201 protein-coding genes, 1 other RNA gene and 14 pseudogenes (2 of these 216 only partly in view) are annotated in these 227182 nt (G+C 70.2%); 118 read left to right on the top strand and 98 right to left on the bottom strand.

What is annotated here, in order from left to right; translation table 11 throughout:
- Positions 1-1137 carry the 3' portion of a quinolinate synthase NadA gene (gene nadA / locus QFZ67_RS28835; RefSeq protein ID WP_307663967.1) on the top strand. Its footprint begins 54 nt before the window's first position, so the window shows 1137 of its 1191 coding nt (coding positions 55-1191); its start codon lies beyond the left edge, outside the window; the stop codon is at positions 1135-1137.
- Between the two features lie 95 nt (positions 1138-1232).
- Here nadA and QFZ67_RS28830 read toward each other — a convergent pair whose 3' ends face one another.
- On the bottom strand, positions 1233-1931 hold the full coding sequence (locus QFZ67_RS28830; RefSeq protein ID WP_307663966.1) for an alpha/beta fold hydrolase: 699 nt from the start codon (positions 1929-1931) through the stop codon (positions 1233-1235).
- 65 nt (positions 1932-1996) lie between these two features.
- Between QFZ67_RS28830 and QFZ67_RS28825 the strand changes: the two genes are divergently transcribed.
- Positions 1997-2497: an N-acetyltransferase gene (locus QFZ67_RS28825; RefSeq protein ID WP_307663965.1), complete on the top strand. Its 501-nt coding sequence runs from the start codon at positions 1997-1999 to the stop codon at positions 2495-2497.
- A 100-nt stretch (positions 2498-2597) separates the two neighbouring features.
- On the opposite strand, the gene QFZ67_RS28820 is transcribed toward QFZ67_RS28825, so the two are convergent.
- From QFZ67_RS28820 to QFZ67_RS28800, 5 genes are all read right to left on the bottom strand, one after another.
- Positions 2598-5738, bottom strand: coding sequence for an efflux RND transporter permease subunit (locus tag QFZ67_RS28820; protein WP_307663964.1), 3141 nt, complete (start codon positions 5736-5738; stop codon positions 2598-2600).
- A gap of 150 nt (positions 5739-5888) precedes the next feature.
- Positions 5889-6575, bottom strand: coding sequence for a response regulator transcription factor (locus QFZ67_RS28815; RefSeq protein ID WP_307663963.1), 687 nt, complete (start codon positions 6573-6575; stop codon positions 5889-5891).
- Positions 6572-7801: a sensor histidine kinase gene (locus tag QFZ67_RS28810; RefSeq protein ID WP_373430139.1), complete on the bottom strand. Its 1230-nt coding sequence runs from the start codon at positions 7799-7801 to the stop codon at positions 6572-6574. Before QFZ67_RS28810 ends, QFZ67_RS28815 begins: the two co-directional genes overlap by 4 nt.
- A 112-nt stretch (positions 7802-7913) precedes the next feature.
- Positions 7914-8192, bottom strand: a complete 279-nt coding sequence (locus tag QFZ67_RS28805) for a hypothetical protein (protein ID WP_307663961.1) — start codon at positions 8190-8192, stop codon at positions 7914-7916.
- A gap of 9 nt (positions 8193-8201) precedes the next feature.
- Positions 8202-8987 (bottom strand): PspA/IM30 family protein, encoded by a 786-nt coding sequence (locus QFZ67_RS28800; RefSeq protein ID WP_307663960.1) that lies wholly within the window; start codon positions 8985-8987, stop codon positions 8202-8204.
- A 304-nt stretch (positions 8988-9291) separates the two neighbouring features.
- Between QFZ67_RS28800 and QFZ67_RS28795 the strand changes: the two genes are divergently transcribed.
- The 3 genes from QFZ67_RS28795 (at position 9292) to QFZ67_RS28785 (ending at position 12584) form a co-directional block, all read left to right on the top strand.
- Entirely contained in the window at positions 9292-9888 is a 597-nt protein-coding gene (locus QFZ67_RS28795) for a DUF3043 domain-containing protein (protein WP_307663959.1), read from the top strand.
- A 53-nt stretch (positions 9889-9941) separates the two neighbouring features.
- The gene (locus QFZ67_RS28790) at positions 9942-10676 is read left to right on the top strand and encodes a bifunctional 2-polyprenyl-6-hydroxyphenol methylase/3-demethylubiquinol 3-O-methyltransferase UbiG (protein ID WP_307666004.1); all 735 of its coding nucleotides are present in this window, start codon (positions 9942-9944) and stop codon (positions 10674-10676) included.
- Between the two features lie 177 nt (positions 10677-10853).
- Positions 10854-12584: an ABC transporter ATP-binding protein gene (locus QFZ67_RS28785; RefSeq protein ID WP_307666003.1), complete on the top strand. Its 1731-nt coding sequence runs from the start codon at positions 10854-10856 to the stop codon at positions 12582-12584.
- A gap of 116 nt (positions 12585-12700) precedes the next feature.
- On the opposite strand, the gene QFZ67_RS28780 is transcribed toward QFZ67_RS28785, so the two are convergent.
- On the bottom strand, positions 12701-12910 hold the full coding sequence (locus tag QFZ67_RS28780) for a hypothetical protein (protein ID WP_307663958.1): 210 nt from the start codon (positions 12908-12910) through the stop codon (positions 12701-12703).
- 91 nt (positions 12911-13001) lie between these two features.
- On the opposite strand from QFZ67_RS28780, the gene QFZ67_RS28775 reads away from it, so the two are divergent.
- The 4 genes from QFZ67_RS28775 (at position 13002) to QFZ67_RS28760 (ending at position 17937) form a co-directional block, all read left to right on the top strand.
- Positions 13002-14204 carry a bifunctional adenosylcobinamide kinase/adenosylcobinamide-phosphate guanylyltransferase gene (locus QFZ67_RS28775; RefSeq protein ID WP_307663957.1) on the top strand — a complete coding sequence of 401 codons (1203 nt, stop codon included), beginning with the start codon at positions 13002-13004 and terminating at the stop codon, positions 14202-14204.
- A gap of 45 nt (positions 14205-14249) precedes the next feature.
- Positions 14250-15320 (top strand): nicotinate-nucleotide--dimethylbenzimidazole phosphoribosyltransferase, encoded by a 1071-nt coding sequence (gene cobT, locus QFZ67_RS28770; RefSeq protein ID WP_307663956.1) that lies wholly within the window; start codon positions 14250-14252, stop codon positions 15318-15320.
- An 80-nt stretch (positions 15321-15400) separates the two neighbouring features.
- On the top strand, positions 15401-17233 hold the full coding sequence (locus QFZ67_RS28765) for a phosphatidylglycerol lysyltransferase domain-containing protein (RefSeq protein WP_307663955.1): 1833 nt from the start codon (positions 15401-15403) through the stop codon (positions 17231-17233).
- Positions 17230-17937 carry a hypothetical protein gene (locus QFZ67_RS28760; RefSeq protein ID WP_307663954.1) on the top strand — a complete coding sequence of 236 codons (708 nt, stop codon included), beginning with the start codon at positions 17230-17232 and terminating at the stop codon, positions 17935-17937. The genes QFZ67_RS28765 and QFZ67_RS28760 overlap by 4 nt, the downstream gene beginning before the upstream one ends.
- Here the strand turns inward: QFZ67_RS28760 and QFZ67_RS28755 are convergent.
- Positions 17886-18641: a hypothetical protein gene (locus QFZ67_RS28755; protein ID WP_307663953.1), complete on the bottom strand. Its 756-nt coding sequence runs from the start codon at positions 18639-18641 to the stop codon at positions 17886-17888. The genes QFZ67_RS28760 and QFZ67_RS28755 overlap by 52 nt on opposite strands.
- Before the next feature lie 73 nt (positions 18642-18714).
- Here QFZ67_RS28755 and QFZ67_RS28750 point away from each other — a divergent pair, with 73 nt between their 5' ends.
- Complete coding sequence (locus QFZ67_RS28750; RefSeq protein ID WP_307663952.1) at positions 18715-19503, top strand: adenosylcobinamide-GDP ribazoletransferase; 789 nt, start codon at positions 18715-18717, stop codon at positions 19501-19503.
- Here QFZ67_RS28750 and QFZ67_RS28745 read toward each other — a convergent pair.
- Complete coding sequence (locus QFZ67_RS28745; protein WP_307666002.1) at positions 19500-20240, bottom strand: endo alpha-1,4 polygalactosaminidase; 741 nt, start codon at positions 20238-20240, stop codon at positions 19500-19502. The two genes, QFZ67_RS28750 and QFZ67_RS28745, sit on opposite strands and share 4 nt — an antisense overlap.
- 264 nt (positions 20241-20504) lie before the next feature.
- Between QFZ67_RS28745 and QFZ67_RS28740 the strand changes: the two genes are divergently transcribed.
- The 6 genes and pseudogenes from QFZ67_RS28740 (at position 20505) to QFZ67_RS28715 (ending at position 33043) form a co-directional block, all read left to right on the top strand.
- A complete protein-coding gene (locus QFZ67_RS28740; protein ID WP_307663951.1) occupies positions 20505-22061 on the top strand; it encodes a leucyl aminopeptidase in 1557 nt (518 codons plus the stop codon).
- A 349-nt stretch (positions 22062-22410) separates the two neighbouring features.
- A complete protein-coding gene (gene lpdA / locus QFZ67_RS28735) occupies positions 22411-23799 on the top strand; it encodes a dihydrolipoyl dehydrogenase (protein WP_307663950.1) in 1389 nt (462 codons plus the stop codon).
- A gap of 92 nt (positions 23800-23891) precedes the next feature.
- Positions 23892-25707 (top strand): annotated as a pseudogene (gene sucB, locus QFZ67_RS28730) (2-oxoglutarate dehydrogenase, E2 component, dihydrolipoamide succinyltransferase).
- Between the two features lie 172 nt (positions 25708-25879).
- A complete protein-coding gene (locus QFZ67_RS28725) occupies positions 25880-27316 on the top strand; it encodes a hypothetical protein (RefSeq protein ID WP_307663949.1) in 1437 nt (478 codons plus the stop codon).
- A complete protein-coding gene (locus QFZ67_RS28720; RefSeq protein WP_307663948.1) occupies positions 27309-32318 on the top strand; it encodes a tetratricopeptide repeat protein in 5010 nt (1669 codons plus the stop codon). Before QFZ67_RS28725 ends, QFZ67_RS28720 begins: the two co-directional genes overlap by 8 nt.
- Positions 32315-33043, top strand: a complete 729-nt coding sequence (locus QFZ67_RS28715; RefSeq protein WP_307663947.1) for a hypothetical protein — start codon at positions 32315-32317, stop codon at positions 33041-33043. The genes QFZ67_RS28720 and QFZ67_RS28715 overlap by 4 nt, the downstream gene beginning before the upstream one ends.
- A gap of 6 nt (positions 33044-33049) precedes the next feature.
- Here the strand turns inward: QFZ67_RS28715 and QFZ67_RS28710 are convergent, their stop codons facing one another.
- The gene (locus QFZ67_RS28710) at positions 33050-33262 is read right to left on the bottom strand and encodes a DUF397 domain-containing protein (RefSeq protein WP_307663946.1); all 213 of its coding nucleotides are present in this window, start codon (positions 33260-33262) and stop codon (positions 33050-33052) included.
- Between the two features lie 35 nt (positions 33263-33297).
- A pseudogene (locus QFZ67_RS28705) lies at positions 33298-33492 on the bottom strand (multiprotein-bridging factor 1 family protein); the annotation flags it as partial.
- Between the two features lie 167 nt (positions 33493-33659).
- Between QFZ67_RS28705 and QFZ67_RS28700 the strand changes: the two are divergent.
- The 4 genes and pseudogenes from QFZ67_RS28700 (at position 33660) to QFZ67_RS28685 (ending at position 39338) form a co-directional block, all read left to right on the top strand.
- Positions 33660-34283 (top strand): GntR family transcriptional regulator, encoded by a 624-nt coding sequence (locus QFZ67_RS28700; protein ID WP_307663945.1) that lies wholly within the window; start codon positions 33660-33662, stop codon positions 34281-34283.
- Between the two features lie 448 nt (positions 34284-34731).
- Positions 34732-37401, top strand: coding sequence for a pyruvate dehydrogenase (acetyl-transferring), homodimeric type (gene aceE / locus QFZ67_RS28695; protein ID WP_307663944.1), 2670 nt, complete (start codon positions 34732-34734; stop codon positions 37399-37401).
- A 136-nt stretch (positions 37402-37537) separates the two neighbouring features.
- Positions 37538-38353 (top strand): annotated as a pseudogene (locus QFZ67_RS28690) (MerR family transcriptional regulator).
- A gap of 19 nt (positions 38354-38372) precedes the next feature.
- Entirely contained in the window at positions 38373-39338 is a 966-nt protein-coding gene (locus QFZ67_RS28685) for a YafY family protein (protein WP_307663943.1), read from the top strand.
- 64 nt (positions 39339-39402) lie between these two features.
- Here the strand turns inward: QFZ67_RS28685 and QFZ67_RS28680 are convergent, their stop codons facing one another.
- Positions 39403-40332, bottom strand: coding sequence for an SDR family oxidoreductase (locus QFZ67_RS28680; protein ID WP_307663942.1), 930 nt, complete (start codon positions 40330-40332; stop codon positions 39403-39405).
- 111 nt (positions 40333-40443) lie between these two features.
- Here QFZ67_RS28680 and QFZ67_RS28675 point away from each other — a divergent pair, with 111 nt between their 5' ends.
- The gene (locus QFZ67_RS28675; protein WP_307666001.1) at positions 40444-40965 is read left to right on the top strand and encodes a DUF4240 domain-containing protein; all 522 of its coding nucleotides are present in this window, start codon (positions 40444-40446) and stop codon (positions 40963-40965) included.
- Between the two features lie 64 nt (positions 40966-41029).
- On the opposite strand, the gene QFZ67_RS28670 is transcribed toward QFZ67_RS28675, so the two are convergent.
- Positions 41030-41527, bottom strand: coding sequence for a GNAT family N-acetyltransferase (locus QFZ67_RS28670; RefSeq protein ID WP_307663941.1), 498 nt, complete (start codon positions 41525-41527; stop codon positions 41030-41032).
- 44 nt (positions 41528-41571) lie between these two features.
- Between QFZ67_RS28670 and QFZ67_RS28665 the strand changes: the two genes are divergently transcribed.
- Together QFZ67_RS28665 and QFZ67_RS28660 are read left to right on the top strand one after the other, a co-directional pair.
- The gene (locus tag QFZ67_RS28665) at positions 41572-42462 is read left to right on the top strand and encodes a TIGR01777 family oxidoreductase (protein ID WP_373430138.1); all 891 of its coding nucleotides are present in this window, start codon (positions 41572-41574) and stop codon (positions 42460-42462) included.
- 259 nt (positions 42463-42721) lie between these two features.
- Positions 42722-44071: an NAD(P)/FAD-dependent oxidoreductase gene (locus QFZ67_RS28660; protein ID WP_307663939.1), complete on the top strand. Its 1350-nt coding sequence runs from the start codon at positions 42722-42724 to the stop codon at positions 44069-44071.
- A 362-nt stretch (positions 44072-44433) separates the two neighbouring features.
- Here the strand turns inward: QFZ67_RS28660 and QFZ67_RS28655 are convergent, their stop codons facing one another.
- Complete coding sequence (locus QFZ67_RS28655; RefSeq protein WP_307663938.1) at positions 44434-45879, bottom strand: regulator; 1446 nt, start codon at positions 45877-45879, stop codon at positions 44434-44436.
- 241 nt (positions 45880-46120) lie between these two features.
- Here QFZ67_RS28655 and lipB point away from each other — a divergent pair, with 241 nt between their 5' ends.
- The 4 genes from lipB (at position 46121) to QFZ67_RS28635 (ending at position 49212) form a co-directional block, all read left to right on the top strand.
- Positions 46121-46915: a lipoyl(octanoyl) transferase LipB gene (lipB, locus tag QFZ67_RS28650; RefSeq protein ID WP_307663937.1), complete on the top strand. Its 795-nt coding sequence runs from the start codon at positions 46121-46123 to the stop codon at positions 46913-46915.
- A 102-nt stretch (positions 46916-47017) separates the two neighbouring features.
- Positions 47018-47983: a lipoyl synthase gene (gene lipA, locus QFZ67_RS28645; protein WP_307663936.1), complete on the top strand. Its 966-nt coding sequence runs from the start codon at positions 47018-47020 to the stop codon at positions 47981-47983.
- A gap of 292 nt (positions 47984-48275) precedes the next feature.
- The gene (locus QFZ67_RS28640; protein ID WP_307666000.1) at positions 48276-48485 is read left to right on the top strand and encodes a hypothetical protein; all 210 of its coding nucleotides are present in this window, start codon (positions 48276-48278) and stop codon (positions 48483-48485) included.
- Positions 48486-48504: 19 nt separating this feature from the next.
- Positions 48505-49212, top strand: a complete 708-nt coding sequence (locus QFZ67_RS28635; protein ID WP_307663935.1) for a DUF4191 domain-containing protein — start codon at positions 48505-48507, stop codon at positions 49210-49212.
- An 81-nt stretch (positions 49213-49293) separates the two neighbouring features.
- Here the strand turns inward: QFZ67_RS28635 and QFZ67_RS28630 are convergent, their stop codons facing one another.
- A complete protein-coding gene (locus tag QFZ67_RS28630) occupies positions 49294-49761 on the bottom strand; it encodes an RDD family protein (RefSeq protein WP_307663934.1) in 468 nt (155 codons plus the stop codon).
- 209 nt (positions 49762-49970) lie between these two features.
- On the opposite strand from QFZ67_RS28630, the gene glnA (QFZ67_RS28625) reads away from it, so the two are divergent.
- Positions 49971-51380 (top strand): type I glutamate--ammonia ligase, encoded by a 1410-nt coding sequence (gene glnA / locus QFZ67_RS28625; protein WP_307663933.1) that lies wholly within the window; start codon positions 49971-49973, stop codon positions 51378-51380.
- Between the two features lie 98 nt (positions 51381-51478).
- On the opposite strand, the gene QFZ67_RS28620 is transcribed toward glnA (QFZ67_RS28625), so the two are convergent.
- Positions 51479-51697 (bottom strand): hypothetical protein, encoded by a 219-nt coding sequence (locus QFZ67_RS28620; RefSeq protein WP_307663932.1) that lies wholly within the window; start codon positions 51695-51697, stop codon positions 51479-51481.
- A 139-nt stretch (positions 51698-51836) separates the two neighbouring features.
- Here QFZ67_RS28620 and QFZ67_RS28615 point away from each other — a divergent pair, with 139 nt between their 5' ends.
- From QFZ67_RS28615 to QFZ67_RS28605, 3 genes are read left to right on the top strand one after another with little or no spacing between them, the layout of a single operon-like run.
- Complete coding sequence (locus tag QFZ67_RS28615; RefSeq protein ID WP_307663931.1) at positions 51837-53111, top strand: CmpA/NrtA family ABC transporter substrate-binding protein; 1275 nt, start codon at positions 51837-51839, stop codon at positions 53109-53111.
- On the top strand, positions 53108-53989 hold the full coding sequence (gene ntrB, locus QFZ67_RS28610; protein ID WP_307663930.1) for a nitrate ABC transporter permease: 882 nt from the start codon (positions 53108-53110) through the stop codon (positions 53987-53989). Before QFZ67_RS28615 ends, ntrB begins: the two co-directional genes overlap by 4 nt.
- Positions 53986-54774: an ABC transporter ATP-binding protein gene (locus tag QFZ67_RS28605; protein ID WP_307663929.1), complete on the top strand. Its 789-nt coding sequence runs from the start codon at positions 53986-53988 to the stop codon at positions 54772-54774. Before ntrB ends, QFZ67_RS28605 begins: the two co-directional genes overlap by 4 nt.
- Positions 54775-55134: 360 nt before the next feature.
- Here QFZ67_RS28605 and QFZ67_RS28600 read toward each other — a convergent pair whose 3' ends face one another.
- Positions 55135-56346, bottom strand: coding sequence for a serine hydrolase (locus tag QFZ67_RS28600; protein WP_307663928.1), 1212 nt, complete (start codon positions 56344-56346; stop codon positions 55135-55137).
- 394 nt (positions 56347-56740) lie between these two features.
- On the opposite strand from QFZ67_RS28600, the gene QFZ67_RS28595 reads away from it, so the two are divergent.
- Positions 56741-57091 carry a hypothetical protein gene (locus QFZ67_RS28595; RefSeq protein WP_307663927.1) on the top strand — a complete coding sequence of 117 codons (351 nt, stop codon included), beginning with the start codon at positions 56741-56743 and terminating at the stop codon, positions 57089-57091.
- Here the strand turns inward: QFZ67_RS28595 and QFZ67_RS28590 are convergent.
- From QFZ67_RS28590 to QFZ67_RS28570, 5 genes are all read right to left on the bottom strand, one after another.
- Positions 57088-57624, bottom strand: coding sequence for an NUDIX hydrolase (locus QFZ67_RS28590; protein WP_307663926.1), 537 nt, complete (start codon positions 57622-57624; stop codon positions 57088-57090). The two genes, QFZ67_RS28595 and QFZ67_RS28590, sit on opposite strands and share 4 nt — an antisense overlap.
- Before the next feature lie 138 nt (positions 57625-57762).
- Positions 57763-59565, bottom strand: a complete 1803-nt coding sequence (locus QFZ67_RS28585) for a choline/carnitine O-acyltransferase (RefSeq protein ID WP_307665999.1) — start codon at positions 59563-59565, stop codon at positions 57763-57765.
- Positions 59566-59655: 90 nt separating this feature from the next.
- Positions 59656-60477: a class I SAM-dependent methyltransferase gene (locus tag QFZ67_RS28580; RefSeq protein ID WP_307663925.1), complete on the bottom strand. Its 822-nt coding sequence runs from the start codon at positions 60475-60477 to the stop codon at positions 59656-59658.
- Positions 60478-60572: 95 nt separating this feature from the next.
- Positions 60573-61442: an arpA protein gene (locus QFZ67_RS28575; RefSeq protein ID WP_307663924.1), complete on the bottom strand. Its 870-nt coding sequence runs from the start codon at positions 61440-61442 to the stop codon at positions 60573-60575.
- Positions 61443-61635: 193 nt separating this feature from the next.
- Positions 61636-62142 (bottom strand): NUDIX domain-containing protein, encoded by a 507-nt coding sequence (locus QFZ67_RS28570; RefSeq protein WP_307663923.1) that lies wholly within the window; start codon positions 62140-62142, stop codon positions 61636-61638.
- A gap of 159 nt (positions 62143-62301) precedes the next feature.
- Here QFZ67_RS28570 and QFZ67_RS28565 point away from each other — a divergent pair, with 159 nt between their 5' ends.
- From QFZ67_RS28565 to QFZ67_RS28555, 3 genes are all read left to right on the top strand, one after another.
- The gene (locus QFZ67_RS28565) at positions 62302-62859 is read left to right on the top strand and encodes a helix-turn-helix domain-containing protein (protein ID WP_307665998.1); all 558 of its coding nucleotides are present in this window, start codon (positions 62302-62304) and stop codon (positions 62857-62859) included.
- On the top strand, positions 62745-63383 hold the full coding sequence (locus tag QFZ67_RS28560; protein WP_307663922.1) for an IS630 family transposase: 639 nt from the start codon (positions 62745-62747) through the stop codon (positions 63381-63383). The genes QFZ67_RS28565 and QFZ67_RS28560 overlap by 115 nt, the downstream gene beginning before the upstream one ends.
- 105 nt (positions 63384-63488) lie before the next feature.
- A complete protein-coding gene (locus QFZ67_RS28555) occupies positions 63489-64082 on the top strand; it encodes a GNAT family N-acetyltransferase (protein ID WP_307663921.1) in 594 nt (197 codons plus the stop codon).
- 102 nt (positions 64083-64184) lie between these two features.
- Here the strand turns inward: QFZ67_RS28555 and QFZ67_RS28550 are convergent, their stop codons facing one another.
- Entirely contained in the window at positions 64185-65528 is a 1344-nt protein-coding gene (locus QFZ67_RS28550) for a glycoside hydrolase domain-containing protein (RefSeq protein ID WP_307663920.1), read from the bottom strand.
- A gap of 244 nt (positions 65529-65772) precedes the next feature.
- Positions 65773-66042, bottom strand: coding sequence for a hypothetical protein (locus tag QFZ67_RS28545; RefSeq protein WP_215097884.1), 270 nt, complete (start codon positions 66040-66042; stop codon positions 65773-65775).
- A gap of 121 nt (positions 66043-66163) precedes the next feature.
- On the opposite strand from QFZ67_RS28545, the gene QFZ67_RS28540 reads away from it, so the two are divergent.
- Positions 66164-66526, top strand: coding sequence for an arsenate reductase family protein (locus QFZ67_RS28540; protein ID WP_307663919.1), 363 nt, complete (start codon positions 66164-66166; stop codon positions 66524-66526).
- A gap of 16 nt (positions 66527-66542) precedes the next feature.
- Here the strand turns inward: QFZ67_RS28540 and QFZ67_RS28535 are convergent, their stop codons facing one another.
- Both QFZ67_RS28535 and QFZ67_RS28530 read right to left on the bottom strand, forming a co-directional pair.
- The gene (locus QFZ67_RS28535) at positions 66543-67031 is read right to left on the bottom strand and encodes a carboxymuconolactone decarboxylase family protein (protein ID WP_307663918.1); all 489 of its coding nucleotides are present in this window, start codon (positions 67029-67031) and stop codon (positions 66543-66545) included.
- Between the two features lie 186 nt (positions 67032-67217).
- Positions 67218-68186 (bottom strand): recombinase family protein, encoded by a 969-nt coding sequence (locus QFZ67_RS28530; RefSeq protein WP_307663917.1) that lies wholly within the window; start codon positions 68184-68186, stop codon positions 67218-67220.
- A gap of 231 nt (positions 68187-68417) precedes the next feature.
- Between QFZ67_RS28530 and QFZ67_RS28525 the strand changes: the two genes are divergently transcribed.
- The 5 genes from QFZ67_RS28525 (at position 68418) to QFZ67_RS28505 (ending at position 72366) form a co-directional block, all read left to right on the top strand.
- The gene (locus QFZ67_RS28525) at positions 68418-68825 is read left to right on the top strand and encodes a DUF6153 family protein (RefSeq protein WP_307663916.1); all 408 of its coding nucleotides are present in this window, start codon (positions 68418-68420) and stop codon (positions 68823-68825) included.
- A 123-nt stretch (positions 68826-68948) separates the two neighbouring features.
- Entirely contained in the window at positions 68949-69575 is a 627-nt protein-coding gene (locus tag QFZ67_RS28520; protein WP_307663915.1) for a DUF305 domain-containing protein, read from the top strand.
- A 159-nt stretch (positions 69576-69734) separates the two neighbouring features.
- Positions 69735-70256, top strand: coding sequence for a DUF4396 domain-containing protein (locus tag QFZ67_RS28515; protein WP_307663914.1), 522 nt, complete (start codon positions 69735-69737; stop codon positions 70254-70256).
- A gap of 146 nt (positions 70257-70402) precedes the next feature.
- Positions 70403-70813, top strand: a complete 411-nt coding sequence (locus QFZ67_RS28510; protein WP_307663912.1) for a four-helix bundle copper-binding protein — start codon at positions 70403-70405, stop codon at positions 70811-70813.
- 827 nt (positions 70814-71640) lie between these two features.
- Entirely contained in the window at positions 71641-72366 is a 726-nt protein-coding gene (locus QFZ67_RS28505; protein ID WP_307663911.1) for a hypothetical protein, read from the top strand.
- A 196-nt stretch (positions 72367-72562) separates the two neighbouring features.
- Here QFZ67_RS28505 and QFZ67_RS28500 read toward each other — a convergent pair whose 3' ends face one another.
- Together QFZ67_RS28500 and QFZ67_RS28495 are read right to left on the bottom strand one after the other, a co-directional pair.
- Positions 72563-73090 carry a hypothetical protein gene (locus QFZ67_RS28500; RefSeq protein WP_307663910.1) on the bottom strand — a complete coding sequence of 176 codons (528 nt, stop codon included), beginning with the start codon at positions 73088-73090 and terminating at the stop codon, positions 72563-72565.
- Positions 73087-73233: a hypothetical protein gene (locus QFZ67_RS28495; protein ID WP_307663909.1), complete on the bottom strand. Its 147-nt coding sequence runs from the start codon at positions 73231-73233 to the stop codon at positions 73087-73089. The genes QFZ67_RS28500 and QFZ67_RS28495 overlap by 4 nt, the downstream gene beginning before the upstream one ends.
- A gap of 85 nt (positions 73234-73318) precedes the next feature.
- Between QFZ67_RS28495 and QFZ67_RS28490 the strand changes: the two genes are divergently transcribed.
- The 3 genes from QFZ67_RS28490 (at position 73319) to QFZ67_RS28480 (ending at position 75444) form a co-directional block, all read left to right on the top strand.
- Positions 73319-73888 (top strand): TetR/AcrR family transcriptional regulator, encoded by a 570-nt coding sequence (locus tag QFZ67_RS28490; RefSeq protein ID WP_307663908.1) that lies wholly within the window; start codon positions 73319-73321, stop codon positions 73886-73888.
- Positions 73889-74038: 150 nt separating this feature from the next.
- Positions 74039-74644 carry an aminotransferase class I/II-fold pyridoxal phosphate-dependent enzyme gene (locus QFZ67_RS28485; RefSeq protein WP_373430137.1) on the top strand — a complete coding sequence of 202 codons (606 nt, stop codon included), beginning with the start codon at positions 74039-74041 and terminating at the stop codon, positions 74642-74644.
- An 86-nt stretch (positions 74645-74730) separates the two neighbouring features.
- Entirely contained in the window at positions 74731-75444 is a 714-nt protein-coding gene (locus QFZ67_RS28480) for a hypothetical protein (protein ID WP_307663907.1), read from the top strand.
- Between the two features lie 71 nt (positions 75445-75515).
- Here QFZ67_RS28480 and QFZ67_RS28475 read toward each other — a convergent pair whose 3' ends face one another.
- Entirely contained in the window at positions 75516-76430 is a 915-nt protein-coding gene (locus tag QFZ67_RS28475; RefSeq protein WP_307663906.1) for a Gfo/Idh/MocA family protein, read from the bottom strand.
- 221 nt (positions 76431-76651) lie between these two features.
- Between QFZ67_RS28475 and QFZ67_RS28470 the strand changes: the two genes are divergently transcribed.
- From QFZ67_RS28470 to QFZ67_RS28455, 4 genes are all read left to right on the top strand, one after another.
- Positions 76652-77716 (top strand): hypothetical protein, encoded by a 1065-nt coding sequence (locus QFZ67_RS28470; protein WP_307663905.1) that lies wholly within the window; start codon positions 76652-76654, stop codon positions 77714-77716.
- A complete protein-coding gene (locus QFZ67_RS28465; RefSeq protein WP_307663904.1) occupies positions 77650-78600 on the top strand; it encodes a hypothetical protein in 951 nt (316 codons plus the stop codon). The genes QFZ67_RS28470 and QFZ67_RS28465 overlap by 67 nt, the downstream gene beginning before the upstream one ends.
- A gap of 426 nt (positions 78601-79026) precedes the next feature.
- Positions 79027-80046 carry a glutamine synthetase gene (gene glnII, locus QFZ67_RS28460; RefSeq protein ID WP_307663903.1) on the top strand — a complete coding sequence of 340 codons (1020 nt, stop codon included), beginning with the start codon at positions 79027-79029 and terminating at the stop codon, positions 80044-80046.
- Between the two features lie 434 nt (positions 80047-80480).
- Complete coding sequence (locus QFZ67_RS28455; RefSeq protein ID WP_307663902.1) at positions 80481-81062, top strand: winged helix-turn-helix domain-containing protein; 582 nt, start codon at positions 80481-80483, stop codon at positions 81060-81062.
- Positions 81063-81093: 31 nt separating this feature from the next.
- Here the strand turns inward: QFZ67_RS28455 and QFZ67_RS28450 are convergent, their stop codons facing one another.
- Both QFZ67_RS28450 and QFZ67_RS28445 read right to left on the bottom strand, forming a co-directional pair.
- Positions 81094-82500, bottom strand: a complete 1407-nt coding sequence (locus tag QFZ67_RS28450) for a PepSY domain-containing protein (protein ID WP_307663901.1) — start codon at positions 82498-82500, stop codon at positions 81094-81096.
- Positions 82501-82545: 45 nt separating this feature from the next.
- Positions 82546-83157, bottom strand: a complete 612-nt coding sequence (locus tag QFZ67_RS28445; protein WP_307665997.1) for a hypothetical protein — start codon at positions 83155-83157, stop codon at positions 82546-82548.
- Between the two features lie 105 nt (positions 83158-83262).
- Between QFZ67_RS28445 and QFZ67_RS28440 the strand changes: the two genes are divergently transcribed.
- Positions 83263-84258 (top strand): SDR family oxidoreductase, encoded by a 996-nt coding sequence (locus tag QFZ67_RS28440; RefSeq protein ID WP_307663900.1) that lies wholly within the window; start codon positions 83263-83265, stop codon positions 84256-84258.
- 20 nt (positions 84259-84278) lie between these two features.
- Positions 84279-84827 (top strand): response regulator transcription factor, encoded by a 549-nt coding sequence (locus tag QFZ67_RS28435; protein WP_307663899.1) that lies wholly within the window; start codon positions 84279-84281, stop codon positions 84825-84827.
- A 26-nt stretch (positions 84828-84853) separates the two neighbouring features.
- Here QFZ67_RS28435 and QFZ67_RS28430 read toward each other — a convergent pair whose 3' ends face one another.
- Positions 84854-85387, bottom strand: coding sequence for a GNAT family N-acetyltransferase (locus QFZ67_RS28430; protein WP_307663898.1), 534 nt, complete (start codon positions 85385-85387; stop codon positions 84854-84856).
- A gap of 186 nt (positions 85388-85573) precedes the next feature.
- Here QFZ67_RS28430 and QFZ67_RS28425 point away from each other — a divergent pair, with 186 nt between their 5' ends.
- Positions 85574-87124 carry a DUF1996 domain-containing protein gene (locus QFZ67_RS28425; RefSeq protein ID WP_307663897.1) on the top strand — a complete coding sequence of 517 codons (1551 nt, stop codon included), beginning with the start codon at positions 85574-85576 and terminating at the stop codon, positions 87122-87124.
- Between the two features lie 95 nt (positions 87125-87219).
- Here QFZ67_RS28425 and QFZ67_RS28420 read toward each other — a convergent pair whose 3' ends face one another.
- Entirely contained in the window at positions 87220-87711 is a 492-nt protein-coding gene (locus tag QFZ67_RS28420) for a hypothetical protein (RefSeq protein ID WP_307663896.1), read from the bottom strand.
- A gap of 102 nt (positions 87712-87813) precedes the next feature.
- On the opposite strand from QFZ67_RS28420, the gene QFZ67_RS28415 reads away from it, so the two are divergent.
- The 4 genes from QFZ67_RS28415 to QFZ67_RS28400 all read left to right on the top strand — a co-directional run bounded on the left by QFZ67_RS28415 (position 87814) and on the right by QFZ67_RS28400 (position 94789).
- Entirely contained in the window at positions 87814-91005 is a 3192-nt protein-coding gene (locus tag QFZ67_RS28415; protein WP_307663894.1) for an alpha-N-acetylglucosaminidase, read from the top strand.
- 62 nt (positions 91006-91067) lie between these two features.
- A complete protein-coding gene (locus tag QFZ67_RS28410; protein WP_307663893.1) occupies positions 91068-91862 on the top strand; it encodes a tyrosine-protein phosphatase in 795 nt (264 codons plus the stop codon).
- A 145-nt stretch (positions 91863-92007) separates the two neighbouring features.
- Positions 92008-93969, top strand: a complete 1962-nt coding sequence (locus QFZ67_RS28405; RefSeq protein WP_307663892.1) for a hypothetical protein — start codon at positions 92008-92010, stop codon at positions 93967-93969.
- 97 nt (positions 93970-94066) lie between these two features.
- Positions 94067-94789: a TetR/AcrR family transcriptional regulator gene (locus QFZ67_RS28400; RefSeq protein WP_307663891.1), complete on the top strand. Its 723-nt coding sequence runs from the start codon at positions 94067-94069 to the stop codon at positions 94787-94789.
- Here the strand turns inward: QFZ67_RS28400 and QFZ67_RS28395 are convergent.
- The 8 genes and pseudogenes from QFZ67_RS28395 to QFZ67_RS28360 form a co-directional block, all read right to left on the bottom strand.
- Entirely contained in the window at positions 94774-96390 is a 1617-nt protein-coding gene (locus tag QFZ67_RS28395) for a fused response regulator/phosphatase (RefSeq protein ID WP_307663890.1), read from the bottom strand. The genes QFZ67_RS28400 and QFZ67_RS28395 overlap by 16 nt on opposite strands.
- 67 nt (positions 96391-96457) lie before the next feature.
- Entirely contained in the window at positions 96458-101806 is a 5349-nt protein-coding gene (gene pulA / locus QFZ67_RS28390) for a pullulanase-type alpha-1,6-glucosidase (protein ID WP_307663889.1), read from the bottom strand.
- Between the two features lie 384 nt (positions 101807-102190).
- Positions 102191-103579 (bottom strand): annotated as a pseudogene (locus QFZ67_RS28385) (alpha-amylase family protein); the annotation flags it as partial.
- Positions 103580-103927: 348 nt separating this feature from the next.
- The gene (locus tag QFZ67_RS28380; RefSeq protein ID WP_307663888.1) at positions 103928-104998 is read right to left on the bottom strand and encodes a LacI family DNA-binding transcriptional regulator; all 1071 of its coding nucleotides are present in this window, start codon (positions 104996-104998) and stop codon (positions 103928-103930) included.
- Entirely contained in the window at positions 104983-106656 is a 1674-nt protein-coding gene (locus QFZ67_RS28375; RefSeq protein ID WP_307663887.1) for a glycoside hydrolase family 13 protein, read from the bottom strand. The genes QFZ67_RS28380 and QFZ67_RS28375 overlap by 16 nt, the downstream gene beginning before the upstream one ends.
- Positions 106657-106754: 98 nt before the next feature.
- A complete protein-coding gene (locus QFZ67_RS28370) occupies positions 106755-107681 on the bottom strand; it encodes a sugar ABC transporter permease (RefSeq protein ID WP_307663886.1) in 927 nt (308 codons plus the stop codon).
- 61 nt (positions 107682-107742) lie between these two features.
- A complete protein-coding gene (locus QFZ67_RS28365; protein ID WP_307663885.1) occupies positions 107743-108741 on the bottom strand; it encodes a carbohydrate ABC transporter permease in 999 nt (332 codons plus the stop codon).
- A gap of 144 nt (positions 108742-108885) precedes the next feature.
- A complete protein-coding gene (locus tag QFZ67_RS28360; protein WP_307663884.1) occupies positions 108886-110157 on the bottom strand; it encodes an extracellular solute-binding protein in 1272 nt (423 codons plus the stop codon).
- Positions 110158-110523: 366 nt separating this feature from the next.
- On the opposite strand from QFZ67_RS28360, the gene QFZ67_RS28355 reads away from it, so the two are divergent.
- The 3 genes from QFZ67_RS28355 (at position 110524) to QFZ67_RS28345 (ending at position 114207) form a co-directional block, all read left to right on the top strand.
- Positions 110524-112161 (top strand): glycoside hydrolase family 13 protein, encoded by a 1638-nt coding sequence (locus QFZ67_RS28355; RefSeq protein WP_307663883.1) that lies wholly within the window; start codon positions 110524-110526, stop codon positions 112159-112161.
- A 25-nt stretch (positions 112162-112186) separates the two neighbouring features.
- The gene (locus QFZ67_RS28350) at positions 112187-113242 is read left to right on the top strand and encodes a LacI family DNA-binding transcriptional regulator (protein ID WP_307663882.1); all 1056 of its coding nucleotides are present in this window, start codon (positions 112187-112189) and stop codon (positions 113240-113242) included.
- Positions 113243-113316: 74 nt separating this feature from the next.
- Positions 113317-114207, top strand: coding sequence for a phosphatase PAP2 family protein (locus QFZ67_RS28345; protein WP_307663881.1), 891 nt, complete (start codon positions 113317-113319; stop codon positions 114205-114207).
- Between the two features lie 67 nt (positions 114208-114274).
- Here the strand turns inward: QFZ67_RS28345 and QFZ67_RS28340 are convergent, their stop codons facing one another.
- Positions 114275-117262 (bottom strand): bifunctional [glutamine synthetase] adenylyltransferase/[glutamine synthetase]-adenylyl-L-tyrosine phosphorylase, encoded by a 2988-nt coding sequence (locus QFZ67_RS28340; RefSeq protein ID WP_307663880.1) that lies wholly within the window; start codon positions 117260-117262, stop codon positions 114275-114277.
- Positions 117263-117476: 214 nt separating this feature from the next.
- Between QFZ67_RS28340 and QFZ67_RS28335 the strand changes: the two genes are divergently transcribed.
- Together QFZ67_RS28335 and QFZ67_RS28330 are read left to right on the top strand one after the other, a co-directional pair.
- A complete protein-coding gene (locus QFZ67_RS28335; RefSeq protein ID WP_307663879.1) occupies positions 117477-118019 on the top strand; it encodes a pyridoxamine 5'-phosphate oxidase family protein in 543 nt (180 codons plus the stop codon).
- Between the two features lie 39 nt (positions 118020-118058).
- Positions 118059-118490, top strand: coding sequence for a VOC family protein (locus tag QFZ67_RS28330; protein ID WP_307663878.1), 432 nt, complete (start codon positions 118059-118061; stop codon positions 118488-118490).
- Between the two features lie 16 nt (positions 118491-118506).
- Here QFZ67_RS28330 and QFZ67_RS28325 read toward each other — a convergent pair whose 3' ends face one another.
- The 5 genes and pseudogenes from QFZ67_RS28325 to QFZ67_RS28305 form a co-directional block, all read right to left on the bottom strand.
- Positions 118507-119826 (bottom strand): aldehyde dehydrogenase family protein, encoded by a 1320-nt coding sequence (locus QFZ67_RS28325; RefSeq protein ID WP_307663877.1) that lies wholly within the window; start codon positions 119824-119826, stop codon positions 118507-118509.
- A gap of 366 nt (positions 119827-120192) precedes the next feature.
- Positions 120193-120630, bottom strand: coding sequence for a type II toxin-antitoxin system VapC family toxin (locus QFZ67_RS28320; RefSeq protein WP_307663876.1), 438 nt, complete (start codon positions 120628-120630; stop codon positions 120193-120195).
- Positions 120627-120896 (bottom strand): hypothetical protein, encoded by a 270-nt coding sequence (locus QFZ67_RS28315; RefSeq protein ID WP_307663875.1) that lies wholly within the window; start codon positions 120894-120896, stop codon positions 120627-120629. The genes QFZ67_RS28320 and QFZ67_RS28315 overlap by 4 nt, the downstream gene beginning before the upstream one ends.
- Positions 120897-120923: 27 nt before the next feature.
- A pseudogene (locus tag QFZ67_RS28310) lies at positions 120924-121650 on the bottom strand (helix-turn-helix domain-containing protein).
- A gap of 52 nt (positions 121651-121702) precedes the next feature.
- Positions 121703-121783: pseudogene (locus QFZ67_RS28305) on the bottom strand (ATP-binding protein); the annotation flags it as partial.
- Positions 121784-121901: 118 nt separating this feature from the next.
- On the opposite strand from QFZ67_RS28305, the gene QFZ67_RS28300 reads away from it, so the two are divergent.
- The 3 genes from QFZ67_RS28300 to QFZ67_RS28290 are packed head-to-tail and all read left to right on the top strand — an operon-like array spanning position 121902 to position 123380.
- A complete protein-coding gene (locus QFZ67_RS28300; RefSeq protein ID WP_307663874.1) occupies positions 121902-122738 on the top strand; it encodes a helix-turn-helix transcriptional regulator in 837 nt (278 codons plus the stop codon).
- The gene (locus QFZ67_RS28295; RefSeq protein ID WP_307663873.1) at positions 122735-122926 is read left to right on the top strand and encodes a DUF397 domain-containing protein; all 192 of its coding nucleotides are present in this window, start codon (positions 122735-122737) and stop codon (positions 122924-122926) included. Before QFZ67_RS28300 ends, QFZ67_RS28295 begins: the two co-directional genes overlap by 4 nt.
- A gap of 19 nt (positions 122927-122945) precedes the next feature.
- Positions 122946-123380, top strand: coding sequence for a VOC family protein (locus QFZ67_RS28290; protein ID WP_307663872.1), 435 nt, complete (start codon positions 122946-122948; stop codon positions 123378-123380).
- Between the two features lie 129 nt (positions 123381-123509).
- Here QFZ67_RS28290 and QFZ67_RS28285 read toward each other — a convergent pair whose 3' ends face one another.
- Positions 123510-123701 (bottom strand): antitoxin, encoded by a 192-nt coding sequence (locus tag QFZ67_RS28285; protein WP_307665996.1) that lies wholly within the window; start codon positions 123699-123701, stop codon positions 123510-123512.
- Between the two features lie 120 nt (positions 123702-123821).
- Positions 123822-125183: a type I glutamate--ammonia ligase gene (glnA, locus tag QFZ67_RS28280; RefSeq protein ID WP_307663871.1), complete on the bottom strand. Its 1362-nt coding sequence runs from the start codon at positions 125181-125183 to the stop codon at positions 123822-123824.
- 234 nt (positions 125184-125417) lie between these two features.
- Between glnA (QFZ67_RS28280) and QFZ67_RS28275 the strand changes: the two genes are divergently transcribed.
- Genes QFZ67_RS28275 through QFZ67_RS28265 form a run of 3 tightly spaced genes read left to right on the top strand, consistent with a single transcriptional unit; the run spans position 125418 to position 127192 of the window.
- Positions 125418-125819 (top strand): hypothetical protein, encoded by a 402-nt coding sequence (locus QFZ67_RS28275; protein ID WP_307663870.1) that lies wholly within the window; start codon positions 125418-125420, stop codon positions 125817-125819.
- A 60-nt stretch (positions 125820-125879) separates the two neighbouring features.
- Positions 125880-126521 (top strand): DUF3105 domain-containing protein, encoded by a 642-nt coding sequence (locus QFZ67_RS28270; protein ID WP_307665995.1) that lies wholly within the window; start codon positions 125880-125882, stop codon positions 126519-126521.
- On the top strand, positions 126518-127192 hold the full coding sequence (locus QFZ67_RS28265; RefSeq protein WP_307663869.1) for a DUF305 domain-containing protein: 675 nt from the start codon (positions 126518-126520) through the stop codon (positions 127190-127192). The genes QFZ67_RS28270 and QFZ67_RS28265 overlap by 4 nt, the downstream gene beginning before the upstream one ends.
- Positions 127193-127228: 36 nt before the next feature.
- Here QFZ67_RS28265 and QFZ67_RS28260 read toward each other — a convergent pair whose 3' ends face one another.
- A complete protein-coding gene (locus tag QFZ67_RS28260) occupies positions 127229-127666 on the bottom strand; it encodes a DUF5990 family protein (RefSeq protein WP_307663868.1) in 438 nt (145 codons plus the stop codon).
- 161 nt (positions 127667-127827) lie between these two features.
- Between QFZ67_RS28260 and QFZ67_RS28255 the strand changes: the two genes are divergently transcribed.
- Entirely contained in the window at positions 127828-128247 is a 420-nt protein-coding gene (locus QFZ67_RS28255) for a CBS domain-containing protein (protein WP_307663867.1), read from the top strand.
- Here the strand turns inward: QFZ67_RS28255 and QFZ67_RS28250 are convergent.
- Complete coding sequence (locus tag QFZ67_RS28250; RefSeq protein ID WP_307663866.1) at positions 128232-129122, bottom strand: alpha/beta fold hydrolase; 891 nt, start codon at positions 129120-129122, stop codon at positions 128232-128234. The genes QFZ67_RS28255 and QFZ67_RS28250 overlap by 16 nt on opposite strands.
- A gap of 199 nt (positions 129123-129321) precedes the next feature.
- On the opposite strand from QFZ67_RS28250, the gene QFZ67_RS28245 reads away from it, so the two are divergent.
- The 3 genes from QFZ67_RS28245 to QFZ67_RS28235 all read left to right on the top strand — a co-directional run bounded on the left by QFZ67_RS28245 (position 129322) and on the right by QFZ67_RS28235 (position 133372).
- Positions 129322-129780, top strand: a complete 459-nt coding sequence (locus tag QFZ67_RS28245; RefSeq protein WP_307663865.1) for a hypothetical protein — start codon at positions 129322-129324, stop codon at positions 129778-129780.
- A gap of 108 nt (positions 129781-129888) precedes the next feature.
- A complete protein-coding gene (locus tag QFZ67_RS28240; RefSeq protein WP_307663864.1) occupies positions 129889-131538 on the top strand; it encodes a multicopper oxidase family protein in 1650 nt (549 codons plus the stop codon).
- 73 nt (positions 131539-131611) lie between these two features.
- Complete coding sequence (locus QFZ67_RS28235; RefSeq protein WP_307663863.1) at positions 131612-133372, top strand: NAD+ synthase; 1761 nt, start codon at positions 131612-131614, stop codon at positions 133370-133372.
- Here QFZ67_RS28235 and QFZ67_RS28230 read toward each other — a convergent pair.
- The 4 genes and pseudogenes from QFZ67_RS28230 to QFZ67_RS28215 all read right to left on the bottom strand — a co-directional run bounded on the left by QFZ67_RS28230 (position 133338) and on the right by QFZ67_RS28215 (position 138357).
- A pseudogene (locus QFZ67_RS28230) lies at positions 133338-134571 on the bottom strand (MFS transporter). The gene QFZ67_RS28235 and the pseudogene QFZ67_RS28230 sit on opposite strands and share 35 nt — an antisense overlap.
- A 186-nt stretch (positions 134572-134757) precedes the next feature.
- Complete coding sequence (locus tag QFZ67_RS28225; protein ID WP_307663862.1) at positions 134758-135801, bottom strand: endonuclease/exonuclease/phosphatase family protein; 1044 nt, start codon at positions 135799-135801, stop codon at positions 134758-134760.
- Between the two features lie 211 nt (positions 135802-136012).
- Positions 136013-136708, bottom strand: coding sequence for a TetR/AcrR family transcriptional regulator (locus QFZ67_RS28220; protein WP_307663861.1), 696 nt, complete (start codon positions 136706-136708; stop codon positions 136013-136015).
- Positions 136705-138357: an MFS transporter gene (locus QFZ67_RS28215; protein ID WP_307663860.1), complete on the bottom strand. Its 1653-nt coding sequence runs from the start codon at positions 138355-138357 to the stop codon at positions 136705-136707. Before QFZ67_RS28215 ends, QFZ67_RS28220 begins: the two co-directional genes overlap by 4 nt.
- A gap of 159 nt (positions 138358-138516) precedes the next feature.
- Between QFZ67_RS28215 and panB the strand changes: the two genes are divergently transcribed.
- The 4 genes from panB (at position 138517) to QFZ67_RS28195 (ending at position 141844) form a co-directional block, all read left to right on the top strand.
- Positions 138517-139377, top strand: coding sequence for a 3-methyl-2-oxobutanoate hydroxymethyltransferase (gene panB / locus QFZ67_RS28210; RefSeq protein WP_307663859.1), 861 nt, complete (start codon positions 138517-138519; stop codon positions 139375-139377).
- 153 nt (positions 139378-139530) lie between these two features.
- The gene (locus QFZ67_RS28205; protein ID WP_307663858.1) at positions 139531-139896 is read left to right on the top strand and encodes a cupin domain-containing protein; all 366 of its coding nucleotides are present in this window, start codon (positions 139531-139533) and stop codon (positions 139894-139896) included.
- 122 nt (positions 139897-140018) lie between these two features.
- On the top strand, positions 140019-141020 hold the full coding sequence (locus tag QFZ67_RS28200) for an ATP-binding cassette domain-containing protein (protein ID WP_307663857.1): 1002 nt from the start codon (positions 140019-140021) through the stop codon (positions 141018-141020).
- The gene (locus QFZ67_RS28195; RefSeq protein WP_307663856.1) at positions 141017-141844 is read left to right on the top strand and encodes an ABC transporter permease; all 828 of its coding nucleotides are present in this window, start codon (positions 141017-141019) and stop codon (positions 141842-141844) included. The genes QFZ67_RS28200 and QFZ67_RS28195 overlap by 4 nt, the downstream gene beginning before the upstream one ends.
- 36 nt (positions 141845-141880) lie before the next feature.
- On the opposite strand, the gene QFZ67_RS28190 is transcribed toward QFZ67_RS28195, so the two are convergent.
- Entirely contained in the window at positions 141881-145285 is a 3405-nt protein-coding gene (locus QFZ67_RS28190; RefSeq protein ID WP_307663855.1) for a BTAD domain-containing putative transcriptional regulator, read from the bottom strand.
- Between the two features lie 184 nt (positions 145286-145469).
- Between QFZ67_RS28190 and QFZ67_RS28185 the strand changes: the two genes are divergently transcribed.
- Positions 145470-146276 carry a site-2 protease family protein gene (locus tag QFZ67_RS28185; protein WP_307663854.1) on the top strand — a complete coding sequence of 269 codons (807 nt, stop codon included), beginning with the start codon at positions 145470-145472 and terminating at the stop codon, positions 146274-146276.
- Here QFZ67_RS28185 and QFZ67_RS28180 read toward each other — a convergent pair.
- Both QFZ67_RS28180 and npdG read right to left on the bottom strand, forming a co-directional pair.
- Complete coding sequence (locus tag QFZ67_RS28180; RefSeq protein WP_307663853.1) at positions 146266-146436, bottom strand: hypothetical protein; 171 nt, start codon at positions 146434-146436, stop codon at positions 146266-146268. The two genes, QFZ67_RS28185 and QFZ67_RS28180, sit on opposite strands and share 11 nt — an antisense overlap.
- 89 nt (positions 146437-146525) lie before the next feature.
- The gene (gene npdG, locus QFZ67_RS28175) at positions 146526-147239 is read right to left on the bottom strand and encodes an NADPH-dependent F420 reductase (protein WP_307663852.1); all 714 of its coding nucleotides are present in this window, start codon (positions 147237-147239) and stop codon (positions 146526-146528) included.
- Positions 147240-147333: 94 nt separating this feature from the next.
- On the opposite strand from npdG, the gene QFZ67_RS28170 reads away from it, so the two are divergent.
- Together QFZ67_RS28170 and QFZ67_RS28165 are read left to right on the top strand one after the other, a co-directional pair.
- A complete protein-coding gene (locus QFZ67_RS28170; protein ID WP_307663851.1) occupies positions 147334-147939 on the top strand; it encodes a hypothetical protein in 606 nt (201 codons plus the stop codon).
- Positions 147940-148003: 64 nt separating this feature from the next.
- Positions 148004-149287, top strand: coding sequence for an MFS transporter (locus QFZ67_RS28165; protein WP_307663850.1), 1284 nt, complete (start codon positions 148004-148006; stop codon positions 149285-149287).
- A 263-nt stretch (positions 149288-149550) separates the two neighbouring features.
- Here QFZ67_RS28165 and QFZ67_RS28160 read toward each other — a convergent pair whose 3' ends face one another.
- A complete protein-coding gene (locus QFZ67_RS28160; protein WP_307663849.1) occupies positions 149551-149784 on the bottom strand; it encodes a hypothetical protein in 234 nt (77 codons plus the stop codon).
- 58 nt (positions 149785-149842) lie between these two features.
- On the opposite strand from QFZ67_RS28160, the gene map reads away from it, so the two are divergent.
- Positions 149843-150700, top strand: coding sequence for a type I methionyl aminopeptidase (map, locus tag QFZ67_RS28155; RefSeq protein ID WP_307663848.1), 858 nt, complete (start codon positions 149843-149845; stop codon positions 150698-150700).
- 142 nt (positions 150701-150842) lie between these two features.
- Entirely contained in the window at positions 150843-151493 is a 651-nt protein-coding gene (locus tag QFZ67_RS28150; protein ID WP_307663847.1) for a heme oxygenase (biliverdin-producing), read from the top strand.
- Here QFZ67_RS28150 and QFZ67_RS28145 read toward each other — a convergent pair.
- A complete protein-coding gene (locus tag QFZ67_RS28145) occupies positions 151483-152187 on the bottom strand; it encodes a PhzF family phenazine biosynthesis protein (RefSeq protein WP_307663846.1) in 705 nt (234 codons plus the stop codon). The genes QFZ67_RS28150 and QFZ67_RS28145 overlap by 11 nt on opposite strands.
- Before the next feature lie 222 nt (positions 152188-152409).
- Here QFZ67_RS28145 and efeO point away from each other — a divergent pair, with 222 nt between their 5' ends.
- Genes efeO through QFZ67_RS28125 form a run of 4 tightly spaced genes read left to right on the top strand, consistent with a single transcriptional unit; the run spans position 152410 to position 156778 of the window.
- Positions 152410-153552: an iron uptake system protein EfeO gene (efeO, locus tag QFZ67_RS28140; RefSeq protein ID WP_307663845.1), complete on the top strand. Its 1143-nt coding sequence runs from the start codon at positions 152410-152412 to the stop codon at positions 153550-153552.
- A 14-nt stretch (positions 153553-153566) separates the two neighbouring features.
- Positions 153567-154916, top strand: coding sequence for an iron uptake transporter deferrochelatase/peroxidase subunit (efeB, locus tag QFZ67_RS28135; protein ID WP_307663844.1), 1350 nt, complete (start codon positions 153567-153569; stop codon positions 154914-154916).
- 25 nt (positions 154917-154941) lie between these two features.
- Positions 154942-155910 (top strand): iron uptake transporter permease EfeU, encoded by a 969-nt coding sequence (gene efeU, locus QFZ67_RS28130; RefSeq protein ID WP_307663843.1) that lies wholly within the window; start codon positions 154942-154944, stop codon positions 155908-155910.
- On the top strand, positions 155828-156778 hold the full coding sequence (locus QFZ67_RS28125; RefSeq protein WP_307663842.1) for a hypothetical protein: 951 nt from the start codon (positions 155828-155830) through the stop codon (positions 156776-156778). Before efeU ends, QFZ67_RS28125 begins: the two co-directional genes overlap by 83 nt.
- Positions 156779-157050: 272 nt before the next feature.
- On the opposite strand, the gene QFZ67_RS28120 is transcribed toward QFZ67_RS28125, so the two are convergent.
- The 3 genes from QFZ67_RS28120 to QFZ67_RS28110 all read right to left on the bottom strand — a co-directional run bounded on the left by QFZ67_RS28120 (position 157051) and on the right by QFZ67_RS28110 (position 159571).
- Positions 157051-157803: a bifunctional DNA primase/polymerase gene (locus tag QFZ67_RS28120; RefSeq protein WP_307663841.1), complete on the bottom strand. Its 753-nt coding sequence runs from the start codon at positions 157801-157803 to the stop codon at positions 157051-157053.
- Between the two features lie 92 nt (positions 157804-157895).
- Positions 157896-158501: a TetR/AcrR family transcriptional regulator gene (locus QFZ67_RS28115; RefSeq protein WP_307663840.1), complete on the bottom strand. Its 606-nt coding sequence runs from the start codon at positions 158499-158501 to the stop codon at positions 157896-157898.
- Between the two features lie 62 nt (positions 158502-158563).
- Positions 158564-159571, bottom strand: a complete 1008-nt coding sequence (locus QFZ67_RS28110; protein ID WP_307663839.1) for a small ribosomal subunit Rsm22 family protein — start codon at positions 159569-159571, stop codon at positions 158564-158566.
- A 128-nt stretch (positions 159572-159699) separates the two neighbouring features.
- Here QFZ67_RS28110 and QFZ67_RS28105 point away from each other — a divergent pair, with 128 nt between their 5' ends.
- On the top strand, positions 159700-160104 hold the full coding sequence (locus QFZ67_RS28105) for a hypothetical protein (protein WP_307663838.1): 405 nt from the start codon (positions 159700-159702) through the stop codon (positions 160102-160104).
- A gap of 71 nt (positions 160105-160175) precedes the next feature.
- On the opposite strand, the gene QFZ67_RS28100 is transcribed toward QFZ67_RS28105, so the two are convergent.
- Positions 160176-161531 carry a multidrug effflux MFS transporter gene (locus QFZ67_RS28100; RefSeq protein WP_307663837.1) on the bottom strand — a complete coding sequence of 452 codons (1356 nt, stop codon included), beginning with the start codon at positions 161529-161531 and terminating at the stop codon, positions 160176-160178.
- 81 nt (positions 161532-161612) lie between these two features.
- Between QFZ67_RS28100 and QFZ67_RS28095 the strand changes: the two genes are divergently transcribed.
- Positions 161613-162617: a Gfo/Idh/MocA family protein gene (locus QFZ67_RS28095; protein ID WP_307663836.1), complete on the top strand. Its 1005-nt coding sequence runs from the start codon at positions 161613-161615 to the stop codon at positions 162615-162617.
- On the opposite strand, the pseudogene QFZ67_RS28090 reads toward QFZ67_RS28095, so the two are convergent.
- A pseudogene (locus QFZ67_RS28090) lies at positions 162604-164227 on the bottom strand (alkaline phosphatase). The gene QFZ67_RS28095 and the pseudogene QFZ67_RS28090 overlap by 14 nt on opposite strands.
- Positions 164228-164360: 133 nt before the next feature.
- Here QFZ67_RS28090 and QFZ67_RS28085 point away from each other — a divergent pair.
- Positions 164361-165110 carry an SDR family oxidoreductase gene (locus QFZ67_RS28085; protein ID WP_307663835.1) on the top strand — a complete coding sequence of 250 codons (750 nt, stop codon included), beginning with the start codon at positions 164361-164363 and terminating at the stop codon, positions 165108-165110.
- A 79-nt stretch (positions 165111-165189) separates the two neighbouring features.
- Here QFZ67_RS28085 and QFZ67_RS28080 read toward each other — a convergent pair.
- Positions 165190-165447: pseudogene (locus QFZ67_RS28080) on the bottom strand (aldo/keto reductase); the annotation flags it as partial.
- A gap of 56 nt (positions 165448-165503) precedes the next feature.
- Between QFZ67_RS28080 and QFZ67_RS28075 the strand changes: the two are divergent.
- Entirely contained in the window at positions 165504-166439 is a 936-nt protein-coding gene (locus QFZ67_RS28075) for a GlxA family transcriptional regulator (RefSeq protein ID WP_307663834.1), read from the top strand.
- Between the two features lie 36 nt (positions 166440-166475).
- Here QFZ67_RS28075 and QFZ67_RS28070 read toward each other — a convergent pair whose 3' ends face one another.
- Together QFZ67_RS28070 and QFZ67_RS28065 are read right to left on the bottom strand one after the other, a co-directional pair.
- Positions 166476-166940: a hypothetical protein gene (locus QFZ67_RS28070; protein WP_307663833.1), complete on the bottom strand. Its 465-nt coding sequence runs from the start codon at positions 166938-166940 to the stop codon at positions 166476-166478.
- Between the two features lie 300 nt (positions 166941-167240).
- Positions 167241-167342 (bottom strand): annotated as a pseudogene (locus QFZ67_RS28065) (nuclear transport factor 2 family protein); the annotation flags it as partial.
- A 119-nt stretch (positions 167343-167461) separates the two neighbouring features.
- Here QFZ67_RS28065 and QFZ67_RS28060 point away from each other — a divergent pair.
- The 3 genes from QFZ67_RS28060 (at position 167462) to QFZ67_RS28050 (ending at position 169735) form a co-directional block, all read left to right on the top strand.
- Positions 167462-167809 carry a MazG-like family protein gene (locus QFZ67_RS28060; RefSeq protein ID WP_307663832.1) on the top strand — a complete coding sequence of 116 codons (348 nt, stop codon included), beginning with the start codon at positions 167462-167464 and terminating at the stop codon, positions 167807-167809.
- A gap of 178 nt (positions 167810-167987) precedes the next feature.
- Entirely contained in the window at positions 167988-168998 is a 1011-nt protein-coding gene (locus tag QFZ67_RS28055; RefSeq protein ID WP_307663831.1) for a permease, read from the top strand.
- A complete protein-coding gene (locus QFZ67_RS28050) occupies positions 168995-169735 on the top strand; it encodes a TIGR03943 family protein (RefSeq protein WP_307663830.1) in 741 nt (246 codons plus the stop codon). The genes QFZ67_RS28055 and QFZ67_RS28050 overlap by 4 nt, the downstream gene beginning before the upstream one ends.
- Here QFZ67_RS28050 and QFZ67_RS28045 read toward each other — a convergent pair.
- From QFZ67_RS28045 to QFZ67_RS28000, 10 genes are read right to left on the bottom strand one after another with little or no spacing between them, the layout of a single operon-like run.
- Positions 169677-171221: an ABC transporter ATP-binding protein gene (locus QFZ67_RS28045; protein WP_307663829.1), complete on the bottom strand. Its 1545-nt coding sequence runs from the start codon at positions 171219-171221 to the stop codon at positions 169677-169679. The genes QFZ67_RS28050 and QFZ67_RS28045 overlap by 59 nt on opposite strands.
- The gene (locus tag QFZ67_RS28040; protein WP_307663828.1) at positions 171205-172017 is read right to left on the bottom strand and encodes an ABC transporter permease; all 813 of its coding nucleotides are present in this window, start codon (positions 172015-172017) and stop codon (positions 171205-171207) included. Before QFZ67_RS28040 ends, QFZ67_RS28045 begins: the two co-directional genes overlap by 17 nt.
- Entirely contained in the window at positions 172014-172967 is a 954-nt protein-coding gene (locus tag QFZ67_RS28035) for an ABC transporter permease (protein WP_307663827.1), read from the bottom strand. The genes QFZ67_RS28040 and QFZ67_RS28035 overlap by 4 nt, the downstream gene beginning before the upstream one ends.
- Positions 172964-174556, bottom strand: a complete 1593-nt coding sequence (locus tag QFZ67_RS28030; RefSeq protein WP_307663826.1) for an ABC transporter substrate-binding protein — start codon at positions 174554-174556, stop codon at positions 172964-172966. The genes QFZ67_RS28035 and QFZ67_RS28030 overlap by 4 nt, the downstream gene beginning before the upstream one ends.
- A 42-nt stretch (positions 174557-174598) precedes the next feature.
- Entirely contained in the window at positions 174599-175390 is a 792-nt protein-coding gene (locus QFZ67_RS28025; RefSeq protein ID WP_307663825.1) for a class I SAM-dependent methyltransferase, read from the bottom strand.
- 10 nt (positions 175391-175400) lie between these two features.
- A complete protein-coding gene (locus QFZ67_RS28020) occupies positions 175401-176660 on the bottom strand; it encodes an MFS transporter (RefSeq protein ID WP_307663824.1) in 1260 nt (419 codons plus the stop codon).
- Positions 176657-177712 (bottom strand): dipeptide epimerase, encoded by a 1056-nt coding sequence (locus tag QFZ67_RS28015; protein WP_307663823.1) that lies wholly within the window; start codon positions 177710-177712, stop codon positions 176657-176659. The genes QFZ67_RS28020 and QFZ67_RS28015 overlap by 4 nt, the downstream gene beginning before the upstream one ends.
- Entirely contained in the window at positions 177709-178800 is a 1092-nt protein-coding gene (locus QFZ67_RS28010) for a PLP-dependent cysteine synthase family protein (RefSeq protein WP_307663822.1), read from the bottom strand. The genes QFZ67_RS28015 and QFZ67_RS28010 overlap by 4 nt, the downstream gene beginning before the upstream one ends.
- Positions 178797-179648 carry a hypothetical protein gene (locus QFZ67_RS28005; RefSeq protein ID WP_307663821.1) on the bottom strand — a complete coding sequence of 284 codons (852 nt, stop codon included), beginning with the start codon at positions 179646-179648 and terminating at the stop codon, positions 178797-178799. Before QFZ67_RS28005 ends, QFZ67_RS28010 begins: the two co-directional genes overlap by 4 nt.
- Positions 179645-180901, bottom strand: coding sequence for an ATP-grasp domain-containing protein (locus tag QFZ67_RS28000; RefSeq protein ID WP_307663820.1), 1257 nt, complete (start codon positions 180899-180901; stop codon positions 179645-179647). The genes QFZ67_RS28005 and QFZ67_RS28000 overlap by 4 nt, the downstream gene beginning before the upstream one ends.
- A gap of 145 nt (positions 180902-181046) precedes the next feature.
- Here QFZ67_RS28000 and QFZ67_RS27995 point away from each other — a divergent pair, with 145 nt between their 5' ends.
- From QFZ67_RS27995 to QFZ67_RS27980, 4 genes are all read left to right on the top strand, one after another.
- Complete coding sequence (locus QFZ67_RS27995; protein ID WP_307663819.1) at positions 181047-182552, top strand: alpha/beta hydrolase; 1506 nt, start codon at positions 181047-181049, stop codon at positions 182550-182552.
- 25 nt (positions 182553-182577) lie between these two features.
- Positions 182578-183141 (top strand): GNAT family N-acetyltransferase, encoded by a 564-nt coding sequence (locus tag QFZ67_RS27990; RefSeq protein ID WP_307663818.1) that lies wholly within the window; start codon positions 182578-182580, stop codon positions 183139-183141.
- Positions 183142-183215: 74 nt separating this feature from the next.
- Positions 183216-183386, top strand: coding sequence for a 50S ribosomal protein L32 (rpmF, locus tag QFZ67_RS27985; RefSeq protein ID WP_307663817.1), 171 nt, complete (start codon positions 183216-183218; stop codon positions 183384-183386).
- Between the two features lie 5 nt (positions 183387-183391).
- On the top strand, positions 183392-184561 hold the full coding sequence (locus tag QFZ67_RS27980; protein ID WP_307663816.1) for a GTP-binding protein: 1170 nt from the start codon (positions 183392-183394) through the stop codon (positions 184559-184561).
- Positions 184562-185563: 1002 nt separating this feature from the next.
- Here QFZ67_RS27980 and QFZ67_RS27975 read toward each other — a convergent pair.
- Positions 185564-186094: a hypothetical protein gene (locus tag QFZ67_RS27975; protein ID WP_307666134.1), complete on the bottom strand. Its 531-nt coding sequence runs from the start codon at positions 186092-186094 to the stop codon at positions 185564-185566.
- Here QFZ67_RS27975 and QFZ67_RS27970 point away from each other — a divergent pair.
- The 13 genes and pseudogenes from QFZ67_RS27970 to QFZ67_RS27905 all read left to right on the top strand — a co-directional run.
- Positions 185984-186379 (top strand): annotated as a pseudogene (locus QFZ67_RS27970) (class I SAM-dependent methyltransferase); the annotation flags it as partial. The gene QFZ67_RS27975 and the pseudogene QFZ67_RS27970 overlap by 111 nt on opposite strands.
- A 4-nt stretch (positions 186380-186383) precedes the next feature.
- Positions 186384-186896 (top strand): annotated as a pseudogene (locus QFZ67_RS27965) (VWA-like domain-containing protein); the annotation flags it as partial.
- A 1443-nt stretch (positions 186897-188339) separates the two neighbouring features.
- Positions 188340-189584 (top strand): ATP-grasp domain-containing protein, encoded by a 1245-nt coding sequence (locus QFZ67_RS27955; RefSeq protein WP_373430136.1) that lies wholly within the window; start codon positions 188340-188342, stop codon positions 189582-189584.
- Between the two features lie 78 nt (positions 189585-189662).
- Positions 189663-190721: an LLM class flavin-dependent oxidoreductase gene (locus tag QFZ67_RS27950; protein WP_307663814.1), complete on the top strand. Its 1059-nt coding sequence runs from the start codon at positions 189663-189665 to the stop codon at positions 190719-190721.
- Positions 190718-191941, top strand: a complete 1224-nt coding sequence (locus tag QFZ67_RS27945) for an ATP-grasp domain-containing protein (RefSeq protein WP_307663813.1) — start codon at positions 190718-190720, stop codon at positions 191939-191941. The genes QFZ67_RS27950 and QFZ67_RS27945 overlap by 4 nt, the downstream gene beginning before the upstream one ends.
- 3 nt (positions 191942-191944) lie before the next feature.
- Entirely contained in the window at positions 191945-193189 is a 1245-nt protein-coding gene (locus QFZ67_RS27940; RefSeq protein ID WP_307663812.1) for an acetyl-CoA carboxylase biotin carboxylase subunit family protein, read from the top strand.
- A 52-nt stretch (positions 193190-193241) separates the two neighbouring features.
- On the top strand, positions 193242-194486 hold the full coding sequence (locus tag QFZ67_RS27935; protein WP_307663811.1) for an MFS transporter: 1245 nt from the start codon (positions 193242-193244) through the stop codon (positions 194484-194486).
- A gap of 106 nt (positions 194487-194592) precedes the next feature.
- Positions 194593-195099, top strand: a complete 507-nt coding sequence (locus QFZ67_RS27930; protein WP_307663810.1) for a flavin reductase family protein — start codon at positions 194593-194595, stop codon at positions 195097-195099.
- Positions 195100-195204: 105 nt separating this feature from the next.
- Positions 195205-196269, top strand: coding sequence for a 4-hydroxyphenylpyruvate dioxygenase (gene hppD / locus QFZ67_RS27925; RefSeq protein WP_307663809.1), 1065 nt, complete (start codon positions 195205-195207; stop codon positions 196267-196269).
- A 52-nt stretch (positions 196270-196321) separates the two neighbouring features.
- Complete coding sequence (locus QFZ67_RS27920) at positions 196322-197239, top strand: phytanoyl-CoA dioxygenase family protein (protein WP_307663808.1); 918 nt, start codon at positions 196322-196324, stop codon at positions 197237-197239.
- The gene (locus QFZ67_RS27915) at positions 197239-198147 is read left to right on the top strand and encodes a prephenate dehydrogenase (protein ID WP_307663807.1); all 909 of its coding nucleotides are present in this window, start codon (positions 197239-197241) and stop codon (positions 198145-198147) included. The genes QFZ67_RS27920 and QFZ67_RS27915 overlap by 1 nt, the downstream gene beginning before the upstream one ends.
- A 33-nt stretch (positions 198148-198180) precedes the next feature.
- The gene (locus tag QFZ67_RS27910) at positions 198181-199485 is read left to right on the top strand and encodes a PLP-dependent aminotransferase family protein (protein WP_307663806.1); all 1305 of its coding nucleotides are present in this window, start codon (positions 198181-198183) and stop codon (positions 199483-199485) included.
- Positions 199486-199535: 50 nt separating this feature from the next.
- The gene (locus QFZ67_RS27905; protein WP_307663805.1) at positions 199536-200630 is read left to right on the top strand and encodes an alpha-hydroxy acid oxidase; all 1095 of its coding nucleotides are present in this window, start codon (positions 199536-199538) and stop codon (positions 200628-200630) included.
- A 101-nt stretch (positions 200631-200731) separates the two neighbouring features.
- Here QFZ67_RS27905 and QFZ67_RS27900 read toward each other — a convergent pair whose 3' ends face one another.
- Together QFZ67_RS27900 and QFZ67_RS27895 are read right to left on the bottom strand one after the other, a co-directional pair.
- On the bottom strand, positions 200732-201430 hold the full coding sequence (locus tag QFZ67_RS27900) for an SDR family oxidoreductase (RefSeq protein ID WP_307663804.1): 699 nt from the start codon (positions 201428-201430) through the stop codon (positions 200732-200734).
- A gap of 138 nt (positions 201431-201568) precedes the next feature.
- Positions 201569-202426: pseudogene (locus QFZ67_RS27895) on the bottom strand (transposase); the annotation flags it as partial.
- Between the two features lie 358 nt (positions 202427-202784).
- On the opposite strand from QFZ67_RS27895, the gene QFZ67_RS27890 reads away from it, so the two are divergent.
- A complete protein-coding gene (locus tag QFZ67_RS27890) occupies positions 202785-203324 on the top strand; it encodes a transposase (RefSeq protein ID WP_307665994.1) in 540 nt (179 codons plus the stop codon).
- A gap of 134 nt (positions 203325-203458) precedes the next feature.
- On the opposite strand, the gene QFZ67_RS27885 is transcribed toward QFZ67_RS27890, so the two are convergent.
- The 4 genes from QFZ67_RS27885 to QFZ67_RS27870 all read right to left on the bottom strand — a co-directional run bounded on the left by QFZ67_RS27885 (position 203459) and on the right by QFZ67_RS27870 (position 206460).
- Complete coding sequence (locus QFZ67_RS27885) at positions 203459-203695, bottom strand: hypothetical protein (protein ID WP_307663803.1); 237 nt, start codon at positions 203693-203695, stop codon at positions 203459-203461.
- A 38-nt stretch (positions 203696-203733) separates the two neighbouring features.
- Positions 203734-204243, bottom strand: coding sequence for a hypothetical protein (locus QFZ67_RS27880; RefSeq protein ID WP_307663802.1), 510 nt, complete (start codon positions 204241-204243; stop codon positions 203734-203736).
- A gap of 272 nt (positions 204244-204515) precedes the next feature.
- Positions 204516-204919: RNase P RNA component class A (gene rnpB / locus QFZ67_RS27875), an RNA gene on the bottom strand.
- Between the two features lie 101 nt (positions 204920-205020).
- On the bottom strand, positions 205021-206460 hold the full coding sequence (locus QFZ67_RS27870; protein ID WP_307663801.1) for an RNB domain-containing ribonuclease: 1440 nt from the start codon (positions 206458-206460) through the stop codon (positions 205021-205023).
- 96 nt (positions 206461-206556) lie between these two features.
- Here QFZ67_RS27870 and yaaA point away from each other — a divergent pair, with 96 nt between their 5' ends.
- Complete coding sequence (gene yaaA, locus QFZ67_RS27865; protein ID WP_307663800.1) at positions 206557-207357, top strand: peroxide stress protein YaaA; 801 nt, start codon at positions 206557-206559, stop codon at positions 207355-207357.
- 70 nt (positions 207358-207427) lie between these two features.
- The gene (gene eda, locus QFZ67_RS27860; RefSeq protein WP_307663799.1) at positions 207428-208069 is read left to right on the top strand and encodes a bifunctional 4-hydroxy-2-oxoglutarate aldolase/2-dehydro-3-deoxy-phosphogluconate aldolase; all 642 of its coding nucleotides are present in this window, start codon (positions 207428-207430) and stop codon (positions 208067-208069) included.
- Here the strand turns inward: eda and QFZ67_RS27855 are convergent.
- From QFZ67_RS27855 to QFZ67_RS27835, 5 genes are read right to left on the bottom strand one after another with little or no spacing between them, the layout of a single operon-like run.
- The gene (locus tag QFZ67_RS27855; RefSeq protein WP_307663798.1) at positions 208062-208910 is read right to left on the bottom strand and encodes a GNAT family N-acetyltransferase; all 849 of its coding nucleotides are present in this window, start codon (positions 208908-208910) and stop codon (positions 208062-208064) included. The genes eda and QFZ67_RS27855 overlap by 8 nt on opposite strands.
- A 4-nt stretch (positions 208911-208914) precedes the next feature.
- Positions 208915-210198, bottom strand: a complete 1284-nt coding sequence (locus QFZ67_RS27850) for a bifunctional RNase H/acid phosphatase (RefSeq protein WP_307663797.1) — start codon at positions 210196-210198, stop codon at positions 208915-208917.
- The gene (locus QFZ67_RS27845) at positions 210198-210941 is read right to left on the bottom strand and encodes a zinc ribbon domain-containing protein (protein ID WP_307665993.1); all 744 of its coding nucleotides are present in this window, start codon (positions 210939-210941) and stop codon (positions 210198-210200) included. Before QFZ67_RS27845 ends, QFZ67_RS27850 begins: the two co-directional genes overlap by 1 nt.
- Positions 210938-211774 (bottom strand): Nif3-like dinuclear metal center hexameric protein, encoded by an 837-nt coding sequence (locus tag QFZ67_RS27840; RefSeq protein ID WP_307663796.1) that lies wholly within the window; start codon positions 211772-211774, stop codon positions 210938-210940. Before QFZ67_RS27840 ends, QFZ67_RS27845 begins: the two co-directional genes overlap by 4 nt.
- A 45-nt stretch (positions 211775-211819) precedes the next feature.
- On the bottom strand, positions 211820-212866 hold the full coding sequence (locus QFZ67_RS27835) for an ABC transporter substrate-binding protein (RefSeq protein ID WP_307663795.1): 1047 nt from the start codon (positions 212864-212866) through the stop codon (positions 211820-211822).
- A gap of 184 nt (positions 212867-213050) precedes the next feature.
- Between QFZ67_RS27835 and QFZ67_RS27830 the strand changes: the two genes are divergently transcribed.
- Together QFZ67_RS27830 and QFZ67_RS27825 are read left to right on the top strand one after the other, a co-directional pair.
- A complete protein-coding gene (locus QFZ67_RS27830) occupies positions 213051-214214 on the top strand; it encodes a hypothetical protein (RefSeq protein ID WP_307663794.1) in 1164 nt (387 codons plus the stop codon).
- A 119-nt stretch (positions 214215-214333) separates the two neighbouring features.
- Complete coding sequence (locus QFZ67_RS27825) at positions 214334-214504, top strand: hypothetical protein (protein ID WP_307663793.1); 171 nt, start codon at positions 214334-214336, stop codon at positions 214502-214504.
- 135 nt (positions 214505-214639) lie between these two features.
- Here QFZ67_RS27825 and QFZ67_RS27820 read toward each other — a convergent pair whose 3' ends face one another.
- From QFZ67_RS27820 to QFZ67_RS27810, 3 genes are read right to left on the bottom strand one after another with little or no spacing between them, the layout of a single operon-like run.
- The gene (locus tag QFZ67_RS27820) at positions 214640-215581 is read right to left on the bottom strand and encodes a 3-oxoacyl-ACP reductase (protein ID WP_307663792.1); all 942 of its coding nucleotides are present in this window, start codon (positions 215579-215581) and stop codon (positions 214640-214642) included.
- 10 nt (positions 215582-215591) lie between these two features.
- Positions 215592-216677, bottom strand: a complete 1086-nt coding sequence (locus tag QFZ67_RS27815) for a Zn-dependent alcohol dehydrogenase (protein ID WP_307663791.1) — start codon at positions 216675-216677, stop codon at positions 215592-215594.
- A gap of 25 nt (positions 216678-216702) precedes the next feature.
- Complete coding sequence (locus QFZ67_RS27810) at positions 216703-217557, bottom strand: MaoC/PaaZ C-terminal domain-containing protein (protein ID WP_307663790.1); 855 nt, start codon at positions 217555-217557, stop codon at positions 216703-216705.
- Positions 217558-217821: 264 nt separating this feature from the next.
- Here QFZ67_RS27810 and QFZ67_RS27805 point away from each other — a divergent pair, with 264 nt between their 5' ends.
- Complete coding sequence (locus tag QFZ67_RS27805) at positions 217822-218193, top strand: hypothetical protein (protein WP_373430135.1); 372 nt, start codon at positions 217822-217824, stop codon at positions 218191-218193.
- Positions 218194-218372: 179 nt separating this feature from the next.
- On the top strand, positions 218373-219002 hold the full coding sequence (locus tag QFZ67_RS27800) for a response regulator transcription factor (protein WP_307665992.1): 630 nt from the start codon (positions 218373-218375) through the stop codon (positions 219000-219002).
- 218 nt (positions 219003-219220) lie between these two features.
- Here the strand turns inward: QFZ67_RS27800 and QFZ67_RS27795 are convergent, their stop codons facing one another.
- The 3 genes from QFZ67_RS27795 to QFZ67_RS27785 all read right to left on the bottom strand — a co-directional run bounded on the left by QFZ67_RS27795 (position 219221) and on the right by QFZ67_RS27785 (position 224146).
- Positions 219221-220708: an MFS transporter gene (locus QFZ67_RS27795; RefSeq protein WP_373430134.1), complete on the bottom strand. Its 1488-nt coding sequence runs from the start codon at positions 220706-220708 to the stop codon at positions 219221-219223.
- A 63-nt stretch (positions 220709-220771) separates the two neighbouring features.
- Entirely contained in the window at positions 220772-221962 is a 1191-nt protein-coding gene (locus QFZ67_RS27790; RefSeq protein ID WP_307663789.1) for a lipid-transfer protein, read from the bottom strand.
- A 30-nt stretch (positions 221963-221992) separates the two neighbouring features.
- Positions 221993-224146 (bottom strand): acyl-CoA dehydrogenase, encoded by a 2154-nt coding sequence (locus QFZ67_RS27785; RefSeq protein WP_307663788.1) that lies wholly within the window; start codon positions 224144-224146, stop codon positions 221993-221995.
- Positions 224147-224427: 281 nt separating this feature from the next.
- Between QFZ67_RS27785 and QFZ67_RS27780 the strand changes: the two genes are divergently transcribed.
- The gene (locus QFZ67_RS27780; protein ID WP_307663787.1) at positions 224428-224832 is read left to right on the top strand and encodes a hypothetical protein; all 405 of its coding nucleotides are present in this window, start codon (positions 224428-224430) and stop codon (positions 224830-224832) included.
- A gap of 63 nt (positions 224833-224895) precedes the next feature.
- Here QFZ67_RS27780 and QFZ67_RS27775 read toward each other — a convergent pair whose 3' ends face one another.
- Both QFZ67_RS27775 and QFZ67_RS27770 read right to left on the bottom strand, forming a co-directional pair.
- Complete coding sequence (locus tag QFZ67_RS27775; protein ID WP_307663786.1) at positions 224896-225171, bottom strand: DUF397 domain-containing protein; 276 nt, start codon at positions 225169-225171, stop codon at positions 224896-224898.
- Positions 225131-225667 (bottom strand): annotated as a pseudogene (locus tag QFZ67_RS27770) (DUF5753 domain-containing protein); the annotation flags it as partial. The gene QFZ67_RS27775 and the pseudogene QFZ67_RS27770, both read right to left, overlap by 41 nt.
- Before the next feature lie 14 nt (positions 225668-225681).
- On the opposite strand from QFZ67_RS27770, the gene QFZ67_RS39175 reads away from it, so the two are divergent.
- The 3 genes in view from QFZ67_RS39175 to QFZ67_RS27755 are tightly spaced (at most 42 nt apart) and all read left to right on the top strand, a layout consistent with a single transcriptional unit that may run on beyond the window.
- Entirely contained in the window at positions 225682-225948 is a 267-nt protein-coding gene (locus QFZ67_RS39175; protein WP_373430249.1) for an ATP-binding protein, read from the top strand.
- 42 nt (positions 225949-225990) lie between these two features.
- Complete coding sequence (locus tag QFZ67_RS27760) at positions 225991-226641, top strand: class I SAM-dependent methyltransferase (RefSeq protein ID WP_307663783.1); 651 nt, start codon at positions 225991-225993, stop codon at positions 226639-226641.
- 14 nt (positions 226642-226655) lie between these two features.
- Positions 226656-227182, top strand: the 5' portion of a protein-coding gene (locus QFZ67_RS27755) for an N-acetylmuramoyl-L-alanine amidase (protein WP_373430248.1). 439 nt of this gene lie beyond the right edge of the window; only the first 527 of its 966 coding nucleotides appear in the window; it begins with the start codon at positions 226656-226658; its stop codon lies beyond the right edge, outside the window.

Raw genomic sequence — 227182 nt, 5'->3', positions numbered from 1 at the left:
CCGCTCGCCCTGCTGCTGCTCGGCCGCGAAGCCGACCCCAGGAGCGAGCGCGGTGTCGAGTGCCCCGGCGACCTGCCGTCCCCGTCCGACCCGGACCTGGTGGAGCGCGCCCGCGCAGCCAAGGAGAAGCTCGGGGACAAGGTCTTCGTCCTCGGCCACCACTACCAGCGTGACGAGGTCATCCAGTTCGCCGACGTCACCGGGGACTCCTTCAAGCTTGCCAAGGACGCCGCGGCGCGGCCGGAGGCCGAGTACATCGTCTTCTGCGGTGTGCACTTCATGGCCGAGTCCGCGGACATCCTGACCTCCGACGACCAGAAGGTAGTGCTGCCCGACCTGGCCGCCGGCTGCTCGATGGCCGACATGGCGACGGCCGAGCAGGTCGCGGAGTGCTGGGACGTGCTGACCGAGGCCGGCATAGCCGAGCAGGTCGTGCCCGTTTCGTACATGAACTCCTCCGCGGACATCAAGGCCTTCACCGGCAAGCACGGCGGGACGATCTGCACCTCGTCGAACGCGAAGCGCGCACTGGACTGGGCCTTCGAGCAGGGCGAGAAGGTGCTGTTCCTGCCTGACCAGCACCTCGGACGGAACACCGCCGTACGGGACATGGGCATGTCGCTCGACGACTGCGTCCTCTACAACCCGCACAAGCCGAATGGCGGACTGACCGTCGAGCAGCTGCGGAACGCCAAGATGATCCTGTGGCGCGGGCACTGCTCGGTGCACGGTCGCTTCTCGCTGGACTCGGTCAACGATGTGCGGGAGCGGATTGAGGGCGTGAACGTCCTGGTGCACCCGGAGTGCAAGCACGAGGTCGTGAGCGCCGCGGACTACGTCGGGTCGACGGAGTACATCATCAAGACGCTTCAGGCGGCCCCGGCCGGCTCCAAGTGGGCGATCGGCACCGAGCTCAACCTGGTCCGCCGGGTCGCGAACGCGCACCCCGACAAGGAGATCGTTTTCCTCGACAAGACGGTCTGCTTCTGCTCGACGATGAACCGCATCGACCTGCCGCACCTGGTGTGGACGCTGGAGTCGCTGGCGGAGGGCAATCTGGTGAACCGGATCCAGGTCGACAAGGAGACGGAGAGCTTCGCGAAGCTGGCGCTGGAGCGGATGCTCGCGCTGCCGTAGGACGTACCACCGAGGGGGATGGGGGGCGCCGCGGTCGTGTCGACCGGGGCGCCCCTTTGTATCGCTTCGGCCCCTACGAGACGACGCCTCCCCGGCTAGGGCGAGGCCTCGGTGCGGCAGATCAGGTCGGCCAGCTCTACCGGATGGCTCAGCGCGACAAGGTGCCCGCCGGGCAGGTCCTCGACGGGGACGCCGTCCAGGCGCTCCGCGGCGACACGCCGCTGGAACGAGAGCGGGAAGAACCGGTCGTCGCGTGCCTGGAGCAAGCGGGTGGGGACGTCCGGCCAGGTCTGGAGGGGCCACGGCTCGGTGAACAGGGCTTCCGCGGGGCCGGACGCCTCGGCAGACATCGCCTCGTCGGTGACGTCCTGCGGTACGTCGTGGAAGAAGTCGACGACCAGGTCGAATCCGGCGTTGGGGTCGCGCCCCTCCTCGGCCGCGAAGGCCCTGGCGGCCTCGGCACGGCCGGTGTTGTCCCACCACTCCCCCGCGGTCTCGCCGGGGGCCGGGATCATGGGGTTGACGAGGATCAGCTGCTCGACGGGGGTGCGCTCGCAGACCAAGGGGGCGATGAAGCCGGCGAGGGACTGGGCGACGAGGACGAGGCCGGGTGCGGAGGCCTTGTCACCGATCGCGCCGATGACGGCGTCGACGTGCTCGGCGAGGCCGGCGGTGTTGTCGCTCGGCAGGTCGACGGCGATGACAGCGTGCCCCCGTTCGCGCAGCATCGGCACGACTCGGTGCCAGTACCAGGCGCGACCGTCGGCACCGGGGATGAGCACATACGTCGCCATGCGGGGCTCCTTACAGGTGCGGCAGGCCGACAAGCCCATCGTGGCGTCTGTATACCCTGACCCGCATGTCCACGTTCTTTCTTTCCCCCCTGCGGTTCTCCCCTCGGGAGATCGCCGAGGTGGTGGACCTGTACGCGAGCAATCCGGAGTACTGGCGGGCTGCGGGTGAGTACGACCCCGAGAACATCCGCGCCGACCGGGTGGAGGCGGACCTGCGCAAGGAGGCCGGCATGGAGGGCGCCGAGATCCTGCTCGCCCGGGATCCACAGGGCCGGCTCAACGGGATCCTGTCCCTGCTCGACCGCCATCCGGTGGACGGCCTGCCCTGGATCGGCATGCTGATGATCCACGGCGACCTGCACCGCAAGGGCATCGGCCACGCGCTGGCCGACATGACGGAACAACGCTTCCGCAACGAGGGCCGAGAGGGGCTGCGCCTCGCGGTTCTGGAGAACCACGAGCCGGCGCTGCGCTTCTGGAAGTCCCAGGGCTGGCGGGAGCTGGCCCGCCGCAAGGACGTCGAGCACGGCCGCCCGTGCATCGTGCTGCACAAGTCCCTGGGCTGAGCCTGGGCACCTGCCCCGGGGCCCCGCGCCTCCGCCTCACAAACCGGCCGCCCGGCCCGGGCCCCCGAAGGGGTCCGGGCCGGGCGGCCGGCGTAAAGCGTTATGCGTTGGCCGGGGCCGGCTCCTCCGCGTCCTTCGGGGTCGCGGTGGGCTCACCTCCCGACGTCTTCAGGCGCTTCGCCGCCTTCTTCTTCGCGCGGCGCTCCTTCCGCAGCTCCACCATCGCGTACAGCGTCGGCACCAGCAGCAGGGTCAGCAGCGTCGAGGTGATCAGACCGCCGATCACCACCACCGCCAGCGGCTTGGCGATGAAGCCGCCCTCGCCCGTGACGCCCAGTGCCATCGGGAGCAGCGCGAAGATCGTCGCGAGCGCCGTCATCAGGATCGGGCGCAGCCGGTGGCGGCCGCCCTCGATGACCGCTTCCACCACACCCAGGCCCCGCGAGCGGTACTGGTTGATCAGGTCGATCAGCACGATCGCGTTGGTGACCACGATGCCGATGAGCATCAGCATGCCGATCATCGCCGGGACACCCATCGGGGTGCCGGTGGCGATGAGCAGCCCCAGGGCGCCGGTCGCGGCGAACGGGATCGAGACCAGCAGGATCAGCGGCTGGATCAGCGAGCGGAACGTCGTCACAAGCAGCATGAACACGATCGCGATCGCCGCCAGCATCGCGAGCCCCAGCGAGGCGAACGCCTCGTCCTGGTCCTCCGAGACACCGCCGATGGAGGCCGTCGCGCCCTCCGGCAGGTCGACGGACTTCAGCTTGCTCTGCAGCGAGGCGCTGACCGCGCCCGTGTTGTCGCCCGTCGGCTTCGCCGAGATCGTCGCGGCCCGCGAGCCGTCGATCCGGGTCATCGAGACCGGTCCCGGCACCAGCTTCACGTCCGCGATGTCGCCGAGCTTCACCGGGCCCAGGGGCAGCGCCCGCAGCTGCGCCAGCGTCCGCGCCGGCTCCGCCGAGGTGATCACGACGTCGCGCTCGGTGTCGTCCAGGATCGCCTTGCCCGACGGGGTGCCGCGCACTGCCTGGCCGACGGCCAGACCCAGCGTCGTCTCGTTGAAGCCCGCGTCCGCCGCCTTCGCGTTCGCCTTGACCGAGATCCGCGGGATGCTCTGCGCCAGGTCGCTCTGTACGTCGGTGACGTCGTCGAGCTTCGCCACCTCGGCCCGTACCGCCTCCGACGCCTTCTTCAGCGTGTCCGCGTCGGACGCCTTCACCACGACGCTCAGGTCCTGGCTGCCGAAGCCGTCGCCCGCCGCGATCGTCGTGTCGCCGATGCCGTCGAGCTTGCCGAGCTCCTCGTCGATGCGGTCACGGGTCTTCTCGTACGAAGCCGCGTCCTTCAGGGTCAGCTGGTACGACGCCTGGTTCGCGCCCGTACCGCCGCCGAAGGCCGCCATGAAGCCGGAGGAGCCGACGGTGACCTGGTAGTCCTTGATCTCGTCGAGGCCGTCGAGGACCTTCTCGACCTTCTTCGCGGAGGCGTCGGCCGCCTCCAGGCTGGTACCGGGGGCCAGCTCCTGCTTGACCGACATGACCTCCTGCTCGCCCTGGTCGAAGAAGTTGGTCTTGAGCAGCGGGGCCATGCCGAAGGTGCCGACCAGGATGACGATCGCGAGCGCGACACTGGTCAGGCGACGCCGGGTCGCGAAGCGCAGCACCGGGACGTACAGCCGCTGAAGCGGGCTGCGCGCCTCCTTCTCCTCCGCCTTGCGCCGGGCCTCCTCCGGGTCGATGCCCCGAACGGCCTTCGGCGCGCGCAGGAACCAGAACGACAGCACCGGCACCACGGTCAGCGACACCAGCAGCGAGGCCAGCAGGGCCGCGGTGACGGTCAGCGAGAACGAGCCGAACAGCTCGCCGATCATGCCGCCGGTCAGGCCGATCGGCAGGAAGACGGCGACCGTGGTCAGGGTGGACGAGGTGACCGCGCCCGCGACCTCCTTCACCGCGGTGATGATCGCGCTCTGCCGCTCCTCGCCGTAGCCGAGGTGCCGCTTGATGTTCTCCAGGACCACGATCGAGTCGTCGACGACCCGGCCGATCGCGATGGTCAGCGCGCCCAGCGTGAGCATGTTGAGCGACAGGTCGCGGGTCCACAGCACGATCAGCGCGAGGACGACCGACAGCGGGATGGAGACCGCGGTGACGAGGGTGGAGCGGAGCGAGGCCAGGAAGACCAGGATCACGATCACCGCGAAGAGCAGGCCGAGCGCGCCCTCGGTGGTCAGACCGGAGATCGACTTGGAGACCGCCGGGCCCTGGTCGGAGACGACGGTCAGCTCGGCGCCGGAGCCCAGGTCCTTGCGCAGTCCGGGCAGCTTGTCCCGGACCGCGTCGGAGATGGCGACGGCGCTGCCGTCGTTGTCCATGGTGGCGAGGACGGCGAGGCTCGGCTTGCCGTTCGTACGCGTCAGAGAGACCGCGGTCGACGGCGCCTGCTTGACCGTGGCGACGTCACCGAGACGTACGGGCTTGCCGTCCGCGGGCGGCGTCGGCGCGATCCGCAGGTCCTCGATCTGCTTCAGCGTGGTGAAGCCGCCGCCGACCTGGACCGTGCGGCTCTTGCCGTCCTCGGCGAAGGAGCCGGCCGGCATGGTCGCGCCGCCCGCCTTCAGCGCCTCGGCGAGCGCCATGGTGTTCAGGCCGGCCGCCGCGAGCTTCTTGTCGTCGGGGGTGACGGAGACCTGCAAGTCCTGGACGCCGTCGATGGAGACCTGGCCGACGCCGTCGATCTCCTCGAGCGCCGGTACGACGGTGCGCTCCAGCTGGTCGGCGAGTGCCTGCTGGTCCTTGCCGGAGGTGACGGCGAGGACGACGGTCGGGATGTCGTCCGTCGAACCGGCGACGACCTGCGGGTCGACATCTCCTGGGAGCTGGGTGCGGGCCCGGTTCACGGCCTGCTGCACGTCGGCGACGAGCTGCTTGGTGCCGTCCCCGTACTCGAAGCCGGCCATGATCACGGCGTTGCCCTCGCTCGCCGTGGAGGTGATGCTCTTGATTCCGTCGACGGCCTTGAGCGTGCTCTCGAGCGGTTCGACGACCTGCTTCTCGACCACATCGGGAGACGCGCCCTGGTAGGGGGCGAGCACCGACACCATCGGGAGCTCGATGGAGGGCAGCAGCTGCTGCTTGAGCTGCGGGATGGCGATCGCTCCGAAGACGATCGCGACGATGGACATCAGACCGATCAAGGCCCGTTGCGACAGGCTGAATTTGGCCAGCCAGGACATAGGGTCTCTCTTCTGTGGCTTACGAGGCAGGAGGGCATGTTCGGCGGCCCCTGCTTATACGATCAGCCATCCGAAGGGGCTCACCCCTCGACCGCAGGTCCAGTTCCTTATCTCGCGCATACCGCAGCTGGAGTACGCCGAGCCGCCGGCTCACTCCACCCTTGGGCGTACCAGGCCCGATTCGTACGCAGTGACCACGAGTTGGGCGCGGTCACGGGCGCCCAGTTTCGCCATCGCCCGGTTCACATGGGTCTTGACGGTCAGCGGGCTGACTTCGAGCCGCTCGGCGATCTCGTCGTTGGAGTGGCCGCCGGCGACCAGGACGAGGACTTCCCGCTCGCGCCCGGTGAGCGCGTCGAGCCGCTCGGAGTACGCCTGGGACTCCGGCCCTTCGTCCGAAGTGCCGCCCTGCGCAAGGAACTTGGCGATCAACCCTTTGGTCGCGACCGGGGACAGCAGCGCCTCGCCCGCCGCGGCGATACGGATGGCGTTGAGGAGCTCGTCCGGTTCGGCGCCCTTGCCGAGGAAGCCCGAGGCCCCGGCCCGCAGCGACTGCACCACGTACTCGTCCACCTCGAAGGTGGTGAGCATGACGACGCGTACATGGGTGAGCTCCGGGTCCGCGCTGATCATGCGGGTCGCGGCGAGACCGTCCGTACCGGGCATCCGGATGTCCATCAGGACGACATCGGCCTTGGCGGAGCGGGCTAGGGTGACCGCTTCGGCACCGTCCGCGGCCTCCCCGACCACTTCCATGTCGGGCTCGGAGTCCACCAGGACCCGGAACGCGCTGCGCAACAGTGTCTGGTCGTCGGCGAGCAGCACCCTGATCGTCATCTGTCCTCCCCCGAACGTGCCTTGAGGGGAAGTATCGCCTGTACACGGAAGCCGCCGCCGTGGCGGGGCCCGGCCGTGAGGGCGCCGCCGAGTGCGGTGACGCGCTCGCGCATGCCGAGCAGACCGTGGCCGCCGCCGTCCTTCGGCCCGTCCGCCTCCGCGCCGTTGTCCAGCACGGTGACCTCCAGGGTCGGGCCGACCCGGATCACGCTCACCTCGGCCTTCGCGTCCGAGCCCGCGTGCTTCTGCACATTGGTCAGCGCCTCCTGGATGATCCGGTACGCGGCGAGGTCGACGGCAGCGGGCAGCCGGACGCCGTCGTCGGCGCGGGCCACTTCGACCGGCAGACCGGCCTGCCGGAAGGTGATGACCAGCTCGTCGAGCACATCGAGGCCGGGGGCAGGTTCGGTGGGGGCCTCCGGGTCGCCGGACTGGCGGAGCAGGCCGACCGTGGCACGCAGTTCGTTCAGCGCAGAGCGGCTGGCCTCCCGTACATGCGCGAGGGCTTCCTTGGCCTGGTCGGGACGTCTGTCCATGACATGGGCGGCGACGCCTGCCTGCACATTGACCAGGGCGATGTGGTGCGCGACGACATCGTGGAGGTCGCGGGCGATCCGCAGCCGCTCCTCGGCGACCCGGCGGCGGGCCTCCTCCTCGCGGGTGCGCTCGGCGCGCTCGGCCCGCTCCCGTATCGCGTCGACGAAGGCACGGCGGCTGCGTACGGCGTCTCCCGCTGCCCCCGCCATGCCGGTCCAGGCGAAGATGCCGAGGTTCTCCTGCGTGTACCAGGGGGTCGAGCCGAAGAACGTCGCGGCGCCGGTCAGCACGGCCATGGTCAGCAGGCCGACCCGCCAGGTGGTGGGCCGGTCTGTGCGGGAGGCGACGGTGTAGAGCGCGATCACGGCGCTCATCGCGACCGGGGCGGCCGGATCGCCCGCGACCAGCTCGACGACGGAGACCGTGGTGGTGAACACGAGGACGGCCATCGGGTTGCGCCGGCGGAAGACGAGGGCGCCGGAGACCAGGACCATCAGCACCACACTGCGCAGTTCGGGGGTACGGCTCCCGAACTGCGGACCGTGCGGTCCGTTCGGGTCGGCGAAGGAGCCGACGAGCATGCAGAGCAGTACCGCCACGGCTAGGGCGCCGTCGAACGCCAGCGGATGCGCACGGAGCCAGCGCTGGGTGCGGGCGAACCCGGTGGCAGTAAAGGTCACATCCAGCAACGGTACGGCGTGTCGCGACGGCCGTGTACTTCCCAGGGAGCGGCGGACACACAACGGCGCCCCGTTCCGGACCGGCCGGAGCGGGGCGCCGCTGTCTGTTGGAGTGCGAGTGTCAGCCAGGGATCAGGCCGTCGTCGCCGAGCAACTGCCGTACGTCCTCGAGAGTCGCGTCCGGAGCCGGGAGGATCAGCTCGGACGGCTCCAGGGAGTCGTCCGGCAGCGGCTCGCCGAGCTCGCGGACCTTCTCCAGGAGCGCGTGGAGCGTCTGGCGAAAGCCGGGGCCGTCGCCGCTCTCCATCTCGGCCAGCAGCTCGTCGTCCAGCTTGTTCAGCTCGCTGAAGTGGCTGTCCGCCAGCTTCAGCTGCCCCTCCCCCATGATCCGTACGATCATGACGAGTCCCTACTGCTTGTCGAACTTGTGCGGGGTGTTCTGCTGCGGAGCAGCGTCCTGCTGATCGGTCGTGCCGCCTTCGATGGCCTGCTTCGGGGTCGAGCCGCCCGCGAGCTCGGCCTTCATCCGCTGCAGTTCCAGCTCTACATCAGTACCACCGGAGATGCGGTCCAGCTCGGCGGCGATGTCGTCCTTGGCCATCCCGGACGGGTCGTCCAGGGCGCCGGAGGCGAGCAGCTCGTCGATCGCGCCGGCCCGGGCCTGCAGCTGGGCGGTCTTGTCCTCGGCCCGCTGGATCGCCAGGCCGACGTCGCCCATCTCCTCGGAGATGCCGGAGAAGGCCTCGCCGATCCGGGTCTGGGCCTGGGCCGCGGTGTAGGTGGCCTTGATGGTCTCCTTCTTCGTACGGAAGGCGTCGACCTTGGCCTGAAGCCGCTGGGCGGCGAGAGTGAGCTTCTCCTCCTCGCCCTGCAGCGTCTGGTGCTGCGTCTCCAGGTCGGTGACCTGCTGCTGGAGCGCGGCACGGCGGGACAGCGCCTCACGGGCCAGGTCCTCGCGGCCGAGCGCCAGTGCCTTGCGGCCCTGGTCCTCCAGCTTGGTCGACTGTCCCTGCAACTGGTTCAGCTGCAGCTCGAGCCGCTTACGGGAGGTCGCCACGTCGGCGACTCCGCGGCGCACCTTCTGCAGCAGTTCCAGCTGCTTCTGGTACGAGTAATCGAGGGTCTCGCGCGGATCCTCGGCCCTGTCAAGGGCCTTGTTTGCCTTCGCGCGGAAGATCATCCCCATACGCTTCATGACACCGCTCATGGGCTTCGCGCGCCCCCTTCTGACGGACTCAGCTTCAGCACTCCAACAGAACCCACAGTACGGGCCCTGCATCTATTACCGCACTGTTCGAGCGCGGATGCGCTCCTCCCCAAGGACGAGTGCTCAGGGCTCCGATCCGGCGCAAGGAGTAGGTGGCCGTCAGGGAAACCTTGGGCAACGTCCGCTCTGTCCGGCTTCCGCCGGGCTTCTGTCCCCTACAGACGCTCGGTGTTGCGGGATCGTTCCCCACCGGCGTTGGGTCGATGCGTTCCACCCCGTACCCTTGGGCTTTGTGTTTGGTAGCCGTTCCAAGGAAGAGAAGTCCCCCACCGACAAGGTGCCGCTGGACCTCTCCAAGCAGCCCCGCGACCCCGAGGCCCCGAAGGGCCGCCCCACGCCCAAGCGGAGTGAGGCCCAGACCCAGCGCCGCCGTGCCTCCAGCGCGCCGGCCGACCGCAAGGAGGCGATGAAGCGCCAGCGGGAGGCCCGCCGCACGGATCTGGCCAGGCAGCGGGAGGCACTCGCGAGTGGCGACGAGCGCTATCTGCCGGCCCGTGACAAGGGACCTGTCCGCCGGTTCGTTCGCGACTTCGTCGACTCGCGCTTCTGCATCGCGGAGTTCTTCCTGCCGCTCGCGGTGGTGATCCTGGTCCTGAGCATGGTCCGGGTGGGCTCCCTGCAGAACATCGCTCTGCTGCTCTGGCTCGGCGTGATCGTCCTGATCATCGTCGACTCGGTCGGTCTGGTGTTCCGTCTGAAGAAGCAGCTGAACGAGCGGTTCCCGAACGAGCCCAGGCGCGGCGCCGTCGCATACGGCCTGATGCGTACGCTCCAGATGCGCCGACTGCGTCTGCCGAAGCCGCAGGTCAAGCGCGGAGAGCGGCCCTGAGCACGGTCGGTTTCCAGGGCGCTGCGGCCAGCTGGCTCAGTGGGCTCGGGGCGCTGCGCAACACCGTCCGCCAAGAGCTCGTCGCCCGTCAGCTCGATGAGCAGATAGCCGCCCGCTACCCCGTCGGGCAGCGGCTGCGGATCCTCGACGTCGGCATGGGCCAGGGCACCCAGGCGCTGCGCCTGGCGCGGGCCGGACACACGGTGACCGGTCTGGAGTCCGATGCCGAGATGCTGAAGGCGGCCCGTGAGTCGCTCATCACCGAGCCGGCCGGGATCCGTGAACGGGTCCGGCTGATCGAGGGCGACGGCCGGGACACCGGCGTGCACTTCCTGCCCGGCAGCTTCGACGTGGTGCTCTGCCACGGGGTGCTGATGTATGTCCAGGAACCGGACGCGATGCTCGCGGGACTGGCCAGGATGCTGGCGCCCGGGGGCCTGCTCTCCCTGCTCGTACGGAACGGGGACGCGCTGGCCATGCGGCCGGGGCTGGCCGGAGACTGGCCCGGGGCACTGACCGCTTTCGACTCGGGCACGTACACCAACCGGCTCGGGCTTGCGGTGCGGGCGGACCGGCTCGACGCGCTGACGGCGACGCTGGCGGGGATCGCGGCGCCGCTGCACGCCTGGTATGGGGTGCGGGTCTTCACCGACAACGTGCCGAACGAGACCGAACTGCCCGCCGCCGACGAGTTGGAGCGGCTGCTGGCCGCGGAGGACCGGGCGGGGCGCACGGATCCGTACCGCCGGGTCGCGGCCCTGCTGCATCTGTGCGGCGTGCGCGGCTGATTCGGGCAACCGCTCAGGTGTTCCGGGGGTCTTCGCGTCTTCACTGAGGTGACCACCGCAGAGGCCGCCGGGAAAACCGCAGACACCGCAGACACCACAGACACCGCAGACGCCACACAGTCCGCAGAGACCGCAGAGACCGCAGACGCCACTGGCGTCGAGAAGCCGCCCGTCAGACTGCCCGCCCGGGAGACCTGGCGGGCGTTGTACGCGCATTTCCGCCCGCACCGCTGGGTCGTCGCGCTCGGCGCCTCCCTCACCCTGGTCGGCACAGTCACCGGTCTCGCCCAGCCGCTCGCCGCCAAGACCCTGGTCGACCGGCTCGGCGACGATCAGTCCATCACCGGGATCCTGGCGCTGCTCACCGCGCTGGTGGTGCTCGGCACGGCGATCGAGGCGGTCGGCGCGTACATCCTGGAGCGCACCGCCGAGTCCGTGGTGCTGGCCGCCCGCCGCACCCTGATCGGGCGGCTGCTGCGGCTGCGGCTGCCGGAGGTGGAGCGGACCCAGCCCGGCGATCTGATGTCCCGGGTCACCTCGGACACCACGCTGCTGCGTGCGGTGACCACCCAGTCGATCGTCTCGGCGGCGACCGGCGGGCTCGCCTTTGTCGCCACGATCGTGATGATGGGCCTGATGGACCCGGTGCTGCTCGGCGTCACGCTGGGCGTGATCGTGCTGATCGGCGGCTGTGTCGGGCTGCTGATGCCGAAGATCGCGCAGGCGACGCAGCGTTCGCAGGAGGCGGTCGGCGAGATCTCCACCGTGCTGGAGCGGGCCTTCGGAGCCTTCCGTACGGTCAAGGCGTCGGGGGCCGAGGAGCGCGAGACGGCGGTCGTGTCGAAGGCTGCGCGGGAGGCGTGGCGGCACGGCATACGGTCCGCGAAGTGGCAGTCGGCGGCCTGGTCGTCGGTGGGCCTGGCCGTACAGGTGTCGTTTCTGGCGGTGCTGGGGATCGGCGGGGCGCGGGTCGCCTCCGGCGCGATCTCCGTATCCACGCTGGTGGCCTTCCTGCTCTTCCTCTTCTATCTGATCGACCCGGTGTCGAGGCTCGTGGAGGCGGCCTCGCAGTACCAGGTGGGCTCGGCGGCGATCGCGCGGATCGTGGAGGCGGAGCGGCTGGAGACGGAGACCCTGACGACGCCGCGGGGGGACGCGGGCACGGGACCGGCGTCGGTGGTCTTCGAGGACGTCACCTTCCGCTACCGCGACGATCTTCCGTACGTCCATCACGGAGTCTCCTTCGAGGTTCCCGGCGCCGGGATGACGGCCTTCGTCGGCCCGTCCGGGGCGGGCAAGACGACCGTCTTCGGACTGATCGAGCGGTTCTACGAGGCAAGTGGCGGGCGGATCCTCGTCGACGGCAGGGACGTAAGGGACTGGCCGCTGGCCGATCTGCGCGCCGCGATCGGCTATGTCGAGCAGGACGCTCCGGTGCTGGCGGGGACGGTGCGGGAGAACCTGGTCTTCGCCGCGCCGGACGCGAGCGAAGAGCAGATCCGGGACGTGCTCGTACGGACCAGGCTCGACGCGGTCGTGGAGCGGCTGCCGGACGGCCTGGAGACGGTGGTCGGGCACCGCGGCTCAAAGCTCTCGGGCGGCGAGCGGCAGCGGGTCGCGATCGCCCGTGCGCTCCTGCGGCGGCCACGGCTGCTGCTCCTGGACGAGGCGACCTCGCAGCTGGACGCGGTCAATGAGATGGCGCTGCGCGATGTGGTCGCGGAGGTGGCCCGGGATGTGACGGTGCTGGTGGTGGCACACCGGCTGTCGACGGTGACGCTGGCGGACCGGATCGTGGTGATGGACGCGGGGAAGGTACGGGCGGTGGGCACGCACGGCGAGCTGGTGGCGGCGGATCCGCTGTACGGGGAGCTGGCGGCGACACAGTTCCTGGCGTCGGCGCGGTGAGGGTGACGTATCTGCGGGGCGGGGAGAGCGGGAGGGCGGCCCCGGACACCCGGGACCGCCCACGACCCGCACCCCGCGGCCCCCGCGACGCCCAAGCCGAGGCGCCCAGGTGCCCCCTACGACTCGTTCGCCCGCAGGCTCATCGGCCCGTACACCTTCGTGCCGTCCTCCGACAGCACCACCTGTTCCGCGCCGCCCTCCAGCAAGTCCTTCCAGACCTCACCGATCCACGACTCCGCGTCGCCCTGCGTCGTGAACTCCTCCGGCTGCACCGCCGGTTGGACCTCCGATCCGTCGGACTTCTCGAACCGCCACGTCCATGCCATGTCCGCCTCCCAAGGTCCACCAGTGATCTCTTTCCTGCCCGCAGCGTAGCCGGGCGCGCACGCCCCGCGGTGACGCGGGAGGATCGTGAGCGTGGAACTCACTTTGCTCGGCACCGGCGCCCCCGCCGGACTCCCCCGGCCCGACTGTCCGTGCGCCGCCTGCGCCACCGCGCGCGGGGCGTCCGCGCGGGCCGCCACCGCGTTGCTCGTGGACGGGGCCCTGCTGCTCGACCTCACCCCGGGCGCCGCCCTCGCCGCCGCGCGGGCCGGGCATTCGCTCGTCGGCGTACGGCAGGTGCTGCTCACGCATCCGCACAACGGGCCCGCCGTGGATCTGCCCGCCGGGCTGCCCGCGGCCGGGCGGGTGCCGGACGGGCAGGAGCTGACGCTGATCAGCGGGCACCGGGTGCGGGCCGTCCCGATGGATCAGCCGGGCACGGGGTACGAGGTGACGTCCCCGGAGGGCGAGCGGCTGCTCTACCTTCCGCCGGGCGGCTCGCCCGCGGGCCTCGCGGAGGGACGCGCGGCATACGAGATGGTCGTCGCCGATGTGATCGGACGGCCCGACGCGATCGCCCGGCTGCGCGCCACCGGCGCGATCGGCGCGACCACCGACATCATTGCCGTGCACATCGACCACGACGTCACCGGCGGCCGCCCCGAGCTGGGCCGGCGGCTCGCCGCCGCGGGCGCGCGGGCCGTACCGGACGGGACGACGCTGATCGTCGGCGAGTACCACGCCGTTCCCGACATCCCCCGCCGCACCCTCGTCACCGGCGGCGCCCGCTCGGGCAAGTCCCTGGAGGCCGAGCGCAGGCTGGAGACCTTCCCCGAGGTGCTGTACGTCGCGACGAGCGGCCAGCGCGAAGGGGACGCCGAGTGGGCCGACCGGGTCTCCCTGCACCGCGAGCGGCGCCCGGCCTCCTGGCGTACGAGCGAGACCTGCGATCTCGTACCCGTCCTCGCCGAGGAGGGGCCGCCGGTGCTGATCGACTGCCTCTCGCTGTGGCTGACCGACGCGATGGACCGGGTGGGCGCCTGGGACGACGCCACCTGGGCGGCGGACGGCGAGCGCGCGCTGCACGAGCGGGTCGCCGAACTCGTCGCCTCCGTACGCCAGACCACGCGCACCGTCGTCGCGGTGACCAACGAGGTCGGCAGCGGCGTCGTGCCGGCCACCGCCTCCGGGCGCCGCTTCCGCGACGAACTGGGCCGCCTCAACGCCGCCTTCGCCGCCGAGTGCGAGCACGTTCTGCTGGTCGTCGCAGGCCAGGCCCTCGTGCTGCGCAGCTGACAGGCGCTGCCGTGCCGCGCCACCGCTGCCGGTACTGTTCAGCGAATGAGCAGGCTGAATCTCGACGACTTCTCCGACCTGATCGAGCGCCCCGACAGCGGTATGCGACGTGACGCCGAGGAACGCCGGGAGCGGCTGACCGTCCCGCCCGGCGCCCTCGGCCGGCTCGACGAGCTGGGCGAGTGGCTCTCGGCCGCGCAGGCCTCCGTGCCGGTCAAGGCGATCGAGCGGCCGCGCGTGGTGCTGTTCGCCGGTGATCACGGGGTGGCCGAACTGGGCGTCTCCGGCCGGGAGTCCGGCTCCGCGCACGAGCTGGTGCGCGCCACGCTGGAGGGCGCGAGCCCGGTCGCCGTGCTGGCCCGCCGGATGGGCGTGCCGGTGCGGATCGTCGACGCGGGGCTCGACTGCGACCCGGGGCTGCTGCCGGACGAGGTGGTACGCCACCGGGTGCGGCGCGGCAGCGGACGTATCGACATCGAGGACGCGCTGACGATCGAGGAGACCGAGGCGGCCGTACGCCTGGGCATGGCGATCGCCGACGAGGAGGCCGACTCCGGCACCGACCTGGTCGTACTCGGCGATCTGAGCGTCGGCGGCACCACGCCCGCCTCGACGCTGATCGCCGCGCTGTGCGGCACGGACGCCTCGGTGGTGACCGGCCGCGGCGGCGCGGGCATCGACGATCTGGCCTGGATGCGCAAGTGCGCGGCGGTCCGTGACGCGCTGCGGCGCGCCCGGCCGGTGCTCGGCGATCAGCTGGAGCTGCTGGCGGCGGTGGGCGGCGCGGATCTGGCCGCGACGACGGGTTTCCTGCTCCAGAGCGCCGTACGCCGGATGCCGGTGCTCCTCGACGGAGTCGTATCGGCGGCGTGTGCGCTGGTCGGGCAGCGTGCGGCGTTCCGCGCGCCGGACTGGTGGCTGGCGGGCCAGCTGAGCGGCGAACCGGCGCAGACGAAGGCGCTCGACCGCATGGCGCTCAACCCGCTGCTCGATCATGGCGTCACTGTGGGGGAAGGAACCGGGGCATTGCTCGCGCTCCCCCTCGTCCAGGCATCGGCCGCGCTCGCGGCCGAACTGCCGGAGCGTACGGAGCCGGTGGAGAGCGACACGGACTGACGGGCCGGTGCGGCCGCCCCCGACGGGGCGGCCGCATCCTCGCCCACTATGACGCGTGATGCCCCATATCATCGCGTTTCATGGGAGAGGTCCGTTTGTCCACCGAAGAGGCGAGCCCGGGTACACGTACGAGTACTGGTAGCAGTCCAAGTACGACGGGTACGGGTACGAGCCGGAGCACGGGCCGAAGCACCGTCAGCTCACGGCGCAGCGCGGCATTCGCCGTCTGGTATCTGCGCGCCGTGACGTTCGTCAATCTCCTGAGCGCCGTCTGGGTCTCCTTCGGCCAGGATCTTCGGCGGCACAACATCGATGACTACTTCACGCCGTATCTGCTCACGGCGGGCTTCGCGTCCGGCGCGTTCACCCTCTTCCTGGCGATCACCATGCGCCGCCGCAAGCGGGCCGCCTGGATCCTCAACTCCGTACTGGCCGGGCTCTTTCTGCTGCTCTTCGTCCTCGCGATCGCCGTCGACCCGGACGTCCGTGAGCACGCGCAGAACTGGATCTCGCTCGTCCTGACGTCCGCCTTCGTGCTGGCCCTGGTGCTCGGGCGGCGGGAGTTCTACGCCAAGGGCGACCGCACCAACGCCAAGCTGGCCGCGGCCGTCGCGGTCGGCGGGCTGCTCGTCACCTCGCTGCTCGCCGCGATACTCGTCACCGTCACCAACACCTCGGCCGGCCACTCCGCCTTCCTGGAGCGCTGGCGTTACGGCGTGATGCGGCTGGTGTCGCTGGCCGCCGACGACTCCCCCTTCGCCGGGATCAGCACACCCGGCTGGGTCAACGTCACCATCAACGTCCTCTCCACCCTGCTGCTGCTCGCCGTGCTGTACGCGGCGTTCCGCTCCCGCCGGGCCGTCGACCCGCTCACCGACGGCGACGAGGAGAGGCTGCGCGCGCTTCTCGCACGCCACGGCGACCGGGACTCGCTCGGCTACTTCGCGCTGCGCCGCGAGAAGAGCGTCGTCTGGTCCCCGAGCGGGAAGGCCGCCGTCGCCTACCGCGTGGTGGGCGGGGTCTCGCTCGCGTCCGGCGACCCGATCGGCGACCCGGAGGCCTGGCCCGGCGCGATCGACCTCTGGCTGGCCGAGGCGCGTGAACACGGCTGGATCCCGGCCGTGATGGGGGCGAGCGAGGAGGCGGGCACCATCTATGCGCGGCACGGCCTGGACGCGCTGGAGCTGGGCGACGAGGCGATCGTCGAGACCGACGAGTTCACCCTGGACGGGCGCGCGATGCGGACCGTGCGCCAGGCCTACAACCGGGTCAATCGCGCCGGGTACGAGGTACGGATCCGCCGCCACGAGGAGATCCCGCCGGAGGAGATGGACGTACTGCTCGGGCGCGCGGACGACTGGCGCGACGGAGCCACCGAGCGCGGCTTCTCGATGGCGCTGGGGCGGCTCGGCGATCCCGCGGACGGCCGCTGCGTGATGCTCGAATGCACGGATGGCGAGGGCGAGTTGCGGGCGGTGCTGAGCTTTGTGCCGTGGGGGCCCGAGGGGCTCTCGCTCGATCTGATGCGGCGTGACCGGGACTCCGAGAACGGCCTGATGGAGTTCATGGTCATCGAACTCCTGCAGCGCGCCGAGGAGATCGGGATCACACAGGTGTCGTTGAACTTCGCGATGTTCAGGTCGGTCTTCGAACGCGGCTCGAAGCTCGGCGCGGGACCGGTGCTGAGGCTGTGGCGCTCGCTCCTCAGCTTCTTCTCCCGCTGGTGGCAGATCGAGTCCCTCTACCGCGCGAACGCCAAGTACCGACCCATCTGGGAGCCCCGTTTCATGCTCTTCGAGAAGAGCGCCGACCTGCTGCGCATCGGCCTCGCGGCGGGCCGCGCCGAGGGCTTCCTGGAGGCGCCCGGGCTGCCCAAGTGGATGCACCGCAGACATCTGGAGACCAAGCGTTGAACACGGTGCGCGCCTTCGCGCGCCGCGAGTGGGGGCCGCTCTACGCGACCCTGCGGAAGGCGCTCGTCACCGGGAAGTGGCGGGCCGTTCCGATGACGCTCGGGGCGGTCTGCCTCACGGCGCTCTTCCAGCTGGTGCAGAACCAGTCCTGGGGCTTCCGCCCGGTCCACGACATCGGCTTCGTCAAGGCCGAGGACCCGCTCTGGGTGGCCCTGCTGCGCACCCCGCTGTCGCTGTTCGTACCGGCGCTGGATCTGCCGGTGTGGGGTGCGCTGGCGCAGGTGCTGCTGGTGTTCGGGATCGCGGAGATCACTCTGGGGCGGTGGCGGACGCTGGTGATCGCGTACGTGTCGACGCTGGCCGGGACGACGTCCGCACGGATCGGCATCGCGCTCGGCCCCGACGGCTTCTTCGGGCTGCCCGCCGCCGACGCGCAGGTCGTCGACACCGGCCCGTCCGCGGCGGTCGTCGGCCTCGCGCTCTTCGTCTGCTGGCGTTTCAGGGCCTGGCTCACGGCGGCCCTGGTGATCGTGTCGATGGTCGTCGAGGTGCTGGTCAAGGACAACCTCGCGGGCAAGGAACATCTGGCGGCGATCGCGGCGGTGCTCGTGGTGTGCGTGCTCTCGGCGCTGCGCCGGCGGCGGCTCAGGCGTCAGCGTTTGCGCGCCGGCAGCCGGTCGGGGGCGCCGCCGATCAGGTCCTGAAACCTGCGCCGTGGCCGGTCCCAGCGGCGGTCGTGGCGGAAGGAGCGCAGCCGGGCCCTGGCGCGGGCCTTGGGCCGCTTGCGGTAGAAGCGGCGGGCCCAGGGAGAACCCGGCCGGGCCAGCCGTACCGCCCCGAAGAGCGCCACGAACGGCACCAGAACGCTGATGAGGGCCATCCGTGGCTTGCCCTTGACGAGCACGACGAGCACAAGGAGGAAGTTGATCACCAGTGTCGCGATCAGCGAGACGCGGTCCTGGCGTTCGTCGGGGGTCATCTGATTGACGCCGAGCGGTGCGAAGCCGCTGAGGACCAGCAGCGCCAGGGCCGCGGCGAGCACCACGACCTCCACGCTCTGACGGCCCTGCTCGGTCCAGTAGACGTCGTCGAGATGGAGGATGAGCGCGAACTCGTCGAGTACGAGGCCCGCGCCGATCCCGAAGATGATCGCGCAGGCCGCCGCGGAGGGGCCGTGCCGGGCGCTGCCGACCGCCCCGAAGCCGCCGATCACGGTCAGGATGACGCCGGGGACCACATGGTGGATGTGCATGCCGCCGGGCGTGACGTTCTTGAACGGCCCTCTGCCCGCCCTGATCAGCCGGGTGATCGTACGGGTCGCCAGGAAGGTGATGATGAAGGAGGCCAGCGCGAGCAGCATCGGGAGCTTCCCCGGCTCGACGATGTTGCGGTAAAACCAGTGACCCATCCCATGCCACCCGCTCCCGATTTGCGCGATATGCGCAATTTACCGTCAGTCCGGCCGGGCTACCCTTCGCGCGATGATTCCTCTGGACGGCAGACGTCACGGCATACGTTTCGCTTTCGGCACCCTGACCGCGCTCCCGGTCCGCGTCACGCGCTGGGACCGTGACACGGCGCGCGCCGGAATGCTGTGCGCGCCACTGGCCGGGCTGGTCGTCGGCCTGCTCGCCGCGGGCACCGGCGGGCTGCTGACGCTGCTGGGCTCCGGCCCGCTGCTCGCCGCGACGGCCACGGTCGCCGTCCCGGCCGCGCTCACCCGCGGCCTCCATCTGGACGGCCTCGCCGACACGGCCGACGGCCTGGGCAGCGGAAAGCCCGCCGAGGACGCGCTGCGCATCATGAAGCAGTCGGACATCGGGCCGTTCGGGGTCATCACGCTGCTGTTCGTGCTCATCGCCCAGGTCGCGGCGGTGGCCCAGCTGTACGGCGAGGCCTGGACGTACGGCGCGGTGGGCGCCGCGGTCTCGGGCATGACCGCGCGCCTGGCCCTCACCCTCGCCTCACGTACGGGCATCCCGGCGGCCCGCCCCGAAGGCCTCGGCGCGGCGGTCGCACAGGTCGTTCCCGTACGCACCGGACTCGCCGTCGCCGCCCTGGTCACCGCGGCCTGCGCGGCGGCGGGCGCGCTGTTCGGCGGGTACGGCGCGGTCCACCACGCGCTGGCGGTCCTGGCAGGCCTCGGCGCGGCCCAACTGCTGCTGCGCCACTGCGTACGCCGCTTCGGCGGGGTGACGGGCGACGTGTTCGGCGCGCTGGCGGAGACGGCGGCGACGGTCTGCCTCGTCGCGCTGGTGCTCGGCCGCTAGCAGGGCTGCCGCCAGACCCCCAGGTCGTACTTCTTCAGCATCGAGCTGAGATTCAGCCGCCGCGCCCCGGGACAGAACTCATCCGTCGTCAGCTCGTACTCGACATGGAAGACCGCCTTGCCCGCGCTGATGAACGGCGCCAGCCGCTCGCACTCCTCGTGCTCCGCGCACTGTTCATTGACCGCGAAGTCGAAGTCCCCCACCAGTTGCGGGATCTGGTCGAGGTCGTTCTTCAGGCCCACGGCCAGCCCGCGGTCGTGGGCCAGGCGGGCGATCAGGCGGTTGTAGCGGAGCTGGTCGGCCGCGGAGATGGGGAAGCCGGTGGGGTTGGCGTACGCGTCCATGTTGTCGGGCTCGACCGCGTCGAAGCCCTTGGCCCGGCACATCTCGATGCGCTCGGCCATCAGGGGTTCGAGGATGTCCGTACGCCGGATGTCGAGCCAGCGCTCGCCGTCCCAGCCGTTGCCGCGGCCCAGGACGGACTTCGGGAACTTCGCCGCGTCCGGGCGGAACTCCTCCCACGCGCCGGTGGAGAGATAGCAGATGACTTTGCGGCCGCGGCGGTGCAGATCGGCGACCGCGGACTTCGGGTGCTCGAAGCCGTCGATGTCGTACACCGGCACGTCTACGGTCGGATCGAGCCTGCCGCTGAGCTGCCACTGCCAGGCCGGGCCGGGCTCCGGCCGCCAGCGCTCGGCGGGCGGTTTGCCGTCCGGCGGGGACGTGCAGCCCGCCAGTACGAGGAGGAGAGCACGAGCGGCAGTGGTACGCGTCTCACAGGGCGGGCTCCAGTGCGTGCGGGAGGGCGGTGTGCGGTGTGCGGTCGCACGGCACAGCAGAGCACAGACGAGCCCGGCGAGCCGCGAGGCGGCGCCACGGACGAGTGAACTGCCGCCGCCGTGAGCGATACATGTGACCGCGCGTAGGCTCTTGTCAGGCGTGGGGTGTCGATCCACCCCCTCTACGGCCCCGGAACTCAACGGAAGCGAGATTTCACCACCGTGACTGCTCTCACTCTCAGCACTGCCGGCGCGGCGACGCTGCGCGCCGACGCCCTCGTGGTCGGCGTCGCGAAGGGCGCAAAGGGCCCGGTCGTCGCGCCCGGCGCCGAGGCCGTGGACAAGGCGTTCGACGGAAAGCTCGCCTCCGTTCTCGACACCCTCGGCGCCACCGGTGCCGAGGGCGAGGTGACCAAGCTCCCCGCCCCCTCCGGACTCAAGGCCCCGGTCGTCCTCGCGGTCGGTCTCGGCGCGGTGCCGGAGAAGGACGAGGCGTACGACGCCGAGTCGCTGCGGCGTGCCGCGGGCGCCGCGGCCCGTGCGCTGAACGGCTCGAAGAAGGCCGCGTTCGCTCTGCCGGTCGAGGCGGCCGAGGACGCGGAGGCGATCGCCGAGGGCGCCCTCCTCGGTGCGTACTCCTTCACCGCCTACCAGGGCAGCGACAAGGACGCGAAGGACTCCAAGAACGGTGACTCCCAGGCCGGAGGCACCGGCGCGAAGCAGCCGCTCGGCGAGGTCGCCCTGCTCGGCGCCAAGCCGCGCGACAAGGCGCACAAGGCCGCGGCCGAGCGCGCGATCGCGCTGACCGAGGAGATCAACCGCGCCCGCGACCTGATCAACACCCCGCCGAACGACCTCTTCCCCGAGTCCTTCGCCGCCGTCGCCACCGCCGTCGGCAAGGAGCACGGCGTGAAGGTGCAGGTGCTCGACGAGAAAGCCCTCGTCAAGGGCGGCTTCGGCGGCATCCTCGGCGTCGGCCAGGGCTCGGCCCACGGCCCGCGCCTGGTGAAGCTCACCTACACGCACCCCAAGGCGGAGAAGACGCTGGCCCTGGTCGGCAAGGGCATCACCTACGACTCGGGCGGCATCTCGCTCAAGCCGGCCGGTCACAACGAGACGATGAAGTGCGACATGAGCGGCGCCGCCGCGGTGTTCGCCGCCGTTGTCACCGCGGCCCGCCTCGGCCTCCGGGTGAACGTCACCGGCTGGCTGGCGCTCGCCGAGAACATGCCGTCCGGCACCGCCACCCGCCCCGGCGACGTCCTGCGCATGTACAGCGGCAAGACGGTCGAGGTGCTCAACACCGACGCCGAGGGCCGTCTGGTCCTGGCCGACGCGCTGTGGAAGGCCTCCGAGGAGAAGCCGGACGCCATCGTGGACGTCGCGACGCTGACCGGCGCGATGGTGCTCGCTCTCGGCAACCGCACCTTCGGCATCATGTCCAACGACGACGCATTCCGTACCTCCATCCACGAGATCGCCGAGGAGGTGGGCGAGCAGTCCTGGCCGATGCCGCTCCCCGCCGAGCTGCGCAAGGGCATGGACTCCCCGACCGCCGACATCGCCAACATGGGTGAGCGGATGGGCGGCGGCCTGGTGGCCGGTCTGTTCCTGAAGGAGTTCGTGGGCGAGGGCATCGCCTGGGCGCACCTGGACATCGCGGGCCCTGCCTTCCACGAGGGTGCGCCGTTCGGCTACACCCCCAAGGGCGGCACCGGCTCCGCGGTCCGCACCCTGGTCAAGCTCGCCGAGCGCACCGCCGCCGGCGACCTCGGCTGAGGCTGAGGGCTGAGAGCTGAGAGCTGAGAGCTGAGGGCTGAGTCTGAGGACCGAGTCTGAGGACTGAGGCTTTTCTCTCCGTACGGCCCCGGGCATACGTCCGGGGCCGTCCGTGTTGTTAGGTTCGCCTTCAACGGAATCCGTACGTTCGTACGGGCCAGTAACCCCACGGGACGGTCGATCGGCCGTCCCAGACCCCGGCCCCGCGTCCCGCCTCCCGTCAACAAGTGCGAAGATGGGTTCTCGGCAGGACAGGGCCCCCACCACAGGGCCGAAGAAACAGCGGCCGAACACCAGCCGCCGCCCGGTCGAGGACCGGCGACCGGCGCACATGCATGGAGGACGTGACGTGGCGAACGACGCCAGCACCGTTTTCGACCTAGTGATCCTCGGCGGTGGTAGCGGCGGTTACGCTGCGGCGCTGCGTGGAGCTCAGCTGGGCCTGGACGTCGCCCTGATCGAGAAGGGCAAGGTCGGCGGCACCTGCCTGCACAACGGATGCATCCCCACGAAGGCTCTGCTGCACGCCGGCGAGATCGCCGACCAGGCTCGTGAGGCCGACCAGTTCGGTGTCAAGGCCACCTTCGAGGGCATCGACATCGAGGCCGTCCACAAGTACAAGGACGAGGTGATCTCGGGCCTGTACAAGGGTCTCCAGGGTCTGATCGCCTCCCGCAAGGTCACCTACATCGAGGGTGAGGGCCGGCTGTCCTCCCCCACCTCCGTCGACGTCAACGGCCAGCGCGTTCAGGGCCGTCATGTCCTCCTCGCCACCGGCTCCGTACCGAAGTCGCTGCCGGGCCTGGAGATCGACGGAAACCGCATCATCTCCTCGGACCACGCGCTGAAGCTGGACCGCGTCCCGCAGTCCGCGATCGTGCTGGGCGGCGGCGTCATCGGCGTCGAGTTCGCCTCGGCGTGGAAGTCCTTCGGCTCCGACGTCACCGTCATCGAGGGCCTGAAGCACCTGGTGCCGGTCGAGGACGAGAGCAGCTCGAAGCTTCTTGAGCGCGCGTTCCGCAAGCGCGGCATCAAGTTCAACCTGGGCACCTTCTTCGAGAAGGCCGAGTACACCGCCGAGGGTGTGCGGGTCACCCTCGCGGACGGCAAGGCCTTCGAGGCCGAGGTGCTGCTGGTCGCCGTCGGCCGCGGCCCCGTCTCCGACGGTCTCGGCTACGACGAGCAGGGCGTCGCGATGGACCGCGGCTATGTCCTGGTCGACGAGTACATGCGGACGAACGTGCCCACCATCTCGGCGGTCGGCGACCTCGTCCCCACGCTCCAGCTCGCGCACGTCGGCTTCGCCGAGGGCATCCTGGTGGCAGAGCGGCTGGCCGGTCTGAAGACCGTTCCGATCGACTACGACGGCGTGCCCCGGGTGACGTACTGCCACCCCGAGGTCGCCTCCGTGGGCATCACCGAGGCCAAGGCCAAGGAGATCTACGGCGCGGACAAGGTCGTCGCCCTGAAGTACAACCTCGCGGGCAATGGCAAGAGCAAGATCCTGAAGACTGCGGGCGAGATCAAGCTCGTCCAGGTCAAGGACGGTGCCGTGGTCGGCGTCCACATGGTCGGTGACCGTATGGGCGAGCAGGTCGGCGAAGCTCAGCTGATTTACAACTGGGAGGCTCTGCCGGCCGAGGTCGCGCAGCTCATCCACGCGCACCCGACGCAGAGCGAGGCGCTCGGCGAGGCCCACCTGGCACTCGCGGGCAAGCCCCTGCACTCCCACGACTGAGCCCCTCGGGCGCGACGACACTTCCGCACGTCCCCTCGCTCGGCGCTCCGCGCGAGCTGGGGAGACCCCATCCGTTAGGAGCAACTGAAACCATGCCGGTTTCCGTAACCCTTCCGGCGCTCGGCGAGAGCGTCACCGAGGGCACTGTCACGCGCTGGCTGAAGGCCGAGGGCGAGCGAGTCGAGGCCGACGAGCCCCTGCTCGAGGTGTCGACCGACAAGGTCGACACCGAGATCCCGGCCCCGGCCCGCGGGCATCCTCGCGTCCATCAAGGTCGCCGAGGACGAGACCGTCGAGGTCGGCGCCGAGCTGGCGATCATCGACGACGGCAGCGGTGCGCCCGCCGCCGCCCCGGCTCCGGCCGCGGCCGAGGCCCCCGCCGCCCCGGCCGAGGCCCCGGCCGCGCCTGCCGCCCCGGCTCCGGTCGCCGAGGCCCCCGCGGCTCCGGCCGCACCGGCTCCGGCTACCGCTCCGGCAGGCGGCGCCACCGGCACGGACGTCGTCCTCCCCGCGCTCGGCGAGAGCGTCACCGAGGGCACCGTCACCCGCTGGCTCAAGCAGGTCGGCGAAAGCGTCGAGGCCGACGAGCCGCTGCTCGAGGTCTCCACGGACAAGGTCGACACCGAGATCCCGGCCCCGGCTTCCGGTGTGCTGCTGGAGATCGTGGTCGGCGAGGACGAGACCGCCGAGGTCGGCGCCAAGCTGGCCGTGATCGGCGCTCCGGGTGCCGCTCCGGCTGCCGCCCCCGCGCCTGCCGCCCCGGCTCCGGCGCCCGCCGCCGCTGCTCCGGCTCCGGCTGCCCCTGCGGCTCCCGCGGCCCCGGCCGCGCCTGCTGCTCCGGCCGCCCCCGCTCCGGTCGCGGCTCCGGCTCCTGCTCCTGCTCCGGTCGCGGCTCCCACTCCGGCCCCGGCCGCTCCGGCGCCCGTCACCCCCGCCCCGGCTGCTCCGGCCGCCCCCGCCGCAGGTGAAGCCAGTGACGCCTACGTGACCCCCCTGGTCCGTAAGCTCGCCGCCGAGAACGGCGTGGACCTGTCCGCGGTCAAGGGCACCGGCGTCGGTGGCCGTATCCGCAAGCAGGACGTCATCGCCGCCGCGGAGGCCGCCAAGGCTGCCGCCGCCGCTCCGGCACCGGCCGCCGCCGCCCCGGCCGCCGCTTCGAAGGCCCCTGCCCTCGAGGTGTCCCCGCTGCGCGGTCAGACCGTCAAGATGACCCGGATGCGCAAGGTCATCGGCGACAACATGATGAAGGCCCTGCACAGCCAGGCCCAGCTGACCTCGGTCGTCGAGGTCGACATCACCAAGCTGATGAAGCTGCGCGCCAAGGCCAAGGACGCCTTCGCCGCCCGTGAGGGCGTCAAGCTGTCCCCGATGCCGTTCTTCGTCAAGGCCGCGGCCCAGGCGCTGAAGGCCCACCCGGTCATCAACGCCCGGATCAACGACGACGAGGGCACCATCACGTACTTCGACTCGGAGAACATCGGCATCGCCGTGGACTCCGAGAAGGGTCTGATGACGCCGGTCATCAAGGGCGCGGGCGACCTGAACCTCGCCGGCATCGCCAAGAAGACCGCGGAGCTCGCGGGAGCCGTACGCTCCAGCAAGATCACCCCGGACGACCTGGCGGGCGCGACCTTCACCATCAGCAACACCGGTTCGCGTGGTGCGCTGTTCGACACGATCATCGTGCCGCCGAACCAGGCCGCCATCCTGGGCATCGGCGCCACCGTCAAGCGCCCGGTGGTCGTCAACCACCCGGATCTCGGCGAGACCATCGCCATCCGCGACATGACGTACGTCGCGCTCTCCTACGACCACCGTCTGGTGGACGGTGCCGACGCCGCCCGCTACCTGACGCACGTCAAGGCGATCCTGGAGGCCGGCGAGTTCGAGGTCGAGCTCGGCCTGTAAGGCTCAGTAACGCAAGTGCCCCCGTCCCGGAGCGATCCAGGACGGGGGCACTTCCGTGTCCGCCGCGTTCGGGCCGCCCGGGGGTACGGATCCCGGAATCCCGCTCCTCCGTACCCACGCGCGGTTACGGTTGTGCGACACCGAGCGACGGACAACAGGGGGAGTCGCAGCGATGCCACGTCAGCCGTTGAACGATCTGGTGGTGGTCCTGCCCGGCATCATGGGCAGTCGGCTCGCCGACGCCGACGAGAACGAGGTGTGGGGTCTGTCGGGTGCGGCGCTGTGGCGAGGGATCCGTACGCTGGGGCGCTCGATCGGCGGGCTCACGCTGCCGCACGATCTCGGCGACGACCACCCGGGCGACGGCGTCCGGGCCACCGGAGTGCTGTCCGATCTGCACGCGCTGCCTGGCAGGTGGGCCCTGGTCGACGGCTACACAGGGCTCCTCGACTGGCTGGAGCGCGGCTTCACGCTCTCCCGAAGATTCCCGGGCCAGCCCGCGGCCGTGCCGACGAACCTGCTGCCCTTCCCGTACGACTGGCGGCTCTCCTGCCGCTACAACGCCGGCCTCTTGAAGGCCACCGTCGAGGAGGAGCTGGACCGCTGGCGCGCCTCCGCCGCCGCACGCAAGGACGCGCGGGTGACGTTCGTCTGCCACTCCATGGGCGGCCTGATCGCCCGGTTCTACGTCGAATGCCTCGGCGGCCACGAGATCACCCGCCGGCTCATCACTCTGGGCACCCCGCACCGCGGCTCGTTGGACGCGCTGGAGGCGCTTGTCAACGGCCACAGTGTGGGCCCCCGCCGACTGCGGGCCGCACTGACCCGCTTCGCGCGGAGTCTCCCGTCGCTGCACCAGCTCACACCGGACTACGCCTGCCTCACCACGGGCAAGGCTCTGCTGTACGCGCGGGAACTGCCAACCGCCCTGCCCGGTGTGGACGAAAAGCTGCTGCACGACGCGGGCGCATTCCACGCGGCGATACGAGAGGCCGCCGAAGCCCGCACGAAGGGCGCCGCCGACCCTGCCTTCGTGCCGTTCGTCGGCGTCCTGCAACCGACGGCGACGACCGCCACCCGCTCCGATGACGGCGAGCGGCTGATCACGTCCACAGCTGTCGGATCACGTACGGAAGGGGGCGACGGCACGGTCCCCCGCCTCTCCGCCCACCCGCCGGGCGCCACGGCGGGCCACACCCCCTGCGAGCGACACGGCTCGCTCCAGGTCAATCGTGGCGTCCGGGACGCGCTGTGGAACTTGCTGGCACCGGAACCGGCCTACCACCGGGGCCCTGAGGACGAACCGGTCCGCCTGGGCGTGGATGCACCGGACTTCGTGGCGGCCGACGGCACGTACGAACTGACGGCGACCGTTCCGCCGGACGCCCCCGGCGGGGACGAACTTGCGCTGCGGGCCACCCTACGCCCCGCCGACGGGGGCCTTGAGAGCCGGCGGACGCTGCGCAACCACGGCGAGGGGCAGTACAGCGTCACCTTCCCGGGCCCGCTCAACCCTGGGCCCTACCGGGTGACCGTGGAGGCCGCGGGTCGGCCGGACTCCGCGGTCACGGCACTCCTGTTGGCGGGGGACCACGAGAGTGATGCCTGAGTACGGCACCGGCCGCATCGGTGGCACAGCACTGGGCTTCGTGGTCGAGAACTACGAGCACAGTGCCTTCAGAACCCTTCCCGGCGCGACGGCCCAGCTGAACGCGCTGGGCGAACTGCTGCGGGAGTACGGCTACACGGCAGACGTCGTCGCCGATCCCGGCCGGGACACCGTCCGCGACACTCTGCGGGCGTGGGAGAAGGAGTGGGCGTCGGCCGGCGGGCACCGGCACGCCCTGCTTCTGTGGTCGGGCCACGCGAAGGAGCACGACGGCCGACTGCACCTGATCACCCACGACACGGAGAACTCCGCGGACGAGGAACAGGCCTACCGGACCGAGCTGCTGGCCGACGCGGCTCTGCGCTCCGGCGCGGACCAGATGCTGCTCGTCATCGACACCTGCCACTCGGGCGCCGGGGTGCTCCAGCCGATCCGCCGGGCCCTTCAGGACTTCGCCAGGAAGACGCAGCCGGAGGGCAGGGCCAAGTGGATCGGGGTGCTGGCGAGCTGCCAGGCGGATGAGCTGTCCGACGGCCGGGGCCATCTGCTGGACATGCTGACGCGGGTGTTACGTGAGGGACCGAAAGAAAACCGGTCCTACCAGCACGAATGGAGTGTGCGAAACAAGGGCGTCACCGGAGCCGCGGTGATCCAGGCGGTGCTCGGGCGCTGGGAGGTCGACGGCCAGCGGCCGACGGATGTCTCCACCGGGCACGCACTGCCGATGTTCCGCAATCCGCGATGGCGCCGCAACGCGTCGGAAGAGCTGGTCGAGCACCTGGTGCTGGCAGCCAGGGGGGCCGGACGGACCGAGGAGGGCTGGTTCTTCACCGGCCGCCGCTCCGTCCTGACCGAGATCGTCGAGTGGCTCGTTGAAAGGAAGCCAGGGCTGTTCCTGGTCACCGGCAGTGCGGGCAGCGGGAAATCGGCCGTGCTGGGGCGCATCGCCACACTGTCGCACGCAGGGCAGCGTGAGGAGGCCCGGGCGCACGATGCCCTGAGCGAAGACGATCCCGATCCCGGAGCGGGAGCTGTGGACGCGTCGCTCCATCTGCGGGGGATGGATCCGCAATGGCTCGCCAGGGCGCTCGCCGACGAACTGGGTCTGGCCGAGCCGAGGACGCCCGCGGCCCTGATCGCCGACCTGGAGACGCTGGACCTCGGCCGGCCGCCGGTGCTGCTGCTGGACGGCCTGGACGAGGCGGCACCCGAGCAGTCGTCGGCCGTCGCCGAGCAGCTCCTCGTACCGCTCAGCCGTATCGCCACCGTGCTGCTCGGGTCGCGTGACCGCCCCTTCAGGCCCTACGCGGAGCCGCAGGAGCCTCTGGCCGAGACGCTGACCAGGTGGCTGGGCACATCGGCGCGGGTGGCGGACCTGGACGCGCTGCCGGAGACCGCGCGGGACATCACGGCGTACGCGGAACGCCGGCTGCGGGCGGGAGGGCTGCCGGAAGCCGTGCAGAACGAGGCCGCCGGTGCGCTCGCCGAACGGGCGATGAGCAGCGCCGGCGGCTTTCTGTTCGCGCGGCTGGTCACGACCTCGCTGATCCGCAGGTTTCGGGAGGGCGGTGACAGCGGGCACCAGGGCATTCCGGCGTCGATCGCGGACGCGTTCGCCAAGGATCTGGCACGCGGTCCCAAGTTGACGCGTGACGGGGCCGAACTGCCCATGGCCGCAGTCGATCTGCTGACGGCGCTGGCGTGGAGCATGGGGCGGGGAATGCCCGCACACGGCGTCTGGGAGCGCGCCGCGACGGCCCTCGGGTCGGCGAGAGCAAACTTCGAGCAGGCCGACGTGGACTGGGTGCTCAATGCCTACGGCCGCTACATCGTGGAGGACTCCGACGGTACGCAGGCCGTGTACCGGCTCTACCACCGGGAGTTCGTCGACCATCTGCGCCGGATGTCGCAGTACCGGGGTGAGGAGTCGGGCGTCAGTCCCGCCCGGGCCATTGCGCAGGCGCTGGTCGGGCTGCTGCGTGAGGAAGCGGGCGGGGCCGGCGGCTTGAAAGGCGCGAACCCCTATCTGCTGCACCAGCTGCCGGGACACGCACTGCAGGCGGGCGGTGTCGGCATCACGCTGGTCAGGGAGCTGGCACAGCTGTATGCAGAGCACTTCCTGCCGCAGCTGGCGGCGGTCCTGAACGAATTCGCCTGCCAGCTCGCGACGACCGGGGAGCGTCAGGCCGCACTCGCACCCGCTCAGGAGTCAGCGGACCTCTACCGGACACTGGTCCAGGCCGACCCCACGGCTTACCTGCCCAGCCTTGCGGGCTCCCTCAACAACCTCGCGAACTGCCTGGCCGAGACCGGGGAGCACCAGGCCGCACTCGCACCCGCCCAGGACGCAGCCGAGCTCTACCGCACCCTGGCGGACGCCAACCCCACCGCCTACCTCCCCGACCTCGCCTTGTCCCTCAGCACCCTTGCCACCAGACGCAGCGGCATCGGGGAGCGTCAGGCCGCACTCGAACCCGCCCAGGAAGCCGTCACCATCCGCCGCACCCTCGCTGAGGCCAACCCCGCCGCCCACCTCCCCGACCTCGCCGGCTCCCTCAACAACCTCGCGATCTGCCTGGCCGAGATCGGAGAACGCCAGGCCGCACTCGCACCCGCCCAGGACGCAGCCGAGCTCTACCGCACCCTCGCGGACGCCAACCCCACCGCCTACCTCCCCGACCTCGCCTTGTCCCTCAACACCCTCTCCAACCGCCTGGCCGAGACCGGGGAGCGTCAGGCCGCCCTCACGCCCATCGAAGAAGCGGTCACCCTTTACCGCACTCTCGCCGACGCCGGCCCCGCCGCCTACCTCCCCGGCCTCGCGAGGTCCCTCAACACGCTCTCCAACCGCCTGGCCGAGACCGGAGACCACCAGGCCGCCCTCGAACCTGCCCAGGAAGCCGTCACCATCCGCCGCACCCTCGCGGACGCCAGCCCCGCCGCCCACCTCCCCGACCTCGCCTCGTCCCTCACCAACCTTGCCAACCGCCTCGGCGGCATCGGGGAGGGGCAGGCCGCACTCGAACTTGCCCAGGAAGCCGTCACCATCCGCCGCACCCTCGCTGAGGCCAACCCCGCCGCCCACCTCCCCGACCTCGCGGGCTCCCTCAACACGCTCTCCAACCGCCTCGCCGAGACCGGACACCACCACGCCGCACTCGAATCCGTTCAAGAAGCGGTCACCATCCGCCGCACCCTCGTCGAGGCCAACCCCGCCGCCTATCTGCCCAATCTCGCAGGCTCCCTCACCAACCTTGCCAACCGCCTCGCCGGGATCGGGGAGCGTCAGGCCGCGCTGGCCCCCGCCCGAGAAGCCGTCGCCCTCTACCGCACCCTCGCGGACGCCAACCCCGCCGCCCACCTCCCCAACCTCGCCATGTCCCTCAACAACCTCGCCGCGCGTCTCAGCAGTATGGGGGAGCGTCAGGCCGCACTCGAACCCGCCCGAGAAGCCGTCACCATCCGCCGCACCCTCGCCGACACCCACCCCGCCGCCCACCTGCCCGACCTCGCCATGTCCCTCAACAACCTCGCCAACTGCCTCGCCGAGACCGGACACCACGAAGCCGCACTGGCCCCCGCCCGAGAGGCAGGCGCCCTCTACCGCACCCTCGCCGACACCCACCCCGCCGCTTACCTCCCCAACCTCGCCACGTCCCTCAACAACCTCGCCAACTGCCTGGCCGAGACCGGTGAGCATCAGGCCGCACTCGAACCCGCCCGAGAAGCCGTCACCATCCGCCGCACCCTCGCCGACACCCACCCCGCCGCTTACCTGCCCGACCTCGCCATGTCCCTCAACAACCTCGCCGACCGCCTGGCCGCGACCGGAGACCACCAAGCCGCCTTCGAACCGGCTCATGAGGCAGCCGCCCTCTACCTCACCCTCACCGACACCAATCCCACCGCCTACCTCCCCAATCTGGCGCGCTCCCTCAACAACCTCGCCAACCGGCTGGCCGACTTCGGAGACCACCAGGCCGCGCTCGCCGTGTACGCCGAAGTCGAGCAGGGTCTTGCGAGGCATCCCCACGCGGCTCGACGGATCGTCCTGGAGCGCGCCCTGTTCCAGCTGCACCGGGGTGACGTGGAGACCGGCGTCAGGGGTCTTGTCCGGCTCGCGACGCCCGTCGAGGCCGACCGTTCCGATGCGGTCGCCTTCGTGGCCCGCCAGTCACTACGCGATCACGCCGCGGCAACCACGGACAACGCACGGCGCGTCCGGGCCGCCCACACCTCGGAACCAGAACCACCGGCATGGCTCGCCCTGCCGGACGCCGCGCTGGAGATCGCCTTCGACTGGGTCAACACGCCTGACTGGTCGGCATCGCGCGGCTACTGGGACGAGTACGCCGAAGACCTCATGTCTCACCACACGGCCCTGGCCATCGAGGAACTGGCTCTCATCGACGCCGGCATCCGCGACCACCTCGCCCTGCGCAAAGAGATCATGGAACGCGGACCCGACGCCGCCTATCGCCCACTGCTCCTCGGGGAGCTCCTCGGCGCCTGGCTCGCCACGTCGTCACTGGACGAGTCCCGCCGGTTCGTCGAGGATCACGCGGCCGAGCTGCTCCAGGACGACGCCTCTGCGGCCCTGGAGACCATCGACGGCGACGCCACGGCCACACCGCTCGCGCTCCTTCATCTCGCTCGTCTCGACGGCATCCCGGCCGCCTATCGATGTGCTGAAGACCGCTCCGCCCTCCAGGACCGTATCCACGCCGCCTGGTCCGAATCCAAGCCGGACATCGCAACGCTCCGACACTGTTCCGTCCTCGAACAAACCCTCTTTCAGGACACGTTCAGCGCTCATGTGCACGGTGCTGTCGCCGACATTTTCAGCGGCTCCGCCCACATCACGACAGCACCGCCGAACACCGTCGATCCGGGCGACCGCAATCGGTCCGCCGCCGAGATCGCGACCCTCATGGGTCGCCATCCGCAGCACGTCCAGACGCTGAGCGCCCTGTTGCAGGTCGTCCTCGCCGGGACGCCATGAGCGCGCCCTCCGGCCGTCCCGCTCCGCGCCGCGTCCTGGTCATCCAGGCCTCGTCCGTGAGCGTGACGGGAGCGCCCGACACCGGTCAGGAGTTCCGCCAGTTGTCCCAGAGCATCTCCGGCGCTCCTTACGGCCATGCCTTCGACCTCGACAGCCTTCAGGCGGCTCAGGCCCGGGACCTCCCAGAGCGCCTGATCCAAGGGGTGCCTGCCGTGCTGCACTTCTCCGGTCGTGGCACGCCGGGCGGCGGCCTGCGCTTCCTGACTGATGACGGTGGCGACGCACCGGCCAGCCATGAGGGCCTGCGCAAGCTGCTGGCCGAGTTCGCTCCGGAAGGACTGCAACTCGTCGTCCTCAGCGCCTGCTGGACGGACGAGCTCGCGCTGCTCCTCACGGAGGTGGTCCCTTGCGTGATCGGAACGGCAGGACCGATCCACGACCTGAGCTGCCTCGACTACTCCCGCGAGCTGTACCGAAGCCTCGCCTACGGGCGCTCGGTCGGCTCCTCCCACCGAATAGCCGTCGCCGCAGTGGAGTTGTACGGCGGCGATCCGTCCTGCCTTCCCGAGTTACGGACCGCGGCAGGTGTGAACGGCGACGCGGTGTTCGTCGTGGGACCGGAGTTCCGGGTGCCTCCGCCGCGCGCACCTGTCAAGCCGCTGGGCACCGCGATCCGGCAGCAGTTGCGGAAGAGGACATTCTTCCGAGAGCCGCCGACGCCCTGACCGTTGTCAGAGCGACCCCTCCCTGACGGCGTCCACGAACGCCGCCCAGCCGTCGGCACCGAAGAGGAGGGTCGGTCCCTCGGGGCGCTTGCTGTCCCGGACCGGCGTGACGGACGGGAAGCCGTCGGCGACCTCGAGGCACGCTCCGCCCTCGCCGTTTCCAGCTCGGCCGCGTCCGCGAAGTAATCGGGGTGCTTGGACCCCTGTGCCAGCCTGCACAGCCGCTGGAAGTGCTCACCCGACCCCAGGACCCCGTCCAGCAGCTTCGACATCTCGGCCTGCGGCCGCCTCGTCGCCGCCTCGAAGAGACCGATGTACGCCCCCGAGCAGAAGACCCGCTCGCCCAACTGCTCCTGCGACAGCCCCACCTCCTCCCGCAGGCGCCGCAGTTCCGCCCCGTAGAACGACCTCGGTGACGTGTAAGGGTCCAGGTCCTTGGCACCCGGCATGGGCGACTCCCCTCCGGCTCGCGGCAGTTGCCGATGCGATCCGCGCGACGATCCTAGCTGCGGAACATCACCCCATGCGTACGGTCCGTGACATTGGGTCCGCGGCGGGAGCTCGGAGGTTCCTCTCCGGTAACCTCGGCCTCGGCCATTCCGTGAGGAGCGCATCCATGACCATCCCCGTCGTCCACTCGCTGCGCGAACACATCCGCGAGCACATCGTGGAGGGGATCGTGAGCGGGCGCTGGAAGCCGGGTGAGCGGATCGTCGAGCGACGGATCGCCACGGAGCTGGAGGTCTCCCAGACCCCGGTGCGCGAGGCGCTGCGCGAGCTGGAGTCGCTCCGGCTGATCGAGTCGGCGCCCAACAAGGGCGTACGGGTACGGAATCTGACCGCGGCCGACCTCGAGGAGAGTTACCCGGTGCGGGCGGGTCTAGAGCAGATCGCCGCGGAGCTGGCCGCGGACCGGCTGGCCGAGGACTGCTCGGCGCTGGAGCCGCATGTGGCGGCCCTGTACGAGGCGGACCGGGCGGGCGACTCGGCGGCGCAGGTGCGGCACACGGTGGGCTTCCACCGCGAGCTGGTGAAGGCGGCCGGCAACGGCGTGCTGCTGCACACCTGGGAAGGGCTCGGCATCGAGGTGTTCACGGCGCTGTCGATCCGCTGGCTGGGCACGGTGCAGAAGTCGTACGCGGAGGAGCACCAGGACCTGGTGGAGGCCTTCCGCCGCCGCGACCCGGAGATCGGGCCGCTGGTGAAGGCGCACGTGCTGGGGTGCGCGCCGCGGGCGTAACGCGGCGGCGTGTTCGTACGGGCTGGCATTGTCGCCCCGAGCCGCCGGTCACCGGTTCCGTCCTCAAACGCCGGACAGGCTCGAGATGCCCCCCGAGCCGCCCGTCACCCGGCCCGTCGCCGGGCGAACTTGGCTGGCGGCCCGAGACTCCGGGCGCGTTTGGAGCCGTTGAGGGTCCCCCCGGACGGAGTCTGGGGGAGATTGAGGACGGACACACCGGGTCACCCGGCAGCCTCGGGTGACCAGCGCACCGCCCCGCCCGAAAAGCACCCCATTTCCGCGGCACCGAGTGCCCCATTTCGCGGCACCGCATGCCAATTTCCCCCAAGGCTTTGATCGATCATCGATCAGAGACTTACAGTCGACCTGGGGTTCACCAACCCCTCGCCCTGTCCTGCCAGACAAGGCCCCCTTTCTCCACCCCCCTCCTGTCCGGAAGGCGGCGACCATGACCGACCCCGTAGGCAAGCTTCCGAGCGAGCTCGACCAGCTCCCGGACCGCGACGCCGAGGAAACCGCCGAGTGGGCGGCGTCCCTCGACGCCGTCACCCGGCACGCCGGCCCGCACCGCGCCGCGTACCTGATGCGCCGCACCCTCCAGCACGCCGAGACCGCCGGGGTCCCCGTGCCCCGGCTGCTGGAGACGGACTACGTCAACACCATCCCCACCGCCGCCGAGCCCGCCTTCGACGGCGACGAGGCGATGGAGGCCCGCATCACCGCGTGGAACCGCTGGAACGCGGCCGCGATGGTCACCCGCGGCTCCCGCTTCGGCGTCGGCGGCCATATCGCCACCTTCGCCTCCGCCGCCTGGCTCTACGAGACCGGCTTCAACCACTTCTTCCGCGGCAAGGAGGGCGACGGCAGCGGCGACCAGCTCTACATCCAGGGCCACGCGTCCCCCGGCATCTACGCCCGCGCCTTCCTCGACGGCCGCCTCACCGAGGCGCACCTCGACAACTTCCGGCAGGAGGCGGGCGGCAACGGCCTCCCGTCCTACCCGCACCCGCGGCGCCTGCCCTGGCTGTGGGAGTTCCCCACCGTCTCCATGGGCCTCGGCCCGCTCTCCGCGATCTATCAGGCGCGCTTCAACCGCTATCTGCACAACCGAGGCATCAAGGACACCGCGAACTCGCACGTCTGGGCCTTCCTCGGCGACGGCGAGATGGACGAGCCCGAGTCGACCGCCGCCCTCGCCCTCGCGGCCCGTGAGCGGCTCGACAACCTGACCTTCGTCATCAACTGCAATCTGCAGCGCCTCGACGGCCCGGTCCGTGCCAACTTCAAGATCGTGCAGGAGCTGGAGGCCCAGTTCCGCGGCGCCGGCTGGAATGTCGTCAAATCGCTCTGGGGCTCCGCCTGGGACGAGCTGTTCCAGCTGGACGTCACCGGCGCGCTCGTCCGCCGCCTGCGTGAGGTCCCGGACGCGCAGTTCCAGACGTACGCCACCCGCGACGTCGCGTACATCCGCGAGCACTTCTTCGGCGCCGAGCCCGCGCTCGTCGAGCTGTCGAAGCTGATCAGCGACGCGAAGATCGCCGAGTGCTTCTTCACCTCCCGCGGCGGCCACGAGGCCCGCAAGGTGTACGCGGCGTACAGGGCGGCCGTCGAGCACAAGGGCGCGCCGACCGTGATCCTCGCGCAGACGGTGAAGGGCTACACCCTCGGCAAGGGCTTCGAGTCGAAGAACGCCAACCACCAGATGAAGAAGCTGACGATCGACGAGTTCAAGGGCATGCGCGACCTGCTCGCACTCCCGATCGCGGACAGCGCCTTCGCGGACGGCCTGGTGCCCTACGGCCACCCCGGCGCCGACTCCCCCGAGGTGCGCTACCTCAACGAGCGCCGCGCCGCCCTCGGCGGTCCCGCCCCGGCCCGCCGGGTGCACGCGGTCGCGCTGCCCGAGCCGGACGCGCGTGGCTTCAAGGCGCTCGAAAAGGGCTCCGGCAAGCAGGAGATGGCCACCACCATGGCCTTCGTACGCCTGGTGAAGGACCTGATGCGGGACAAGGAGACCGGCAGACGCTGGGTCCCGATCGTCCCGGACGAGGCCCGCACCTTCGGCATGGAGTCGCTCTTCCCGTCTGCCGGCATCTACTCCCCGCTGGGCCAGACGTACGAGCCGGTCGACCGCGACCAGTTGATGTACTACAAGGAGGCCAAGGACGGCCAGATCCTCAACGAGGGGATCACCGAGGCTGGGGCCATGGCGGACTTCATCGCCGCGTCGACGTCGTACGCGACGCACGGCGAGCCGATGATCCCGTTCTACATCTTCTACTCGATGTTCGGCTGGCAGCGCACGGCCGACCAGATGTGGCAGCTCGCCGACCAGCTCGGCAAGGGCTTCATCGTCGGCGCGACGGCCGGCCGTACGACGCTGACGGGCGAGGGCCTGCAGCACGCGGACGGCCACTCGCACCTGATCGCGTCCACGAATCCGGCGTCGCTCAACTACGACCCGGCCTTCGCATACGAGATCGCCGTCATCGTCAAGGACGGTCTGCGCCGGATGTACGGCCCGGATGCGGAGAACGTCTTCTACTACCTGACGGTCTACAACGAGCCGAAGCCGCAGCCCGCGATGCCGGAGGGCGTCGAGGAAGGCATCGTGCGTGGCCTGTACCGCTTCAAGGAGGGCGTGGCCGCCTCCGCGGACGCGCCGCGGCTCCAGCTCCTCGCCTCCGGCACGGCGATCCACTGGGCCCTTGAGGCGCAGGAACTGCTGAGCGCGGACTGGGGAGTTGCGGCCGACGTCTGGTCCGCGACGTCCTGGAGCGAGCTGCGCCGCGACGCGCTGGAGTGCGACGAGGCTCTGCTCCGCGGCGAGCAGCGCACGCCGTACGTCACCCAGGCGCTGGAAGGCGCGCCTGGCCCGGTCCTGGCGGTGTCCGACTGGATGCGCCAGGTCCCGGACCAGATCAGCCAGTGGGTCGAGCAGGACTACTCCTCGCTCGGCACGGACGGCTTCGGTCTCTCCGACACGCGTGAGGCGGCCCGTCGCCACTTCGGCGTCGACGCCCAGTCGGTCACGGTCGCGGCGCTGGCCCAGCTGGCCCGGCGCGGCGAGGTCCCGGCCTCGGCCGTGAAGGAGGCGCGCGAGCGCTACGGCCTGTAGAGGGGCCTAAGTAACCACCGGCCCTGTGGAAGGGCTTGAGTAACCCCCGGCGGCCCGACGGCCGCCGGGGGTTCGTCATCGCCGATCGGCGATGCTTGACCCTGACACCGTGTGAAGCCGTGCACTGGGAGACGTCATGTTCACCATCGGAGACTTCGCCAGGCACGGCCGTGTGTCGGCCCGCATGCTGCGTCACTACGACGCGATCGGGCTGCTGCGCCCCGCCCACACCGACCCCTACAGCGGGTACCGCTACTACACCGCGGCCCAGCTCGCCCAGCTCAACCGTGTCGTCGCCCTCAAGGATCTCGGCTTCACGCTCCAGCAGGTCCAGGAGATCCTCGAGGAGCGGGTGAGTACGGAGGAGCTGCGCGGGATGCTCAAGCTGCGGCAGGCGGAACTGGAAGAGGCGATGGCCTCGGCGGCCGCCAGACTGTCGCAGGTCGAGGCGAGGCTCCGGTCGATCGAGAGCGAGGGTCACATGCCCACCCAGGACGTCATGATCAAGAGCACACCGGCGGTACGGGTCGCCGAACTGACCGCCGTGGCCGCCAGTTACGCGCCCGAGCACATCGGCCCGGTCATCAGCCCGCTGTACGACGAGCTGTTCCGGCGGCTGAAGGCGGCCGGGGTGACCCCGACAGGGCCAGGTATCGCGTACTAGGACGCACCGGAGGGCGACGGCGCGATCATGGTGCACGCGGGGTGCACGGTCGCTGCCGGCCAGGAGCCCGGCCCGGACTTCGAGATCGCCGATCTGCCCGCCGTCGAGCGGGCGGCGACGATCGTGCACCGCGGGCCGATGGACGCGATCGTGCCCACGGCCCAGAACCTGGCTCAGTGGATCGACGCGGGCGGCCACAGCTCGGCGGGCTACGCCCGGGAGATCTACCTCGAGTGCCCGCCGGACAAGGAGAAGTGGGTGACCGAACTCCAGGAGCCACTCGCCTGAGCTGCGCAATGATGGAGGCATGCGTGCCGCCCGGCTGATCAAGATGGTGCTGCTCCTCCAGGCAAGGCCCTCCATGACCGGGGCCGAGCTGGCACGCGAGCTCGACGTGTCGGAGCGGACCATAACCCGGGACGCCCTCGCGCTGTCCGAGGCGGGCGTCCCGGTCTACGCCGACCGGGGGCGGGCCGGCGGCTACCGGCTCGTGGGCGGCTACCGGACCCGGCTGACCGGGCTCGGGCGCAGTGAGGCCGAGGCCCTCTTCCTGTCCGGGCTCCCGGGCGCGCTGCGGGAGATGGGCCTCGAGGACGCGGCGTCCGCGGCACGTCTGAAGGTGTCCGCGGCGCTGCTGCCCTCGCTCAGGGACGCCTCCCACAGCGCGGCCCAGCGCTTCCATCTCGACGCCCCCGGCTGGTACCAGGAGCCGGGGACGCCCGAGCTGCTCCCGGCCGTCGCGGAGGCGGTATGGGACGACCGCCGCATCAGGGCCCGTTACCGGCGCCAGGACGCCGAGGTCGAGCGGGAGTTGGAGCCGTACGGACTCGTACTGAAGGCGGGCGTCTGGTATTTGTGCGCCCGCGCGGATGCGGCCTTCCGGGTGTACCGGATCGACCGGTTCACGGCGGTGGACGCGGACGGGGAACTCTTTGTACGGGACGAGGAGTTCGACCTGCCCGGCTTCTGGGAGGAGCGCGCGGCCCAGTTCGCGCGCTCCATACTCCGCGCCGAAGTGGTGGTCCGGGTCACCGAGGAGGGCGCGCGTCGGCTGCCGTACGTCACGGACCGGGCGGCGGCCCGCGAGGCGCTGGCTGCGGCCGAACCCCCGGACGGGCAGGGCCGGGTGACGCTCACCCTGCCTGTCGAATCCCACAAGGTCGCGTTCGGCCAGCTCTTCGGCCTGGGTCCCCATGTGGAGCTGCTTGCGCCGCCGGATCTGCGCGCCCGTTTCGCCGAGGCCGCGGACCGGGCGGCGCGGCTGTATCAGTAACAGCCCTACCGCGCTGGACGCGGCCTTACCGCTAGTCCCTACCGGTAGTCCCCACCGCTAGTCCCTACCGGTAGTCGTCCTTGGACGGGTCCGCGCCCGCCGCCTCCTCCGCGATGTACGTCCAGACGTCCGGCCTGCTGCCGTCCGCGTCCGTGACGCCGTACACCTTCGCCAGCTGCCCGCTGGAGAGCGACTGCCCGTTCCAGCGGGCCCGCTCCGGGTCCGCTGCGAGCGCCGCGACCCCCCGGCCGACATAGACCGGCGACTCGGACAGCGCCCAGTGCGCCTGCTTGTCGATCGCCTCGCGCCAGGTCTCCTCGGTGACGCCGAAGATGTCGAGCATCTCCTCGGAGCGCAGAAAGCCCGGGGTGACGGACACCGCCGCGCCGCCGACGCTCTTCAGCTCCTCGCCCAGGATGAAGGCCATCCGGATCGGGCCGTTCTTGGCGAGGTCGTAGTAGAAGTTCTCGCGGAAGCCCTTGTTGGTCTCGGCCGTGCCATCGGTGACCTCGACGACCAGGCCGCCCGGCCGCCGTACGAGCAGGGGCAGCGCGATGCTGCTGGTGATGATGTGGCTCTTCACCCCGAGCTCGATCATCCGCAGCCCGCGGCTCAGCTCGACGTCCCACATCCGCGTGTCGAAGTCGAGCAGGTGGTTGCCGCCCCAGATGTCGTTGACCAGGATGTCGAGTCGGCCGTGGTCGCGGTCGATCCGCTCGACGACCGCCCGTACATGCTCGGGCTCCAGATGGTCGGCCGGTACGGCGATGCCTTCGCCCCCCGCCTCCGTGACCAGCTCCGCCGTCTCTTCGATGGTCTCTGTCGCCCGGCCGACCTCGCTGACGTGCTCGCGAGTGGTCCGTCCCGTCACATACACCGTCGCTCCGGCCGCGCCCAGCTGTACGGCGATGGCGCGGCCCGCGCCCCGGGTGGCCCCCGCGACCAGTGCGACTTTCCCTGTCAGTGGTGTGTCCGTCGGTGTGTCCGTCGTCATACGCCGACGGTCGCACGGATACCCGACATCTCCTGTCCGCCATTCGAAAGAGTCAGCATTTCGGTGGCTCCGCGTGCGCCGCCCCCCGCCAACCACGATGCTTGTCCCGTGATGGACGAGACGGAGTTCTGGGAGATCATCGACAGCACCCGCGAGGCCGCCGAGGGCGACCCCGAGGACCATGCCGAACTGCTGGTCGAGCGGCTGCTGCAGCTCGACCCCGACTCCGTGCTGGACTTCGCCCGGCACTTCGAGGCCCGCTACAACCGCGCGTACACCTGGGATCTGTGGGGCGCGGCCGCCGTGCTGCTCGGCGGCGCGAGCGACGACGCCTTCGACTACTTCCGCTGCTGGCTGATCGGGCAGGGCCGGGAGATCTTCGAGGGCGCGCTGCACGGCCCGGACACGCTGGCCGAGCTGCTCGATGAGTTCGACGAGGACATCGACGGGGACGGCGAGGAGCTGGGGTACGCGGCGGACGAGGCGTACGAGCAGCTCACCGGGGTCGTCGCGCCGGATCTCGGGATCGCGCCACAGACGGCCGAGCCGGCCGGGACGCCGTTCGACTTCGACGACGACGAGGCGCTGGCGCAACGTTTCCCCCGGCTCTGGGAGCGCTTCGGGAACCCGTGAGAACTCCCGCCCGGATCAAGGCCGTTGGTCACGACGCTGGCCACAACGTTGGCCACGACGTTGCTCACACGGTGAGGCTGCGGCCCATCATCACGTCGTCGACGTACTGCCCGTCCAGGTAGAACTCCCCCGGCAGCACGCCCTCGACCGCGAAGCCCTCCGACTCGTACAGCGCACGGGCCGGTTTGTTGTGGCCGAGCACCCGCAGCGTCATCCGCACCGCGCCCTGGCGTCGCGCCTCGGCGAACGCGGCTCGCAGCAGCGCCCGCCCGGTCCCCCGCCCGCGCGCGCGGTCGGCCACGGCGAGGCCCTGGATCTGCCGCACATGCTGGTTGCAGGCGAGCGGGGTGGGCGGGATCAGCCGGATGTAGCCGATGACCGTGCCGTCGGCGTCCTCGGCGACGAGGAAGTCCTCGGGCCGGTGGTTCGAGTCGAAGAAACTGTCGTACGGCGGCCTCGGCCTCGGCTGCACCGCGTGCAGCGGAGACCAGGTGTCCCGGTCGAGCTCACCGAGGACTGCCTCGTCGGTACGCAGTGCGGGGCGTATGTGCGACTCGGACATGAAGGTCACTGTGCCATGCGGCCGTACGGGGGCAGGATGTGCCCATGCGGATCGCGGTCACCGGCTCCACCGGACTCATCGGTACGGCACTTGTGCGCTCGCTGCGCTCGGACGGGCACGAGGTGGTGCGCCTGGTGCGCCGCCCCGCGCGGGCCGGGGACGAGGTGGAGTGGGACCCGCACCGGCAGTACGTCGACGTGGGCGGCCTGGTCGGCTGCGAGGGCGTCGTGCATCTCGCCGGTGCGGGGATCGGCGCGCGCCGCTGGAACGACGCGTACCGCAAGGAGATCCGGGACAGCCGGGTGCTGGGCACGGCCGCGATCGCGGAGGCGGTCGCCTCCCTGGATGCACCGCCCCGGGTGCTGATCAGCGGGAGCGCGGTCGGCTTCTACGGCGACACCGGGGACCGTGCGGTGGACGAGAGCGCACCTCCCGGCGACGGGTTTCTGCCAAAGCTGGTCGTGGAGTGGGAGGAGGCGGCGGCCCCGGCCGAGGAGGCGGGCATCCGGACCGCCTTCGCCCGCACGGGGCTTGTGGTGGCGCGCAAGGGCGGGGCGTGGGGCCGGATGTTCCCGATCTTCAAGGCGGGCGTGGGCGGGCAGCTCGGCAACGGCCGGCAGTACTGGAGCTACATCTCGCTGCACGACGAAGTGGCGGCGCTGCGGCACATCCTGGACACGGAGTCGCTGTCCGGTCCGGTGAACCTCACGGCCCCCCACCCGGTCACCAACCGCGAGGTCACCGAGGCGATGGGCCGGGCACTGCGGCGTCCCGCGTTCTTCGCGGTCCCCGCGCCGGTGCTGCGCGTCGTCCTCGGCGAGCTGGCCGAGGACGTCCTGAGCAGCCAGCGGGTACTGCCGAACCGGCTGCTGGAGTCGGACTTCTCCTTCGCGTTCCCGGGCATCGACGAGGCGATCCGCGCGGCCCTGCGGTAGCCCGGCGCCCGGGCCGCGGGGAGGGGCGCAGCCCCGGGAAAGAGCTGCGGGGTCTGGTGCGGCGCCCCCGGAAAAGAGCCGCCGGGTCTGGTGCGGCGCCCCGGGAAATGACGTGTGCGCCCCCGCGCCCCGGTGCTCCACCGCATGCGCGACTCGCGGTTCGGCCACCGCTGCCTACTCTCTGTCCGACTCGGGCATTCCGGGGGCCTGTTGGGGGCATGAGGCTCCCACCAGCCGCGCCGACCTCGGGGAGGGGCACGTGCTCAGCAGCACCGCTCATCATGCGGACGTCGTCATCGTCGGGGCCGGGATCGCCGGTCTCTCGGCGGCTCATCAACTCATCAGCGCAGGCATCAAGGTCACTGTTCTGGAGGCTGCCCCTGAGGTGGGCGGCCGGATGGCCACGGAGGAGATCGACGGATTCCGGCTCGACCGCATCGGCCAGTTGCTCAACACCTCGTATCCCGAACTGCGCCGCACGAAGGGGCTCGCGGACGTCGTCCTGCGGCCCTTCTCGCCCGGTGTGCTCGTGCACAGCGGGGGGCGGCTCCAGCGGACCGGAGAGGTGGTCAGGCGGTCCGGTGAACCAGGGGGCGCACGGTGGGGCTCCCCCCACGCCCTCCGGGGCGTAGGGGGAGCATTCACGGTCGCACGCGCCCTCGCAAGCGCCCCCAGGCCGCTCGACCAGGCCCGGCTCGGCGCGTCCCTCGCCCGTCTCGCGGCCACCCCGGTGGAGCGCCTGCTGGCCCGCCCCGAGCGGCCCACGGCGGGCTCGCTCTGCACCCGCGGCGTGCCGGTCCGTACGCTCCACGGCTTCCTGCGCCCGCTGCTGTCCGCACTGCTCTGCGACCCGGCGCTGACCACCTCGAGCCGGTGCGCCGATCTCGCCCTGCGCGGCTTCGCACGCGGCCGGTTGTGCGTACCGGAAGGGGGCGCGGCGGCTCTGCCCCGGCAGCTGGCGGCCGCGCTGCCGCCCGGCACCGTACACACGGGGATACGTGTCACCGACGCCTCCATCAACCGCGTCATGACCGACGAGTACGGCGAACTCGGCTGCCGTGCCCTGGTTCTGGCCACCGGCGCCCGCGCGGCCGCCGAGCTGCTGCCGGGCCTGCGCGTGCCGACCTTCCATCCGGTCACGGTGCTGCACCACACCGCGCCCGAGGCCCCGCTCGCCGACCCGGCCCTGGTGCTGGACGGGGATCGCGGCGGGCCCGTCTCGCACACCGCCGTGATGAGCGAGGTCGACCCGTCGCGCGCGCCGGCCGCCCGTGTGCTGATCTCGTCGACGGTGCTCGGGACTCCCCCGCCGCAGCTGGACCGGGCCGTCCGCGCCCATCTCGCCACGCTGTACGGCACGCCCACGGCCGACTGGGAGCTGCTCGCGGTTCACCACGACCCGGAGGCGGTCCCGGCGATGCCCCCGCCGCACGATCCGCGCCGCCCGGTGCGGCTGCTGTCCGGGCTGTACGTCTGCGGGGACCACCGCGATACGAGTACGGTCCAGGGCGCGCTGTTCTCGGGCCGCAGGGCGGCGGACGCGATCCTGCGGGACTTCGGCGTCCAGCAGGGCTACGAGGAGGCGGCCGCGCTGTCGGCGGTGGCGTAACCGCTCTTCTCGGGCCTCCGCCCCGAACCCCGCGCCTCAATCGACGGCGAGGCTTGAAATGCCCGGGCCCGCGTCGGGGCTCCGCCCCGAACCCCTCCCCCTACGCCCTGGCGGGCGCGGGGGGACCCCCAGAAGGGCGTACGGGGTCTGGGGCGAAGCCCCAGTTTCGGGAAGGGGCGGGGTAGGGGAACAAGCCCCGTCGGCGATTGAGGCGCCGAGATCCGGGGCTCCGGCCCAGACGGTCCGAGATCCCGGGGCTCGGCCCAGGCGTCCGGGGTCCCGGGGTCCGAGATCCCGGGCGTCCGGGGCTCCGGCCCAGGGGTCCGGGGTCCCGGGGTCCGGGGGGCGGCGGCCCCCCGGGTTCAGCCCAGCGCTGCCACCCGGTCGCGATAGTTCCGCGCCGCCGCCGCGTCCCGGTACGGCTCCAGCCGCCGCTCGAATTCCCGTACGTACTCCGTAGCCCGCGCCGATCGCATCTCCGACGCCTGCAACGCCGCCTCCGCCCCCAGCGCGCACGCCTGGTCCAGCTCCCCCAGGCCGAGCCGGGCGGAGGCCAGCACCACCCGGCAGAAGACCCGGCTGCGCGCGAACGCCGGAGCGCGCAGCTGGAGCGAGCGCTCCGCATGCTGCGCCGCCGCCCGGTACTGCTGCAGATCCCGGTGGCAGTGCCCGAACTCGTCCGCGAGCTGCGCCTCGTCGAAGAACCGCGCCCAGTGCGGCACATCGTCCCCCGGCCGCGCCGTCTCCAGCGCCCGCTCGGCCCGCACCAGCGCGGCGGTGCACGCCCGCACGTCGCTGAGCACGCCGTGCCCGCGTGCCTCGACGGCATGCAGCAGCGCCTGCACCACCGGCGGCGCCGACGAGCCCACGCCCTGCTGGGCGACGCGCGTCAGCTGCACCGCCTCCCGGCCGTGCCCGAGGTAGACCGCCTGGCGGCTCATGGTCACCAGCACATAGGAGCCGTACGCGCGGTCTCCGGCGGCCTGGGAGAGCCGTAACGCCTGGACGAAGTAGCGCTGGGCGAGGCCGTGGGCGGCGATGTCGTACGACGTCCAGCCGGCCAGCCGGGTCAGATCGGCGGCCGCGGCGAACAGCCGCCGCCCCGTGACCTCCCCATAGGTGCCGCGGAGCATCGGCTCGGCCTCGTGCTCGAGATAGCGGACCAGCGCCTGCCGGGCGTGACCGCCGCCGTAGGCGTGGTCGAGGGTGCGGAACAGCTCGCCGACCGAGCGCAGGGCCGCGATGTCGCCGCTGGAGACCTTCTGGCCGGGTCCCCGGTCGGTGGAGCGCTGCCGGGGGACGGCGACCCGGCCCTGAACGGGGACGCGGCTGGTCCCGCTGTGCCCGGCCTCGCCCCGGCCGACCCGCTCGTCGGCCCGCCCGATCAGCCAGTCCCTGCTCGGCACGACAAGCCCGGCCGGGGTGAACGCGATCTTCCGCAGCTCCGCGTGGCTGCCGGAGTCCTTGCGCCACAGCCCGCTGACGATGTCCACGGCCTCCTCGGGCGTGGCCGCGAACTCCAGACCGGCGTATACGGGCGCACAGGCGTCGAGCCCCAGGTCCTGCGCCGACAGCCGGCGGCCGAGCCGCCGGGTGAACACCTCGGCGATCAGGGCGGGAGTGGTGCCGCGGGGCTGCTGGCCGCGCAGCCAGCGGGTCACGGAGGTTTTGTCGTACCGCAGATCCAGCCCATGCTCGAGTCCGAGCTGGTCCACTCGGCGGGCAAGACCTGCGTTGGAGAATCCGGCTTCTGCGATCAGCGCGGCGAGCTGTCGGTTGGGGATGCGCTGTGGGGATCGTTCCGTCATCAGCTGTGCGGTCTCCTGCCTTCCGGGCCGCGAGCAGCCCTATGGAACGGCGTGAATTTAGCGACCCTTCGCGCCCGGACCGCCAGCTTCGCCCCACATTCATCCGATCGTGTGAGGATTGGGGAAGTCGCTGACGGGACGCACCTGCCCAGTCGGCCTCCCGCGAGCCGCCGTACAGTGGCCTGGCGTGGTGAGTGCAGGTTGAAGGTTGTGCAGGGTGAGGGTCCAGGGAGGCTCAGCCGTGAGTGAGCTGCGGTTCGTCCAACTAGGGTTCGGCGACGAAGCCGTCGAGTACCAAGAGGCGTGGCAGAAACAGCGCGAGGTCCACGCCGCCCGGTTCGCCGACGAGATCGAGGACACCTGCCTGTTCCTGGAGCACCCGCCCGTGTATACGGCGGGCCGGCGCACACAGGACAGCGAGCGCCCCCTGGACGGCACCCCCGTCGTCGACGTCGACCGCGGCGGCAAGATCACCTGGCACGGCCCGGGCCAGCTGGTGGGCTACCCGATCCTGAAGCTCCCGCGCCCGGTGGACGTCGTCGCGCATGTGCGCCGGCTCGAGGACGCGCTGATCCGCACCTGCGCGGAGTTCGGCCTGGAGACCACCCGTATCGAGGGCCGCAGCGGTGTGTGGGTGCTGGGCGACCCGGTCGAGGACCGCCCGGCGATCGGCGGTCTCTCGCTGGACTTCGACCCGCGCCTGCAGGACGAGGAGTTCGACCCGCGGCTGAACGGCCCGGAGTACGCACCCTCCAACGCCGGCCAGCGCCGCGAGGACCGCAAGCTCGCGGCGATCGGCATCCGTATCGCCAAGGGCGTCTCGATGCACGGCTTCGCGCTGAATGTGAACCCGGACAACACGTGGTTCGACCGGATCGTGCCGTGCGGGATCCGGGACGCGGGCGTGACGTCGCTGGCGTACGAGCTGGGCCGCGAGATCACGATCGCCGATGTGCTTCCGGTCACCGAGAAGCACCTGCGCGCCGTCCTGGAGAACGCGGACCTGCGACCGAGGCCCATCGAGGCCGCCGTCTAGGGAATGCACCCCTGCGGCCTGGGGTTGGCCAGACGTAGGGCCACACAAATAACGGGCGTACCCTGGTGTCCGCCGAAGAATCGAAGTCGTAGGGAGCCGGACGTGTCCGCAGTCGCACCCGACGGACGCAAGATGCTGCGCCTGGAGGTCCGGAACAGCCAGACGCCCATCGAGCGCAAGCCCGAGTGGATCAAGACCCGGGCGAAGATGGGTCCCGAGTACACGCAGATGCAGAAGCTCGTGAAGAGCGAGGGTCTGCACACCGTGTGCCAGGAGGCCGGCTGTCCGAACATCTACGAATGCTGGGAGGACCGCGAGGCGACCTTCCTCATCGGTGGCGACCAGTGCACCCGGCGATGCGACTTCTGCCAGATCGACACCGGCAAGCCCGCCGCCCTCGACCTCGACGAGCCGCGCCGCGTCGGCGAGTCCGTGGTCACCATGGACCTGAACTACGCCACCATCACCGGCGTCGCGCGCGACGACCTGGAGGACGGCGGCGCCTGGCTGTACGCCGAGACGGTGCGCCAGATCCACTCGATGACGTCGGAGCGCGAGGCGGGCCGCACCAAGGTCGAGCTCCTCATCCCCGACTTCAACGCGGTGCCGGAGCAGCTGGCCGAGGTCTTCTCGTCCCGCCCGGAGGTGCTCGCGCACAACGTCGAGACCGTGCCGCGGATCTTCAAGCGGATCCGCCCCGGCTTCCGTTACGAGCGCTCCCTCGAGGTCATCACGCGTGCCCGCGAGGCGGGCCTGGTCACCAAGTCGAACCTCATCCTGGGCATGGGCGAGGAGCGCGAGGAGGTCAGCGAGGCGCTGCGGCACCTGCACGAAGCGGGCTGTGAGGTGATCACGATCACCCAGTATCTGCGTCCTTCCGTACGCCACCACCCGGTCGAGCGCTGGGTGAAGCCGCACGAGTTCGTGGAGCTGAAGGAGGAGGCCGAGGAGATCGGCTTTTCCGGTGTGATGTCGGGTCCGCTGGTCCGTTCCTCGTACCGCGCGGGCCGGCTGTACCAGCAGGCGATCGAGCGCCGGGGCGCAGTCGCCTCGTCGCAAGCCGTGTGAATTCGGGCACAGACAACTACTGGCCAGTAATGGCGAGTTTGACGCGGCTCGTACCCTCCCCGCAGGTCGGGGGCGGCGTACGGGCCGTGTCCGCGTTCGGGCACGGCGCATAAAGGTTTCATCGGTGTTTGACCAGTCGGTCACGCCCTGGTAACACCAATCAGTGACCCTGGGCTTACGCACAGCACGCACCGCTCGCTCTGTGCACAGCACGCACCGCTCTCCGTACCGCCCCGCACCGCTCCCGCTCTTCGTCTCGCACCCCGATCTCACCCCGAGGGGGGACATCCACATGCAGGCCGCGCCGGTTCGTCCCGTACGCGCTACCGCCATCCCGTCCGTCACCGATGCCCTGCGCGCCATGGAGTCGCTGCTCCTGGGCAGCGGCCAGCGCACCGCCCGCAGGAACGCATGGACGGCGGTCCTCGAAGACCGGCGCCGGGCCAAGGACCGGGTCGAGGCGCAGCATGTACTGGAGGCCGTGGCCGACCGCACTTCCTGAGCCACGTAAACTTCTGGTTATGGCGAGGAAGGCAAACTCAGACAGCGCTGACGCTGCTGCGAACCCCGGGCGACTGAAGCAGATCGCCCTGACGTACAAGATGACCCGGAAGGCCGACTCGAAGGTCGGTCTTGTCGTCGCGGCTGTGGGAATCGTCACCTTCGGTGTCTTCCTCGCGATCGGATTCTTGATCGACCACCCCGTTTATCTGGGCATCCTCGGATTCCTGCTGGCCTTCCTCGCGATGGCGATCGTCTTCGGACGCCGCGCCGAGCGAGCGGCCTTCGGGCAGATGGAAGGCCAGCCGGGCGCGGCGGCCGCGGTGCTGGAGAACGTGGGCCGCGGCTGGAGCACGACTCCGGCGGTGGCGATGAACCGCAGCCAGGACGTGGTGCACCGGGCGGTCGGCAAGGCCGGCATCGTGCTGGTGGCGGAGGGCAACCCGAACCGGCTGAAGTCGCTGCTGGCGGCCGAGAAGAAGAAGATGGCGCGCATTGTGGTGGACGTGCCGGTGCACGACATCATCGTGGGCACCGGCGAGGGCCAGGTGCCGCTGAAGAAGCTGCGCACGACGATGCTGAAGCTGCCGCGGGTGCTCACCGGGCCGCAGGTCACGGCGGCGAACGACCGCTTGCGGGCGATGGGCGACCTGATGAGCAACATGCCGCTGCCGAAGGGTCCGATGCCGAAGGGTATGCGGATGCCGCGGGGCGGGAAGATGCGCTGACCTCGTACGAGATACGCGTACGAGACACGGAGGCGGCCCGGACGAATGCGTCCGGGCCGCCTCCGTATTTCCTCTACCGGGTCAGATCCTCACCTGTACGGCGCGGGCGAGGCGGTCGTGCAGCCCGCGCCCGTCGCGGTCCCAGATGAGGGCCGGGATCGCGAGGCAGAGGAGCACGCTGCGTACGAGAACCCGGAAGATCCCGAGCCGCCCGCCGTCCTCGGAGATGACGCGCAGCCTGAGGATCCGCTTGCCGGGCGTGAAGCCGACGGTTCCGACGGTCAGCACGCTCAGTACGAGGAAGATGCCGAGCGCCCAGTTCCCGGAGCCCTGCCGGTCACCGTTCGCGAACAGTCCGTATGCGATCAGGAGGCACAGCCCCCAGTCGATGAGGACGGCGCCGAAGCGCCGCCCGAGGGGGGCGATGGAGCCCGGTCCCGCCTCCGGCAGACCCAGCCGCTCACCCCGGTGACCGAAGTCGGCGCCCATGTCCTCGGCGGCCGCGCGGGGTCCGGAGAGCCACGATCCGATTGCTTGCCTGTTGTCCACCCGTACACGGTACTGCGCCCGGTTTCACCCACCTGAAGGCGGGGCCTTGACGCGGCTTCGACTCCCGGCCCGGTTAACTTCGGCGAAACAAATGGGTCATGCTTGAGAAATCCCGCCTGCTTAAGGTCGGGTCTCAGCGTGTGCCACCGCACTGGCCGCACGAAGAGCTACAACCCCGCCCTTCCCGGGTCGGGAGTAGGAGGAGTTGGATGTTCCAGAACGCCGACGACGCCAAGAAGTTCATCGCGGACAACGACGTCAAGATGGTCGACGTCCGGTTCTGCGATCTTCCCGGCGTGATGCAGCACTTCACGATCCCGGCGACGGCGTTCGACCCGTCCGACGAGCTGGCCTTCGACGGCTCGTCGATCCGCGGCTTCCAGGCGATCCACGAGTCCGACATGGCGCTGCGCGCGGACCTGTCGACGGCGCGGCTCGACGCGTTCCGCAAGGACAAGACGCTCAACATCAACTTCTTCATCCACGACCCGATCACGGGCGAGCAGTACAGCCGTGACCCGCGCAACATCGCCAAGAAGGCGGAGGCGTACCTCGCCTCCACCGGCATCGCCGACACGGCGTACTTCGGCCCCGAGGCCGAGTTCTACGTCTTCGACTCGGTGCGCTTCAACACCACGTCGAACGAGGGCTTCTACCACATCGACTCCGAGGCCGGCGCCTGGAACACCGGTGCGGTCGAGGACAACCGCGGCTACAAGGTCCGCTACAAGGGCGGCTACTTCCCGGCCCCGCCGGTCGACCACTTCGCCGACCTGCGTGCCGAGATCTCCCTGGAGCTGGAGGCGTCCGGCCTCCAGGTCGAGCGCCAGCACCACGAGGTGGGCACGGCCGGCCAGGCGGAGATCAACTACAAGTTCAACACGCTGCTGGCCGCGGCCGACGACCTGATGCTCTTCAAGTACATCGTGAAGAACGTCGCCTGGCGCAACGGCAAGACCGCGACCTTCATGCCGAAGCCGATCTTCGGCGACAACGGCTCGGGCATGCACGTCCACCAGTCCCTGTGGCAGGGCGGCTCCCCGCTGTTCTACGACGAGCAGGGCTACGCGGGCCTCTCGGACACCGCCCGCTACTACATCGGCGGCATCCTGAAGCACGCCCCGTCGCTGCTGGCCTTCACGAACCCGACGGTGAACTCGTACCACCGCCTGGTCCCGGGCTTCGAGGCGCCGGTCAACCTGGTCTACTCGCAGCGCAACCGTTCGGCGGCGATGCGCATCCCGATCACGGGCTCGAACCCGAAGGCGAAGCGCGTGGAGTTCCGCGCGCCGGACCCGTCGTCGAACCCGTACCTGGCGTTCTCGGCACTGCTGCTCGCGGGCCTCGACGGCGTCAAGAACAAGATCGAGCCGGCGGAGCCGATCGACAAGGACCTCTACGAGCTCGCCCCCGACGAGCACGCGAGCGTCCCGCAGGTCCCGACCTCGCTCCCGGCGGTGCTGGAGGCCCTGGAGGCGGACAACGAGTACCTGCAGGTGGGCGGGGTGTTCACGTCGGACCTGATCGAGACGTGGATCGACTACAAGCGGACGCACGAGATCGCGCCGATCCAGCTGCGGCCGCACCCGCACGAGTTCGAGCTGTACTTCGACATCTAAGAACGCCGCAGGTCGGAGCGGGTTTCCGCTCGCCTGGGCCGTCTGTGGGCCGTCGGCCGTGTTCTTCCGCTCCCGGAAGGCGCGGCCGACGGCCGTTTTCATGGGTGCCGGCCCGACGCGCGCACCTGACGGTGCCGGCCCCGCACGCCGCCACCGTCCGCCGTCTGCTGGAACACGTCGACGGTGACGCGCTGGACGTGGCGGTGGGCCGGTTCCTGTCCGCCGGGGCCGACCGTCGCCCCGGCGACGGGCGATGGCCACATGGCCGGTCCGGGCTCGACCTCAAGGCCGGTCCGAATGCGGGTGTCGACGCTCATCCCGCTCTCCACCATGTCCTGCTCAGCACAGGTGCACACCACCGTTCTCTGTGAACTCCGGACGAGTCGCGGTTCGTTTCCCCCTCCTCACACTGCGTGCCCATGGAGCTGCGAGATGTGTGATTTACGCCCTTGACATATGCGCAATTCCGCCGTCGCGGTGGACCCCTACGTTCTGGCCATGGAGAACAACCTCGGGCGCAGAGGCTTCCTGCGCCTTACTGGAACAGCCGCCCTCACTGCCTCGCTGGGCAGCGCCCTCGCCGCGTGCGGATCCGCCGACGAGAAGTCCTCATCAGCCAAGCCCGGCCGTACCGTGCGACTTGGGTTCATCGCGTTGACCGACTGTGCTCCGTTGGTGATGGCGAAGGAACTCGGGTACTTCGCCGAGCGCGACCTCAACGTCGAATTGATCAAGCAGGCCTCGTGGCCGGCCACCCGGGACAACCTGCTCAACGGGCAGATCGATGCCGCTCATGCCCTCTTCAGCCTCCCCCTGTCCGTTGCATCAAAGATCGCGGGCACGGGTTCGACCGACCTCAAGATAGCCATGGTGCTCAACAACAACGGCCAGGCCATCACCCTCAAGAAGGACTTCGCCGACGCCGGCTACGCGGACCTGGATGCCGCCCGGGCACTGCTGGAGAAGAAGTCGCCGACCCTGGCCATGACCTTCCCTGGCGGCACGCACGACACCTGGCTGCGCTACTGGCTGAAAGCCACCAAGGCCGATCTGTCGGACGTCAAGATCGTTCCGGTCCCGCCACCGCAGATGGTTGCCAATATGAAGGTCGGCAACATGGACGGCTATTGCGTCGGGGAACCCTGGAACGCCGTCGCCGTCCAGCAAGGCATCGGCTTCACTCATCTGACCACCCAGGACCTGTGGCAGCACCACCCGGAGAAGGCCCTGGTCGCGGGCGCCAAGTTCGTAACTGAGCGCAAAGGAGTCCTGGCCGACGTGATGGGGGCCATCCTCAAGGCGGCGAAGTGGCTCGATGACCTGGACAACCGCGCCAAGGCGGCGACGACGATCGGCGCCGCGAAGTACGTCAACGCGCCTGCGAAGGACATCGAAGGCCGGCTGCTGGGGACCTACGAGCTGGGAGCGGACCTCGGCGAGAAGAAGTACAGCGGCGACCAGATGATGTTCTTCCGCGACGGCAAGGCCTCCGCGCCACGGCGCGCGCACGCGATCTGGTTCCTGAGTCAGTATCAGCGCTTCGGACTGCTGAAGGAAGCGCCGCCCTACGCCAAGATCGCCGATGAGATCGTCCTGCGAGACCTCTATGAAGAGGTCGCCGGCAAGGAGGGCATCGACGTACCGGGCGACGACATGAGCCCGTTCCCCGTCAAGCTCGATGGCGCAACGTTCGACCCTGCCAAGCCCCAGGAGGAGGCGAAGCGGAAATGACCACGTCGCTGACCGGCACGGACCAGGCTGATCCTGCAGTGGCGCCGGCCACCGGGCCACAACCGTCCGGCCCGCCCGACCCCGGCGTCTGGGGGAGCCGGCTCGCCGAGATCGGCCGCGGCATCGGCTGGGCCGTGGTCGGCACTGCCGCCATCGTGCTGCTCTGGCAGCTTGCCGCGTCCCGGTCAGCTGACGTCCCGACCCCGCTCGACGGGGCCCGGGCGCTGGTTGACCTGCTCGCGGATCCGTTCTACGACAATGGCCCGAACGACAAGGGAATAGGCCGTCAACTGGGCATCTCGCTGCAGCGGGTGTTCACCGGCTTCGCGCTGGCCGCTGTGGTCGGGGTACTGGCCGGCCTGCTCATCGGCGCGAGCCGCCGGGCCTGGCTGGCGTTCAACCCGGTGGTGCAGGTGCTGCGTCCCGTGTCGCCGCTGGCCTGGTTCCCGATCTGGCTGGCCGTGTTCAAGGACGCTGACCAGGCCTCGGTATTCGTGATCTTCATTACCGCGCTCTGGCCGACGCTTCTCAACACCGCGGCCGGCGCGGCGGAGATCCCGCGGGACCACCGCAACGTTGCGCGAGTCTTCCGGTTCGGCCGCGTGGCCTACCTACGGCATGTGCTCGTGCCCAACGCTTTGCCGTCCATCATCACCGGACTGCGGCTGTCGATGGGCATCGCATGGATGGTCATCGTGGCGGTCGAGATGCTCTCCGGCAATGCGGGGATCGGGTTCTTCGTGTGGGACTCGTACAACGCCGGGAACCTCAGCACAGTCGTCGCCGCGATCGTGCTCATCGGCCTTGTCGGCCTGGTCCTTGACGTGATTCTCGTGCGGGTTTCGCGCAAGGTGGCTATCGAGGAGGTTCAGTCGTGACCGTCGAGATCCGCGGGCTGCACAAGACGTTCCGCCGAAGGGGGGCAGCCGCTCAGCATGTCCTGCGGGGTGTCGACCTGACCGTCGACGAAGGGGAGTTCGTCTCCTTCATCGGCCACTCGGGCTGCGGCAAGTCGACGCTGCTCAATCTGGTCGGTGGGCTGGTCCGCCCGGACGCGGGTGAGGTCGTGGTGGACGGTCAGACTGTCACCGGGCCGGGGCCCGAACGGGCGATGGTCTTCCAGAACTACTCACTGCTGCCCCGGCTGAGCCTTCTCTCCAATGTGCGCGAGGCCGTCCGCGCGGCACGGCCGGACTGGTCTCGGACAAAGGCCGACGACATGGTCGAGCGGTATCTGACCGCTGTCGGGCTGTGGGAGCACCGCGAAAAGCGCCCAGGTCAGGTGTCGGGCGGCATGGCTCAGCGCGCCGCGGTCGCCAGGGCCTTCGCCGTGGGACCCCGCACCCTGCTGCTGGACGAGCCGTTCGGTGCGCTGGACGCGCTCACTCGCTCGCGATTGCAGCAACAACTCGTCGAGCTGTGGGGCAACGAGTCGGAGACAGAGAAGGTACTCATGGTCACGCACGGGCTCGATGAGGCGATTCTGCTCGCCGACCGGATCGTGGTCATGTCCAACCCGCCGCAGCCGTCGGTACGCACCATCATCCCGGTGCCGATCCCGCGTCCTCGGGACCGCGCGACGATCACCAACCACCCTGCATACGCCGCTACCCAGGAGCAGTTGTCCGAGCTGCTGCTCGCCGACCAGGCGGAGGCCGCATAGCCCAGGCCGGTCCCAGGGTCGCACGGCGCGCCCGATCCCAAGTCGCTGCCGCACTGTATGAGTTCCTGCGCAACAAGCCTCAGCAATGAGTCCCGCAGGGAGCCAAACAGGGAGCCAGATGCCTCGACACCAGGTGACTCCTCCCGGACGACCACGGACACCTGATCCTCGCTTACGCCGTGAGGCGGGGCTGTACGCCCCGCCTCTTGGGCCGTCGTCTTACGCCTGAGGTAATCCTCAAGCCGGGTCCCAAGGAGGAGGGCCAGAACGGGGCCGTCTGTGGGCCGTCGGCCGTGCTCTTCCCTCACCGGAGAGCGTGGCCGACGGCCCTTCTCAGTCGGTACCAGTGGCCGGCCTGGCTCACTGCCCCGCCGGCTGGGCGGGCAGTTTGAAGATGTGTTGCGGGGTCACGATGCGGGTGATCGCCTGGCCGAAGAGCGTGCTCGGTTCAGACCCCTTGTAGTTGATGTCCGTGTTGAGGAGCACGACCAGCGTCGCCTTCGCCTCCGGCAGGTAGACGACCAGGGACTCGTACCCGGGCAGCGAGCCGTTGTGGCCGATCCAGCCCGCGACATTGAAGATGCCCAGGCCGTAACCGGTGTCCGGCAGGCCGCTGGGGGACATCTTCAGGCGCTGAGCCTGCGTGGCCGGACTGAGCAGTGTGCCGGTGGCGAGGGTGTGGGCCCAGCTACGCAGATCGTTCAGGTCGGAGATCACGGCTCCGGCGGCCCAGCCCCAGGAGGGGTTCCAGTCCGTCGCGTCCTGGACCTTGCCGGTCGCCGTCTGGTCGGTGTAGCCGTGGGCGTGCGGCGTCGGGAACTCCGCGGCCTTCGGGAAGAGTGTGTGTTTCAGGCCCGCCGGTTCGAAGACGTTCCGCTTGATGTACTCCGCGAGGGGCTGACCGCTGGCCTTCTCCACCACGAGGCCGACCAGGATCAAGTTGGTGTTGCAGTAATCGAACTTCTCACCGGGCTGGAACTGCACAGGGTGCTTGAAGGAATACGCGAGCAACTCCTGCGGCGTGAACGGCCGTCGGGGATCGCTTGTCAGTGCCTTGAAGAATCCCGGGTCCATGGAGTAGTTGAAGAGCCCGCTGCGCATCCCCGCCAGCTCGCGCAGGGTGATCCGGTCTCCGTTGGGGACACCGTCCACGTACTTCCCGATCGGGTCGTCCAGACCGACTTTGCCCTGGTCGACCAGCTTGAGAAGGGCAGTCACGGTAAACGTCTTGGTTTCGCTCCCGATCCGCATATACAGGTCCGTGGACATACGCGCGCCCGTCGCCTTGTCGGCGACCCCGAACGCGCGGACGTAACTGCCCTTGCCCGGAACCCACAGTCCAACCGTCACGCCGGGCACGTTCGCTTCGCGCATGACCTGTGTGACTGCCTTGTCCAACTGTGTGGCCACGGCGGGAGTGAGCTGCGGGAACGCGGTGGATGCGGATGCGGATGCGGTTGGTTCTGGGGTGGGTTGGGAGTACGCGGATTCCGCGGGCAAGAAGATGACCAGCAGCCCGGCCGCCACGGCGGCAGCCGCCCCCCTGCGCAGCCGTGCGTGCAAGCGCGTCATGAGCCGGCTCCCGTCACGAGAGGACAAAGCTCCAAAAGAATCGTAGGCCCAGGCCACAGACCCAGCGACTTGAGCGGCCTTCCGCGCACACCCTGGGAAAATGGTCGCTTCGACGAGAAATCGGCTGCCTCGTCGTGGTTCACCGGCCCTGATGCGGAAAGGACCGCGATCCCGACGCGGGGGGCGGCCCTCCCGGCTCTCCGTCGATCCCCTGACCGCTCGGACGTCAGGGGCTTGGCGCATGTCGGCGAGTGCGTCGACGAGCCGCTCAGGCACGCCGGGGCGCACTACAGATGCCGCGCGCAGATGAACATCCACCTGCCACCAGTCCATCGACGGCTCCCGCCATGCGTACGAACGCGCACGCGGTCACGGGGGTGAAGCGCCCTCCTGGGTGGGCTACTTCGACGAGACCAAGCTCATCGTCGACACCGGCATCGCCCTCGCCCGGCTCGGCGAGGCACCGCGTGCCGAGCCGCTCATCGCCGAGGGGCTGCGCCGGGAGAAGACCACCCAGCAGCGCGGCCGCGCCTTCCACGCCTTCTGGCTCGCCAGCACCCAGCTCCAGCAGGGCAAACTCAACGACGCCTGTCACAGCGCCGGGCTTGCTCTCGACCTGACTGCCTCCATCGACTCACCTCGCGTGGCAGGTCACGTCCAGGAGTTCCAACGACGCCTCGGGCCATACGCTCGCGAGGCGCCGGTGATCGCGTTCGAGCAACGGATGCGGGAGATGCTCGGCTAACCCTTGGCAGCCTCGTCCAAGAGCAGGTACAGCAGGCCCACCAGGCTGCCGCTGCTCACGATCTCGCGGCGGTCGATCATCCCGCGGATCTCCGGCAGCGGGATCCACTCGATGCGGTCCGACTCGTTCGCCTCCGTTGGTGGGCCTGCGTACGTGGCTCCGTCTGCGCGGAAGACGTGGTGCTCGGAGTCGGTGATTCCGTTCGCGGGCTGTGCATAGACCAGTGGCTTCATGGCCTCCACCCGCCAGCCGGTCTCCTCCTCGACCTCCCGAGCAGCCGCCTGTTCCGGGGTCTCGTCCGCCTCAATGAGGCCCATGGGGAGTTCCCAGCCCCAGGTATCGGTGATGAAGCGGTGCCGCCACATCAGGAGCACCCGCTTCTGGTCGTCGACCACGGCGGCGACCGCCAGGTGCCGCATGCGTACGACGTGGTGCTCCCAGCGGCGGCCGTCGGGCTGCTGAACATCCACGAGCCACAGGTTGACCCACGGGTTGGTGTAGATCTGCCGTTCGCCATGGACAGTCCACCGCATGAGCCCATCTCCCTTTCGCCGGTGCGGTTTCCAGCACGTCACTTCGACGAGAAATAGTCCGTCTCGTCGCGGTTTCACCTCCGTGACGCGGAAGACGCCGCCACCCCGGCTCGGGGCGGCGGCCCTCTCAGCTCTCCGTCAGTCCCCGGACCGCTCCGGCGCCAGCAGTTCCCGCAGTTCGCCCACCGCCTCCCGCAGCCGGTCGGCGAAGGTCCCCATCTGGTCCGCCACCGCCAGCGGCGTGCTCAGATAGAGGTTGAACCGCTCGGGCAGCAGCACATACGCGACGCCGATGCACCTGCTGCTGGTCGAGCCGAAGCCGAAGTACTGGATGTTGGCGGACGGCGCGGAGCTGGTGCTCAGGTAGTCGTCCCGCATCGTCAGCCAGCCCGGCGTCCGGTACAGCGCCGGCTGCTCGGTCACTCCCAGCTCCGCCCCGCGGCGCCGCTGGATCAGCTCCAGCTCCCACAGGTGCTGCTCGGGTGCCTGCCCGAGCTGGCACTCCTTCGCCCGGGCCACATGCTGCTCGGCGGCTGCCCGGAACGCGGCTCGCCGGGTGTCCTTGTCCGCTGCCGGGTTCTCCATCGCCGCGACGAAATCGCGGATCCCGGGGGTGACGACGCGCATCGCCTCGGTACGCCCGAGCCGGTACTGCCGGGTGGCGATCGACTCGTACGTGGCGCCCAGGTGTCCCTTGGCGCGCTGGTGTGCGAGTTGGTAGGCGACCTGGACGAACGCGTCCGGCGACACCCCCAGCGCCTTGGCCGCGTTGCTGCCGAAGTCCGCGAACGACACCGTGCTGGTCGCGGTGTTCTCCCCGTACGCGGCGAACGCGTCGGCGGCGGAGCGCACCTGGGCTCGCAGGGCGTCGTCCAGCTCGAACACGACCGGCTCCAGCGCCGGCAGCCCCTGGGAGCGGGCGCCGGACTGGCGGGAGTGCTCATCGGCCGGGGTGGTCAGCAGGGCGTCGGTGAAGCTGAGGATGGTGGTTCCGTCCAGCTCGCAGTGCTCCACATTGATCCCCGCCCGGCCGTCGGCGAAGACGATGAAGGAAACGGCCTTGTCGAACCAGCGGTTGCCGCGGTCGCCGTACAGCAGCTCGTCGCACGCCGCCTGGGTGTCAGCGGGTGCGAAGTCCTCCAGACAGACGCAGAACAGCGCGGTCTCGACGTCGTCCAGGGCATCCGCGTTGCGGGGGTGGCAGGCGAGCAGTGACTCCCGGGCGGCCGCCCATTCCGCGCGGGCCATGGTGGTGAGGTGGCCCACCGAGGTGTCCGCGGCGGCCGGCTCGGCAGCGGCCTTCATTACAGCGTGCAGGCCCGCCTCGAGGTCGTCCAGGCTGTGCGGGACACCGTCCGCGCCGAGCACGTCCAGCCGGAACATGCCGCCCCGGAAGAACACCACGATGTGCCGGGCCTTGGACGGGCCGGGCGACTGCTCGGAGTAGGGGGCGCGGACGGTGTCCTGCTGCGCGCCGGGGATCCGGGTGGCGGAGAACAGGAATTTGTTCTGCACCATCGACTGGGGCACGCCGCGCTGCATCACGGGCGGGATGAGCCCCTGGTCGAGCTGCCGCTTGTAGTTGACGGCCCCGGCGATGAGCCCGGCGGCCCGCTCCACCTGCGGCCGGCCGGAGTCCTTGAACAGGAAGAAGAAGTTGGCGTTGAGCGCGATCCGGTCCCGCCGGCCCAGGTAGCGGTACGGCCAGAAGGTGTCGAGCCAGCTGTGCACGCCCTCCGTGGCGTCGTACTCCTCCAGCGCCGCTTGCAGGACCCGGCCGGGGCCGTCAGGCCGGAGGAAGGCGGTCACCTCTGCCTCGGTCGCCGCTCGTTCGTCTGCGGTCAGCAGCGGCGCGCACCATGCGAGGAACCTCTCGCAGCTCGCCTCCAGCGTGGGCAGCGGCACGCGCGGCAGGCTGTCCTCCTGGGCGAAGGTCGTCATGGCTGCCATTTGCTGGCTGGTGTTCAATTCTGCTCTCGATTCGGATCGTGGTGACCTGTGGTTTCCTCGCGAGCGGCGAGTCTCCCGGCCTCAGGGGCCTGATGTGCCGTACGGCCGGGAGAGGTAGAGCTGTGCGTATAGCCAGCCTTCCGCTTCCAGGCCCCCCGCATCCACCCCGGCGGCCGACATCCTCTCCAGCACGAGCGCCTGCTCCTCCGGGGAGGCGAACCGCCGCTGTTTGAACACCTCTTCTACACGGGTGGTCCGGTACCCCAGCTCGTCCAGCGCGCGCTCGACGGGGTCGAACGGGAACATCCGCAGCACGAAGTGCGCCATCCAGGGCCGGCGGGCGCCCTGCGCCCGGACGACTCGCGTGAGCGTCCGCTCGGTTACGTAGCCGAGGCAGCCCGTCGAGATCACCAGGTCCGTCCCGGCGAACTGGGCGTGCTGCCGTGGTGTGGGCTCGTGCGCCTCCAGGTCGGCGTGCACCGTGTCGTCGAGAAACCCGGCCTCGAGCGCGTAGGACAGCGCGCTGTCCGAGGAGTCGAGGCCGACGAAGCGGATGCGCTGCGCCGGCCGGCGCGACCGGGACAGCTCCCGGTCGCGGGCCAGCAGGGCTTCGCGGCTCTCCCCCTCGCGATCCTCGCCGCAGTAGCGCGCGTACAGCTCGTCCATGGTCGCGTCGTACTTCAGCAGGGCGGCGTTGATTCCGTACGAGCACCCGATGTCCAGCACCTTCGGCACCGCGACGTGCTGGGACTCGCGGTACTCCTTGATGAGCTTCGCGAAGTAGGGCTTGGCCTGTTGCGGAACGCAGTAGCCGAGCGGGCGCAGCACACTGAAATAGCTGCGCGGATCGGGCTGGGTGTAGATGTGGTCGAGCGAGACTTTTCCGGTCGCGTCGAAACGCACAGGGCTTACTCCTCCGTGGATCGCAGAGTGGGGGGGCCTACGACAACTGCGGTCGAGCGCGCACGTCCTTGGTCGGCGCATGTCCTCGGCGCCCGCTAATCCAGCAGTTGATCGCCCCGGACGGCCCGGCCCTCGACTGCCAGATGCTCGGGCAGTACCCGGCCGAAGAGCTGCCGGGTCCGTGCCACGCTCCCGATGACGCCGGGGCGCTCGCTGTAGGCGAATATCGCGGAGTGGCGCGCCACCTCGCCCTGCACGGGGCTCACCCGGTGCAGCGAGTAGCGGCCCTTGAACAGCTGCAGGTCACCGGGTTGCAAGGGGAGGCGCCGGGTCATCCGCTCGCCCCGGCCGTCCAGTACGTCCCGGACGTCGTCGAAGCTCTCGTCGTGTGCGGACCTGATGTTCGGGCAGTACTCGAAGACGCCGCCGGCCTGCGCTTCCTGGGTGAGCATGCTCACGGTGAACTCGTTGGTATCGAAATGCCAGGGGTGCTCCATGCCTGGCGCGATGACGTTGAGAACCAGTCCGGAGAGCGGGTCCGCCAGCTCGTGCAGCTGCGGCAGTCTGAAGCAGTCGGCGACGAAGCGCTGGAACACCTTGTCGGAGTAGAGCCGGCTGATGAGGGAGCCTGCGGGGACGCGGTCCCGCGCGACAAACGCGTTGCCCCGCTGGAAGATCCTCCGGCCGGGGTGGTCCTTTGGCAGGGCCGAGTCCACCGCGATGTTGTAGACGTTGACCGTTTCGACGTCGAAGTGCGCCCGGGGGGCGATGGCCGAGCACTCCTGCCGCAGGACGTCGCGGAGCGAGGGACGGATGAAGTCCGGCAGCACGGTGCAGCCGAGAGTCAGCAGTTCGCGCCGGGCACGGGAAACCACGGCCTGCCCCTCGGCGCTCTCGAGTTCGGACAGGGGATACCGGGCCGTGTCGACCACCTGGTCGAGCGCCATCGCTTCCAAAGTGCTCATTCGATCCTCTCCACGTGCGGGCAGACCGTCCCCAGCCGGAAGCCCCGGAGCCTCGGCTCGTCATCAACTCAACTGAGGCGTAGCAGAGTTGAAGCTCCCATAGCGCCGCCGAGTTGTCTGTGACACGTCACACTGTGTAGAGGCGGCACACTCGAGCCGTGAGGAGGCCCGGACCGGACCGGGACCCGAGTCGTCACGTTGCCCAGCCGTTCAGGGATACCTCTGGCCCACCGGCCAGATACCGGCGCAGAGCTGTGGCCGACGTGGGTACGAAGTCCGCGGGAAGGGCTCTGGCGTCGGCCCAGCAGACCTGGGCGTGCTTCCCGGGTTCGAGGTTCTCGGGCTCCCCGGACCATTCCTGGGCGGCGAAGACGACGGTGAGGAATCCGTTGGGCGCCTCGACGCCCCAGGCGCCATGAATGATGTGCGCTACTCGCAGGGCGTCGGACTTGACGATCAGACCGGTCTCTTCGTGGAGTTCGCGAACCGCGGTTTCGGTGATCGGCTCGCCTGGGTCGCTCTTGCCGACGGGGAGATCCCACATGCCTGGGGCGAATTTGTTGCTCTTGCCGCGCTGCAGGAGGACCACACGGTCGGTCACCACGTCGTGGACGATTACGGCCGCGACGAGGAGGGTCATTGATTCGAGCGCGGGCGCGAGGGCGGCTTGGTGACGGTCGTCGGTCTCCGGCTGAGCCACTGTGATCCCTTCGTCGGTCAGGACAGTTGGGCACCCTAGTGCTGGATTCCGCTTTGGTTGGGTATATGTCCTGGTGGCGGGGTGGTTCGGGTACTCGGGGGCGGGTGCTGGACGGTGGTGTTACGGGCACGGCAGAGCCGTGATGAGGACGAGCAGGCGATGGTCTGCAAGCTGGCGCGGGCTCGGAAGGCGCCGCGGGACCTGGTGATGCGGGCACAGATGATCGAGTTGAGCTGGTCCGGGCTGCGGGTGCCGGGGATCGCCGCGGAGTTGGGCTGCAGTCCCAAGACGGTGCGGTGCTGGCTGCACCGGTTCAACAGGTCAGGGGTGGAAGGCCTGGAGGATCTGGGCGGTCAGGGCCGCAAGCGCAGGATCACCGAAATCGAGCGGTCGAGGATTATCGCGTTGGTCAGGACGCCGCCTCCGGGACGTTTGACAGTGCAGCCGGGTGGTGACCTGGCAGCGGCAGATCAGTCCGGTGCGCCGGAGTGGACGCTCGATGCCCTCGCGGCTGTCGCTCGCGGGATGGGGATCGAGGTCAGTCGGTCCCAGGTCCGGCGGATTCTGCTGGCCGAGGGGGTGCGGTGGCGTCGCACGAGGTCGTGGACCAGGTCGAAGGACCCGGACTTCGCGGGAAAAGGACGCGGATCATCGAGCTCTACACCTGCCCGCCCGACGACGCGACGGTCCTCTGTGCCGACGAGCTCGGGCCGGTGATCCCCCGGACGTTCCCGCCGGCGCCGGGCTGGTCGCCGGACGGACACCGCATCAAAGCCGAACTCGACTACAGCCGCGGGCCGGAGAAGACCTGGGTCTACGGAGCCCTGCGCGTCCGCGACGGGCAGCAGGTCACCATGACCGCACCGTCACGGAACAGCGTCTTCTACCAGCAGTTCCTGCAGAAAGTGGAGGACGCCAACCCCATCGGTGACATCTACGTGATCACCGACAACCTGTCCTCCCACAACAGCCTGTCCACCCGGACATGGTTGGAGGACCACCCCCGCATCCGGCACGTCTTCATCCCCGTCGGCGCCTGCTGGCTCAACCTGCAGGAAGGCTGGTGGCGGATCTTCCGCAAAGCCGCCCTGGCCGGCCAGTCCTTCGCCGGCCCGGACGAGATCACCCAAGCCACGGCCGTGGCCACCGCCCAGCTCAACGCCCGTGCCAGACCGTGGATCTGGGGCCGACCAGCCCCACCCACCCGCCAACTACGACGCCGATACGTGTACTGCCTTTGAGGAATCCAGCACTAGCCGCACTGCACGACTCTCTACGGATCCCTGATTTTGCACTAGTGCAGAACGGGATAGAAGCTAGTGCAGAAGAGAGCTACCCTTCGAGCCATGCCTGCCAAGACACCGCTTCCTGTGACGCTGACCGGCCATCATGTGCGTCTCGAACCCCTGACGACGGATCATCTCGGAGACCTCTTCGCCGCGGGCGGCGGGGACGACGAGGTCTGGCGCTGGCAGGGCGGACCCACGCCGCGCACGCAGGAGGAACTCGGGTTCAAGCTCGGTGAGCTGCTTGCCGCCACCGAGCAGGGCGAGTACCTACCGTTCGCCGTGATTCATCGCGCGACGGGCAGGGCCGTCGGCTGGACCACGTACATGGACATCGATCCGGAGAACGAGCGGCTGGAGATCGGCTGGACCTGGTACGGCCGCGCGTCCTGGCGCACGGCCGTCAACACCGAGACGAAGCTGCTCTTGCTGAGCCACGCCTTCGATGAACTGGGCATGGGGCGCGTGCAGTTGAAGACCGACCACATGAACGAGAGGTCTCAGGCCGCCATCGCCCGCCTGGGGGCGCAGCGCGAAGGAGTGCTGCGCCGACACAGGCAGCGGCCGGACGGCACCTGGCGGGACAGCGTCTACTTCTCGATCCTTGCCGATGAGTGGCCGGCCGCGAAGGCGCGCCTCAGCGCCCGGATCTGAACGCCCTCGCGCTCACCACGGCCGTCTGCCCCGCCGACGTGGGCGGGGCGAGCCCGGCGGCCGGATTGATCGCCGCCGGGCGCGACACCGGACCTGCGTCCGTCAGCAGCGTGGAGCCGGCTTGCTGTAGGTCGTGTTGCTGGGGGTGGCCACGTAGTAGTCCGCGACGTAGCGGCCATTGTCCATCCTGTCCCAGATCTTGCTGGTGCCGACCGCCGAGCCGGCCCGCTGGCAGTACACCCATGCAAGGGACCCGTTGGGCAACGTCCCCACGGCCGCGTACGAGGAGCCGGGGCCGCTGCGCTCGGTGAGCCCGCCGGGGGCGGTGGTCTGGTACGGGTACGTGCAGCGCGGCAGCGGGGCGCTGTAGGTGGCGTTGGACGGGGTGCTGACGTAGTAGTCAGTGACGTACGTGCCGTCGGAGAGCTTGTTCCATACGCGGGTGCTGCCGACGGTGGAACCGGGCGCCTGGCACACGACCTTGAGGGAGGACCCGGGCGCGTACGACTTGGCGAGGGGGTAGCCCGTCGAGGGACCAGTGCGGGCGTTGAGTGTGGTGGAGCTCGTCGCCGTGTACGTGTACGCCACGGTGGCGACCGGAGTGTCGAGCCGGTCGGTGTCGATGTTGATGGTGACGCCGCCGTAGGTCTCGTTGTGGTCGCCCTTGAACTGCTTGGCCCGCTGGCGGGAGGCCCACTTGGAGTCGGCGATGTTGGTCCACCCCTTCAGGGAGTCGACTCCGTCGTAGCGGGCGATCCACAGCGCGTCGGGACGGGCATAGGTGGTGGACGTGTAGACGTCGGAGAGTTGCTTCGCCCCGAGGTTGAGGTTCATGTAGACGCCCGAGACGTAGCCGAGCCGGTGCAGCTCTTTCGTCCAGGCGGAGACGTACGACAGCACTGCGGCCTGGCAAGTGGTATCCGTCTGGACGTAGTGCTCGATGTCGTTGTAGAAGGCGCTGCCGGGCTGCATGCCGAGCGCCTTGGCCTTGGCGATGGCGTCGGTGGCCGCCGCCGTGCCCTGGGACCTGGCGGTCGCCGCGACGGAGCTGATCTTGGCGTCGGTGGGCTTGCCGCCGCAGGGCGGTTGCAGGCCCTTGTAGATGGGCAGCAGGCGCCACTTCAGCGCCGACACGGACGCGACCCACGAGGCGGTCAGTTGCGGCTGGGCGCAGGTGCGGTTGACGCCCCCGATGTACACACCGACCGCGCGGTACGGGGACGTGCTCCACGCCTGGATGGCCGTCAGCGGCGGCGCCGTACAGGTGTCGAAGGCGAGTCCGGAGTAGCGGGTTGCGCTCGCTCCCGCGGGATAGGGGACCACCGTGGCCGGTTCGGCAGCGGCGGGCGGGGCGGAGGCGAGCGTGGTGGCGGCGCTCAGCACTCCGACGGCCGAGAGCACGAGGAATCTGCGAAGGGAACGGAGAGTGCGGTGCGGGTGCGACATGTCTGCCCCCCGGGGCGGCTCGAAGCGAGAGGGGGACAGAATGCCCTATTTCTCACCAACCGCACCCTTGGGCGCGCGGGTTGTTACCAGGGACCACCAGCTTGTTACGAGGGACCTCTTCAGCGCCTTCGCCAACAGCCCCATGACCGCACGCCGTCCGGACAATGCGGACACGCGAAGACGCAGACACGCGGACATGCGTCCCGCCGCCGTCACCTGAGGTGGCGGCGGCGGGACGTGGCGCTCAGCGGCCGTAACGGATCAGTGCCCGCACCATCCGGCACGTCGTGTCCGACGGCGGGTGGATCCCGATGCTCTCCGCCGTCGCTCGTATCTTGCGATTGTCGGCAGTCGCCGGGTGGTAGACGCCCGAGTCGAGCAGGGCGATCGCCAGGCGCATGGCCTTCAGTCGGCGGTTGTGGGAGACGTACCACTCGCGCGGCTGTCCTGCCGGGAGCGGCTTCTTCTTCAGCGGCTGGTACACGGGCTTCGTCATGAGTGTGGCAACGGCCATCGGCAACCTCCTGGCGCGGTGGCGGGACCATCCCGAACTACTGTTCAGTCTACCGGCCGCCACTGACAATCCCCCCTGGCCAGAGGGTGTTTGAGGGGCGTGTGAGCGGTACGGTGACGCCATGGAGATCTGGATCAATCCCGCCTGTTCCAAGTGCCGCAGCGCCATCAATCTGCTCGACGAGGAGGGCGCCGCGTACACCGTCCGGCGCTACCTCGACGACGTGCCGAGCGAGGACGAGATCCGGGCCGTCCTCGGGCGGCTCGGGCTGGAGCCGTGGGACATCGCGCGGACGCAGGAAGCCGTGGCGAAGGAGCTCGGACTCAAGGAGTGGGCGCGGGACGAGGGTTCGCGGGATCGGTGGGTGGCCGCCCTCGCGCAGCACCCGAAGCTGATTCAGCGGCCGATCATCACGGCTGACGACGGTACGGCTGTCGTGGCACGTACGGATGAGGCCGTACGGGACGCGCTCGGGCGGTCCTAGGACGTCACAGTGAGCGTCACCGCTCGTCCGTGCCCGCGACCTTCCCCGTGGCGAGCGCGATCCGGTTCCAGGTGTTGATCGTGAAGATCAGGGCGAGAAGCTGAGCCAGCTCCCGCTCGTCGAAGCGGGCCGCCGCCTGTGCGTACACCGCGTCCGGCACTCCCCCGTCGGCGACCAGCGTGACCGCCTCGGTCAGGGCGAGCGCCGCCTGTTCCTTCTCCGTGAAGAAGTGCTTCGCCTCCCGCCACACTGCGGTCATGTGCAGGCGCTCCTCGCTCTCGCCCGCCTTGCGGGCGTCACCGGTGTGCATGTGCAGGCAGTACGCACAGTGGTTGAGCTGCGAGGAGCGGATCTGCACCAACTCGACCAGCGCCGGGTCCAGGCCCTCGCGGGCAGCGGCGTCCAGGCCGATCACGGCACGGAATGCCTTCGGGGCCACCTTCGCGAAGTTGATACGGCTCATGTTCTGGTTGATCTCTGTCTGGTTGATCTCTGTCGTCGTCATATGTACGAATCTAGGAGAGCAAGCGACCGTCGGCGGGGTGCATTTCAATGGCAGGTTCATGGGTCAATTCGGCGGAGAGTCTCGGCGCCGATCTGCATCTGGAGTTGACGGGTCCGGGCAGTCGGCGCGCCGTACTCGGCCCTGTTCTCGTATAGCTGCGGCCAGGTGGCGTGTAGCGCTGAGTAGTTACTCAGGGCTGCGGTCGCGCTGGTGGAGGGCGGCGAAGTCGGCGTGGGCCTGGGTGACTGCTTCCGGGTACGCCTGGGTCTTCTCGTGTTCGGCCAGGGCCCGGTAGATGCTCGACAGGCTCGGGTTCTGTCCCTTGCGGCGGCCGGTGGGGATGAGCAGGTCGGGCTGGATGGTTTCGACGGTCTCGCCGTTCGCACGGCGGCGGAGCACGGTGTGCAGCATGTCGTCGGTGATGACGGGGGGCCGGCCGCCGTGTTTGCCCTTGCGGGCCGCGGTGTCCAGTCCTTCGAGAGTGGCTTCGCGGATGTTCTCCCGCTCCGTCTCGGCCATGGCAGCGAAGAACCCGAACAGTAGGCGGCCCGGGCCGGTGGGGTCGTAGATGCCGGCTAGCGGCCCGGCGAGCATCTCCAGTGCCAGGCCGTGCGCGGTGAGGTGGTCGGCGAGCGCGGTCAGCTCTGCGGCGTCCCGCCCGAGCCGCTTCATCTCGTACACCGTGAAGATCACCCGGCAGTGCGGGGCGTGGGCCTTGATCTCCCGGGCGGCGGCGAGCGCGGCCTCGAACTGGGGGCGGACCCGCACTCGGGTGCTGATCTTCTCGGAGAAGATCTTGTCCCGGGGAATGTGCTTGGCGGCGAGCGCGTCCAGCTGCGTCTGGAGTTCCTGGGTGAGCGTCGAGCAGCGGGCATACCCGATGCGGATGTCCGCGCTCGGGGTGTCGGGGTCGACGGGTGCGGGCACCGGGGTGCCAGGTCGCCAGGACTGGCCGGGGCCGCGGTCGGCGGGTGTCGGTACGCGCAGGAGTTTGGCGAGCGGGGGAACCTTGGTGAAGCGGCCAGTGTGGTAGGTCCCCGCGACCGCGCCGGAGCGCGAGCGGCACGGCGAGCCGGGCTGAGCCTGGCAGCGCGGGCAGGGATGGCGCTCGACATCGTCGGCATCGCACGCGGGTGCGGTTTGAGGGGCCGTCATGACCCCGAATGCTGTCACAAACCATTCCCAGAACAGACCCGGTTCACCTTTTGAGTGACAGCGAGTTGTGACAGCGGATCGGCGCTCCCGGCGCATTTCGCGGTCCGCGTTTGATCTTGCTCAGGGAAAGGGTCGTCGTTTCTGGGAATCGCCCCGCAGTCGTGTCACGCGGTCGGTGGTCTCTGGCAAGCAGGCGAGGCGGTGCCCGGGGCCGGATCGTACGATGACCGCATGACCTCCGCCGTCCAGTCGCCGAGCCGCCCTGCCGGGCGCGGCTTCGTGCTGCTGGTACTGGCGGTGCTGTTCGGAGTGCTGGCGATGCACGGCCTGGGCCCCGGGCCGGCGCCCACGAAGGTGCCACCAACTATCGGCGGTCACGCCATGGCGATGGCCCATGAGCAGGCCGCCCACGAGGTGGTCGGGGACTGCTCGCACACCGATGGCGGATCTGGCCACGCCCATCACGCGGATGCGACGTGTGCGACGGCCGGTGTCGGCGCCCCGTACGCGCCTCCCGTCCTGGCCGCGGCCGTTACTGCCGCGCCCGCACCTGTGGTGCTGCCCGGCAGCGCGGCGGGTACTCCTGAGGTCGGGCGGGCGCCGCCCGACCTCGCTGAGCTGCAACTCCTGCGGATATAGGACCGCGCGCACGGCACCTCCCTGCCCTGGCTTCGCCGGCGCGGGGGTGCCGCGCTCCGGCACATCCTCATTCCGCATCTGCGCGCGCCCGCTCAGGGCGGCGCATCAAGGAGTCGCACCACCATGAACACGAAGCGTTCCCTCATCCGCCGTACCGCCGCCGTCGTGGCCGCTGGCGCGGCATCGCTGGTCCTTGCCGCCTGCGGTTCGAACGGCGACAGCTCCGCCGGGCACGACGGCCACGCCTCGAAGTCGCCGACCGCCTCGGCCCCGGCCGCGCAGGGGCAGCACAACGCGGCCGACGTCGCGTTCGCCAAGGGGATGATCCCCCATCACCGCCAGGCTGTGGAGATGGCCGACCTCGCCCCCTCCCGCGCCGAGTCGGCCGAGGTGAAGAAGCTCGCCGAGGAGATCAAGAAGGCCCAGGACCCGGAGATCAAGACGCTCTCCGGGTGGCTGACCGCCTGGGGCGAGCAGGTCCCCGCCGAAGGCGCCATGGACCACTCCGCACACGGCATGGCCGGGATGATGACGCCCGAGGAGATGGACAAGCTGAAGAACTCCTCGGGCAAGGCGTTCGACACCGCCTTCATGGAGCTCATGATCAAGCACCACGAAGGCGCCGTGGCCATGGCCAGGACGGAGAAGACCGACGGCACCTTCCCCGACGCCAAGAAGATGGCGGACGCCATCATCACCTCGCAGACCGCTGAGATCACCAGGATGAACGGCCTGCTCGGCAAGAGCTGACCCACCCCGGTGGAGGGGTGTGCCCGGGCCGCGGCGGCCCGGGCACACCCCTCCGCTTTTTGCTTCACCCACCCTTTCTAAATACCCCCAGGGGGTATACTGTTGTCGTGTGGGTCCGCGAGAGCGGGGTCACACTGGACGGGATTGGGGATGACGGTCATGGACCACAGCGCACACCACACCAGCACCGCTCACGACCACGCCGCACACCAAGCGGCCGGCGGCCACGATGCGCACATGCACGGGGGCGCTTCCTGGGGAACGGCGGCAAAGGCGACGCTGCACTGCCTGACCGGGTGCGCCATCGGCGAGATCCTCGGCATGGTCATCGGCACCGCCCTGCTGTGGGGCAACGTGCCCACCATGGTCCTGGCGATCGCGCTGGCGTTCGTCTTCGGCTACTCCTTCACCCTCTTCGCGGTCATCAGGGCCGGCCTGGACTTCAAGTCCGCTCTCAAGGTGGCGCTGGCCGCCGACACCGTCTCGATCGCGGTGATGGAGCTCGTCGACAACGGCATCATCGCCCTGACACCCGGGGCGATGGACGCCCACCTGTCGGACGCGCTCTTCTGGACGGCGCTGCTGGGCGGCTTCGTCGTCGCCTTCTTCATCACCACCCCGGTGAACAAGTGGATGATCGGCCGCGGCAAGGGCCACGCCGTCGTCCACGCCTACCACTGACCGCAGCCGCTCGACACCGCGCCCGGCCGCACCTTCACGGTGCGGCCGGGCGCGTTCGCGTCGAGGGGCGTTAGCTGGAGATGTACCCGGGGGCTTCCAGGCGGCCGCCCGGTTCCGCTGGCCCCGCGGCGTGAGGAGGCACCCCGATGTCCAGCACCGTCAAGGACATGCTCGCCACCTACCCGGCCGACCTCGGCGACATCGACCAGGCCAAGCTCACCCGCTGTATCGAGGAGTGCATTGCCTGCGCGCAGGCGTGTACGGCGTGCGCGGACGCCTGCCTGTCCGAGGGCATGGTGGGCGATCTGACCAAGTGCATCCGTACCGACATGGACTGCGCCGACATCTGCACCGCCACCGCCGCGGTCCTCTCGCGGCACACCGGCTACGACGCCAACATCACGGCGGCCATCCTTCGTGCGTGCGTCATGGCCTGCAAGGCGTGCGGCGACGAGTGCGCCAAGCATGCCGACATGCACGAGCACTGCCGCATCTGCGCCGAAGCCTGCCGAAGCTGCGAGCAGGCATGCAACGAACTGTTCTCGGCCCTCGGCTGAGGCTCGCCCCGTCATCCGTCCCGGTCGGAAGCCGAAATCCCGGCCGGCAGGTCGGGAGCCACGGACCCACTCGTCCGAGGGAACACACGCCCCACAGGAGGTCCACGGCCGACGTGCCGCTATGCTCCCCGGCATGGTTGTGGCCCGGGCGACCCGTAGCGCGCCGCGGTCCCGCTCTCGTGCAGCGGGCCCGTGGCGAACGTGGGTACTCGCCGCGCTTCTCCTCACACTGATGTACAGCCACGGTGTCAGCACGGAGAGCGCCGCAGGTCACGCCCACCTCGGGGCGCCGACCAACGCGGTAGCCCTGAACGTTCAGGACCCGGATCCCGCCGGGCACAGCCACGAGGACCCGCACTCCGGCCAGTGGCACACCGACCACCAGGATGCTCCGGAGCCCGATCACGCGGCTCACCAATGTGTGTCCGGCCAGCCCCAACAGGGCACTGCGCTACCCGTCCCGTGCGAGGCCCATGCCGTTCACCGGCCTCCGTACGCGTATGCAGCCGGCGCCGCTCGACCTGTCACGGCCCTCTTGGCATCTGCCCCCGTGCCGGACTCAGCGGTCCTACGGATCTAAGCCTTCACCCCCGCCAACCGGTCGACGACCTGTCGGGCACAACCCCGCGAGCCCATCTCCGCCAGTGCACCAGCGGCGGCTCGGCCATGCCGTGCGATGCGCCTTCGCTGCCATGAGGTGGCGTGCGGCGCGGAGCCGGGCCGCTCACGTTGCGCTGCGCCCGGCGAGTCCGATCTTCGGCCCCGTCCTGCCTGCCTGTCTCGTTGAGAGCCCCAGGCCCCACTGAACTTCTTTTGAAGGGTCCGCTTTGTCCTCCTCACCCAGTCTCGCCACGACGACCCCACCCCCGACCCCGCCGCAGCCGACCCGCAGCCAACGCCGCTCCAACAGCAGACGGGAAGGCGCCTCCCTGCCGTGGCGCTATCTCGGCTACGTCGGCTACTACGTGGGGGCCGGCCTCATCAGCGGAGCCGTTGTCCACCACCCCATGTCCCCCGCCCGCTACTCGATGATCGCCGCATCCGGCGTACTGGTCTTCCTGCTCGCGACCGTCCTCAACGACATCATCCTGGCCACCGAGAAGCCTGCCCTGTCGCGCATGCTGCGCGTGCTCGGTACCTCGACGATGCTCTCGTTCGGCCTTGGCATGCTCAGCGGCGGCATGCAGCACTTCGCAGACCTCCCAGAACGCTGTGCCGTGCTGATACCGCTGGGCATCGTCCTGTCCTTCGTCGCCTACTTCCTGAAGGAGGCCAAGAGGCCGTGGCGGCGCATCTTCGGCCTCATGGGCCTGGCAATTCTCGTCGTGACGGCCCTCACCTTCCTCGGCCTTCGCCACATCGCCCCCACCATGGCCGAGGGGCCCGGCGGCGGACACAGCCACAGCGATGTCGTGCCCGAGAAGGGAAGCGACGAAGGCCAGGAGGGCGACCACGGCAGCGACACCACCAATCCGGCCTCCCAGCCCACCGCATCTCCGAAAGACACCCACCCCAGCAAGGAGCCCGGGCACGACGACGGACACCAGCATTGAGCCGACGGGCTTCCGCCATGAGAAGACAGTCAGAGCGAAATCCGGCAGTCCGAGGCAGCGCGGCCCGACTGTCTGACCAGTCATGCACGAGCACTGCCCGCGTCTGTGCCGAAACCTGCCGCTCCTGCGAGCAGGCGTGCAACGAACTGCTCGGTGCCGTTGGCTGACCGCAAGCCGGTCAGCCAGGCGGGCGGGTTCAGCGCGGCAGCGGGCTCTGCTCACGCTGGCGGCGGCGGCCGTAGCGGGTCACCCCGCGCGGCTTGAACAGAGACAGGGCGGCCGCCGTGAGCAGCACCAGCAGGGCGGCGGCCGCGTCCGCGATCAGCTGGATACGCATGCCCTGAAGCTCGCCGCCCGCGAGCGCCGCCCGGGCGGCCGCGGCGGCCAGGTGGCCGACCGGCTGCATGTGGACCAGCAGCAGCAGGGTCGCGACCACGGTGATCAGCAGTTTCGCGATCACCCAGTAGTGCCGCAGCAGCCCCCACACCGTCCCGAGCGACTGCACCACCCCGGTCAGCAGGGAGGCGACGCTCAACGGCACGATCACGTACCAGCCCACCACGTCCATGGCCAGGTAGGCGCCCCGCACGGTCTGCGGCGCGCTGCTGGTCAGCCCGGCCACGGCGAGGGCCAGGAAGGCCGCGACCGCGCCCAGCCAGCCGACCGAGGCGGTGACGTGGAGGGTGAGGGTCAGCTTGCGCAGCCGCGGGCCGAAAGGCTTCACGGCGTATGTCCCGTCATTCCGCCGCCTGCCAGGTGCACGATGACGAACACCACGACCAGGACGACGGTGATCGCCGCGGACACCTTCACCCAGCGCGGCGCCCCCTCGCCGTCGTCGTCGGGACGGTTCGGTGAGCCTGCCATGACGCCCTCCACCCTAGTTTTTCAAGACATATTGTCTCTACCTAAAACCGAGTGTATCGCCTGTGGACGCCCGTATCCTGGGTGGGTGCCGAAGCTGTGGAACGAGACGATCGACGCGCACCGCGCCGCCGTGCGTGAGGCGATCCTGGACACCACCGCGAAGCTGGTGGCCCAGGGCGGCCTGCGGTCGGTGACCATGTCCCAGGTCGCCGAGCAGACCGGCATCGGCCGCGCGACGCTCTACAAGTACTTCTCCGACGTCGAAGCCGTCCTGCTGGCCTGGCACGAGCGCCAGGTCGCCGGCCACCTCCAGCAGCTCGCGGGCATCCGCGACCAGGCCGGCACCGCCGTGGAGCGCCTGACTGCGGTGCTGGAGGCGTACGCGGGCATCGCCCGGCAGCGGCACGGTGGCGAACTCGCCGCCCTCCTGCACCAGGGTGAGCACGTCACCCACGCCGAGCGGCACCTGCACGGCATGCTCCAGCACCTTCTCGCCGAGGCCGTCGAGGCCGGTGACCTGCGCTCCGACGTCCCGCCCGCCGAGCTCGCCCAGTACTGCCTCCATGCCCTGGCCGCCGCGGCCGCCCTGACCTCCCAGGACGCCGTGACCCGCCTGGTCGCCGTCACCTTCGACGGCCTGCGTCCGGTTCCCTGAACACTCCAAGATCCCCGGTTCGACGGCCCGGACTGCAATCAGCACCAAACGGACCCGCAGAACGGCGAGCCCGCTGCGGCTAGCTGTGGGGCGGCCACTGGCCGTGCCGGTCGGCGGCCCCCTTCCCACCGTTGTTGCTCAGGTGGGGACATGGGCTGGCGCGCCCAGCGGGCTACGGGGTCCGTGCTGGAGGACGACTACGACGGCGAGTTCCGCTACGACCGTCAGCCGGTCGGCGCGGTGCAGAGCCTCGACCCCGACCGGGTGGTGCTGATGGGGTCGGTGAGCAAGAGTCTCTCCCCCACTCTGCGGATCGGCTGGATGGTGCTGCCCGAGCAGCTGGTCGACGACATCGTGACGGCGAAGGGCGAGCGCGAGCAGTGGTCGAGCGCCACGGAGCAGCTCACGCTCGCGGACTTCATCGCCTCGGGTGCGTACGACCGTCATGTACGCAAGATGCGGCAGCGCCACCGGCGCCGGCGCGACCAGTTGACGGCCGTCCTGGCGGAGCGGGCTCCGCAGGTGCGGGTGACCGGGATCGCGGCGGGGCTGCATGCCGTGCTCCAACTCCCGCCGGGGACCGAGCGTGCCGCCCGTCGCGTCCGCCGGAAAGTCCGGGTGGCGGTAGTCGGCCAGCCCCTCCACCGCCAGCCCCTGCCAGGCCGCCGCCTTCACTCGGATACGCGACGCCGCCCGAACACACCTACGGCGGTGCGCTGGACGCTCTCTGCCGCTCACTGCCTTAAGGAAAGTTAAGGATGTTGTAGGTGGGGCGGCTGAGAAAGCCGGGATTCCTACTCGTACGTAACGGCACACGGAATCGACCCGACAGGAGTCCCATCGTGTCCCGCAAGAAGACCCTCAGCCCGAAGAAGAAGATCGCTCTGTTCGTCGGCGCCGCCGTCGCAATCGGCGGTACGGCAGTGGCGATGACCGGCACCAGCCAGGCGTCGGTAGCCTGCGACGGACTGGTCACCGCCCTGCAGAACAACGAGAACTTCATCGCCGGCCAGCGTGCGAATCCGGATGCGCAGTCCGAGGCGCGGATCGCCAACCGGCAGGCTGTGATCGAGGAGATCAAGCGGAAGCAGGCGGCTTCCGGGTGCGAAGTCGGAGGGGGTGGGGGCGAGGCCGCTCCTCCCGCCGAGCAGCCCCCGGCCGAAGGGCAGCCCCCGGCTGAAGAGCAGCCGCCGGCCGAGGGACAGCCGCCCGCCGACCCGCCCGCGGAGGAGCAGCCGCCCGCCGAAGAGCAGCCGCCGGCCGGCGACCAAGACGGCAACAATCAAGGCGGCGACCAGGGCGCCGGCGGCGAAGTCGTCTGCGCGGGCTCGACCGTGACCCTGTCCGGTGAGGGCGGCGCGCCCGCCGCCTCCAGCAACCAGTTCCCGGTCGGCACCACCCTCAAGGTGACCAACCTCGACAACAGCAAGTCCACGACCGTCAAGGTCGCCTCCGTCTCCGGCAGCTGCGCCCTGCTGAACAACGCGGCCTTCGAGCAGGTCCGCGAGCCCGGCAAGTTCCTGATCCGCAAGGCGCGGATCGAACGCGTCGGCTGATCCCTGACGGAAATCAGGACGGTGCCGTTCTCCACCCTCATGGCGACGGCACCGTCCTGGCCCGCTCCCTGCTACCCGCGCTGCAGAAGCTCCGCCTCCGCCTCAGCGAGGATTTCGGTCAGCCGCAGCCCGAACCGTACGTCGCAGTCGTGCGCCCGCCCCGTACGCGCCGACTCCAGCAGCGCGTCCACCGCCGCACCGAATGAGCTCACCGCGTCGCCCCGCTGCGGCATCGCCACCGTCCCCCGGTCGCCGACGAGCTCGATGCTCGCGCCCGCCGCCTTCACCGGCGCGCTCAGGCCCAGTGTCGCCGTGCTCGACGCCCCCGAGGTGTGCCGCAGCGCCAGATGCGCGGTGTCCACCGGGCCGCGCGCCGCCGTCACCGCCGTCACATCGCCCAGTACCGGGATCAGCACGGACAGCACATGCGGGCCGACATCCCACAGCCCGCCCTTCTCACGCCGCCACGGCGACGCGGCGTACGGGCTGTCACCGCCGGGCGCGTACAGCGAGCCGAGCCACTGCGCGTGGGCCGTGAACCAGCCGTCCATCGCCGCCTGTTCAGCGATCCAGGGCACTGTGTCCGCGGCGAAGCGCAGCGTGCAGAAGACCACCGAGGCGACCCCGGCGCGCTCCGCCGCCAACGCCGTCTCCCGCGCCGCCGCCACGCTCGTCGCGACCGGCTTGTCCAGCAGAAGATGGCAGCCGGCCGCGGCCGCCCTGGCCGCGAGCGGCGCCTGGACGTCCGGCGGCAGCGCGAAGGAGACCGCGTCACAGGCGGCGAAGAGGGCGTCGGCGCCGTCCTCGCCGGAGTAGGCCGTGGTGCCGTACGCGGCGGCGAGGGCGGCGCCCGCCTCGGGCCGCCTGGCCCACACCCCGGCGAAGTCGACATCAGGGTGGGCGGCGAGCGCGGGGGCCTGGGTGCGCTCCGCCCAGGGACCGGCGCCGAGGAGTCCGACACGCGGCTGCTTTGCGGGCTTCGTCATACCACCCAGTGTGCCAACCGCGGAAAAATCCCGGGGAAGGCAAAGCCAGCGGTGTTACGTTTTTCGTCAACCGGCCGCGGGACTCCGGTGCGACTTCCGGGACTTGCTTGTGACGCAGTGATTTCGCTGATCGCGCCCCCATTCCCCGGCCGGCCTCCGTGTGTGTACGTAGGGGGAATCAATGGCGGAGACCTACGCCGGCCCTGATCGCGGCCGAGGACGTGCCCCTCTTCGTGAACGCCGCCGTCACGGCGACCGGACAGCGCGAATTCCGCTCGCAGGCGTATGAGCAGCGGCTGTCGCTCTCCTTCTTGCACGAGTACGTACGGGTCAATTACCGTTCCGTGTCCGCGTCTTCGCTCGCCCTCGACATCAACGACCACAACGCCGCGCGGATCGTGGAGCAGCTGCTGCGCACGGCGGGCGACGCGAGCGCCGAGCAGAAGCGGGCGGAGGGGCGGCTGATCGCGGCCCGGCTTGCCGTGCTGCCGCCGCAGCGTGTCTACCGGCTGTTCCGTACGCTGCGCGCCGCCAAGGTCAACAACCGCCGTACGCGCGCGATCCTGCGCGACTGGCTGGCGGCGCGTCCCGACCTCGGCCATGACGCGGTGAAGTACCGCAGCGGGCTGAAGACCGCGGCCCGGCACGCCCATCTCCCGTTCGGCAAGGGTGAGTTCGGCGACTTCCTGTTCCGGCCGGGCAAGCGCGTGCGCTACGACCACGGCTTCCTGGAGGCCTACCGCCGCGCCCACTTCGAGCAGAGCGCGGTCTACGAGCTGCCGTTCACCGTCGCCGAGGGCTTCGCGGCGAAGCACGGCGTCGCGCGCGAGGCGTTCCTGGAGCGGATCGCGCCGCGGATGACCCGTCTTGAGCGGCTGCGTACGCAGGCGGCCGGGACGCGAACCGAGCTGAGCGTCATGCCCCTCACCCGCCTCGCCCTGTATGTCCTCTCGCTCGAGCGTGCGGAGCGGCTGCGGCGGCGGGCCGAGCTGACCGGCGCGCTGCGGGCCGCGGCGCTGCGGGCCGCGGGGCCGTACGCCGGGACGTTGGGACGGGTCGCGGCCGTGCTGGACGACAGCTATTCCTCGTCCGGCTCGGGCGTCAAGCGCCGCCGTCCGCTCGCGGTCGCGCTCGGCTGCCACTCCCTGCTGGAGGCGCTGGCCGGTTCGTACCGCGCGCACTGGACCTCGGGCTCGGCCGATCCGCTGCTGGTGCGGCCGTGGGGGCCGACTCCGCTCGGCACCCGGATCCTGACGCCCTGGAGCACTCCCCCGAGCGGCTGGTGATCGTCTCGGACGGCTGGGACAACGCGCCGCCGGGACCGGCCGGCGAGGTGCTGCGGGTCTGGCGCACCCGGCTCGACCCCGACCGGAGCACAAGTGTCGTGCATGTGAACCCTGTATACGACGCGGACGGCTTCGATGTGCGCCGCCTCGCGCCGAGCGTGCCGACGGCCGGCATCCGCGACGCGGAGGATCTGGCGGCGCTGGTGGAGATAGCGCAGTTCGCGGAAGGCCGTACCGGGGAAGCGCTGCGGATCTTCGAGATCCACCCCGGTCAGTGCGGAGTGCTGGTGTACGCCGCCGACTCACTCGCCGCGGCCTTCGTCGTACCGCATCCGGCCGACTACCGCGCCCTGCACCCGTCCCTGATCGAGGATCTGTACGGGGAACTGGTCCACCAGTACGCCTTCTACGGCGGCCCGGTGCCGGACTTCGAGGCGCGCATCCGCGACGGCGGGCACCTGAAGACGCTCGCCGACCTCCGGGCCGCGGCCCGGGCGCAGGAGCGCGCGTGGGCCGGGAACCACGACACGCTGCCGGCGGCCCGGCTGCTCGACGCGTCGTACTCCTTCGAGCGGGTCTACGCGATGGGCTCGTTCAGCCTGTGGCGTTTCCTGCCGCCCTTCAGGCGCGGGGAGTCCGAGCAGCACATCGGCGAGGCGATCACCGACCACAAGGGGCGCGTCGCCTATCTCAAGACCTTCCGGCTCTCCGAGGCGCAGATCCGGCGCGGCCATCTGCTGAACCGGCTGCACGACCACGACTGGCATCTGGGCCGGACTGCCGAGGCGCTGGGCACGAGCTACGCCGATCTTGTCCGCCGGATCCGTTCAGCGGGCTTCGAGTCCCTGCTCAAGCAGGGGGTGGAGCGGATGGCCAGAGACTAAACTCCGGGCACCACGGGGGGGCGGCGCGGCCGGGCGACGCCCGCGGCAGGTGAGCGGCAGGAGCAGCCCGCATGACGCGCGTGTTCATAGCTTCGTCCACGGAGGGCCGGCCGTATGCGCAGGCGGTGGCGGCCGTGCTGGCGCGGCAGGGTGTGGAGCCGATGCTGTGGTGGAGCCAGCAGTGTCATCAGCGGCGAGCTGCTGTGGAAATGGAACGACAAATTCCTGCTGGGCGACCGGGAAGAGACCCGCTCCAGGATTCGGGAGCTGCACCGCGTGTTCGGCGCGGCGGGCTGACCGGCTCACGACGTCGGCAGGGCCGTCACCGGCCCGGCGTAACGTGGGGTTCACAGACGGGCAACGGCCGGGAAATCACGGATTGCGAAGCTGCGCGGCATACCGCTGCACCCGCAAAGGATGAGGCCCGTGACCTTCAAGGCTGAGTACATCTGGATCGACGGCACCGAGCCGACCGCCAAGCTTCGCTCGAAGACGAAGATACTGACGGATGGTGCCGAGCTGCCCATCTGGGGCTTCGACGGATCCAGCACCAACCAGGCTGAGGGCCACGCGTCCGACCGCGTTCTCAAGCCGGTCTTCTCCTGCCCGGACCCGATCCGCGGCGGCAGCGACGTCCTCGTCATGTGCGAGGTCCTCAACACGGACATGACCCCGCACGAGTCCAACACGCGTTCCGCGCTCGCCGAGGTCGCCGAGAAGTTCGCCGCCCAGGAGCCGATTTTCGGCATCGAGCAGGAGTACACCTTCTTCAAGGGCGCCCGCCCCCTCGGCTTCCCCGAGGGCGGCTTCCCGGCCGCGCAGGGTGGCTACTACTGCGGCGTCGGCGCGGACGAGATCTTCGGCCGTGACGTCGTCGAGGCGCACCTGGAGAACTGCCTCAAGGCGGGCCTCGGCATCTCCGGCATCAACGCCGAGGTCATGCCGGGCCAGTGGGAGTTCCAGGTCGGCCCGCTCGCCCCGCTGGAGGTCTCCGACCAGCTGTGGATCGCGCGCTGGCTGCTCTACCGCACCGCCGAGGACTTCCAGGTCTCCGCGACGCTCGACCCCAAGCCGGTGAAGGGCGACTGGAACGGCGCGGGCGCGCACACCAACTTCTCGACCAAGGCGATGCGCGAGGGCTACGACGCGATCATCACCGCAAGCGAGTCGCTGGGCGAGGGCTCCAAGCCGCTCGACCACGTCAAGAACTACGGCGCGGGCATCGACGACCGGCTGACCGGTCTGCACGAGACCGCCCCGTGGAACGAGTACAGCTACGGCGTCTCCGACCGCGGCGCCTCGGTCCGTATCCCGTGGCAGGTCGAGCAGGACGGCAAGGGCTACATCGAGGACCGCCGCCCGAACGCCAACGTCGACCCGTACGTGGTGACGCGGCTGCTCGTCGACACCTGCTGCACCGCTCTGGAGAAGGCCGGCCAGGTCTGATCCCCGCCGTGAGCACGAAAGGGCGCCCACCGGTCCGGCCGGTGGGCGCCCTTTGGCGCGCGTCGCGCCAAAGGACCGTCAGGCAGGCTTTCAGGCAAGCTTTCGGTCGGGCTTTCAGGCAGGCTTTCGGCCGACGGTCCGGGGTTGCGCGACTCGCCCCGGAAATACCGGCAACGTGCGGAAGGCCACTGCTGCCGCGCGCCGCCATCTGGTTCAATAGGGGCATGGCCAGCTTCCAGCACATCGCGACAGGTCGCAGCGACCTTGAGCCGTTCTGGCCGTCCCGGCAGCACCATGACTTCGACCGGGTGTGTTGCCGCGCGGTGAACGCGCAGGCCCTCTAAAGCCGCTCACCCCGGTCTTCGGCCAGCGCGCACGAAGTACGTCCGTCCTACCGACTCGACGACTCCTCCGCGCGAAAGAGCTGAGCCCTCATGGCGAACTCCCGTTCCTTCTCCGCCGTATCCGCTGCGACCGCTGTCAACCCCAAACCCGTGAATCCGGGCCGCCACCGGCTGCGTGCCGTCGACCGCGACGAAATCGTCGCGCCGGGCAGCCTCGTCGATGTGGCGGACTTCCTGCCGCCGGGGGCCACCTGGCTGCCCGCACCCCAGCACACCCTGCCCACCCTGCCGGGCCAGCCGCCGATGGTCGGCTACCTCGTCCTCGTACCGGCCGATCAGCAGCGGCCCCCGCTGGTACCGACGGCCGCTCCGGTCGACGGCGCGGAGGACGCGGGGCCGGTGACGATCGACAGCTCCCAGCGCACCGCCCACGTGGACGGGCGGACGCTGGATCTGACCTACCTCGAGTTCGAGCTGCTGGCGCATCTGGTGGCGCACCCCCACCGGGTGCACACCCGCGACCAGTTGGTGACCACCGTGTGGGGCTACGGGCATGTGGGCGACGGCCGGACGGTCGACGTCCATGTGGCCCGGCTGCGCCGCAAGCTGGGCGCCGAGCACCGCCGCACGATCCAGACCGTGCGGCGGGTCGGCTACAAGTACGCTCCGTGAGCTGAGCCCTGGGCCCGGTTTCCGCTACGCCCTAGGCGCGGGACCGGGCCCTCGCCACGCCTGCCATTGCGAGGTCGACCACCAGGAAGACCAGCAGGCTGATGCCCAGCATCGGGACGAACCAGCCGATCGCCGCGGTCACGGCGGCGATCGGCAGGAGCAGGGTGATCGGCACCTTGCGCCACGCGCCGCGCGGCATCGGGCGGCCCGCGCTCAGCTTCCGTTCCTTCGTGGGCCTGCGCAGCCACCACATCCGGTAGCCCCACAGGATCAGCAGGATGAGCGCCAGCGCGAGCCCGGCCAGGGCCAGCTGGTTGACCAGGCCGAGGAAGACGCCGGTGTGGGCGTCGATACCGAAGCGGGTCAGCTTGGCGAGCAGCGGGTAGTCGGCGAACCGCAGTTCGTCGATGACCTTGCCGTCCTTCGGGTCGACCGCCACCGAATCCAGATGGACCGGGAACTTGGTGTCGGTCTCCTTGACGATGTAGCCGCTGCCCTCGGCCGGCAGGATGACCGACATCTTTCCGTCGATGCCGGCGGCACGGGCCGATGCGAGTGCCTTGTCCACGCCGACGTCGGCACCCTGGTGGGCTCCTGTGTTCCCGCTGCCGTGGCCTTCGTGGCCGCCGTCGCGGCCGCCGCCTTCGAGGGTCGCGGAGACGGTGGGCGTGGCCCCGCCGAGCTGGTCCTGGACCGCGCCGATGTTCTCGCCCGCGTACCGCGACCAGGTCAGTCCGGTGGCGGAGAGCAGGACCAGTCCGGTCACCGCCCACAGGCCGACCGAGCCGTGCCAGGAGAGCGTTCTGCGGCGGCCCTTGACGCCGCGCTCGGGGACGAGCAGGGCGCGCTTCGCGGTGCGCCGCCGGCCGAGCCAGAGCAGCAGGCCGCCGAGGGCGACGACCCACAGCCAGCTGGCGGCCAGCTCGCTGTAGTTGCGGCCGAGGTCGCCCAGGTGCAGATCGCGATGGAGCTCGTCGAGCCAGGTGCGCAGCGGGAGGGCGCCCGAGCCGCCGTAGGAGGTCAGCTCGCCGCGTACATCTGCGGTGAACGGGTCGACGAAGACGGCGACGGACTTGCCCTCCTCGACATCGGGGGTGGTCATCAGTACGCGGGTGGTCGCGCCGTCCTCGTACGAAGGCCAGACGGCGGTCACCGTGCCGTCGGGGTGGGCCTTACGGGCGGCGTCGACCTGGGCGGAGAGCGGGACGGCGCGGTCGCCGACGGGGACGGTCAGCTCATCGCTGTAGAGGATCTTCTCTGCCTGGAAGGAGAGGGAGTAGAGCAGTCCGCTGGTCGCGGCGACGAGCAGCAGGGGGGCGATGAGCAGCCCTGCGTAGAAGTGGATACGCAGGACGAGGGGCCGCAGTGCACTCCAGGTGGAGCCTGGCGCGGTCGCTGTCTCGGATTCGTCGGTCTGCGTGGGGACGTCAATGGCCATGGTGGTCCTAGGGAGTTGACGCTGACATGGGGGACGGGCCCCAGGTCAGGCGGCTGCTCCGGGGGCCGTGGCGAGGGGGGCGTGGGACGCGGGCGGGCCGCGCCGGGTCAGCGCGTGCGCGAGGTGTACGCCGTGCAGTCGCCGGGGCCGCGGGCTCTGCGGGACCGGGCGTGGGGCTGCGGGCAGCCGGACGAGAGTGAGCAGCAGGCGCAGCGGGGTGAAGGCGAGATGCCCGACGGCGTGGGCGAGCCGGAAGAAGGCGGCCTCACCGCGGGCCAGCCAGAGCGCGCAGACGGCGGCGGCGACGAGGTGGGCGGCGAGCATGCCGGCGTCCACGTCCAGGGGTCCCACCGTTGTGGTGACGGGCTCGGCGTGATGGTGGTGTCGGGACGGGTATCCGCCGGCTCCGGAGAAGAGCAGATGCAGGGCGCCCTGGACGGCGAGGAGGCCGGTACCGATGGCCCGGACACCGCGGCGTCGTCCGCCGGCGAGCCAGCCGACGGCCGCGGTCGCGGCGAAGGCGGTGAGCAGCGCGGGGAGGGGGATGTCATGCGCAGATATGAACGAATGCCCCGTGGCAGCCAGTGCGATGCACACCGCCGCGAAGAGTGCGGCCCGCAACGCGCGTATCGGCGACCGGGCATCCGTCATTGTCATGGTCTGCACATGCTGTCATCCCTGCGGCGGTTGCGGGAGAGGGCTCCTTCCGCGGGCAGCGGAATCCCTGTGCCTGGCCCCTCCCCACCAGGCAGAGTCGCCGTTATGAGACTTCTGATTCTGGGGGGCACGGAGTTCGTCGGCCGTGCGGTTGTCGAGTCGGCGCTGGGACGTGGCTGGGAGGTCACGGTCTTCCACCGCGGGCGGCACAAAGCGCCGGCCGGCGTCACCACGCTGCTCGGCGACCGGACCGCGCCGGACGGGCTCGCGGCGCTGGCCGACGGGGAGTGGGACGTCGTCGTCGACACGTGGTCGGCCGCGCCGTCCGTCGTGCGGGACGCGGCGCGGCTGTTGGCGGGGCGGGTCGGTCGCTATGTCTATGTGTCGAGCTGTTCGGTGTACGCCTGGCCCCCGGCGCTGGGCCACGACGAGACCAGCCCGGTGGTGGAGGGCTCGCCCCACGCGGGCGAGGTGCCGTACGCGGAGGCCAAGCGGGGCGGCGAGTTGGCCGCGCTCGACGCTTTCGGCGACGACCGCGCGCTGCTGGTGCGCGCGGGCCTGATCATCGGCCCCTGGGAGAACATCGGCCGCCTGCCGTGGTGGCTGCGCCGGATCGCCCGTGGCGGCGCAGTGCTCGCGCCGGGTCCGCGGGACACGCCGCTGCAGTACATCGACGTACGCGACCTCGCGGAGTGGGTCGTACTGGCGGCGGAGCGGGGCCTGAGCGGCCCGTACAACGTGGTGAGCGAGTCGGGGCACACGACGATGGGCGACCTGCTGGAGGCCTGCGCGAGGGCCACGGGCTCGTCGGCGGAGCTCCGCTGGACGCCGCCGGAGGTGATCCTGGCGGCGGGCATCGAGCCCTGGACGGAGCTCCCGATCTGGATCCCGCGGGCGGAACAGCCGGAACTGCATAACGCGATCCATGGCGTGAACGTCGCCAAGGCCCTTGCGGCGGGCCTGAGTTGTCGCTCGGTCGCGTCGACGGCGACGGACACGTGGAGGTGGCTGGAGTCCATCGGCGGGGCGCCGCCGCAGCGGGAGGACCGTCCGGTGGTGGGGCTGGCGGCTGAGGTGGAGGCGGGCGTGCTGGGCGGCTGAGCGGGACGCCTGCGGCGGGCTTGTTCCCCTCCCCGCCCCTTCCCGAACTGGGGCTTCGCCCCAGACCCCGTACGGCCTTCGGCCGTGTCCTTTCGCACACGGACGAGGGCCTGCAGTGCGCACTGGCGGCGCGGCGGGCGAGGCCCGGGCTGCCGGTGCTGGTTCTCTCCCAGCATGTGGAGCAGTTGTACGCGCGCGAGCTGCTGGCCGACGGCAACGGCGGGGTGGGCTATCTCCTCAAGGACCGGGTCTTCGACGCTGAGCAGTTCATCGACTCGGTACGGCGGGTGGCAGCGGGCGGTACGGCGATGGATCCACAGGTGATCTCCCAGCTGCTGTCGCGGCGGACCCAGGACAAGCCGATGGGCGGGCTGACGCCGCGTGAGCTGGAGGTCATGGAGCTGATGGCGCAGGGCCGTTCCAATGCGGCGATCGCCGGGCAGCTCGTGGTCACGGAGCGGGCGGTGGCGAAGCACACCTCGAACATCTTCGGGAAGCTGGGGCTGCCGGTGTCGGACGACGACAACCGACGGGTGCTGGCGGTGCTGGCGTATCTCGACCGCGGCTAGAGCCGCAGTGGACAACCCCGGCAGCTTCAGGCCTGGTACTCCGTGAGGTCGATCGCGTAGATGTGCAGCGGGAAGCCGAACTCCGGGTGCGTCGTCTCGCGCTCCAGCACCATGCCGAGCTTGCGCATCACGTTCTCGGACGCGTCGTTGCCGAGCCGCGCGATGCTGATCACCCGGTCCAGGCCGCGGTCCTGGAGCGCGAACTCCAGTGAGGCGTGGGCGGCTTCGGAGGCGTACCCCTGGCCCCAGAACTGCCGCCCGAGCCGCCAGCCGATCTCCACGGCGGGAAGTACCTCCGGCAGAAAGTGCGGCACGGACAGACCCACGAAGCCGGCCAGTTCGCCGGAGGCGAGCAGTTCGACGGCGAAGAGGCCGAAGCCCTCCTCGTCCCACTCCTCCTCCCAGCGCTCGATGGCCTCCGCCGTCTGCTCCAGGTCGTGGACCGAGCCGTCACCGATCCATTGCATGACCTCCGGGTCGGCGTTGATCTCGGCCATGGGGACGAGGTCGTCGTCGTGCCAGCGGCGCAGGAGGAGTCGGGGGGTCTGGATCTCGGTCATGGCGTCCATCCTGCCACCCCCGGCCGCCGTCCGACTTCAGCGCAATGCGCCGGGTTTACTCATGGAGATTTCTACGAATTCAAACGGCGACTGAACACCCCATGAGCCACACCCGTATTGAACGTCGCGCTTCTCCCTCTGCCGGGACCCCCCAAACCCACCCCGGCAACGAAGCAGAGGAGTTCCATGGGACGCACAAGAAAACGCTCGACGCTTGCGAACCGGGCGATCGTCGCCTCGGCCGCATTGATCCTGGGCGGGGGTGGACTGGTCGCGGTCAATACGTATGCCTCCGCAGGCGAAGGCTGGTCCTGGTCCGGCCAGCAAAACGAGCAGACGCAGAATCAGACGAAGGGCGCCGGACAGACGGCCTCCACCATCGACTGCCCCGAGGTCGCGAACGATTTGCCCGACGTGCCCGAACAGGCGCGTCCGGAAGTCGACCGGGAACTGGCAACGATGGACAGCCAGATCACCGACGCGTACCAGAAGTTCGCAGAACAGAAGGAGCAGATCGAACAGGATCCCCAACTGGCCCAGAACGCCATTCTGAATCCGCTGAAGGCCAAGCGGGTGGCGAGCATCGACCGTATTTCAGTCGCCATCGGCCGGGCCGGCCAGCAGCCGCAGGGGCTTGAATCCCTCGCCCCCTGCGTCATGCGCGCCGACGACAGCGACAACGCCGGCGAAGGTGACAACGGCGGCGACGGACAAGGAGACGGACAGAACGGCGACGGACAGGGAGACGGCCAGGGCGACGGTCAGGATGACGGCCAGGACAATGGTCAGGATGGTGGCCAGGATGGCGGCCAGGACGACGGTCAAGGCGATGACCAGGGCGGACAGGCCGGAAACGGCCCCGAAGCCTCCGACTTCGTCGACATCCAGTCCGTGGAGCCGAACGTCCAGCAGCCCCAGCAGCAGGGCGGCGGATCCAAAGGCACCTTCACCACCGAATGCGGGAAGAACGAGAACGGAAAGTTCAACCCGGACAATGTCATCGTCGCCCCAGGTGTGAGCAACGGCGCGCACCATATGCACGATTACGTCGGCAATCAGGCCAATGACGCGTTCGCCAGCGACGACGATCTCGCAGGAGGTGACACCACCTGCCAGAACCAGGGCGACAAGTCCACGTATTACTGGCCTGTCCTGCGACTTCAGAACGGGCAGGACGAGAACGACGCCAACGCCGACGGCGGCGGCAATGACAAGAACGTCGGAGAGATCCAGACTCCGTCCCAGGTCACGCTGAATTTCGTCGGCAGTCCGGTCAGCAAGGTCACCGCAATGCCCCGCTTCCTGCGGATCATCACCGGTGACGCCAAGGCATTCACCAATGGTGACGCGAATGCCAATGCCTCCTGGAGCTGCACCGGTTTCGAGGACCGGCAGCTGAAGGACAAGTATCCGATCTGCCCCGAGGGCAGCCAGGTGGTACGGAGCTTCAAGTTCCAGAGCTGCTGGGACGGCCAGAACACCGACAGTGCGAATCACCGCACACACGTGGCCTTCGCGGACGACAACGGCAACTGCGGCGATGGATTCCAGGCGATCCCGCAGCTGGTCCAGCGGATCGTTTACGACGTCCCGCCGGGTCCCGGCTTCGCGGTCGACTCCTTCCCGGAGCAGTTGCACAAGCCGATCACCGACCACGGTGACTTCATCAACGTCTTCGACGAGGACCTGATGGACGAGGTGGTGAACTGCATCAACAGCGGCGAGAAGTGCCAGTGACCCGCTGGCACTGATCCCCTGACACGACCCGGATCGGCTCCCCTGAACGGGGGGCCGATCCGGCTGTCACGGCCCCCCACCCAATACCTGCGCGGTCAGCTCCCGTGGTGTTCCGAGTGGTCCTGCTCGCTCCCCCCACTGCCACCACTACTCCCCGAGTGGTGCTGCGAGCCGGTCTCCACAGTCCCACCGAGCCGGCCGCGCAGCGCCGTGACCACCTTCGCCTCACCGACCGCGACCCATTTGCGGCCGACGAGATACGAGCCGCCGTAGTCATTGGCCGAGTTGATCCATTCGCGCTGCCCTCTGTCGGTGGCGAAGGTGGCCAGCACATACTTGCCGTCGCCGGTCGTGCAGTTGGCCTGCCGCAGCTCGTCCGCATCCGTCTGGATGTTCGGTTTGCACTCCGCCTTCTCGGCCAGCTGCTCCAGGGTGCCCGTCGCCGTCGTCGGGGGCTTGGAATCCTTGTCTCCGCCACGCCCGTCGCCGTCGTCGCCCGATCCGCAGGCCGTGGCAAGGGTCAGCGCCAGAACTGCCAGTGCTGCGCGGGCCGTCCGCCTCGCGCCCGTGTTCGTACTCGTCCGCATCCGGCCATCGTGCCCTGCCAGCCACCTTTCGCGCGAGGGAACTCCAGATAACCTGCGCTCCGCACGCACCTGTTGTCACGTGAGCAACACGGAGGAGCGCTGATGATCGAGCTGTCGAGACGTGCGGTGCTGGGCACAGCGGGAGCGATCGGCGTGGGAACGGCATTAGCCGGACACAACCCCGCCGCCGCGGCCCAGTCAGGAGTGGCCCACTCCGCGGCCGCCCAGCCTGGAGCGGCAAACCCCGCGGGCGCCGCGCCCGCGGCCCAATTCGCCACCGCACCCGCGCAGGCCGCACTCCTGCGGCTGCTGCCCCGGCACGCCGGCCAGTTCCGGCTCCGGGCGCTGGACGGACCCGAGCGTTTCCGGGTCACCGGCTCGACCGGCCGTATCGAGGTCGCGGCCACCAGTCCCGCCGTACTCCTCACCGGAGTGCACTGGTACCTCAAGTACGTCTGCCGGGCTCACATCTCATGGTCCGGGAGCCAGCTGGACCTGCCGAGGCGGCTGCCCGCGCCCCGCACGGCGCTCGAGCGGTCGGCGACCGTCCCGCACCGGTTCGCGTACAACGACACGCACGACGGCTACACCGCCCCGTACGCCGACTGGGCCCGCTGGGAGCGGCTGCTCGACGTCCTCGCCCTGCACGGCTGCAACGAGGTGCTGGTGACTCCCGGCCAGGAGGCCGTCTACCACCGGCTCCTGATGGACTTCGGGTACTCCGACACAGAGGCCCGCACCTGGCTGCCCGCGCCATCCCACCAGCCGTGGTGGCTGCTGCAGAACATGAGCGAGTACGGCGGCCCCCTCTCCCCCGGGCTCATCGACAGACGTACCGACCTCGGCAGACGGATCTGCGACCGGATGCGCGAACTCGGTATGCACCCGGTCCTGCCCGGCTACTTCGGCACCGTCCCGGACGGTTTCGTCGCCCGCAATCCAGGCGACGCCCGCGTCATCCCGCAGGGCAGCTGGAACGGGCTGCGCCGCCCCGACTGGCTCGACCCCCGCACCCAGAGCTTCGCCGACTTCGCCGCCGCCTTCTACCGGCACCAGTCGGAACTGTTCGGCGAGGTCGGCCACTTCAAGATGGACCTGCTGCACGAGGGGGGCACCGCCGGGGACGTCCCGGTGGCGGACGCCGCACGCGCCGTCGAGAAGTCCCTGCACACCGCCCGACCCGGGGCCACCTGGGTGATCCTCGGCTGGCAGTCCAACCCGCGGCCCGCGCTCCTCGACGCCATCGACACCGACCGGGTGCTGATCGTCGACGGCCTGTCCGACCTGGACACGGTCACCGACCGCGAGGCGTCCTGGGGCGGGGCTCCGTACGCGTTCGGCACCATCCCGAACTTCGGCGGGCGTACGTACCTCGGGGCGAACACCGACCGGTGGACTCAGAAGTTCACCGCCTGGCGCGACAAGCCGGGCAGCGCGCTGGCGGGTACGGCCTACATGCCGGAGGCCGCCGAGCGCGACCCCGCCGCCCTGGAGCTGTTCAGCGAGCTCGCCTGGCGCGAGGAGCGGATCGACCGGGAGGCGTGGTTCGCCGAGTACGCCGAGATCCGCTACGGCGGCGAGGACAGCTCGGCGCGCACCGCCTTCGCCGCGCTCGCCGCCACCGCGTACAAGCTCACCAGCACCGACGGCCGCCCGTACGACTCGCTGTTCTGCCGCCGCCCCAGCTTGACCGCGTCCATCGGCACCGCCTTCGACCCGGCTGCCTTCGACCGGGCGTTCGCGGCGCTGCTAGGCGTACGGCTTTCGCTGCGCGACAGTGACGCCTACCGCCACGATGTGACCGACCTGGCTCGCCAGGCCCTCGCCAACCGCTCCCGTACGCTCCAGCTCCCGCTGCGCGTCGCCTATCTGAGCAAGGACGTGGACACCTTCCGCGCCCTCACCGCGCTGTGGCTGAAGCTGATGCGGCTGAGCGACACGATGGCCGGCTGCCATCGCGCCTTCCTTCTCGGCCCCTGGCTGGAGGACGCCAAACGGCTGGCCACCAGCGCGGACGAGGCGGTGGAGCTGGAGCGCACCGCCCGGGCGCTGATCACGACCTGGGCTGACCGGGCGGCGGCCAACGAGCTCAGCAATTATGCCAACCGCGACTGGCACGGGCTGATCAACGACGTCCATGTGCCGCAGTGGGAGGCGTATCTGGACGAGCAGGCCGCCGCGATGGCCGAGGGCCGCGCGCCCAAGTCCTTCGACTGGTATCCGTCGGAGGAGGCCTGGACGAAGGACCGGCGCGCCTATCCGGTGCGGGCGACGGGTGACGCGTACCGCACGGCCCGGCGGGTGTACGACACCCTCGCGACCGCCCCCTACCAGGGCTTCGTCGACGTCACCGTGGACCCGCCGGCCTTCACGCCCGGCAGCATCGGGATCGCCACGGCCTCCTTCCGCAATCTGAACGGGCTGCGCTCGACCGGGCGCGTCGACTTCGTCCTGACGGGCCTTGCCGCCGAGCCACAGGGCGAGCCGTTCCTGACGAGCGTCCCGGCGGGCGGCACCGGCGCGGTCGGCTGGCGGGTGACGGCCCCGGCCGAACCTCTCACCGAGCCGCTGGTCCCGATGCCGTACGAACTGCGCACGCAGTACGGCCCGCGCGGCGAGGAGCGGAGCGAGATGGGGGTCCCCCCGGCCGAAGGCTGGGGGAGGGTGACCGTGACCCACAAGGACGCCCTCTGGATGGCGTCGCCGCTCGATCCCGAGTGGCGCACGTTCACCAGTAACAGGGCCGTCTTCGGACAGCTCGGCGACCGCTTCGCGCTCAACGGCGCGGGCAACGACCTGTGGCGGGGCACCACCCACTTCGGCACCGCCTATCGTGAAGGCGCACTCACTGTGGGCACGGGCGTCGTCCTGCGGGTGGACTCCCAGGAGAACAGCAGCAGTTGGGCCCGGGCGGGCATCGTCGTACGCAACAGCCTGGCCACCCCCGGCGCCGCCGGCTTCCTGAATCTGGCCGCGACACCCGGCCAGGGCATCGTGCTGTCGTACGACACGAACGGCGACGGCACCCTGGACACGTACAGGCGCATCACCGGCATCAAGGCCCCGGTACTGCTGAGGCTCACCCGCAACGCGGGGGCCTCCTTCACCGGCGCCTGCTCGACGGACGGCGGCGCCACCTGGCGCACGATCGCCACGGTGTCCGTGCCGAGAGCCGCCGCCGCTCAGGACGTGGGGCTGTTCATGAGCGCCGCCAGCGGCGGCAGCGGGGCCCGGGGCACGGTGCGGTTCAGCGGGTGGTCGATCACGGCGCCGCCGTCGACTACCGTTCCGTAAGAAAAGGATCTTTCCGGTAGATCCAGCAGATATCGATGTGCTGAGTCAGGGAGCCGCCCGCCATGACCGCGATCCCCGCCACCACCGTCGCCAACCTCCGCGACCTCGGCGGCACTCCCCTGCGCTGCGGCCGTTCCGTACGTTCCGGTCTGCTCTTCCGCTCCGGGTCGCTCGACCGGCTCGACCCCGCCGCCGATCCGGCCGTCGCCGCGCTCGGAATCCGTACGGTCGTCGACTTCCGCACCACGGCCGAGCGCCTCGCCCGCCCGGACCACATCCCGCCGGGCGGGCGGCTGCTGCTCGCCGATGTGCTCGCCGACCAGGTGGCGTCCGGCAAGATGCCGGCCGCCGCGCAGCTCAAGCGGGTGCTGGCCGATCCGGTGCTTGCCGAGGGAGAGTTGGGCGGCGGCCGGGCGCAGGCGCTGTTCGCCGACACCTACCGCGGCTTCGTCAGCACCGGCTCGGCGCGCGCCGCATACGGCGCCTTTCTCAATGAAGTCGCCGACCCCGAGTCCGGCCCGCTGCTCTTCCACTGCACGGCGGGAAAGGACCGCACCGGCTGGGCCGCGACGATCATCCTCACCCTGCTCGGCGCGGAGCCGGAGACCGTCGAGGCGGAGTATCTGGCCGTCAACCCGGCGGTACGGCAGGCCTACGCTCCGCTCGCCGAGGGATACATCGCGCAGGGCGGCGACCCCGAGACCGCCCTCGCGATCATCGGTGTGGTGCCCGAGTACCTGGCCGCGGCGCTGGACGAGGTCGATGCCCGCTACGGCACGATGGAGAAGTACGTATGCGAAGGGCTCGGCGTCCCCGCGGCTGCGATCGAGCGCATCCACGAGCGACTGGCCGGCTGAGCGCGGCACGGTCGACAGGGGCACGGTCGACGGCGGCACGGTCGGCGACGGCGCGGTCGAGACGGCGCGGTCGACGGCGGCACCGCCCGCTGCCCCGATCGGGGTGTGCCGGTGACCATAGGACCATTCGCTCGTTCTGCTGAACGTGCGCCCACAGGATGTCGTCACCACACCCGCCCCGTCGGCCCCCGCTCCCGCCCCCGGCCCTGTCTCGGTCGAGCAGGCCGAGGCGGCCCTAGTCGAGCACTATCCCCGGCTCGTGCGGATCGCGTATCTAGTACTGCCGCCGTCCCTCGGGCGCAACCGCCGTGTGCTGACCGCGCACGCCCTCGTGCAGCGCTCGCTCCCGCGCGGCCGCACTACTCCAGCGGGAGCCGCGGACGCCGCGATTCCGCCCTCCCGCCGCGCGCAGGGCGACGCCGACCCCGGGTACGCGTATGTACGGGGACGGGTGCTGCGCCAGGCCCTGGACGCCGGGCTTCCGCTGATGCGGGCGGCCTGGCCGAAGCGCGCCCAGCTGCCGCCGCTGCTGCCGCACGTCTGGGGCCTGCGGGTCTTCCCGCGCTCCGGCGGCGCCGATGAACTCGCCCTGGACCAGCGGCTCTCCGCGCTCTCCGGGCCCGCCAGGGCGGCGTATGTACTGCGCGGTCTGGAGGAGCTGCCCGACACCGATGTACGTCACGCCCTCACCGCCGCCGGGGTGGCGGACCCGCACGCGGCGCTCGCCGAGGCGGACCGGATGGACACGGCGGGGGATGTCGCGCTGCTCGAATCCCCGGAGTTCGACCCGTGTTCGCTGCAGGCCCGCCCCACCGATCTGATGCGCCGCCGCCAGCACGTCAAGGCTGCGCTGGTGGCGGCCGCGGCCCTCGCCGTGTGCGGCGCGCTGCTCGGGCTGCCGGGCGACGGCTGGGGTCCGGACGGTGCGGCCGCGCCGCCGTACGCACGTAATCCCGCCGCCGAATCCGCCCTGGATCCGGCCCGGTTGACGCGGGTCTCCCCCACGGCGTGGCAGCGCTTGTCCCGTACGGACTTCTCCGTCTGGCCGGCCCGCGGCGGTCTCACCGACGACCATGCCCTGCTGCGCCGCGCGCTCGCCGTCTGGGCCAGGCCCGGCAGCGCGGTCCAGGTCTCCGCGACCCCCGGCACACCGCCCGGCCCGCCGATGGGTCCGCCGCAGCTGCTGTACGCGGGCGAGGTCGACCAGGCGCGCGTGGTGCTTCTGCACGACGGGCTGCGCGTCGTGCGGTACGCCGAGCCGAAGTACGGCACCGGCGGCGTGGCGCTCGACTTCGCGCGTACGGACGGGGCCGACGCCGCCTCGGCGGGCGCGCTGGTGGCAGGCCGCACCGACGGCAATGTCCGCTATCTGACCGCGCCCTGGGTGCGGAAGGCCTCCGTACGGAACCTGCTCGACCCGGCTTCGGAGCCGCGGCCCCTGTCCCGCGGCGACGACGGGCTCACGGCCCCGCTGGCGAGCCCGGCGCAGGCGCGCGACTGCAAGGCCTGGGACGTGCTGGAGCTGCGCGACGACACTGCCGACCGGCTGCTGACCGACCTCGGTGAACTGACCCCCGCCCGGCTCACCTCGGGCCCGCCGTCCGCCCCGCGGGACGTCACCGGCAAGGCGGAGCGCGCTTTCTGGGCCCGCACGGCCTGTCTGCTGCCCGGGGTGCGGGCGCACGGTGTGCGCAGCGTCAACTCGTGGCAGTACGCGAAGCAGCCGCTGCCCGATTCGAACGGCACGGCTCACTGGCTGTGCACCCGCGCGGAGACCTGGCGGGGCACCGGGAGCCGGGTCATGGCCCAGTTCCAGGCCCCGGCCGCGCGGGCCGGCGCTCCCGCGGCGATCGCGGCGCGGGCCGAGGACTCGCCAGCCTGCGGGGTGCGGGATCCGAAGGTGCTGGCCGGCGTGCTCTGGAAGTCGCGGGCGGGACGGTGGTACGTACTCGCGGCGGGCAGCGGGCAGTTCACGTCACTCGCGACATCGGGCGGGGTCGACGGCAGCGCGAAGGGCAAGCTGCTGGCGGTACCCGCCCGGGAGGGCGCGCGGGCGGAGCTGAACGGCCGTCTGGCGGACGGCAGTCGCGTGGGCGCGCTGCACTGAACCGCTCCGTGACCCTCCCGAGTCCGCTCTCGGCCATCCGCTGCCGGGACGGGCGGCTGGTCCTGGACCTGTGAACGACGCCCGTTAGGGTGTTCGTATGACGACCGGGGTACGCCGCAGGATGGGCGTCGAGGAGCGCAGGCAGCAGCTGATCGGTGTAGCGCTGGAGCTGTTCAGCCACCGCTCCCCCGACGAGGTGTCGATCGACGAGATAGCGGCGGCCGCGGGCATCTCGCGGCCGCTCGTCTACCACTACTTTCCCGGCAAGCAGAGCCTGTACGAGGCGGCGCTGAGGCGGGCCGCCGACGAGCTGGCCGGGCGGTTCCAGGAGCCGCCGGAGGGTCCGCTCGGGGCGCGGCTGCTGCGGGTCATGGGCCGGTTCTTCGACTTCGTGGACGAGCACGGGCCGGGGTTCTCGGCGCTGATGCGGGGCGGTCCCGCCGTTGGATCATCGACGACGAACGCGATGATCGACGAGGTCAGGCAGGCAGCGTACGAGCAGATCCTGGCCCATCTGGGGATCGAGACGCCGCCTTCGCGGCTGGAGTTGGTCGTACGGTCCTGGGTGTCGCTCGCCGAGTCGACCGCGCTGATCTGGCTGGACGGGCGGCGGGTTCCGCGCGGCGAGCTGGAGTTGCAGCTGGTGCACGACTTCGCGGCGCTGTGCGCGGTGAGTGCGGCGTACGACGAGGAGATGGCGGGCATCCTGCTGCGCATCCTGGCGGACGAGCCGGCCGAAGGACCGTTCGGCGATCTGGTCGGCCGGCTCATGTCGCTGGCGCCCGCGCTGGCCAAGGTGCCGGCTCAGCGCTTGCGGTAGGACGGATCCAGACTCGTCAGCTGAAGGGCCAGCAGGGCAACGTCGTCCTCGCGGGTGCCGAAGCAGTCCAGCAGTGTGTCGCAGAGCGCCGAAACGCCCGGCGGTGCGTGCGCCGCTGTGTGGCGGAGACGTTCGAGGGAGACCGTGAGGTCTGTGCCGCGGGTCTCGATCAGGCCGTCGGTGACCATCAACAGCCGGTCCGATTCAGCCAGTTGGGCCTCGGACGGACAGGGACGGTCCAAACCCAGACCCAGTAGCGGGCCCGAGCTGCGGACGTAGGCCGCGCTGCCGTCGCCGGTCACGATCAGCGGGCGGATATGGCCGGCGTTCGCGATCCGGGTGCGGCCGGTGCGCGGGTCGATCAGGGCGAGGCAGACCGTGGCCGTTGCCTCCGGGTGGTAGCGCTGGAGCATCCGGTCGAGGCGGCGCAGCAGGGCGGCCGGGTCGCTCTCGTCGGTGGCGTACGCGCGCAGGGCGTGCCGCAGTTCGACCATGACTGTCGCCGCGTCCAGGGAGTGGCCGACGACGTCGCCGACGCCGACCAGCAGTCCGGCCGCCGTGGTCAGGGCGACATAGAAGTCGCCGCCGATCTCGGCGTTGCGGGAGGCGGGCACATAGCGCAGGGCGAGTTCCGCGCCGGGCAGGGTGGGCGGCTGCTGCGGCAGGAAGCTGTGTTGGAGGGTGAGCGCGACATGGCGTTCCTCGGCGGCGGTGCGCAGGGTCTGGGCGGTGAGGGCGGTGGCATGGGCGAGCCGGCCGAGCAGCGACGCGGTGTCCGGGCCGCAGGGTGTGTACGCGGGGTGCGCCAGGCAGACCGGCGGCTGGTCGGGGCGGTCGCCGGCGAGCAGCAGGGCCGCGCCGCCGGGGACTTCGGGCCGGAAGAACCCGGCCGGCCACAGCGGCGGGGGCGCGATCAGCGGATGTACGCCCGTACGGCCGGCCATGCACCGCCGCAGCAGCCCGGCCACGGCCGTCCGCGCTTCGGCGTCCGGCGGGCAGTCGTACCGCCGGGGGCTGCCCGCGTACAGCGTGTCCTCCGCGCCGAAGACGAAGGCCGCGGCCGGACCGCCGGTGAGCTGGGCGGTGGCGGCCGCGGCCAGATCGGCCAGTTCCTGCGGGCCGTGCGCACCGTGCAGTTCCGTGGTCGCGGCGGCGAGCCGGGTCAGCCGGTCGGCCTGCGCCTCGGCGTCATGGCGGGAGCGGGCCCCGCGCAGGGCGGCCCTGATGACCGCCTCGATCTCCTCCGGCTCGACGGGGATCGTCAGATACGCGTCCGCGCCCGCGTCGAGTCCGCGGCTGCGGTCGCGCGGGGAGATCGCCGCGGCGCTGAAGTGCACCACCGGCATCGCGGCGATCTCCGGATGGGCCTTGATCCGGCGGCACAGTTCGAAGCCGTTCATGTCGGGCAGGCCGATGTCGACCAGCGCGGCGTCCGGCAACGCACCCGACCTGAGTCTCGTGTCGAGCTCGATCAGTGCGTCGCCGGCGCACGCGGTGGTCACCACCCGGTGACCGGCCCGGCGCAGCACCGCGCCCATGGCGTAGCGATTGGCCTCGAGGTCGTCGACGACCAGCACCGTGGCGCCGCCGGCTCCGCTCATGTCCCAGCTTCCCCTCGGATCGGGGACACTCCGCTCCGTAGTCGGTCCACACGTTATCGCGCGATGGTCAGCCCCGGGTGAAGACCGCGACGGTGCGCGCCGGGACGGTGAAGCTGCCTGAACTCCCCTCGTACGACGATGCCTTGGTGGTAGTGTCCGCGCCCGCGGCCTGGACGGGGTGCAGGGCGTACGGCTTCCCGGCCAGTTCCGGGACCCGCTGGGTCTGCTGCTCGGGCGTCGCGTTGAAGACGACGATCAGGTCCCCGGCCCGCATGGTGATCACGCCCGGTGTCTCGTCCTTCCCGGAGAGCGGGAAGGAGACCGCGGACTGCACCTCGCCCGCCGTGCCCAGGCTGAAGGCCTGCTCAGTGGCGCGGATGGTGAGCAGATCACGGTAGGCGGCCGACGCGCCGTTGATCTGCGGACAGCCCACCGTGAGCGATGCGGCCGTCAACAGGGGCTTGGCGTAAGGCCACTTGGCCTTGTTGTCGGCCTCCGGCGGCAGCCCGCGGCCGAAGCCGTTGCCGTCCCGGCAGTCCCAGTGGACCGCGTTGAACCAGTCGCCGCTGTCGTACGAATTGCGGTCGAGCGATTTGGAGCGGAGCAGGTCCGTCCCGGCCTGGGAGAGCGCGGGGCCCTGGGAGAGCGTCGCGGTCGCCATCGCCAGCACCTGCATACGCGCGCGGTCGGCCGGGGACGTACCCCTTGGCAGCTTGAAGGCGAGAGCGTCGTAGAGGGGTTCGTTGTCGTGGGCGTCCGCGTAGGCGAGAGCGTCGCCGGGAGCGGCGGCGTACCCGGCCGGGGCGCCGTTGTAGTCGACCTCGGAGCCCTTGACGGTGCGCCCGGAGCTGTCGGTGAAGGAGTACGCGGCGAGGTTGCCCGTAAGACCGACCTTGATCAGGTCCTGATAGTGCAGGAGGCGGGCCTTCTGCTGGGCCTCGGTGCCGTTCGACGACGAGGAGTTGGGGTCGGTGTAGAGCCCAGAGGCGAAGCCCTGGATGCCCGGGTCCTCGTCGAAGGGGCCGCCGCCGCGCACCGCGTCACGAGCCCGGTCGGAGAAGGTCGCCACTCCTGTTTTGGCCATGTTCTTCTGGGTGGCCTGGACGAAGCGGGCGTCGTCCGCGATCTCCCCGAAGTTCCAGCCCTCCCCGTAGAGAATGATCTTCTTGCCGTCGACGCCGTCACGGGCGGGGGTCAGCTCGTCCAGGGCCGCGCGCACCGCGAGAATGTTGGCCTTCGGGTGGTGGCCCATCAGGTCGAAGCGGAAGCCGTCGACGTTGTACTCCCTGGCCCAGGTGACGATCGAGTCGACGACGAGCTTGCCCATCATGGCGTTCTCGGGCGCGGTGTTGGCGCAGCAGGTGGAGGTCGCGACGGTGCCGTCGGCGAGCAGCCGCTGGTAGTAGCCGGGCACGATCTTGTCGAGTACGGACTTCTCGGCCTGGCCGCTCGCCACGGTGTGGTTGTAGACGACGTCCATGACGGTACGCAGACCGCTGGAGTTCAGGGCCTGGACCATCTGCCGGAATTCGACCGTACGCCGGGTCCCTTCCGGGTCTGAGGCGTACGAACCCTCGGGGACGGTGTAGTGCAGCGGGTCGTAGCCCCAGTTGTACGCGTCCTTCGCGGCGGCCTTGGCGATACAGGCCTGCTGCTCGTCGGAGTCGGGGGCGTACACCTTCAAGTCGCAGGCGGGTGTGGCCTGGTCGGACTTCCTCTCCGGGATGGTGCCGATGTCGAAGGCCGGCAGGAGATGGACGTAGGAGGTGCCGGAGGCGGCGAGCGCGCGCAGATGCTTCATGCCCCGCGAGTCGCGGTCGGTGAAGGCGAGGTACTGGCCGGGGTGGTTCGATGTGCCGTCCGCGACGGAGAAGTCACGGATGTGCAGCTCCTGGATCTGCGCGTCGCGCAGCGCCAAGGCCGTGGGCTTCTTGGTCGAGGCCCAGCCCGCGGGTGCGAGCTTGGGGTCGGCGAGGTCGACGACCAGGCTGCGGGCGGAGTCGGTGGTCAGGGCGGTGGAGTACGGGTCGGTGACCTTGTTGGTGACGACCTTCTGCACGGTGGGTGCCCAGACCCTCACCGTGTAGCGGTACGGCTTCTGGGCCCAGCTCTTCGGCCCGGTGACCGACCAGACGCCGCTCGCGCCGTCCCGCCGCATCGCGACCGTCTTCCCGTCGAGATCGAGGGAGACGGACTGAGCGGTGGGGGCCCAGAGGGATAGCGTGGGGCGGTCGCGGTTGTCGAAGACGGGCCCGAGCTCCGCTCCGGTCGCGTCGTACAGGTCGTCGAGTACACCCGGGATCTGTACGCCGGTGGCGGCGAGCAGCGCGCCTCCCCCAGAGCCTCCGGCCTGGGAGGTGCCCCCAGCCGCCCGCTGGGTCGCGATCAGCTGGCCGCGCAGGGACTCACGGACCCTGTCCCGGTCGCGGGGGTCGACGGTGAAGGCCGGGTAGTCCTTCAGATGGGGGTACTTGGCCTTCTGCGCGTCGCTGAGTGGGGACGGCGTGAGCCGCAGCCAGCGGCCCTCGTCCGACAGCGCCCCGTCGACGACGGAGATGCCGCCGTCCTTCGCGTACACCAGCTGCTGGCTGGTGGCAGCGGTGGCCTTCACCTTCCAGACGACGGTGTCCCGGTCGATCCACTGGGCCTCCGCCTTGGCCAGGTCGAGGGAGGGCGCGCCGCCGGTCTGCGGCAGCAGATACTTCGGCTGCCCGGCCAGCAGCCAGACCTCGTGTCCGTACGTCGCGAGGTCCAGTGACTGGTCGGTCGGCAGGTCCTTCTGGTCGCCCTTGTGGACGATGTAGCTGAGCGAGGTCGCGCCCGCGGCGAGCGGCACCTCGAAGGTCACTCCGTAAGCGTCCTTGCGCACCGGCTGGAGCGGCTTGGACCAGTCGGTGGGCGATGCGGCGCCCGTCCAGGTGTGCAGACCCCAGCCGTCGTAGTCGCCGTCGGCACGGTGGTAGTGGAGGACGGCCCTGGTCTTGTCCTGCGGCGGGTAGGCGCCGTCGGGCGCGCGGTCCGCCTGGCCGTCCTTGCCCTGCTCGATCCACACCTCGCCGGTGCGGGCGAGGTCGACGGTGCGCTGCGGACCGTCCGCGGTGCCGTTCTTCTCGACGGTGTACGGGACGGTCGCGGCGCCCTCGGGGAGCTTGACCCAGGCGAAGGCGCCGTAGGCGTCCCGCCCGGTGAAGGAAGCCGCGGTGTCACCGGACTCGAGCCGCCAGCCGTCGTAGTCGCCGCCGGTCCGCTTGTAGTGGACGACGGCGTAGTCGCGCTCGACGGCCACCGGCTTCTCGGGCGGCGGCGCCTGACCGGTGGTTGTCGAGGCGAGAGCGCTCGCGGTACGTCCCGCGCTGTCCATAGCAACAGCCTTGTAGCGCAGGGGCGTTCCGGCCTTCACCTTCTGGTCGATGTACTGCGTGACCTTGTACGGGGCGTGGTCGGCCGAGCCGAGGGTGCGCCACTTGCCGTTGCCGCTCTGGGCGGCGAAGACGACGCGGTTCAGCTGTCCGCCGGTGACGTCCGCCGTGATCTCGACGGTGCCGGTGGCCCCGGCGGCCGGGGCCTTGAGGGTCACGGTCGGCCTGGCGGCGGGCTCGGCCAGGGGCTTCGCGGCACGGAGCACCACCGACGACAGGGCGGGCACGGTGACCGTGATCTTGCCTTCGGTGGCGCGGACGGTGCCCGAACCGCCGTACAGGACACGGAAGTCCACGGCGTCCACCGGCAGGGTCACCGTCTTGGGCGCGGTCCCGTTGTTGGCGGCGACGAGATACTCGACGGGCCCGGTGCGCGCCTTTGCGTCCGTACGGGAGAAGGCGTACACCGAGTCCTTGGCGTACCGCTCCTGCTGGACGCCGTTCCGCAGCGCCGGGTGGTCCTTGGTGAGCTTCGACAGCGCGGCGATCGACCGGTAGACGGGGTGCGCCGGGTCGTACGCGTCAGAGGCGTGGGTGCGGTCCGCGCCCAGCTGGTCGTCGTCCAGATAGTCGGCGGTCTTCGAGGCGAAGAGGCTCTGGCGGGCGTCCTTGTCGCCGCCCGCGCCGGTGAAGCCCTGCTCGTCGCCGTAGTAGATCACCGGGTTGCCGCGGCCCAGGAACATCAGCTCGTTGGCGAGCCGTGCGCGCTTCAGCAGCTCGGTGTCGTCGGCCTTCGGGTTGTCCTGCTTGAGGAAGGTGCCGATGCGGCCCATGTCGTGGTTGCCGAGGAAGGTCACCTGCTCATAGGCGTTGGCCTTGTCGGTGGTGTAGCGGTAGTCGTTGCCGAAGACGGCGGCGAGCTTGTCGGCGGGCGCACCCTGCGAGGCGTAGGCGCGGGCGGCGTCCTGGAAGGGGAAGTCGAGCGTGGCGTCCAGCCGGCCGCGGGTCACATAGGGCGAGGTGATCGCCGTGTCCGCGGCGAAGACCTCGCCGAACATGAAGAAGTCGTCCCGGCCGCGCTCGGCCGCGTACGCGTCCAGCGCGGTCGCCCACTGGGTCCAGAAGTCCATGTCGACATGTTTGACGGTGTCGATGCGGAAGCCGTCGATGTCGAAGTCCTGGACCCACTTCTCGTAGATCTGGCGCATACCCTTCACGACCTCGGGACGCTCGGTCCACAGGTCGTCGAGGCCGGAGAAGTCGCCGTACTCGGAGCTCTCGCCTGCGAAGGTGGAGTCGCCGCGGTTGTGGTACATCGTCGGGTCGTTGAGCCAGGCGGGGACCTTCTGGCCGCCGGCCGTCGGGGTGTACGGGAAGGAGTCCGCGTCGACCTTCTTGATGCCGTCGCGGTCGTCGAAGGGACGGCCGTCCTTGTCGAGATAGGGATAGGCGCCCTTGGGCCGGTATCCGTACGCCTTCTCGGCGTAGTCGACGGTGTCGGCCGTGTGGTTGGTGATGACGTCGAAGAAGACCTTCATGCCCTTGCCGTGGGCCTTGTCGATCAGCTTCGCCAGGTCGGCGTTGGTGCCGAAGTGGGGGTCGACCTGGGTGAAGTCGGTGATCCAGTACCCGTGGTAGGCGGCGGACGCGTCCTTGCCGGTGCCCTGGACGGGCCGGTTCTTGAAGATGGGCGCCATCCAGATGGCGGTGGTGCCGAGGCCCTTGATGTAGTCCAGCTTCTGGGTGAGGCCCTTGAGGTCGCCGCCCTGGTAGAAGCCCTTGTCGGCGGGGTCGTATCCGGTCTCGAGGCGCGAACCGGTGAGACCTCCGCGGTCGTTGGAGGTGTCGCCGTTGGCGAACCGGTCGGGCAGGACGAAGTAGAACTGCTCCCGCGTCAGATCGTGCCGCGCGGGCGTGGCTGCGAGCGCGCGGTCGGAGGGCGGGGAGGGGGGTCTGGGCGTGCCGGCGGCCGGCCCGGCGGATATGAGCGCCACGAGGAGGGCGGCGGCGGTGCCTATGGCGGTGCCGGCCGCGCTGACGCGGGGGGTGGTGGTCACCGGTTGGTTCTCCTTGGGTGGGGCGGAGGTGTTGGTGTCGAGGGGCGGGGTGCGAGTGCGGAGCCGCTGCGCGGGGCGTTCCCCCACCCCGCCCCTTCCCGTAACTGGGGGCTAGCCCCCAGACCCCCGTATGCGACCTTCGGCCGCATGTCCTCAATCGCCGGACGGGCTGAAAATTCAGCCCCTCCGGCGATTGAGGAGCGGGGCGCGGGGCGGAGCCCCGGAAATCAGCCTCGCCGGCGATTGAGGCGCGGGGTTCGGGGCGGAGCCCCAGGTCAGGGCCGAATATTCAGCCCCGCCGGCGATTGAGGCGCGGGGTTCGGGGCGGAGCCCCGACAAGGGCCCGGGCTGGCGGAGCCCGGGTTCGAAGTCAGGCCGCGGCTAACTCGACCCGCAGCCAAGCGCGTTCACATGCAGCGCCACCGCCGTGTTCGCGCCGAGTGTCGTCGTGAACTGGCCCGAGCCGTTCACCTTCACGCCCCTGCCCGACTGCACGTCGCAGTAGTCGCCCGCCGACAGCGACGTCTGAAAGGTGCGGGTCAGCGACGAAGCCTCGTGGTTGATCGCGACGTACGCCTTCGAGCCCCGCCCGAAGGCGATCTGGTCGCCGCCGTTGTCCCACCAGTTCACGACGCCCTGACCGCGCGCCGTGTTCCGGAAGGCCACCATGGACGCGATCTCGCGCCAGGCGTGCTGGCACTTCCAGCCGTCGGTGTAACAGGCGTTCACGGTGCCACCGTTCGGCGGTCCGGCGTCCTTGTCGGTCCACTCGTAGCCGGAGTGGACGTCCGGCGACCCGTACGGCCACGCCAGCATGAAGACATTCGCCAGCGTGTAGTTCGCGCCGTCCTTGTAGTTGAGGGTGTCCCCGCCGCGCTCGGTGTCGTGGTTGTCGACGAAGACCGCCGACTTCCCCGACTCCATGTACCCCCAGCCCTCGCCGTAGTTCTTCAGATACGCGAGGTTCTCGTTGTTGAAGACCCGCTTGAGGTCACGGGCGTACCGGAACTCCTGAACATCCCCCGACCCCAGGTACTCGCTCGGCGAGACCGCCTCACCCGCCCCGTAGATCGCCTCCAGCTTCCAGTAGACGCCGGGGTTCGACAGACGTGACTTGATGTTGGCGAGGTCGGCGGCCGGCATGTGCTTGGCCGCGTCGATGCGGAAGCCGTCGACGCCGAGCGAGAGAAGGTCGTTCAGATAGGCCGCGATGCGTCCGCGTACGTAGTCCTCACCGGTGTCCAGGTCCGCGAGCTGGACCAGCTCGCAGTTCTGGACGTTCGCCCGGTCCTGGTAGTTGGTGATCTGCGACCGGCAGTCGTCCATGTCGGCGCCGGAGTAGATCCCCGGGTAGCCGTACTTCGTATACGACGAGCCTCCGGTGCCGGTCCCGTCCGCCGAGGCCATGTGGTTGATCACCGAGTCGGCGACGACCTTGACGCCCGCCGCGTGACAGGCGCTCACCATGCTGCTGAACGCGGCGCGGTCGCCGAGCCGTCCGGCGATCTTGTAGCTGACGGGCTGGTACGAGGTCCACCACTGGCTGCCCTGGACGTGCTCCTGGGGCGGGGAGACCTGGACATAGCCGTAACCGGCCGGGCCCAGGGTGTCGGTGCACGCCTTGGCGACCGACGCGAACTTCCACTCGAAAAGGACTGCCGTGACGTCCTTGTCCCCCGGCGGGGCCGCCTGCGCGGGGCCCACCGGTGCAATCACACTCACCGCCGCGCCCGCCACAAGGGCGAGCGCCGCGGCAAGAGATCTGCCGGCCATGTTTCCTCCTGCATGGGGGGAGGTGCGGGTGACGGTGCAGCCTTGTCCGGCAACGCGCCGTGCCCGTAAGGCCTTTGATGGTTCCGGTGATGCCTGCTGCGCCACTTGACGTTTCTTGCTGCAAGAACGCAGAAAGTTATTGCGGTCGCGACCGTACGAGCCTCCCCACCCAGGGTCAACCCTTTGGACACACTCTCGTCGCGCCGCAGAAATCTTGCCGTTTCCCAACTGCAAGACCTTTCGCAAGTCTTGCAGTGGTGTTACGTTCAACCATGACTCCGGGCCGGTCGGCCGGGGGCCCGGCAGGTCCGGGCCCCACGCGCCCGGCCGGCCGGTCCGGTCACGCGCCTACCGGCGTGCCTGCGCGGTGGTGCCCCGGACCACGAGCTCGGGCTGGAACACATATTCCGTGCTCTGTACGGGACTTCCCTGCAACTCCTCCAGCAGCGCGCCGACCGCCGCGGCCGCCATCGCCTTCACCGGCTGGCGCAGCGTGGTCAGCGGCGGATCCGTGAACGCCACCAGCTGCGAGTCGTCGAACCCGACCACCGAGAGGTCGTACGGCACATCGAGGCCGCGCTCCCGGGCCGCCCGGATGACGCCGAGAGCCATCATGTCGCTGCCGCAGACGATGGCGGTGCACCCCTTGTCCAGCAGCGCACCGGCCGCCGCGTGGCCACCCTCGACGCTGAACAGCGAGCGCTGGACCAACTGTTCGGCCGCCGCGGCGGTGTAGCCCAGGATGGAGCGGAGACCGTCGGTGAAGCCCTCGGCCTTGCGGTGGGCCGGCACATAGCGGAGGGGGCCGATCGCGAGGCCGATCCGCTCGTGCCCCAGCTCGGCCAGATGGTGCACGGCCGTGCGCATCGCCGCCCGGTCGTCGCAGGAGACACACGGCGCGCTGACGCGCTCGCTGTAGCCGTTGATGAGGACGAACGGGACTCCCCGGTCCACGAGTTCGGCGTACCGTGCGTGATCGGCCGAGGTGTCGGAGTGCTGCCCGGACAGGAACACGATGCCGTTGACACCGCTCTCCTGGAGCTGTTCGACCAGCTCCTCCTCGGTTGCGCCGCCCGGCAGCTGGGTGCAGAGCACCGGGGTGTAGCCGTGCCCGGCCAGGACCTGCTCGACGGCCTGGGCGAAGGCGGGGAAGATCGGGTTGGTGAGCTCGGGGGTCAGCAGGCCGATGAGGCCCGCGCTGCGCTGCCGCAGCCGCACCGGCCTCTCGTATCCGAGCACGTCGAGCGCCGCGAGCACCCGCTGACGGGTGCCGCTCGCCACCCCCGGTTTGCCGTTCATGACCCGGCTGGCGGTCGCCTCACTGACAGACGCCTGGGCCGCGATGTCCGCGAGCCGCGGGGCGGCGCCGGACTGGACGGCGCCGACCCGCGACGGGGAGATCGTCACACCGTCCACCACACAGCGCTGTCCGCGGGCAGTTCGGTCTCGCCGTCGGCCGGCTCCGCGGCACCGCTGGCCAGCAGGACACGGCCCGGTGCCGGTATCCGTACGGCCGCGCCCGTCGTGTTGACCGTGCAGACGAAGCCGCCCGGGCGCCGCAGGGCGAGCACGCCCTCGGGGGCGTCCAGCCACTCGACCGCGTCGCCCGCGCCCAGCGCGGGGTGCTCACGGCGGGCCGCGAGGGCGCTGCGGTACAGCTCCAGTGTCGAGTCCGGGTCGCCGGTCTGCGCCTCGACGCTGAGCCCGGCCCAGCTCTCCGGCTGGGGCAGCCAGCTGCCGCCCGCGCCGAAGCCGTACGAACTTCCCTCGGCGGTCCACGGGATCGGCACCCGGCAGCCGTCGCGGAAGCCGTCCTGGCCCTCGGTGCGGCCGAACGCCGGGTCCTGGCGGACCTCGTCGGGCAGGTCGGTGACGTCGGGGAGTCCGAGCTCCTCGCCCTGGTAGAGGTAGGCGGAGCCGGGCAGCGCCAGCATCAGCAGGGTGGCGGCGCGGGCCCGTCGCAGACCCAGTTCACGGTCGCCGGCCTCGCGGATCTGGGTTCCGGCCGCCGGGCCCGCGAAGCGGGTGGCGTGCCGGGTCACATCGTGGTTGGAGAGCACCCAGGTGGCCGGGGCGCCGACGGGCCGCATGGCGTCAAGCGACGTATCGATGACCCGGCGCAGCTCGGCCGCGTCCCAGTGGGTGCCCAGGTACTGGAAGTTGAAGGCCTGGTGCAGCTCGTCGGGGCGCACGTAGTTGGCGGTGCGCTCGACGGTGGGGGTCCATGCCTCGGCCACCGCGATGCGGTCGCCGGGGTACTCGTCCAGGATCGTGCGCCAGGCGCGGTAGATCTCGTGGACACCGTCCTGGTCGAAGAACGGCGTGCCATCGTTACCGCTGCCCAGCAGTTTGAGCTGGTCGCCGGAGCCCAGGTCGGGCAGACCCGCCGCCTTGACCAGGCCGTGGGCGACGTCGATGCGGAAGCCGTCGACGCCCATGTCGAGCCAGAAGCGCAGGATCGAGCGGAACTCGTCGGCGACGGCCGGGTGTTCCCAGTTGAAGTCGGGCTGCTCGGGGGCGAAGAGATGCAGGTACCAGTCGCCCAGGGTGCCGTCCGGGTTCCGCGTACGGGTCCAGGCCGGGCCGCCGAAGATGGACTCCCAGTCGTTGGGCGGCAGTTCACCGTCGGCGCCCTTGCCGGGACGGAAGTGGTAGCGGTCGCGCAGCGGGGATCCCGGGCCCTCCTTCAGCGCGCGCTTGAACCATTCGTGGGCGTCGGAGGAGTGGTTGGGCACCAGGTCGACGATGATGCGCAGCCCGAGGTCGTGCGCGTCCCGGATCAGTGCGTCGGCGTCCAGGAGCGTGCCGAACATCGGGTCGATGGCCCGGTAGTCGGCGACGTCGTAGCCGGCGTCGGCCTGCGGCGATGCGTAGAAGGGGCTCAGCCACACGGCGTCGACGCCGAGTTCCTTGAGGTACGGCAGTCGGCTGCGGATGCCCGGAAGGTCGCCCATGCCGTCGCCGTTCCCGTCGGCGAAGCTGCGGGGGTACACCTGGTAGATGACGGCGTCTCTCCACCAGTCCGCGCAATCCGCGGGCAGGTCGGCGTGATGGGCGTCAGCCAGGTACTGGGTCATTCTCGATCCCTCTGAGGCTCGGTGCAGCGATTCGGGCGAAACATCAGGCAGCAGGGGCACCCGGCCGGTCAGGCGGCCGGGTGCCCCGGTTCGTGGGGTCAGGACTTGGCGGCGCCGGCGGTGAGGCCGGTGACCAGGTGGCGCTGGACCAGGTAGAAGAACAGCGACGCGGGGATGGCGATGAGCACAGAGGTCGCGGCCATCAGGTCCCACTGGGTGTCGTGCTCGCTGATGAAGGTGGTCAGGCCGATGGCGAGGGTGTACTTGTCGTCGCTGAGCATGAACACCGACGCATAGGCGACCTCGGCCCAGGCGGTGAGGAAGGTGTAGAACGCGGCCACCGCCAGGCCCGGCCGGGCGAGCGGCAGGATCAGCCGGTAGAAGGTGCCGAACGGGGTGAGCCCGTCGATCCGGCCGGCTTCGTCGATCTCCGCGGGGATGGTGTCGAAGTACCCCTTGAGCAGCCAGGCGCAGTACGGGATCGCCGTGGTGCAGTAGACCAGGATCAGGGCCCAGTAGGTGTCCAGCAGACCCAGGTTGGCCAGGATGTTGTAGAGCGGCACCATGAGGATGGCGACCGGGAACATCTGGGTGACCAGGAAGGTCCACATCAGCTGGCGGTGGCCGGGGAAGCGCATCCGGGAGACCGCGTAGCCGGAGCTGGCGGCGATGAAGACGCCGAGCAGGCAGGTACCGAGCGCGACGATCAGCGAGTTGACGAACCACTGGAGGAACGACGTGTCGTTCAGGACCGTCGTGTAGTTCTCGAAGCTGATCTTGTCGGCGATCTCGCCGGGGTGGAGGAAGTCGGTCTTGTCCGGGCCGAGCGAGATCCAGGCGATCCAGCCGATCGGGAAGGCCGCGATGAAGCTCGCGATGATCAGCACGGTGTGGATCAGCACGGATGCGGAACGGGGACGCTCTCCGCGCTTCACCTGCCGCTTGCTCGCGGGGCGCTTGCGGGGCGGGACGGCGGTGGCCGCTTCGGCCGCTCCCGCGACCGGGAGACCTGCTGTGGTGCTCATGGGGTTGGCTGCCCTCTCTTTCGTCATGGCTGGTGCTGTTGCTCGACGGCCTGGGCGGCCGTCAGGCGGCCTTCTCGTTGCGGGCCAGCCAGCGCCGGTAGAAGGAGGCGAAGACGATGAGCATCGACAGGATGATGACGCCGTATGCGGCGGAGCCGGCGTAGTCGCGCGGGTCCTGTCCGAAGCCGAGGCGGTACGCCCAGGTGACGAGGATCTGGGCTTCGGTGCCCGAGTTGTTGCCGAACAGCAGGAAGATGACGACGAACTGGTTGAAGGTCCAGATGACTCCGAGCAGGACGACCGTGCTGCTGACCGAGCGCAGGCCGGGCAGCGTCACATAGCGGAAGCGCTGCCAGGGGGTTGCGCCGTCCACCTCGGCGGCCTCGTAGAGCTCGGGCGGGATCGACTGCAGGCCGCCGAGGAGAGAGACCATCATGAAGGGGACGCCGACCCAGGTGTTGACCATGATGGCGGCGGTCTTCTGCCAGAAGGGGTCGCTGAGCCAGGCCGGGGTGGGCAAGTGGGCCCATTCCAGAGCCATGTTGAGGACGCCGCCGTCGTCGGCGAGGATCAGCCGCCAGGCGAAGACGGTGACAAAGGTCGGCACCGCCCACGGCAGGATCAGGACCATCCGGTAGAAGGTGCGGCCGCGCATCTTGCGGTTCAGCAGCTGGGCGAGCCCCAGGCCGATCCCGTAGTGCAGGGCCACACAGACGATCGTCCAGACGATGGTCCAGGTGAAGTGGGGCCAGAACTGGTGGTCGCCGCCGGAGAGGATCTCCGTGTAGTTGTCGAAGCCCACCCACGAGAAGCTGTCGGGGATCTTGTTGACGCCGATGGTCCGGCCCACGTTGGTGCTGTCGGCATCGGTCAGCGACAGGTAGATGCCGCGGCCCAGGGGGTAGAGCACCAGCACGCCGATGACCGCGACGACCGGGGCCACCATCGCCCAGGCATACCAATTCCGGTTGTACGACTGCCTGATACGGCTCATCGGCCCGGGGCGCGGTGCATTGCCAGGCTGGGTCTTTCGGCTTCCGCCCTCGACGGCGACGGTCATCTTCGACACCTTTACGACAGATTCTTAAGCGGGTGTACGGCGTGGCGGTACGGACCGCTCCCGAACGGGGACGGGGCCGTACCACCACGGGCGACCGTCCGTCCCGTCCCTGTGCGGGAGCGGTCCGGACGGCCGGTGGGTGCCTTAGGAGAAGTCCTTGAGCAGCTTCTTGTAGGACTCGGCGGTGGTGTCGAGGCCCTTCTGGGTGCTCACCTTGCCCTGAAGGATCGCGGTGAGGTTGGTGCCGAGGTCGGCGAAGAGCGAGCTGTATTCGGGCAGTTCCGGACGGGGCCGGGCGGAGCCGGAGAGGATGCTCTGGAACTCGGCGATGCCCGGGGTGGCCTTGACCTCGGCGGTGTAGGCGGAGGTCCGGGTCGGCAGGGTGCCGTTCTTCAGCGCGATCTTGGCCTGGGTCTCACCCGAGGTCATGAAGCCGACGAACTTCTGGGCCGCGACCTGGTGCGCCTTGTCGGAGCCGGCGTAGACGGCGAGGTTGTGGCCGCCGGTCGGGGCGCCGGCCTTGCCGGTGGAGCCGGCCGGGACGCCGGAGATGCCGAGGTTGGCCTTGTCCTTGAAGGCGGCGCCCTTGTAGATGTTCGTCAGCTCCCACGGGCCCTGGACGATCATCGCGACCTTGCCGGTGTTGAACGCGTCCATCATGTGGGCGTAGGAGTCGGCGGTCACATCGAGCTTGGCGACACCCGGCGAGGCGAGCAGAGCCTTGCTCTGGTCGACGGCCTTGACGGCCTCGGGCGAGTTGACCGTGATCTTCTTCCCGGCGGCGTCGACCATGTCGGTGCCCTCGCCGAAGAGGAAGGGCAGCTCGAAGTAGGCGTCGGCGCGGAGCTGGAAGCCGTCGACTCCGGCCTTCTCCTTGACCGCCTTGGAGACCTTCTTGACCTCGTCCCAGGTGGTCGGCGCCTTGTCGTAGCCGGCCTTCTTCAGAATCTCCTTGTTCCACATCAGGCCGAGGGAGTCGGTGACGAACGGGGCACCGTAGGTCTTGCCCTGGTACTGGGCCTGCTTGAGCAGCGAGGGAGTGATGTCCCCGGTGTCCTTGAGCGCGTCCGTGCCGTCCAGCGGGGCCAGGAACTGCGACTTCGCCCACGAGGCGGTCCAGCCGACCTCGGCGCGGATGATGTCGGGAGCGCCCTTGCTGCCGGCCGCGGTCTGGAACTTGTTCTGCGCCTGGTCGAACGGGACGTTGACGTACTTGACCTTGATGTCCTTGTTCGCCTTCTCGAACTCGGCGATCATCGCCTTGTACGTCGGCGCCTCGTTCGTCGCGTTGGACGTGTCCCACCAGGTCAGGGTGACCGGGCCGGCGGCCTTGTCACCGCTGTCGCCCCCACCGCACGCCGTCGCTGCCAGTGCCAGTGCCGCTACCAGCGCGGTGGCCGCTATGCCACGCCGCATGTGAACTCCTTCAGAGATGCCCGAGATGGCGGAGGCGACCAGGCCCCCTGCCGACCGCTCCCTCGCGGCGCCGGGTTCGGCAGGAACGTAACAAGGATGAAAGGGAGCCGAAAGACCTTGCGGCAATTTTCTGCAAGAGCGGGGGATCGTTACATCCACGTGTCCTGAGGGTTGCCATTGCATCGCTTGACGGCGGTCCACTTGCGCTACTCGGGGCACCCCGAAGAGGGTTGCAAAGACCTTCGCAAGCCCTTGCAGAGACTGTTATTTTGGTCCTCAGCCCACCGTCACTACGGGCCCGCACCCACGTTGACCTCGTGAGATGTACGTCCCCCCGCCCCGGACAGTAACGAGAGGGACCCCCTTATGACCCACGAGCTCGCTGCCGCCATCGGCCTTCCGGCCCCCACGGCCGCCGAAGGGCCGCACCCTGCAAGCTCTTCCACCGAGGGCCCGGGCTGGTGGCGAGATGCCGTCATCTACCAGGTGTACGTGCGCTCCTTCGCCGACAGTGACGGTGACGGCATCGGCGATCTGCGCGGGGCCACCCAGCGTCTGCCGTATCTCGCACAGCTGGGCATCGACGCCGTCTGGCTCACGCCCTTCTACGCCTCCCCGCAGGCCGACGGCGGCTACGACGTCGCCGACTACCGGGCCGTCGACCCGCTCTTCGGGGATCTCGCCGACGCGGACGATCTCGTGCGCACCGCCCACGAGTTGGGCCTGAGGGTGATCGTGGACGTCGTCCCCAACCACACGTCGGACCAGCACCCGTGGTTCCGGGCCGCGCTCGCGGACCATGCCGGAGGAGCGGCCCGCGCGCGCTACCACTTCCGGCCCGGCAAGGGCCCTGCCGGCGAGCTGCCACCCAACGACTGGGAGTCGGTCTTCGGCGGCCCCGCCTGGACCCGGACCCCGGACGGTGAGTGGTACCTCCACCTCTTCGCGCCCGAGCAGCCCGACCTCGACTGGCAGAACGAGGAGGTGCACGAGGAGTTCGACTCGGTGCTGCGTTTCTGGCTGGACCTCGGCGTGGACGGCTTCCGCGTCGATGTCGCGCACGGCATGGTCAAGGCGGCCGGACTGCCGGACATCGGCCACAAGGAACAGGCCAGGCTCATCGGCGCACAGACACTGCCCTTCTTCGACCAGGACGGGGTGCACGAGATCCACCGCTCCTGGCGCAGGCTCCTCGACTCCTACCCGGGGGACCGGATCGGCGTCGCCGAGGCCTGGGCCCCAAGCCCGGACCGGCTCGCGCTTTACGTACGCCCCGACGAGCTGCACCAGGCCTTCAACTTCCAGTTTCTGCGGTGCCCTTGGGACCCCGAGGCGATGCGCAGTGTGATCGACGAGTCACTGGCCGCCACCGCCTCGGTGGGGGCGCCGACCACCTGGGTGCTCTCCAACCACGACGTGGTTCGCCACACCACCCGCTACGGCGGCGGCCGGCAGGGGCTGCGCCGGGCCCGCGCGGCCGCGCTGCTCATGCTCGCGCTGCCCGGTTCGACATACATCTACCAGGGCGAGGAGCTCGGACTGCCCGAGGTCACCGACCTGCCGGACGAGGTGCGCCAGGACCCCGCCTTCTTCCGGGCGGCGGGGCAGGACGGCTTCCGCGACGGCTGCCGGGTGCCGATCCCGTGGTCGGGCCAGGAGCCGCCGTACGGCTTCGGCCCCGGAACGAGCTGGCTGCCCCAGCCCCGGACCTGGCGGGAGCTGTCCGTGGCGGCACAGACCGGCGACCCGTACTCGACGCTCGAGCTCTACCGCTCGGCGCTGGCGCTGCGCCGTACGCTGCCGGGCGGCCCGATGCGGTGGCTGCCGGGGCCCGAAGGGCTGCTCGCGCTGTCCCGCACGGGCCTGGTCTGCACCCTCAACACCACGGGATCGGAGATCGAACTGCCCCTGCCGGGACGGCTGCTGATCTCCTCCGCGGCCATGGAGCCGGTGGGTGACACAGCCCGTATTCCGGCTGATTGCTGTGCGTGGTGGGCAATCTGACGTGCGACCGGTAAGGTCCAGTCCTGTGACCGCACGGCTTGCCGACATCGCAGCCCAGGCGGGGGTCAGCGAAGCCACAGTCAGCCGCGTGCTCAACGGCAAGCCCGGTGTGGCCGCGGCCACCCGCGAATCCGTACTCGCAGCGCTCGACGTGCTCGGATACGAGCGCCCCGTGCGGCTGAAGCAGCGCAGCGCCGGCCTGGTCGGCCTGATAACGCCGGAGCTCGACAACCCGATCTTCCCGGCGCTCGCCCAGGTCATCGGCCAGGCCCTGACCCGGCAGGGCTACACCCCGGTCCTTGCCACCCAGACCCCGGGCGGCTCCACCGAGGACGAGCTCACCGAAATGCTGGTGGACCGCGGGGTCTCGGGAATCATCTTCGTCTCGGGCCTGCACGCGGACACCACCGCCGACATGCAGCGCTACGACCAGCTGCGCGGACAGGGCGTGCCCTATGTCCTCCTCGGCGGCTTCTCGCCCAAGGTGAAGGCCCCCTTCGTCTCGCCCGACGACCGGGCCGCGATGCATCTCGCCGTGACCCATCTCGTCTCACTCGGCCACACCCGGATCGGCCTGGCGGTCGGCCCGAAGCGTTTCGTTCCCGTACTGCGGAAGATCGAGGGCTTCCAGCAGGCCATGGAGGCCCGACTCGGTCTCGCCCCCGAGGAGTCCGAGGAGCTGATCCAGCACTCCCTCTACACCCTCGAAGGCGGCCAGGCCGCGGCGGGCGCCCTGATCGGGCTCGGGTGCACCGCAGTGGTGTGCGCGAGCGACATGATGGCGCTCGGCGCGATCCGGGCCGCGCGTGGGCGGGGCCTGAAGGTGCCGGGCGACGTCTCTGTGGTGGGCTTCGACGACTCCCCCCTCATAGCGTTCACGGACCCGCCGCTGACCACCATCCGGCAGCCGGTGCAGGCCATGGGACAGGCCGCTGTCCGCACCCTCCTGGAGGAGATCGGCGGGACTCCCGCTCCGCACAGCGAATTCGTCTTCATGCCGGAGCTGGTGGTACGGGGATCGACCGCCTCGGGGCCCGTACAGCGTCCCTCACAGGGACCCGGTGGAGACAGTCGTCCCTAGGGCGTAGACAATGCAAACAGGACCAGACCGGGGGATGATCAGTGTGGAGGCAGCATCTGGCAGACTCTCGTCCCATGGGTGAATCGACCGTGAAGACTATGGAAGGCCGGACGGCCACCCCGTCACCCATGGCGGACGAGGTCACCGAAGCGCCTTCGCGCAGCCGGCTGCAACAGCTACGGTCGCCGAGCCGCCCGCGAATCTGGTTCGAAATCCTGCTGATCGCGGTGAGTTACTGGACGTATTCGCTGGTCCGCAATGCCGTTCCGGAGCAGAAGGCACAGGCACTGCGCAACGCGGACTGGATCTGGGATACCGAGCAGTCACTCGGCATGGCAGTGGAGCAGTCGGTCAACCACGCCGTGAATTCGGTGACATGGCTGATCGTCTCGATGAACTACTACTACGCCACGCTGCATTTCATTGTGACGATCGGCGTGCTGGTGTGGCTCTACCGCAGCCATCCGGGCCGCTATGCGGCTGCCCGTCTTGTCCTGTTCGCCACGACAGGCGTGGCGCTGGTCGGTTACTACCTGTATCCACTCGCGCCGCCCCGGCTGATGAACGGCAACGACTTCATCGACACGGTCCTGGTCCACCACACCTGGGGCTCGATGGCCTCGGGCAACCTGAAGAACATGTCGAACCAGTACGCCGCGATGCCGTCGATGCACATCGGCTGGTCGCTCTGGTGCGGCATCATCATTTTCGCGCTGGCGTCGGCGCCGTGGGCGAAGATCCTCGGTCTGCTCTATCCGACGCTGACGCTGGTCGTCATCGTGGCCACCGCGAACCACTTCTGGCTGGACGCGGTTGGCGGCATGATCTGCCTGGCCTTCGGCTTCGTGTTGTCGTACGCGTGGTTCCAGGCGTATCCGCACCAGCTGTCGCGGCGGGTCCCGGCGGTGGAAGAGGAGGCGAGCCGCCCGCGGGTGGTTCGCGCGCTGGGGTTCTCACGCCGCTAGGGGGCGATGCCCGGCTGGGGGATGCCCAGACCAGCCCGCACCCTGGCACCCCCTAAGCCCTACCCCCCTACGCCCCGTAGAACAACTCCTCCACGACCGCCCGCGCCCTCCGCGTAATCCGCCGGTAGTCGTCAAGCATGTCCCCCACATGCCCCGGCCCGTACCCCAAGTACCGCCCCACCGCGCCCAGTTCGCGCCCGTCCGACGGGAACGTGTCCCCCGCGCGGCCACGGACCAGCATCACGCCGTTGCGCACCCGTGTCGCCAGCACCCACGCCTCGTCCAGGATCTGCGCGTCCTCCGTCGCGATCAGGCCCGCCGCGTGGGCAGCCGCCAGCGCCTCGCGGGTCCGCGTCGTACGCAGGCCAGGTTCCGCCCAGCCGTGGCGCATCTGGAACAGCTGGACCGTCCACTCGACGTCGCTCAGCCCGCCCCGGCCCAGCTTGGTGTGGAGCGTCGGGTCCGCGCCCCGCGGAAGGCGTTCGGACTCCATCCGGGCCTTCAGCCGGCGGATCTCGCGTACGGCGTCGTCGCCCAGACCCTCGGCGGGGTAGCGCAACGGATCGACCAGGTCCACGAAGCGCCGGCCCAGCTCCATGTCGCCCGCCATCGGCTCCGCCCTCAGCAGCGCCTGGCTCTCCCACACCAGCGCCCACCGGCGGTAGTACGCCTCGTACGAGGCAAGCGTGCGCACCAGCGGGCCGCTCTTGCCCTCCGGCCGCAGATCCGCGTCGATCAGCAGCGGCGGGTCCGCCGTCGGCACCTGCAGCAGCCTGCGCATCTCTGTGACGACGGTGTTCGCGGCGCGGGCCGCCTCCTGCTCGTCCACCCCCTCGCGCGGCTCGTGCACGAAGAGCACATCCGCGTCGGAGCCGTAACTCTGCTCGCGCCCCCCGAAGCGGCCCATGCCGATGACCGCGAACCGCGTCGGCAGCGTGTCGCCCCAATGCTCCCGTACCGCCGCCCTGAGCGCGCCCGCGAGCGTCGCCGCGTTCAGGTCGGTGACCGCGTTCCCGACCCGGTCCACCAGCGCCCCCGGGTCCGCCTCGGCCGGGCTGTCCTCGGTGCCGTACGAGCCGATCAGATCGGCCGCGGCGGTACGGAACAGCTCGCGACGCCGTACGCCACGGGCCACGGCGACCGCCGCCTCCGCCGTGTCCGCGCGCCCGACAGCCGCAAGGATCTCTTGTTCCAGATGGTCCCGGCCGCGCAGTTTGAGGCCCTCCGGGTCGCCGAGCAGTGCCACCGCCTCGGGCGCCCGCAGCAGCAGATCGGGGGCGAGCCGCCCGGCGGACAGCACCCGGGCCAGGTTCTCCGCGGCCGCGCCCTCGTCCCGCAGCAGCCGCAGATACCAGGGCGTCTTGCCGAGCGCGTCGGACACCTTGCGGAAGCCCAGCAGCCCGGCGTCCGGGTCGGCCGAGTCGGCGAACCAGCCGAGCAGCACGGGCAGCAGGGTCCGCTGGATCGCGGCCTTGCGGGTCACGCCTGACGACAGGGCCTCCAGATGGCGCAGGGCGGCGCCGGGGTCGGCGTAGCCCAGCGCCTCGAGCCGCTGCCGCGCCGCCTCCGGGCTGAGCCGCGTTTCGCCGGGCGTGAGCTGTGCGACGGCGTCGAGCAGCGGCCGGTAGAACAGCTTCTCGTGCAGCCGCCGCACCACCGACGCGTGGCGCTTCCACTCCTTGTTGAGCTCGGCGACCGGGTCCGTACGCAGTCCGAGTGAGCGGCCGATACGGCGCAGATCGGCCTCGTCCTCCGGCACCAGATGCGTACGCCGCAGCCGGAACAGCTGGATGCGGTGCTCCATGGCGCGCAGGAAGCGGTATGCGGAGTCCAGCTGCGCCGCGTCCGCCCGCCCCACATACCCGCCTGCCGCCAGCGCCCGCAGCGCGTCGAGCGTGCTGCCGCTGTGCAGGGTCGCGTCGCCGCGCCCGTGCACCAACTGCAGCAGCTGTACGGCGAACTCGACGTCCCGCAGCCCGCCGGGGCCCAGCTTGAGCTCGCGCTCGACCTCCGCGACCGGGATGTTGTCGACGACGCGGCGGCGCATCTTCTGCACGTCAGCGACGAAGTTCTCGCGCTCGGCGGCCTGCCACACCAGCGGTGAGACGGCCTCGATGTACTCCTCGCCGAGCGCGGGGTCCCCGGCCACCGCCCGGGCCTTCAGCAGCGCCTGGAACTCCCAGGTCTTGGCCCAGCGCTGGTAGTACGCGAGGTGGCTGGAGAGGGTGCGCACCAGCGGGCCGTTGCGCCCCTCGGGCCGCAGATTGGCGTCGACGGGCCAGATCGTGCCCTCGACCGTCGTCTCGGAGCAGATCCGCATCAGGTGGGAGGCCAGCCGGGTCGCGGCCTGCATGGCCTTGCTCTCGTCGGCGTCCTCGGCCGGCTCGCCGACGAAGATGACGTCCACGTCGGACACGTAATTGAGCTCGTGGCCACCGCACTTGCCCATGGCGATGACGGCCAGCCGGCACAGCGCGGCGTCGCCGGGCGCGGCGGTCCGGGCGATGGCGAGGGCGGCCCGCAGCGTGGCCGTCGCGAGGTCGGCCAGTTCGGCGGCGGTCTCGGCGACATCCGTCGTGCCGCACACATCGCGGGCCGCGATGGAGAGCAGGCACCGCCGGTAGGCGATCCGCAGCGTGACCGGGTCGGTCGCGTCGGCCAGGCCGCGCTCGAACTCCTCGACGCCCGGGTGCAGATCGGCCGCCTCGTAGGTGACGAGGGCCTTCCAGTCGCTCGGGTGGCGGGCCAGATGGTCGCCGAGCGCCTCGGATGCGCCGAGCGCTCCGAGCAGCCGGTCTCGCAGGGGCTTCGCGCTGACCAGGGTGTCGAGGAGGCTCTGCCGGCCCGCCGGTTTCTGCGCCTCCACGAGCCGTACGAGGCTGCGGAGCGCGAGGTCGGGATCGGCGACCGCGCCGAGCGCGTCGAGGAGCACCGGGTCGCTCCGTACGGATGCCATGTCCGGGAGGCCGAGGAGCCGCTCGGCGGCGGAGGGATCGGTGAAGCCGTGCCGCAGCAGTCGCGTGAAGGTACTGCTTCTGCGCCCCGGCACCGTCATTCCGCCGTCTCCCGTCCTGCCCGATCAAGGTATGTCCGGCTCGATCCCGATCAAGGTACGGAGTCGAGCCTAGCCGCAGGGGCCCGCGGGGGACCCCGGTGATCCTCGCCGTTGTGCGCAGCCCGGCATCCGGCGGGATGACCGCCGGCCGATGAGTACGGGAGCCGGGCGCGGTCAACACATTCGGTGACCCCGAATGCGATAGGACCGCGCCATGCCTGAAAGCACGCACCTGCCCGAGCGGACCCCGGTGGCCGAGCTGGACGCCCGCTACAGCGACCCGAAGGCCACGGCCGCCGACTGGGACCTGGCGGTCGCGCTCCTGGAGGCCGCCGAGATCTTCTGGCTGTCGACGGTCCGCCCCGACGGCCGCCCGCACGTCACCCCGCTGATCGCCGTGTGGCTGGACGGCGGGCTGCATTTTTGCACCGGCGCCGACGAGCGCAAGGCCAAGAACCTCCGCGACAATCAGGAGGTGGTCCTCACCACCGGCGCCAACAGCCTCACGGAGGGCTATGACCTGGTGATCGAGGGCGCGGCGGTGCGCGTGAGTGACGAGACACGACTGCGCTCGCTGGCCGCCGCGTACACCGAGAAGTACGGTGCGGACTGGCAGTTCGACGTCCGCGACGGCACCTTCGTGGGCGACGGCGGCCCCGCCCTGGTCTTCCGCGTGGAGCCACGGACGGCCTTCGGCTTCGGCAAGGGCGATCCGTACGCCCAGACCCGCTGGCGGTTCACTCAGTTCGCCCAGTAATTCGCACGGTGATTCGAACAGGGAGAGGGAGCAGCACCGATGGAATGGACGCTCGAAGTCGTCACCGTTCCGGTTTCGGACCTGGACCAGGCGAAAAGCTTCTACGAGGACAACTGCGGATTCAAGGTCGACACCGACACCCGCATCACCGACGACACCCGCATCATCCAGCTGACCCCACCGGGCTCCCGCTGTTCGATCGCCCTTATCGCGGGCATGCCCCCCGCCCCGGGCCAGCACGAAATGGAGCCCGGCTCGCTCCAGGGCCTCCAGCTGTGCGTGACGGACATCCACACGGCCCACGCCGAACTGTCCGACCGCGGCGTGGAGGTCAGCAACGTCCAGCACCTGGGCGCGAACGGCTGGGAGGACGGCAGCGGCGACACCTGGAACTCGTTCATGTTCTTCAGGGACCCCGACGGCAACGGCTGGGTGGTCCAGCAGGCCCCGGCACCACTGGCCGACCGCTGAGCGGGTGCCGGGCGATTCAGCCGAGCGGCATGTCCAGCACAGCCTTGCGGTGGCTGAACGTCTCCAGCGAGTAGCGGCCGTGGTAGTTGCCCATGCCGCTCTCGCCGACACCTCCGAAAGGCAGATCGGACACCGTGAGATGAGCCAGCGGGAGGCCGAACCCGACGCCGCCCGAGGAGGTCTCCGCCAGCAACCGGTCGCGGGTTGTGGCGGATTCCGTGAACGCGTACAGCGCCAGCGGCTTGTCCCGATCGTTGATGAACGCGATGGCCTCGTCGAGGCCGGCGATCTCCACGATCGGCAGAATCGGGCCGAAGATCTCCTCGGACATGACCGGGGAGTCCGGCGCCACTCCCGCCAGTACGGTCGGGGCGAGGTAGCGGCTCGCGCGGTCGTGCTCGCCCCCGACGACCGGACGGCCCGAGCCGAGGAGGCCGGTCAGCCGGTCGAAGTGCCGTTCGTTGACGATCCGGCCGTATTCGGGCGAGGCAGCCGGATCGTCGCCGTACGTCTGCTGCACAGCCGTCTCCAAGGCGTCCTCGAGCTTGCTCGCGGTCACCGGGTCGGTGAGCACATAGTCCGGGGCTACGCAGGTCTGCCCCGCGTTGAGGAACTTCGTGGCCACGAGCCGGGAGGCCACCGTCTGCAGGTCCGTGCCCTGGTCGACGAATGCGGGCGACTTCCCGCCGAGTTCCAGCGTCACCGGGGTGAGGTGCTCGGCGGCCGCGCGCATCACGATGCGGCCCACGGTTCCGTTGCCGGTGTAGAAGATGTGGTCGAGGTGCTGCTCCAGCAGGGCGGTGGTCTCCGGGACGGCACCTTCCACCACGGCCAGCGCGTCGCTGTCGACGAACTGCGGCAGGAGCTCGGCGATGACCCGGGAGGTGGCCGGAGCCAGCTCGCTCGGCTTGGCGACGACGCAGTTGCCCGCGGCGAGCGCGCCGACCACCGGCGCCAGCAGCAGGTGCGCCGGATAGTTCCACGGCGCGATGACCAGTACGACACCCAACGGGTCATGCACCGTCCATGCCGTCGCCGTACGGAGACGTTCGGGAACCTTGGCGGGCTCGGGCCGCAGCCACTCCTCCAGGTGTTCCAGGGTGTTGTCGATCTCGCCCACGGTGGAGCCGATCTCGGTACGGAACACCTCGCGCTCGCTCTTGCCCAGGTCCGCACGGAGCGCGGCGGCGAATTCCTGACTGTGCTCGGTCAGCATGGTCCGCAGGCCGATCAGCTGCTCCCTACGCCAGGAGAGCGGCTTGGTACGCCCGGTGCGGAAGGTGGCACGCAGCCGGGCGACGACATCGGCGGGGTGTTCAGCGTTTGAGTGCACCATGGCTCCTCGATACGGATGTAGGTGTATCCACCAACAATACGATGCGGCCAGGACTTCCCTCGTCGCCGAACAGATTTCGGCAGCCCTCGCCGGCTCGGCATCCGTGGCGTCGCGCCTCAGTGGGCCCTCGTCTGTGCGGGAAAGTCCTGCTGGAGCCACCTTGCCGGTTCCCCAGCGGGGCGGCATCCGGTGAGCCGCCGGCCGGGCTACGGCCCCGCCGAGGTCCCTGAACCAGGAGATGGGGCTGATCTGCCCCCGTGGCCTTCGGGGATCTTGACTGCACTCAAGGACCCCGACGGCAACGGCTGGGTGGTCCACCAGGCCCCGGCACCACTGGCCGACCGCTGAGCCCAACGACTGGGCACGCTATGCGTCGTCGGGCAGGATCCGGAAGTGGGAGTATCTGCCGCCCAGCGGCCTGACGGTCCGGAAGTCGCGAATGTCCCGGGTCAGGACGGCATCCGTGTCGTACTCGGCGGCCAGGCCGACGTTCACCGCGTCCACCAGGTCGAGGTCGAGAGTTTCGTACCGGGCACGTACCGACAGAGCGGCTTCGAGGATCTCGGGGGTCGTCGCGGCCAAAACCAGCCGCATCCGCCGGACGCGAGAGGTCAGTGAGCGAAGGATTCCATCGGCGGCGGCACGCCCGGCGCGGCTGGTGGCCACCTGATGCACCTCAGTCAGGGCCAGGGGGGTGGCGACGAGGAAGCCGCACCGATCAGCGGCCTTCCTGGCCTCCTGGTGGGCCGGGTCGGAGCGGTTGAAGAGGGTGAGGAGCCCAGAGGTGTCGGCGATGGCGATCACGCCGCGTGCCCCCGGTTGCGGCGTTCCCGTGCCTCGCGGCCGTCGGTCACTGCCGCGCGAATGTCGTCCCTGGTGACGGGCTCACCCAGGTCAAAGGTCTCCTCGTCGGTGACGAAGGGCTCGTCCCAGACGCGATGGGCCAGGGCGATGCGATGGATGCCCTCGCGGATGATCTCGGCCTCCGGGACACCCAGGCGGGCGGCAGCGTCCTTGATCAGAGCAAGGTCGCTGTCGTCGGCGTAGACGTTGGTGCGCTTCAAAGCCATACCTTCAAGGTACAGGTTGTGTACCTGCTAGGCCGCAGCAACGCGTGCGGTGCAGGCGGGGCAGCATCCCGGGTCCGGGGCGCGGAAGGCGCGGTCGCAGCGGTCGCAGTTCTGGAGCGGGTCCGGGCGCGGAGGCTCGACGCTCGCGGGGAGCGGTGGGGGAAGCAGTTCGGTGAGGCGGTGGGCCAGCAACGCCGCCGGGTGGTGGATCGGGCCCACGGGGAGCGCGGCGGTGAGGGTGCGGCGTACGAGGTGTCGGGCTCGATGCCGCGCTCCAGCCAGGCGGCGACGTACGGGGCGAGGCGGCGGATGTCTCGTTCCGCGAGGAGGAGGCGGGGTCTTCGCCCCGTAAGGCTGCGAGAAGGTCGCCGGCGACCGGCGAGGGCAGCGGCAGTACGGGAGCAGCCCGCGCGGGGAGCGGTGGCTCCGGCTCCGGCTCCGGCTCCGGCGGGGATGAACTCGGGCCCGCAGCAAGGGGGTTGTTGTACGAGACCGTACGCGTAATCACCTGGCCCGACGGCAGGCGCTCCCGCGTACGAACGAGATAGCCGTGCGCCTCCAGCTCACGGAGGGGGGCGGCGATGCGGACCTCGCCCTCGGGGCAGCGTTCGGCGAGCGCCTTGATGGAGACCTTCGCCCCGGTGGGCAGCGACTGGATGTGCACGGCCAACCCGATGGCGGCGAGGGAGAGTTCGCCGTGCTGGGCGAGGTGGTTTCCGACCACGGTGAAGCGGTCCGGGTGGCGGCGGTTGATGTGCCGGATGCCGGACGTGGGGACGAGGGACTGGGCGCACGAAGGCGCGTTATCGCGCGCCCCGGCGCGTGGGCGAGAGCAGCACGGTGAAGTGGCGTACAGATGTCGCAGTTCGGGTGATTTCTTGGTTCACATCACTCAGCGTGGCCACCCGCACCTACTCTGAACAGCAACGACGTCGGTACGCAGCGTTACTGTCCGGGCCGGGTCAGGGTCGGCCCGGGCAGTGCGGGAGCGCGGAGGAGGGCGGCATGGACGACGGTACGGAGCAGCAGAGTTGGGACGACGAGAGCGGGGCGGTCCTCAGGGCGGTCGGCCGCCAGCTCAAGGCGTGGCGGGAGGCGGCGGGGCTTCGGCAGGCGGAACTGGGAACGGCCATCGGGTACAGCGAGGAACAGGTCTCGTCGGTGGAGCGCGGACGCCAGGCACCGAAGGAGGCGTTCCTGGTCAGGACGGATGACGTCCTGGGGGCGGGCGGCAAGATCGCCGCGATGCAGAGGGACGTGGAGGAGGCCAGGTATCCGAAGAAGATCCGGGACCTGGCGAAGGTGGAGTCGGAGGCGGTCGAGCTCGGCGCGTTCAACAGCGGGGTGATCCACGGGCTGTTGCAGACCGAGGACTACGCGCGAGCTCTGTTCCGCATGAGACGGCCCTTGTACACCGAGGACGTCATCGAACGCGAGGTAGGTGCCCGGATGGCACGCCAGGACATCATCGACAAGACGAAGACCCTGCCTGTCTTCAGCTTCGTTCAGGACGAGGTGACGCTACGCCGACCCGTCGGCGGCAGAATGGTGCAGCGACGCCAGCTCGAACGACTGTTGGAGGTCGGGCAGTTCCGGAACGTCGAGATCCAGGTGATGCCGACCGACCGCGAGGAACATGCCGGTCTGACCGGCGGGTTCCGGATCTTCAAGCTCCGGAGCGGTGCGACGCTGGGGTATGCGGAGGTGCTGCACTTCACGCGCCTGATCTCCGAGCCGAGGGAGGTGCAGTTCCTGGAGATGCAGTATGGAAGCATCCGAGCGCAGGCTCTCACGCCACGGGAGTCGCTGGCCCTCATCGAGAAAGTGCGGGGAGAGACATGAACATCGAGCCCGAGTTGGCTTGGTTCAAGAGCAGCTACAGCACAGGCGAAGCCGGGTCCGACTGCGTCGAGGTAGCAGGCACCCCCAGCACCATCCACGTACGCGACTCCAAGAACACAACCGGCCCACAGCTCGCCTTCGCCCCGGAGGCATGGGCAGACTTCGTGACGCACACAGTCAACCGCTGACCGCCCAGGAGGCACCGGCATGGACTGGACGCTCGAAGTGGTCGTGGTCCCCGTCTCGGACGTGGACCGGGCCAGGGACTTCTACCGCGACAAGCTCGGCTTCAAGGTCGACGTCGACAAACGGGTCACCGCAGACATGCGCATCGTCCAGCTGACGCCTCCCGGCTCCGGGTGCTCGATCGTCATCGGTGAGGGCATCGGAGGCCCGGACGGCGGCCCGAAGCCCGGCTCCTACGCCGGACTTCAGCTCGTCGTCGCGGACATCAAGGCTGCCCACGCCGAGCTCGTCGAACGCGGCGTGGACGTCTCCGACCCCGTCGAGATCGCACCGGGCGACGGCGGGACCTTCATGCATTTCGCGGACCCGGACGGCAATGCCTGGGCGGTGCAGGAGTATCGCGTACGCGCCACAAAGCCGCTGTACGAGGTGCTGCGCCCCAGTCAGAGCGGCTAGAGCGGCTGAAGATCGGCGGGCGTAGGCATGGCGCACCCCCGGCCACACAGACACCGGCGGCCGGGAACGCGGGACCAACGCGTCCGCGCCCTCAGCCGCCGCATGAGGTGATCCGAGACCGCATCACGGTCAGGGTTGGGGCGGCTCTTCCCGGCGGTCCGAGCCGTACTGCTCCTTGAGCTTGTCCTGGCCGGTGTCGACCTGACCGGTGTACTTGCTCTGGGTCTTGTCGTCGACATAGTCACCACCCTTGTCGACGCCCTTGTCGGCGTGCGACTCGTGGCCCTTGAGCATGCTCTTGAGCTTGTCCATCATGGACATTCGGTCATCCTCCTCGCGCATGGGCCCCCACACCTCCAGGGTCACCGCACACCACGCGCTTCGCATCCGCACGGACGGCCGGGCCCCTGTCGGGCCCGGCCGTCCGCTGCGTACGCCCGGTTACAGCACCGGCAGGTTCTTCCGCAGCTCGAAGGCCGTGACCTCGCTGCGGTACTCCTCCCACTCCTGCTTCTTGTTGCGCAGGAAGAAGTCGAAGACATGCTCGCCGAGCGTCTCGGCCACCAGCTCGCTGCGCTCCATCAGCGCGATCGCCTCGCCGAGGTTCTGCGGCAGAGGCTCGATCCCCATCGCCCGGCGTTCGGCGTCCGAGAGCGCCCACACGTCGTCGTCCGCGCCGGCCGGGAGTTCGTAGCCCTCCTCGATGCCCTTCAGGCCCGCCGCCAGCAGCACCGCGTACGTCAGATACGGGTTGGCGCCGGAGTCGATCGAGCGGACCTCGACGCGCGCGGAGCCCGTCTTGCCCGGCTTGTACATCGGGACGCGGATCAGCGCCGAGCGGTTGTTGTGGCCCCAGCAGATGTACGAAGGGGCCTCGCCGCCCGCGCCCGCGCTGCGGGCCGAGCCGCCCCAGATGCGCTTGTAGGAGTTGACCCACTGGTTCGTCACGGCCGAGATCTCCGCGGCGTGGGTGAGCAGGCCCGCGATGAAGGAGCGGCCGACCTTGGAGAGCTGGTACTCCGCGCCCGACTCGTAGAAGGCGTTCCGGTCGCCCTCGAAGAGGGAGAGGTGGGTGTGCATCCCGGAGCCGGGGTGCTCGCTGAAGGGCTTCGGCATGAACGTCGCCTGGACACCCTGTTCCAGCGCGACCTGCTTCATCACCAGGCGGAACGTCATGATGTTGTCGGCCGTGGAGAGCGCGTCCGCGTACCGCAGGTCGATCTCCTGCTGGCCCGGCGCGCCCTCGTGGTGGCTGAACTCCACCGAGATGCCCATCGATTCGAGCATGGTGATCGCCTGCCGGCGGAAGTCCATGCCGACGTTCTGCGGGGTGTGATCGAAGTAGCCGGAGTTGTCCGCGGGGGTGGGGCGTGTGCCGTCCAGCGGCTTGTTCTTCAGCAGGAAGAACTCGATCTCGGGGTGGGTGTAGAAGGTGAAGCCCAGGTCCGAGGTCTTGGCCAGGATGCGCTTGAGGACGAAGCGCGGGTCCGCGAAGGACGGGGAGCCGTCGGGCATGAGGATGTCGCAGAACATCCGGGCCGTGCCGGGGGCCTCCGCTCGCCACGGCAGGATCTGGAAGGTGCTGGGATCCGGCTTGGCGATCATGTCGGATTCGTAGACCCGCGCGAAGCCCTCGATCGCGGAGCCGTCGAAGCCGATCCCTTCGTCGAAAGCCTGCTCCAGCTCGGCGGGAGCCACCGCGACCGACTTCAGGAAGCCGAGCACATCGGTGAACCACAGGCGCACGAAGCGGATGTCGCGCTCCTCGAGCGTACGGAGCACAAACTCCTGCTGCTTATCCATTTCCACCCATCCTTGCTGGTCAAGCCGCCTGCTTCGTACGAGCATGCCACCCACGAGTTTCAGGCGCGTTGCGTGCCCCGTCCAATGGCCGCTGTACCGGCTGAGCCCATTGTGGGTCAGGTCGTGCCCTGAGACGACCCTGAGGTCCCCAGATAGCTTGCTTACGGGCGTTTCCCAGCGATTACCGGCCCCGTATGAGGTGCCGGGCGCACCCGCACACTACGATCTGCGGCCATGGGGGGTTCGCGGCTCAACCACATCGCGCGCACCGCGCGTCCTATGGCGCTGCTCAGTGCCGTGGCGACGCTCCTCGGCGCGCTCTTCCTCTGTACGAGCCCGGCCGCGACCCCGTCCGGCCCGCACCACATACGCGCGACCTACGCGGTCTCAGCGACATCCGCGACCTCCGCCTCGGACGTCGAGACCGCGTACTCCTGCCCGTACGACAGGGGCGCCTGCGGGCTGCTGCCGCTGGTCAGGCCCGCTGTGCTCACCGCGCCGCCGCTGGACGCCCCGCTCGATGCGTGGGCGCAGCCCCCGCACCTCGGCCCCCCGCCGCCCGCCTCCCGGCTGCCCCGCTCGGAGGCGCTGCCGCGCGCCCCGGGCCTTCACGTTCTTCAAGTGCTGCGGACGTAGCAGGCCCCGCCTCCCCCCAGCCCCTTGATCACCGCAGACTTCACGAAGGACGACACCACCATGGCTTCCCGCAACAACGACCGCCGGGCCCGAATAGAGCAGATGCGCCGCGCCGAACAGGCCCGTGAGCGCCGCGGCCGCATCATCACGATCGCCGTCAGCGGTGTCGTCGTGGCCGGTCTCGTCGGCTTCGGCGTCTTCGTACTCAACAAGGAGTCGGAAAAGAAGGAGCAGAAGGTCGCCGAGGCCAAGGCTCCCGTCACCGGTGAGAAGACCTGGGACGCGAAGAAGCTCGGCCGCAAACACGTCGACAAGGCGGTCAGCTACCCGATGAAGCCGCCGGTCGGCGGCGACCACAACCAGGTGTGGATGAACTGCAACGGCGACGTCTACAAGGAGCCGGTCCCCGACATGAACGCCGTGCACTCGCTGGAGCACGGCGCGGTCTGGGTGACGTACAACGACAAGGCTCCGGCCGCAGACGTGACCAAGCTGAGCGAGAAGGTGAAGAAGACGACGTACTCGCTGATGAGCCCGGTCAAGGACCAAGCCGGCGCGATCATGCTGAGTGCCTGGGGCAAGCAGCTCACCGTCGACAGCGCGGACGACCCGCGCGTGAGCCAGTTCTTCACCAAGTACGTGCAGGGCGCGCAGACGCCGGAGCCGGGTGCGGCGTGCACGGGCGGGCTGGGCGCTCAGTGACCCGTCCGACCCGTACGCACTGGGCGGCGATCACGGCGGTCGTGCTCGCTCTGCTCTTCGCGGGCGCCGCCACGGTGGCCTCCGCGGGCGGCGGCGAAGACGCCAAGTCCCGTCCGCCGACGCCGACGGCGGCTTCGGCGGACGCGGGCTTCGCGCGCGACATGGCGGTCCACCATCAGCAGGCGGTGGAGATGTCCTTCATCGTGCGGGACCGTACGCAGGACGACGAGGTGCGACGGCTCGCGTACGACATCGCCAACACCCAGGCCAACCAGCGCGGCATGATGCTGGGCTGGCTTGATCTGTGGGGTCTGCCCAAGGTCTCCGCGGACAGCGAGCCGATGGCCTGGATACAGAAGGACGAGCACGGCGCGCACTCCGGACACAGCGCCGGGCATCAGGCCAAGGACGGCTCGCTGATGCCGGGCATGGCGACAAAAGCGGACCTTCAGCGGCTCGGCAAAGCCAGTGGCAAGCAGGCCGAGATCGAGTATCTCCAGCTGATGATCAGCCACCACAACGGCGGGATCACCATGGCCGAGGGCTGTGTGAAGCTCTGCACCGTCGATACGGAGCGGAGTCTCGCCCAGGGGATGGTGGACGCCCAGCGCTCGGAGGTCGGTCTGATGGTCGACCTGCTGCGCAAGCGGGGCGCTGAAGCCCGCACCTGAGCACCTGAGCACCAGAGCACCTCGCCTGATCTCGTATCAGGCGTCCGCCCCGGTCGGCCGCCAGCTGATCCGGGGCGGACGGACGGCCGCGCAGAGCGGCATGCCCTGCCCGTCCGTCAGCCCGAGCCCGGTCTCGACCGCACCGCCGGACAGGGCATCGTCGGGCAGGTCTGCGAGGAAGAGCTTGGCCCGCCGGAACATCGTGAACTCACCGCCCGGCGGCAGCTCGCCCCAGGTCAGATAGACGAAGCGCTCACCCCGCCGCCCCTGGACGTACGGGCCGCGGAAGTCGGCCGTGCCGTCGGACGCGGTGATCGTCTCGACGGGGATCTCGAAGACCGCCTCGGCCGCGTCGGCCGGCACCAGCTGGTCGGGCTCCCTGCCGCGCTGCGTACCTACGTGAATGTGGCGGTATTCGCCGCACGCGCTGCCGGGCAGCTCGCGGCCGGTGATCCTCAGGGTCAGCAGTGCCACTCTCAGGGCTCCTTCCACGTCTTCGGGCCGTCTTCGCGTCGGCCCCCCGTCGTCCTCGCCTCGTCCTCGGCTCGTCCTCGCGTCGCAGCGGTCGCGTACTCCGAACGGCCCAACGACAATGGGTGCGCTGGGGGGCATACCGGACGCAGGAGGTAGAACCCATGACCACCGCCAAAGACATCATGCACCCCGGGGCTCAGTGGATCCCCGCGCACGAGACCCTCGACCGTGCGGCGCAGCTGATGCGCGAACTGAATGTGGGCGCGCTGCCCATAGCCGACGCCGACGAACGGCTCTGCGGCATACTCACCGACCGCGACATCGTGGTCGGCTGTGTGGCCGTGGGACACGACCCCGCACAGATCACCGCGGGCGAAATGGCCAAGGGCACGCCGCGCTGGATCGAGGCGGGCGCCGACGTGGACTTGGTGCTGAATGAGATGGAGGGCCACCAGATCCGCCGGCTCCCGGTGATCGAGAACAAGCGGCTGGTAGGCATGATCAGCGAGGCCGATCTGGCCCAGCATCTGAGCGACGAGCAGATCGCCGAGTGGGTCGAGCGGGTCTACGCCCACCGCTGAGGAGTACCGGAGCCTGCCCGGACCTCTCGTAGTGCTTGCCCGTCACCGCCGGCCCCTGGCAGGTCGAGAATCGCCCGGGCCACCGCGTCCGGGCGGTCCAGCATCATCAGATGGCCCGCCGGCGCGACCGCCTCGAAGCGGGCGCCGAGCTGCCAGGCCAGTGCGCGCTGCCGTTCGATCCAGCGTTCTCCGCCGGCTGCCGCGGCGAGCACCGCGACGGGGGTATCCGGCAGGGCGTGGCGCTCACGCAGGGCGAGGAGTTCGGCGGCGACCGCGACGTAGTGGGTGTTCTCCAGGAGCGCGCCCTGCAGCACCCGGGACGTGGCGTAGCAGCGGCGTACGAGGGCGGCGGGGGCCGGGTCGCCGCCGGCGGTGCGGGAGAGGCGGACCACGGCGCGACGGGTGAGCGGTCCGAGCGCGGCGGGCACGCCCACGGCGGACAGGGCGGCACCGACACCGCGTGCCACCGCCGTACGGACCGCGGGCGCGGCGGGCACGCGCGCGTGCTCCTCGACGCTGGAGTCGACGAGCACGACAGCCGCGGTACGGGCGGGGTGCAGGCGGGCGAATGCCTCCGCGTGGAACCCGGCGATCGAGTGCCCGACGACGACGGCCGGCCCGTCCAGGCCGAGCGCGTCCAGTACGCCCGCGATGCGATGGCCCTCCCCGGCGGCGGACGGCGGCACGGCGCCCGGGCCACTCAGCCCGTGACCCGGGCGGTCGAAGCGGACGACGGTGAGGTGCGGGGCGAGCAGCGGCACCACGGGGTCCCAGTCGAACCAGCTCATCGCGAGCCCGGCGCTCAGTACGCAGACCGGGCCGCTGCCTTCGACGACCACATGGTGCGGCACGCCTCCCACTCGTACAAAGGTCACCCGTCGCTCCTTCGCCCCCTCCCGCGCCAGGGACAGCGCGAGCACCGGCGGTCAGCCTGCCACGAAGAGCACTTGGAGCCGTTGCCCGGCCCCCCAGTGACCAGATGGCGCGGGGGCGGCGCGGACACTTCCGCACATTGTGGGCTCATAAGGGCGGGTCGCATGTCGACATATACCGGGTGTGGGTAGTCTGCGGGCCATGGTCATCGGTCGGCGTGCGCGGTTCGGACAGCTGCTGCTGTTCGTGGCGCTGCTGTTCGGGATCGCCACGATGCACACGGTGGGACTCCCGGTGCCGGGTCACGGTGGCGGTGCGCAGGAGCACGGTGCGCGGGAGCACATAGTGCCGTCCTCCGCGGTGGAGCACACCGTCTCGACTTCGGCGGTGGACATGACGCCCCCTGGGGGCGACCACACCGCCGGCCCCGCGGGCCTGCCGAACACCGGACCGGAGTTGCCGGGCATTGGCGCGGACCGGATGACCCTGTACCTCGCCGTGCTGGACACCTTCACCCTCGTCCTGCTGACCGCGGGGCTACTGCGGACCGACCCCGTCGCTCTGCTCGCGGCCTGGCACGCCCGGATACTCCGTGCGCTCTGGCCCAACCCGCTTCCCCGCAAGACCCTCCTCGCCAGGCTGTCGGTGCTGCGGATCTAGAAGTGCGCCCCGGCTGCCTGGGAACCTCCCCGCTCCGAGCGGTGTACCAGAAGCAGCAGACGCGCCCATCTGCCACGCATCACCACACACCACGAGGTGCATTCAGCCATGCGCGCTCACCACACGCGTCGCGCCGTGCTCGGCGCAGCAATCGCCGCCGCCGGTGCGGGAGTTCTGGCCGCCTGCTCCGACTCGTCGGGCACCGGCCACGGATCGATGAACCACGGGGGCAGCACTCCGACGGCGACGCCGCAGGACTATGTCGCCCCCGACACCCCGGAGGGCTATGTCGCCCCCGACGGCCCGGAAGTCCTCGGGTACGAGGAGGCGCGAGGCTCCGGCCCTGTCCGCAGCTTCAAGCTGACCGCCACGGCCACCCCGCTGGAGCTCGGCGGCGGCCGGACGGTCAAGTCGTGGGCGTACGGAGACCGGCTGCCGGGCCAGGAGGTGCGGCTCACGGCCGGTGAAACCCTCGCGCTCACCCTCGCCAACAACCTGCCGCAGGACACCTCGCTGCACTGCCACGGCATCTCAATGCGCAACGACATGGACGGGGTGCCGGGTGTCACGCAGCAGCCGATCCGCCCGGGCGCGGAGTTCACGTACCGCTTCGTGGCCGCCCACCCCGGCACGTACTGGTTCCATCCGCACTCGGGTGTGCAGCTGGACCGCGGTATGTACGCCCCGCTGATCGTGGAGGACCCGAAGGAGCCGCTGTCGTACGACAAGGAGTGGGTAGTCCTCCTGGACGACTGGGTGGACGGGATCGACGGCTCCACGCCGGACTCGGTGCTCGCCGAACTCCGCAAAGGCATGGGCCACGGCAGCGGGCACCACGGCCACGGAAGTAGCACACCGTCCGGGTCGGCAACGGCGACGGCATCGGGATCGCCGTCGCCGGAGTCCCGCCCGTCCGGCCCGCCCCGGTTGCTGAGGGGCACCAAGAGCAACCTGCTCGGCGGTGAGGCGGGCGATGTCGCCTACCCGCACTACCTGATCAACGGGCGTACGCCGGACGACCCTTCACAGTTCATCGCCAAGCCCGGCGACCGCATCCGGCTGCGCATCATCAACGCCGGGGGTGAGACGGCCTTCCGGGTGGCGCTCGGCGGCCACAGGCTGACGGTCACCCACACCGACGGCTTCCCCGTCCTCCCCACCGAGACCGATGCCCTGCTCGTGGCCATGGGCGAGCGGTACGACGTGCTGGTCACGGCCGAGGACGGAGTCTTTCCGCTCACCGCGCTCGCCGAGGGCAAGAAGGCCTCGTCGATGGCCGTCCTGCGCACCGGCGGAGGGGAGCTCCCCGCGCCGTCCGTGCGTCCGGCGGAGCTGGACCGGAAAGTGCTGAAGTCGGCCGCCCGCCTCGAACCCGACGAGTCCGTGGCCTTCTCCCGGCGCAGGCCGGACCGCATCATGCGCATCAAGCTGACCGGTGGGATGGAGAAGTACGACTGGGCCTTCGACGACGAGCCCTACTCCCCGGACCGGCTCTATTCGGTCCGCGACGGCGAGCGGGTCCGCATGGTGTTCATCAACGCCACGGATATGTGGCATCCCATCCATCTGCACGGCCACACCTTCGCCCTGGCGGGCATCAACGGGTCCGGCGCCCGCAAGGACACGGCGGCCGTCCTGCCGCACCGCAAAGTGACCGTGGACTTCGACGCGGACAATCCGGGCCTGTGGATGCTGCACTGCCACAACATCTACCACTCGGAGTCCGGGATGATGACGACCGTCGCCTACCGCGAGTAGTCCCTGGGGACGTGGGGCGCCCCACACCTCCCCGCCAGGACATCGCGTCAGACAGACGATTACACTGGGCCGCGTGCCTCAACTACGCCTCGCTCTGAATCAGATCGACTCGACCGTCGGCGATCTCTCCGGCAACGCCGAGGCGATCGTGCACTGGACCCGGCACTCCGCCGAGCAGGGGGCGCATCTCGTCGCCTTCCCCGAGATGGTGCTGACCGGCTACCCCGTGGAAGACCTGGCACTGCGGTCGTCCTTCGTGGACGCGTCCCGGGCCGCCCTGCGCGCGCTCGCCGTGCGGCTGGACGACGAAGGGTTCGGCGAGCTGCCGGTCATCGTCGGCTACCTCGACCGTTCCGAGCGGGCCCAGCCCCGCTACGGCCAGCCCGCCGGCGCGCCGCAGAACGCAGCCGCCGTGCTGCACCGCGGCGAGGTGGTGCTGAGCTTCGCCAAGCACCATCTGCCCAACTACGGCGTCTTCGACGAGTTCCGCTACTTCGTGCCGGGCGACACCCTGCCGGTGATCCGCGTGCACGGCGTCGACGTGGCGCTGGCGATCTGCGAGGACCTCTGGCAGGACGGCGGCCGCGTCCCGGCCACCCGGTCCGCCGGGGCCGGACTGCTCGTCTCCATCAACGCCTCGCCGTACGAGCGCGAGAAGGACGACACCCGCCTGGACCTGGTTCGCAAGCGCGCCCAGGAGGCCGGCTGCACCACCGCGTACCTCGCGATGATCGGCGGACAGGACGAGCTGGTCTTCGACGGCGACTCGATCGTCGTCGACTCCGCCGGTGAAGTCGTCGCGCGCGCCCCGCAGTTCGCGGAGGGCAGCGTCGTCCTCGACCTGGAGCTGCCCGCGGCTTCCGCCGAGCCGCCGACCGGAGTGGTCGACGACGGGCTGCGCATCGAGCGCGTCGTCATCTCCGAGGAGCCGCTGCCCGCGTACGAGGCCGAGCTGTCCGGCGGCTACGCCGACCGGCTCGACGACGACGAGGAGGTCTACTCCGCGCTGGTCGTGGGCCTGCGCGCGTACGCCGCCAAGAACGGCTTCCGTTCGGTGCTGATAGGGCTGTCCGGCGGCATCGACTCCGCGCTCGTCGCCGCGATCGCCTGCGACGCGCTGGGCGCGCAGAACGTGTACGGCGTCTCCATGCCGTCGAAGTATTCGTCCGACCACTCCAAGGGCGACGCGGCCGAGCTGGCCCGGCGTACCGGGCTCAACTTCCGTACCGTGCCGATCGAGCCGATGTTCGACGCGTACATGAGCTCGCTCGGCCTGACCGGTCTCGCCGAGGAGAACCTCCAGTCGCGGCTGCGCGGCACCACGCTGATGGCGCTCTCCAACCAGGAGGGCCACATCGTGCTCGCGCCGGGCAACAAGTCCGAGCTGGCGGTGGGCTATTCGACGCTGTACGGCGACTCCGTCGGCGCGTACGGGCCGATCAAGGACGTCTACAAGACGACGGTCTTCCGGCTTGCGAAGTGGCGCAACCGCGCCGCCGATGAGCGCGGCCAGACCCCGCCGATCCCGGAGGCGTCCATCACCAAGCCGCCGAGCGCGGAGCTTCGCCCCGGCCAGGTCGACACCGACTCGCTGCCGGACTACGACGTACTGGACCGGATCCTGGAGCTGTACGTCGACCAGGACCGGGGCAAGGACGCGATCGTCGCGGCCGGCTTCGACGAGGAGCTGGTGGCGAAGACGCTGCGGATGGTGGACACGGCGGAGTACAAGCGGCGCCAGTACCCGCCGGGCACCAAGATCTCGGCGAAGGGCTTCGGCAAGGACCGGCGGCTGCCGATCACGAACCGCTGGCGGGAGACGACGACGCACTGACCTGCTGCTCCGCGGTACGGGGGCTTCCTGCGGCGATCACGCGGGAGGCCCCCGTTCCCGTACGGTCCAGCAGGCCCGCCGTCACCGCGATCGCCAGACCGGCGGCCGCGAGGACCGCGCCGACCAGAGCCGGGGAGCTCCAGCCCCAGCCGGCCGCGATGGCCGCGCCGCCGAGCCAGGCGCCGCCCGCGTTGGCGAGGTTGAAGGCCGAGTGGTTGGAGGCGGAGGCCAGCGTCGGGGCGTCCTGCGCCTTCTTCATGACCAGCATCTGGAGCGGTGTGGTGGTCATGAAGCCGACCGCGCCGAGCACCACGACCGTCAGCAGGGCCGCCCACTGGATGTGCACGGTGAACCGGAAGGCCACCAGCACCAGCGCGAGCGCGGCCAGTGAGCCGTACAGCGTGGGGCGCAGCGCCCGGTCGGTCAGCGGGCCGGCGGCGAGCGCGCCGAGCGTCATGCCGATGCCGAAGAGGGCGAGGACCAGGGTCACGGAGGATTCGCCGAAGCCCATCACCTCGGTCGTCATGGAGGCGAGGTAGGAGTACACCGCGAAGACGCCGGCGAAGCCGAAGACCGCGGTGAGCAGGCCGAGGAGGACCTGTCGGTTGCCGAGTGCGCGCAACTCGCGGCCCACGCTCTGGTGCGCGTCGACGGGTACGTACGGAATGAGCCGGGCGAGCGCGGCCATGGCGACCAGGCCGATCACCGTGACGACGAGGAAGGTGGCGCGCCAGCCGAGGTGCTGGCCGAGGAGAGTGGCGGCCGGTACGCCGACGATGTTGGCGACCGTGAGGCCGAGGAACATCGTGGCCACCGCGCGCGCCTGCCGCCCGTCCGCGACCAGCCGCGCCGCGACGACCGCGCCGACACCGAAGAAGGCGCCGTGCGGCAGCCCGGCGAGCACGCGGCCCGCGATCAGCCAGCCGAAGCCGGGAGCGAGGGCGGATGCGAGGTTGCCGACCGTGAACAGCGCCATCAGCAGCAGGAGCATCCGCTTGCGCGGGACGCGGGAGCCGAGGGCGGTGAGCAGCGGGGCGCCGATGACGACGCCGATCGCGTACGCCGATACGAGGTGGCCGGCCGTGGGGACGGAGGTGTTCAGGTCGTCGGCGACATTGGGCAGCAGGCCCATCATCACGAACTCGGTGGTGCCGATGCCGAAGGCGGATACGGCGCAGCGCGAGCAGCGCGAGGGGCATGGAGGTGCCTTTCGAAGTTAGTTCTCCTTCGAAACAAATGCTCGCACGCGGATTGTTCCCACGGGTGAACGGGTGGTTGCCGTCACATAACTGGGGGCTCCGCCCCCAGACCCCCGCTCCTCAATCGCCGGAGGGGCTTGATTTGCCCGGCACCCCCAGTTCGGGAAGGGGAGGGTCGGGGAAAGGTCACATCCTGATGCGCGCCGCGATCGGCAAGTGGTCGCTGTCCGTCTGCGGCAGCGTCCAGGACGAGACCGGCTCGACGCCCCTCACCATGATCTGGTCAATGCGCGCCATCGGGAACGACGCGGGCCAGCTGAAGCCGAAGCCGTCGCCCGCCGCGCCCTGCGTGGAGCGCATCTGGGAGGTGACCGCGTTCAGGGAGCGGTCGTTCATCGTGCCGTTGAGGTCGCCGAGCAGCACGACCTTGCCGACCCGCTCGCGGGCGATGGCCTCGCCCAGCGCGTCGGCGCTGTTGTCGCGCTGGCTGGCGGTGAAGCCGGCGTTGAGCTTGACGCGTACGGACGGCATGTGCGCGACGTAGAACGCGACCGCACCCTTCGGCGTCTGCACGGTGGAGCGCAGGGCGCGTGTCCAGCCCAACTGGATGTCCACCGGCGCGGTGTCGGTCATCGGGTACTTGCTCCAGAGCCCGACCGTGCCCTCCACCGCGTGGTACTTGTACGTCCCTGCCAGTGCCTGTTCGTACGTGGAGACCTGACCGACCGGCAGCTCCTGCAACGCGACCACGTCCGCGCCCGAGGCGGCGACCTGCTTGGCGGTGCCCACCGGGTCGGGGTTGCCGGCGTTGACGTTGTGCGTGGCGACGGTCAGATCGCCGCCTACGCCCGACTTGTCGTTGAACAACAGCCCGCCGAAGAGGTTGAGCCATACAACGGCAGGGAGCAGCAGGGCGACCAGCGCGGTGGCCGAGCGCCGCAGCACGGCGACGACGAGGATCACCGGGATGAACACGCCGAGCCACGGCAGGAACGTCTCGGTGAGGCTGCCCAAGTTGCCGATCCGGTTGGGGATCTGCGCGTGCAGGATCATCAACAGGGCGATGAAGACGGCGAAGCAGGCGAGGACGACGCCGCGCCGCCAGATGCCGCGGTCGCCGCGGTCGCCTCGCCAGCGCTGGAGCAGGCTCCGGACCCGTGCTCCGGTCCGCCCGGCCTCGGGGCTGCCGTTGGTGCCGTTGGCGGTCTCCGTCTTGTACGCCTGCGCCATGGAGCTGTCCTCACTGCCTTGCCGTCACGCCTCGCCGTCGACACTAGGCGATGGGAGGTGTTTCCTCGCCGTCGCCGGACGGCCGTTCTGCCTCGATGACGACAGGGCTGCGCACGGGGTTCCTCGTAACGGGCCAGGTGGGGACGCTGTGACAGAACACGCACACTTCGGACTGCCCCTCGCCGGACGTCAGCCGGACGTCGGCGGAGCATCAGCGGGGCGCGCCTTCTGCGGGGCGTACGCCCTCCAGTACGGCGTCGACGATCCGTTCCGCGCTGCCCTCTTCCGGCGTGCCCCCGGGGCGCAGCACGGTCCGTACGAGCATCGGGCCGACGAAGAGGTCGCCGAGCAGACCGAAGTCGATGTCGGCGCGGATCTCGCCGTTCGCGATGCCGCGGCGCAGCACTTCGTCCATCCGCTCGCGGCGGGGGGCGATGGCGGTGTGGTGGTACATGTTCCACAACTGGGGATAGCTCTGCATCTGGGCGAAGACGTTGTGCAGGAGGGCGGAGGAACGTTTGGCGAGGCCGCGCTGCCGCAGCATCTCGACCATCGCGACGAGATCGTCACGTACGGAGGTGCCGGGCAGCGGCGGGTCCACGGGCTCCATGGAGCGGACGACATCGACGAAGAGGGCCTCTTTGCCGTCCCAGCGGCGGTAGATGGTGGCTTTGCCGACGCCGGCGGTGCGGGCGATGCGCTCGATGGAGAGCTCGGAGAACGGCACGCCGTCTTCGAGAAGCCGCACAACGGCCCCGACGATGGCCCGCTCGACGGCCTCGCTCCGGGGCCGCCCGCGCCGTCCCGTGGTTGGGGTGCCGCGCCGCGCGGGGGGCTCGCCGCTCTGGCCGCCGTTGTCCTGGTGGTCCTTCACCGGCACGTCCGGTCCCCCTCTCACCCTCGTCATCGCCGGCAATTCTCGCCGACGGGCCCCGGGCCACCGGGCAGTACCCGCTCCGGCCGGCGTTCTGCGCTCTTCAGCTCCGGCTCGAGGTCCGGCGCCGGCTCCTTCTTCCGGCCGTCCGGCATGAAGAACACCACCACCAGCGCGCCGATCAGCGCCACACCCGCCGAGGCCAGCGCCGTCAGATGCATCGCGTGCAAGAACGCCTCGTTCGCCGGGACGATCAGCGCCTTGCCCGCCGGGCCGAGTCTCTCCGCGGCCGCGAGCGTCGCCTCGATCGATTCACCCGCGGCCTGCCGGGCGCCGCTCGGGACCACCGAGAGGTGCCCCTCGATCGCACCCCGGTACTGCGTGGACAGCAGCGAACCGAGCACCGCGACACCCAGTGCCCCACCGACCTGGCGGAAGGTGTTGCTGACCGCGGAGCCGGACCCCGCCTTCTCGCGGGGCAGCGACTGCATCACCGAGACCGTCACCGGGGGCGTGATGAGCGCCATCGCCACGCCCTGCACGAAGAGAACCACTTCGATCACCCACAGCGGGGTCGAGGCATCGAACATCACGAAAGCCCCCAGCACCATGGCGACCAGCAGCATGCCGACAGTGCACACTGTCCGCGCCCCGAACCGGTCGACGATCAGCCGCGCGCGCAGTGATACGACCATCTGCGCCACGGCCAGCGGCAGGATGAGCAGGCCCGCTTCCAGCGCGCCGTAGCCGCGCACGCTCTGCAGGTAGAACGCGGAGAAGAAGGTCACGCCCGTCAGCGCGAAGAAGACCAGCGCGATCGCGGTGACCGCCGCCGCGAAGGCGGGCCTCTTGAAGTACGTGAGGTCGATGGCCGGATGGTCGCTGCGTCTCTCGTGGAGTACGAACCAGACGAGTACCACCAGACCGCCCAGCATCGGCAGCAGCACGGACGGCGCCGAGAAGTCCGCCAGCTCGCCGCCGCGGATGATTCCGTACACCAGCAGGATCAGCCCGATGACGGACAGCACTACGCCGAGCGGGTCCATACGCCCCGGGTTCGGGTCCCTGGAGTCCGGCAGGAGCAGGGCCACAGCGATCAGCGCGACGACCACGACCGGCACGTTGACCAGGAAGATCGAGCCCCACCAGAAGTGCTCGATGAGCAGCCCGCCGGTGACCGGGCCGATGGCCATGCCGACGCCGACGCTGCCCGCCCAGATGCCGATGGCCCTGGGCTGCTCCTGGGGCTCGAACACGTCCATCAGTACGGCGAGGGTGGCCGGCATCACGAAGGCCCCGCCGATGCCCATCACCGCGCGGTACGCGATGAGCTCGCCGGGCGAGCCGGAGAACGCCGCGAGGGCCGAGCCCACGCCGAAGACGGCGACTCCGAAGAACAGCACCTTCTTGCGGCCGATACGGTCGCCGAACAGGCCCGCGGTGAACAGCAGCCCCGCGAAGACGAGGGTGTAGGAGTTGAGCGCCCACTCCAGCTCGCTCTGGGTCGCGCCGATGCCCTCGGGCTCGGGGCTGGCGAGCGTCCTGACCGCCACGTTCAGGATCGAGTTGTCCAGTACGACGATGAGCAGGCTGAACATCAGGACGGTGAGGATCGCCCAGCGCCGCCGGTGGACGGCCTCGGGTATGCGGGGAGGGGCAGGTGGGCCGGACGGAGTCGACATGATCCCCTGCCTAGCCTAATTTCGATACGAGACCGTCTCGTATCGAACACCTTACCCAACGTACGGGTCCCCTTCCGCCGGAGCGGCACGAGGTGCCACCATGGGGGTGATCCGGGGACGCCGTGAGGGCGCCTCGAGATGACGAAGGAGCCGTTGGCCATGACGCTTCAGGCTGCCCAGAAGCCCACCGACAGCAGCAAGGCGCTGTACGGCGGCAAGGGCACTCGCCGTATCACCGTCCACGACATCGCCGCCGCCAAGGAGCGCGGCGAGAAGTGGCCGATGCTCACCGCATACGACGCGATGACCGCGTCCGTCTTCGACGAGGCCGGCATCCCGGTCATGCTCGTCGGCGACTCCATGGGCAACGTCCATCTCGGCTACGAGACCACCGTGCCGGTCACGATGGACGAGATGACGCTGCTGTCCGCCGCCGTCGTACGGGGCACCAGGCGGGCCCTCATCGTCGGCGACCTTCCCTTCGGCTCGTACCAGGAAGGCCCCGTCCAGGCCCTGCGCAACGCCACCCGGCTGGTCAAGGACGCGGGCGTCGGCGCGGTCAAGCTGGAGGGCGGCGAGCGCTCGCTCGGACAGACCGAACTGCTCGTCCAGGCAGGCATCCCGGTCATGTCGCACCTCGGCCTGACCCCGCAGTCCGTCAACACCATGGGCTACCGCGTCCAGGGCCGCAGCGACGAGGCCGCCCACGGGCTGGTCCGCGACGCCAAGGCGGCACAGGACGCGGGCGCGTTCGCCGTCGTCCTGGAGCTCGTCCCGGCCGAGGTCGCCGCCGAGATCACCCGCAGCCTGCACATCCCGACCATCGGCATCGGCGCGGGCCCCGACACGGACGCCCAGGTCCTCGTCTGGACCGACATGGCGGGCCTGACGGGCGGCAAGGTGCCGCGCTTCACCAAGCAGTACGCCAACCTGCGCCAGACGCTCGGCGACGCCGCGAAGGCCTTCGCCGACGACGTCGCCGGCGGTGCGTTCCCGCAGGAGGAGCACACCTTCCACTGAGCACCACCCACCGGCCACCCCCGGCACAGACGACAGCCCGCCGACATCCCCCATCGGCGGGCTGTCGGCGTGCGGGAGACTCCCCGAGGGGCCGCGGCGTAGCCTGGAATTGACACTCGGGGCCGCTTTCTCTCCGCCGGGAGGCGGATGACCATGACCGGAATCGTTTCCAGGAACTTCGACTCGGCCGACGAAACCCGGCCATTCGAGGACGGCAAGGGGAAGGTCGCCCTTCTCAACACCGACCAGGGTCCCGTCGGCAGGGCCGTATTCGAGCCGGGCTGGCAGTGGTCCAAGCACGTCAAGCCCATTGCGGGCACCGAGAGTTGCGAGGCCGCTCACGCCGGATACATCATCAGCGGGCGGATGAAGATCGTCATGAACGACGGCGAGTCCGTGGACACGGGACCCGGCGACTTCATCTCCGTCGCGCCCGGTCATGACGCATGGGTGGTGGGGGACGAGCCGTGCGTCGTGCTCGACTGGGCCGGCTTCGGGGACTACGCCAAGCCCGCGTAGTACCGCCCTCCGCGTAGCTTCACGGGGCATGACCTGCCCCTCCCCTGTTGTCGGTGCGGCTGTCACCGGCTTGTCGGTGATCTGTCGGCGGTCTGTCGGTGGCGGCTGGAACCGTGTACGGCATGACGCGAATCGACAACAACGCCGTCGAGGTACGAGGCCTCGTTAAGAATTACGGCGAGACGAAGGCGCTGGACGGGGTGGACCTCGACGTGCGCGAGGGCACGGTCGTCGGTGTCCTCGGCCCCAACGGCGCCGGCAAGACCACACTCGTACGCTGCCTCTCCACCCTCGTCGTCCCGGACGCCGGCCATGCCGTCGTCGCCGGCTACGACGTGGTGAGGCAGCCGAGACAGCTGCGCCGCACCATCGGCCTCACCGGGCAGTACGCCTCGGTCGACGAGAAGCTGTCCGGTTGGGAGAACCTCTACATGATCGGGCGGCTGCTCGACCTGTCGCGCAAGGACGCCCGCCGCCGCGCCGACGAGATGCTGGAGCGCTTCTCGCTCACCGAAGCCGCGAAACGGCCCGCAATGCAGTACTCCGGCGGCATGCGGCGGCGGCTCGACCTGGCCGCCTCGATGATCGGCAGCCCTGCGGTGCTCTTTCTGGACGAGCCGACGACGGGCCTGGACCCGCGGACCCGAAACGAGGTCTGGGACGAGGTGCGGCGGATGGTCGCTGACGGGGCGACCGTCCTGCTCACCACCCAGTACATGGAGGAGGCCGAGCAGCTGGCGAGCGAGCTGACGGTCATCGACCGCGGGCGGGTCATCGCCAACGGCCGGGTGGACGAGCTCAAGGCGAAGGTCGGCGGCCGCACCCTGCAGATACGGCCCAGCGATCCGGCGCAGCTGTCGGCTATGGCGGCGGCGGTCGCCGACGCCGGCCTGGACGGGCTCGCGGGGGCGCATGCCGTCCCGGACGAGGGACTGCTGTACGTGCCGATCCTCAGCGACGAGCAATTGACCGCGGTGGTCGGCCTGCTGGGCGTCCGCGGATTCGGCATCGCGCACATCGGCACCCATCTGCCCAGCCTGGACGAGGTGTTCCTGGCGATCACCAGCGAGAAGACCCTGTCGTCGGAGATCTCCGACGCGATTCCCGAGGAGGTCGCGGCATGAGCGCGGCAACGATCAACGCTGCGCCGGCCAAGGCGCTTCCCGGCGAGGGCCGGATCGGCCTGCGGGCCAATGTGCGGCACATCGGCGCGCTGGTGCGCCGCAACGCCCTGCAGATCAAGCAGGATCCGGAGTCGATGTTCGACGTACTGCTGATGCCGGTCATCTTCACGCTGCTGTTCGTGTACGTCTTCGGCGGCGCGATCTCCGGCAAGGGCAACCAGCAGGAGTACGTGAACTATGTGATCCCCGGCCTGATGGCAATGATGGGCATGAACATCGCCATGGCCGTCGGCACCGGCGTGAACGACGACTTCAAGAAGGGCGTCATGGACCGCTTCCGGTCCATGCCGATCGCCCGGTCCTCCGTCCTCATCGCGAAGATCGTGGTCGAGATCGGCCGGATGCTGGTCGCCACCACCATCCTGCTCGCCATGGGCTTCCTGCTCGGCCTGCAGATCCACACCTCGGTCCTCGGACTGGCCGCGGCGGTCGGCCTGTCCATGGCCTTCGGCGCCTCGCTGATGTGGATCTTCATTCTGCTCGGTCTCACCATGAAGACGGCCCAGGCCGTCCAGGGAGTGGCCATGCTCGTACTGATGCCGTTGCAGTTCGGGTCGTCGATCTTCGCCCCACCGACCACGATGCCCGGCTGGCTGCAGAGCTTCACCGACTACAACCCGCTCTCCAACCTCGCGGACGCCGCACGGAATCTGATCAACGGTGGCCCGGTCGCCGAATCCGTATGGATGACGCTCGGCTGGGCTGCGGCCATCACGGCGGTCACCGCGCCGCTCGCGGTCGCCAAGTTCCGTAAGAAGACCTGATCCGACGCATGGTCACACGGCCACAGGGTTACACAGTCACACCAGGGCGGTGGCCTCATCGAGAGTGAGGCCGCCGCCCTCGGCGTACGCGGCCTCGTAGGCGGCCTCGCCGAGCACTGCGCGCACCGCGGCCTCGGAAGAGGCTCTGTTCTCCCGCTCGTGCCGGGTCGCGAAGTGGCCGGGCGGCAGCAGGGCGTCGGACGCGCCGAGCAGCCGGGCCGCGTCCGGCGCGCGCTCCGGGCGGCCCCGGGCCAGCGCCCCGGCGGCGGTCACCAGGTGCACGGAGGGCGTCTGTGGGGCGACCATCCGGGTCAGCGGATCCTGCGCCTTGACCAGTGCGGTACGCACCCGGTCCAGCGACAGCTCGTACTGGCCGTCCAGGACGTCCAGCCAGGCGAGGCAGCCGAACACCATTCCCTCGAAGATCGCGAAGGCGTTGTACCGGAACTGCTCGAGCAGCAGCCCGATCTCGGCGCGCGCCTCCTGGCTGCGCCCGGTGCGGCCCAGCCACACGGCGAGCAGCAGCCGGGCGATGGCCGTCGACTCGTGTCCCACACTCGTGCCCGTGGCCAGCACCTCGCGGACGAGCGCCTCGCCGCGCTCGCCCTCGCCCGTCTCCATCAGATTGCCGCCGAGGCGGGAGCGCAGCACCGCCGTCTGGGCCTGGGCACCGATCTGCTCCGCGTACTCGATGGCGGCCGTGAAGTCCTCGGCGGCGAGCAGGTATTCACCGCGCCGCTCGCGCGCCTCGCCGCGCGCGGACAGGGCCTCGGCGGCGCCCCAGGCGTCGCCGAGCCGGGTGAAGACTTCCAGCGCCTCGTCGGCGTCGGCGGCCGCGTCGCCCGCCCACTCGCTGCGGTTGGCCAGGACATTGGCCCGCGCCTGGAGGGATGCGGCGAGCTCCCACTCATATCCGTAGGCACGGCAGGCGTCGACGGTCTCGTTCAGCACCTCCTTGAGCTGCTGGGTGTCTCCGGTGATCACGACGGCGAAGAACCAGAAAGATCCCGGGGGCTGACAGGTCTGCGGCAGTCCAGGCCGGTAGACCTGGGTGATCCTGCGCAGCCGCTCCATGTTCTCCGGCGAGGTCCACCCCTCGATGTCGTAGTCCATGAAGACCATGCGGATCAGCGCTGCGCCACGCCGGGCCTCCTGCAGCAGCTCGGGCGACATGGGCCGCGGCGCGTCGGTGAAGCGCTCGAAGACCGGCGGGGCGGGCTCGACTGGCGATGCGAAGGGGTCGGGGCCGAGCTCGCCCGCGGCGGTGGCCCACTGCCTGGCCTCGGTGCGCAGATCCTTCATCTGCCAGTACCAGACCAGCGAGAGGACAAGGCGGAGTGCCTCCTGCTCGTCGCGGGCGGCGACGGCGCGGCGGAGCGCGGTACGCAGATTCTCGTACTCCAACTGCAGCAGGTCGATGGCGGCGCGCTGGCCGGGGCCGCGCAGGAGGGGGTCGGTGGTGCGGGCCAACTCCCGGTAGTGGAGCAGGTGCTGCCACTCGACGGCGGTGCGCTCGGCGGCCTCGTCGAGCCGCTCGGCCGCGTACTCGCCGACGGTTTCGAGGAGGCGGTAGCGCATCTGCCCGTCGGGCGTCGGGGCGGCGACGACAAGGGACTTGTCGATGAGCGAGCCGAGCGCGTCGGCGACGTCCAGACTGCCGCGGTCCTCGCCGGCGTCCGCGCAGACCGCCTCCGCGGCGGGGAGGTCGCAGCCGCCCGCGAAGACGGACAGCCGCCGCAGGACAGCGCGTTCGGCGTCGTCGAGCAGGTCCCAGGACCAGTCGACGACGGCACGCAGTGTCTGCTGGCGCGGCAGTACGGTACGGCTTCCGCTGGTCAGCAGGCGGAAGCGGTCGTCGAGACGGTCGGCGATCTGGCGCGGGCCGAGCATCCGGAGGCGGGCGGCGGCGAGTTCGATCGCGAGCGGCAGTCCGTCGAGGCGGTGGCAGATCTCGGCGGACGCGGCGGCGGTGGCCTCGTCGGCGTCGATACGGAAACCGGGCCGGGCGGCGGCGCCGCGGTCGGCGAGCAGCTTCAGCGCCATCGGGTCGGGCAGCGGGTCGACCGGCCGCACCAACTCGCCCGGCACGCCCAGCGGTTCACGGCTGGTCGCCAGCACCGTGACCCCCGGGCAGCTCTCCAGCAGCCGCTCTGCGAGCGTGGCGGCGGCGCCGACGACATGCTCGCAGTTGTCGAGGAGCAGCAGCATGCGACGGCGTAAGCAGTGCTCGGCCAGCCGTACGAGTGGGTCGTCGCCGTGCCGCTCGGCGGCCCGCAGCTCCTCGGCGCCGGCGCCGCGCAGCACGGTCTCGCGGGCGCCGAGGGCGGTGAGGACGGCCTCGGGCACGGTCTCGGGGTCGTCCACGGGCGCGAGTTCGGCCAGCCAGACGCCGTCGGGCCAGGGGTTCTCCCGCTCCCCCGCCCCGTCGACGGCCCGCTCGGCGGCCTCCTGCGACAACCGGGTCTTCCCCGCCCCGCCGGGGCCGAGCAGGGTGACGAGCCGGGCGCGGCGGAGGTCGTCGTGGATGGCGTGGATGTCGGCGTCGCGCCCGACAAAGGAGGTGAGCCGCGCGCGGAGGTTACCGGGAACGTCCCCGGGGCTCCGCTTCGGACCCCGCGCCTCAATCGCCGGCGAGGCTTGAGTTTCCGCCCGTCCGGCGGAACTCAAGCCCGTGGGGGTCCCCCCGGACGAAGTCTGGGGGAGATTGAGGACGGGCGGGGTGGGGGAAAGCAACTCCGCATGCAGCGCGCGCAGTTCGCGGCCCGGGTCCGCGCCCAAGCGGTCCGCGAGGGCCGCACGTACCTCCTCGTACGCCGCGAGCGCCTCCGCCGTACGCCCCGCGTCCCGCAGCGCCCGCAGCCGCAGCACCTGTAGCCGCTCGTCCATCGGGTGCTCCTCGCACAGCGCGGCGAGCCCCGGCAGCGCCTCCTCAGCCCTGCCGAGCGCCAGCGCCGCCGCGAGGCGTGCGCGGCGGGCGTCCAGCCGGCGGGCCTCCCAGCGCGCGGCCTCGGCCGTACGGTCGGGCAGATCGGCCAGCACCGGCCCCTGCCACAGCGCGAGCGCGTCGTCCAAAAGCGCCGCCGCCTTCACCGCGTCGCCCTGCTCCAGCGCCCGCGCCCCCTCCCCCGCGCGCCGGTCGAAACGGTACAGGTCCACATCGTCGCCGTCGGCACACAGCCGGTAACCGCCGCCGTCCGCCGACGCCACCGCCGCATGCCCCAGCGCCCGCCGCAGCCGCCCGACGAGCGCCTGCACCGCGCCCACCGCGTCCGCCGGCGGATCGCCTGCCCACACCTCGTCGACGAGGACGCCGACCGGGACCGTACGCCCCGGCCGTAGTGCCAGTACCGCCAGCAGCGCGCGCAGCCGCGCACCGCCGAGCGCGACGGGTGTGCCGTCGTCGTGGAGAGCCTGAGTGGTGCCGAGTACCCGATAGTGCACCCGCCCATTGTCACCGGTAGGGAACCGGACCCGCGCAGCAATATCCAGCGGGAACCAGGGCAGCAGGAACCTCGCCGCATCCGTGGGACGTTCACCCCACGCCACCGGTACGGTCGATCCGCACATCCCTCCCCCTACGCCCTGGCGGGCGTGGGGGGACCCCCAGTCTTCAGGAGCCGCGCCCATGACCACCGCCACAAGCCGCCACAGCGACCGGAGGATCAGCCCGGTCTTCCTCGGAATAGTCGCCGTGATGGCGGTGACCGGCTGGGCGGTGTGGACGGACTTCGCGGCAAGCCCGGGGATCGCCGTGTTCCTGTTCGTCACCTCGGCGTGGATCGTCTCGCTCTGTCTGCACGAGTACGCGCACGCCCGCACCGCGCTGCACAGCGGCGACATCTCGATTGGCACCAAGGGGTACTTGACGCTCAACCCCCTCGTCTACACCCATGCGATGCTCAGCATCGTGCTGCCCGTGCTGTTCGTGATCCTGGGTGGCATCGGTCTGCCGGGCGGCGCGGTCTTCATCGAGCGCGGCCGCATCACGGGGCGCTGGAAGCACAGCCTGATCTCGGCGGCGGGGCCCCTGACGAATCTGCTGTTCGCGGTCGTGTGCACCGCGCCGTTCTGGCTGGACGCGCTGGACGGGGTGCCGTGGGTGTTCCGGTTCGCGCTCGCGTTCCTCGCGCTGCTCCAGATCACGGCCGCGATTCTGAACTCTTTGCCGGTGCCGGGTCTTGACGGCTACGGCGTGATCGAGCCCTGGCTCTCGTACAAGATCCGCCGCCAGGTCGAGCCGTACGCACCGTTCGGGCTGCTCGCCGTCTTCGGCATCCTGTTCATCCCCGAGGTGAACTACGCGTTCTTCGGCGTGATCGACGCGGTGCTGAGCGGGCTCGGCGTGCATGAGGACTACAGCTACTGCGGCCAGGACTTCTACCGGTTCTGGAGCGACCGGAACCCCGGCTGCGAGGCGGTCGTCAGCCGGTAGTGGTCTTCGCCCGGCGCAGGTAGTACCAGGTCATGTTGGAGGCCAGCCCCGCGAGCAGCACCCAGACGATGCCGAGCCGGCTGCCCTGCGCGAAGGAGACCACGGCCGCGACGACGGCGAGGGTGCAGACGATCAGGGAGTAGAGAGCGAGGCGGGGCATGGGGTACGGCTCCTGTCGGGTGTTGTACGTCCCGCCCAGTGTCCCCCATGCCCCGTCGGCGGCCGCACCACCTGCGCGTCGGTGACGCGCTACACGTCGGTGACGCGCAGACCCGCGTGCGCCTTGTAGCGGCGGTTCACCGAGATCAGATTGGCGACCAGCGACTCGACCTGGTGGGCACCACGCAGCCGGCCCGCGAAGACTCCGCGCATACCGGGGATGCGGCCCGCCAGCGCCTGCACGATGTCAGTGTCCGCGCGCGCCTCGCCCAGCACCAGCACATCGGTGTCGATCTCCTCGATCGAGGCGTCCTGCAGCAGCACGGCGGAGAGGTGGTGGAAGGCGGCGGTCACCCTCGAGTCGGGCAGCAGGACGGCGGCCTGCTCGGCGGCGCTGCCCTCCTCCGGCTTGAGTGCGTACGCGCCCTTCTTGTCGAAGCCGAGCGGGTTGACGCAGTCGACGACAAGCTTGCCCGCGAGCTCCTTCTGCAGCGTCTCGAGGGTCTTGGCGTGCCCCTCCCACGGCACGGCCACGATCACCACGTCGCTGCGCCGCGCGCACTCGGCGTTGTCGGCGCCCTCGATGCCGAGGCCCAGCTCGGCAGCCGCGGTCTCGGCGCGCTCCACGGCCCGGGATCCGATGATCACCTTCTGCCCGGCCCTGGCCAGCCGGTACGCGAGCCCGCGGCCCTGGTCACCGGTACCGCCGAGGACGCCGACGACCAGGCCGGACACGTCGGGGAGGTCCCAGGGGTCCTTGGCCGGGGCCTTCGGCGCGGTGCCTGCACTGTCAGTAGAAGTCATGGGCCCGACCTTACTTCCTGGTATCGGCACCCGAACGGGTGAGCTGGTGGCAACCCGCCCCGCCCGGCGCGGCTGTGGTGCAGGATGCGGGGCCATGGATGCGGTACGCGTCGCGCTGCTGCGCGAAGTCCTGGCTGGCACGGGCTGGCCCGCGGCGACCAGGCGGTTCGCGGGGGTGCTGCGGTCGTCCGTCGTGCCGCAGGGCGGCGGGCTGCTGCTGGTGGGGACCGAGGAGTACGAGCCGTGGCATCTGGCCGCGCATCTCGTGGACGAGTCGGCCTGGTCCGGGCAGCCGGAGCTGACACCGACGCTCGTACGGCACCGGGTGCGGCCCGGCGACCCTGCGCAGCTGGCGGTCGGCCTCGGCAGGCTGGAGGCGGCGCGTCGGGGCGAGACCCTGCTGGTGGTGGCACCGGCGCGGCCGGACGCGGGGCTGCTCGAGCGGGTGCACGACGCGCGGCGGGCCGGGGCGACGGTGCTGGCGCTGGACGGCGGGGACCCGGAAGTGCACGGTCTGGCGCACGAGGCGCTGACGGTGGCGGAGCGGGCGGACGAGGTGGACATCGACACGGTGCAGCATCTGGTCAGCGCGGCGGCCGGGGAGAACAGCCTGCCGGTGGCACGGGGACGGCGGAGGTTCCGGGACCGGCTGTCGCGCCTCGCGGACCAGCTGACATCGCCGCCGCCGGCGCGCTGGTAACCCCCGCCAGGCCGGTAAACCGGTTGCTCGTGGCCACGACAGGCACGGACCATGCTTTGTGACCATGGCCTCCAAGCTCTCCGCGATCCTGCCCGACCTGTCGCCCTGGCGTTCGTCCCGCGACTTCCGGCTGCTGTGGATCCAGGGCCTGGTCACCTACTTCGGCAGCTTCATGGCGATGGTCGCGCTGCCGCTCCAGATCAAGGACCTCACCGGATCCCCGCTAGCGGTCGGCGTGATGGGCGCGGTGGAGCTGGTGCCGCTGGTGGTCTTCGGCCTGTACGGCGGGGCGCTGGCCGACGCGGTCGACCGCCGCAAGCTGATCCTCGGTACCGAGGCGGGCCTTTGCCTGCTGGCCGTGATCCTGCTGGTGAACGCGCTGCTCCCGGACCCGATGCTGTGGCCGCTGTACCTGGTCGCGGCCGGGGTCTCCGCGCTGGTCGGCATGCAACGCCCGGCGCTGGACTCACTGATGGCCCGCATCGTCCCGCACGACCAGCTCACGGCTGCGGCCGCGCTCAACGCGCTGCGCTGGCAGCTGGGCGCGATCGTGGGGCCGGCGCTGGCGGGTCTGGTGGTGGCTTACGCGGGTCATGCGCCGGCGTACGCGATCACGGTCGGCGGCTTCGTCGCGTCCGTGCTGCTGTGCCTGCGTCTGGCTTCGGCCCCGCCGGCGCACGACGCGGAGAAGCCGTCGCTGCGCGGCATCGCGGAGGGGGCGCGTTACGCCTGGTCCCGTCCGGTGCTCCTGGGGACATACGCGATCGACCTGGCGGCGATGTTCTTCGCCTTCCCGAACACGATCTTCCCGTTCCTCGCGGACGACCTGGACGCGGAGTGGGCGCTGGGCCTGATGTACGCGGCGGGCTCGGTCGGCTCGGTACTGCTCAGCCTGACCAGCGGCTGGACGTCCCGGGTGCGGCGGCACGGCCTGTTCGTGGTCTTCGGCGCGGCGGGCTGGGGCATGGCGATCGCGGCGGCGGGCTGGTTCTCGAACGTCTGGCTGGTGCTGCTGTGCCTGGCGTTCGCGGGCGCGGGCGACATGCTGAGCGGCCTGGGCCGCTCGACGATCTGGAACCAGACGATCCCGGAGGAGCTACGCGGCCGTCTGGCGGGCATCGAGGTGCTTTCGTACAGCGTCGGCCCGCAGCTGGGCCAGGTCCGCGCGGGCGCACTGGCGGGCTGGACGGGCACGCGCCCGGCGATCTGGAGCGGGGGTGTGGCGTGCGTGGCGTCGGTGGGGCTGCTGGCGGTGGCGCTGCCGAAGCTGCTCACGTACGACGCGGAGACGGACGAGGACGCGGTGCGGAGGCGTGCGCAGCGGGAGGAGATGGCGGAGCGGGCCTGACCGCCCGCGGCGGGCCTTCCTGAACTGGGGGCAAGCCCCCAGACCCCCGTACGGCCTTCGGCCGTGTCCTCAATCGCCGGACGGGCTGGATTTTCCAGCCCGTCCGGCGATTGAGGCGCGGGGCCCGGGGCAGAGCCCCGAAACCAAGCCCCGCCGGCGTTTGAGGCGCGGGGTCTGGGGCGGAGCCCCAGTTCAGGGAAGCGGGCGGGGCGGGGGAAAGCGCCGCAGGCCACCCGCAGCACGGACCCGGTACCCGGACCCGGTTACGCGGGGTCGTCGTCGGACGGCCGGGCGGCGTCGTGCCACCGCGGATCGTTCTCCCACTCCAGGTTCCGCTCCCGCGCCGTCTCCATCGCGTGTTCCGCCTCCTCGCGCGACGCGTACGGACCGAAGCGGTTCTTCGCCGGACACTCCGGGCCCTCTTCGACCTTCTTGTGCTCGAGGCAGTAGTACCACTCGCCCGGCTTTCCGACCGTGCGCTTCTTGAACAGGGCCATCGTCGGCTCCTTCCTCTGGAGCCATGCTGCCCCATGGCCCCTGGTTAGACTCGCTGGCATGTCTGGCCAGTCGCTGCTCGTCCCAGGGGAGCTCTCTCCCATCCGCTCCGTCCCCGGAGCCATCCCGCGCCCCGAGTACGTCGGGAAGCCCGCGCCCACCCCGTACACCGGGCCGGAGGTCCAGGACTCCGACACCGTGGAGCGGATGCGCATCGCGGGTCGCATCGCCGCGCAGGCGATGGAGGAGGCCGCCAAGCACATCTCGCCCGGGGTGACCACCGACGAACTCGACCGGGTCGCGCACGAGTTCATGTGCGACCACGGCGCGTACCCCTCCACGCTCGGCTACCGCGGCTTCCCCAAGTCCCTCTGCTCCTCGGTCAACGAGGTCATCTGTCACGGAATCCCGGACTCCACCGTCCTGCGCGACGGCGACATCGTGAACCTCGACGTCACCGCGTACATCAACGGCGTCCACGGCGACAACAACGCCACCTACCTCTGCGGTGACGTCGACGAGGAGTCGCGGCTGCTGGTGGAGCGGACCCGGGAGTCCCTCAACCGCGCCATCAAGGCCGTCAAGCCCGGCCGCCAGGTCAATGTCATCGGCCGGGTCATCGAGTCGTACGCCAAGCGTTTCGGCTACGGCGTGGTCCGCGACTTCACCGGGCACGGGATCAACTCGTCGTTCCACTCCGGGCTGATCATCCCGCACTACGACGCCGCGCACGCGACCACCGTGATGCAGCCGGGTATGACCTTCACGATCGAGCCGATGCTCACCCTCGGCACGCATGAGTACGACATGTGGGACGACGGCTGGACCGTGGTGACGAAGGACCGGAGGCGGACCGCGCAGTTCGAGCACACGCTGGTGGTGACGGAGAGCGGGGCCGAGATTCTCACGTTGCCCTGACCGTCAAAAGGGGTACGTTTTTACCGACAGGTCGTCGGGAACACATTGACTTAGGTAAGCCTAAGCAGGAACATCGGTGCTGGCAACCGTGAGTGCCGTCGCCGCTTCCGTTCCCGTACCCATCGGTCCCAGGAGGCCCGCCTTGGACACGTCCTTCTCGACACTCATCCGTGTTGCCTCGCACGAGCAGCACACCGAGGCGGAGACGTCGACCTTCATGAGCGACCTGCTCGGCGGCCGGCTCGGCGTGGCGGCGTACGCGCGCTACACCGAGCAGCTCTGGTTCGTGTACCGGGCGCTGGAGGAGGCCGCGGGGTCACTGAAGGACGACCCGGTGGCCGGGCCGTTCATCCGGCCGGAGCTGATGCGCACCGCCGAGCTGGAGCGCGACCTCGCGCATCTGCGCGGTGCGGACTGGCGCGAGGGGCTCGCGCCGCTGCCCGCGACCGCCGCGTACGCCGCACGGATCGCCGAGTGCGCGCGCGGCTGGCCCGCGGGGTATGTGGCGCACCACTACACCCGCTACCTCGGCGACCTCTCCGGCGGCCAGATCATCCGCGCCAAGGCGGAGCGGACGTGGGGCTTCGCACGCAACGGCGACGGGGTGCGGTTCTACGTATTCGAGCAGATCCCGAACCCGGCGGCGTTCAAGCGGGGCTATCGCGAGCTGCTGGACGCGGTGAACGCGGACGACCTGGAGAAGAAGCGGATCGTCGACGAGTGCAAGCGGGCGTTCGAGTTCAACGGGGCGGTGTTCCGCGAGCTGGGGGCGGAGTTCCCGCTCAGCGCGTAGCAGGTACGGGAAGGGGAACGGGGGCCGCGAGGCGTACGCGGCCGCCGATCTCGATGGTGCCGTCGGGGCCGGGGGCGGTCAGGATCTGCGACCCGCGGCCCTGAGTGATGTTCAGGGCCCGCCCCAGCTCGGCGGTGAGCAGCAGCGCGGCGGCGCCGGTCGCCTCGTCCTCGACGATGCCGTCGTCGCGCCGCGGGAAGGCGCGGGCGCGCACGCGTCCGGCGGCCTCGTCCTGCCAGGCCCAGGCGTAGAGCCAGCCCTCCCCGGGCGGCGGCGCGGGCAGTGCGTCGACCTCGGCCGGGGATGCGTACCGCTCCAGCCGCCGCGGCGGCGCCCACTCGGCGCGCGCGGTGATCCAGGTGAACTCCCCGTCCTGCCGGGCCCATACCTCGCCCGCGATAGGGGTCTCCCCGCCGAAGGCAGGGGAAGGATGAAGCGCCTCCAGATCCAGCAGCCAGGCGGCGCCGACGAGGGGGTGCCCGGCGAAGGGAAGCCCCAGGCCGGGGGCGTAGATGTCGACGACGCCGCGCTCGGGGTCGTCGACGAAGACGGTCTCGCTGAACCCGAGTTGGGCGGCGAGGGTCTGCCGGGACGCCGTGTCGGGGCATGTGCGGCCGTCGCGTACGACTCCGAGCGTGTTCCCGTGGCGGCCGTCGGGGCCGCAGAAGACGCTCAGTACGTCCAGTTCATTCACCCCGGCATTCAAGCATCAACGAGTCCTGGCCCGCGGCGCCCCCGGCCATCGGCCGAAGAGGACGATTTGACGTTCGTTTGACCTTGCCGTGACGGTGCCGTACCCCGGGCCCGGATTTGAGAGCTACATCACTGGACCCGTGGGCATTGGTGAGGTAAGCCTCGGTTAAGTTAGGTCCGCCTCACCCCCGTACCCCCGGTACTCGTCCTTTGTGGAGCCCGTATGCGAGCCGTCCGTCTGTCCGTCGTCACCGCCGCCGCAACCGCCGCTGCCCTGACCGCCGTCACGGGCTGCGCCGAGAAGAGCGATGCCAAGGGCGGCGACGGTGGCATCAGCGTCACGGCGAAGGACGACTCCTGCGAGGTGTCGAAGAAGGAGTTCCCGGCCGGCCATGTCGAGCTGGCCATCGAGAACAAGGGCTCCAAGGTCACCGAGGTCTACATCCTCTTCCCCGACGACCGCATCGTCTCCGAGCGAGAGAACATCGGCCCCGGCACGAAGCAGAAGCTCACCGCCGAGGTGAAGGCCGGTTCGTACGAGATCGCCTGCAAGCCCGGCATGAAGGGCGACGGCATCCGCCAGCAGGTCACCGCCACCGGCGGTGGCAAGGCCGCCAAGCGCAGCCCGGAGATGGACGCAGCCGTCGCCGCGTACCGCAAGTACGTGCAGACGCAGGCCGACGAGACGCTGCCCAAGGCGAAGGTCTTCGCGGACGCCGTGAAGGCCGGCGACATCGAGGCCGCCAAGAAGGCGTACGCCGACTCCCGTATCGGCTGGGAGCGCACCGAGCCGGTCGCCGAGTCCTTCGGCAACATCGACCCGAAGGTCGACCTGCGCGAGGACGGCCTGGAGAAGGGCCAGAAGTGGACCGGCTGGCACACCCTCGAGAAGGCGCTGTGGCAGACCAAGAAGATCGGCCCCGCGGAGAAGGCCCTCGCCGACACCCTCATCAAGGACCTGACGGTCTGGCAGAAGAAGGTCGGCACGGCCGAGATCACCCCGACCTCCATGGCCAACGGCGCCAAGGAGCTGCTCGACGAGGTCGCCACCGGCAAGGTCACCGGTGAGGAGGAGCGCTACAGCCACACCGACCTCGTCGACTTCAAGGCGAACGTCGAGGGTGCGCAGAAGTCGTACGAGCTGCTCAAGCCGGTCGCGTCGAAGAACGACCCGAAGCTCGTCGCCGAGCTCGACAAGCAGTTCGCGGCGCTGAACAAGCTGCTCGACAAGTACCGCAAGGACACCACCTCGTACGAGTTCACGTCGTACGACAAGGTCGGCAAGGCGGAGCGCAAGGAGCTCAGCGACGCGGTCAACGCGCTCGCCGAGCCGCTGTCCAAGCTCGCCGCCGCGGTTGTGAAGTAGAGGGGGGCCACCTCATGTCCGAGAAGACCGCAAGCGTGCGCGAAGAGACCACAGGTGCGTCCGAGGAGACCGGCAGGTCCGCGGAGACCGAAGGCACGGCTGCGGAGACCGTCGGCATAGCCGAGGAGACCGGCGGCAAGGCTCCGTCCCGCCGTTCGCTGCTCGGCTGGGGCGGTGCGGGCCTCGCGCTCGGCGCCGCCGCGGCCGGCGGCACGGCGCTCGCCATCGGCCGCGAGGACACGACAGTGCCCGCGGCCGCGAGCGGCGCGGCCGTCCCCTTCCACGGCGCGCACCAGGCGGGCATCGCAACCGCCGTCCAGGACCGGCTGCACTTCGCGTCCTTCGACGTGAAGACGAAGGACCGCGCCGAGCTGATCCAGTTGCTCAAGGACTGGACGCGGGCGGCCGAGCGTATGACGGCCGGGCAGGCCGTCGGCGAGGGCGCGTACGGCGGTCTCGCGGAGGCCCCGCCGGACGACACCGGCGAGGCGCTCGGCCTCAAGCCGTCCCGGCTCACGCTGACCATCGGCTTCGGCCCGTCCCTGTTCGCCAAGGGCCGATTCGGTCTTGAGGGCAAGCGCCCAGGCGCCCTGGTCGATCTGCCGAAGTTCCCCGGCGACAACCTCGATCCGGCGCGCAGCGACGGCGACTTGTGCGTACAGGCCTGCGCGGACGACCCGCAGGTCGCGGTGCACGCGATCCGCAACCTCGCCCGGATCGGCTTCGGCAAGGTCGCGGTCCGCTGGTCGCAGCTGGGCTTCGGCAAGACCTCGTCGACGACGCCCGACGCGCAGACCCCGCGCAACATGATGGGCTTCAAGGACGGCACCCGGAACATCGCCGGGACGGACACGGCGGCGCTCGGCAAGCATGTCTGGGTTTCTCAGAAGGACGGTCCGGCCTGGATGACGGGCGGCTCGTATCTCGTCGCGCGCCGGATCCGGATGAACATCGAGACCTGGGACCGTACTTCGCTGAAGGAGCAGGAGGACATCTTCGGCCGGGACAAGGGCGAGGGCGCCCCGGTCGGCAAGGCCAAGGAGCGCGACGAGCCGTTCCTGCCGGCGATGCTGCCGACCGCGCATGTGCGGCTCGCGCACCCGGACACCAACGGCGGCGCGAAGTTGCTGCGCCGCGGCTACTCCTTCACCGACGGCACGGACGGCCTGGGCCGCCTGGACGCGGGGCTGTTCTTCCTCGCGTACCAGCGCGACGTCCACAAGGGCTTCATCCCGGTGCAGCGCTCCCTCGCGGCGAGCGACGACCTCAACGAGTACATCCAGCACGTGGGTTCGGCGCTGTTCGCGATCCCGCCGGGAGTCAGGGACAAGGACGACTGGTGGGGCCGGGCGCTGTTCTCCTGACCCGCCCGCACGGAAAGGACCCGACGTGTTCGGCAACTATCTCATCGGCCTGCGCGAGGGCCTCGAAGCCAGCCTGGTCGTCTGCATCCTGATCGCCTATCTGGTCAAGACCGGGCGTCGGGACGCGCTGCGTCCGATCTGGATCGGCATCGGGGTCGCCGTCGCGATCTCGCTCGGGTTCGGCTTCGCGCTCGAATACGGCTCGCAGGAGCTGACGTTCGAGGCGCAGGAGCTGCTCGGCGGCTCGCTGTCGATCCTCGCGGTGTGCCTGGTGACCTGGATGGTCTTCTGGATGCGGCGCACCGCGCGGCATCTGAAGTCCGAACTGCACGACAAGCTGGACGCCGCGCTGCAGATGGGTACGGGAGCGCTCGTCGCGACCGCCTTCCTGGCGGTGGGGCGCGAGGGCCTGGAGACGGCGCTGTTCGTCTGGGCGTCGGTCCGGGCGGCCACCGACGAGAGCCACAGCACGCAGGCGCCGCTGATCGGCGTCCTGCTCGGCATCGCCACCGCGATGCTGCTGGGCTGGCTGTTCTACCGGGGCGCGCTGCGGATCAACCTGGCCAAGTTCTTCACCTGGACCGGCGGCATGCTGGTCGTCGTGGCGGCCGGTGTGCTGGCGTACGGCGTCCACGACCTCCAGGAGGCCCGCTTCCTGGGCGGTCTGGCGGACAAGGCCTTCAACATCAGCACGACGATCCCGCCGGACACCTGGTACGGCACGCTGCTGAAGGGCGTCTTCAACTTCCAGCCCGACCCGACCGTCCTCCAGGTCACGGTGTGGGCGCTGTATCTGGTCCCGACGCTCGGGCTGTTCCTGGCCCCGGTAGGGTTCGGACGGTCAGTGGGGGTCAAGGAGCAGAAGGCAACCGATGAGAAGGCTGAGTCGGGCGGCGACAGGGCTCGCGGCGATGACGGTGCTGTGCCTGACGGCGAGCGGGTGCGTGACGGTGCACGGGGAGCGGGAGGTCGTACCTTCGGCGACGAAGTCTGAGGCCGCGCAGGCGCTCAAGGACTTCACCGACGCCTACAACAAGGCCGACAAGGCCTACGATCCGGCCCTGGACGCGGCCCATGTCACCGGTGCGCTCGGCGCGATCAACCAGGCCGGTCTCAAGGCGCGCAGCGTCAACTACCCGGACGGCAACCCGCAGCATGTTCCGCTGGAGCTGACGGACGCGAAGTTCACCATTCCGAAGAAGGCGGGCTGGCCGCGGTTCTTCCTCGCGGACGTCGACTCCAACCGGGATCAGGACAAGGGCGCTCTGGACAACCGCTGGGTGCTGGTCTTCGTGCGCAACGGCGCGGACCAGTTGTGGCAGGCGGCGTATCTGACGATCCTGTCCCCCGGCCGGATACCTGCCCTGAAGACCGACAAGGACGGCTGGGCCGAGCCGGTCGCGCCGGACAGCGCCGCGCTGGCGGTCGCTCCGCGCGATCTGAGCGAGGAGTACTCCTCGTACATGCAGAACGGCAAGCCGGAGCACTTCAAGGACGGTCCGCACACCTCGGGCTGGCGCGCGTCCCGCAAGAAGGACTCGAATCTGCCGGGGATGTCCACGCAGTACATCGACCAGCCGCTGGACTCCGACGACTTCGCGCCGCTCGGCCTTGTCACCGAGGACGGCAACGCGCTGGTCTTCTTCGCCGTGCGCAACTACGAGCGGCAGACCGCCGCGAAGGGTGTACGGCTGAAGGTCCACCCGGATGTGAAGGCGCTGCTGACGGGCGAGGTGAAGTCCACGGTCACCAAGGAGCGGGTCTCCAGCCAGGCGGTGACGGTGCCGACGGGCGGCGCGGACAGCGGGGCGGTCGATGTGCTGGGCCGGCTGACGGGGCTGACGGCGGCGAAGGGGTCGTAGCGGTACGCGAGTTGACCGCGCGTCCCGTACCGGGGCTCCGCCCCGGCCCCCTCCCCCTACGCCCCTGGCGGGCGTGGGGGGACCCCCCCACCTCAATCGCCGGAGGGGCTTAATATTCGGCCCGACCGGCGGAATTCAAGCCCGTTGGGGGTCCCCCCGGACGAAGTCTGGGGGAGATTGAGGACACTCCCCCTACGCCCGGAGGGCGTGGGGGACCCCCAGAAGGGCGTACGGGGGTCTGGGGGCTTGCCCCCAGTTCGGGAAGGCGCGGCCTAACGCCCCAGCGGCCACGCCACCTCGTGCCGGTCCAGGCCCTCCACCCCGCCCGCCCACTTCGCGCACGCGTCCGTCAGCGTCTCCAGCAGCGTCAGCGGATCCGGCAGCGGATACTCAAGCCCGCGCACCCAGGCCACCTCGAGCTCACCGGGCAACCGCGCCGGCGGTACGAGGACATAGCTGCCGCGGCAGTGCCAGCGCAGCCCCGGATGCTCGTCCATCGTCTCGGGGTGGCAGTCCAGCTCGCAGGGCCACCACTCGTCCTCGTCCTCCGGGGTGCCGCGCGTGGCGGTGAAGAACAGCATCCGGTCGCTGCCGGACTCGGCGACGGGGCCGACCTCGATGCCCCGTTCCAGCAGCCGGGCAAGCGCGTTGTGGCCGACTTCCAGGGGGACGTCGAGTACGTCGTGGACCATGCCGGTCGCGGTGATGAAGTTCGCCTGCGGCTGGCCCGTTGCCCAGCGCTCGATCTGGGCGGGGTCGGTCGTGGACTGCGTCTGCCAGGCGAAGGAGACGGGGTGCCTGCCGGGCGTGGGACAGCCGATGCGCTCACAGGAACATCGGTACGACACGGGGTACGCGGCGGGCGCGAGCGGCAGTCCCGCGGCGGCGGCAGCCAGCAGCAGAGTCTCGCGGCGGGAGTCGTCGGCGTCGGTGTTCTTGGGGCGTCGGCGCAGCCACTGGGGCAGCCGGCTCTCCCGGGACAGCCTGTTCTCCGTGCCGCGGTAGCGGCCGATACCGTCGCCCATCTATCCCCTCACACCTCGCGCTCGCCCCTGGCGGACTCTGCCATCGTCCCACCTTCCCGGGCGCGGGGTGGCCGCACCCCCCGATCCGGTGGTCAGGACCGTGGTGCGAGGCCGTGCAGTGCGTACTCGACGATCGCGTCCGCGTAGTCGTGGGTGAGCGGGAGCGTACGCAGCAGCCAGCGGTGGGTGAGCGGTCCGGTGAACAGTTCCAGGGCGATACGGAGGTCGATGTCGGCGCGTACGCCCCCGGTGTCCTGGGCGGCCCGCAGCCGCTTCACGTACAGCTGGAGCTGCGGTTCGAGCAGCTTCTGGACGAACTGCGCGGCGAGCTCGGGGTTGACCACGCTCTCGGCGGCGAGCGCACGGGAAGGGCCGTCGTAGGCAGGGCTGTTCAGCTCGTCGACCGTGGCCCGCAGCACCAACTTGAGGTCGGCTTCGAGGTCGCCGGTGTCGGGGATCTCACTCTCGCCCTCGGACGCCTGCCCGGCGAGGCCGAGGAATGCCTCGAGCAGGACGGCGGCCTTGGAGGGCCACCAGCGGTAGATCGTCTGCTTGCCGACGCCGGCGCGGGCGGCGATGCCCTCGATGGTGGTCTTGGCGTAGCCGACCTCGCCGACGAGGGCGAGGGCGGCGTCGTAGATGGCGCGGCGGGAGCGTTCGCTGCGGCGGCTGGAGTCGGGGGACTTCGTCTCGGTCATTGCGTCAATCTAGCAACGGGAGGAGCCGAGACGTATCGTCTCGTACGTGATGAAGTCGCCGGTCAGCCGCCGGAGGCGTCGTCCCGCGGCCAGGCGTCGCCCCACTCCGTGTCCCGCGCCGCCTTGTACAGCGGGCCGTGCCGCTTGGTCACCGTTTCGCGGCGGAGTTCCTGCGGCTTTGTACAGAGGTCGAGCAGGACCAGCCCCTTGCGGATCTGGGGTTTGCGGGTGACCCGGGCGGGGGCCGGTGTGGCCGGGAAGCGGACCGCCGCGACGTAGCTGAACTTCTCGTCCTCGTACGGCAGTGAGCCGCCCTTCACCTGGCGGTGCAGCGAGGAGCGGCTGACCCGGGCCGCGAAGTGGCACCAGTCCGAGCCAGGCTCGATGGGGCAGGCGGCGCTGTGCGGGCAGGGCGCGGCGACCGTCAGGCCCGCCTCGATCAGGCGGTCGCGGGCCTCGATCACGCGGGCGTAGCCGTCTGGAGTGCCGGGTTCGACGATCACGACGGCCTGGGCGGCGCGGGCCGCCTCCGTGACGACGGCCGCGCGGTCCTTGGCGGTGAGCTCCTTGAGTACGTACGACACCGTGACGAGATCAGTGCTCTCGATACGGAGCGCCGCGCTGATCCGCGAGCGCTGCCACTGGGCCGCGCGCAGCGCGGGCACCCCGGATGCGGCGGCCAGTTCACGGCCCAGCGCCAGCGCGGGCTCGGCCCAGTCCAGCACGGTCGTGCGCGGGGCGTCCTCCTCCCAGGCCTCCGCGACCGCCCAGCTCGCCGCGCCCGTCCCGCCGCCGATGTCCGTGTGCGTGGCCGGGGCCCACTCGGGGGCCGCGGCCCGCAGAGCGGCGAGCGCGGACCGTACCGCCTCGAAGGTCGCGGGCATCCGGTACGCGGCGTACGCGGCGACGTCGGAGCGGTCCCGCAGCACGGGCGCGTCGGTCGGGGTGGTCCCCCGGTAGTTGGCGATCAGCCGCTCGACGGCCTGCGCCGCCTGCGTGGGCGGCAGGTCGGCCAGCTGCGCGGCCAGGGCGCTGCGCAGGACTTCCGCGGTGGGGAGGGTGGCGTTCACCGACAAATTCTAGGCACGGAATCGGGACGGAACAGCTACGGATTCGAACTCCTGGCGGTGCGAAGGCGGTTGCTACGCTGACGGCCGTCGCCGCTCACGGAACGTGGCGCACCGCTCACGGGGGGACCATGAGACAGAGGGTCGTGCGCGTGTCCCTGGTGGCCGGGGTGATCGTGCTGGCACTGCTGCTCCTGCTGAGCATGTGCGGCGGCGGCGAGGGCGGCCGGGCCGCCGACGACAAGCCCCGCAAGCTGTCCCGGCACAGCGCGGCGCCCCTGACCCGGCTCCCCGTCCCGTCCGCGTACGACACCTCGCAGGGCTTGGAGATCTCCAACGCGGAGATCTCCAACGCGTCTCCGCAGTACGCGATCGCCCAGGACAGCGGCCGCATCGGCTATCTGGAGCGGGTCGACGACGAACGGTTCCGGCTGCGCACCCTGAACGCCGCGACCGGGGTGTGCGGCTGCCGGGCGCGGAGACCGCGGGGGTGGGGATCTTCAGCTGGACTGACACGAAGGACCGGCTGCATCTGATCGGTTTCCCGCGCCGCGAGCAGTAGCCGGGATCCGTGAGAGGCCCGTGAGGGGACCGTGAGCGGCCCGTGTCAGACGGCCTCGGCGCGCCGCTGCCAGGGACGGCACAGCCCGATGAAGCAGCCCACCGAGGCCAGCGCGCAGGTCAGTTGGACCACGGCCATCGGAACGGCCGTCGCCTCGCCCGCGATCCCGACGAGCGGTGAGGCGACCGCCCCGATGAGGAACGAGGACGTGCCGATCAGCGCGGACGCGGAGCCCGCGGCGTGCGGGGTGCGCATCAGGGCCAGGGCGTTGGTGTTCGGCATGGCCAGGCCCATCGCGGACATCAGCACGAAGAGGCCGGTCGCGACGGGAAGCAGGCCCACCTTCCCGAACACCCCCGCCGTCATCAGCAGCAGCGCGGTCGCGGCCAGCGTGATCACGCCGAGCCCGAAGCCGAGCGCCTTGTCCAGACTGACCCGGCCCACCAGCACCTTGCCGTTGATCTGGCCGACGGCGATCAGGCCGACGGAGTTGGCGCCGAAGAGCAGGCTGAAGGTCTGCGGCGATGCGCCATAGATCTCCTGGACGACGAACGGCGACGCGGAGATGTACGCGAAGAGCGCGGCGAAGGCGAGCCCGCCGGTGAGCGTGTAGCCGGTGAAGACCCGGTCGGACAACAGTCCGCGCATGGTGCGCAGGGCCCCGCCGACGCCGCCGCTGTGCCGCTTCTCCCGCGGCAGCGTCTCGTGCAGCCACTTCGCCACCACGAGCGTGAGCACGATGCCGACGCCGGTGAGAACGACGAAGATGCCGCGCCAGTCGGTGATCCGCAGCACCTGTCCGCCGATCAGCGGCGCGATGATCGGCGCGACACCGGAGATGAGCATCAGCGTGGAGAAGAACCGGGCCATCTCCACGCCGTCGTACAGATCACGGACCACGGCCCGCGCGATGACGATGCCGGCCGCGCCCGCGAGTCCCTGGAGCAGCCGGAAGCCGATCAGCAGCTCGGCGGTGGGGGCAAGCGCGCAGATCGCGGTGGCGGCGACGTACACGATCATGCCGATGAGCAGCGGACGGCGGCGTCCCCATCGGTCGCTCATCGGGCCGACGACGAGCTGGCCGAGCGCCATGCCCGCCAGGCATGCGGTCAGCGTGAGCTGGACGGTCGCGGCGGGCGAGCCGAGCGACTTGGTGACCGCGGGCAGCGCCGGGAGGTACATGTCCATGGAGAGCGGCGGCAGGGCGGTGAGGCCGCCCAGGACAAGGGTGACCAGGAAGCCGGCGCGGCGCGCTGCCGCCAAAGGCGCCGGGTCGGCCGCCGCCAGAGGTACTGGGTCGGTCGTCGCCAGGGGTGCGGGGCCGCCCGACGTCAAGAGAGCCGGGTCGGCGGCCGGTATGTGTCCTTCTGTGCTGGTCTGGCCGCTGTCCGGCTTCGGCATTGCGTCTCCATGTCCTTGAATCCCTCCCTATGCTCTCAGCTCGTCCGTTGTGGTCGAGACCTATTTTCGAGGCGGGCTGGGATGAGCGGGATCGTGCGGTGGGGTGTCCTGGCGACCGGCGGCATAGCCGCGTCATTCACGGCGGAGCTGCAGGCGATGCCTGACGCCGAGGTGGTGGCGGTGGCGTCGCGTACGGAAGCGTCCGCCAAGGCGTTCGCGGATCGGTTCGGCATCGCTCGGGCGTACGGCGACTGGGTCTCGCTCGCCGCCGACGAGGACGTCGATGTGGTGTACGTCGCAACGCCGCACTCCGCGCACCGGGCAGCGGCCGGGCTCTGCCTGGAGGCCGGAAAGGCGGTGCTGTGCGAGAAGGCGTTCACGCTGAACACGCGGGAGGCCGAAGAGCTGGTCTCTCTGTCCCGCGAGCGCGAGCTCTTCCTCATGGAGGCCATGTGGATGTACTGCAACCCCCTCGTGCGACGGCTCACCGCGCTCGTCGGGGACGGCGCGATCGGTGAAGTCCGTACCGTGCAGGCCGACTTCGGTCTCGCAGGCCCCTTCGCGCCGGACCACCGGCTGCGCGACCCGGCACTCGGCGGCGGCGCGCTGCTCGACCTCGGCGTCTACCCGGTCTCGTTCGCACAGCTGCTGCTCGGCGAGCCCGACCGCATACAGGCCGATGCGCTGCTCTCCCCCGAGGGCGTGGACCTGAACACCGGCATGCTGCTGGGCTGGTCACAGTCGGGGGCGACAGCGCTGCTGTCCTGCTCGGTCACGGCGGGCACCCCGGTGACGGCTTCGGTGACCGGCACGGCAGGCCGGATAGATCTTCCGCAGGGCTTCTTCTTCCCGGACCGTTTCGTACTGCACCGCGAAGGCGGCCACGAGCCGGAGGAGTTCACCGCCGAGGGGCGGCGGGACAGCCTCCGGCACGAGGCCGCCGAGGTGATGCGGTGTCTGCGGGCGGGCGAGACGGAGTCGCCACTGGTACCCCTGGACGGCAGCCTCGCCGTGATGCGGACGCTCGACGCGGTACGGGACCGCATCGGCGTCCGCTACCCGAGCGATCGGGTCACACAGGCTTGAGCCCCGGGTCGCCGGCCTCGGTCACGAACGACGCGGCCGTGATGATCGGCGCGCCCGGCGTCGTGACGGCGCTGACCGTCTTGAAGTCGGCGCGCGCCTGCTGCTCGCCGAGGGTGACGGTCACATAGCCGCGGCGGCCGTTGTAGAACTTCATGTGCGGATTGGCGGCCCTCAGGGTGTCGTAGTTGGCGGGCCGCTCCTCGCCGTCCTTGCCACTGGAGATGGAGGTGGCGACGATCTCGGTACCGACGACGGGCGAGGCGGAATCGTTGAAGTCCCGCCTCAGGTCGTACGCGTAGCCGCGGTGCACATCGCCGGTGAGGACCATCAGGTTCTCGATGCCGGCCGCCGCGGCGCCGTCCAGAACGCGCCCGCGGGAGGCCGCGTACCCGTCCCAGGCGTCCATGCTCACCTTGTACGGCGTGGTCGGGACGTCGCGCCGCTGCGCGAAGGTGACCTGCTGCGGCACCACGTTCCAGCGGGCGCGGGAGCTCTTCCAGCCGTCGAGCAGCCAGCGCTCCTGGGTCGCGCCGGTCAGGGTGCGTGACGGGGCATCGGACTCCGGTCCCGGGACCTGCCAGCCGTCGCCGTACGCCTGGTCGGAGCGGTACTGGCGGGTGTCGAGGATGTCGAACTGCGCGAGCCGCCCGAAGTGCAGCCGGCGGTACAGCTGCATGTCGGGGCCCTCAGGCTGCTGGGGCCTGCGCAGCGGCTGGTTCTCCCAGTACGCGCGGTAGGCGGCGGCCCTGCGCAGCAGGAACTCCTCCGGCGGGACGTTGTTCTCTGGGATGTCGCCCGCGTAGTTGTTCTCGGTCTCGTGGTCGTCCCAGGTGAGGACATAGGGGTGCGCGGCGTGCGCGGCCTTGAGGTCGGGGTCCGACTTGTAGAGGCCGTAGCGCATCCGGTAGTCATCGAGCGTGACGGTCTCGCGGTTGAAGTGGGCGGGGAGGACCCGGTCGGTGTACTTCCGGGCGCCGCCGACGGCGTTCACGGCGTACTCGTAGAGATAGTCGCCGAGGTGGAAGACGGCGTCGAGGTCCTCTTCGGCGAGGTGCTTGTACGCGGTGAAGTAGCCGTCGTGGTACGCCTGGCAGGACACGGCTGCGAGCTTCAGCTCACTGATCCGCGCGGCCCGGGCGGGCGCGGTCCTGGTGCGCCCAGTCGGGCTGATCCAGTTCCCGGCGCGGAAGCGGTAGTAGTACGGGCGGTCGTTGCCGAGGCCGGCGACTTCGACGTGGACGCTGTGGTGGAACTCCGGGTGGGCGATGACGGATCCGCGCCTGGCGATACGGCTGAAGCGGGAGTCGTGGGCGACCTCCCAGAGCAACGGGACCTTGGCGCGGGGCAGTCCGCTGTCGGGCTCGTAGGGGCGGGTCGCGAGGCGGGTCCACAGCAGTACGGAACCGGGCTGCGGGTCTCCGGAGGCGACACCCGAGCGTGAAGGGGTCCTCGTTGATCTTCTTGGCGTCGAGCTCGGCGGCGTGGGCGGTGCCGGGCAGATTGACGGCGAAAGCGAGTGCGGCGGCGGCGCCGGTGACGGTGAGAAACCGGCGGCGGCCGATGTGCCGGGCGGCGGCGCGGAGCTCGGGTGCGTGCGGTGCGGGTCTCATGTGCCCCTCCCCAGACGACTGTTGTCCCTTCGCATTGGAGTGGGGGCCGACGACTCTGCGTTGTCGAGTACACAACATCCGTGTGTCGGTCGGATGAGTTCCGCGTACAAGTAGGCGACTACGCTGCGCGTCCATGAACGCAGTTGCGAAGATTGCCGTGGTGACGGGAGCGGGCTCGGGCATCGGCCGGAGCGTGGCGCTGGCGCTGGCGGGGGCGGGCTGGTCGGTGGCCCTGGCGGGCCGACGCGCCGAGGCGCTGGAGGAGACGGCGTCGCTGGCGGGTGGGGACGTGCTGTGCGTCCCCACTGATGTGACGTCACCGGCGGATGTGACCACGCTGTTTGCCACCGTGCGCGAACGCCACGGGGGTGTTGGCCTGCTGTTCAACAACGCGGGAACGTCGGGCCCCCGGGTCCCCTTCGAGGACATCTCCTACGAGGACTGGCGCTCGGTGGTGGACGTCAATCTGACAGGCGCTTTCCTGTGCGCGCAGGCGGCCTTCCGCATGATGAAGGACCAGTCCCCCCAGGGCGGCCGGATCATCAACAACGGCTCGATCTCGGCGCATGTGCCCCGCCCGCACTCGGCGCCGTACACGTCGACGAAGCACGCGATGACGGGCCTGACGAAGTCGCTGTCACTGGACGGGAGGGCGTACCGGATCGCGTGCGGCCAGATCGACATCGGCAACGCGGCGACGGAGATGACGCAGCACATGCGTGCGGGGATCCTGCAGGCGAACGGGGAGGTGGTGGTGGAGCCGGTGATGGACGCGGCGGATGTGGCGCGGACGGTGCTCCATATGGCGGAGCTGCCGCTGGAGGCGAATGTGCAGTTCGCGACGGTGATGGCGACGGGGATGCCGTACATCGGGCGCGGCTGAGGCCAAGGCCCGTGGCTCCGCCCCGGACCCCGCGCCTCACCCCCCCAGACTTCGTCCGGGGGACCCACGAGGCTTGAGGTCAATCCGTCTCGCGGGAGAGGACCTTGTCTATCTCGGCGAGCTGCTCACCCCGCAGCGGACCGTGGTTCACCGCCCCCGCGTTCTCCTCCGCCTGTGCCACGCTGCGGAAGCCCGGGATCGGGATCGTCCGCGGGCTGCGCGCCCACAGCCAGGCCAGCGCCCCCTGCGCATGGGTGCGGCCGCCTGAGGTGAGGATGTCGCGTACGGCTTCGACCCGCGCCGACCACTCGGGCGCCGGCGCCCCGCCCTCGCCGAACCAGCGCAGCCCGCCGCACCATTGGCGTAAACATCAGCTTCCCCTAGATTTGCGCCATGGCACTTCGTGTGGCGGTGACCCTGCTGGAGGAGACCTCCCTGTTCGAGCTGGCCGTGCCGTGCGCGGTGTTCGCGGGCGAGGGGTACGACCTGGTGCTGTGCGCCACCGCCCCTGGCGGTGCACAGCGCGCGCCCGGCGGTCTGCAACTGGCCGCCGAGCACGGCCTCGACGCCCTGCGCGAGGCGGATCTGATCGTGGTCCCGGCCTGCATGATGGACGGCTACGAGCCGCCCGCCGCGCTCCTCGACGCCCTGCGCGAGGCGCACGCCCGCGGGGCGCGGATCGCCTCGCTCTGCTCGGGCGCGTTCGTGCTGGCCGCGGCGGGCCTGCTGGACGGCCGTCCGGCGGCGACCCACTGGATGTACGCGGAGGAGCTGCGCCGTCGCTACCCGTATGTGCGGGTCGACGACCGTTCCCTGTACGTCGACGACGGCTCGATCCTCACCAGCGCGGGTACCGCAGCCGCGATCGACCTGTGCCTGCACATCGTGCGCGGCGACTACGGCACGGCAGCGGCGGCGGAGGTCGGCCGCCGGATGGTGGTGGCCCCGCACCGGGAGGGCGACCAGACGCAGTACGCCCCGCCCCGCACCCCTGCGCCGCCGCGGGCGGAGGGCCTCGCGCCGGTGCTGGACTGGGCGGTGGCGAGGCTCCACCGGCCGCTCACGATCGCGGAGTTGGCGTCACGGGCCGGGATGAGTACACGTACGTTCGGCCGTCACTTCGCGCTGGAGGTCGGCCTGACCCCGCTGAAGTGGCTCAACCAGCAGCGTCTGGCGCGGGCGCGCGAACTGCTGGAGACGACGGACCTGCCGGTGGACACGGTGGCACAGCGAAGCGGCCTGGGCAGTGCGGACAGCCTGCGGCAGCACTTCCACCGCGCACTGGCCACAACCCCGGCCGCGTACCGCCGCACGTTCCGGGCCGGCTAGGAAGGAGCCGACTGGCTTTACCGAAGTGATTCGCCGTCAACCTTGCAGCGTCACAATGATGCGGACACTGTTGTTGTCGAAGCGGTTGTCGAAGCGGTTGTCGAAGCGGTTGTCGCGGAAGTCGCGGTTGTCGAAGCGGTTGTCGCGGAAGTCGCGGTTGTCGAAGCGGTTGTCGCGGAAGTCGCGGTTCCCGCGGTTGTCATGGCACCAGTAGACGTAGGAGCGACCGTCCCAGTAATAGTCGCAATAGCCGGACGAAACCGGGGTGGACGTGCTGGTGGCACTGGCTACGCCGGCTCCGCCAAAGACCAGAGACAGAGCAGCGAACAGGCCGGCGAGCAGCCGGAAGGTCCTGGATGTCGTTACCCGCATGATGCTTTCCCTTCCCGGGAGCGTAGACGGGCCCGAGCCCTGCACGGCCGTGGTGGCGTCAGCGCCAGGCAGTGATGCGTTCGCGAAGGGGTCCGGTACATCGGCCTTGAATATGGCGGGAGTTGCCATCGCCGACTCACACGCTGACATGCGCGGCATCGGGCCCACCTGGGCTGCTGAGTACAGCAGACCCCACGGCGGAGCATCCGTCCGTCGGACAACCAACGACCACGTGGTCGTCGATCGGGATGTTGAGATTGTTCGTCTTCTCGCCAGAAATGAAGACGAATATATCGTTCAATCTGAATCCAACGTAGACATGTACGCATATAGAAGTCAAACGGAACGCATAGGCCCCAGACGCAGGGAGTCGGCGCCGGCGCCATGCGCAATTCCCTTTTCACCGTTACGCAATCGGCGGAGAAGCCCTTAGGCCTGCCCGGTCTCGAAGCGGCCGACCTTCCCGCCTTCGACGATGAACTTCCAGGCGGTACGCATCTCGCCCCAGGGGTCGTTGCGGTACCGGGCGACCGGGTTCGGTGAGCCGGTCCACAGGGATGGTCATGCCGGTCTCCACGGCCTTTCGGTACGGGTCGGGGATACGGGATGGAGGCCCTCCATCCCTACACCGCACATGGCAGGCTTCCCGCATGGAACACACCCTGGACACCACCATGGACCCCATCTGGGACACGGTAGGCCACCTGCACGCCTGGCTCGACGCGGAGAGCGACCTGCCGCCCCAACAGGAGACGTTGCTACGGATGTTGAAGCTGTCGGAAGAGGTCGGCGAGGTCGCCCAGGCCATCATCGGCGCGACGGGCCAGAACCCGCGGAAGGGCTATACGCACAGCTGGCAGGACGTCGAGTCGGAGCTGTGCGACGTGATCATCACGGCGATGGTGGCCCTGCGCACGCTCACGCCGGACGCGTCGGAGGTCTTCGAGGCGCACCTGGGTGGTGTCGCCGAGCGCTCGCTGGAGCGGTCACCGGAGTGATCCGCCCAGGAGGGCACTGATCGGCGCGGTCCACTCCATTGGATGATCGTACGAAAAACTGGTAGCCCAAGGTGGAGCCGAACCCCCACTAAGAATGAGAAGCCGTGCCCGAGCCGGCGTACTGAAGGTGGACGGGAACCAACCCACGAAGCCCTGCCATTCCGGAGGTACCTCACCCGTGACCACCACCAAGGCAGCCCCGACTCGGGTTGACCACCGTGACGCGGACGATCCGGAGGGTTGGCAGTTCAACTCATCCCTTGTCCTGACCATGCTGCTGCTCCTGGTGGTTGCGCTGCAGGGGCCGATCCGCCGGGCGTTATCCGAGCCGGTGATGCAGGGCTGGATGACCGTGTTCGTAGCGGTGTTCGTCCAGGCCCTGCCCTTCCTCGTGCTCGGTGTGCTGCTGTCGGCGATCATCGCGGTGTTCGTCCCACCATCGTTTTTCGCCCGCGCGCTGCCGAGACAGCCCGCCCTCGCGGTGCCGGTCGCCGGGATGGCCGGGGCGGTCCTGCCCGGCTGTGAGTGCGCCTCCGTGCCGGTGGCCGGGGCGCTTGTGCGCCGGGGCGTCACCCCCGCGGCAGCATTGGCGTTCCTGCTGTCCGCCCCGGCGATCAACCCGATCGTGCTGACCGCCACCGCCGTGGCTTTTCCCCGCAACCCCGAGATGGTCCTCGCCCGGTTCGTGGCGAGTCTGCTCGTGGCGTGCGCGATGGGCTGGTTGTGGCAGCGGCTGGGCCGCACGGACTGGTTGCGCCCACCGGATCACCCGTCGTCGGACGGCCTCAGCAAGGGGGCGGCGTTCTGGGGGTCCGTACGGCACGACGTGATGCACGCCGGCGGTTTCCTCGTCGTCGGCGCGATGGCCGCGGCCACCCTCAAAGCCGTGGTACCGGCAAGCTGGCTGCACAGCGCTGCCAGTAACCCTGTGGTGTCGATCCTCGCCCTGGCGATCCTCGCGGTGCTGTTGTCGATCTGCTCCGAGGCCGACGCGTTCGTGGCCGCGTCGCTGTCCCAGTTCTCGCTCACCGCCCGGCTGGCATTCCTCGTCGTCGGACCGATGATCGACCTGAAACTGTTCGCCATGCAGGCCGCCACGTTCGGCCGCGGGTTCGCGCTGCGGTTCGCCCCCGCCACCTTCACCCTGGCCGTCCTCATGTCCGCCCTGGTCGGGGCGGTCCTGCTGTGAACCGGCAGGCGCAAGCAGCCGTGCTGTTCCTCGTCGGCGGGGCGGTGTTGCACGCCGGCTTCACCGATCTCTACCTGCGCTACGTCAAGGCCGGATTGCGCCCGTTACTGCTCGTGGCCGGCATCGTCCTGATCGTCGCGGCCATCGCCACCGTCTGGTACGAACTACGGCCGCGCGCGACCCAGGAGAACCAGCCCGAGCGCGAGCCCCACGACCAGCGCAGCCACGCCCACCGCGAACCACGCATCTCCTGGCTCCTCGTCCTGCCCCTGCTCGCTCTCATCCTGGTCGCCCCACCCGCACTTGGCTCCTACAGCGCCATGCGCACCGGCACGGCCCTGCAACAACCCTGGGGCTTCCCCACACTCTCCGCCGGCGACCCCCTCCGGCTCAGCGTCGCCGACTACGCCGGCCGCGCCGTCTACGACCACGGACGCTCCCTCGGCGACCGGCGGATCAGAATTACCGGCTTCATCACCCTCGACCGCAACGGCGCGCCCTACCTCACCCGCATGGTCCTCAACTGCTGCGCCGCCGACGCCCAACCCGTCAAGATCGGCCTTTCCGGACAGATTCCCGCCGTCCTGCAGCCCGACACGTGGCTCGAAGTCACCGGCACCTACACCGGCAAACAGACCAGAGATCCCGTCAACGACGGCGCCATCCCGTTCATCGACGTCAGCCAGGCCAGACCGGTCCCTGCCCCACACAACGAGTACGAAAACTGGAGTAGTTGACCGGCGAATGCGCCAATTCGAGCACCTGCTGCGCCGGTCCCTGCTCGATGAGCTCACCGGCTTCCAGTACGGCGATCCGAGCGGCAGCCGCTGCCGCGTCGAGGTCGTGGGTAATCAGGACCAGGGCCAGTTCGGGTCGGTCGCGCAGCAGGCCGGCGAGCGTGTTCAGGATGCTGCGTCGGGTGACCGTGTCGAGGCCGGAGGTGATCTCGTCGCAGATCAGCACCCGTGGCCGGGCGAGCAGGGCCCGTGCGAGCGCGGTCCGTTGGAGTTCGCCGCCGGAGAGCTGGCCCGGCCTGCGACGTACCAGCGCCTCCGTGAGGCCGAGGCCGGTCAGGGTGTCCAGGGCTTCGGTCAGTGCCACTCGCGGATCCGCTCCGCGCAGCCGGACCGCGGTGCGAGCCACCTGGTCCAGAACCGGGCGGTGTTCGTCGAACGAGGCCTTCGCGTCCTGGAAGACGTACTGAACCGCGGCCAGTTGCTCACGGGTCCGCCCGCGCAGGCTGCGCGGGAGCGGGGTGCCGTCGAGCAGGACATCGCCTGCGTAGTCCCGGTGGAGTCCGGCCAGGCAGCGGGCGAGCGTGGTCTTGCCGCTGCCGGAGCGGCCGACGACGGCCAGGCACTCGCCGGCGCGGAGGGTGAGGTCGGGGATGCGCACCGCCTCCGTGGTGCTGCGGGCGCCGTCGCGGTGCCGCGCCGTGAGGCCACGCACCTGGAGTGCCGCGTGTCCTTCACCCGCGGGCGGACTGTCACCCGTCTTCCCTTCTGCCGCCAGGAGTTCGGCGGTCCAGGGATGCCGCGGTGCGAGCCACAGCTGCTCCGCGGGAGCCGCCTCCACCACTCGGCCGCGGCGCATGACCAGAACCTCGTCGGCCAGCGCCCGGACGACGTCCAGGTCGTGGCTCAGCAGGACCACGGCGATGCCCTGCCGGGCGACCGCCGCGAGCTGGTCGACGATGCGCCGCTTCGTCAGCACGTCCTGCCCCGTGGTCGGCTCGTCCGCCACCACCACCCTGGCACCGAGCAGCAGTGCCTGTGCCAGGACGAAGCGCTGCTGCTGGCCACCCGAGAGCTGGTGCGGATAGCGGCGAAGCAGGGACTCGCCGTCCGGGAGCTGCGCGACGGAGAGTGCGTGCAGGATGCGCGTCCGGGCGGCGGCCCGGCGCTCGGGCCTGGGCAGGCTCCGCACCTGGTCGCGGGCGATGTCCCGCAGCAGTGCGCCGACCCGGCGTGCGGGGTTGAGGACGGCGCCGGGGTGCTGGGGTACGTATCCGACGAGGCCACCCGATACGCGTACGTCTCCGGTCACCCGGGCACCCGCCGGGTACTCGCCGAGCAGCGCGAGGCCCGTGGTCGTCTTGCCGCTGCCGGACGCGCCGACGAGCGCGGTGACCTTCCCCGGCCGGACCTGAAAGCTGACCCCGTCGACGATCGGCCGGCCGTGGATCTCGACTCGTAGGTCCGTGACCTCAGCGACCGTGTTCACGCCCGTTTCCTCTCTTCCGGTGAGGCTTTTCCAGTACGGCGTCGAAGAGCAGGTTGCTCCCCATGGTCAGGGCGACGATCAGCAGGGCAGGCACCACCACGGCCCAGGGCTGTACGAACAGCCCCGTACGGTTGCGGTCCACCATCACCGCCCAGTCGGAGGCGTCCGGCGCGATTCCGACGCCGAGGAAGGCCGCCGTGGCCACGAGGTAGAGCACGCCCGTCAGCCGTACGCCCGCGTCGGCGGCGAGTGTGCGCGCGATCGACCTGCCGACGTAGCCGACGGCCATGCGCCACCAGGTCTCCCCCTGCATGCGCAGAGCCTCGACGGCCGGGCGTGAGGCCGACTCGGCCGCGGCCGCGCGGACAATCCGCGCGGCGTCCGGGATGTTCACCAGGGCGACCAGCAGTGAAAGGCCCACCGCCCCTGGCGAGAAGGCGGCGGCGACGAGCAGGATCATCAGAAGCGACGGCACGGCGAGCAGCACGTCCAAGGGCCGCATCAGCAGCTCTTCGAGCCAAGTCCGGTGGGTGAGCGCGCTGATGAGCCCGAGTGGCAGGGCCACCAGATAGGCCAGGGCCGTCGCGGCCAGGGCGACGAGGACCACGGACCGTCCGCCGAGCAGCACTTGCCGCCAGACGTCCCGTCCGACGAAGTCGGTGCCGAGCCAGTGTCCGCCGCCGAGGGTGAAGGAGGCGGCCCGTGGGCCAGGGGCTCCGGCGAACAGCGGTCCGAGCAGGGCGAGGGCCAGCGGTACGCCGACGATCAGCGCACCGAGCGTGACGCGTTGCCTCATGCCTCCGCCCCCGCCCGCGGCGCGAAGCGGTGGGCGACCAGGTCGGCGCCGAGGTTGAGGACGACGGTGGTCAGTCCGAAAACCACAGCGAGGCCCTGCACCACGGGGATGTCGCGTTCCGCGACAGCGTTCATCAGCACCGTTCCCAGTCCGGGGATCACATACAGCGCCTCCACCACGATGACCCCGCACAGCAACCAGTCGATGGTCCGGGCGAGTTGCTGGGCGGCAGGCGCGATGGCGTTGGGCAGCGCGTGGGCGTACCGGATGCGGGCGCCGGAGATGCCGTAGCGGCAGGCCTGGGCGGCGTACGGCGAGGCCAGCGCGTCGATCATGCCGGCTCGTACCAGGCGGGCCAGTGAGCACACCGGCCGGGACAGCAGGACGAGGACGGGGAGGACCAGCGCCGCGGGGTGGGCGAGCAGATCGGTGCCGTATCCGACGGCGGTCGGCGGCAGCCAGCCAAGACGCAGGGCGAATACGGTGACCAGCAGCACGCCGAAGGCGAACTCCGGGACCGCGTACACGCCGAGCGTCACCGAGCTGACGAGCCGGTCCGCGAGCCGCCCCTCATGGCGGGCGGCCAGCACACCGAGGCCGACTCCGACCGGCACCAGCAGCACCATCGTGAGCACGGCGAGCAGCACGGTCGGCCCGAATCCGTCGGCGATGTAGGTGCTGACGGGCCGCCCCGAGGCCAGGGACGTGCCGAAGTCTGCGTACAGCAGCCCGGCCGCCCAGTCCGCCAGGCGTTCGTACGCCGGCCGGTCCAGGTGCATCGCCTCGCGGATGGCCGCGATCCGCTCCGGGTCCGGCTGGTCGCCGGCGAGCGCCACGGCGGCGTCGCCCGGCAGCGCCTCGGTGAGGACGAAGACGAGCAGCACGACGGCTGCCGTCTGCGCCACGCCGAGCAGCAGCCGCCGGGCGACCCAGGAACGTAGTCCGATCACGCCAGCCAGACCTTGTCGAAGCGCGCCCAGTCGAGGGAGTTGGCGGGTGCCTTCTGCTCGACGCCCCGGACGCTGCGGGCGGTGCCGAGGATCCAGTCGGCGAAGCCCCAGATCAGGAAGCCCCCCTCGGCGTGCAGCCGGCGCTGCATGCGCTCGTAGACGGCGGCGCGGTCCTTCTTGTCCTTGGTGGACTGTGCCTGCTGATACAGGGCGTCGAAGTCCTTGTGCCGCCAGTGGGTTGCGTTGGTGGTCGATCCGGTGAGCAGGCGCTGGGAGATGTGGGACTCGATGGGCATGGCGCCGGAGCGGTAGGAGGCCAGGGTCCCGGAGTCGAGAATGTCCTTCCAGTAGCTGTCCTTGCTGCCGGTCCTGATCTGGATGGTCACTCCGGCCTTGGCCGCCTGGTCGCGGAAGATCGCCGCGGCCTCGGTGAATCCTGCGGCCACGGGGGAGGTGTCGAGGGTGACCTTGAGTTTCTCGGCTCCGGCCTCCTTCAGCAGCTTGCGGGCCCGGTCGAGGTCCTGTTCGCGCTGCGGCAGGCTTCCGGCGTAGTACTCGTAGCCCTTGCCGAAGAGGTCGTTGCCGATCTCGCCCGCGCCGGACAGGGCGCCGTCGACCAGTTCCTTGCGGTCGGCGATCAGGAAGAAGGCCTCACGGACCCGCTTGTCGTCGAACGGCGGCCGGTCGGTCTTCATGACGAAGCCCTGCATGGCGCTGCCCTGAAGCCGGACGATCTGGATCTGCCCCTTGTTCTCGTGGGCGCGGGCCGTGGCGGGGCCCAGCTCGTGGGCGTACTCGACCTGCCCGCCGAGCAGGGCGTTGGCGCGTGCCGATTCCTCGTTGGCGACGACGAACTCCAGCTCGTCGAGGTAGGGGGCGCCGTCCCAGTAGGCGTCGTTGCGCTTGAAGACGGCGGACTTGCCGGGAGCGAAGGACACGAAGCGGAACGGGCCGCTGCCGACCGGCTTCTTGTCGAAGTCCTTGAGCCCGTCGGGGACGATGTACGCGCCGAACGCGGCGAGCACATTGGGGAATTCGGCGGTCGGGCGCTTGAGGACGAACTCGATGGTCCGCTCGTCCAGGGCTCTGGTCGCCTTGAGGTCGATGGGCTCCAGCGACGCCTTGGCCCGGAACGCCTTCGCCGGATCGGCGATGCGGCGGTAGCTGTAGAGGACGTCCTGGGCGGTCACCGCCTTGCCGTTGTGGAAGGCGGCCTTGCGCAGGGTGACCTTCCAGCGGTCCAGACCCGCGTTCGGTTCCCATGCCGAGGCCAGCCGGGGCTGTGCGGAGAGGTCGGGTCCGTAGTCGGCGAGCTTGTCGAAGAGGGCCTTGGCGCGGGCGGCATCGGCGAAGAGGTTGGCCAGATGCGGGTCGAGTGTCTCGCTCGCACCGCCACCGGCGAAGGCGGCGCGCAGCCGTCCGCCGCGCTTGGGCTTGCCATCGCCCTTGGCGGGGTCGGCGGCGGTGCCGGAGCCGGCGCAGCCGGCGAGGGCGAGCGCACCGAGTCCGGCCGCGCCTCCGGCTGCGGCGAGGAAGCCCCGGCGGCGCAGGCCGGGGAAGCGGGAGTCGTTGACGGGGACGTCGTTCATGGCGGTGTCCTTGCTGTGCGAGCGGATATCGGCGTGTGGGGTTCAGTGGGCGCGCGTGAGGCGGGCGACGAGATGGAGCCGGTCGGCATCGGCCGTAGCGGCCGGCAGGTCGCCCTCACGCCACGGCGGCTCCGTACGAGGACCGGGCCCGTCGTACAGCGCGAGCACCTCGAAGCCGTGAACGGCGAGGAGATGGCGCAGCTCCTGGGGGAAGAGCAGCCGCCACGCGGAGCGCTGCTCGACGGGCGGCGATCCGTCGTCGGCGGTCCATACACGGGTGCGGCGCAGCAGTTGCGCGGTCCGGTCGACGCGCAGGGTGGTGGTGGACCGGTAGGTGATGCCCTGCCAGCTCAATTCACTGACGGACGAGGTGACGAGCAGTTCGGTACGGCCGAGGAAGAAGGCCCCGTTGCGCATCTCGGCGACGAGCAGCCCGCCGGGCGCCAGCGAGCGGCCGCAGGAGCCCAGGAAGCCGTCGAGTTCGTCGTTGGTGTGGCAGTACAACAGGGCGCTGTCCAGGCACACGACAGCGTCGAAGGACCGTTCTGCGAGGTCGAATCCGCGCAGGTCTGCCTGCAAGTACTCCGGACCGGGGTGGTGCACGCCGGCGTGCTCCAGCATCGCCTCGGACAGATCCGCGCCGACGACCATGCGGCCGGCCGCGTGCAGATACGCGGCGTCGCGGCCGGTGCCGCAGCCGATGTCCAGGACCCGCGGACCGGCCCCGTACCGCCGCAGACAGTCCTCCGCCCAGCGCCCCGCCAGCCGTGCCTCATCGGGGAAACGGGCCTCGTACAGGGCCGGGTTGTCGGTCAGCAGGTTTGCGTTTCTCATCTCGGTCTCCTCACACCGGCACCGGTACGGGCGCCACTTGGGCGGGAAGCACTCCCCGGCGGTGCAGCCAGGCGACGCCGGCGGCGGAAGCGAGTCCGAAGGCCAGACAGCACGCCCAGGGCAGCCACTGCGCCCCCGCGCGCTCACCGGCGTCCATGGCCCAGCCGACGACCGTGTTGCCCACGGCCGCGGCGATGCCCGAGACCACGTAGAACAGCCCGAAGTACGTGCCGGTGAGCTCCGGGCGGCCGAAGCGGGGGATGAGCTCCATCACGAAAGGCTGGGCGATCATGACGCCCAGGTAGAGCAGCAGCGTCCCGGCAAGGACAGGCAGCGCGCCGAGCACCGCGTAGCCGACGCCGCCGTGCGCTGGTCCGGCCCCCGCCGCCGTCATCGGCGGTATGAAGGCCAGCCCCATCAGCGTGAGCCCCCCGCTGATCCATCTCGCCCGGCTGCCCCGGCTCTTCAGCGCCCGCGTGATGCGCAGTTGCAGCCAGAGGTTGGTGAGGGTGCCGACGAGGAAGACGATGCCTGCCGCGCCGTCCCAGCCGGTGGCCCGGCGCGCGCCGTCCGGCAGCAGCAGATACAGCTGGTTCTCCATGGTGAACATGCCGACCATGGCAACGGCGAACGCCACGAAACCGCGGTTGCCGATCACCTCGCGCCAGTCCCCGAGGAAGCTGTTCGCGGACGGTGTGACCTCGCGTGCCGGAAGCACCACGGCCTGAGCGATCGTGAGCACCGCGAAGATCCCGGCCGCGGTGAGCGCGGAGGCGCGGAAGTCGACCAACAGCAGGGCGCTGCCGAGCAGCGGCCCTATCAGGGCGCCGGTGGTCGCGAAGACGTTGAACAGGGCGAACGCCTCGGCCTTGCGCTCCCCTGCCTCCTGGGCGAGATACGCCCGTACGGCCGGGTTGAACAGCGCCCCGGCCAGCCCGCTGAGCACGGACGCGGCCAGCAGCACCGTCAGTCCGTCGCCGAGTGCGAAGAGCCCGAAGCCGACGGTGCGCAGCGCGCAGCCGGCGATGATGACTCCGCGCGCTCCCAGCCGGTCCGATGCCGATCCGCCGATGAGGAACAGGCCCTGCTGGCTGAGGTTGCGTACGCCGAGCACGATGCCGACGACAGCGGCCGACAGCCCGAGGTCCTCGCTCAGATGCACGGCGAGGTACGGGATGAGCAGGTAGAAGCCCGTGTTGACGCCGAGCTGGTTGACCAGGAGCAGCCGTATCGCGAGGGGGAAGCCGCGTATCTCGTGCCACGTCTTCACCCGAGGTCCCCCTTGGTGCGCGCGTGCACGCCAAGCCCCGGGCGCAGGCTCGTCCGTACGATGCCGTCGGCGCCGCCGATACCCGTCCACGGGTCGTGGGCGAGCAGCAGATGCCCGTCGAGGTCGATCCACCGGGCGCGATCGGCGAGATGTACGGCGGGGGCGATGCCGAGCGTGCTGGCGGTCAGACAGCCGAGCATCAGCTCGGTACCAGTGCCGGCGATCAGTTCGGCGATCCGCAGTGCCGCAGTGACTCCGCCGCACTTGGCGAGCTTGACGTTGATGCCCTGCACCCGTCCGGCGAGACGGCGGGCGTCCTCGTAACCGACCGCGTCCTCGTCGGCGATGACCGGCAGCGGCGAGCGTTCGGCGAGGTTCGCCAGCGCCTCGGGGTCGCCGGGTGCGATCGGCTGCTCCACGGCCTCGATTCCCAGCTCCGCGAGGCGGGGCAGCAGCCTCTCCGTCGTGGAGACGGTCCAGGCTCCATTGGGGTCCAGGAGCAGCCGAGCGTGGGGAGCCGCGGCACGCACGGCCCGTACACGCTTCAGGTCGTCCTCGGGGTCCGGGGCCCCTGCCTTGATCTTGAGGACCGAAAAACCGTCCTGTACCAGGCGGAGGGCCTGGGCTTCGGCCTGCCCCGGCGACGTGATGCCGATGGTGCGGGCTGTCGCTGCGGAGGGCGGGGCGGTGGTACCGAGCAGTTCGTGGACCGGAACCCCTGCGCGCTTTCCGGCCAGGTCGAGCAGCGCCGACTCGACGGCAGCGGTCACGGCGGGGGGCATGCCGTTCGTCGGCAGCGCGCCGGTACGCAGGGCTCCCAGGGCGGTCTCGGGATCCCCGAACCGGACCAGATCCAGGGCCACTTCATTCAGAAGCCGCACGATGGTGCGTGCGTCGAGGCCGTAGTACACGCTGGTGACGACCTCCCCGCGGCCGAGCTGCCCTTCGTATTCGATGAACAGCCAGACGGCGTCGCGGGCCGCCATCGTCGAGCGGAATATGCGCAGCGGCTCGGTGAGTTCGAGGTGCACGGTGCGCTGACTGACCTTCACGGGCTCTCTTCCAGAGGTGGGGTTCGGCTGTCCAGCGGGTCGGTGACGACGCGGCACCGGGCCCAGCCGGTGGCCTCCACGGCCCGCGGATGAGGGATCTCGACGGGGCGCCTGGCCGCGGTGGCCGGGTCGAGCCCGTGGGCGGCGGCGAAGTCGTCGTCGTAGACGGTGCCGAGGTAGCGATGCGGTCCGTCGGGGAAGACGGTGGCGACGACGGCTCCCGGGTGGACGCGAGCGGCCCAGGCCGACACAAGGGCTACGGCCCCGGTGCTCCAGCCGCCGCTGACGAAGTTGCCGACAGCGAGCCTTCGGCAGGCGTCCGCGGCCTCGGACGGGCCGACCCAATGGACCTCGTCGAAGGCGCCGTAGGCGACGTTGCGTGGATGGATGCTGCTGCCCAGGCCGCGCATCAGGCGGGGCCTGGCGGGCTGGCCGAAGATCGTCGAGCCGGTGGCGTCCACCCCGATCAGCCGGAGCCCGGGCCAGTGCCGCCGCAGCGGTCCGACCACACCGGCGCTGTGGCCGCCGGTGCCAACGCTGCACACGAGCACGTCGAGGTGGTCCAGTTGAGCGGCGAGCTCGGCAGCGAGGGAGGCGTAACCGACGATGTTGTCGGGGTTGTTGTACTGGTCGGGCCAGTAGGCGTCCGGCAGCTTCGACAGCAGTTCGCGCAACCGGCCCAGTCGGGCGGCCTGCCATCCGCCCTCGGCCGCCGGGCGGTCGACCAGCTCCAGCCTGGCGCCGTACGCGCGCAGCAGCTGTCGCATCGACGGCTCCAGCTCCGTGTCGCCGACCAGCACGATCGGATGCCCGAGAGCCTGACCGGCGAAGGCCAGCCCGATGCCGAGCGTGCCGGAGGTGGACTCCACCACCGGGGCGCCGGGCCGCAGTTCGCCGCGCTCCTTGGCCCCGAGCAGCATGGATACGGCTGCTCGCGCCTTCATGCCGCCGACGCCGAGACCTTCGAGCTTCGCCCAGAAGCCGGGCTGCGGGCAGGGCAGGTCGACGGTGATGCGGGCGAGGGGGGTCCGTCCGAGCAGGGAGAGCAGTGCGCGGTTGCCCGCGGGGCTGAGGACGGCGGTGGTCACAGGGCGGCTCCGGGGCGCTCGCTGCTGCCGTAGCGGTGAATGGTCCCGGGCCCGCCGTCGAGCCAGAAGAAGGGATACGGCTCGGCGCACACCGCGCTGACTCCGGCGCCGATGAGGCGCGGCAGCACCGCACTTCCGGTCTGGGCGAACATCACCAGCGGCTTGCCGTGCAGCAGTGCGTGTTTGCGCAGCGGCTCGAAGCTGCCGTTGCCGAGCGTCATGCCCGAGGCGAGGACCGCGTCACAGCGCTCCAGTTCGGGCAGCGCGTCGGTGCGTACCGGCTCGCCCCACTCCGTGGTGCCGCCCTTGAGGTCGCAGGGTATGTACGCCAGACCACGGGTGCGCAGCGCCTCCAGCAGCGAGTTGACCACGCCCACGACGAGCACGGTGCGTACGGTGGCGGCAGCGAGCAGATCGACGACTGCCGCGGCCCTGGCCCGGGACTTCTCCAGAGAACTCCCGGCGGGCAGTGGACAGGGGCGTGCGCCGCTCGCGGGACCGTGGGGCCGGACGTGCATCAGGTAGGCGTCGAGCGCAGCCACCCGCACCGGGAGCAGCTCGTGCTCCAACAGCCGGGCGACGTCAGCGCCGACGCAGTCGTCGACCGCACTGTCAGGGAGTCCACCGGGCTCGACCGCGCAGGAGCCCACGGCTTCTGCCAGACGCAGGCTCAGCACTTCGTTGCGGTAGCCGGCGCTGCGCCCGTCGTGCCGTACGGCCTGGCGCGTGGTGAACGCCACGGCGATCCGCTGAGTCCTCGGGTCGGGTCCGAAGCCACCGCCGAGTACCCGGTCGACGAGTTCGTCGTACGAGGCGGCGGTGACGGCCGTGTCGGTGATGGTGGTCATCGGCCGACCACCTTCGGACAGAGCGTCGAGAGCAGTGTCTCGGCCCGGTCGCGGGCTCCGAGGCCCACGGCGTCGCCGGCCATGACGTGGCCCAGGTACTCGTTGTTGCTGCCCGCTGCCTTGACGGCTTTGCCCGGCTCGGCGATCTGGAGCTCCAGTAGTCCCGCCGCCGTGCGCACGTCGTCGGCGCCGTCGACGGACTCCAGCACTCCCTCGGTGTCCGGCACCAGGAACCCGATGGCGGCGCTGCGCAGACCGGTGGCTCGTCGGCGCAGGTCCGGTTCGCGGCCGAGGGCCACGTCGACGCATGCCGCTGCGAGGTCGATCCCCGTCACGTGACGGATGAGTTCGGTGATGCGGTTGCCGGCGGGGCGGGGGTTGACCTCGACCACACGTGGCCCGTCGGCTGTCAGTTTGATCTCGGTGTGTGCCACGAGCCCGTCCAGGCCGAGGGCTTTCAGTGCTTGAAGTGCTGTCTCCGCGGCCGCCTCGGCGTCAGCGGCAGCAAGTGCCGCGGGGAACATGTGGCCGGTCTCGATGAAGGCCGGTGCCCCGCCGATGCTCTTGTCGGTCACCCCGATCACGTGTGAGGCGGCGGCGAACGACACGGTCTCGACGCTGACTTCGGGGCCGTGAAGGAGCTCTTCGAGCAGGACGACAGGCTCGCGGCGCTGGCCTCGCGCGTTGACGGGGAAGTCCGCGAGCGCCCTGTAGGCGCGGGCCAGCTCCGACTCGTCGTCGACGCGTCGTACGAACATCCCGGCGCACAGGTCCACGGGCTTGAGCACGAGCGGGTAGCCGATCTCCCGCGCCGCATCGGCGGCCTCGGCCCAGTCCGCGCAGACCGCGAAGCGCGGCCCCGGCACTCCGGCGTCGGCGAGGACACGGCGGGTCGCGTCCTTGCGGCAGGCGTTCTCGACCGCCGCGGAAGCGGGGCCTGGCAGCCCCAGGCGGCCGGCGATCCGCGCGGCTGTCGGGAGGTAGTAGTCGCACGAGGTAATCACCCCGTCGAAGCCCAGCGCTCCGTGGGCGCGTTCGACGAAGGGCAGCAGTGCCTCGATGTCGTTGGTGCCGGCGGTCAGCACGTTGTGCGCCGCGAGCAGTGGGTGTGCGGTGCCCTCAGGGGCGGAGCGCAGGTAGTGGTGCAGGTCACGGGTGAGGAAGGTGAACTCGTGCCCGCCCTCGCGGATCGCTCGTGGCAGCAGTCTGCTCATCGATCCGACCCAGCTCTCGACCATCAGCAGATGGGCCACGGCTTCCTCTTCTCAGAACGCGGGTTGGACGCATGACGCGTCGGCGGCACCCGTCCGGGACGGTCCGCCTTGACGCGACGACACGTTATCGACAATCGTTTTCATTGTCATCTGATCCGTCGTCGATTCTCTGAATGCGAGACCCGTGACTCCCGCTGTACGCCACCGAGGCGCGCTGTGCGCCCTTGCGGCCACCGTCGCGGCCCTGGTCCCGGCCGCCCCCGTCCACGCCACCGCCCCGGCTCCATCGCTGCGTTTCGGCGCGTGCCCGGAGTCCATGCCGGTCCCGGCCGCTCCCGCGCGGGTGGAGTGCGGATGGCTGAGCGTCCCGCTCGACTGGGAAAACGCGGACGGCGAGCACATCCGCATCGCCGTCTCGCGCGTACGCGCCTCGGGGCCACCCGAGGAGCGGCGCGGCATCCTGCTGGTGAACCCGGGCGGGCCCGGCGGGCCAGGGCTGGCCTACGCCGTCACCAAACGGGCCAAGCTGCCCGAGAGCGTGCGCCGCTCGTACGACGTCATCGGCTTCGACCCGCGCGGCACCGGGCAGAGCGCGCCCGCGGACTGCGGCTCGATGGGCGGCCTCTTCGACAGCCCCGGACCCGAGCCCGTGCCGTCCGGCCGCACTGCCGAAAAGGCGTACCTCCACTCGTTGAGGCGCACGGCCGACGACTGTGCCGCCGGTGTCGGTGACGCCCTGGCGCATCTGTCGACCACCCAGACCGCGCGGGACATGGACGCTGTTCGCTCCGCACTCGGCGAACGGCGGATCGGTTTCCTGGGCGTCTCGTACGGCAGCTACCTCGGAGCCGCCTATGCCGCCCTGTTCCGGCAGCACGTCGGCCGCATGGTGCTCGACAGCGTCGTCGGCCCCTGGGAGTGGTACGACTTCGACCTGCGGCAGAGCCGGGCACTGCTGCGCCAACGCGAGGTGTTCTTCGCCTGGGTCGCGCAGCACGAAGAGCACTTCAGCCTCGGCAGCAGCGCCGGCCAGGTCCGCGACGCCTATCGGCGGGCGCGCCAAGGACTCGGCGGCAACCCCGTGAACGGCTTCGGCCCGGCCGAGTTCGACCGTGCCGTCTACCGAGACCTTGGCCGCACCGAACGCTGGGAGGGCCTCGCCGCAGGCATCCACGCGTACCTGCACTACGGCAGCACCGAACTCCTGCGCCCCACCGACCGCTTCGACGGCGCAGCGTCACGCACCTACGAGTCCGCGAACCGCGTCGTGAAGTGCGCGGACGGGCCCGGCCCCAAGCCGGGACGAGTCACGGCCGACATCCGGCGCCTGCGACGACTCGACCCACAGCCGGTCGTCACCGGAATCGAAGCCTCGGCCTGCGCGTACTGGCACCACATACCCGCCCATCGCACCCGGCTCGGCAGCCCCAAAGCTCCCCCGGTGCTGCTGATCGCCTCCGAACACGATCCCGTCACACCCATCGAGGGCGCCCGGCAGCTTCGACAGCGGCTGCCCGGCTCGCGACTGGTCACGCTCCACGACGACTACTCGCACGGCGTGTTCGCCAGCCGGGGCAACGCGTGCGTGGACAGCGCCGCCGCCGCGTATCTGGTCGACGGGACCGTCCCCGCGGCGGATGTGCACTGCTCCGGCCCCGGCCTGCCGACACCTCGAGTCCCCAGTAAATGAGTCCTCAGCGAAAAGGAGATGCGCGATGACCGACACCCATCAGGACCCCCCGCACCCTTCGTACACCCTGCGCCCAGCCACGATGGCTGACGTAGAAGGAGCGCGCCGCGTGATGCTCGATACCTTCTACCGGGAATTCGGCTACGGCTACGTACCCGAATGGCACCGGGATGTCGTCGACATCGTGGGCACCTACCTGGACGACCCCCGGCATCTGCTGCTGGTGGCCGTGTGCGACGGCGAGGTGGTGGCCACGACCGGCGTGCGATCGGTGGGTCCGGCCCATCCGCCGCACCCGCGCTGGCTCGCCGAGCGCTACCCGCCGGGCACGACCGCTCAGCTTGTCCGGGTCTACGTCACGGCCGAGCACCGGCGGCACGGCCTCGCGCGGACCATGGTGCGCATGGCATGCCACTTCGCCGCCACGACCCCCGGCTACGACAGCATCTATCTGCACACCAATGTCCATGTGGAGGGCGCCGAAGCCTTCTGGCGGAGCATGGCCAAGGAGGTCTTCGACGCCCGGACGACCGGCGAGCACGGTCCCGGTGTCGGCACGGTGCACTTCGAGATCCCGCTGCCTCACTGAGGAGCCGTTTTGGAAATGGGATCCATTTCCATATAGCCTCTGTCCTGCACCATCCAGAGAGGACCGAAGAAGCCATGGCCGTACCCAAGCGGAAGATGTCCCGCAGCAACACCCGTCACCGCCGCGCCCAGTGGAAGGCCAGCACGCCACAGCTGGTGCCGATAACGGTCGACGGCGCCGCCTATATGGTGCCGCAGCGCCTGGCCAAGGCGTACGAGCGCGGTCTGCTGCGCCCCGAAGGCTGACGCGCATGACCGAACGACTGCCCGTCACCGTCCTGTCCGGCTTCCTCGGCGCGGGCAAGACCACTCTGCTCAACCATGTGCTGAGCAACCGCGAGGGCCTGCGCGTCGCGGTCATCGTCAACGACATGAGCGAGATCAACATCGACGCCGCACTGGTGCGCGGCGGCGAGGCCGCCCTGTCGCGGACTGAGGAACGTCTGGTCGAGATGACCAACGGGTGCATTTGCTGCACCCTGCGCGACGACCTGCTCGAGGAGGTCGACCGGCTCGCCCGGGAGGACCGCTTCGACTATCTCCTCATCGAGTGCAGCGGCATCTCCGAACCGATGCCCGTCGCAGCCACCTTCGCCTTCCCCCGCGACGACGGCGCCACCCTCGGCGACCTGGCTCGCCTCGACACCATGGTCACGGTCGTCGACGCCGCCAGCTTCCTGCCGGAACTGGAAGGCGGGGACGGGCTCGCCGAGCGCGGACTCGACCAGTACGAGGACGACGAACGCACGGTCAGCGACCTGTTGATGGACCAGATCGAATTCGCCGACGTCATCGTGCTCAACAAGCTCGACCTCGTCGATGCGGAGAGCGCCGACCGGCTGCGCGCAACGCTCACGCGTCTCAACCCGGTGGCCCGGATCGTGGCCGCCACCCACGGGCGCGTGAACCTCGGCGATGTGCTCGGTACCGGGCTGTTCGACCTGGAGCGTGCGCAACAGGCCCCGGGTTGGGTCATGGAGCTCAACGCCGATCACACGCCGGAGACCGAGGAGTTCGGCATCTCCAGCACGGTCTTCCGCTCACAGGTGCCGTTCCATCCGGGCCGGCTGTGGACGTTCGTCACCGAAGGAGTCGGCAGTGGAGCCTTCGGACAGATCCTTCGCTCCAAGGGGTTCTTCTGGCTGGCGAGCCGCTCCCACGTGACCGGCCTGTGGTCGCAGGCGGGCTCCGTCGCCCGCTTCGAACCCTCCGGCGCCCGGGAGGCAGACAGCCCACAGGGCCAGGAACTGGTCTTCATCGGCACCGGCCTGCGCGCCGAGGCTCTTCAGGCCGCCCTCGCCCGCTGTCTCATGAAGGATGGCGACAGTCTCCCGGCCGTCGATCTGTTCCCCGCGTGGGACACCTACGGAATCGACGACGCCTGCGAGCACGAGCACCCTGAACTCGTACCGCAGACGTGAGGACTCCGGGTTGGGCAGTGGTCGCAGCCACGGCACTGCCCAACCCGGTACGCTCACCCGCCCCACGAGGGCGGTGGACCATGCCGGCCCTCCGTGCGGTGGACGACGCGAAGTGACGGCGAGATTGTCCAAGTGATAACCGTTTCGGTCCAAAGCGGGTCCGTGCACCCCGCGCTGCGAACGGGGCTCCCCAACGACCGCCGAGCCGAACTTGGGCGAGCCCCCGACAACATCGATCTTCTGCCGAGCCCTGGCTGCGGAGGTTCCGTCCGGCTCGCGAGCAGACGTTTCTGACGCCGCCGCCTCCCCGCCCCTTCACGCTCCGGGCGCTTCCAGCGCAACCGAAGACAAGTCAGCATCCACGCGGCCGACTCGAAGAGGAAACTTTGGCAGCGATGCGGATCCGTTCTTGCCCGCCCCTTCAGCGCACGATTCCAGAACTACTGGACCCGGCCGAAGTCCTAACAGGCGGCGCTGCTCGGCAACGACTTGTAGGGATGGAACAACAACCGAGCGGTCGTCGGCATGTACCCAGCAGCGCTCTTGGCCACCGCCGCTGCACGCCCTTTGCACGTTTGGCCACCGGTCGGCCACCAGAGAGCTCGTGGCCGAGCTTCTGGGCTGACGCACCAACAGAAGCAAGGTCACAGAAAAGCAAAAGCCCCAGGTCACGGCGAGTGAGTCCTGAGGCTTCCACAGAGCCGCCTTCGGGATTCGAACCCGAGACCTACGCATTACGAGACCACGGGGATTCGTGACGGCTGGTTCCGGCTCGTGCCGCCCAGTGCTGTTCTGCCTGATCAGGGCACGTACGGAAGGTTCTGCGGTGACACCCTGTGTTACCTCGTCCAAAGGCGTCCGGCCACACTCTGGCCGCACATAGCCACACCTTCGGGTGGCCCAGACCATTAGCGCCTGAGAACGGCGGTAACGAGAGGCTCCGGCCAGCGGGTATCTGACCGGAGTGTCCCCTTTTCGCTCATGCGCTCTTGCCCGGCGTGATCACTCTCCGCCGAGATTGAACAGCACGGCGCCGGCGACGCGCTCGTAGGGAGGCTCGGTCCGACGATCGGCGATCATGTCACGCACGCGTGGGGGCAGGGGAAGAACCGGCCGGTGGGCGATCTCGCTCAGACTCCGGTGGACCGGGGTTTCGAGCACATCGGGCTCAACACTGTCGGTGATGCCCCAATGCGCGGTCTCCCGCGCCAACGGTCTGCCATCGTCCCGGGAAGGTTCTTGGGGGTAACGTGTCGAACCCGCCTCACTGGACGACCGTGCCCCCGACTCCGGCGTCGGAGCACGAACGGGCATGCGCAGGTCATCCAGTCCTCTGCGGTGCAGGCTTTGGACCTCCGCCCATGCCGCCCGCAGTGCGTCACCGCGCACCGATTCGGCATCGCACAGGAGGCGGTGCCACGGCACGCTGAGGCCGCCTTCTGTGCAGCGTTGCTCAAACCCGCCGCCCGGATCCTCGACGCCGGCTGCGGTACCGGTCGGATCGCGATCCGGCTTGCCGAATTGGGCCACCACTGCACAGGCGTGGACGTCGACTCCTCGATGCTCGCGGTCGCCCGCCGCGATGCCCCCGTACAGGACTGGCTCCTAGGCGACCTGGCAGGCCTGGACGCCCTCGACCTGAATCCGGGCTTCGACCTGGCGCTCGCCGCCGGAAACGTCATCCCCCTGCTGGCCCCCGGCACCGAACCAACCGTCATCCGGCAGCTGGCCGCCACACTGCGGCCCGGAGGTCTGCTGGTCACAGGAACGGGACTCGATGCCGCGCACCTGCCGCTGCCGGAAGCCCCGTTCACCCTTGAGGTTCGACGAGTACGTGCGCCGGCCTGAGCCCGTCCGCTCCTAAGCCCGTCCCGCCCGGCGGCAGGCATCGACTCCGGACATCCCGCGCGCCGGCCGGTACTTCCCCGCCGAGGAGACGGCCCGCTGCACCTTCGGAGTCGTACTCGACACCTCCGGCTCGATGAGCAGCACCCTGCTCGGCAAGGCACTCGGCGCCATCGCCTCGTATGCGGAGGCACGCGATGTACCGGCAGTGCGTGTGGTGTTCTGCGACGCGGCGGCGTACGACGCGGGGTTCCTGCCCCCGGGTGAGATCGCGGGCCGGGTCCGGGTGCGCGGTCGTGGCGGCACCGAACTGCTACCGGGCATCGACCTGTTGCGCAGAGCCGATGACTTTCCGCCGACGGCTCCGGTGCTGGTCATCACTGACGGGTGGTGCGATACGTTGCGAATCCGGCGCGAGCACGCCTTCCTGATCCCGCGAGGCGCCACACTGCCGTTCACACCGCGCGGGCCGATGTTCCGGTTGAGCTGAGGGCTGGACCTCGGCCGTACCGGACGGTCGCTGGAGGTCCGGTCCGCCCGGCTCGGCGGAGCCATGCGCCCGGTCCGTGGCGCCGTCGGCAGCATGTTGCGCAGATGCCGATAGCGCCTGACTTCGCGCTTTCCCGTGTGGTCGTGCCGGCGGTCCTGCGACAGCTCCTCGCCTGACCACTCCACCTCGGACGGCGCGTACACCTCCGGTCGGAGGATGCTCGGAATGAGGGGCGTCGGGAGCGGGCGCGGCTCCCACGTCAGGCCTCCAGGCTTGGACCCAAGGTGCCTGACAGGTGAAGCACCCGGTCAGGCACCCTCAGCCATCGGCCGCCTGTGCCTGCGCCGATGAGCCCTGATGGAACTGCCCGTGCCGGCCGGGGGAGGTGTGTCGCGTGCTGGTGACGCGAGGCAGCCGTCACATCTGCTGCAACCTCCGTGGTTCGTGAAGCAGCGTCCTTTATCTGACGGATGGCTCGAAACTGACCGCGCCACAGCTCCTCGGAGAAGATGCGCCGCCGACGCGCGCTGTCCGTCGCAAGGTTCTGACAGCCGCTCCTGAGGGAGGCCGGCAAGCCATCGACCGCATCAGGGCATGCTCAACGATCATTTCGCGACAATGTGCATAGGTCAGTTCGCGACATGGTGTGACGGCCGCGACCCCCGACGTGAACATCTCCGCGACTGTCCTGGCGCCCACCCCACCCGGCTCCGGAGCGGCGTCTCCCCGGCGGGACCGGACGTGATCCGTGGGTCTGCCCGCCCGCACCTGACCAGCAGGCCCACCCGATCGCCTTCGTGGCATTCGAGGGCGTGGGCGCCACCTCGGCCGGCCGTGATCACGCAGGAGAATCGAGGTTAATTCTGTGTGTCGAAGTCGTTCCGGTCTCGAAGTGCCGGGAGCGTGGATACATCGGACCATGCGTTACCCTGTCCGCCACTTTCGCTCCCCGGCGCCGGCTGATACGCGCCGCTCGTGCCGCCTTGAAAAGGCTGGGAATGATGGGTACAGGTATCGCGGGGCGTATCCAGATGGTTTCAGCAAAACGGGCATAGGGGTACCAATCTCCGTTAGACGAATTGGGTTCCAGGGATTCGTTGACCTCGAACCCGGCTGGTGCGTAGGGTGACGATCGACATGGGGGAAACTTGCCATGTGGCAACGTACGGGGGCTTGAATGATTATGTTGTTCCTTCTACCTTGGGATTTGCTGTGCCCGGTGGGCACTGCCTGAGGTGAACTTCTACGGTTGAACCGACCCGCGGACCCTGCGGAAGTTCATCCGTCAACTTCTATTGATTACTGCGACATGCACGACGCTTCCCGGCATTTTGGCATGACTCGCGCCCTGGCGCAGGGCTGACTTTGCCATGCCGCGATGCGGTCGGAGTGCTGTCCGGATGAACCAACGCCGACCTCAGAGCGAGATTTCGAGGAACTTCTGTGTCTTATCGCGTCCTAGTGGTGCAGCCTGCTTTCTCGGCGAACGCCTATATTGCACACGCCCATTCTCTCGGCTGGGATGTCGTCGTGGCCTCCTACGAGAAAGAAGGCCGCGTAATCGCCGACGCGGTGCGCTCCCTTACCGCCGAGATAATCGCGGTGGATACCAATGACAATGTCGCACTCGAGGCCGCCGTCGTGGAATCCGATGAGCGAAACGCGATTCACGCCGTGGTGGCCGGCGGTGAATACTACGTACCCGGTGCCGCCAAATTGTCGGCGCGTCTCGGACTCCCCGCCCTGACCCATACTGCCGTTGATCAGGTCCGGCACAAGGGGAAAATGCGCCAAGCGGTGGCCAAGGCTGGCCTGGAAGTGCCGAAGTTCGTTGTGGTGAGTGACCCGGCGGACCTCGAAGAGGCTTGTGTGCACGTCGGATTTCCCGCGGTCATCAAGCCGGTCGACTCCGGCGGCAGCGTGCACGTATCGCGCGTCGACAGCATCGAGGAGGCGCGCGCCGCACTGGCCGCGATGCACGCCGAGGAAGGCCGCGAATTCGACCGAGCGCTCACCCGTGAAGCGATTCTCGAACAGTACGTACCCGGCACGGAGTACAGCGCCGACGGATATGTCCACGACGGAGAAGCGGTCGTGGTGGCGGTGACCCGGAAGCTGCTCGGCCCCGAGCCCCGGTTCCTGGAACTCGGACACCTCACGCCCGCCCCGCTGGACGAGGTCACGCGCCATGAGCTGGCCACGTACGCGCAGGGTGTCGTCGAGGCCGTGGGCATCACGACCGGTCCGTTCCACTGCGAACTGCGCCTCAGCGAGGGCCGTCCGATCCTCATGGAGGTTGCCGCGCGGCTGCCCGGCGACAAGATCACCGAGCTGATGGAGATGGCCACCGGCCTCATGCTGCCGGGCAAGGTCCTCGCGGACATCACCGGCGCCGACCCGGAGCGCTCGGGGGCCTTCGGCAAGCCCGTCGCCAAGGCGGCCGGCATCCGCTTCCTGACCGCAGACGGCGCGGGGTCGTACGAGAAGCTCGAAGGCTGGGACGAACTCGCCGCCGAGCCTTGGGTGGTGGCGAGCCACGTCCTCGTCGCGCCCGGTGCCGGGATCAAGACGGACGAGGCCGACTACAGCTGCCGGATCGCTGCGGTCGTCTTCACCGCTGACTCTCCCGAAGAGGCCCACGAGCGCTGGTCCGAGATCGGCCGCCGAGTTCACGTGCTCGGCGCCTGAAACACAAACGTGAGCCCGGCGCCTGGGACGCGACCGCATACCCGGTGCCTGGTGCCCGCAACGGAAGGAAGAAACACGATGGACCCCCTCCGTCTCCACTGGTGCTCGCCGCCCGACACGGGTCAGGCGACACCCACGGACACGTACAAGATCGGCAAGCTGGACATGGGCGAGGTCAAGGACTTCGTCCAGGAAGCCGAAGAACTCGGCGTCGACAGCCTGTTGTTCGGCATTTCCAACTACCTGCCCGACCCGTTGCCGGTGCTCGGTGCCCTCTCGCAGGTGACGGACCGCGTCAAGTTCATGCTGGCCTACCGGCCGGGTCTGATGTCGCCGACCCTGTTCGCACAGGTCGTCAACACCCTTTCGTGGATGACCGACGGACGTATGTCCCTCAACATCGTCTCCGGCATCTCACCGGCGGAGCAGGCCGGATACGGCGACTTCCTCAGCCACGACGAGCGCTATGCCCGGTGCAACGAGTTCCTCGAGGTGATCCGCGGCCTCTGGGAGGGAGAGTCGCCGATGAGCTACGACGGGCAGCACTACACGGTGAAGGACGCCTCGCTCGGCCTCGGCCACAAGGACGGCGGCCGCCCGGAGATCTACATCAGCGGAGCCTCCGCCGTCGCCCAGCAGACGGCGATCGCCTCGGGTGACTGCTGGCTGCGCTACGGCGACACCCCCGAGGGTATGGCCAGGGCGAGCAAGCCGCTCCTCGACGCCGGCCGCCGCGTGGGCACCCGTATGCACGTGCTGTCCCGCGACACGCGTGAGGAAGCCGTGGCAGAGCTCGCCAACCTCATGCGTGACCCGGACGAGGACCACACGGCGTGGATCCGCCAGTGGGTGAACACCACCGACTCCGAGGCGGTCAAGTCCTCCTACCAGTTGGCGGAGAGCGCCAAGGACGAGTGGCTCTCGCCCTACATCTGGACCGGTGCCGTCGCCTACCGAGGGGGCCCGGCGCTGTGCATCGTCGGCAGTCACGAGGAAGTCGCCCGCTACATCCACAGCTACAAGGCCGCGGGCATCAGTGAGTTCATCTTCTCCGGCTGGCCGACCCGTGACGAGATGCGGAACTTCTTCACCCACGTCGCCCCCCTGATCCGTCGTCTCGAAGGGCAGGAGTCATGAGCGAGCGGGAAGAGCGCGAGGTACTGCTCGTCGGCGTCGGGATCATGGGCCGCCCATACGTTGCGGCCGCCCGCCGGCTCGGCCTGCGGGTGCGCGGCATCGAGTCGCAGGACTGGGCCGCGGGCATCGAGGGTCTGGTCGACAGTGTCGAGCCGAGCCAGGGCCAGTACGGCTCGCTGGACGAGCTGTGGGCGGAGACCGCCCACGACGCCGCCCTGCGCAGCCGCCCGGCCGGGGTCTTCGGATTCACCGAGTGCCACGTCCTGGGGGCCGCCCTGGCGCAGGACACCCAGGGGCTGCCGGGACCGTCCCTGCGGGCGGCCGTGGTCTCCCGGAACAAGGCACTCCAGCGCGGGCGCTTCCGCGCCCACGGGATCGGCCAGCCCGACTACCTCCTCACCAACGACCTGGCCGGGGCGGCCGAGTGGGCCAAGTCCCGCCTCCCCGTGGTGATCAAGCCGCTGTCGTCGGCCGGCAGCGACGGCGTCGAACTCGTCGCCGATGCCGCCGCTTTCGACGCAGCGGCGGTACGGCGCACATCGGAGCGGCCGCTCCTGGTGGAGACCGCTGTCGAGGGTCCCGAGTACAGCTGGGAGGCCCTGGTCCGCGACGGCGAGGTCTGGTTCGCCAACCTGACCGCCAAGACCACCACAGGCGCACCCAACTTCGTCGAGCTGGAGCACCGGGCCGCGGTGTCCCTGCCGCCCTCCGAGGCCGAACAGGTCGCCGAGCTGGGCCGGTCTGTCATCGCCGCCATAGGGATGCGTACCGGCATCGTGCACCTGGAATTCAGGATGACGAGTTCGGGCCCCTCGGTGATGGAGGTCGCGGTCCGCACACCCGGCGACTACATCATGGAGCTCTGCTCCCTGGCGTACGGGATGGACTGGTTCGAACTGGTGCTGCGGCTCGTCGTCGGTGACGAGCTCCCGCCGCCGCCGGAGGGGCCCGTGAAGTTCTCGGCCAGCCTATTCGTGGTCTCCGACCCTGGCGAGGTGATCGCCGTCGACGGGCTCGACGAGGTCCGCGCGCACCCCGCCGTCGTGGACGTCGCCACCAAGGTGAAGGCCGGCGACACCGTCCAGCCGACCGCCTCCTCCCTGCAGCGCACCGGGTATGCGGTACTCGCCGCGGACTCGCGCGAGGAGCTGGAAGAAGCCATCGAGTTCGTCCGGCGAACCCTGTCGATCAAGACGGTTCCCGCGGCCACGGAGGAGTGAGCTGTGCACATAGTCGTCGTCAACCGCTGGCCTCGGTTCACCGAAGGGCCGCGCTGGGACTTCTCCATGGGCCGCTTCGAGGACCTCATCGACCATGAGCGGCACCGCGTCAGTTACGTCGTCGACGCGGTCGGCGCCACCGGAATCCTCGCCGATCCCGACCGGATCGCGAGCACCGTCCAGATAGAGGACGTCAACGACTTCGAGGCGCTGCGCGACGCGGTCCGCAGGACGGCGGACGAAGTCAGCCCCGTCGACCGCCTGATCGCCGTTTCGGAGTTCACCCTCGGCGTCGCGGCCGAGGTCCGCGAGGCGCTCGACATCCCCGGGCCCCGCCCGGAGGACGTCGCCGTCTACCGCAACAAGCTGCGGATGAAGGAGCTCATCGCCAAGGCGGGCGTCCGCGTGCCCCGCTTCGACGCCTGCGAAAGCGTCGAGTCCGCGCTGGAGTTCGCCCGCGACATCGGGTTCCCGCTGATCCTCAAGCCCGTGTCCGGAGCAGCGAGCATGGGCGTGCACCGCGTCGAGGACGAAGCCGCGCTCACCGCCCTGCTGTCCGAGGTCGACCTCGCCGATCACGAGCTCGAGGAGTTCGTCGAAGGCGCGATCTACCACGTCGACGGATTCGCGGACGAGGACGCCGGGATACCGTTCATGGCGGTGTCCCGCTACATCAACGACTGCCTCGCCTTCGAGGCCGGCGGGCAGCCGCTCGGCTCAGTCGTCGTCCAGGACTCCCCGCTCCGCACCCGTGTGCACGAGTTCGCCCGGCGCTGTATCTCGGGCCTGGGGATCACCTCCATGCCGTTCCACCTGGAGCTCTTCGTCACCCCCGACGGGGACCTGGTGTTCCTGGAGATCGCCGGCCGCATCGGCGGGGCCGAGGTGCCCTACCTCACGGACAAGCTCTTCGGTGTCAACCTCTTCGAGCTCTGGCTGGATGCCCTGTGCGAGGGCCGGGCGACGGTCCCGCCGCAGACGGGCGACCCGTCCGGCGGCTGGCTGATCATCCCGAAGCCCGCCGGACTGCCGGCGGAGGTCGTCTCGGTGACCTCCATGCGGGACCAATTCACCACCATCTGGCGAGAGCTGGTGCCGGCTCCGGGCGAGCTGATGGAGGCCGGCGGCAGCTACGACGCCGTGCACAGCGGCCGGTTCATCCTGACCGGTGACGAGCAGGCCGTCGAGGAGGACATCCGGAAGATCATCGCCGGATTCCGCCTCGAAACCGCTCCGGTGCCGAAGTGAGGGGTCCCGGGCCGGGCAGCGACCGGCCGAGCGCAAGGGAGCGATCGAGCTCATGACCACGCGATCCGTTGTGCACCAAAGGCTGTTCGCCTGTGGCGTCCTCCTCGGGGTGGTGGCCGAGCAGATGGTGCTGTTCGCCATTCCGCTGCTCATCTTCCAGGACACCAAGGAGGTGTCGGCCCTCGGTCTGGCATACGCGATCGAGTGGCTGCCGGCCCTCCTCGCGTACCCCTTCGCCGGACTTCTCGCCGACCGTGACGGCGGGGCACGGCTGTTCTCCGTCGTCACGGCCGGCCGTGCCGTCGTCCTCGGCGGCGCCCTCATCGGCTGTCTGGCCGCGCCCTCACTGCTGACGCCCATCCTGATGACGGCCGCGCCCTTGCTGTCGCTGTTCATGGCGCCGGCGCGCATGTCCGTCGAGAAGGTCGTGCCGCAGCTGGCCAAGGGCACCGAAGTGGCCAAGATGCAGGGCCTGGTGCAGAGCATGGAGGTCTCGGCGATGGCCATCGGCCCCGCCCTGGCATTGCTGGGCCTGGCGGTCATCGACAAGACGTGGCTCCTCGGCGCCGCCGCGGTGATCTTCGCCGCCGCCGCTGCCTGCTGGCTGCCGTTGCCGCGCGGGCTGCGCACCTCCAGCAAAGGCGGAGCCGCGCAGATCGTCGTCGAACTCCGGCTGGGCTGGACGCTGCTGGTCCGGAGCAGACCTCTTGTCCTGCTGGCCTCGCTCAACTTCTCGATCAACCTGGTCTTCGCCGTGGTGCTCGCCGCCAACGCCGCACTCGTCACAGGTGTGTTCCACGCCCCCGAGTCGTCGTTCGCCCTGCTGAACATCTGTATCGGCGTGCTGGGGATCGTCAACCTCCTGGTTATCCCGTTCCTGCTCCGGCACGTCAACGTGCGGATACTCGGGATCTTCGGTCTCGCACTGCTCTGCTCCTGCCTGCTGCTCATCGGCTTCGCCTCGTCCATGCTGCTGTACGCCCCGGCGTTCGTGGCGGCCATGCTCGGAGTGACGTACTTCAACGTCTTCAACCGGACGCAGCGCATCAAGGTCCTTCCCGAGGAACACCTCGGAAAGGTGATGGGCCCCTTCTATCTGCTCAATATGATGTCCATGCCCATCGCGGGACTTCTGCTGGCCGGCTCCGGAAACAATCTGGGTCCGCAACGACTCGTCCTGGTGCTGGCCGTGGCGCTCACCGCTTTCGGTGCGCTCATGCTGCCGCTGATCATCCAGGCTTTCGGCCGGGCGATTGCCGCACGGGAGGCGACTCTCGTGGGCGCCACCGCGGAATAGCCACTGCCGCGAAGAGGCGGCGAAGGTTACACAAATGCCATCACGGGCCCTTGGTCGCTTCGGCCTGCCCGAAAACGATTCACGAGATGCTCCGAGGAGGAACTTGATGGATGTAGGTTCTGTACGCTTCAGTGAGCTCCTTGGCTCGTTCCCGACCCCGATCGCCATCGTGACGGCAACGGACGGAGAAGGTGAGCCGTACGGCTTCACCAGCAACGCCGTCTGTTCGGTGTCGGCGGCGACGTCGACGCTGCTGGTCTCCGTCGGCAGGGGATCCCGCACACTGCCGGCGATCATGTCGTCGCAGGCGTTCGCGGTGAACTTCCTCTCGTTGTCCGGGCGCACTGCGTCCCAGATATTCGCGAGCAAGGCCACGGATAAATTCGCGCACGTCGAATGGCGCCCCTCGGTTGTTGCCGAAGGTGCGCCCCTGCTCACCGAAATCGCACTCGGCTTTGCGGAATGCAGGGTTGAAAAAGCGATCGAGGTGAGTGACCATTGGCTTTTCATAGGCCGGGTGAAAGGCGCCGAAGTCTTTCCCCGTGAGCCACTTCTCTACCGCCGAGGCGACTACGGAGCCTGGTCACCGTTGGACCAGTTCTCCACCCTCTAGAGACCCTCTGGAGCACGGCCGGATCGATTCTCTCGGACCGCCCGTCCACTCGGTGAAAACATCTCGATCTTTCTCGTGTCGATTATGGAAACAGAAGGGTTTCGCATGGATATCGGGGCCGTAGACCACGTCGAGTTCTACGTCGGAGATGCCCAGCAGTCCGCGTTCTACCTCTGCACCGCTTTCGGCTTCCGCATCTGCGGCCAGGCCGGTCCCGAGACCGGACAGGCCGACTACCGCTCGCTGCTGCTGCGCCAGGGCGGCATCGAGGTCGTCCTCACCTCCGCTCTCAACTCGTCCCACCCGGCCGCGTCCTACGTGATGGAGCACGGCGACGGCGTCGCCAACATCGCTTTCGAGGTCAGCGACGCCGCCAAGGCCTTCGAGCTCGCCGTCGAGCGCGGTGCCACGGCCGTCGAGCAGCCCACCGCGCACAGCAAGGACGGCACCGAGGTGGTCACCGCCGCGGTCCTGGGTTTCGGTGACGTCGCGCACCGGTTCGTCCAGCGCAGCGGCGACCGCGAGCAGTTCCTGCCGGGCGTGATGGACATCATCGCCGCCGACCCCGAGGCGGGCGAGGAACTGCTCAGCACCGTGGACCACGCGGCGATCTGCCTGCCCGCGGGCCAGTTGCGTCCCACGGTCGCCTTCTACGAGAAGGTCTTCGGCTTCTCCCAGATCTTCGAGGAGTTCATCGAGGTCGGTACCCAGGCCATGGACTCCAAGGTCGTCCAGAGCCCGTCCGGCAAGGTGACCTTCACCCTGATCGAGCCGGTCACCGACCGTGAGCCCGGGCAGATCGACACCTTCCTGGCCCGCCACGGCGGCGCCGGCGTGCAGCACCTGGCGCTGCTCTGCGACGACATCGTGAGCACCGTGCAGACCCTGGAGAAGCGGGGCACCAACTTCCTCCAGACGCCCGGCTCGTACTACGACGAGCTGCAGGACCGCTTCGAGCACCTCAACCTCGAGGTCGGGGACCTGCGCCGGACCAACGTCCTGATCGACGAGGACCACTGGGGCCAGGTGTTCCAGATCTTCACCCAGTCCCAGCACGTACGGAAGACGTACTTCTGGGAGGTCATCGACCGGCACGGCGCCCGCACCTTCGGCAGCGGCAACATCAAGGCGCTCTACGAGGCGGTCGCCCGCGAGAAGGCCGTCTCCTGACCCGGCTCCGCGCGCCGTCCCTTCACCGAACCACGCACCTGTAAGGAACACCATGTCAGTCCAGGACACCCAGGGCTTCACCCTCACCGACGAGGAGCTCACACTGCTCCCGACCGAGGAGGACGTCGCCTTCTACGCCGAGCACGGCTGGTACCTCTCGAAGAAGCTGTTCACCGACGAGGAGGTCGAGCAGCTGGAAGCCGCCAGCGAGCTGTTCTACGCCGGCCACCGCGACCGCACCCTGCCGGTACGCCCGCCCAAGCTGGCCTACTGGGAGCCGGAAAAGGGCGACGTCCAGCGGCACAACGACTACATCCACTACGAGGACGACACCATAGGCCGCATCCTGCGCAAGCCTCTGCTGGGCGCCGTCGCCGCGCGCCTCGCCCAGGCCGAGCAGATCCGGGTGTTCCAGTCGACGCTCATCTACAAGCCCCCGGTGGCCCAGGAGCAGTCGAACATCGTGCCCTGGCACTTCGACCGCCACTACTGGTCCACCTCCACCTCCGAGCGGATGCTGACCGCGTTCATCCCCTTCCACGACTGCGGTGAGGAGGCGGGCACCATCACGATGGTCGACGGCAGCCACCTGTGGAAGGAGACCGCGGAGAACGACGCCACGTCCCTGCACTTCGCCGAGCGGGACGGCTCCGAGCTGGACCAGATGCTGGAGGACAACGCGGCCTTCAACGGGGTCGAGGTCAAGAAGGTGCCTGTCTTCATCTCCAAGGGCCACGTCAACTTCCACCACTGCCGCACGTATCACGGCAGCGGCGCCAACCTCAGCGACCGTCCGCGCCGCGCCGTTTCCTACCATCTACAGGACGGCGAGAACCGCTACCAGGACTTCCGCCGCTCCGACGGCACCCAGGTCAGCTACAACCACGACGTGCTCGTGCGGCGTACCGCCGAGGGAACCCCCGACTACCACGACCCCGAGTACCTCCCACTCCTGTGGAGCGACCACTGATGCAGAGTGCCGCAGTGGTCGGAACCGGCCTGATCGGTACATCGATCGCCCTGGCCCTTCGGGGCCGGGGCGTGACCACCTACCTGATCGACGCGAACCCGGAGGCGGCGCGCATCGCCGCGGACCTCGGGGCCGGTATCGCAGGAACACCTCGTGGACCGGTCGACCTGGCTGTCATCGCGGTACCACCGCGGCACGTCGCGGCGGCCCTGAAGGAACACCAACTGCTCGAGTTAGCACACGACTTCACGGATGCCGCAAGCATCAAGGAACTGCCCCAACGGGAAGCGGCCCAGGCCGGCTGCGACCTGACCCGCTTCATCGGCGGGCACCCCATGGGCGGCCGGGAGCAGTCCGGCCCGCTCGCCGCCCGGGACGACCTCTTCCACGGCCGGCCCTGGGTGCTCACCCCCTCCGCACACACCCGGGCGCAGACCGCCGAACGTGCCTGGCACCTGGCCGAGCTGTGCGGCGCCCGGCCGGTCGTGATGGCCCACGCCGAGCACGACCGTGCGGTCGCGCTCACCTCGCACGCCCCGCACCTGGTGTCGAGCCTCCTCGCGGGGCGACTACTGCACGGCGACCCAGCCCAACTGGGCCTCGCTGGGCAGGGACTGCAGGACATCACCCGCCTCGCCGCGGGCAGCGCCGAGCTGTGGACCGACATCCTAGGGTCCAACGCCGTTGCCGTCGCCGATGTCCTCGCGGGCTTCACCCAGGACCTGCACCAGGTGGTCGACGCCCTGCAGGGCCTGGGCGCCGCCGAGGAGCCGGAGCAGCAGCGCGTCCACACGGACCGGCTCGCCACCGCCCTGGTCCGCGGGGTGCGAGGCCGGGCCCGTATCCCCGCCCGCAACCCGGCACCCACCCTGAGCGTGGCCTACACGGCCGCGCCGAGAGGAGTCTGAGCGGTGACACAAGCCGCCCCACCATCATCGCCGGTGCTGGCACGCGACGAGCTCCACGGGTCGCTCAGCGACCCGGTCCTCGACGCCATGAACTTCCTCAACGAAGTCGTCGGCCGGTTCCCACAGGCCATCTCCTTCGCGCCGGGACGGCCCACCGAGGGTGACTTCCAGCCCGAAGACCTCGCGCACCACCTGCACACGTACACCAGCTACCTGCGGGATAGACTGGGCTGGTCGCGCGACCAGGTGCGCACCCAGCTTTTCCAGTACGGCCGCACCAACGGGATCATCCACGAGCTGATCGCCCGGACAGTCGCCAACGACGAGGGGATCGAGGTACCCCCGGAAGCCGTCGTGGTGACGACCGGCTGCCAGGAGGCCATGCTCCTCACCCTGCGGGCGCTCTTCGCCGCCCCCGAGGACACGCTGCTCGTCAGCTCCCCGTGTTACGTGGGCATCACCGGCATCGCCCGGCTGCTGGGCATCCGGGTACGGCCCGTGCCCGAGGGCCCCGCCGGCCCCGCACCGGAAGCCGTGCTGGCGGCCGCGCGTGCCGCCCGGGCGGCCGGTGAACGCCCCCGGGCCTTCTACGTCGTGCCGGACTTCGCCAACCCGTCCGGCACCAGCATGAGCCTCCCGGACCGCGAGCGCCTGCTGCGAGTGGCCGAGGAGGAGGACCTCCTCGTCCTGGAGGACGCCCCCTACGGCTTCTTCGTGCGCACCGGCTCGGCCCGCCCCACGCTCAAAGCCCTCGATACGGGCCGCCGCGTGGTGCACCTGGGATCGTTCGCCAAGACGGCGCTGCCCGGCGCCCGGGTGGGCTACGTCATCGCCGACCAGGAAGTCATCGGCCCGGACGGCCGGCGCTCGCTGCTCGCCGACGAGCTGTCCAAGATCAAGAGCATGACGACCGTCAACACCTCGGCCGTGAGCCAGGCCGTCATCGGTGGACTGCTCATCGAGAGCGGCTTCCGGCTGCGCGAGGCGAACGCCGGGGCGATCGCGTACTACCGCACGAACATGGACACGCTCCTCGACGAGTTGGAGCGGCACTTTCCCGCAGAGCGCAGGGCCGAGCTCGGCCTCTCCTGGAATCGCCCGGACGGCGGCTTCTTCGCCGTCGTCACCGTGCCCTTCGCCGCCGACTACAAGGCCCTGGAGCTGTCCGCGCGCACCTACGGCGTGCTGTGGACGCCGATGAGCGACTTCCACCTGGGCGGTGGCGGTGTCCACCAACTACGCCTGTCGTGCAGTTCACAGAGCCCGGAGACCATCGCCGAGGGCGTGGCCAGGCTGGCCGCCTTCATCACCGCGCAGACCACAGGCACCGCCGTCTGATGGCCGGCGCCCCGAACCCCCTGAACAGCACGGCGAACGGAGGAGATGTGGTGCCGGCATTGCGTGCCTACGAGGCGGCGGCCAAGGAGCGGTTGCCGGGACCGGTGTGGGACTTCTTCGCGGGCGGCAGCGGCACCGAGTCGATGCTGACGGCGGGGCGGGAGGCCCTGGACAGGATCCGGCTGCGGCCGCGCTGCCTCGTCGACGTCTCCCACTGCGACCCCCGCACCGAGCTGCTCGGTGCGGACCTCGCCGCCCCCCTTGCCATCGCCCCGATGGCGTACCACCAACTCGCCCACCCGGAGGGTGAGACAGCGACGGCACGGGCCGCGGGTGAGGCCGGTGCCCTGTTCACGGTCAGCATGTTCGCGAGCCGGACACTGGAGGAGATCGCCGCCGAGGCGACCGGCCCGCTGTGGCTGCAGCTGTACTGGCTCAAGCGCCGGGACCTCCTGGTGGACCTGATCCGCCGGGCCGAGGCCGCCGGATTCCGTGCGCTGGTGCTCACCGTCGACGCGCCCAGGGTGGCGTTCCGTCCCCGGGACGCCGCCAACGGCTTCGCCGTGCCCCCGGGCATCCGGGCGGTCAACCTGGCGCACGACGTCATGGCCGCCTCGCACGGCAGCAGGGACGGGGAATCGGCTATCGCCCGGCACTCCAAGGAGCAGTTCGACGCCTCGATTACCTGGGACGATCTCGTCTGGCTCCGCGAAGTGACCTCGCTGCCCCTGGTACTGAAGGGCGTGCTCACCGCCGAGGACGCCGAACTGGCGGTCAAGCACGGCGTCTCGGGACTGGTCGTCTCCAACCACGGCGGCCGCCAGCTGGACTTCTCCCGCAGCGCCCCCGACACCCTCGCCGAGATCGTGGACGCCGTCGCCGGGCGGTGCGCGGTCGTCCTGGACGGCGGTGTCCGGTACGGCGCCGACATCGCCAAGGCCCTGTGTCTGGGCGCGGACGCGGTAATGGTCGGACGCCCGGTCCTCTGGGGGCTCGCCCGCTCCGGCGCGGAGGGCGTCGCGGACGTCCTGCGGATACTCATGGGCGAGTTCGAGGAGGTCATGGCCCTGATGGGGGCGCCCGCCGTGGCCGACTTCGAGCGGTCGGGGGTGCTCCTCCCCGGGTGCGCCCACCTCTCCGCCTGAGCGCGCGTCCACCCCGAGGCCCGAAGGCGCCGTCGGCCCGCACCGCGTGGTGAGCGGCGGGGGCCGACGGCGCCATCTGTTCGGAGGTCGGGAGGGCCGCGTCAGCCGGTCTGCCCGGCCGGCCGCACGGTGATGTGGTTGATGTCCACGCCCTCGGGCTGGTCGACGGCGAAGACGATCGTGTCCGCGATCTGCTCGGCTGTCATCGCCGGCGCCGCCTCGGGGGTGCCACCGCGCTTGTCCCAGAACGGGGTGTCCACCACGCCGGGGGCGACGACGGTCACTCCGATCCCGTCCTTGCCGACCAGCAGCCGGGTGTTCTCGGCCAAGGCGTGCGCGGCCCACTTGGTGACCGAGTACAGGTTGCCGGGCGTGTTGCGCACTCCGGCGACCGAGCCGATGATCACGATCCGGCCCTTGGACTCCCTGAGGTGCGGCAGGGTCTCCCGCACCAGCAGGGCGGGGCCCAGGACATTGGTGAGGACCATGGCGCGCATGTCCGCGGGAGCGTGGCTCTCCAGGTTGCCGGGCAACGAGAAACCGGCGTTGGCAATGACGTTGTCCAGCCGCCCCCACGCGTCCACCACTTGGCGCACGGCGGCGGCTACATCGTGCTCGTCGCTGGTGTCGCCGGTGATCGGCAGGAGCCGCTCGCCCGCTCCGGCCGAAGCGACGAAGGCGGCCAGCTTGTCCGTGTCGCGTCCGGTGACGGTCACGCGGTGCCCCCGCTTGAGCAGGGCGCGGGCGGTGGCGGCGCCGATTCCGGTCGAGCCACCGGTGATCAGCGTGACGGGTTCCATGGGACGGCCTCCTCAGTGACGGGGTCATCGGGGTCCGCCGGAGTTCCGGACGTCGATGAACGCAAGGTGGCGCCTGAGGCCGACCGACTCCGGGCCGCCGCCGGTTCCCCGGAACGCCTGCACTATATCCAGAGATCTCAGCGGGCCCAGGCCGGGAAAGCTGGTGATGATCTCGGCATCGTCATGGGCTTCGAACGCCTGCACCGAGGCTTCGGCGAGATCATCGGCGCTCACGCACGCCGCCTCCAGCTGCCGCAGCAGCGCAAGTGCCTGCCGGCCCATGGCCTCCTCGACCAGGGAGAGATGGCGCATCTGCGGAGATCGGAGCGTGCTGTGTAGACGCTCGACCTCCCTGTCGATGGTGTTCTTGCGGCCGGCCTTCTTCAGCACGGCCCGCAGCTGGGGCCGGGTGAGTTTGGCTGCCTGGCGTGGGGTGGGCGCCGCGGCCAGGAGAGCCCGGGCTATGGGGTGGTAGATGCCCTCACGTCGGTGGCCAGCGGCGGCCAGGTAGCTGGGGAAGTACTCGCGCAGGTGCGAGGTCAGCTTGTTGCCGGCCTGGGTTCGGTCCCAGACGGCGTCCTGCTGGGCACGGGCAAGGACCGCGACGGCCTGGGCCACTTCGGAGGCGGCGGGAAGCGTGCGGTGAGCTGCGGCATCGGTGCGAAGGATGTTCGCCAGCACCATGGCGTCCAGGTGGTCGGACTTCTTACGGGACACAGTGTGCCGGTCCCGGTACCGGGTGGCGGCCATCGGATTGATGGCGTAGACCGGGCGACCCGTCGCCCGCAGACAGGCGACCAGAAGACCGCGGGAGGTTTCAATGGCCACCGGGACTGGATCCTGCGGACCATCGCCGAGCTCAGCGAGCATCCGAAGCAGCTGGTCAAGCCCTTCCGCCGTGTCGTCGATGCGAGCCCGGGCCAGCGCGCCTGTCTCGTCGACGACGGCTATGTCGTGGTGGTCACTGGCCCAGTCGATGCCGCAGAACGCTCTCACTCGCCTCACGCTTTCTCATCAGACTTGTGTTGTGGCTGGTCACAGCCGTGCAGGGCATGCGTCTCTCTAATGGAAGGGCTCCGTGGCCCGACATCCGATTAGCCGTTCATGACCCCAGCGACCCGCGGGGTCCTCGGTCTTGACCGGAGCTGGTGGCTCACGAGCACGTAAGAGGTAGCCCCCGCAGGGGGCTTGGACCACGATCATCATCGGTGATCACGTGACAGCTCTCGACGCCGACTGCGAGCGTCAGTCTTCTTTGAGGGCTCAAAGGCCCGGATCAACGGAGGACGTCGTGCTGACGCCGGCGGCCGACGTCGCGCAGGTGCCTTCAGCGGTTCCATCTACTGCCCATTAGATCAACGGCAGGCGTCGGCACCTGATCTGCGACACGATCGGTCTGCTGCTGATGATCAATGTGACCGCGGGCGACGTGACCGACCGTCAGGCGGCCACCGACATGCTGCCCGCCCTGCGGACCCGTTTCCCCACGATCACCAAACTGGGGGCCGACGGCGGCTACACCGGCACCCTGATCACCTGGGCCCTGCAGGTTCTGCAGCTGGTCGTCACCGTCATCAAGCGCAGCGACGACGTCTCCGGCTTCGTCGTCCTGCCCCGTCGCTGGGTCGTGGAACGCACCTTGTGCGCCACGAGGCGCTCTGTTTGTATCCCCGGCTCAGCCACCGGCGTTGGAGTGGGCACCGGCACCGGCACCGGGGTGACGCTCTCCGCAGCAGGCGCGGCGGCCTCCTCGACGGCGGCAGCACGGCCAACGCCGGCGAGAACCTCGGCCAGGACTTCCCGAGCGGTCACGAACCGCTCCCACTGCAACTCCGCGGCATGCAACCGGGCAAGCACCCGGTCCGCCTCCTCCCGCACCACTTCCACCTGCTGACGAGCCACCCGCTCTTGTTCCTCCAACATCCCGACGATCGACGGCATCCCGCACCTCCATGACCACGACGACACGACACGTCCTGTCTGCCACGGAACCCACAACACCATGCCTGACCAGCGCAAAGTCAGCGATCAAGTACGGAAAAGCAACAGCCTCTTACTGAGCGAAGCGGCAGTGGGGGCCCAGTCGCCCACCCGACGCTCGATCTCTGAGAAGACCGCCTCTGCCGCCTCCAGCGTCTTCTCGAACGCCACTCCTCGTAGGCGGTCGACAGCGTGGCTGCGGTCCTGTCCATCGCCGTCTTCCAGCCGCAGATGCTTCACTCTCAGGCTCGACAGCAACCGCCAAGACAGCTCTTCAGCGCTCACGACGCCAGTGTCGAGATCGTACAGAGCCGCCGCTTCGGCTACGACTTGGTCAAACTGATGCAGACGAGCCCGCAGTTCGGCGTTCGTGGGCCCTGAGCGGGAGGTTGCGTCTCGGAATGCCGCCATCCCTTCCCGTTGGCGATCCGCGTGAGCGCCCCCACCTGAAAGGCGTGGGCACTACGGTCCACGGCCGCCAGCACCAGTTTCCGATGTCCGGACTCGACCTCTCCCCAGTGCTCGGTGACCTCTCTGAGGTAGCTGCCAACAAGCTTGACCATCGGCTCGTGCGAGGGCACGAAGCTGGGATCACGCCGGACACCGACGCACACGGTGAATTCGTCGCCACCACGCTGACGACGCCCGATGATCATGATGTCGTCGACCGGGCTGAACTGGCTCGCCTGCAGACGGATCTCGACGGGTTCGATCAACGCATCACCGAGCTCATCAAGTGAACTGCCGGTCAGCAGCGTCGAGAGCAGAACAGCCGCATAGCGGTGCTCCAGCACCGTCCCCCCACCGCCCATCGAGTACGGCGACACCCCCATAAACGCCCCTCACGAAGCTGTCCAGAACTTGTCACTCAGACCCTAACCTCGCCGCATCACCTGCCCGGCCTGCACGAGACCGGGCCAGTACCCGGGCCAGCACAGAGGCGTCAGCACCCCTTGCCCCCCAGGGACTTTTCAGGGACTTTCAGCGCTGCCCGAGGGACTTCCGAGGGACTTTTCGCTGCCTAACGCGGCAAGTCGCCGAAAGATCAGAAAGGGCCTCCGACGCAGGTCAGAGGCCCTTTTTGATACAAAACCGCAGGTGACGGCAGACGAGTCAGGCTGTACGCCGGGTTCTGTCACCCGGTCACCTCGCGGCGGCCGGGGAGACGGCCATCCATCTAGGACCGACGTTGCCGCCGGCCTCGTGCGGTCTACCCGCGGACTCGGGCGGGCAGCCCTCGAACGTCCGCGCAGGGCCGCGTTCTACCGCGACCCCTCTTGACCTTGCTCCAGGTGGGGTTTACCTAGCCGCCTGGGTCACCCCAGGCGCTGGTGGTCTCTTACACCACCGTTTCACCCTTACCGAGGACCGAGGTCCCCGGCGGTCTGTTTTCTGTGGCACTGTCCCGCGGGTCACCCCGGGTGGGCGTTACCCACCACCTTGCCCTGTGGAGCCCGGACGTTCCTCGAGGAGATCGGAAGATCTCCACGCGGCCGTCCGCCCGGCTCGTCTGCCGTGGTGACCATGCTACCTGGCAGGCCTGGGCCAAGCTCACGGTGCCGGTCGACCAGGCTCCGCCCCCGAGCGGATCCGTCCCGGCCCGGCCGAGCTCACGCAGGCGCGAACAGCACCTTCGCCGACCCCGGGTCCGCCTGCGTGAGCCGGACCCGCAGCCGCTCCCCCAGGGGCAGCTTCGCCTCGCCGCCCTCGATCCTCGCCACCACCGCCGGGTCCTCCAAATGGACCGTGCCGACGGCCGGTTCGTGCTCCTTCACGTCCACCACGAACGCGTCGAAGACATCGCCGATCCGCTCCTTCAGCAACGCAGCCTCTGCGATGTCGACACACTCCCGCTCCACCGTGTTGGCGCGCTTCGAGCCCTCCGCCATCTCCTTCGGCAGCACGTCGAGCGCGGCCACGGCCCAGTCCGGCGGCTCCTGACCCGCCACCGCCGCCACGCACAGTTCGCCCGCGTACCGGTCGACGAGCCGTCGCAGCGGCGCGGTGCAGTGCGTGTACTCGTCGGCCACAGCCGCATGGACCGCGGGCGAGGGCAGCTCGCCGCCTGTGAAGGCGCTGTAGCCCGCGCCCCGCAGCAGGGTGGTGCAGTCCTGCAGGAAGGCGGCATGGCGGGGGTTGTTCGGGTCGAGGGAGCGGACCAGCTCCGCGTACGAGACGTGGTGCGGCCAGTCGATCCGCAGGGCCTCGGCCGAGCGGCGCAGTCGCGCCACCGCGCCGCCCGGCGCGGTGGGCAGGGTACGCAGGATGCCGGTGCCGGCCGCGATCATGATGTCGGCCGCGGCCATGCCCGTAAGCAGGGAGATCTGGGCGTTCCAGCCGTCGGCGGGAAGCGGGGCACGGTATGTGAGGGCGTACGTGCCGTCCCGCTTCACGATCTCCTGCTCGGGGACTTTGAGCGAGATCCCGCCGCGCTCGATCTCCAGCCGTTCCCTCAGCAGTCCGATGTCCTTGAGCAGCGCCACCGGCTCCTCCGCGGTACCCGCGTCGATCTGCCGCTGGACCGTGGCGTAGTCGAGCTTGGCCCGGCTGCGTACGAGGGCCCGCCGCAGCTCGGTCGCGATCCCGCGGCCCTCTGCGTCGAGGTCGAACTGCCAGAGCAGCGCGGGTGCGTTGTGACCGGGCAGCAGACTGGCCGCGCCCTCGGAGAGCACGGCCGGATGAAGCGGGATCTTCTCGTCCGGAAAGTAGAGGGTCTGCACGCGGCGGTGCGCCTCGGCGTCCAGCGCGCCGCCGGGCGCGACGAAGGCGGCGACGTCGGCGATCGCGTAGTGGATCCGGAAGCCGTTGCCCCGGCGGGCGAGGTGCATCGCCTGGTCGAGATCGACGGAAGCCGGCGGGTCGACGGTGAAGAACGGGATGTCGGTGGCGTCGTGATCGGGCAGGCGCGGGGCCCTGGCGGCCGACTCCGCTTCCCCGAGGACCTCGGGCGGGAAGCCCTCCGGCATGCCGAGCGTCGTACGCAGCTCCCGGAGGGCGACCCGCAGGGGATCCTCGGCTGCGCCGGTGGTGTGCACATGACGGCGGGGCATGGACCGAGCCTAGGACGGGGTGGGGACCTTGGCACCCCGTACGCTGGCGCGGGGGCGCCGCACCCCCCGCCCCCGTACGTACGAAGGAGACTTGCCGTGCTCGTGCTGTTGCCGCCGTCGGAGGGTAAGGCCGCTTCCGGGCGCGGGGCTCCGCTGAAGTCGGAGTCGCTGTCGCTGCCGGGCCTTGCCGGGGCGCGCGCCGCGGTGCTGGACGAACTGGTCGAACTGTGCGCCGCCGACGAGGAGAAGGCGCGGGAAGTACTCGGCCTGAGCGAGGGCCTGCGCGGCGAGATCGCGAAGAACGTGGAGCTGCGGACCGCGGGGACCCGGCCGGCCGGGGAGATCTACACGGGTGTGCTCTACGACGCGCTGGGCCTCGCGACCCTGGAGCCGGACGCGCGGCGCCGGGCCCGGAAGTCGCTGCTGGTCTTCTCGGGGCTGTGGGGCGCGGTGCGGGTCGGCGACCGGATTCCGTCGTACCGCTGCTCGATGGGGGTGAAGCTGCCGGGGCTGGGCGCGCTCGGGGCGTACTGGCGCGAGCCCATGGCGTCCGCCATGCCGGAGGCCGCCGGTGACGGGCTCGTACTCGATCTGCGGTCCTCCGCGTATGCGGCGGCGTGGAAGCCGAAGGGCGAGGTGGCGGGGCGTACGGCGACGGTGCGGGTGATGCACTCGCAGATGGTCGACGGGGTGGAGAAGCGGTCGGTGGTCAGCCACTTCAACAAGGCGACGAAGGGTCGGCTGGTACGGGACCTGCTGACCGCGGGCGCCAAGCCGGCGGGTGCTGGCGAGCTGGTGGAGGCGCTGCGGGATCTGGGGTACGTGGTGGAGGCGCAGGCGCCGGGCAGGGCCGGGAAGGCATGGGCGCTGGATGTGGTGGTGAACCAGATCCACTGAGCGATACGGCGGCGTTGCAGCATACGCAATGACCTTTGCGCATACTGCGCGCGACGGGCAGGATGACGGCATGACCACCTCCGCCCTGCCCACCGTGCTCGACCTCGCGCCGGTCGTCCCCGTCGTCGTCATCGACGACGCCGCCGATGCCGTACCGCTCGCGCGTGCCCTGGTCGCGGGCGGTCTGCCCGCGATCGAGGTGACGCTGCGGACACCGGCCGCGCTGGACGCGATCCGCGCGATCGCGGCCGAGGTGCCGGACGCGGTGGTGGGCGCGGGCACGGTGATCTCGGCGGACGGTGTCGATGCCGCGGTGACGGCCGGGGCGCGGTTTCTGGTGAGCCCCGGGTGGACGGACCGGCTGCTGGACGCGATGAAGGCGTCGGGGGTGCCGTTCCTGCCCGGGGTCTCGACGACCTCGGAGGTCGTGGCGCTGCTGGAGCGCGGCGTGAGCGAGATGAAGTTCTTCCCGGCCGAGGCGGCGGGCGGCACGGCGTACCTCAAGTCCCTTGCGGGTCCGCTGCCTCAGGCCCGCTTCTGCCCGACGGGCGGGATCTCGCTCGCCTCCGCGCCCTCGTATCTGGCGCTGAGGAACGTGGGCTGCGTCGGCGGTACGTGGATGCTGCCGGCGGACGCGATCGCGGCCAAGGACTGGGCGGGGGTCGAGACACTGGCGGCCGGGGCCGCCGCGCTGCGCGGCCGGGTCAGCTGAAGTCGAGGTCCACGAAGCCCGCGAGCGGGCGGTAACCGAGGCGCTGGTACAGGGCGTTGCTGGTGGGGTTGGCCAAGTCCGCGAAGAGCAGGACCTGTTCGGCCCCGGCGTCGAGCGCGTCGCGGCTCACGGCGGCGGTGACCGCACCGGCGTATCCCCGTCCGCGCAGCTCGGACGGGGTGTAGACGGGCGAGACCCGGGACTGCCCGGCCAGCAGCGGGGAACGGGCGGCCATGGACACGGGCTGCCCGTCCGTCTCCCACAGGTACAGGCAGCCGTCGGCGATGCGGCGGGAGACGTTCTCGGTCTGGTCCGCGCCGGAGGAATCACCGATGTCGGCGGCGAAGGCGCGCATCCAGGCGGCGGCCAGCGGCACGTCGGCGGCGTCGGCCCGGCGCGCGACACCCTGCGGCGCCGGCTGCCGCGGCGTCAGGCCGCCGAGCCGGAATAGCCGCAGCCGTACGTCGACGCTCCAGCCGTGCGCGCCCGCCCACTCGTCGGCGAAGGCGTACGCGTGTGCCTCACCGCCCTTCACACCGCTGAGCCCGATCCCGGCGGCCCGCAGCATCCGCGCCAGCTCGCGGGCGAGCGGCTCGGCCATCGGCCCGAGCAGGGGCGGCCGCGGCGGCGTCTGCACGAACGCACCCGCCACGTCGCCCCCGTCCCCGTCCCGCCACCATCCGAACCGGGCGGGTGACGCGTCCCCGTACGCATGCGGCCCGTGCCGCCGCACGGTCTCACTGACGGTGAGCAGGGCGGTGCTGCCGACGGGGTCGCGCGCCAGGTAGGCGCCGACGGCCCGGCGGAACTCCTCGACGTCTTCGGTCAGCTGCCAGGTCATCGCGTCAGCGCAGGTGCGACGTGTCGTTCAGCAGGCGCAGCGATGCGTTGCCGTCCCCGTAGTACGCCACCGCCGAGACCGAGGCGGTGGCGAGTTCCATCCGGAACAGCGACTCCGGCGGGGCTCCCAGCGCCAGTCGGACCAGGGTCTTGATGGGCGTGACATGGGTGACCAGCAGGACCGTGCGGCCCTCGTACCGGGCGATCAGCTTGTCGCGGGTCGCCGCGACCCGGCGCGCCACCGTCGCAAAGCTCTCTCCGCCACCCGTCGGGGCGAACTTCGCCGAGGCGAGCCAGGCGGTGAGGTCGTCGCCGTACCGCTCGCGGACCTCCGCGAACGTCAGGCCCTCCCAGGCGCCGAAGTCCGTCTCGCGCAGGCCGTCCTCGATGCGGACGTCGAGGCTCAGCCGGGCCGCAACGGTCTCCGCGGTCTCGCGGCAGCGCTTGAGGGGGGAGCTGACGATCTCCTGGATGGTGCCGCGCGCCGCGAGGGCGGCCGCGACCGCCTCGGCCTGGCGCAGGCCCGCGGGGGAGAGCGAAGGGTCGCTGCCGCCGCTGCCCGAGAAACGCTTCTCGGGGGTCAGGGGGGTCTCGCCGTGGCGGAGCAGCACAAAGGTGGCGGGTGCGCCGAGGTCGGCGGGGCCCCACCCGACGGGCGGTGCGGTCGGCGCGGCTTCGCCGACCCCCGAGGCTCCGGCCACCGGCTCGGAACGGACCGTGACCGCCGCAACGCCGGATTCACCCTCGGCCGCACCCGTCGCCCCGCTCAGCGCCGCCCTCGCCCGCGCCGCGCCCGCCGTCGCGTCGCCGACCACCCTCGCCGCCTGCGCGTCGCGTGCGTCGAGCTCCGCCGTGGAGCGCGAGGGCTCCCACTGCTTGCCCTTCTTGCCCGCGTCCATCGCCTCGTTGGCCAGCCGGTCCGCGTGCTTGTTCCTCTCGCGCGGGATCCACTCGTACGTGACCTGAGAAGCAGGAAAGACGCGCGCCGCCTCCGCCGCCAGCGGCTTCATGTCCGGGTGCTTGATCTTCCAGCGGCCCGACATCTGCTCGACGACCAGCTTGGAGTCCATCCGGACCCGGATCGACGCATCGGGGTCGAGGGCCTTCGCCGCCTTCAGCCCCGCCACCAGGCCCTTGTACTCGGCGACGTTGTTCGTCGCGACGCCGATGTACTCCGCGGTCTCGGCGAGCGTCTCCCCCGTCTTCGGGTCGAGCACGACCGCACCGTATCCGGCGGGGCCCGGATTTCCCCGCGAGCCGCCGTCCGCCTCGACGACGAACTCCCGCACTACAGCCCCGATTCAGCGGTACGGATCAGGATCCGGCGGCAGTTCTCGCAGCGCAGCACCGTGTCCGGAGACGCCGCCTTGACCTCGTTCACCTCGGTGATGTTCAGCTCCAGCTGGCAGCCCTCGCAGCGGCGCTGGTAGAGGCGTGCCGCGCCCACCCCGCCCTGCTGGACGCGCAGCTTCTCGTACAGCTTGAGGAGATCCGCCGGCACGGAGCCCGACACGACTTCGCGCTCCTTGGTGATCGAGGCGACCTCGCCGTCGATCTCCTCCTGCGCGGCGTCGCGGCGCGCGATCGCGTCGTCGAGCTTGGCCTGGACCGAGGAGACCCGTCCGGTCAGCTCGGCGACACGTTCCTGCACGGACTCACGGCGCTCCATGACCTCGAGGACGACGTCCTCCAGGTCGCCCTGGCGCTTGGCGAGCGAGACGATCTCGCGCTGCAGGTTCTCCAGGTCCTTGGGCGAGGTGGCCGCGCCCGAGTCGAGGCGCTGCTGGTCGCGGACGGCGCGCTGGCGCACCTGGTCGACGTCCTGCTCCGCCTTGGTCTGCTCGCGGGCGGTGTCGCTCTCCTCGGTCTGCGCGGCGACCAGCAGGTCGCGCAGCTGCGTGAGGTCCTTGCTGAGCGACTCGATCTCGGCGTGCTCGGGCAGCGACTTGCGCTTGTGGGCGAGCTGCGACAGTCGTACGTCCAGGGCCTGGACGTCGAGAAGTCTGATCTGGTCGGCGGGCGAGGCGTTCAGTTGGGGGCTCCAGAAGAATGGTGGGAGGACCAGGGGTCGGTGACCGTGTGCGAGACGTGGACCCGAAGGCCCCAGCCGTGCCGGTCGGAAATCTCGTCGAGCTGGGCCGCGGCCTGCTCGCACCAGGGCCACTCGGTGGCCCAGTGGGCGGCGTCGACCAGTCCCAGCGGTGATTGCTGCACCGCCTCGGACGCGGGGTGGTGGCGCAGATCGGCGGTGAGGAACGCGTCCACGCCCGCGGCCCGTACGACGTCGAAGAGGCTGTCGCCGGAGCCGCCGCTGACCGCGACCGTACGGACCACGGCGTCCGGGTCGCCCGCGATGCGGATGCCCTGCGCGGTGACGGGCAGGCGCTTGGCGGCGCGCGCGGCGAACTCGCCGAGCGTCTCGGGGTGGTCGAGTTCACAGATCCGGCCGAGGCCGCGGCGACCGTGCGGGTCCGTCGTATCCGGCACCAGCGGGCGTACGACCCGCAGGTCGAGCGCGCCCGCGAGGGCGTCGGAGACTCCGGGGTCGGCGGTGTCGGCGTTGGTGTGCGCGACATGCAGGGCGATGTCGTGCTTGATCAGGGTGTGCACGACGCGGCCCTTGAAGGTGGAGGCCGCGACGGTCGTCGTACCGCGCAGATAGAGCGGGTGGTGCGTGATGATCAGCTGGGCGCCGAGTTCGATCGCCTCGTCGGCGATCTCCTGAACGGGGTCGACGGCGAACAGCACACGGCTGATCCCGGCGTCCGGGTCGCCGCACACCGTGCCGACGGCGTCCCACTGTTCGGCCCGCTCGGCGGGCCACAGGGCGTCGAGCGCGGCGAGTACTTCAGACAGACGGGGCACGAGGGAAAGGCTACCTGTCCTCCGTGCCCCTGCGGCCTGCGCTGGTCACTTGGCCAGGAAGCCCCGGAGGTCGTCGAGCACCTTGTCCGCGGCGGTGACGCCAAGGCCGAGGTACCAGGTCTCGTCCGGGACGTCCTTGGCCTGGCCGGCCTTGACCGCCTTGAGGTTCTTCCACAGCGGGTTGGACCGGGCGGAGTCGCGCTTGGTTGTCTTGGGGTCGCCGTAGACACCGGTGAAGATCCAGTCGGCGTCCGCGGAGTCGATCTTCTCGGGGCTGATCTCCACGGCGAGGTCCTCGACCTGCTGGTTCGCGGGCCGCGGCAGGCCGGAGTCCTTGAGGATGGTGCCGATGAAGGACGCCTGGGCGTAGAGACGGATCTTGCCCGGCATGTAGCGGACCATCGAGACGGTCGGCTTCCTGGCGTTCTTGGCGCCGACGTCCGTGCCGAGCTGCCTGGCCTTCTTCTCGTACGCGTCGAGCTTCGCCTTCGCCTCGGCGGTCTTGTCCAGGGCCGCGGCGTTGAGGAGGTAGTTCTCCTTCCAGGTGAAGCCCGGACGGATGGAGAAGACGGTCGGAGCGATCGTGGACAGCTCCTTGTACTTGTCGGCGGCGCGCAGCTGGCTGCCGAGGATCAGGTCGGGCTTGAGGGCGGCGATCGCCTCGAGGTTGAGGTTGTTGATCGTGCCGACGTTCTTGGGACTGCCGGCTTCCTGCTTCAGGTAGCCGGGGACGCCCTCGTCGCCCTCGGTGGGGGCGTAGCCGACGGGCTTGACGCCCAGCGAGGCGACGTTGTCCAGCTCGCCGACGTCGAGGACCACGACCCGCTTGGGCGCGGTCTTGAGCTCCGTCTTGCCCAGCGCGTGGGTGACGGTGCGCGGGAACTGGCCGGGCTTGGCGTCGGTGCCCATCGCCGCGGTCTTCGCCGCCGCGTCGCCGAAGCCCTTGCCGCCCTGCGCGACGGCCTTCTTGCCGCCGTCGTCAGCCTTGCCGGCGGAGCCCTTGTCCCCGCCGTCCTGGCTGCCGCAGGCGGTGAGGGAGAGCGCGGCGGCAAGGGCGACTGCGGCGGCGGTGCCGCGGCGGCGTAGGGACATGACGTGCTCCTGATCCAGTACTTAGGGGGCCCTAACTTTATCCACTGCCATCCCGCTGAGCACACTCGCCCCCTCCCTCTCAGGAGAATCCGGGCAGGGCCACCCATATGTGTGAAGTGGTGAGTCACGTGTTGTTCGGCAGGAAGTGCGATACCTAGCTTCGGTTACCGGAGGTGATGCGCCGATGACAGCCTGTGCCATCGAGACCGCCACGGAGGACGGGGCGGTGGGGCGTACGGGGATCACGATCACCGCGGACGGCGCATACGCGGCCCGGCTGGCGGGGGGCCGTGAGGCCCTGTTCCCGGAGCGGTGGACGCTCGGGCCCGAGCCGTACGCCGTGCCGCTGCCGCTGGACCAGCCCGAGGAGCGCGAAGCCGAGGTGCTGCCGCTGGCCGACGGACGGGTGCTGATCCGGCGGCGGGTGGCGGGACGGCACGCCTTCTCGCTGCTGTATCCGACCGGGCCGGGGACGGGTGAACTGCCGCTCGGCGCCGTCGAGTCGGCGGAGCTGCGGCTGCTTCCGCCCGCGCCGGACGGCAGGAGGGCGTACGCCCTGGCACCCGGCGCCGAGTCGACCGTGGTCTGGCTGGTGGCGGGCGGGGCGTTCGGCCCCGAGCCTGTCGCCGAGGTGCCGGGCCGCTGCTCCGGCGGGGTCTGGCTGGACCGTGAGGGGCGGATACTGGCCCTGGACCGACAGCTGGCCGGCGGCCCGGTGAAGGCGGTGGTGGTCAATCTGGAGCGGGGCGGGGAGGTGACGCCGCTGCTTCAGATCACGGATGACAGCGACGACCGGCTGCTGCTGGCCGACACGGACAGCGGCCTGCTGCTGATCCGCTCGAACGCGCCGGGCCACGACCGGCTCGGCTGGGGCGTGCTGGGGAGCCTGCGGCCGGTCCGCTTCCCCGAGTGCCTGCGGCTGGCGGACTGCGCGGTGACGCCGTTCGCCGTACAGCCCGGGCAGGTGCTGATGCCGGAGAGCTGCGCGGTGGCGCTGCGCATCGACGGCGCGGCGGGGACCTGGCTGGGGGTGTGGCGCCCGTCAGGACGGCGGCTGCATCAACTGGCCGCGCCCGAGGGATGGTTGGCGGGAGCCGGCCTGTGGAGCCGGGAGGGCGTGCTGCAACTCCCGTACGCGACCAGGGCGGTGCCGTGCGGGATGGCGCGGATCGACGGGCCGGCGGACGCGCTCGTACCGGATGCGATCACGGATACGAAGGTGATCACAGGACCAGCACAATCGGAATGGCCTGGTGGGGAACCGTCCTGGGATACCGGGACTCCTATCGTGTACAAGCCTGTTCCTTTGCAGCAGGCGCCTCTCACCGGCGGCGGGGCCCCTGGTTAAACTCTCGGGCCGGGGCTACGCAGCCGCACCGACCGGACGCCGACGGTGACGGGGTTCGCAGGTGCGGCCGGGGTGCCCTGCGACACGTAATCAGCGATCACAACGGGGTGACTTCCCACATGTCTGAAGCCCGAACCGACACGGCCCAGGAGCGCCCGCGGCCTGCGGCCGCAGGCCGGGCCGAAGCCGGCGGCGCCGGAAAGCACCGGGGCGGTGCGGCGACGACGGAGGAGTCCGCGACGCCGGGGCACGGCAGGCACCGGCGTCCGGAGGGGATGCGCGGCGCCTGACGCGGGTTCCTGGGGCTCCGCCCCAGACCCCGCTCCTCAAACTCCCCCAGACTTCGTCCGGGGGGACCCCCAAGGGGCCAGGGAATCCAGCCCGTCCGGCGTTTGAGGACAAACCGGCTAACCGGACGGCCCCGGTCAGCCCCGCTTCAGGCCCAGTACCTCCGCCGCCGCGAACGTCTCGTTCCCCGGGCGGTCCGCGTAATGCGGGGTCAGCACCGCATCCAGTTCGTCGTACGAGAACGCCTCCTTCGACGTGTCGAACTTCACCGCCACCCTGGGGCGTTCGACGATCGCCACCATCCCGCCGTGCACGACCAGCAGCTGCCCGTTGACCTTCGATGCCGCGGGCGAGGCCAGATAGCCCACCAGCGGCGACACATGCTCCGGCGCCAGCGGGTCGAGCCCGCCGTCCGCCGGTTCCGCGAAGCCGGCGAACACGTCCTGCGTCATCCGGGTCCTGGCGCGCGGGCAGATCACATTGGCCGTGACCCCGTACTTGGCGAGCGCCAGCGCCGTGGAGGTGGTCAGGCCGACGATGCCGCCCTTGGCCGCCGCGTAGTTCGGCTGACCCGCCGAGCCCGCGAGGAACGCCTCCGAGGAGGTGTTGACGATCCGCCCGTAGACCGGCGCTCCGGATGCCTTGGAACGCTCGCGCCAGTGCACCGACGCGAAGTGGGTGGTGTTGAAGTGCCCCTTGAGGTGGACCCGGATCACCGAGTCCCACTCGCTCTCGCTCATCGAGAAGACCATCCGGTCGCGCAGGATGCCCGCGTTGTTGACCAGGATGTCCAGCTTTCCGTACGTGGAGACGGCCAGCCCGACCAGGCCGCGGGCCTGGGCGAAGTCGGAGACGTCGCCATGGTGGGCAGTGGCGGAGCCGCCCGTCGTACGGATCTCCTCGGCGACCTCCTCCGCCGGGGTCGCCGACGCCTCGCCCGAGCCGTCCCGGCCCGGCCGGCCGTAGTCGTTGACGACGACGCTCGCGCCGAGGCGGGCGAGTTCGAGTGCTTCGGCGCGCCCGAGGCCGCGGCCTGCCCCGGTGACGATCGCGGACAGGCCCTCAAGTGGCAGTGACATCAAAGCCCTTTCAGATCTCGATGCAGGTGCGCAGCGCCTCGCCCGTACGCATCTGGGCCAGGGCGTCATTGATCTCGGCGAGCCGCACCCGGTGGGTGATCAGCCCTTCGAGGTCGATACGGCCCGCCCGCCACAGGGCGATGGCCCGTTCGTACGAGGTGAGCACGTCGCCGCCCCCGTACATCGACGGCAGGATCCGCTTCTCGTCGAAGAACAGCTCGAACATGTTGAGCTGGAGGAAGTCGTCCATGGCACCCGCGCCGACGACGCACAGGGTGCCGCCGCGCCGGGTCGTCTCGTACGCCGTGCGCGCGGTGGCGGACTTGCCGACGACCTCGAAGACGTAGTCGAAACCCTCGCCGGCGGTGACGCGCTGCTTGGCGTCGGCCAGTTCGTCGGGCGAGACGGCCTCGGTGGCGCCGAACCTGAGCGCGGCTTCGCGCCGCGAGGCGACCGGGTCGACGGCGACGATCTGGGCCGCGCCCTTGAGCCGCGCGCCCTGGATCGCCGAGATGCCGACCCCGCCGCAGCCGATGACGGCGACCGAGGAACCGGCCGCCACATCAGCGGTGTTGATGGCGGCGCCGAGGCCCGTGGTGACGCCACAGCCGATCAGCGCGGCGATGTCGAAGGGAACATCGTCGGGGATCGGCACGGCGCAGCCCGCGTCGACGACGACCTCCTCGGCGAAGGTTCCGGTGCCGGCGAAGCCGAATACATCAGAGGGGCTGCCGCCGGGGCGCTTGAAGTTGGGGGTGCCGGCGTTCATGAAGCCCGCGAGACAGAGCTGGGTCTGGCCTCGCTTGCAGGCGGGACAGACACCGCAGGCGGGCAGCCAGCACAGCAGCACCCGGTCGCCCTGGCTCAGGCCGCTCACACCGTCGCCGATGTCGATGATCTCGCCTGCGCCCTCGTGCCCGGGGATGAAGGGCGCGGGCTGCGGCAGCACGCCGTTCATCGCGGAGATGTCCGAGTGGCACAGCCCGGTGGCCCGGACCCGGATCTTGACCTTGCCGGGGCCGAAGCCCACCGCCTCGACGTCGTCGAGGACTTCGAGTTTGTCCTGACCTATCTCGTGCAGTACGGCTGCGCGCACGGTGCGGCTCCTCTCGTACGGATGGCTATGCGTGTTCGACGATGGTGTCGGCGAGGACCGGCGCGTCGTCCCGCTCGACGGCCGTCACCGATACGTGCACCCGGCTGCCTCCGGCCCACATCCGGATACGCAGGGTCTCGCCGGGGAAGACCACCCCGGCGAAGCGTGTGGTGTACGAGCGGACACGGCCGACGTCCCCGCCGAGCACCGTGTGGACGACCGTCTTGAGCGCCATTCCGTACGAGCAGAGCCCGTGCAGGATGGGCCGGTCGAAGCCGGCGAGCTTGGCGAACTCGGGGTCGGCGTGCAGCGGGTTCCAGTCGCCGGAGAGCCGGTAGAGGAGCGCCTGGTCCTCGCGGATGGCCTTCTCCACCACCTTGTCCGGCTCGCGGGGCGGGAGTTCGAGGCGGACGGATGGGCCGCGGTCGCCGCCGAAGCCGCCTTCTCCGCGTACGAAGATCTGGGCGTCGCTCGTCCACAGCGGGCCCTCGTCGTCGGCCGCTTCGGTGCGCAGGACGAGGATCGCGGCCTTGCCCTTGTCGTAGACGGCCGCGATCCGCGAGGTCGACACGGCTCTGCCCGTGACCGGGATCGCCCGGTGGACCCGGATGGTCTGCCCGCCGTGCAGTACGGATGCCGGATTGATGTCGAGGCCGGGTCCGGTGAGCCCGCCGATGACGCCCTTGCCCGCGCCCGCGACGGTGGCGAAGCTGGGCAGCACATGCAGCTTCGACTCGAGGGTGTAGCGCAGCTCGTCGGGGTCGGTGGCGGGGATGCCCGCGCCGAGGCCGAGGTGGTAGAGCTGGATGTCCTTGTGGTCCCAGCCGATCTCGGCGCTGCGGGGCTCGGCGGCGACGGCCTTGGCGGCATCAATGGGCATGAGGATGCTGCTCCTTGATGAGTGGAAGACCTCGGCGCGGCCGTCCGCACCGTCGGCCGCACCGAGGTCGTACGGGACCGGCCCCTGGCCCGTTCTAGAACGCGTTCTAGGAGTCGGTGGCCCTATGTATAACGCAGCCCCCATTACTTGTGAAGACTGCTGACGCCATGTCAGAAGTGGCTGTGCAGGCGGGACATTTGTCACTGCCGAGTGCGTACATGCGCATCTGCCGGAGCCCTGTGCCCGCTCCGTAGCGTGATCCACATGACGCAGACGCAGACGCAGACAGCGCAGGTCTCGTACCGTCGGTCCGCGAGGACCGGTGAGCCATGGAGCGGAGCGGTGCTGAAACTTAAGAAGACCGCACGGCCGCCGGAGGGGGTGGGCCCGCCCGGCTACGCCCTGCTGCCGTGGCTGCTGATGGGCATGGGCGCCTTCGCCAACCTGGTGCAGGGCAAGACCCCGAACCCGTGGGTCGGCGGCATCGGCCTGCTGGCCTTCAACTCCCTCTACATCAGCGTGGTTTTCCGCGCCTTCGTGAAGGAGAAGCGGGAAGCGCCCGCCACGATCTGGCTGCTGGTCGCGATGACCGCGATCACCTGCGCTCTGGCGATCGGCTACCCGGCAGCGGGCTGAAAGGTCTTCGCGAGCGCCTCTCGGCGGCCAGCGGCTCACTGGTGGCGGGCCCGTCGCCCGGGGCGGCTTCCGGCTGAGCGCGGAACTCCCGGTGGAGGCGGTGCGGGACGCGGAGCCGGTGCGCCCGGCTGAGCAGTGCCTGGGCGATCGGTCCGCCATACCCTTGCGCCGTGGAAGAGATGCCCCGTGACCACCGGCCCGCCAAGTCCGTACGCGTCCTTCTCGCCGAGGACCAGGGCATGATGCGCGGCGCGCTCGCGCTGCTGCTCGGCCTTGAGGCGGACATCGAGGTGGTCGCCCAGGTCGGCAGGGGCGACGCCGTTGTCGATGCGGCGCTCACCTCACGGCCCGATGTGGCCCTGCTGGACATCGAACTTCCCGGCCGCAGCGGGCTGGACGCAGCCGCCGATCTGCGGGACGAAGTGCCCGACTGCCGGGTGCTGATCCTCACCACCTTCGGGCGGCCGGGCTATCTGCGCCGGGCGATGGAAGCGGGGGCCGCGGGGTTTCTGGTCAAGGACGGGCCGGTGGAGGAGCTGGCCTCGGCGATCCGGCGGGTGCTGACGGGTGAGACCGTGATCGACCCGGCGCTCGCCGCCGCACTGAGCGCCGGGCCGAGTCCGCTCACCGCCCGCGAGCGGGATGTGCTGAACGCGTCGGTGGACGGTGCGACGGTCTCCGACATCGCGGCGGCGCTGCATCTGTCCGAGTCGACCGTACGGAACTATCTGTCGTCGGCGATCGGCAAGACGGGCACACGCAACCGCATGGAGGCGGTGCGGGCGGCGCGTCAGCAGGGCTGGCTGTAGGCGCCCGCGGCGGGCTTGTTCCCCACCCCGCCCTCCCCCTACGGCCTGGCGGCCGTGGGAGGTACCCCCATCCCGAATCGGGGTTCCGCCCCGGCCCGCGCGCCTCAATCGCCGGCGAGGCTTGAGAATCAAGCCCGTTGGGGGTCCCCCCGGACGAAGTCCGGGGGGACTGAAGACACGGCCGAAGGCCGTACCGGGGGCCTGGGGCGGAGCCCCAGTTACGGCTCCACCCTCCGCGGCAACCACAACAGCATCAGCACCGCCGCCACCAGCAGCAGCCCCGTCCCCGTACGGAACGCCAGCGCGTAACCGGCGGTCAGCGCCTCCGGGTCGGTGCCGCCCGCGGTGCGGGCCGCCGCGACCGTGGAGAGGACCGCCAGGCCCAGCGCGCCGCCCATCGTGCGGGAGGTGTTGACCAGGCCCGAGACGAGGCCCGCGTCACCCGGCGCAGCGCCCGAGGTGGCGAGCGAGGCGAGCGGGGTCGCGGCCAGTCCGGCGCCGGCCATCATGAGGATGCCGGGGCCGAGGATCGTGGTGAGGTAGGTGCCTTCGGCGGTCATTGTGGACTGCCAGCCGAACCCGGTCGCGGCGACCAGGGCGCCGATGGCCGCGACATTCCTGGCGTCGGCCCGCACCATCAGGCGGGGCGCGAGCTTCGAGCCGACGATGACGCTGACCGAGCTGGGGATGACCGCCAGGCCCGCCTCCAACGGCGTGTAGCCCAGCACGTTCTGCGCGTACACCGTCATGAAGAACCACATGGCGAACGACGCCGAACCGCAGACGAACATGGCCACATTCGCCGCGGACACCGCACGCGAGCGGAACACCTTCAGGGGCATCAGCGGCGCGCCGGTCCGCGCCTCCACGACCACGAAGAGCGCCAGCACCGCGAGCCCGCCGAGCAGCGGCAGCAGCGTGCCGGGCGCGGTCCAGCCCGACTCCTCGGTCTGCACGATGCCGTACGCGACCGCCGCGAGGCCGCCCGTGACCAGCACCGCGCCCGGCAGGTCGAGCCGGCGGCCTCCCCCACGGCCTTCGGCGTGGGAGGTACCCCCACCGGCCCTGCTCTCGGTGAGCCAGATGGCCGCGCAGACCAGGACCAGCGCACCGACCGGCACGTTGATCAGCAGCACCCAGCGCCAGGACAGCAGGTCGGTGAGGACGCCGCCGACGAGTCCGCCGGCCGCGCCGCCCGCCGCGCCCACAGCCGTCCAGGTACCGATCGCCCGGGTGCGGGCCCGGCCCGGCGGCACGGCCGCCGTCACGATGGTCAATGTCGCCGGCGCGAGCACCGCCGCGCCCAGGCCCTGCACGGCCCGCGCCGCGAGCAGCTGCCAGCCCTCCTGGGCGAGCCCGCCCGCGACGGACGCGGCGGTGAACAGCCCGAGCCCGGTGAGGAACATCAGCTTGCGGCCGAAGATGTCCGCGGCCCGCCCGCCGAGCAGCATGAACCCGGCGAAGGCGATGGAGTACGCGTTGAGGACCCATTGCAGACCCGTGGTGGAGAGCCCGAGATCGGCGCGCATCGAGGGCAGTGCGACGTTGACGACGGATACGTCGAGGACGACGAGGAACTGGCCGGCGCACGCGGCGAGGATCACCGCCCAGGTACGCATCGGGCGAGAGGCGCGGGTGGACATCGCTGTCTGTGCGGCGGGCTCTGCGGTGCCTTCGGCGTCCGGGGCGTGAACCATGACCGTCATGGTCTCAGGCGTCGTGCGGCCCATACATCCGGACATCGATGTACTGGCCACGGCCCCGTGGACCTAGGACCTTCGCAGCAGCGTGACCACCGCCGCCCCACCGAGCCCGATGTTGTGCGCCAGCCCCACCCGCGCGGCCGCCACCTGCCGCGCGCCCGCCTCCCCCCTCAACTGCCACACCAGCTCGGCGGCCTGGGCCAGCCCGGTCGCGCCCAGCGGATGCCCCTTGGAGATCAGGCCGCCCGAGGGGTTGACCACCCACCGGCCGCCGTAGGTCGTCGCCCCGCTCTCCACCAGCTTCCCGGACTCGCCGTCCGCGCACATGCCCAGCGCCTCGTAGGTGAGGAGCTCGTTGACGGAGAAGCAGTCGTGCAGCTCGATGACGTCGACGTCCTCGATGCCGAGCCCCGAGTCCTCGAATACCTGCCGGGCGGCCGCCCGCGACATCGGCCTGCCGACGACGTCGATGCAGGAGCCGGAGGCGAAGGACTCCTCGGTGTCGGTGGTCATCGCCTGGGCCGCGATCTCCACGGCATTCTCGTGCAGCCCGTGCTGGACGAGGAACCGCTCGGAGACGACGACCGCGGCGGCCGACCCGTCGGAGGTGGGCGAACACTGGAGCTTGGTGAGCGGCCGGTGGATCGTCTTCGCGGCGAGGATCTCGTCGACCGAGTAGGCGTCCTGGAACTGGGCGTTGGGGTTGCTCGCAGAGTGCCTGTGGTTCTTGGCGCCGACGGCGGCGAGCTGCGCCTCCGTCGTGCCGTACCGCTCCATGTGCTCGCGCGCCGCGTTCCCGAAGATCTGCGCGGTGGGCGGGGACATCTCGAAGCCGTGCCCGGCCGCCATCACGCCGTAGTGGCGCGCGACCGGCGAGGTCTCGAACGCCCCGCCGTCGGAGCCCTCCCCCAGGGCCCCGCGCGTCATCTTCTCGAAGCCGAGCGCCAGTACGCAGTCGCTGATGCCGCCCTCGACGAACTGCCGCGCCATCATCAACGCGGTCGCGCCGGTCGCGCAGTTGTTGTTCACGTTGTAGACGGGGACGCCGGTCAGACCGAGTTCGTACGCCGCCCGCTGGCCTGCCGTCGAGGTCTGGAAGCAGTAGCCGACCGGGACCTGCTGCACCTGCTCGTAGGAGATCCCGGCGTCCGCGAGCGCCTGGCCGCCCGCTTCCCTCGCCATGTCCCAGTACTGCCAGTCCCTCGACTCGGGCTTCTCGAACTTCGTCATCCCGACGCCGACGATGTACGCCTTCATGCTGTCCCCTTCAGTCTTGTGCAGTCTCGTTCAGTCCCGCGGGAGGCCGAGGATGCGCTCGGCGACGACATTCAGCTGGACCTGCGTGGTACCGCCGGCGATGGTGAGGCAGCGCGACATGAGGAAGCCGTGCACGGCCCGCTCCCCCGCGCCTTCGCGCAACGCGCCCTCGGGACCGAGCAGTTCGAGGGCGAGCTCCGCGATCTTCTGCTGGTGGACGGTCTGGACGAGCTTGCGCACGGACGCGCCCGCGCCCGGTTCGAGTCCGGACACCTGCTGCATGGTGGTCCGCAGACCGATGCAGGCGAGGGCGTGCGCCTCGGCGGCCAGCGCCCCGATGCGCACGCGGTACGCGCCGTCCAGACCGGGCGCCCGCGCGAGCAGCGCTTCGAGACCCGTGTCGAAGGTCAACTGATCGGCCATGTGGACGCGTTCATTGCCAAGGGTGTTGCGGGCGACTTTCCAGCCGTCGTCGACCTGCCCGACCACGGCGTCGTGCGGGAGCAGCGCCCCGTCGAAGTACACCTCGTTGAAGAGGGATTCCCCGGTGATCTCCTTGAGCGGCCGGATGTCGATGCCGTCCGTCCGCTTCATGTCGACGACGAAGTAGGTGAGCCCTTTGTGCTTGGGCGCGCCAGGGTCGGTGCGGGCGAGCAGGATCCCGTAGTCGGCCTGGAGCGCGGCGCTCGTCCACACCTTCTGCCCGGTGATCCGCCAGCCGTCCTCGGTCCGCTCGGCCTTCGTGCTCAGGCTCGCCAGGTCCGATCCGGCGCCGGGTTCGGAGAAGAGCTGGCACCACAGCACCTCGCCGCGCAGGGTCGGCCGCAGGAAGCGTTCCTGCTGGGCCGGGGTCCCGTACGCGATGAGCGAAGGCACCACCCAGGTCGCGATCCCGAGGTCGCTCACCTTCACCCCGGCGGCCAGTAACTCCTCCTGCACGACGAGCTGTTGGACCGCCGTGGCGTCCAGGCCGTACGGTTTCGGGAGGTGCGGGGCGGCGTACCCGGTGGGGGCGAGGGCACGGCGGGCGGCGGCCGGGTCGAGACCCCGGACCCCCTCTACGGCCGTCCGGGCCGGTGTCCGGTACGTCTCCGCCTCCGCCGGCAACTCCAGCCGCAGCTCGCGCCGCGCCCCGCCCGCCGCGAGCCGGACCGCCCGCAGCCGGTGGCTGTCGCCGGGCCCCAGCAGCTGCCGCGCGACCAGGGCCCGGCGCAGATACAGATGCGCGTCGTGCTCCCAGGTGAAGCCGATCCCGCCGAGCACCTGGATGCAGTCCTTGGCGCAGGTGTACGCGGCGTCCAGCGCGGTTCCCGCGGCGAGCGAGGCCACCAGGCCGCGTACGCCGGCACCGGCGTCCACCGCGCGTGCCGCGTCCCACGCCAGTGCCCGCGCCTGCTCGAGGCGCACCAGCATGTCGGCGCACAGATGCTTGACCGCCTGGAACTGCCCGATGGGCCGCCCGAACTGTTCGCGCACCTTCGCGTACTCGGTGGCGGTGTGCAGCGCCCAGGCAGCCGTGCCGCACGCTTCGGCCGCGTACAGCACGCAGGCGAGGTCCCGTACGAGAGCGGTGTCGATGTCCAGCACACGGTCCCGGGGCACGGTCACGCCGTGCGCGGTGACCTCGGCGGTGGGCCGGGTCGGGTCGGCGCTCTCGTGCACGCGGACGGTGAACGCATCCGCGTCGACCGCGAGCCAACCTGTCGGGGTTTCGAGTACGAGCAGATCGGCGTGCCCGGCGCCGAGGACGGGCGGGGCGGTGCCGTCGAGCCGGTAGCCGTCCTGAGTCCGGGTGGCGGTGAGCGTCCCGGGACCGAGCGCGACGGCCGCGATGCGCTCCCCTCCCGCGAGCGCGGCCGCCAGATCGGCCCGGCCGGCGCGGGCCAGCACGGCGGATGCGAGCACGCTGCTCAGATACGGCCCCGGCAGCGCGGCCCGGCCCGTCTCCTCCAGGACGACGACGAGATCGAGGATCGCCCCGCCCCCGCCGCCGTGCTCCTCGGCCAGATGCACCCCGAGCAGCCCCTGCTCGGCCGCACCGTCCCAGTAGCCGGGCCGTCCCCCGGCCCCGCCGTTGGTCGCGTCGAGCACCTTTCGTACGGCCGCGGGGGGCACGGCACGCCCGAGCCAGCCGCGGACGGACCGGGCCAACTCCCGCTGCTCTTGCGTAATTCCGATGCCCATGGGCGGCAGACTAGAACACGTTTCAATCTGACGGTAGGTCAGATCAGGAGGTTCTTGGGGTAGGCCCGCACCGGATTGGTTGCCGCGGGGGCCGCTCTCCGGCGTTCGATGGTCGCGGCTGCGGGCCGGGCACCAGGACGACCACGACCGGAAGAGCTCCCCCTCACCCATTCGGTCCCGCGCAATGGCAAATCGGCCATATACGCCTTTAGCTACACACTAGGTGATCGATCCGCTACAGATTGCGGATCGGGTATCGACCCCTGACAGGAGGTCTGGAGTTGAAGCGCTCCATAGTTCTCGCTCTGGCGAGCGTCCCGATGATGCTCGCGACTGGCATGGCGTCCACGGCCTACGCGGCCGACGATCCGGATACGGACGGATCCGACAAGAACGGCAAGGTGGTCGCGAAAACCTACGTCGGCGAACCCATGACCCTGGTTCCGAACCAGAATGTGACCGCATGGGTCCAGTGCCCGACCGACGCGACCGCGGTTGGCGGCGGCGGCCTCACCAACTTCACCGATGCTGCCACCGCCTACCTCACGGACTCGTACCCCATCGACGCCAACGGCGACCCCGCCGCCAACGGAACCAGCGCGACCGGCTGGGCCGTCTCGGCGACACACCAGGAAAACAACTCCAGCCTGACGGCGTATGTGGTCTGCCTGGAGAAGAAGAAGTGATTTAGGACAGCGGAGGGCGTGCACAGCGCGCCCTCCGCAGAGTCCAACGCCGGATCAGGCCTCTCAGAGGCCGCCCTCGGCGGCGGCCGTGACGAAGGCCGCGAAGGCGGCGGGGGTGACGGCAAGGGCGGGGCCGTCGGGGTTCTTGGAGTCGCGGACGGCGATACGGCAGGGCTGGGGGGCGACCTCGACGCACTGGCCGCCGGTGTCGCCGCTGTACGTCGACTTACGCCAGGTGGTCGCACCGAGCGGCGCGCACTCGATGCAGGCGCCGCCGGTGTCGGAGCTGTACGACGACTTACGCCACCGTGCGCCCGTCAGGTCCTGGATGGTGTCCATAACGTTCCTCCATTACGCGGGCGATCAGTGCCGCCGAATCCTCCTCGGAGAGCGCGGCGGCCTGCAAGTGATCGTAACGGAGCGAACCCTCCCTGAGAGCTTGCGGATTGGCCGTCATATGGCCCTGGACGAAGTCCTCGGTATAGACGAGATCCGGGTCGCCCTCGAATCGCAGGACGGTGAACGAGCCCGGCAGCCCGGCATGGGCGCCCGCCTCAAAGGGCAGGATCTGCACCTGCACCCACTCCCGCCCACGCAGACCCAACAAGTGGGCGAGTTGATTCCGCATGACGTCCCGGCCGCCGATCTCCTGATGCAGTACGGCCTCGCTCAGCACCACCCAGCTCAGTGGCGGGTTCTCGCGCTCCAGAATGCGCTGCCGCTCCATCCGAGCAGCCACCTTCGCGTCGAGATTCTCGTCGGTCCGGACGCCCAGCACCGCCCGCGCGTACGCCTCCGTCTGCAACAGCCCATCCACTAGCTGAGCCTGGAACGACCGACGCCGCCGAGCTGGCCCTGACCGAGCTGGTCGCCAATGTCGTACAGCATGTGCCCGGCAGGCGCTGCACGCTGCTCATCCTGCGACGGCCGGACGGACTGCGGGTCGAGGTCTCCGACGAGCACCCGCACTGTCCCCGGCCGGTGCGCCCCGAGTGCAGAGGCGACGAGCTCGACGAGGGCGGGCGGGGGCTGCTCCTTGTCGAGGCCGTGACCGACCGCTGGGGCACGGTGCCGCTCCCCGGAGGCAAGACGATGTGGTTCGAGTGCGACGTGTGAGGCACGATGGCGGCCGGACACCCCGTACGACCAGGAGGAACCATGGCCGCCGCCCCCAAGCCGGAGACCCTCGCCGCCTTCGAGGCGGCCAAGGGCTTCATGCCCGTAGGGGAAGGGCTCGCCCTGTACGCGGCCGCGGCGGAGGCGGGCGCGCTCGGGCTGCCGCTGCTCGAGGTCGGCACGTACTGCGGGCGCTCGACGATCCTGCTCGCCGACGCCGCCCGCGAGGCGGGCACGACGGCCGTCACGGTCGACCACCACCGGGGCAGCGAGGAGCAGCAGCCGGGCTGGGACTACCACGACCCGGAGACCGTGGACCCCGAGATCGGCCGCATGGACACGCTGCCCACCTTCCGCCGGACCCTGCACAAGGCCGGTCTGGAGGAGCACGTCATCGCGGTCGTCGGCCGCTCCCCGCAGGTGGCGCGGGTCTGGGGCACACCGCTCAGCCTGGTGTTCATAGACGGCGGCCACACCGACGAGCACGCGGGCGGCGACTATGAGGGCTGGGCGCCGCACGTCGCCGACGGCGGCCTGCTGGTGATCCACGACGTCTTCCCCGACCCGGTCGACGAGTGGACCGGCCAGGCCCCGTACCGCGTCTACCTCCGGGCACTCGCGTCCGGCGCGTTCACCGAGGTCTCGGCGACCGACTCGCTGCGCGTCCTGCGGCGTACAGGGCCGGGGATCTGAGCCGTCCCGCTAGCATCGCGAGGGTGTCGTACGACGAGAACCAGCCCTCCACCCGTCCGCGCCGCACCGGCCGCGGCAATCTGACCATCGCGATCGCCGCGCTGGTGCCGACCGCCCTGGCGGGGTGGCTGGTCTGGAAGGCGATTGGCGGCCCGGAGGACAACGAGCCTCCGAAGGTGCCGCCGGTGCCGAGCCGGCAGACCACCGCCGGCAAGCCGGGACCTGGCCCATTGCCTTCGCCGTCCGCCCCCTCCCCCGCCGCTTCGGCCGCGCCCTCACCCACGCCCTCGAAAGGGAGCACGTCGGGGCCACTGGCCGGCAAGGTCGTGGTCGTCGACCCGGGGCACAACCCCGGAAATTTCCGGCACACGAGCGAAATCAATAAACTCGTGGATATCGGAACCAATCGCAAGGAATGCGACACGACGGGCACTGCCACCAACGGCGGCTACACCGAAGCCGAATTCACCTTCGATGTTTCACAACGTCTTCGCATGCTGCTCGAGAAGCAGGGTGCAACGGTCAAATTCACCCATACCAA

It is taken from the genome of Streptomyces sp. V1I1, assembly GCF_030817355.1.
Classification (GTDB): domain Bacteria; phylum Actinomycetota; class Actinomycetes; order Streptomycetales; family Streptomycetaceae; genus Streptomyces.
This window is presented reverse-complemented; position numbering and strand designations above follow the sequence as displayed.

Bases quoted from the DNA above. Each gene is read 5' to 3' on its own strand.
- QFZ67_RS28565 (WP_307665998.1), top strand. From the start codon at position 62,302: ATGGTCTGCAAGCTGGCGCGGGCTCGGAAGGCGCCGCGGGACCTGGTG.
- panB (WP_307663859.1), top strand. From the start codon at position 138,517: ATGACGCTTCAGGCTGCCCAGAAGCCCACCGACAGCAGCAAGGCGCTG.
- QFZ67_RS28005 (WP_307663821.1), bottom strand. From the start codon at position 179,648: ATGACCACCATCACCGACACGGCCGTCACCGCCGCCTCGTACGACGAA.
- QFZ67_RS28060 (WP_307663832.1), top strand. From the start codon at position 167,462: ATGGAACACACCCTGGACACCACCATGGACCCCATCTGGGACACGGTA.
- QFZ67_RS28185 (WP_307663854.1), top strand. From the start codon at position 145,470: ATGACCACCGCCACAAGCCGCCACAGCGACCGGAGGATCAGCCCGGTC.
- QFZ67_RS28485 (WP_373430137.1), top strand. From the start codon at position 74,039: ATGGGCTGGCGCGCCCAGCGGGCTACGGGGTCCGTGCTGGAGGACGAC.
- glnA (WP_307663871.1), bottom strand. From the start codon at position 125,183: ATGGATAAGCAGCAGGAGTTTGTGCTCCGTACGCTCGAGGAGCGCGAC.
- QFZ67_RS28820 (WP_307663964.1), bottom strand. From the start codon at position 5,738: ATGTCCTGGCTGGCCAAATTCAGCCTGTCGCAACGGGCCTTGATCGGT.
- QFZ67_RS28160 (WP_307663849.1), bottom strand. From the start codon at position 149,784: ATGGCCCTGTTCAAGAAGCGCACGGTCGGAAAGCCGGGCGAGTGGTAC.
- QFZ67_RS28830 (WP_307663966.1), bottom strand. From the start codon at position 1,931: ATGGCGACGTATGTGCTCATCCCCGGTGCCGACGGTCGCGCCTGGTAC.
- QFZ67_RS28120 (WP_307663841.1), bottom strand. From the start codon at position 157,803: ATGGGCGACGGTATCGGCCGCTACCGCGGCACGGAGAACAGGCTGTCC.
- QFZ67_RS28585 (WP_307665999.1), bottom strand. From the start codon at position 59,565: ATGACGACCTTCGCCCAGGAGGACAGCCTGCCGCGCGTGCCGCTGCCC.
- QFZ67_RS27900 (WP_307663804.1), bottom strand. From the start codon at position 201,430: ATGGAACCCGTCACGCTGATCACCGGTGGCTCGACCGGAATCGGCGCC.
- QFZ67_RS28615 (WP_307663931.1), top strand. From the start codon at position 51,837: ATGCGCAATTCCGCCGTCGCGGTGGACCCCTACGTTCTGGCCATGGAG.
- QFZ67_RS28655 (WP_307663938.1), bottom strand. From the start codon at position 45,879: ATGACGGAACGATCCCCACAGCGCATCCCCAACCGACAGCTCGCCGCG.
- QFZ67_RS28515 (WP_307663914.1), top strand. From the start codon at position 69,735: ATGGACCACAGCGCACACCACACCAGCACCGCTCACGACCACGCCGCA.
- QFZ67_RS27830 (WP_307663794.1), top strand. From the start codon at position 213,051: ATGACAGCCTGTGCCATCGAGACCGCCACGGAGGACGGGGCGGTGGGG.
- QFZ67_RS28095 (WP_307663836.1), top strand. From the start codon at position 161,613: ATGAGCGGGATCGTGCGGTGGGGTGTCCTGGCGACCGGCGGCATAGCC.
- QFZ67_RS28340 (WP_307663880.1), bottom strand. From the start codon at position 117,262: ATGACGGTGCCGGGGCGCAGAAGCAGTACCTTCACGCGACTGCTGCGG.
- QFZ67_RS28700 (WP_307663945.1), top strand. From the start codon at position 33,660: ATGACCATCCCCGTCGTCCACTCGCTGCGCGAACACATCCGCGAGCAC.
- QFZ67_RS28675 (WP_307666001.1), top strand. From the start codon at position 40,444: ATGGACGAGACGGAGTTCTGGGAGATCATCGACAGCACCCGCGAGGCC.
- QFZ67_RS28555 (WP_307663921.1), top strand. From the start codon at position 63,489: ATGCCTGCCAAGACACCGCTTCCTGTGACGCTGACCGGCCATCATGTG.
- QFZ67_RS28370 (WP_307663886.1), bottom strand. From the start codon at position 107,681: ATGAGCACCACAGCAGGTCTCCCGGTCGCGGGAGCGGCCGAAGCGGCC.
- QFZ67_RS28535 (WP_307663918.1), bottom strand. From the start codon at position 67,031: ATGACGACGACAGAGATCAACCAGACAGAGATCAACCAGAACATGAGC.
- QFZ67_RS28530 (WP_307663917.1), bottom strand. From the start codon at position 68,186: ATGACGGCCCCTCAAACCGCACCCGCGTGCGATGCCGACGATGTCGAG.
- QFZ67_RS28205 (WP_307663858.1), top strand. From the start codon at position 139,531: ATGACCGGAATCGTTTCCAGGAACTTCGACTCGGCCGACGAAACCCGG.
- QFZ67_RS28685 (WP_307663943.1), top strand. From the start codon at position 38,373: ATGCGTGCCGCCCGGCTGATCAAGATGGTGCTGCTCCTCCAGGCAAGG.
- QFZ67_RS28520 (WP_307663915.1), top strand. From the start codon at position 68,949: ATGAACACGAAGCGTTCCCTCATCCGCCGTACCGCCGCCGTCGTGGCC.
- QFZ67_RS28240 (WP_307663864.1), top strand. From the start codon at position 129,889: ATGCGCGCTCACCACACGCGTCGCGCCGTGCTCGGCGCAGCAATCGCC.
- QFZ67_RS28215 (WP_307663860.1), bottom strand. From the start codon at position 138,357: ATGTCGACTCCGTCCGGCCCACCTGCCCCTCCCCGCATACCCGAGGCC.
- QFZ67_RS28430 (WP_307663898.1), bottom strand. From the start codon at position 85,387: ATGACCGAGATCCAGACCCCCCGACTCCTCCTGCGCCGCTGGCACGAC.
- QFZ67_RS28345 (WP_307663881.1), top strand. From the start codon at position 113,317: ATGGGTGAATCGACCGTGAAGACTATGGAAGGCCGGACGGCCACCCCG.
- QFZ67_RS28295 (WP_307663873.1), top strand. From the start codon at position 122,735: ATGAACATCGAGCCCGAGTTGGCTTGGTTCAAGAGCAGCTACAGCACA.
- QFZ67_RS28255 (WP_307663867.1), top strand. From the start codon at position 127,828: ATGACCACCGCCAAAGACATCATGCACCCCGGGGCTCAGTGGATCCCC.
- QFZ67_RS28225 (WP_307663862.1), bottom strand. From the start codon at position 135,801: ATGGCGCAGGCGTACAAGACGGAGACCGCCAACGGCACCAACGGCAGC.
- QFZ67_RS27825 (WP_307663793.1), top strand. From the start codon at position 214,334: ATGTCTGAAGCCCGAACCGACACGGCCCAGGAGCGCCCGCGGCCTGCG.
- ntrB (WP_307663930.1), top strand. From the start codon at position 53,108: ATGACCACGTCGCTGACCGGCACGGACCAGGCTGATCCTGCAGTGGCG.
- efeB (WP_307663844.1), top strand. From the start codon at position 153,567: ATGTCCGAGAAGACCGCAAGCGTGCGCGAAGAGACCACAGGTGCGTCC.
- QFZ67_RS27785 (WP_307663788.1), bottom strand. From the start codon at position 224,146: ATGGGCATCGGAATTACGCAAGAGCAGCGGGAGTTGGCCCGGTCCGTC.
- QFZ67_RS27945 (WP_307663813.1), top strand. From the start codon at position 190,718: ATGAGCGAGCGGGAAGAGCGCGAGGTACTGCTCGTCGGCGTCGGGATC.
- QFZ67_RS27855 (WP_307663798.1), bottom strand. From the start codon at position 208,910: ATGACCTGGCAGCTGACCGAAGACGTCGAGGAGTTCCGCCGGGCCGTC.
- QFZ67_RS27805 (WP_373430135.1), top strand. From the start codon at position 217,822: ATGACGCAGACGCAGACGCAGACAGCGCAGGTCTCGTACCGTCGGTCC.
- QFZ67_RS27790 (WP_307663789.1), bottom strand. From the start codon at position 221,962: ATGAAGGCGTACATCGTCGGCGTCGGGATGACGAAGTTCGAGAAGCCC.
- QFZ67_RS28125 (WP_307663842.1), top strand. From the start codon at position 155,828: ATGACGGTGCTGTGCCTGACGGCGAGCGGGTGCGTGACGGTGCACGGG.
- QFZ67_RS28750 (WP_307663952.1), top strand. From the start codon at position 18,715: ATGATTCCTCTGGACGGCAGACGTCACGGCATACGTTTCGCTTTCGGC.
- QFZ67_RS28440 (WP_307663900.1), top strand. From the start codon at position 83,263: ATGAGACTTCTGATTCTGGGGGGCACGGAGTTCGTCGGCCGTGCGGTT.
- aceE (WP_307663944.1), top strand. From the start codon at position 34,732: ATGACCGACCCCGTAGGCAAGCTTCCGAGCGAGCTCGACCAGCTCCCG.
- QFZ67_RS28805 (WP_307663961.1), bottom strand. From the start codon at position 8,192: ATGATCGTACGGATCATGGGGGAGGGGCAGCTGAAGCTGGCGGACAGC.
- QFZ67_RS28475 (WP_307663906.1), bottom strand. From the start codon at position 76,430: ATGACGAAGCCCGCAAAGCAGCCGCGTGTCGGACTCCTCGGCGCCGGT.
- QFZ67_RS28200 (WP_307663857.1), top strand. From the start codon at position 140,019: ATGACGCGAATCGACAACAACGCCGTCGAGGTACGAGGCCTCGTTAAG.
- QFZ67_RS28400 (WP_307663891.1), top strand. From the start codon at position 94,067: ATGACGACCGGGGTACGCCGCAGGATGGGCGTCGAGGAGCGCAGGCAG.
- QFZ67_RS28665 (WP_373430138.1), top strand. From the start codon at position 41,572: ATGCGGATCGCGGTCACCGGCTCCACCGGACTCATCGGTACGGCACTT.
- QFZ67_RS28290 (WP_307663872.1), top strand. From the start codon at position 122,946: ATGGACTGGACGCTCGAAGTGGTCGTGGTCCCCGTCTCGGACGTGGAC.
- QFZ67_RS27990 (WP_307663818.1), top strand. From the start codon at position 182,578: ATGACCGACACCCATCAGGACCCCCCGCACCCTTCGTACACCCTGCGC.
- QFZ67_RS28180 (WP_307663853.1), bottom strand. From the start codon at position 146,436: ATGCCCCGCCTCGCTCTCTACTCCCTGATCGTCTGCACCCTCGCCGTC.
- QFZ67_RS28590 (WP_307663926.1), bottom strand. From the start codon at position 57,624: ATGCGGTGGACTGTCCATGGCGAACGGCAGATCTACACCAACCCGTGG.
- QFZ67_RS28420 (WP_307663896.1), bottom strand. From the start codon at position 87,711: ATGCGGACGAGTACGAACACGGGCGCGAGGCGGACGGCCCGCGCAGCA.
- QFZ67_RS28545 (WP_215097884.1), bottom strand. From the start codon at position 66,042: ATGGCCGTTGCCACACTCATGACGAAGCCCGTGTACCAGCCGCTGAAG.
- QFZ67_RS28540 (WP_307663919.1), top strand. From the start codon at position 66,164: ATGGAGATCTGGATCAATCCCGCCTGTTCCAAGTGCCGCAGCGCCATC.
- QFZ67_RS28525 (WP_307663916.1), top strand. From the start codon at position 68,418: ATGACCTCCGCCGTCCAGTCGCCGAGCCGCCCTGCCGGGCGCGGCTTC.
- QFZ67_RS27980 (WP_307663816.1), top strand. From the start codon at position 183,392: ATGACCGAACGACTGCCCGTCACCGTCCTGTCCGGCTTCCTCGGCGCG.
- QFZ67_RS27920 (WP_307663808.1), top strand. From the start codon at position 196,322: ATGTCAGTCCAGGACACCCAGGGCTTCACCCTCACCGACGAGGAGCTC.
- QFZ67_RS28375 (WP_307663887.1), bottom strand. From the start codon at position 106,656: ATGACCCAGTACCTGGCTGACGCCCATCACGCCGACCTGCCCGCGGAT.
- QFZ67_RS28220 (WP_307663861.1), bottom strand. From the start codon at position 136,708: ATGACGAGGGTGAGAGGGGGACCGGACGTGCCGGTGAAGGACCACCAG.
- QFZ67_RS28755 (WP_307663953.1), bottom strand. From the start codon at position 18,641: ATGGGTCACTGGTTTTACCGCAACATCGTCGAGCCGGGGAAGCTCCCG.
- QFZ67_RS28825 (WP_307663965.1), top strand. From the start codon at position 1,997: ATGTCCACGTTCTTTCTTTCCCCCCTGCGGTTCTCCCCTCGGGAGATC.
- QFZ67_RS27915 (WP_307663807.1), top strand. From the start codon at position 197,239: ATGCAGAGTGCCGCAGTGGTCGGAACCGGCCTGATCGGTACATCGATC.
- QFZ67_RS28325 (WP_307663877.1), bottom strand. From the start codon at position 119,826: ATGGTGCACTCAAACGCTGAACACCCCGCCGATGTCGTCGCCCGGCTG.
- QFZ67_RS28410 (WP_307663893.1), top strand. From the start codon at position 91,068: ATGACCGCGATCCCCGCCACCACCGTCGCCAACCTCCGCGACCTCGGC.
- QFZ67_RS28450 (WP_307663901.1), bottom strand. From the start codon at position 82,500: ATGGCCATTGACGTCCCCACGCAGACCGACGAATCCGAGACAGCGACC.
- eda (WP_307663799.1), top strand. From the start codon at position 207,428: ATGACCACCTCCGCCCTGCCCACCGTGCTCGACCTCGCGCCGGTCGTC.
- QFZ67_RS28800 (WP_307663960.1), bottom strand. From the start codon at position 8,987: ATGAAGCGTATGGGGATGATCTTCCGCGCGAAGGCAAACAAGGCCCTT.
- QFZ67_RS28510 (WP_307663912.1), top strand. From the start codon at position 70,403: ATGTCCAGCACCGTCAAGGACATGCTCGCCACCTACCCGGCCGACCTC.
- QFZ67_RS27950 (WP_307663814.1), top strand. From the start codon at position 189,663: ATGGACCCCCTCCGTCTCCACTGGTGCTCGCCGCCCGACACGGGTCAG.
- QFZ67_RS28275 (WP_307663870.1), top strand. From the start codon at position 125,418: ATGGGGGGTTCGCGGCTCAACCACATCGCGCGCACCGCGCGTCCTATG.
- QFZ67_RS28285 (WP_307665996.1), bottom strand. From the start codon at position 123,701: ATGTCCATGATGGACAAGCTCAAGAGCATGCTCAAGGGCCACGAGTCG.
- QFZ67_RS28100 (WP_307663837.1), bottom strand. From the start codon at position 161,531: ATGCCGAAGCCGGACAGCGGCCAGACCAGCACAGAAGGACACATACCG.
- QFZ67_RS28640 (WP_307666000.1), top strand. From the start codon at position 48,276: ATGCAGGCCGCGCCGGTTCGTCCCGTACGCGCTACCGCCATCCCGTCC.
- QFZ67_RS28070 (WP_307663833.1), bottom strand. From the start codon at position 166,940: ATGGCAACTCCCGCCATATTCAAGGCCGATGTACCGGACCCCTTCGCG.
- QFZ67_RS27835 (WP_307663795.1), bottom strand. From the start codon at position 212,866: ATGTCCCTACGCCGCCGCGGCACCGCCGCCGCAGTCGCCCTTGCCGCC.
- QFZ67_RS28600 (WP_307663928.1), bottom strand. From the start codon at position 56,346: ATGACGCGCTTGCACGCACGGCTGCGCAGGGGGGCGGCTGCCGCCGTG.
- glnA (WP_307663933.1), top strand. From the start codon at position 49,971: ATGTTCCAGAACGCCGACGACGCCAAGAAGTTCATCGCGGACAACGAC.
- QFZ67_RS28170 (WP_307663851.1), top strand. From the start codon at position 147,334: ATGGATGCGGTACGCGTCGCGCTGCTGCGCGAAGTCCTGGCTGGCACG.
- QFZ67_RS28765 (WP_307663955.1), top strand. From the start codon at position 15,401: ATGGGAGAGGTCCGTTTGTCCACCGAAGAGGCGAGCCCGGGTACACGT.
- QFZ67_RS28715 (WP_307663947.1), top strand. From the start codon at position 32,315: ATGAGCGCGCCCTCCGGCCGTCCCGCTCCGCGCCGCGTCCTGGTCATC.
- QFZ67_RS28355 (WP_307663883.1), top strand. From the start codon at position 110,524: ATGACCCACGAGCTCGCTGCCGCCATCGGCCTTCCGGCCCCCACGGCC.
- QFZ67_RS27800 (WP_307665992.1), top strand. From the start codon at position 218,373: ATGCCCCGTGACCACCGGCCCGCCAAGTCCGTACGCGTCCTTCTCGCC.
- rpmF (WP_307663817.1), top strand. From the start codon at position 183,216: ATGGCCGTACCCAAGCGGAAGATGTCCCGCAGCAACACCCGTCACCGC.
- QFZ67_RS28635 (WP_307663935.1), top strand. From the start codon at position 48,505: ATGGCGAGGAAGGCAAACTCAGACAGCGCTGACGCTGCTGCGAACCCC.
- QFZ67_RS28725 (WP_307663949.1), top strand. From the start codon at position 25,880: ATGCCACGTCAGCCGTTGAACGATCTGGTGGTGGTCCTGCCCGGCATC.
- QFZ67_RS27930 (WP_307663810.1), top strand. From the start codon at position 194,593: ATGGATGTAGGTTCTGTACGCTTCAGTGAGCTCCTTGGCTCGTTCCCG.
- QFZ67_RS28815 (WP_307663963.1), bottom strand. From the start codon at position 6,575: ATGACGATCAGGGTGCTGCTCGCCGACGACCAGACACTGTTGCGCAGC.
- QFZ67_RS28245 (WP_307663865.1), top strand. From the start codon at position 129,322: ATGGTCATCGGTCGGCGTGCGCGGTTCGGACAGCTGCTGCTGTTCGTG.
- QFZ67_RS27795 (WP_373430134.1), bottom strand. From the start codon at position 220,708: ATGACGGTCATGGTTCACGCCCCGGACGCCGAAGGCACCGCAGAGCCC.
- QFZ67_RS28365 (WP_307663885.1), bottom strand. From the start codon at position 108,741: ATGACCGTCGCCGTCGAGGGCGGAAGCCGAAAGACCCAGCCTGGCAAT.
- map (WP_307663848.1), top strand. From the start codon at position 149,843: ATGTCTGGCCAGTCGCTGCTCGTCCCAGGGGAGCTCTCTCCCATCCGC.
- QFZ67_RS28335 (WP_307663879.1), top strand. From the start codon at position 117,477: ATGCCTGAAAGCACGCACCTGCCCGAGCGGACCCCGGTGGCCGAGCTG.
- QFZ67_RS28030 (WP_307663826.1), bottom strand. From the start codon at position 174,556: ATGAACGACGTCCCCGTCAACGACTCCCGCTTCCCCGGCCTGCGCCGC.
- QFZ67_RS28415 (WP_307663894.1), top strand. From the start codon at position 87,814: ATGATCGAGCTGTCGAGACGTGCGGTGCTGGGCACAGCGGGAGCGATC.
- hppD (WP_307663809.1), top strand. From the start codon at position 195,205: ATGGATATCGGGGCCGTAGACCACGTCGAGTTCTACGTCGGAGATGCC.
- QFZ67_RS28330 (WP_307663878.1), top strand. From the start codon at position 118,059: ATGGAATGGACGCTCGAAGTCGTCACCGTTCCGGTTTCGGACCTGGAC.
- efeO (WP_307663845.1), top strand. From the start codon at position 152,410: ATGCGAGCCGTCCGTCTGTCCGTCGTCACCGCCGCCGCAACCGCCGCT.
- QFZ67_RS27870 (WP_307663801.1), bottom strand. From the start codon at position 206,460: ATGCCCCGCCGTCATGTGCACACCACCGGCGCAGCCGAGGATCCCCTG.
- QFZ67_RS27935 (WP_307663811.1), top strand. From the start codon at position 193,242: ATGACCACGCGATCCGTTGTGCACCAAAGGCTGTTCGCCTGTGGCGTC.
- QFZ67_RS28620 (WP_307663932.1), bottom strand. From the start codon at position 51,697: ATGAGCGTCGACACCCGCATTCGGACCGGCCTTGAGGTCGAGCCCGGA.
- QFZ67_RS28575 (WP_307663924.1), bottom strand. From the start codon at position 61,442: ATGAGCACTTTGGAAGCGATGGCGCTCGACCAGGTGGTCGACACGGCC.
- QFZ67_RS27760 (WP_307663783.1), top strand. From the start codon at position 225,991: ATGGCCGCCGCCCCCAAGCCGGAGACCCTCGCCGCCTTCGAGGCGGCC.
- QFZ67_RS28360 (WP_307663884.1), bottom strand. From the start codon at position 110,157: ATGCGGCGTGGCATAGCGGCCACCGCGCTGGTAGCGGCACTGGCACTG.
- QFZ67_RS28680 (WP_307663942.1), bottom strand. From the start codon at position 40,332: ATGACGACGGACACACCGACGGACACACCACTGACAGGGAAAGTCGCA.
- QFZ67_RS28105 (WP_307663838.1), top strand. From the start codon at position 159,700: ATGAGACAGAGGGTCGTGCGCGTGTCCCTGGTGGCCGGGGTGATCGTG.
- QFZ67_RS28075 (WP_307663834.1), top strand. From the start codon at position 165,504: ATGGCACTTCGTGTGGCGGTGACCCTGCTGGAGGAGACCTCCCTGTTC.
- QFZ67_RS28395 (WP_307663890.1), bottom strand. From the start codon at position 96,390: ATGAGCGGAGCCGGCGGCGCCACGGTGCTGGTCGTCGACGACCTCGAG.
- QFZ67_RS28670 (WP_307663941.1), bottom strand. From the start codon at position 41,527: ATGTCCGAGTCGCACATACGCCCCGCACTGCGTACCGACGAGGCAGTC.
- QFZ67_RS28040 (WP_307663828.1), bottom strand. From the start codon at position 172,017: ATGAGGCAACGCGTCACGCTCGGTGCGCTGATCGTCGGCGTACCGCTG.
- npdG (WP_307663852.1), bottom strand. From the start codon at position 147,239: ATGACTTCTACTGACAGTGCAGGCACCGCGCCGAAGGCCCCGGCCAAG.
- cobT (WP_307663956.1), top strand. From the start codon at position 14,250: ATGAGCAGGCTGAATCTCGACGACTTCTCCGACCTGATCGAGCGCCCC.
- QFZ67_RS28495 (WP_307663909.1), bottom strand. From the start codon at position 73,233: ATGGCAGGCTCACCGAACCGTCCCGACGACGACGGCGAGGGGGCGCCG.
- QFZ67_RS28550 (WP_307663920.1), bottom strand. From the start codon at position 65,528: ATGTCGCACCCGCACCGCACTCTCCGTTCCCTTCGCAGATTCCTCGTG.
- QFZ67_RS28780 (WP_307663958.1), bottom strand. From the start codon at position 12,910: ATGGCATGGACGTGGCGGTTCGAGAAGTCCGACGGATCGGAGGTCCAA.
- QFZ67_RS28720 (WP_307663948.1), top strand. From the start codon at position 27,309: ATGCCTGAGTACGGCACCGGCCGCATCGGTGGCACAGCACTGGGCTTC.
- QFZ67_RS27775 (WP_307663786.1), bottom strand. From the start codon at position 225,171: ATGGACACCATCCAGGACCTGACGGGCGCACGGTGGCGTAAGTCGTCG.
- QFZ67_RS28270 (WP_307665995.1), top strand. From the start codon at position 125,880: ATGGCTTCCCGCAACAACGACCGCCGGGCCCGAATAGAGCAGATGCGC.
- QFZ67_RS28425 (WP_307663897.1), top strand. From the start codon at position 85,574: ATGGGACGCACAAGAAAACGCTCGACGCTTGCGAACCGGGCGATCGTC.
- QFZ67_RS28025 (WP_307663825.1), bottom strand. From the start codon at position 175,390: ATGAGAAACGCAAACCTGCTGACCGACAACCCGGCCCTGTACGAGGCC.
- QFZ67_RS27810 (WP_307663790.1), bottom strand. From the start codon at position 217,557: ATGCCCATTGATGCCGCCAAGGCCGTCGCCGCCGAGCCCCGCAGCGCC.
- QFZ67_RS28455 (WP_307663902.1), top strand. From the start codon at position 80,481: ATGGCGAACTCCCGTTCCTTCTCCGCCGTATCCGCTGCGACCGCTGTC.
- QFZ67_RS28195 (WP_307663856.1), top strand. From the start codon at position 141,017: ATGAGCGCGGCAACGATCAACGCTGCGCCGGCCAAGGCGCTTCCCGGC.
- QFZ67_RS28085 (WP_307663835.1), top strand. From the start codon at position 164,361: ATGAACGCAGTTGCGAAGATTGCCGTGGTGACGGGAGCGGGCTCGGGC.
- QFZ67_RS28315 (WP_307663875.1), bottom strand. From the start codon at position 120,896: ATGGCTTTGAAGCGCACCAACGTCTACGCCGACGACAGCGACCTTGCT.
- QFZ67_RS28115 (WP_307663840.1), bottom strand. From the start codon at position 158,501: ATGACCGAGACGAAGTCCCCCGACTCCAGCCGCCGCAGCGAACGCTCC.
- QFZ67_RS28165 (WP_307663850.1), top strand. From the start codon at position 148,004: ATGGCCTCCAAGCTCTCCGCGATCCTGCCCGACCTGTCGCCCTGGCGT.
- QFZ67_RS28300 (WP_307663874.1), top strand. From the start codon at position 121,902: ATGGACGACGGTACGGAGCAGCAGAGTTGGGACGACGAGAGCGGGGCG.
- QFZ67_RS28445 (WP_307665997.1), bottom strand. From the start codon at position 83,157: ATGACAATGACGGATGCCCGGTCGCCGATACGCGCGTTGCGGGCCGCA.
- QFZ67_RS27820 (WP_307663792.1), bottom strand. From the start codon at position 215,581: ATGTCACTGCCACTTGAGGGCCTGTCCGCGATCGTCACCGGGGCAGGC.
- QFZ67_RS27880 (WP_307663802.1), bottom strand. From the start codon at position 204,243: ATGGGGGTGTCGCCGTACTCGATGGGCGGTGGGGGGACGGTGCTGGAG.